Origin of the sequence: Sulfuriferula plumbiphila (genome assembly GCF_009938015.1) — a bacterium.
Taxonomy (GTDB): domain Bacteria; phylum Pseudomonadota; class Gammaproteobacteria; order Burkholderiales; family Sulfuriferulaceae; genus Sulfuriferula; species Sulfuriferula plumbiphila.
This window is the reverse complement of the sequence record NZ_AP021884.1, coordinates 917,501-1,144,456: the sequence shown is the minus strand read 5'-3', so window position 1 is coordinate 1,144,456 and position 226,956 is coordinate 917,501. Positions and strand designations below refer to the sequence as shown.

Annotated in this window: 229 protein-coding genes, 3 tRNA genes, 2 rRNA genes and 7 pseudogenes (1 of these 241 running past the window's edge); 103 read left to right on the top strand and 138 right to left on the bottom strand. The window is 58.0% G+C overall.

What is annotated here, in order from left to right; all coding sequences use genetic code 11:
* The 3 genes in view from acnA to metG are tightly spaced (at most 60 nt apart) and all read left to right on the top strand, a layout consistent with a single transcriptional unit that may run on beyond the window.
* Nucleotides 1–2,161, top strand: partial view of an aconitate hydratase gene (gene acnA, locus GZH91_RS06105; protein WP_147070486.1) — the 3' portion only. It extends 683 nt beyond the left edge of the window; the window shows 2,161 of its 2,844 coding nt (coding positions 684–2,844); the start codon falls outside the window, past its left edge; the stop codon is at nt 2,159–2,161.
* A gap of 9 nt (nt 2,162–2,170) precedes the next feature.
* Complete coding sequence (locus tag GZH91_RS06100; protein ID WP_147070488.1) at nt 2,171–2,542, top strand: YidH family protein; 372 nt, start codon at nt 2,171–2,173, stop codon at nt 2,540–2,542.
* A 60-nt stretch (nt 2,543–2,602) separates the two neighbouring features.
* Entirely contained in the window at nt 2,603–4,648 is a 2,046-nt protein-coding gene (gene metG, locus GZH91_RS06095; protein ID WP_147070490.1) for a methionine--tRNA ligase, read from the top strand.
* 64 nt (nt 4,649–4,712) lie between these two features.
* Here the strand turns inward: metG and GZH91_RS06090 are convergent, their stop codons facing one another.
* On the bottom strand, nt 4,713–5,600 hold the full coding sequence (locus GZH91_RS06090; protein WP_147070492.1) for a LysR family transcriptional regulator: 888 nt from the start codon (nt 5,598–5,600) through the stop codon (nt 4,713–4,715).
* A gap of 248 nt (nt 5,601–5,848) precedes the next feature.
* On the opposite strand from GZH91_RS06090, the gene maiA reads away from it, so the two are divergent.
* Together maiA and GZH91_RS06080 are read left to right on the top strand one after the other, a co-directional pair.
* The gene (gene maiA, locus GZH91_RS06085; protein WP_147070494.1) at nt 5,849–6,493 is read left to right on the top strand and encodes a maleylacetoacetate isomerase; all 645 of its coding nucleotides are present in this window, start codon (nt 5,849–5,851) and stop codon (nt 6,491–6,493) included.
* Nucleotides 6,494–6,564: 71 nt separating this feature from the next.
* Nucleotides 6,565–7,269, top strand: coding sequence for an HPP family protein (locus GZH91_RS06080; protein WP_147070496.1), 705 nt, complete (start codon nt 6,565–6,567; stop codon nt 7,267–7,269).
* A 307-nt stretch (nt 7,270–7,576) separates the two neighbouring features.
* Here GZH91_RS06080 and dnaE read toward each other — a convergent pair whose 3' ends face one another.
* Nucleotides 7,577–11,023: a DNA polymerase III subunit alpha gene (gene dnaE / locus GZH91_RS06075; protein ID WP_147070498.1), complete on the bottom strand. Its 3,447-nt coding sequence runs from the start codon at nt 11,021–11,023 to the stop codon at nt 7,577–7,579.
* Between the two features lie 68 nt (nt 11,024–11,091).
* Here dnaE and GZH91_RS06070 point away from each other — a divergent pair, with 68 nt between their 5' ends.
* On the top strand, nt 11,092–11,913 hold the full coding sequence (locus GZH91_RS06070; protein WP_147070500.1) for a sulfurtransferase: 822 nt from the start codon (nt 11,092–11,094) through the stop codon (nt 11,911–11,913).
* A 110-nt stretch (nt 11,914–12,023) separates the two neighbouring features.
* Entirely contained in the window at nt 12,024–12,944 is a 921-nt protein-coding gene (locus GZH91_RS06065; RefSeq protein WP_174861814.1) for a LysR family transcriptional regulator, read from the top strand.
* Nucleotides 12,945–13,364: 420 nt separating this feature from the next.
* On the opposite strand, the gene GZH91_RS06060 is transcribed toward GZH91_RS06065, so the two are convergent.
* The 13 genes from GZH91_RS06060 to hisD form a co-directional block, all read right to left on the bottom strand.
* Nucleotides 13,365–14,567, bottom strand: coding sequence for an ammonium transporter (locus GZH91_RS06060; protein WP_147070504.1), 1,203 nt, complete (start codon nt 14,565–14,567; stop codon nt 13,365–13,367).
* Between the two features lie 256 nt (nt 14,568–14,823).
* Nucleotides 14,824–15,645 carry a twin-arginine translocase subunit TatC gene (gene tatC / locus GZH91_RS06055; RefSeq protein ID WP_147070506.1) on the bottom strand — a complete coding sequence of 274 codons (822 nt, stop codon included), beginning with the start codon at nt 15,643–15,645 and terminating at the stop codon, nt 14,824–14,826.
* Nucleotides 15,642–16,076, bottom strand: a complete 435-nt coding sequence (gene tatB, locus GZH91_RS06050; RefSeq protein WP_147070508.1) for a Sec-independent protein translocase protein TatB — start codon at nt 16,074–16,076, stop codon at nt 15,642–15,644. Before tatB ends, tatC begins: the two co-directional genes overlap by 4 nt.
* A gap of 23 nt (nt 16,077–16,099) precedes the next feature.
* Nucleotides 16,100–16,312 carry a Sec-independent protein translocase subunit TatA gene (gene tatA, locus GZH91_RS06045; RefSeq protein ID WP_147070510.1) on the bottom strand — a complete coding sequence of 71 codons (213 nt, stop codon included), beginning with the start codon at nt 16,310–16,312 and terminating at the stop codon, nt 16,100–16,102.
* 14 nt (nt 16,313–16,326) lie between these two features.
* Nucleotides 16,327–16,665: a histidine triad nucleotide-binding protein gene (locus GZH91_RS06040; protein WP_147070511.1), complete on the bottom strand. Its 339-nt coding sequence runs from the start codon at nt 16,663–16,665 to the stop codon at nt 16,327–16,329.
* Nucleotides 16,662–16,982, bottom strand: coding sequence for a phosphoribosyl-ATP diphosphatase (locus GZH91_RS06035; RefSeq protein ID WP_147070513.1), 321 nt, complete (start codon nt 16,980–16,982; stop codon nt 16,662–16,664). Before GZH91_RS06035 ends, GZH91_RS06040 begins: the two co-directional genes overlap by 4 nt.
* The gene (gene hisI / locus GZH91_RS06030) at nt 16,979–17,374 is read right to left on the bottom strand and encodes a phosphoribosyl-AMP cyclohydrolase (protein WP_147070515.1); all 396 of its coding nucleotides are present in this window, start codon (nt 17,372–17,374) and stop codon (nt 16,979–16,981) included. Before hisI ends, GZH91_RS06035 begins: the two co-directional genes overlap by 4 nt.
* On the bottom strand, nt 17,371–18,132 hold the full coding sequence (gene hisF / locus GZH91_RS06025) for an imidazole glycerol phosphate synthase subunit HisF (RefSeq protein WP_147070517.1): 762 nt from the start codon (nt 18,130–18,132) through the stop codon (nt 17,371–17,373). Before hisF ends, hisI begins: the two co-directional genes overlap by 4 nt.
* Complete coding sequence (hisA, locus tag GZH91_RS06020; RefSeq protein ID WP_147070519.1) at nt 18,132–18,875, bottom strand: 1-(5-phosphoribosyl)-5-[(5-phosphoribosylamino)methylideneamino]imidazole-4-carboxamide isomerase; 744 nt, start codon at nt 18,873–18,875, stop codon at nt 18,132–18,134. The genes hisF and hisA overlap by 1 nt, the downstream gene beginning before the upstream one ends.
* A 20-nt stretch (nt 18,876–18,895) precedes the next feature.
* Nucleotides 18,896–19,585, bottom strand: a complete 690-nt coding sequence (gene hisH / locus GZH91_RS06015; RefSeq protein WP_147070521.1) for an imidazole glycerol phosphate synthase subunit HisH — start codon at nt 19,583–19,585, stop codon at nt 18,896–18,898.
* Between the two features lies 1 nt (nt 19,586).
* Nucleotides 19,587–20,174 carry an imidazoleglycerol-phosphate dehydratase HisB gene (gene hisB, locus GZH91_RS06010; protein ID WP_147070524.1) on the bottom strand — a complete coding sequence of 196 codons (588 nt, stop codon included), beginning with the start codon at nt 20,172–20,174 and terminating at the stop codon, nt 19,587–19,589.
* A gap of 18 nt (nt 20,175–20,192) precedes the next feature.
* Entirely contained in the window at nt 20,193–21,263 is a 1,071-nt protein-coding gene (gene hisC, locus GZH91_RS06005) for a histidinol-phosphate transaminase (protein WP_147070526.1), read from the bottom strand.
* Between the two features lie 4 nt (nt 21,264–21,267).
* Complete coding sequence (hisD, locus tag GZH91_RS06000; RefSeq protein ID WP_371860354.1) at nt 21,268–22,569, bottom strand: histidinol dehydrogenase; 1,302 nt, start codon at nt 22,567–22,569, stop codon at nt 21,268–21,270.
* Nucleotides 22,570–22,751: 182 nt separating this feature from the next.
* Here hisD and GZH91_RS05995 point away from each other — a divergent pair, with 182 nt between their 5' ends.
* On the top strand, nt 22,752–23,180 hold the full coding sequence (locus tag GZH91_RS05995) for a Fur family transcriptional regulator (RefSeq protein ID WP_371860355.1): 429 nt from the start codon (nt 22,752–22,754) through the stop codon (nt 23,178–23,180).
* A 6-nt stretch (nt 23,181–23,186) separates the two neighbouring features.
* On the opposite strand, the gene GZH91_RS05990 is transcribed toward GZH91_RS05995, so the two are convergent.
* Nucleotides 23,187–26,480: a DEAD/DEAH box helicase gene (locus tag GZH91_RS05990; RefSeq protein WP_147070530.1), complete on the bottom strand. Its 3,294-nt coding sequence runs from the start codon at nt 26,478–26,480 to the stop codon at nt 23,187–23,189.
* Nucleotides 26,481–26,616: 136 nt separating this feature from the next.
* Here GZH91_RS05990 and GZH91_RS05985 point away from each other — a divergent pair.
* From GZH91_RS05985 to GZH91_RS18310, 5 genes and pseudogenes are all read left to right on the top strand, one after another.
* Nucleotides 26,617–26,692, top strand: a tRNA-Thr gene (locus tag GZH91_RS05985).
* Nucleotides 26,693–27,044: 352 nt separating this feature from the next.
* Complete coding sequence (locus GZH91_RS05980; protein WP_147070531.1) at nt 27,045–27,293, top strand: hypothetical protein; 249 nt, start codon at nt 27,045–27,047, stop codon at nt 27,291–27,293.
* Nucleotides 27,294–27,455: 162 nt separating this feature from the next.
* Nucleotides 27,456–27,935, top strand: coding sequence for a redoxin domain-containing protein (locus GZH91_RS05975; protein WP_198415415.1), 480 nt, complete (start codon nt 27,456–27,458; stop codon nt 27,933–27,935).
* A complete protein-coding gene (locus GZH91_RS05970) occupies nt 27,874–28,596 on the top strand; it encodes an SDR family oxidoreductase (protein ID WP_147070535.1) in 723 nt (240 codons plus the stop codon). Before GZH91_RS05975 ends, GZH91_RS05970 begins: the two co-directional genes overlap by 62 nt.
* 163 nt (nt 28,597–28,759) lie before the next feature.
* A pseudogene (locus tag GZH91_RS18310) lies at nt 28,760–28,864 on the top strand (hypothetical protein); the annotation flags it as partial.
* Between the two features lie 26 nt (nt 28,865–28,890).
* Here the strand turns inward: GZH91_RS18310 and GZH91_RS05960 are convergent.
* Complete coding sequence (locus tag GZH91_RS05960) at nt 28,891–29,826, bottom strand: LysR family transcriptional regulator (protein WP_198415414.1); 936 nt, start codon at nt 29,824–29,826, stop codon at nt 28,891–28,893.
* Nucleotides 29,827–30,696: 870 nt separating this feature from the next.
* Between GZH91_RS05960 and GZH91_RS05955 the strand changes: the two genes are divergently transcribed.
* On the top strand, nt 30,697–31,425 hold the full coding sequence (locus tag GZH91_RS05955) for an SDR family oxidoreductase (RefSeq protein WP_232522217.1): 729 nt from the start codon (nt 30,697–30,699) through the stop codon (nt 31,423–31,425).
* Nucleotides 31,426–31,638: 213 nt separating this feature from the next.
* Here the strand turns inward: GZH91_RS05955 and GZH91_RS05950 are convergent, their stop codons facing one another.
* Entirely contained in the window at nt 31,639–31,887 is a 249-nt protein-coding gene (locus GZH91_RS05950; protein WP_147070541.1) for a hypothetical protein, read from the bottom strand.
* A gap of 63 nt (nt 31,888–31,950) precedes the next feature.
* On the opposite strand from GZH91_RS05950, the gene GZH91_RS05945 reads away from it, so the two are divergent.
* Together GZH91_RS05945 and GZH91_RS18370 are read left to right on the top strand one after the other, a co-directional pair.
* Nucleotides 31,951–32,835, top strand: coding sequence for a PhzF family phenazine biosynthesis protein (locus tag GZH91_RS05945; protein ID WP_147070543.1), 885 nt, complete (start codon nt 31,951–31,953; stop codon nt 32,833–32,835).
* 12 nt (nt 32,836–32,847) lie between these two features.
* On the top strand, nt 32,848–33,171 hold the full coding sequence (locus GZH91_RS18370) for a DUF3050 domain-containing protein (protein ID WP_147070545.1): 324 nt from the start codon (nt 32,848–32,850) through the stop codon (nt 33,169–33,171).
* Here GZH91_RS18370 and cynR read toward each other — a convergent pair.
* Nucleotides 33,080–34,159 (bottom strand): transcriptional regulator CynR, encoded by a 1,080-nt coding sequence (gene cynR, locus GZH91_RS05935; RefSeq protein WP_147070547.1) that lies wholly within the window; start codon nt 34,157–34,159, stop codon nt 33,080–33,082. The two genes, GZH91_RS18370 and cynR, sit on opposite strands and share 92 nt — an antisense overlap.
* Before the next feature lie 222 nt (nt 34,160–34,381).
* On the opposite strand from cynR, the gene GZH91_RS05930 reads away from it, so the two are divergent.
* The 7 genes from GZH91_RS05930 (at nt 34,382) to GZH91_RS05905 (ending at nt 39,419) form a co-directional block, all read left to right on the top strand.
* Nucleotides 34,382–35,145, top strand: a protein-coding gene (locus GZH91_RS05930) for an IS5 family transposase (protein WP_161984191.1) whose coding sequence is annotated in 2 segments (ribosomal slippage) — nt 34,382–34,754 and nt 34,754–35,145 — 765 coding nt in all. Because the reading frame shifts where the segments join, the coding sequence is not laid out codon by codon here.
* A 221-nt stretch (nt 35,146–35,366) separates the two neighbouring features.
* Nucleotides 35,367–35,807 carry a cyanase gene (gene cynS, locus GZH91_RS05925; protein ID WP_147074055.1) on the top strand — a complete coding sequence of 147 codons (441 nt, stop codon included), beginning with the start codon at nt 35,367–35,369 and terminating at the stop codon, nt 35,805–35,807.
* Between the two features lie 321 nt (nt 35,808–36,128).
* Nucleotides 36,129–36,950, top strand: coding sequence for a methyltransferase domain-containing protein (locus tag GZH91_RS05920; protein ID WP_147074053.1), 822 nt, complete (start codon nt 36,129–36,131; stop codon nt 36,948–36,950).
* Between the two features lie 529 nt (nt 36,951–37,479).
* Entirely contained in the window at nt 37,480–37,926 is a 447-nt protein-coding gene (locus GZH91_RS18240) for an SH3-like domain-containing protein (RefSeq protein ID WP_198415412.1), read from the top strand.
* Nucleotides 37,904–38,272, top strand: coding sequence for an SH3-like domain-containing protein (locus GZH91_RS18235; RefSeq protein ID WP_198415411.1), 369 nt, complete (start codon nt 37,904–37,906; stop codon nt 38,270–38,272). Before GZH91_RS18240 ends, GZH91_RS18235 begins: the two co-directional genes overlap by 23 nt.
* Before the next feature lie 37 nt (nt 38,273–38,309).
* Nucleotides 38,310–39,020 carry a thiocyanate hydrolase subunit gamma gene (gene scnC, locus GZH91_RS05910; RefSeq protein ID WP_147074051.1) on the top strand — a complete coding sequence of 237 codons (711 nt, stop codon included), beginning with the start codon at nt 38,310–38,312 and terminating at the stop codon, nt 39,018–39,020.
* Between the two features lie 9 nt (nt 39,021–39,029).
* Nucleotides 39,030–39,419 carry a hypothetical protein gene (locus GZH91_RS05905; RefSeq protein ID WP_198415410.1) on the top strand — a complete coding sequence of 130 codons (390 nt, stop codon included), beginning with the start codon at nt 39,030–39,032 and terminating at the stop codon, nt 39,417–39,419.
* On the opposite strand, the gene GZH91_RS05900 is transcribed toward GZH91_RS05905, so the two are convergent.
* Nucleotides 39,416–39,562 (bottom strand): hypothetical protein, encoded by a 147-nt coding sequence (locus GZH91_RS05900; RefSeq protein ID WP_161984190.1) that lies wholly within the window; start codon nt 39,560–39,562, stop codon nt 39,416–39,418. The genes GZH91_RS05905 and GZH91_RS05900 overlap by 4 nt on opposite strands.
* Before the next feature lie 34 nt (nt 39,563–39,596).
* Here GZH91_RS05900 and GZH91_RS05895 point away from each other — a divergent pair, with 34 nt between their 5' ends.
* The 9 genes from GZH91_RS05895 (at nt 39,597) to GZH91_RS05855 (ending at nt 47,689) form a co-directional block, all read left to right on the top strand.
* Nucleotides 39,597–40,427 carry an ABC transporter ATP-binding protein gene (locus tag GZH91_RS05895; RefSeq protein ID WP_147074049.1) on the top strand — a complete coding sequence of 277 codons (831 nt, stop codon included), beginning with the start codon at nt 39,597–39,599 and terminating at the stop codon, nt 40,425–40,427.
* A gap of 57 nt (nt 40,428–40,484) precedes the next feature.
* A complete protein-coding gene (locus tag GZH91_RS05890; protein WP_147074047.1) occupies nt 40,485–41,876 on the top strand; it encodes an ABC transporter substrate-binding protein in 1,392 nt (463 codons plus the stop codon).
* A complete protein-coding gene (locus GZH91_RS05885; RefSeq protein ID WP_147074045.1) occupies nt 41,873–42,697 on the top strand; it encodes an ABC transporter permease in 825 nt (274 codons plus the stop codon). Before GZH91_RS05890 ends, GZH91_RS05885 begins: the two co-directional genes overlap by 4 nt.
* Before the next feature lie 196 nt (nt 42,698–42,893).
* Nucleotides 42,894–43,739: an ABC transporter permease gene (locus GZH91_RS05880; protein ID WP_147074044.1), complete on the top strand. Its 846-nt coding sequence runs from the start codon at nt 42,894–42,896 to the stop codon at nt 43,737–43,739.
* Between the two features lie 18 nt (nt 43,740–43,757).
* Nucleotides 43,758–45,020, top strand: coding sequence for a HoxN/HupN/NixA family nickel/cobalt transporter (locus GZH91_RS05875; RefSeq protein WP_198415409.1), 1,263 nt, complete (start codon nt 43,758–43,760; stop codon nt 45,018–45,020).
* A 365-nt stretch (nt 45,021–45,385) separates the two neighbouring features.
* On the top strand, nt 45,386–45,775 hold the full coding sequence (locus tag GZH91_RS05870) for a DsrE/DsrF/DrsH-like family protein (protein WP_147074041.1): 390 nt from the start codon (nt 45,386–45,388) through the stop codon (nt 45,773–45,775).
* 42 nt (nt 45,776–45,817) lie between these two features.
* A complete protein-coding gene (locus tag GZH91_RS05865; RefSeq protein WP_147074039.1) occupies nt 45,818–46,048 on the top strand; it encodes a sulfurtransferase TusA family protein in 231 nt (76 codons plus the stop codon).
* Between the two features lie 77 nt (nt 46,049–46,125).
* Entirely contained in the window at nt 46,126–47,259 is a 1,134-nt protein-coding gene (locus GZH91_RS05860) for an NAD(P)/FAD-dependent oxidoreductase (protein WP_147074037.1), read from the top strand.
* 10 nt (nt 47,260–47,269) lie between these two features.
* Complete coding sequence (locus tag GZH91_RS05855; RefSeq protein WP_223264586.1) at nt 47,270–47,689, top strand: hypothetical protein; 420 nt, start codon at nt 47,270–47,272, stop codon at nt 47,687–47,689.
* A 97-nt stretch (nt 47,690–47,786) separates the two neighbouring features.
* Here the strand turns inward: GZH91_RS05855 and GZH91_RS05850 are convergent, their stop codons facing one another.
* Nucleotides 47,787–47,948, bottom strand: coding sequence for a hypothetical protein (locus GZH91_RS05850; protein WP_161984189.1), 162 nt, complete (start codon nt 47,946–47,948; stop codon nt 47,787–47,789).
* An 87-nt stretch (nt 47,949–48,035) separates the two neighbouring features.
* Complete coding sequence (locus tag GZH91_RS05845) at nt 48,036–49,010, bottom strand: LysR family transcriptional regulator (RefSeq protein WP_147074035.1); 975 nt, start codon at nt 49,008–49,010, stop codon at nt 48,036–48,038.
* Between the two features lie 156 nt (nt 49,011–49,166).
* On the opposite strand from GZH91_RS05845, the pseudogene GZH91_RS05840 reads away from it, so the two are divergent.
* The 6 genes and pseudogenes from GZH91_RS05840 to GZH91_RS05820 form a co-directional block, all read left to right on the top strand.
* Nucleotides 49,167–49,409, top strand: a pseudogene (locus GZH91_RS05840) (YceI family protein); the annotation flags it as partial.
* Nucleotides 49,410–49,420: 11 nt separating this feature from the next.
* A complete protein-coding gene (locus tag GZH91_RS05835) occupies nt 49,421–50,221 on the top strand; it encodes a DODA-type extradiol aromatic ring-opening family dioxygenase (RefSeq protein WP_223264585.1) in 801 nt (266 codons plus the stop codon).
* Nucleotides 50,222–50,266: 45 nt separating this feature from the next.
* Nucleotides 50,267–50,818, top strand: a complete 552-nt coding sequence (locus tag GZH91_RS05830) for an NADPH-dependent FMN reductase (RefSeq protein WP_147074031.1) — start codon at nt 50,267–50,269, stop codon at nt 50,816–50,818.
* Between the two features lie 411 nt (nt 50,819–51,229).
* Complete coding sequence (locus GZH91_RS17755) at nt 51,230–51,370, top strand: hypothetical protein (protein WP_198415408.1); 141 nt, start codon at nt 51,230–51,232, stop codon at nt 51,368–51,370.
* Between the two features lie 78 nt (nt 51,371–51,448).
* Nucleotides 51,449–51,721 (top strand): annotated as a pseudogene (locus tag GZH91_RS17750) (alpha/beta fold hydrolase); the annotation flags it as partial.
* A gap of 41 nt (nt 51,722–51,762) precedes the next feature.
* Nucleotides 51,763–52,098, top strand: a complete 336-nt coding sequence (locus GZH91_RS05820; RefSeq protein ID WP_232522216.1) for a catalase-related domain-containing protein — start codon at nt 51,763–51,765, stop codon at nt 52,096–52,098.
* Between the two features lie 241 nt (nt 52,099–52,339).
* On the opposite strand, the gene GZH91_RS05815 is transcribed toward GZH91_RS05820, so the two are convergent.
* From GZH91_RS05815 to GZH91_RS05765, 11 genes are all read right to left on the bottom strand, one after another.
* Nucleotides 52,340–54,385 carry a sodium-translocating pyrophosphatase gene (locus GZH91_RS05815; RefSeq protein WP_147074017.1) on the bottom strand — a complete coding sequence of 682 codons (2,046 nt, stop codon included), beginning with the start codon at nt 54,383–54,385 and terminating at the stop codon, nt 52,340–52,342.
* 83 nt (nt 54,386–54,468) lie between these two features.
* The gene (locus GZH91_RS05810) at nt 54,469–54,687 is read right to left on the bottom strand and encodes a hypothetical protein (protein ID WP_147074015.1); all 219 of its coding nucleotides are present in this window, start codon (nt 54,685–54,687) and stop codon (nt 54,469–54,471) included.
* Between the two features lie 27 nt (nt 54,688–54,714).
* On the bottom strand, nt 54,715–55,968 hold the full coding sequence (locus GZH91_RS05805; protein WP_147074012.1) for a 6-phosphofructokinase: 1,254 nt from the start codon (nt 55,966–55,968) through the stop codon (nt 54,715–54,717).
* A 56-nt stretch (nt 55,969–56,024) separates the two neighbouring features.
* The gene (locus GZH91_RS05800; protein ID WP_147074010.1) at nt 56,025–56,399 is read right to left on the bottom strand and encodes a hypothetical protein; all 375 of its coding nucleotides are present in this window, start codon (nt 56,397–56,399) and stop codon (nt 56,025–56,027) included.
* A gap of 6 nt (nt 56,400–56,405) precedes the next feature.
* Nucleotides 56,406–57,059, bottom strand: coding sequence for an adenylate kinase (adk, locus tag GZH91_RS05795; RefSeq protein ID WP_147074008.1), 654 nt, complete (start codon nt 57,057–57,059; stop codon nt 56,406–56,408).
* A 101-nt stretch (nt 57,060–57,160) separates the two neighbouring features.
* Nucleotides 57,161–57,916 carry a 3-deoxy-manno-octulosonate cytidylyltransferase gene (kdsB, locus tag GZH91_RS05790; RefSeq protein ID WP_147074007.1) on the bottom strand — a complete coding sequence of 252 codons (756 nt, stop codon included), beginning with the start codon at nt 57,914–57,916 and terminating at the stop codon, nt 57,161–57,163.
* A 79-nt stretch (nt 57,917–57,995) separates the two neighbouring features.
* The gene (locus GZH91_RS05785) at nt 57,996–58,175 is read right to left on the bottom strand and encodes a Trm112 family protein (RefSeq protein WP_147074005.1); all 180 of its coding nucleotides are present in this window, start codon (nt 58,173–58,175) and stop codon (nt 57,996–57,998) included.
* A complete protein-coding gene (gene lpxK, locus GZH91_RS05780; RefSeq protein ID WP_147074003.1) occupies nt 58,168–59,172 on the bottom strand; it encodes a tetraacyldisaccharide 4'-kinase in 1,005 nt (334 codons plus the stop codon). Before lpxK ends, GZH91_RS05785 begins: the two co-directional genes overlap by 8 nt.
* Complete coding sequence (locus GZH91_RS05775) at nt 59,166–60,284, bottom strand: glycosyltransferase N-terminal domain-containing protein (protein WP_147074001.1); 1,119 nt, start codon at nt 60,282–60,284, stop codon at nt 59,166–59,168. Before GZH91_RS05775 ends, lpxK begins: the two co-directional genes overlap by 7 nt.
* Nucleotides 60,285–60,326: 42 nt before the next feature.
* Nucleotides 60,327–60,749: an ExbD/TolR family protein gene (locus tag GZH91_RS05770; protein WP_147073999.1), complete on the bottom strand. Its 423-nt coding sequence runs from the start codon at nt 60,747–60,749 to the stop codon at nt 60,327–60,329.
* On the bottom strand, nt 60,746–61,351 hold the full coding sequence (locus GZH91_RS05765) for a MotA/TolQ/ExbB proton channel family protein (RefSeq protein WP_147073997.1): 606 nt from the start codon (nt 61,349–61,351) through the stop codon (nt 60,746–60,748). The genes GZH91_RS05770 and GZH91_RS05765 overlap by 4 nt, the downstream gene beginning before the upstream one ends.
* Nucleotides 61,352–61,741: 390 nt before the next feature.
* Here GZH91_RS05765 and xseA point away from each other — a divergent pair, with 390 nt between their 5' ends.
* Nucleotides 61,742–63,085, top strand: coding sequence for an exodeoxyribonuclease VII large subunit (gene xseA / locus GZH91_RS05760; RefSeq protein WP_147073995.1), 1,344 nt, complete (start codon nt 61,742–61,744; stop codon nt 63,083–63,085).
* A 105-nt stretch (nt 63,086–63,190) separates the two neighbouring features.
* Nucleotides 63,191–67,102 carry a DUF1631 family protein gene (locus GZH91_RS05755; RefSeq protein WP_147073993.1) on the top strand — a complete coding sequence of 1,304 codons (3,912 nt, stop codon included), beginning with the start codon at nt 63,191–63,193 and terminating at the stop codon, nt 67,100–67,102.
* A gap of 5 nt (nt 67,103–67,107) precedes the next feature.
* On the opposite strand, the gene miaA is transcribed toward GZH91_RS05755, so the two are convergent.
* Both miaA and GZH91_RS05745 read right to left on the bottom strand, forming a co-directional pair.
* On the bottom strand, nt 67,108–68,028 hold the full coding sequence (gene miaA, locus GZH91_RS05750; RefSeq protein ID WP_223264584.1) for a tRNA (adenosine(37)-N6)-dimethylallyltransferase MiaA: 921 nt from the start codon (nt 68,026–68,028) through the stop codon (nt 67,108–67,110).
* 26 nt (nt 68,029–68,054) lie between these two features.
* The gene (locus tag GZH91_RS05745) at nt 68,055–69,050 is read right to left on the bottom strand and encodes an integron integrase (protein ID WP_147073989.1); all 996 of its coding nucleotides are present in this window, start codon (nt 69,048–69,050) and stop codon (nt 68,055–68,057) included.
* 149 nt (nt 69,051–69,199) lie between these two features.
* Here GZH91_RS05745 and GZH91_RS05740 point away from each other — a divergent pair, with 149 nt between their 5' ends.
* A complete protein-coding gene (locus GZH91_RS05740; protein WP_147073987.1) occupies nt 69,200–69,820 on the top strand; it encodes a cation transporter in 621 nt (206 codons plus the stop codon).
* A gap of 214 nt (nt 69,821–70,034) precedes the next feature.
* Here the strand turns inward: GZH91_RS05740 and GZH91_RS05735 are convergent.
* From GZH91_RS05735 to GZH91_RS05710, 6 genes and pseudogenes are all read right to left on the bottom strand, one after another.
* Nucleotides 70,035–70,569, bottom strand: a pseudogene (locus GZH91_RS05735) (IS110 family transposase); the annotation flags it as partial.
* A gap of 464 nt (nt 70,570–71,033) precedes the next feature.
* Nucleotides 71,034–72,425: a multicopper oxidase family protein gene (locus GZH91_RS05730; RefSeq protein WP_147073985.1), complete on the bottom strand. Its 1,392-nt coding sequence runs from the start codon at nt 72,423–72,425 to the stop codon at nt 71,034–71,036.
* Between the two features lie 2 nt (nt 72,426–72,427).
* Nucleotides 72,428–73,807 carry a TolC family protein gene (locus tag GZH91_RS05725; protein ID WP_147073983.1) on the bottom strand — a complete coding sequence of 460 codons (1,380 nt, stop codon included), beginning with the start codon at nt 73,805–73,807 and terminating at the stop codon, nt 72,428–72,430.
* Nucleotides 73,804–74,100, bottom strand: a complete 297-nt coding sequence (locus tag GZH91_RS05720; RefSeq protein ID WP_147073981.1) for a hypothetical protein — start codon at nt 74,098–74,100, stop codon at nt 73,804–73,806. Before GZH91_RS05720 ends, GZH91_RS05725 begins: the two co-directional genes overlap by 4 nt.
* A 111-nt stretch (nt 74,101–74,211) precedes the next feature.
* The gene (locus GZH91_RS05715) at nt 74,212–74,622 is read right to left on the bottom strand and encodes a hypothetical protein (RefSeq protein ID WP_170227452.1); all 411 of its coding nucleotides are present in this window, start codon (nt 74,620–74,622) and stop codon (nt 74,212–74,214) included.
* A gap of 42 nt (nt 74,623–74,664) precedes the next feature.
* Nucleotides 74,665–74,961 (bottom strand): HU family DNA-binding protein, encoded by a 297-nt coding sequence (locus GZH91_RS05710; RefSeq protein ID WP_147073977.1) that lies wholly within the window; start codon nt 74,959–74,961, stop codon nt 74,665–74,667.
* 191 nt (nt 74,962–75,152) lie between these two features.
* Here GZH91_RS05710 and murJ point away from each other — a divergent pair, with 191 nt between their 5' ends.
* The 8 genes from murJ (at nt 75,153) to ispH (GZH91_RS05670) (ending at nt 82,927) form a co-directional block, all read left to right on the top strand.
* Nucleotides 75,153–76,691 (top strand): murein biosynthesis integral membrane protein MurJ, encoded by a 1,539-nt coding sequence (gene murJ, locus GZH91_RS05705; protein ID WP_147073975.1) that lies wholly within the window; start codon nt 75,153–75,155, stop codon nt 76,689–76,691.
* A gap of 66 nt (nt 76,692–76,757) precedes the next feature.
* Nucleotides 76,758–77,717, top strand: coding sequence for a bifunctional riboflavin kinase/FAD synthetase (locus GZH91_RS05700; RefSeq protein WP_147073973.1), 960 nt, complete (start codon nt 76,758–76,760; stop codon nt 77,715–77,717).
* The gene (ileS, locus tag GZH91_RS05695; RefSeq protein WP_147073971.1) at nt 77,710–80,481 is read left to right on the top strand and encodes an isoleucine--tRNA ligase; all 2,772 of its coding nucleotides are present in this window, start codon (nt 77,710–77,712) and stop codon (nt 80,479–80,481) included. Before GZH91_RS05700 ends, ileS begins: the two co-directional genes overlap by 8 nt.
* Nucleotides 80,474–80,944, top strand: coding sequence for a signal peptidase II (gene lspA / locus GZH91_RS05690; protein WP_147073970.1), 471 nt, complete (start codon nt 80,474–80,476; stop codon nt 80,942–80,944). Before ileS ends, lspA begins: the two co-directional genes overlap by 8 nt.
* On the top strand, nt 80,941–81,396 hold the full coding sequence (locus GZH91_RS05685; protein WP_147073967.1) for an FKBP-type peptidyl-prolyl cis-trans isomerase: 456 nt from the start codon (nt 80,941–80,943) through the stop codon (nt 81,394–81,396). The genes lspA and GZH91_RS05685 overlap by 4 nt, the downstream gene beginning before the upstream one ends.
* Before the next feature lie 59 nt (nt 81,397–81,455).
* Complete coding sequence (locus GZH91_RS05680) at nt 81,456–81,716, top strand: type II toxin-antitoxin system prevent-host-death family antitoxin (RefSeq protein WP_147073965.1); 261 nt, start codon at nt 81,456–81,458, stop codon at nt 81,714–81,716.
* Complete coding sequence (locus GZH91_RS05675) at nt 81,706–81,960, top strand: Txe/YoeB family addiction module toxin (RefSeq protein WP_147073963.1); 255 nt, start codon at nt 81,706–81,708, stop codon at nt 81,958–81,960. Before GZH91_RS05680 ends, GZH91_RS05675 begins: the two co-directional genes overlap by 11 nt.
* A gap of 19 nt (nt 81,961–81,979) precedes the next feature.
* Nucleotides 81,980–82,927, top strand: coding sequence for a 4-hydroxy-3-methylbut-2-enyl diphosphate reductase (gene ispH, locus GZH91_RS05670; protein WP_147073961.1), 948 nt, complete (start codon nt 81,980–81,982; stop codon nt 82,925–82,927).
* Between the two features lie 48 nt (nt 82,928–82,975).
* Here the strand turns inward: ispH (GZH91_RS05670) and GZH91_RS05665 are convergent, their stop codons facing one another.
* Together GZH91_RS05665 and GZH91_RS05660 are read right to left on the bottom strand one after the other, a co-directional pair.
* Nucleotides 82,976–83,401: a type II toxin-antitoxin system VapC family toxin gene (locus tag GZH91_RS05665; RefSeq protein ID WP_147073959.1), complete on the bottom strand. Its 426-nt coding sequence runs from the start codon at nt 83,399–83,401 to the stop codon at nt 82,976–82,978.
* A 1-nt stretch (nt 83,402) separates the two neighbouring features.
* Nucleotides 83,403–83,636: an antitoxin gene (locus GZH91_RS05660; RefSeq protein WP_147073957.1), complete on the bottom strand. Its 234-nt coding sequence runs from the start codon at nt 83,634–83,636 to the stop codon at nt 83,403–83,405.
* A gap of 114 nt (nt 83,637–83,750) precedes the next feature.
* Between GZH91_RS05660 and ispH (GZH91_RS05655) the strand changes: the two are divergent.
* Nucleotides 83,751–84,114: pseudogene (gene ispH, locus GZH91_RS05655) on the top strand (4-hydroxy-3-methylbut-2-enyl diphosphate reductase); the annotation flags it as partial.
* Between the two features lie 121 nt (nt 84,115–84,235).
* Here ispH (GZH91_RS05655) and GZH91_RS05650 read toward each other — a convergent pair.
* The 6 genes from GZH91_RS05650 to GZH91_RS05625 all read right to left on the bottom strand — a co-directional run bounded on the left by GZH91_RS05650 (nt 84,236) and on the right by GZH91_RS05625 (nt 91,067).
* Nucleotides 84,236–84,688: a type IV pilin protein gene (locus GZH91_RS05650; protein WP_147073955.1), complete on the bottom strand. Its 453-nt coding sequence runs from the start codon at nt 84,686–84,688 to the stop codon at nt 84,236–84,238.
* Nucleotides 84,685–88,179: a pilus assembly protein gene (locus GZH91_RS05645; protein ID WP_147073953.1), complete on the bottom strand. Its 3,495-nt coding sequence runs from the start codon at nt 88,177–88,179 to the stop codon at nt 84,685–84,687. Before GZH91_RS05645 ends, GZH91_RS05650 begins: the two co-directional genes overlap by 4 nt.
* A gap of 260 nt (nt 88,180–88,439) precedes the next feature.
* Nucleotides 88,440–88,970 carry a pilus assembly PilX family protein gene (locus tag GZH91_RS05640; RefSeq protein ID WP_147073952.1) on the bottom strand — a complete coding sequence of 177 codons (531 nt, stop codon included), beginning with the start codon at nt 88,968–88,970 and terminating at the stop codon, nt 88,440–88,442.
* A 3-nt stretch (nt 88,971–88,973) separates the two neighbouring features.
* A complete protein-coding gene (locus GZH91_RS05635; RefSeq protein WP_147074029.1) occupies nt 88,974–90,089 on the bottom strand; it encodes a PilW family protein in 1,116 nt (371 codons plus the stop codon).
* On the bottom strand, nt 90,086–90,526 hold the full coding sequence (gene pilV, locus GZH91_RS05630; protein ID WP_147073950.1) for a type IV pilus modification protein PilV: 441 nt from the start codon (nt 90,524–90,526) through the stop codon (nt 90,086–90,088). The genes GZH91_RS05635 and pilV overlap by 4 nt, the downstream gene beginning before the upstream one ends.
* Before the next feature lie 13 nt (nt 90,527–90,539).
* Nucleotides 90,540–91,067 carry a GspH/FimT family pseudopilin gene (locus GZH91_RS05625; RefSeq protein WP_147074027.1) on the bottom strand — a complete coding sequence of 176 codons (528 nt, stop codon included), beginning with the start codon at nt 91,065–91,067 and terminating at the stop codon, nt 90,540–90,542.
* A gap of 135 nt (nt 91,068–91,202) precedes the next feature.
* Here GZH91_RS05625 and thiO point away from each other — a divergent pair, with 135 nt between their 5' ends.
* On the top strand, nt 91,203–92,282 hold the full coding sequence (gene thiO, locus GZH91_RS05620) for a glycine oxidase ThiO (RefSeq protein WP_147073948.1): 1,080 nt from the start codon (nt 91,203–91,205) through the stop codon (nt 92,280–92,282).
* A 24-nt stretch (nt 92,283–92,306) separates the two neighbouring features.
* Here the strand turns inward: thiO and GZH91_RS05615 are convergent, their stop codons facing one another.
* Together GZH91_RS05615 and GZH91_RS17690 are read right to left on the bottom strand one after the other, a co-directional pair.
* On the bottom strand, nt 92,307–92,681 hold the full coding sequence (locus GZH91_RS05615) for an HVO_A0114 family putative DNA-binding protein (RefSeq protein ID WP_147073946.1): 375 nt from the start codon (nt 92,679–92,681) through the stop codon (nt 92,307–92,309).
* Nucleotides 92,678–93,010 (bottom strand): toxin-antitoxin system TumE family protein, encoded by a 333-nt coding sequence (locus GZH91_RS17690; RefSeq protein WP_174861858.1) that lies wholly within the window; start codon nt 93,008–93,010, stop codon nt 92,678–92,680. Before GZH91_RS17690 ends, GZH91_RS05615 begins: the two co-directional genes overlap by 4 nt.
* Nucleotides 93,011–93,172: 162 nt before the next feature.
* Here GZH91_RS17690 and GZH91_RS05605 point away from each other — a divergent pair, with 162 nt between their 5' ends.
* The 3 genes from GZH91_RS05605 (at nt 93,173) to GZH91_RS05595 (ending at nt 96,662) form a co-directional block, all read left to right on the top strand.
* Nucleotides 93,173–94,291, top strand: coding sequence for a glycosyltransferase family 4 protein (locus tag GZH91_RS05605; RefSeq protein WP_198415406.1), 1,119 nt, complete (start codon nt 93,173–93,175; stop codon nt 94,289–94,291).
* A gap of 87 nt (nt 94,292–94,378) precedes the next feature.
* On the top strand, nt 94,379–95,395 hold the full coding sequence (locus GZH91_RS05600; RefSeq protein ID WP_147073942.1) for a CgeB family protein: 1,017 nt from the start codon (nt 94,379–94,381) through the stop codon (nt 95,393–95,395).
* Nucleotides 95,382–96,662: an O-antigen ligase family protein gene (locus GZH91_RS05595; RefSeq protein WP_147073940.1), complete on the top strand. Its 1,281-nt coding sequence runs from the start codon at nt 95,382–95,384 to the stop codon at nt 96,660–96,662. The genes GZH91_RS05600 and GZH91_RS05595 overlap by 14 nt, the downstream gene beginning before the upstream one ends.
* Here GZH91_RS05595 and asnB read toward each other — a convergent pair.
* From asnB to GZH91_RS05515, 16 genes are all read right to left on the bottom strand, one after another.
* A complete protein-coding gene (gene asnB / locus GZH91_RS05590; RefSeq protein ID WP_147073938.1) occupies nt 96,659–98,458 on the bottom strand; it encodes an asparagine synthase (glutamine-hydrolyzing) in 1,800 nt (599 codons plus the stop codon). The two genes, GZH91_RS05595 and asnB, sit on opposite strands and share 4 nt — an antisense overlap.
* On the bottom strand, nt 98,458–99,534 hold the full coding sequence (locus tag GZH91_RS05585; protein ID WP_147073936.1) for a glycosyltransferase: 1,077 nt from the start codon (nt 99,532–99,534) through the stop codon (nt 98,458–98,460). Before GZH91_RS05585 ends, asnB begins: the two co-directional genes overlap by 1 nt.
* 166 nt (nt 99,535–99,700) lie before the next feature.
* Nucleotides 99,701–100,612, bottom strand: coding sequence for a glycosyltransferase family 9 protein (locus tag GZH91_RS05580; RefSeq protein WP_147073934.1), 912 nt, complete (start codon nt 100,610–100,612; stop codon nt 99,701–99,703).
* The gene (locus GZH91_RS05575; RefSeq protein ID WP_147073932.1) at nt 100,605–101,711 is read right to left on the bottom strand and encodes a glycosyltransferase family 9 protein; all 1,107 of its coding nucleotides are present in this window, start codon (nt 101,709–101,711) and stop codon (nt 100,605–100,607) included. The genes GZH91_RS05580 and GZH91_RS05575 overlap by 8 nt, the downstream gene beginning before the upstream one ends.
* Nucleotides 101,712–101,717: 6 nt before the next feature.
* Nucleotides 101,718–102,359: an ATP phosphoribosyltransferase gene (hisG, locus tag GZH91_RS05570; RefSeq protein ID WP_147073930.1), complete on the bottom strand. Its 642-nt coding sequence runs from the start codon at nt 102,357–102,359 to the stop codon at nt 101,718–101,720.
* 12 nt (nt 102,360–102,371) lie between these two features.
* The gene (gene murA / locus GZH91_RS05565; RefSeq protein ID WP_147073928.1) at nt 102,372–103,625 is read right to left on the bottom strand and encodes a UDP-N-acetylglucosamine 1-carboxyvinyltransferase; all 1,254 of its coding nucleotides are present in this window, start codon (nt 103,623–103,625) and stop codon (nt 102,372–102,374) included.
* Nucleotides 103,625–103,867: a BolA family protein gene (locus tag GZH91_RS05560; RefSeq protein WP_147073926.1), complete on the bottom strand. Its 243-nt coding sequence runs from the start codon at nt 103,865–103,867 to the stop codon at nt 103,625–103,627. The genes murA and GZH91_RS05560 overlap by 1 nt, the downstream gene beginning before the upstream one ends.
* 6 nt (nt 103,868–103,873) lie before the next feature.
* The gene (locus GZH91_RS05555) at nt 103,874–104,629 is read right to left on the bottom strand and encodes an ABC transporter permease (RefSeq protein WP_147073924.1); all 756 of its coding nucleotides are present in this window, start codon (nt 104,627–104,629) and stop codon (nt 103,874–103,876) included.
* Complete coding sequence (locus GZH91_RS05550; RefSeq protein WP_147073922.1) at nt 104,629–105,534, bottom strand: ABC transporter ATP-binding protein; 906 nt, start codon at nt 105,532–105,534, stop codon at nt 104,629–104,631. Before GZH91_RS05550 ends, GZH91_RS05555 begins: the two co-directional genes overlap by 1 nt.
* Nucleotides 105,535–105,813 (bottom strand): STAS domain-containing protein, encoded by a 279-nt coding sequence (locus GZH91_RS05545; protein ID WP_223264583.1) that lies wholly within the window; start codon nt 105,811–105,813, stop codon nt 105,535–105,537. It lies immediately after the preceding gene.
* Nucleotides 105,810–106,502: an MlaC/ttg2D family ABC transporter substrate-binding protein gene (locus tag GZH91_RS05540; RefSeq protein ID WP_408646919.1), complete on the bottom strand. Its 693-nt coding sequence runs from the start codon at nt 106,500–106,502 to the stop codon at nt 105,810–105,812. Before GZH91_RS05540 ends, GZH91_RS05545 begins: the two co-directional genes overlap by 4 nt.
* 45 nt (nt 106,503–106,547) lie before the next feature.
* Nucleotides 106,548–107,909: a TolC family protein gene (locus tag GZH91_RS05535; protein ID WP_147075173.1), complete on the bottom strand. Its 1,362-nt coding sequence runs from the start codon at nt 107,907–107,909 to the stop codon at nt 106,548–106,550.
* A 2-nt stretch (nt 107,910–107,911) separates the two neighbouring features.
* Nucleotides 107,912–108,430, bottom strand: coding sequence for an outer membrane lipid asymmetry maintenance protein MlaD (gene mlaD / locus GZH91_RS05530; protein ID WP_161984187.1), 519 nt, complete (start codon nt 108,428–108,430; stop codon nt 107,912–107,914).
* Nucleotides 108,431–108,434: 4 nt separating this feature from the next.
* Nucleotides 108,435–109,220 carry a lipid asymmetry maintenance ABC transporter permease subunit MlaE gene (mlaE, locus tag GZH91_RS05525; protein WP_147071788.1) on the bottom strand — a complete coding sequence of 262 codons (786 nt, stop codon included), beginning with the start codon at nt 109,218–109,220 and terminating at the stop codon, nt 108,435–108,437.
* A gap of 5 nt (nt 109,221–109,225) precedes the next feature.
* Nucleotides 109,226–110,035, bottom strand: a complete 810-nt coding sequence (locus GZH91_RS05520; protein ID WP_147071766.1) for an ABC transporter ATP-binding protein — start codon at nt 110,033–110,035, stop codon at nt 109,226–109,228.
* A gap of 58 nt (nt 110,036–110,093) precedes the next feature.
* Complete coding sequence (locus GZH91_RS05515; RefSeq protein WP_161984186.1) at nt 110,094–110,579, bottom strand: DUF72 domain-containing protein; 486 nt, start codon at nt 110,577–110,579, stop codon at nt 110,094–110,096.
* A gap of 41 nt (nt 110,580–110,620) precedes the next feature.
* Between GZH91_RS05515 and GZH91_RS05510 the strand changes: the two genes are divergently transcribed.
* Nucleotides 110,621–111,673 carry an LLM class flavin-dependent oxidoreductase gene (locus tag GZH91_RS05510; protein WP_147071761.1) on the top strand — a complete coding sequence of 351 codons (1,053 nt, stop codon included), beginning with the start codon at nt 110,621–110,623 and terminating at the stop codon, nt 111,671–111,673.
* Between the two features lie 5 nt (nt 111,674–111,678).
* Nucleotides 111,679–112,563: an NAD-dependent epimerase/dehydratase family protein gene (locus GZH91_RS05505; protein ID WP_147071759.1), complete on the top strand. Its 885-nt coding sequence runs from the start codon at nt 111,679–111,681 to the stop codon at nt 112,561–112,563.
* Nucleotide 112,564: 1 nt separating this feature from the next.
* Here GZH91_RS05505 and cysS read toward each other — a convergent pair whose 3' ends face one another.
* Nucleotides 112,565–113,932 carry a cysteine--tRNA ligase gene (cysS, locus tag GZH91_RS05500; RefSeq protein WP_147071757.1) on the bottom strand — a complete coding sequence of 456 codons (1,368 nt, stop codon included), beginning with the start codon at nt 113,930–113,932 and terminating at the stop codon, nt 112,565–112,567.
* Between the two features lie 248 nt (nt 113,933–114,180).
* On the opposite strand from cysS, the gene GZH91_RS05495 reads away from it, so the two are divergent.
* Entirely contained in the window at nt 114,181–114,672 is a 492-nt protein-coding gene (locus GZH91_RS05495) for a peptidylprolyl isomerase (RefSeq protein ID WP_147071755.1), read from the top strand.
* Nucleotides 114,673–114,676: 4 nt separating this feature from the next.
* Nucleotides 114,677–115,429 (top strand): UDP-2,3-diacylglucosamine diphosphatase, encoded by a 753-nt coding sequence (locus GZH91_RS05490; RefSeq protein ID WP_147071753.1) that lies wholly within the window; start codon nt 114,677–114,679, stop codon nt 115,427–115,429.
* Here GZH91_RS05490 and GZH91_RS05485 read toward each other — a convergent pair.
* From GZH91_RS05485 to GZH91_RS05385, 21 genes are all read right to left on the bottom strand, one after another.
* The gene (locus tag GZH91_RS05485) at nt 115,401–116,081 is read right to left on the bottom strand and encodes a hypothetical protein (RefSeq protein ID WP_147071751.1); all 681 of its coding nucleotides are present in this window, start codon (nt 116,079–116,081) and stop codon (nt 115,401–115,403) included. The genes GZH91_RS05490 and GZH91_RS05485 overlap by 29 nt on opposite strands.
* Nucleotides 116,078–117,262, bottom strand: a complete 1,185-nt coding sequence (locus tag GZH91_RS05480; RefSeq protein ID WP_147071749.1) for an O-succinylhomoserine sulfhydrylase — start codon at nt 117,260–117,262, stop codon at nt 116,078–116,080. Before GZH91_RS05480 ends, GZH91_RS05485 begins: the two co-directional genes overlap by 4 nt.
* Before the next feature lie 135 nt (nt 117,263–117,397).
* Nucleotides 117,398–118,930 (bottom strand): amidophosphoribosyltransferase, encoded by a 1,533-nt coding sequence (gene purF / locus GZH91_RS05475; protein WP_147071747.1) that lies wholly within the window; start codon nt 118,928–118,930, stop codon nt 117,398–117,400.
* Nucleotides 118,931–118,935: 5 nt separating this feature from the next.
* The gene (locus tag GZH91_RS05470; protein ID WP_147071745.1) at nt 118,936–119,427 is read right to left on the bottom strand and encodes a CvpA family protein; all 492 of its coding nucleotides are present in this window, start codon (nt 119,425–119,427) and stop codon (nt 118,936–118,938) included.
* On the bottom strand, nt 119,424–120,140 hold the full coding sequence (locus GZH91_RS05465) for an SPOR domain-containing protein (RefSeq protein WP_147071743.1): 717 nt from the start codon (nt 120,138–120,140) through the stop codon (nt 119,424–119,426). Before GZH91_RS05465 ends, GZH91_RS05470 begins: the two co-directional genes overlap by 4 nt.
* An 18-nt stretch (nt 120,141–120,158) precedes the next feature.
* Nucleotides 120,159–121,427: a bifunctional tetrahydrofolate synthase/dihydrofolate synthase gene (folC, locus tag GZH91_RS05460; RefSeq protein ID WP_147071741.1), complete on the bottom strand. Its 1,269-nt coding sequence runs from the start codon at nt 121,425–121,427 to the stop codon at nt 120,159–120,161.
* A complete protein-coding gene (gene accD, locus GZH91_RS05455) occupies nt 121,428–122,300 on the bottom strand; it encodes an acetyl-CoA carboxylase, carboxyltransferase subunit beta (RefSeq protein WP_147071739.1) in 873 nt (290 codons plus the stop codon). It abuts the gene before it with no gap.
* A 9-nt stretch (nt 122,301–122,309) separates the two neighbouring features.
* Nucleotides 122,310–123,110 carry a tryptophan synthase subunit alpha gene (gene trpA / locus GZH91_RS05450; protein ID WP_147071737.1) on the bottom strand — a complete coding sequence of 267 codons (801 nt, stop codon included), beginning with the start codon at nt 123,108–123,110 and terminating at the stop codon, nt 122,310–122,312.
* A gap of 24 nt (nt 123,111–123,134) precedes the next feature.
* Nucleotides 123,135–123,761 (bottom strand): FMN-binding negative transcriptional regulator, encoded by a 627-nt coding sequence (locus GZH91_RS05445; protein WP_147071734.1) that lies wholly within the window; start codon nt 123,759–123,761, stop codon nt 123,135–123,137.
* 16 nt (nt 123,762–123,777) lie between these two features.
* Nucleotides 123,778–124,977 (bottom strand): tryptophan synthase subunit beta, encoded by a 1,200-nt coding sequence (gene trpB / locus GZH91_RS05440; protein ID WP_147071732.1) that lies wholly within the window; start codon nt 124,975–124,977, stop codon nt 123,778–123,780.
* Nucleotides 124,964–125,587 (bottom strand): phosphoribosylanthranilate isomerase, encoded by a 624-nt coding sequence (locus GZH91_RS05435; RefSeq protein WP_147071730.1) that lies wholly within the window; start codon nt 125,585–125,587, stop codon nt 124,964–124,966. The genes trpB and GZH91_RS05435 overlap by 14 nt, the downstream gene beginning before the upstream one ends.
* A 13-nt stretch (nt 125,588–125,600) precedes the next feature.
* Entirely contained in the window at nt 125,601–126,377 is a 777-nt protein-coding gene (gene truA, locus GZH91_RS05430) for a tRNA pseudouridine(38-40) synthase TruA (RefSeq protein WP_147071728.1), read from the bottom strand.
* A gap of 10 nt (nt 126,378–126,387) precedes the next feature.
* Complete coding sequence (locus GZH91_RS05425; RefSeq protein WP_161984185.1) at nt 126,388–127,038, bottom strand: hypothetical protein; 651 nt, start codon at nt 127,036–127,038, stop codon at nt 126,388–126,390.
* Nucleotides 127,038–129,758, bottom strand: coding sequence for a FimV/HubP family polar landmark protein (locus GZH91_RS05420; RefSeq protein WP_147071724.1), 2,721 nt, complete (start codon nt 129,756–129,758; stop codon nt 127,038–127,040). Before GZH91_RS05420 ends, GZH91_RS05425 begins: the two co-directional genes overlap by 1 nt.
* An 82-nt stretch (nt 129,759–129,840) precedes the next feature.
* Nucleotides 129,841–130,863, bottom strand: coding sequence for an aspartate-semialdehyde dehydrogenase (locus tag GZH91_RS05415; RefSeq protein WP_147071722.1), 1,023 nt, complete (start codon nt 130,861–130,863; stop codon nt 129,841–129,843).
* Nucleotides 130,863–131,975, bottom strand: a complete 1,113-nt coding sequence (asd, locus tag GZH91_RS05410) for an aspartate-semialdehyde dehydrogenase (RefSeq protein WP_147071720.1) — start codon at nt 131,973–131,975, stop codon at nt 130,863–130,865. The genes GZH91_RS05415 and asd overlap by 1 nt, the downstream gene beginning before the upstream one ends.
* Nucleotides 131,976–132,005: 30 nt before the next feature.
* Entirely contained in the window at nt 132,006–133,070 is a 1,065-nt protein-coding gene (leuB, locus tag GZH91_RS05405; protein WP_147071718.1) for a 3-isopropylmalate dehydrogenase, read from the bottom strand.
* Between the two features lie 76 nt (nt 133,071–133,146).
* On the bottom strand, nt 133,147–133,791 hold the full coding sequence (gene leuD / locus GZH91_RS05400; protein ID WP_147071716.1) for a 3-isopropylmalate dehydratase small subunit: 645 nt from the start codon (nt 133,789–133,791) through the stop codon (nt 133,147–133,149).
* Complete coding sequence (locus GZH91_RS05395; RefSeq protein WP_147071714.1) at nt 133,791–133,919, bottom strand: entericidin A/B family lipoprotein; 129 nt, start codon at nt 133,917–133,919, stop codon at nt 133,791–133,793. The genes leuD and GZH91_RS05395 overlap by 1 nt, the downstream gene beginning before the upstream one ends.
* Before the next feature lie 17 nt (nt 133,920–133,936).
* On the bottom strand, nt 133,937–135,340 hold the full coding sequence (gene leuC / locus GZH91_RS05390; protein WP_147071712.1) for a 3-isopropylmalate dehydratase large subunit: 1,404 nt from the start codon (nt 135,338–135,340) through the stop codon (nt 133,937–133,939).
* 63 nt (nt 135,341–135,403) lie between these two features.
* Nucleotides 135,404–136,549 (bottom strand): MFS transporter, encoded by a 1,146-nt coding sequence (locus tag GZH91_RS05385; RefSeq protein ID WP_147071710.1) that lies wholly within the window; start codon nt 136,547–136,549, stop codon nt 135,404–135,406.
* Between the two features lie 306 nt (nt 136,550–136,855).
* On the opposite strand from GZH91_RS05385, the gene GZH91_RS05375 reads away from it, so the two are divergent.
* The 12 genes from GZH91_RS05375 (at nt 136,856) to GZH91_RS05320 (ending at nt 144,359) form a co-directional block, all read left to right on the top strand.
* Nucleotides 136,856–137,029 (top strand): hypothetical protein, encoded by a 174-nt coding sequence (locus GZH91_RS05375; RefSeq protein ID WP_161984117.1) that lies wholly within the window; start codon nt 136,856–136,858, stop codon nt 137,027–137,029.
* Nucleotides 137,030–137,167: 138 nt separating this feature from the next.
* The gene (locus tag GZH91_RS05370) at nt 137,168–137,659 is read left to right on the top strand and encodes a glycine zipper 2TM domain-containing protein (RefSeq protein WP_147071708.1); all 492 of its coding nucleotides are present in this window, start codon (nt 137,168–137,170) and stop codon (nt 137,657–137,659) included.
* Between the two features lie 94 nt (nt 137,660–137,753).
* On the top strand, nt 137,754–137,969 hold the full coding sequence (locus GZH91_RS05365; protein ID WP_147071706.1) for a CsbD family protein: 216 nt from the start codon (nt 137,754–137,756) through the stop codon (nt 137,967–137,969).
* Nucleotides 137,970–138,059: 90 nt separating this feature from the next.
* On the top strand, nt 138,060–138,245 hold the full coding sequence (locus tag GZH91_RS05360; protein WP_147071704.1) for a DUF2188 domain-containing protein: 186 nt from the start codon (nt 138,060–138,062) through the stop codon (nt 138,243–138,245).
* 27 nt (nt 138,246–138,272) lie between these two features.
* Entirely contained in the window at nt 138,273–138,884 is a 612-nt protein-coding gene (locus GZH91_RS05355) for a hypothetical protein (RefSeq protein WP_147071702.1), read from the top strand.
* 141 nt (nt 138,885–139,025) lie between these two features.
* Nucleotides 139,026–139,175, top strand: a complete 150-nt coding sequence (locus GZH91_RS05350) for a lmo0937 family membrane protein (protein WP_147071701.1) — start codon at nt 139,026–139,028, stop codon at nt 139,173–139,175.
* Between the two features lie 136 nt (nt 139,176–139,311).
* Nucleotides 139,312–139,959 carry a c-type cytochrome gene (locus GZH91_RS05345; protein WP_147071699.1) on the top strand — a complete coding sequence of 216 codons (648 nt, stop codon included), beginning with the start codon at nt 139,312–139,314 and terminating at the stop codon, nt 139,957–139,959.
* A gap of 21 nt (nt 139,960–139,980) precedes the next feature.
* The gene (locus GZH91_RS05340; RefSeq protein ID WP_198415460.1) at nt 139,981–140,919 is read left to right on the top strand and encodes a c-type cytochrome; all 939 of its coding nucleotides are present in this window, start codon (nt 139,981–139,983) and stop codon (nt 140,917–140,919) included.
* 459 nt (nt 140,920–141,378) lie between these two features.
* Nucleotides 141,379–141,987 (top strand): glycine zipper 2TM domain-containing protein, encoded by a 609-nt coding sequence (locus GZH91_RS05335; RefSeq protein ID WP_147071697.1) that lies wholly within the window; start codon nt 141,379–141,381, stop codon nt 141,985–141,987.
* A gap of 76 nt (nt 141,988–142,063) precedes the next feature.
* Nucleotides 142,064–142,660, top strand: coding sequence for a ferritin-like domain-containing protein (locus GZH91_RS05330; RefSeq protein WP_147071695.1), 597 nt, complete (start codon nt 142,064–142,066; stop codon nt 142,658–142,660).
* A 164-nt stretch (nt 142,661–142,824) separates the two neighbouring features.
* Nucleotides 142,825–142,983 (top strand): entericidin A/B family lipoprotein, encoded by a 159-nt coding sequence (locus tag GZH91_RS05325; RefSeq protein WP_174861830.1) that lies wholly within the window; start codon nt 142,825–142,827, stop codon nt 142,981–142,983.
* A 191-nt stretch (nt 142,984–143,174) separates the two neighbouring features.
* Complete coding sequence (locus tag GZH91_RS05320) at nt 143,175–144,359, top strand: AI-2E family transporter (protein WP_147071690.1); 1,185 nt, start codon at nt 143,175–143,177, stop codon at nt 144,357–144,359.
* 69 nt (nt 144,360–144,428) lie between these two features.
* Here GZH91_RS05320 and galE read toward each other — a convergent pair whose 3' ends face one another.
* The 21 genes and pseudogenes from galE to GZH91_RS05215 all read right to left on the bottom strand — a co-directional run bounded on the left by galE (nt 144,429) and on the right by GZH91_RS05215 (nt 165,329).
* Nucleotides 144,429–145,454 carry a UDP-glucose 4-epimerase GalE gene (gene galE, locus GZH91_RS05315; protein WP_147071688.1) on the bottom strand — a complete coding sequence of 342 codons (1,026 nt, stop codon included), beginning with the start codon at nt 145,452–145,454 and terminating at the stop codon, nt 144,429–144,431.
* Nucleotides 145,455–145,580: 126 nt separating this feature from the next.
* The gene (locus GZH91_RS05310) at nt 145,581–146,645 is read right to left on the bottom strand and encodes an acyltransferase family protein (RefSeq protein ID WP_147071686.1); all 1,065 of its coding nucleotides are present in this window, start codon (nt 146,643–146,645) and stop codon (nt 145,581–145,583) included.
* A gap of 80 nt (nt 146,646–146,725) precedes the next feature.
* Nucleotides 146,726–147,463 carry a WecB/TagA/CpsF family glycosyltransferase gene (locus GZH91_RS05305; protein WP_147071684.1) on the bottom strand — a complete coding sequence of 246 codons (738 nt, stop codon included), beginning with the start codon at nt 147,461–147,463 and terminating at the stop codon, nt 146,726–146,728.
* Between the two features lie 15 nt (nt 147,464–147,478).
* Nucleotides 147,479–147,832: a DUF1919 domain-containing protein gene (locus GZH91_RS05300; RefSeq protein WP_170227433.1), complete on the bottom strand. Its 354-nt coding sequence runs from the start codon at nt 147,830–147,832 to the stop codon at nt 147,479–147,481.
* A gap of 29 nt (nt 147,833–147,861) precedes the next feature.
* Complete coding sequence (locus tag GZH91_RS05295) at nt 147,862–149,322, bottom strand: lipopolysaccharide biosynthesis protein (protein ID WP_147071681.1); 1,461 nt, start codon at nt 149,320–149,322, stop codon at nt 147,862–147,864.
* Nucleotides 149,319–149,837: a serine O-acetyltransferase gene (locus GZH91_RS05290; RefSeq protein ID WP_147071679.1), complete on the bottom strand. Its 519-nt coding sequence runs from the start codon at nt 149,835–149,837 to the stop codon at nt 149,319–149,321. Before GZH91_RS05290 ends, GZH91_RS05295 begins: the two co-directional genes overlap by 4 nt.
* 25 nt (nt 149,838–149,862) lie before the next feature.
* Complete coding sequence (locus tag GZH91_RS05285) at nt 149,863–150,837, bottom strand: glycosyltransferase family 2 protein (RefSeq protein ID WP_147071677.1); 975 nt, start codon at nt 150,835–150,837, stop codon at nt 149,863–149,865.
* Nucleotides 150,838–150,885: 48 nt separating this feature from the next.
* Nucleotides 150,886–152,028 carry a GumK N-terminal domain-containing glycosyltransferase gene (locus GZH91_RS05280; RefSeq protein WP_147071676.1) on the bottom strand — a complete coding sequence of 381 codons (1,143 nt, stop codon included), beginning with the start codon at nt 152,026–152,028 and terminating at the stop codon, nt 150,886–150,888.
* Nucleotides 152,029–152,103: 75 nt separating this feature from the next.
* Nucleotides 152,104–153,141, bottom strand: a complete 1,038-nt coding sequence (locus GZH91_RS05275; RefSeq protein ID WP_147071674.1) for a glycoside hydrolase family 5 protein — start codon at nt 153,139–153,141, stop codon at nt 152,104–152,106.
* Complete coding sequence (locus GZH91_RS05270; RefSeq protein ID WP_174861829.1) at nt 153,132–154,280, bottom strand: glycosyltransferase family 4 protein; 1,149 nt, start codon at nt 154,278–154,280, stop codon at nt 153,132–153,134. Before GZH91_RS05270 ends, GZH91_RS05275 begins: the two co-directional genes overlap by 10 nt.
* Nucleotides 154,270–155,562 carry a polysaccharide polymerase gene (locus GZH91_RS05265; protein WP_147071672.1) on the bottom strand — a complete coding sequence of 431 codons (1,293 nt, stop codon included), beginning with the start codon at nt 155,560–155,562 and terminating at the stop codon, nt 154,270–154,272. Before GZH91_RS05265 ends, GZH91_RS05270 begins: the two co-directional genes overlap by 11 nt.
* Nucleotides 155,563–155,574: 12 nt before the next feature.
* Complete coding sequence (gene epsG, locus GZH91_RS05260) at nt 155,575–156,462, bottom strand: chain length determinant protein tyrosine kinase EpsG (RefSeq protein ID WP_147071669.1); 888 nt, start codon at nt 156,460–156,462, stop codon at nt 155,575–155,577.
* A gap of 40 nt (nt 156,463–156,502) precedes the next feature.
* The gene (epsF, locus tag GZH91_RS05255) at nt 156,503–157,900 is read right to left on the bottom strand and encodes a chain length determinant protein EpsF (protein WP_147071667.1); all 1,398 of its coding nucleotides are present in this window, start codon (nt 157,898–157,900) and stop codon (nt 156,503–156,505) included.
* Between the two features lie 17 nt (nt 157,901–157,917).
* Nucleotides 157,918–158,703, bottom strand: a complete 786-nt coding sequence (epsE, locus tag GZH91_RS05250; protein WP_147071666.1) for a polysaccharide export protein EpsE — start codon at nt 158,701–158,703, stop codon at nt 157,918–157,920.
* A gap of 78 nt (nt 158,704–158,781) precedes the next feature.
* Nucleotides 158,782–159,957, bottom strand: a complete 1,176-nt coding sequence (epsL, locus tag GZH91_RS05245; protein WP_161984182.1) for an XrtB/PEP-CTERM-associated polysaccharide biosynthesis outer membrane protein EpsL — start codon at nt 159,955–159,957, stop codon at nt 158,782–158,784.
* 52 nt (nt 159,958–160,009) lie between these two features.
* Nucleotides 160,010–160,111: pseudogene (locus GZH91_RS17960) on the bottom strand (hypothetical protein); the annotation flags it as partial.
* A gap of 214 nt (nt 160,112–160,325) precedes the next feature.
* On the bottom strand, nt 160,326–160,667 hold the full coding sequence (locus GZH91_RS05235; RefSeq protein ID WP_147071659.1) for a hypothetical protein: 342 nt from the start codon (nt 160,665–160,667) through the stop codon (nt 160,326–160,328).
* Nucleotides 160,668–160,746: 79 nt separating this feature from the next.
* Complete coding sequence (locus GZH91_RS05230; RefSeq protein ID WP_232522215.1) at nt 160,747–162,105, bottom strand: undecaprenyl-phosphate glucose phosphotransferase; 1,359 nt, start codon at nt 162,103–162,105, stop codon at nt 160,747–160,749.
* 343 nt (nt 162,106–162,448) lie between these two features.
* Nucleotides 162,449–162,886, bottom strand: a complete 438-nt coding sequence (locus GZH91_RS05225) for a hypothetical protein (RefSeq protein WP_147071655.1) — start codon at nt 162,884–162,886, stop codon at nt 162,449–162,451.
* A 616-nt stretch (nt 162,887–163,502) separates the two neighbouring features.
* Nucleotides 163,503–163,886 carry a hypothetical protein gene (locus GZH91_RS05220; RefSeq protein WP_223264510.1) on the bottom strand — a complete coding sequence of 128 codons (384 nt, stop codon included), beginning with the start codon at nt 163,884–163,886 and terminating at the stop codon, nt 163,503–163,505.
* A 69-nt stretch (nt 163,887–163,955) separates the two neighbouring features.
* On the bottom strand, nt 163,956–165,329 hold the full coding sequence (locus GZH91_RS05215; protein ID WP_147071653.1) for an HD-GYP domain-containing protein: 1,374 nt from the start codon (nt 165,327–165,329) through the stop codon (nt 163,956–163,958).
* A 179-nt stretch (nt 165,330–165,508) separates the two neighbouring features.
* Between GZH91_RS05215 and GZH91_RS05210 the strand changes: the two genes are divergently transcribed.
* From GZH91_RS05210 to GZH91_RS05200, 3 genes are read left to right on the top strand one after another with little or no spacing between them, the layout of a single operon-like run.
* A complete protein-coding gene (locus GZH91_RS05210; protein WP_147071651.1) occupies nt 165,509–166,615 on the top strand; it encodes an S-(hydroxymethyl)glutathione dehydrogenase/class III alcohol dehydrogenase in 1,107 nt (368 codons plus the stop codon).
* 10 nt (nt 166,616–166,625) lie between these two features.
* Nucleotides 166,626–167,471, top strand: coding sequence for an S-formylglutathione hydrolase (gene fghA / locus GZH91_RS05205; RefSeq protein ID WP_147071649.1), 846 nt, complete (start codon nt 166,626–166,628; stop codon nt 167,469–167,471).
* 3 nt (nt 167,472–167,474) lie between these two features.
* The gene (locus GZH91_RS05200; protein WP_147071647.1) at nt 167,475–168,107 is read left to right on the top strand and encodes a phosphatase PAP2 family protein; all 633 of its coding nucleotides are present in this window, start codon (nt 167,475–167,477) and stop codon (nt 168,105–168,107) included.
* A 2-nt stretch (nt 168,108–168,109) separates the two neighbouring features.
* Here the strand turns inward: GZH91_RS05200 and GZH91_RS05195 are convergent, their stop codons facing one another.
* Both GZH91_RS05195 and GZH91_RS05190 read right to left on the bottom strand, forming a co-directional pair.
* A complete protein-coding gene (locus tag GZH91_RS05195; protein ID WP_223264509.1) occupies nt 168,110–169,630 on the bottom strand; it encodes a SulP family inorganic anion transporter in 1,521 nt (506 codons plus the stop codon).
* A 240-nt stretch (nt 169,631–169,870) separates the two neighbouring features.
* Nucleotides 169,871–170,476 (bottom strand): histidine phosphatase family protein, encoded by a 606-nt coding sequence (locus GZH91_RS05190; protein WP_147071646.1) that lies wholly within the window; start codon nt 170,474–170,476, stop codon nt 169,871–169,873.
* A 77-nt stretch (nt 170,477–170,553) separates the two neighbouring features.
* On the opposite strand from GZH91_RS05190, the gene GZH91_RS05185 reads away from it, so the two are divergent.
* The 8 genes from GZH91_RS05185 (at nt 170,554) to GZH91_RS05150 (ending at nt 180,782) form a co-directional block, all read left to right on the top strand.
* A complete protein-coding gene (locus GZH91_RS05185; protein ID WP_198415405.1) occupies nt 170,554–170,931 on the top strand; it encodes a hypothetical protein in 378 nt (125 codons plus the stop codon).
* A gap of 43 nt (nt 170,932–170,974) precedes the next feature.
* Nucleotides 170,975–172,666, top strand: a complete 1,692-nt coding sequence (gene recJ / locus GZH91_RS05180; protein ID WP_147071644.1) for a single-stranded-DNA-specific exonuclease RecJ — start codon at nt 170,975–170,977, stop codon at nt 172,664–172,666.
* A complete protein-coding gene (locus GZH91_RS05175) occupies nt 172,667–173,935 on the top strand; it encodes an MgtC/SapB family protein (protein WP_223264512.1) in 1,269 nt (422 codons plus the stop codon).
* A gap of 80 nt (nt 173,936–174,015) precedes the next feature.
* Nucleotides 174,016–175,800, top strand: a complete 1,785-nt coding sequence (locus GZH91_RS05170) for an ABC transporter ATP-binding protein (RefSeq protein WP_147071640.1) — start codon at nt 174,016–174,018, stop codon at nt 175,798–175,800.
* 331 nt (nt 175,801–176,131) lie between these two features.
* A complete protein-coding gene (locus tag GZH91_RS05165) occupies nt 176,132–177,493 on the top strand; it encodes a sensor histidine kinase (RefSeq protein WP_161984180.1) in 1,362 nt (453 codons plus the stop codon).
* A complete protein-coding gene (locus GZH91_RS05160) occupies nt 177,490–177,954 on the top strand; it encodes a response regulator (RefSeq protein WP_307723873.1) in 465 nt (154 codons plus the stop codon). Before GZH91_RS05165 ends, GZH91_RS05160 begins: the two co-directional genes overlap by 4 nt.
* A 1-nt stretch (nt 177,955) precedes the next feature.
* On the top strand, nt 177,956–180,454 hold the full coding sequence (locus tag GZH91_RS05155) for an EAL domain-containing protein (RefSeq protein ID WP_147071638.1): 2,499 nt from the start codon (nt 177,956–177,958) through the stop codon (nt 180,452–180,454).
* Nucleotides 180,455–180,494: 40 nt separating this feature from the next.
* Nucleotides 180,495–180,782 carry a hypothetical protein gene (locus GZH91_RS05150; protein ID WP_147071636.1) on the top strand — a complete coding sequence of 96 codons (288 nt, stop codon included), beginning with the start codon at nt 180,495–180,497 and terminating at the stop codon, nt 180,780–180,782.
* 188 nt (nt 180,783–180,970) lie between these two features.
* On the opposite strand, the gene GZH91_RS05145 is transcribed toward GZH91_RS05150, so the two are convergent.
* Nucleotides 180,971–181,047: transfer RNA gene (locus tag GZH91_RS05145), tRNA-Arg, on the bottom strand.
* Nucleotides 181,048–181,387: 340 nt separating this feature from the next.
* Between GZH91_RS05145 and GZH91_RS05140 the strand changes: the two genes are divergently transcribed.
* The gene (locus GZH91_RS05140; RefSeq protein WP_147071633.1) at nt 181,388–181,660 is read left to right on the top strand and encodes a hypothetical protein; all 273 of its coding nucleotides are present in this window, start codon (nt 181,388–181,390) and stop codon (nt 181,658–181,660) included.
* A gap of 465 nt (nt 181,661–182,125) precedes the next feature.
* On the opposite strand, the gene GZH91_RS05135 is transcribed toward GZH91_RS05140, so the two are convergent.
* From GZH91_RS05135 to GZH91_RS05120, 4 genes are read right to left on the bottom strand one after another with little or no spacing between them, the layout of a single operon-like run.
* Nucleotides 182,126–183,601, bottom strand: coding sequence for an efflux transporter outer membrane subunit (locus GZH91_RS05135; RefSeq protein WP_147071632.1), 1,476 nt, complete (start codon nt 183,599–183,601; stop codon nt 182,126–182,128).
* Nucleotides 183,598–185,136 (bottom strand): DHA2 family efflux MFS transporter permease subunit, encoded by a 1,539-nt coding sequence (locus GZH91_RS05130; protein ID WP_147071630.1) that lies wholly within the window; start codon nt 185,134–185,136, stop codon nt 183,598–183,600. Before GZH91_RS05130 ends, GZH91_RS05135 begins: the two co-directional genes overlap by 4 nt.
* Complete coding sequence (locus GZH91_RS05125; protein ID WP_147071628.1) at nt 185,133–186,260, bottom strand: HlyD family secretion protein; 1,128 nt, start codon at nt 186,258–186,260, stop codon at nt 185,133–185,135. The genes GZH91_RS05130 and GZH91_RS05125 overlap by 4 nt, the downstream gene beginning before the upstream one ends.
* Nucleotides 186,261–186,265: 5 nt before the next feature.
* Entirely contained in the window at nt 186,266–186,790 is a 525-nt protein-coding gene (locus GZH91_RS05120) for a MarR family winged helix-turn-helix transcriptional regulator (RefSeq protein WP_147071626.1), read from the bottom strand.
* A gap of 347 nt (nt 186,791–187,137) precedes the next feature.
* Here GZH91_RS05120 and GZH91_RS05115 point away from each other — a divergent pair, with 347 nt between their 5' ends.
* Complete coding sequence (locus GZH91_RS05115) at nt 187,138–188,127, top strand: LLM class flavin-dependent oxidoreductase (protein WP_147071624.1); 990 nt, start codon at nt 187,138–187,140, stop codon at nt 188,125–188,127.
* Nucleotides 188,128–188,323: 196 nt separating this feature from the next.
* Here the strand turns inward: GZH91_RS05115 and GZH91_RS05110 are convergent.
* Nucleotides 188,324–189,391, bottom strand: a pseudogene (locus tag GZH91_RS05110) (IS3 family transposase).
* A gap of 118 nt (nt 189,392–189,509) precedes the next feature.
* On the bottom strand, nt 189,510–190,031 hold the full coding sequence (locus GZH91_RS05105; RefSeq protein ID WP_147071622.1) for a MarR family winged helix-turn-helix transcriptional regulator: 522 nt from the start codon (nt 190,029–190,031) through the stop codon (nt 189,510–189,512).
* Nucleotides 190,032–190,267: 236 nt separating this feature from the next.
* Here GZH91_RS05105 and GZH91_RS05100 point away from each other — a divergent pair, with 236 nt between their 5' ends.
* The 4 genes from GZH91_RS05100 to GZH91_RS05080 all read left to right on the top strand — a co-directional run bounded on the left by GZH91_RS05100 (nt 190,268) and on the right by GZH91_RS05080 (nt 196,880).
* The gene (locus GZH91_RS05100) at nt 190,268–191,719 is read left to right on the top strand and encodes an efflux transporter outer membrane subunit (protein WP_223264508.1); all 1,452 of its coding nucleotides are present in this window, start codon (nt 190,268–190,270) and stop codon (nt 191,717–191,719) included.
* Between the two features lie 48 nt (nt 191,720–191,767).
* Complete coding sequence (locus GZH91_RS05095; protein ID WP_147071617.1) at nt 191,768–192,910, top strand: efflux RND transporter periplasmic adaptor subunit; 1,143 nt, start codon at nt 191,768–191,770, stop codon at nt 192,908–192,910.
* Nucleotides 192,907–196,005 (top strand): efflux RND transporter permease subunit, encoded by a 3,099-nt coding sequence (locus GZH91_RS05090; protein WP_147071615.1) that lies wholly within the window; start codon nt 192,907–192,909, stop codon nt 196,003–196,005. The genes GZH91_RS05095 and GZH91_RS05090 overlap by 4 nt, the downstream gene beginning before the upstream one ends.
* Nucleotides 196,006–196,313: 308 nt before the next feature.
* Entirely contained in the window at nt 196,314–196,880 is a 567-nt protein-coding gene (locus GZH91_RS05080; RefSeq protein ID WP_198415404.1) for a hypothetical protein, read from the top strand.
* A 1-nt stretch (nt 196,881) separates the two neighbouring features.
* Here the strand turns inward: GZH91_RS05080 and GZH91_RS05075 are convergent, their stop codons facing one another.
* The 5 genes from GZH91_RS05075 to GZH91_RS05055 form a co-directional block, all read right to left on the bottom strand.
* Nucleotides 196,882–197,052, bottom strand: a complete 171-nt coding sequence (locus GZH91_RS05075) for a hypothetical protein (RefSeq protein WP_161984179.1) — start codon at nt 197,050–197,052, stop codon at nt 196,882–196,884.
* A gap of 49 nt (nt 197,053–197,101) precedes the next feature.
* Complete coding sequence (locus tag GZH91_RS05070; protein WP_147071613.1) at nt 197,102–197,353, bottom strand: DUF6538 domain-containing protein; 252 nt, start codon at nt 197,351–197,353, stop codon at nt 197,102–197,104.
* 106 nt (nt 197,354–197,459) lie between these two features.
* Nucleotides 197,460–197,552: transfer RNA gene (locus GZH91_RS05065), tRNA-Ser, on the bottom strand.
* 48 nt (nt 197,553–197,600) lie between these two features.
* Nucleotides 197,601–198,827 (bottom strand): aspartate kinase, encoded by a 1,227-nt coding sequence (locus tag GZH91_RS05060; protein WP_147071611.1) that lies wholly within the window; start codon nt 198,825–198,827, stop codon nt 197,601–197,603.
* 71 nt (nt 198,828–198,898) lie between these two features.
* A complete protein-coding gene (locus GZH91_RS05055; protein WP_147071609.1) occupies nt 198,899–199,693 on the bottom strand; it encodes an inositol monophosphatase family protein in 795 nt (264 codons plus the stop codon).
* Between the two features lie 53 nt (nt 199,694–199,746).
* Between GZH91_RS05055 and GZH91_RS05050 the strand changes: the two genes are divergently transcribed.
* The 10 genes from GZH91_RS05050 to iscX are packed head-to-tail and all read left to right on the top strand — an operon-like array spanning nt 199,747 to nt 206,806.
* A complete protein-coding gene (locus GZH91_RS05050; protein ID WP_147071607.1) occupies nt 199,747–200,472 on the top strand; it encodes an RNA methyltransferase in 726 nt (241 codons plus the stop codon).
* Nucleotides 200,473–200,525: 53 nt separating this feature from the next.
* Nucleotides 200,526–201,278, top strand: coding sequence for a serine O-acetyltransferase (cysE, locus tag GZH91_RS05045; RefSeq protein WP_147071605.1), 753 nt, complete (start codon nt 200,526–200,528; stop codon nt 201,276–201,278).
* A gap of 54 nt (nt 201,279–201,332) precedes the next feature.
* Nucleotides 201,333–201,806 (top strand): Fe-S cluster assembly transcriptional regulator IscR, encoded by a 474-nt coding sequence (gene iscR, locus GZH91_RS05040; RefSeq protein ID WP_147071603.1) that lies wholly within the window; start codon nt 201,333–201,335, stop codon nt 201,804–201,806.
* Between the two features lie 30 nt (nt 201,807–201,836).
* Nucleotides 201,837–203,048, top strand: coding sequence for an IscS subfamily cysteine desulfurase (locus GZH91_RS05035; RefSeq protein WP_147071601.1), 1,212 nt, complete (start codon nt 201,837–201,839; stop codon nt 203,046–203,048).
* A gap of 23 nt (nt 203,049–203,071) precedes the next feature.
* Nucleotides 203,072–203,479, top strand: a complete 408-nt coding sequence (gene iscU, locus GZH91_RS05030) for a Fe-S cluster assembly scaffold IscU (RefSeq protein WP_147071599.1) — start codon at nt 203,072–203,074, stop codon at nt 203,477–203,479.
* 16 nt (nt 203,480–203,495) lie between these two features.
* Nucleotides 203,496–203,819: an iron-sulfur cluster assembly protein IscA gene (gene iscA, locus GZH91_RS05025; RefSeq protein WP_147071598.1), complete on the top strand. Its 324-nt coding sequence runs from the start codon at nt 203,496–203,498 to the stop codon at nt 203,817–203,819.
* Between the two features lie 36 nt (nt 203,820–203,855).
* On the top strand, nt 203,856–204,389 hold the full coding sequence (gene hscB, locus GZH91_RS05020; RefSeq protein WP_147071597.1) for a Fe-S protein assembly co-chaperone HscB: 534 nt from the start codon (nt 203,856–203,858) through the stop codon (nt 204,387–204,389).
* Complete coding sequence (gene hscA / locus GZH91_RS05015) at nt 204,389–206,251, top strand: Fe-S protein assembly chaperone HscA (protein WP_147071595.1); 1,863 nt, start codon at nt 204,389–204,391, stop codon at nt 206,249–206,251. Before hscB ends, hscA begins: the two co-directional genes overlap by 1 nt.
* Before the next feature lie 20 nt (nt 206,252–206,271).
* Complete coding sequence (gene fdx / locus GZH91_RS05010) at nt 206,272–206,610, top strand: ISC system 2Fe-2S type ferredoxin (protein WP_147071593.1); 339 nt, start codon at nt 206,272–206,274, stop codon at nt 206,608–206,610.
* A 1-nt stretch (nt 206,611) separates the two neighbouring features.
* Entirely contained in the window at nt 206,612–206,806 is a 195-nt protein-coding gene (gene iscX / locus GZH91_RS05005; protein ID WP_147071591.1) for a Fe-S cluster assembly protein IscX, read from the top strand.
* Between the two features lie 76 nt (nt 206,807–206,882).
* Here the strand turns inward: iscX and feoB are convergent, their stop codons facing one another.
* Nucleotides 206,883–208,667 carry a ferrous iron transport protein B gene (feoB, locus tag GZH91_RS05000; RefSeq protein ID WP_147071771.1) on the bottom strand — a complete coding sequence of 595 codons (1,785 nt, stop codon included), beginning with the start codon at nt 208,665–208,667 and terminating at the stop codon, nt 206,883–206,885.
* 15 nt (nt 208,668–208,682) lie between these two features.
* Nucleotides 208,683–209,027, bottom strand: a complete 345-nt coding sequence (locus GZH91_RS04995; RefSeq protein ID WP_147071589.1) for a FeoA family protein — start codon at nt 209,025–209,027, stop codon at nt 208,683–208,685.
* 179 nt (nt 209,028–209,206) lie between these two features.
* Between GZH91_RS04995 and GZH91_RS04990 the strand changes: the two genes are divergently transcribed.
* Complete coding sequence (locus tag GZH91_RS04990) at nt 209,207–211,696, top strand: glycogen/starch/alpha-glucan phosphorylase (RefSeq protein WP_147071587.1); 2,490 nt, start codon at nt 209,207–209,209, stop codon at nt 211,694–211,696.
* Nucleotides 211,697–211,702: 6 nt separating this feature from the next.
* On the opposite strand, the gene lysS is transcribed toward GZH91_RS04990, so the two are convergent.
* From lysS to prfB, 4 genes are all read right to left on the bottom strand, one after another.
* Nucleotides 211,703–213,202 (bottom strand): lysine--tRNA ligase, encoded by a 1,500-nt coding sequence (lysS, locus tag GZH91_RS04985; RefSeq protein WP_147071585.1) that lies wholly within the window; start codon nt 213,200–213,202, stop codon nt 211,703–211,705.
* Nucleotides 213,203–213,215: 13 nt separating this feature from the next.
* On the bottom strand, nt 213,216–213,659 hold the full coding sequence (locus tag GZH91_RS04980) for a type II toxin-antitoxin system VapC family toxin (RefSeq protein WP_147071582.1): 444 nt from the start codon (nt 213,657–213,659) through the stop codon (nt 213,216–213,218).
* Entirely contained in the window at nt 213,646–213,885 is a 240-nt protein-coding gene (locus tag GZH91_RS04975) for a type II toxin-antitoxin system Phd/YefM family antitoxin (protein ID WP_161984177.1), read from the bottom strand. The genes GZH91_RS04980 and GZH91_RS04975 overlap by 14 nt, the downstream gene beginning before the upstream one ends.
* A gap of 48 nt (nt 213,886–213,933) precedes the next feature.
* A protein-coding gene (gene prfB / locus GZH91_RS04970; RefSeq protein WP_147071579.1) for a peptide chain release factor 2 occupies nt 213,934–215,038 on the bottom strand; the annotation gives its coding sequence in 2 pieces (ribosomal slippage) (nt 213,934–214,956 and nt 214,958–215,038; 1,104 coding nt in all).
* 100 nt (nt 215,039–215,138) lie between these two features.
* Between prfB and GZH91_RS04965 the strand changes: the two genes are divergently transcribed.
* The 3 genes from GZH91_RS04965 to GZH91_RS04955 are packed head-to-tail and all read left to right on the top strand — an operon-like array spanning nt 215,139 to nt 216,623.
* Nucleotides 215,139–215,408: a hypothetical protein gene (locus GZH91_RS04965; protein ID WP_161984176.1), complete on the top strand. Its 270-nt coding sequence runs from the start codon at nt 215,139–215,141 to the stop codon at nt 215,406–215,408.
* 54 nt (nt 215,409–215,462) lie between these two features.
* Complete coding sequence (locus GZH91_RS04960) at nt 215,463–216,200, top strand: hypothetical protein (protein WP_161984175.1); 738 nt, start codon at nt 215,463–215,465, stop codon at nt 216,198–216,200.
* A 27-nt stretch (nt 216,201–216,227) separates the two neighbouring features.
* Nucleotides 216,228–216,623, top strand: a complete 396-nt coding sequence (locus GZH91_RS04955; RefSeq protein WP_147071572.1) for a YqaA family protein — start codon at nt 216,228–216,230, stop codon at nt 216,621–216,623.
* 117 nt (nt 216,624–216,740) lie between these two features.
* Here the strand turns inward: GZH91_RS04955 and GZH91_RS04950 are convergent, their stop codons facing one another.
* The 6 genes from GZH91_RS04950 to GZH91_RS04925 form a co-directional block, all read right to left on the bottom strand.
* A complete protein-coding gene (locus GZH91_RS04950) occupies nt 216,741–217,001 on the bottom strand; it encodes a hypothetical protein (RefSeq protein ID WP_147071570.1) in 261 nt (86 codons plus the stop codon).
* A gap of 76 nt (nt 217,002–217,077) precedes the next feature.
* Nucleotides 217,078–218,001 (bottom strand): histone deacetylase family protein, encoded by a 924-nt coding sequence (locus tag GZH91_RS04945; protein ID WP_147071568.1) that lies wholly within the window; start codon nt 217,999–218,001, stop codon nt 217,078–217,080.
* A gap of 240 nt (nt 218,002–218,241) precedes the next feature.
* The gene (locus tag GZH91_RS04940; protein WP_147071566.1) at nt 218,242–219,030 is read right to left on the bottom strand and encodes an extracellular solute-binding protein; all 789 of its coding nucleotides are present in this window, start codon (nt 219,028–219,030) and stop codon (nt 218,242–218,244) included.
* Between the two features lie 198 nt (nt 219,031–219,228).
* On the bottom strand, nt 219,229–220,677 hold the full coding sequence (locus GZH91_RS04935) for a YncE family protein (RefSeq protein WP_223264507.1): 1,449 nt from the start codon (nt 220,675–220,677) through the stop codon (nt 219,229–219,231).
* Nucleotides 220,678–220,696: 19 nt separating this feature from the next.
* A complete protein-coding gene (locus tag GZH91_RS04930; RefSeq protein WP_147071564.1) occupies nt 220,697–221,134 on the bottom strand; it encodes a DUF305 domain-containing protein in 438 nt (145 codons plus the stop codon).
* A gap of 185 nt (nt 221,135–221,319) precedes the next feature.
* Nucleotides 221,320–221,748, bottom strand: a complete 429-nt coding sequence (locus GZH91_RS04925; RefSeq protein WP_147071562.1) for a nuclear transport factor 2 family protein — start codon at nt 221,746–221,748, stop codon at nt 221,320–221,322.
* Between the two features lie 206 nt (nt 221,749–221,954).
* Here GZH91_RS04925 and GZH91_RS04920 point away from each other — a divergent pair, with 206 nt between their 5' ends.
* Both GZH91_RS04920 and GZH91_RS04915 read left to right on the top strand, forming a co-directional pair.
* The gene (locus GZH91_RS04920; protein ID WP_147071560.1) at nt 221,955–222,476 is read left to right on the top strand and encodes a sigma-70 family RNA polymerase sigma factor; all 522 of its coding nucleotides are present in this window, start codon (nt 221,955–221,957) and stop codon (nt 222,474–222,476) included.
* A complete protein-coding gene (locus GZH91_RS04915) occupies nt 222,473–223,276 on the top strand; it encodes an anti-sigma factor family protein (RefSeq protein ID WP_147071558.1) in 804 nt (267 codons plus the stop codon). The genes GZH91_RS04920 and GZH91_RS04915 overlap by 4 nt, the downstream gene beginning before the upstream one ends.
* Before the next feature lie 109 nt (nt 223,277–223,385).
* Here GZH91_RS04915 and rrf read toward each other — a convergent pair.
* Together rrf and GZH91_RS04905 are read right to left on the bottom strand one after the other, a co-directional pair.
* A 5S ribosomal RNA gene (gene rrf, locus GZH91_RS04910) occupies nt 223,386–223,499 on the bottom strand.
* 131 nt (nt 223,500–223,630) lie between these two features.
* Nucleotides 223,631–226,717: ribosomal RNA gene (locus GZH91_RS04905) — 23S ribosomal RNA — on the bottom strand.
* Between the last annotated feature and the right edge of the window lie 239 nt (nt 226,718–226,956).

Below are 226,956 nucleotides of genomic sequence, written 5' to 3'. Positions count from 1 at the left end.
CGGCATCGAGGCGGAAGCGGGGATGCTCGGCCAGCCGGTGTATTTCCTCACCCCGGACGTGGTGGGCGTACACCTCAAAGGCCAAATTCGCGAAGGCGTGACCGCCACCGACGTGGTGCTGACCGTGACCGAAATGCTGCGCAAGGCGAAGGTGGTGGGCAAGTTCGTCGAGTTTTTCGGCGCAGGCGCGGCGGCGCTGTCGCTGCCCGATCGCGCCACCATCGCCAACATGGCGCCGGAATATGGCGCGACCATGGGCTTCTTCCCGGTGGACGAAGCCAGCTGCGCTTACTACGCTGCCACCGGACGCAGCGCGGAACAAGTGGACACCATCCGCAATTATTTCATGGCGCAGGGCTTGTTCGGCATCCCCCAGGCCGGCGATTGCGACTACTCACAGGAGCTGGAAATCGACCTGGGCAGCGTGGTGCCCAGCGTGGCCGGCCCGCGCCGCCCGCAAGACCGTATTGAGCTGGGTCACGTCAAACAGGCCTTCGCCGGGCTGTTCGCCAAACCGGTGGCCGAGGGTGGCTACGGCAAGGCAGCCGCGACGCTGGCGCAGCGTGTCGCGCTCGCACCAGCCCCCGCCGGAACGGATATCGCGGGTGGCGGCGTGCAGAACAGCGACACCCTGCCCGCAGGCGGCACCGACCCCGCAGTGGTGATCGAACGCGAAATGGTGGACAACCGCCCTACCCCCGACCATCTTGCCAGCAACGCTGTCTACACGGCGGCCCAAAGCGGCACGCTGGGTCACGGCGACGTGGTGATCGCTGCGATTACTTCATGCACCAACACCTCCAACCCCGGCGTGATGCTTGCCGCCGGTTTGCTGGCAAAGAAAGCGCTGGAAAAAGGCCTCACCGTGCCCGCCCACGTCAAGACTTCGCTCGGCCCCGGCTCGCGCGTGGTGACCGAATACCTGAAAGCCGCCGGACTGCTGGACGCCCTGGGAGAAATGGGTTTCAAGCTGGTGGGCTACGGCTGCACCACTTGCATCGGCAACTCTGGCCCGTTGCCTGCCGCGATTGAGTCCGCGATTACCGGCAACGACCTGATCGCCGCCTCGGTACTATCCGGCAACCGCAACTTCGAAGCGCGCGTGCACCAGAACGTGAAAGCCAATTTCCTGATGAGCCCGCCGCTGGTAGTGGCTTACGCCATTGCCGGCAGCATGAACACCGACCTGGCCAGCGAGCCGCTGGGTACGGGCCGCGACGGCGCGCCGGTATACCTCAAGGACATCTGGCCGTCTCTCGACGAAGTGGCCGCCGTGATGGCTACCGCTACCAACCCGGACACCTACCGCAAACTTTACGCCGACTTCAGCGCCGACAACCCGCTGTGGGCCGCCGTGCCTGCGCCGGCGGGTGCGGTGTACGACTGGGATGGCGCATCCACCTATATCCGGCAGCCGCCGTTTTTCGACGGTGCGGCGGGCGACAGCGGCGTGATCCGCGGCGCACGCGCGCTGGCGGTATTCGGCGACTCTGTCACCACCGACCACATCAGCCCGGCGGGTTCGATCAAGCCCGCCTCCCCCGCCGGCAAGTTTCTGCTGGAGCACGGTGTGGATCGTGCCGACTTCAACAGCTACGGCGCGCGCCGCGGCAACCACGAAGTGATGATGCGCGGCACCTTCGCCAACGTGCGCATCAGGAACCTGATGCTGCCCGGCAGCGAGGGCGGCGTCACCAGACACCAGCCTGACGGCGCGGAAATGGCGATCTACGACGCAGCCATGCAATACCAGGCGGCCGGCACGCCGCTGATGATTTTCGCCGGCGAGGAATACGGCACCGGCTCCAGCCGCGACTGGGCGGCCAAGGGCACGCGCCTGCTGGGCGTGAAGGCGGTGGTAGCGAAGAGCTTCGAGCGCATCCACCGTGCCAACCTGGTGGGCATGGGCGTGCTGCCCTGCCAGTTCAGGGACGGCATGGGCGCGGATAGCCTGAAGCTGGACGGCAGCGAGACTTTCGACCTGCTCGGACTGGAGCACGGCATCACCCCGCAGCAGGACATCACGCTGGTGATCCACCGCGCTGATGGTTCGGCCGATGCGGTGGCGGTGAAGCTGCGCATCGATACGCCGATTGAAGTGGACTACTACCAGAGCGGCGGCATTCTGCCCTTCGTGCTGGCGCAGTTGCTGGCTGACTAGGAGAACCATATGTCCGATCTCAATGACCCACGCGTATTTTTCGCCGCCGAGCGCACCCTGCTGGCCTGGAACCGCACCTGCCTCACGCTGATGGCGTTCGGCTTCGTGGTGGAGCGCTTCGGCCTGTTCCTGCACATGCTCGCCCCGCAGACGCCGCAGCACCTGGAGCGCGGCATCTCGTTCTGGGTGGGACTGGGTTTCATCCTGCTCGGCAGCCTGATGGCCGTGCTGGCCGTGATCCAGTACCGGCGCGTGCTACGCACCCTGAAGCCGGTGGAAATCCCGGAAGGCTACTGGGTCAACATGGCGGCGCTTTCCACGCTGTTGCTCGCCGTGCTTGGCATAGTGCTGTCCGCTTACCTGACCATGGGGCTGAAATAAGTTTCGCACCTCGCTGCCATACGACGAACCCCCACCTGTCCCTATCAATCACTGACCCCCATGACCCGCAAAATTCTCGTCACTTCCGCCCTGCCCTACGCCAACGGCGCCATTCACCTTGGCCACCTGGTGGAATACATCCAGACTGATATCTGGGTGCGCTTCCAGAAAATGCACGGGCATGAATGCTATTACGTCTGCGCCGACGACACCCACGGTACGCCCATCATGCTGCGCGCCGAAAAGGAAGGCATCACGCCGGAACAATTGATCGCACGCGTGCACGGCGAACATCTGCGCGACTTTACCGGCTTTCACGTCGGCTTCGACAGTTACCACTCGACCAACTCCGGGGAAAACCGCGAGCTGTCCGGCACGGTGTACCTGAAGCTGCGCGAAGCCGGGCTGATCGAGCAAAAGACCATCGAGCAATACTACGATCCGGTCAGGGAAATGTTCCTGCCGGACCGCTTCATCAAGGGCCAGTGTCCCAAGTGTGGCGCGCAGGATCAGTATGGTGACGGCTGCGAAGTGTGTGGTGCAACCTATACGCCCACGGATCTGATCAACCCGGTCTCAGCCATCTCCGGCAGCACGCCGGTGCGGCGCGAATCCGAGCATTACTTCTTCAGGCTCGGCGCCTGCGAAGCGTTTCTGCGCGAATGGACACGCTCCGGCGCGCTCCAGCAGGAGGCCGCCAACAAGCTGGACGAGTGGTTTGCCGCAGGTCTGCAAAACTGGGACATCTCGCGCGACGCGCCCTACTTCGGCTTTGAAATCCCCGATGCGCCGGGCAAATATTTTTACGTCTGGCTGGACGCCCCCATCGGCTATATGGCGAGCTTCAAGAAGCTCGCGGCGGAAAAAAACCTGGACTTCGACGCCTGGTGGCAAAACGATTCCGGCGCCGAGCTGTATCACTTCATCGGCAAGGACATCCTCTATTTCCATGCCCTGTTCTGGCCGGCCATGCTGAAAAACGCCGGCTACCGCACCCCGAGCGGCGTGTTCGCGCACGGTTTCCTCACCGTCAACGGTGCCAAGATGTCCAAATCGCGCGGCACTTTCATCACCGCCGAGAGCTACCTGGCCAGCGGCATGGACCCGGAATGGCTGCGCTACTACTACGCCGCCAAGATCAACGGCAGCATGGAAGACCTGGATCTGAATCTGGCCGACTTCATCGCCCGGGTAAATAGTGACCTGGTCGGCAAATACGTCAACATCGCCAGCCGCACCGCCGGTTTCATCGCCAGGCGTTTTGACGGCAAACTGGCCGCCCGCCTGCCCACCTCGGAATTGCTCGCCGAAGTCCAGCACGCCGCCACGCTCATCGGCGAATGCTACGAGACGCGCGAATACGGCAAGGCGTTGCGGGAAATCATGCGCCTCACCGACCTGGCCAACCAGTACGTCAACGACAACAAACCCTGGGAACTGGCCAAACAGGAAGGTAGCGAGGCACTGTTGCACGAAGTCTGCTCGGTCAGCGTCAACCTGTTCCGTCTGCTCACCCTTTACCTCAAGCCGGTCCTGCCCAGGCTCGCCACCGAGGTGGAAACTTTCCTCAACATCGCCGCGCTGGCCTGGGTGGATGCGGGCACGCTGCTGACCAGCCATAGCATCAACGCCTACAGCCACTTGATGACGCGTGTCGAGCAGAAGCAGGTTGACGCCCTGGTGGCTGCCAACCAGCAAAGCCTGGCAGCCAGCGCCGACGCGCATTCCCCGGCACGTCATGCTGAAGCGCAGAACCACGTCATTGCGCCGATTGCCGACACCATTACGGCAGATGATTTCGCCAGGATCGACCTGCGCGTGGCGAAAATCGTCAACGCCGAACACGTGGAAGGCGCGGACAAGCTGATTCGCCTGACCCTGGACATTGGCGAAGGCAAAACCCGCAATGTTTTTGCCGGCATCAAGTCCGCCTACGATCCGGAAAAATTGATCGGCCGCATGACCGTGATGGTCGCCAATCTGGCGCCGCGCAAGATGAAATTCGGCGTCTCCGAAGGCATGGTGCTGGCCGCTTCGGGCGAAACAGCGGGGTTGTATATCCTGTCGCCGGATGACGGCGCCGTGCCCGGGATGCGGGTGAAATAAACGGTCAAGCCCTTATTCCCTGCGCCGGTAAAAGGCGTCTTTGCCGGCATTAGCGCGCACATCTTCAGGGATTTGGGCTGTTGTCTGTATCCATTGATATCTGTCCACGCCGCTCCTCTCGTCCCAGAAGCCGCAAACCTGCCAGCGCCTGCTGCAGAAAATCATCGTTGCGTGACAAGGGATACACCATGTGCGCAGTCACCGAGAAATGGGGGGTGCCAGGCACACGGTGCAAACGTTTTTTGGCAAGCAGCGTGCGTACCATTCGCAGCGGAAAGTACGCCGAGCCACCCGATGTCAGGAGTTGCTGGATGCCTAGCCAGCCAACATTTGCGCTGAGTGCCGGGGGCGGATGGTCAGGAAAATTGAGGGAGAACTGGTGAAAGAACTCCGTGCCCCAGTCCACATGGACATAACCTGGATCCGGCCAGGGGCGCATCCTGTCGGTCGTTACCAATACCAGCGTTTCATCAAACAAGCGTTCCAGGCCTAGCCCCGGACGGGCTTCGGGCGTGTACATCAAGCCGATATCCAGTGTGTTCTGCACCAGACCGTGCATGATGTCCTGCTCGAAGCCGATCTCCAGGCGCAGGGAAATAGCCGGAGCGGCTTGCCGCATCCATGCCACCCAGCGCGACAAAAAACCTTCCCATAAAGCGATACGCCCGCTGACGGTCAAGCCGCCCGAATAGCCATCGGGCAAACCCACATCCTGCTTGGCGATATCTGCTGTGCGCACCAGCGTCTGGGCGTGGCGCACGAAGCGCTGCCCGGCGGCCGTCAATGCCGCACCTTGTTTTCCCCGGCTGAATAATTTTGCGCCCAGCTTCCTTTCCAGATTCTGGATACGCGCACTGACCGTGGATTGGGTAACGTGAAGTTTTTCGGCAGCGCCCAGAAAATTCCCTATGGCTACCACATGGAGAAAAGTGCGCGCCTGTTCTATATCCATCTATCGATAATCACGATACAAAACACCATAATATTTCGTTTTTCTTATAAATAAAAGCACCTTAAACTATCCGATTTTCAGTGGACTCAAGGCGTTACATCAAAGCTTACCACCTTCGACCAGTATCACCCGGAGCACTTAACTGCAGGATATCGAAAGGCCGGCGCTTAACATTCCCAGGAATGACAGCTCGCTGCTGCGCCAGCGGATCACCCCCCTTGCCTTGGACACATTACAGGAGTCATGCCATGCAACTATTCAGTTTTTTCAGCAGTTCAACCGCCTTCCGGGTCCGCATCGCGCTTGCGCTCAAGGGAGCGGATTATGAATATCAAGCTGTTAACCTGCGCGCCGGCGAGCAGCACCAGCAGGCCTTCCTTGACCGCAATCCTTCAGGCAACGTCCCGGCGCTAGTCGATGGGGATTTCAACCTCGGTCAATCACTGGCCATTCTTGATTATCTCGATAGCCGTTATCCGGAGCCCCGGCTGATCCCCGCAGATACCATTCAGCGTGCGCGGGTGCTGGAACTGGTGAATGTGATTGCCTGCGATATCCATCCCGTCAACAACCTGCGCGTGCAGCTGTATTTGAAAAACATCCTGGGCGTGACCGAAGCCCAGAAAAATGCCTGGTACCGGCACTGGGTCGCGCAGGGTCTTGACGTAGTGGAGCGTCTGCTCGCACGCCAGGAGGACACACCTTATTGCTTTGGTACCCACCCCACCTTGGCCGATTGTTGCCTGGCACCTCAGGTATGGAGTGCAGCGCGTGCAGGCTGCGATATCGCGGCCTATCCACGTATCGATCGGATCTATCGCCATTGCATGGCCCAGCCCGCTTTTATACAAGCGGCGCCAGAACAACAAGCGGATGCGCCGCAAGGGGGTTAAGCGGATGTACCAACCGATAAGCCCCGTTCGCGTAAAACAATCCAACACTATCGTATAAAGCATCGTCATCAATGAAGCACATAATAAAAAACCTAGGCATTACTTTCTCGTACCAGTTGCCCTTGCCCGGTCACCGTGAAAAATGGATTTCCGGCTTGGGTGGCGCAGTGGGTATTGCCATGACGCTATGGATCAGCCAGCTGGTTCCTGGTCATCATGCAATTCTGATCGTGGCGTCGATGGGTGCCAGTGCAGTATTGCTTTTTGCCGCCCCGCATAGTGCATTTTCCACGCCGTGGGCAGTTCTGGGTGGCCATGTTATCTCCGCCCTCATCGGGATTGCGTGTGCCTGGCTAGTACCCAATCTATTCATTGCCACACCGCTGGCACTCGGGCTGGCCATCGTCTGTATGTACTACTTGCATTGCATCCATCCGCCGGGCGGCGCCACTGCTTTAATCGCAGTGATGGGCGGACCGGAGATTCACGCGATGGGACTGGATTACATACTCTTTCCTATCCTGGTGAATGCCGGCATTCTGGTAGCGGTAGCGATGGTCTTTAACCAGCTATTGCGCGCTAGACAGGAAGCTCACGTAGCGGACGTGGAATCCCATCTGCATCTGCCGGAAAAATATCTTATTCGGCACAGTGACCTGGTCTATGCCTTGTCGGAGATTCAGTCCTACATCGACGTGAGCGAGGAAGATTTGTTGCGTGTCTACAATCTGGCGACAGAGCATGCGCATCCCGGCGAAATGGAGAGGGATAAATGATCTCTGGCCTGCCAAAATGGCGTGGCCGATCAGATTTTTCTTGAAATTCAGGGCAAAAAAATGCCCGGCGCGTAATCGTTGCCGGGCGAAATCCTCTTATTAAGGAGGAGGAGGAGACAACACTGAGCTCTTGGGAAAGAGCTGAAGATCAGCGTTATAAGTATTTTCTAATATTATTACTTTCTTGTCAATTGTTTTTTCTCCCCATGTTGATACATGTCAATCAGAAATCATTATCTATTTGATTTATTTGATGAATAAAAAATGGGTGTAACAACCACCCGTTTTAATTTGTCTGGAACCTGGCTCAGAACTCGACCCTTACATTATCGCGGCTGAGCCAACCACTCAGCCCTTCAAGCAAACCATCGTGCAGCGCCACGCGCCAGTTGTCACCCAGTGCCAGTTCGCAGGCAGCCGTACCGTTGTGATATGCGATCCGTACCGGGCACCCCCCTTCATGGGTGCGGTACGGTTGCAGTATGTCCAATAGCCGGATGGCGCCGGATTGCCCATTCATGGCGAGCTTGAGTGATTTGGCATAACGGGTGCGCGCAGCGGTGAGGTCATAGAGCTTGTCCACCATCACGCGCAGGCCGCCGGAGTAGTCATCTTTCGACACCTTGCCTTCCACCAGCAGCAGGTGGTCTTCCTTGAGCCACTCGCGGTGGCGCTCGAACACTTCGTTGAACACCGGCACCTCGAGGGCTGCTGTGCCGTCATCAAGTTGTACAAAAGCCATTTTGCCGCGCCGCGTCATCTGTGTGCGCAACGCCGAAATAATGCCCGCCAGCAACACCGGCTGCGGGCTGGGGGCAACGTCCTTCAGGCGCAACTTGGCAAATCCCGCCAGCTCAGGCGCGTAAGCGTCGAACGGGTGGCCGCTGTAATAAAAGCCCAGTGCGGTTTTTTCCTGCAGCAGTTTTTCTTTCTCGTGCCAGCGCGGCACATCCGCCAGCATCGGCTGTGTGTCGGGATGACTGTCGAAGTCGCCGAACAGGCTCACCTGGTTGATGTCGGCGGCGGCCTGCCCGGCCAGCTCCAGCGCCATGCCTACCGAGGCCAGCAGCGCCGCGCGATGGTCGTTGAGGCTGTCGAACGCGCCAGCGCGGATCAGCGATTCCAGGGTACGCCGATTCACGCTGCGCTTGTCCACGCGCTGCGCCAGGTCGAACAAATCCTTGAACGCGCCGTCTTTTTGGCGTGCTGCGACAATGGCGCTGATCGCCGCCTCACCGGTGCCTTTGATGGCACCCAGACCGTAGCGGATCTGTTTGTCGTTTTCCGGCGCGAACCGGTAACCGGACAGATTAATGTCCGGCGGCAGCACTTCCAGACCATTGGCCACCGTGTCTTCGTAGAAATTCTTCACCTTGTCGGTGTCGTCCATGTCCGCCGACAGGGTGGCGGCCATGAACGCCGCCGGGTGATGCGCCTTCAAATACGCGGTGTGATAAGCCACCAGTGCATACGCGGCAGAGTGGGATTTGTTGAAACCATAGCCGGCAAACTTCTCCATCAGGTCAAAGATGGTGGTCGCCTGCTTGGCTTCCACGCCTTTTTCTATCGCGCCGTTGACGAAAATGTCGCGGTGCTCGGCCATTTCCTCGGCATTTTTCTTGCCCATGGCACGACGCAGCAAGTCAGCAGAGCCGAGGGTATAGCCGCCCATGATCTGGGCGATCTGCATCACTTGTTCCTGATAAACGATGACACCGTAAGTGGGCTTGAGGGTGCCCTCCAGCATGGGATGCATGTAGTCCACGCGCGCCTTGCCATGCTTGCGGTTGATGAAGTCGTCCACCATGCCCGACTCCAGCGGGCCGGGGCGGAACAGCGCCACCAGCGCCACAACGTCTTCGAAACAATCCGGCTGCAAGCGCCGGATCAAGTCTTTCATGCCGCGCGATTCGAGCTGGAACACCGCGGTGGTGTTGCCGGCTTTCAACAGCGCGTAGCTGCGCCGGTCATTCAGTGGCAGGGTTTCCAGGCTGAATGGCGCTTTGCCATCGGGCGACAGCGCCGCCACATAGCGCATCGCCCAGTCGAGGATGGTAAGCGTGCGCAGACCAAGGAAGTCGAATTTCACCAGGCCGGCTTTTTCCACGTCGTCCTTGTCGAACTGCGATACCGCGGAATCCGAACCCTCGGCGATATAAAGCGGGCAAAAATCGGTAAGCTTGCCGGGTGCAATCAACACCCCGCCTGCGTGCATGCCGACGTTGCGGGTCAGGTCTTCCAGCTTTTGCGCCAGATTGAACAGCTCGCGCACGTCTTCTTCGTTGTCGTAGCGCTCCTTGAGCTGCGGCTCGGTTTCCAGGGCTTTTTGCAACGAGACCGGTTTGACCCCCTCGATCGGCACCAGCTTGGAGAGCTGGTCGCACAACAGATAAGGCATGTCCAGCACGCGCCCGACGTCGCGAATCACCGACTTGGAACCCAGGGTGCCAAAGGTCACAATCTGCGACACTGCCTCGCGTCCATATTTGTCCTTGACGTAGTTGATGACGCGCTCGCGCCCATCCTGGCAGAAATCCACGTCAAAGTCGGGCATGGACACCCGCTCCGGATTCAGAAACCGCTCGAACAGCAGATCATAAGGGATCGGGTCGATGTCGGTGATGCCGAGCACGTAGGCCACCAGCGAGCCCGCACCGGAGCCACGCCCCGGCCCCACCGGCACGCCGTTGTGCTTGGCCCAGTTGATGAAGTCCGCCACGATCAGGAAATAGCCGGGGAAGCCCATCTGGATGATGGTGCCGAGCTCGAATTCCAGGCGTTCCTGGTACTGCGGGTAGCGTTTCCCGCGTTCCGCGGCGTCGGGGTACAGCAGCGCCATGCGCGCCGCCAGCCCTTCCCGGGAACGTTCCCGCAAGTGGTCGTCGAGGGTCATGCCCGCCGGCGTGGGGAACTGCGGCAGCCTGCTTTTGCCCAGCTCCAGGCTCAATGAACAGCGTTTGGCGATTTCCACGCTGTTGATAAGCGCTTCGGGAATATCGGCGAACAGCGCCACCATCTCCGCCTGGGTTTTGAAATACTGCTCCTCGGTAAACATGCGCGGACGACGGCGGTCGCCCAGCAACGCGCCTTCGGCGATGCATACGCGCGCTTCATGCGCCTTGAAGTCATCGCGTTCGGGGAACTGGACGGGATGGGTAGCCACCACCGGCAAATCCAGCGCCAGCGCCAGCGGCAGCGTTGCCTGCAGGCAGTTTTCAGCATCTGCGTGGCCGCTGCGCTGGATTTCCAGGTAATAGCGATCGGGGAACAGGGCCGCCCAGCGGCCGGCCGCTGCGCGCGCCGTGTCCCTATTGCCCGCCAGCAGGGCTTGCCCGACATCGCCCAAGTGCGCGCCGGACAGCGCAATCAGCCCGGTTGTGCCGATTTCGCCGAACCACGCCTGGCGCAGCTCTGCCCGTCCGCGATACATGTTTTCACGGTAGGCGCGGGTAAGCAATTCAGACAAACGCCGATAGCCGTCGCGGTTTTGCGCCAGCAGCAAGAGACGGCCGGGCCGGTCGCGATCGCTATCATTGCCCACCCACACATCGCAGCCCAGGATGGGTTTGACCCCTTTGCCACGCGCGCATTGATAAAACTTCACCATCCCGAATAAATTGGATAGATCGGTCAACGCCAGCGCAGGCATGGCATCCGCCACGGCGCGCTGCACCGCGTCGTCGATGCGCACGATGCCGTCGCTGATGGAGTATTCTGAATGCAGGCGGAGATGGATAAATTCGGGATCGGGCATTGCCTGATTTTACCCGGTTGCAGCAGGGTATAATACCGTCTGTTTACAAGCCTTTGAATCACTGAATCATGTCAGCCATTCTTAACGTCGCCGCTTACCGTTTTGTACAACTGGAAGATCTGCCTGCCCTGCGCGAAACCTTCCGCGAGCGTACCCGTGCCCTCAAAGGCACCGTGCTGCTCACGCCGGAGGGCATCAATATGTTCCTCGCCGGCGTTGCCGCAGAGCTGGAAGCCTTTATCAGCTGGCTCACCGCGGATGCGCGCTTTGCCGACATCGCCATCAAGCGCAGCAGGTCGGACGAAATCCCGTTTAACCGCATGCTGGTCAAGCTGAAAAAGGAAATCATCACCTTCCACCAGCCCTGTTTCGAGCGTACCGCCCACCCGGCGCCTCAGCTGCCCGCCAGCGAACTGAAAAAATGGTACGACGAAGGCCGTGAGTTCATCATCGTGGACACCCGCAACGATTTTGAATACCGCGTCGGCACGTTCAGGAATGCGGTGAATCTCAAGCTGCACAGCTTTGGGGATTTTGCCGCGGCTACCGAGCAGCTCAAGGACTACCGCGACATGCCCATCGTCACCTTCTGCACCGGCGGCATCCGCTGCGAAAAAGCCGCGCCGTTCATGGCCGGCCAGGGCTTCAGCCAGGTTTACCAGCTGCAAGGCGGCATCCTCAAATACTTCGAGGAATGCGGCGCTGCACACTACGATGGTGAATGTTTCGTGTTCGACAAGCGCGTCGCGCTTGATGGCGAACTCAAGCCTACGCAAACCAATATGTGCTTTGCCTGCCGCAGTATATTGACGCCTGAAGATCAGCAATCCGCAGACTACGTGCTGGGCGTATCGTGCCCGCACTGCGTGCACAAGCAAGCTGTAGCCTGACTGATTATCGCAACGCATATCTGATGATGTGGCAATGGCGGCCCGTAGGCCGCCGTTGCTTTGCGGGTTATGGTGGATAATCGTGCGCAACAAGTTCAATTCTTTTGAATATGAAAATCACCCTGGAATCGCTGCAAATACTTGATGCGATAGATCGGCGCGGCAGCTTTGCCGCAGCCGCGGAAGAGGTGTTCCGGGTGCCTTCTGCACTCACCTATTCCATGCAAAAACTGGAAGGCGATCTGGGCGTGGCCTTGTTTGATCGCAGCGCACGCCGTGCCCAGCTCACTCCGGCCGGACGCGCCCTGCTGGATGAAGGCCGTGTGCTATTGCAGGCTGCGGATGCGCTGGAGTGCAGGGTAAAGCGTGTCGCCACGGGCTGGGAGACGGAACTGCGCATCGCACTGGATGTGGTACTCGATATCACCGCCCTGTTCCCCCTGATCGAGACGTTTTACGCACAGATGAGCGGTACCCGCCTGCGCCTCAGCCACGAAGTGCTCGGTGGCAGCTGGGATGCGCTGGCGACGAACCGCGCCGATCTGGTCATTGGGGTATCCGGCGACGGCCCGCCGGGTGGCGGCTACGCCACGCACAAAATCGGCGATGCGGAATTCGTATTCGCAGTGGCGCCGGGTCACCCGCTTGCCGCTGCGGATCAACCCATCGCCGCACACGAGTTGCTCAAGCATCGCGCAGTGGCCATTGCAGACACTTCGCGCCAGCTTTCCACCCGCAGCAGCGGCCTGCTTGACGGACAAGACGTGCTTACCGTGCCGGATGTGGCCGCCAAGCTTGCCGCACAAATTGCCGGACTGGGTGCCGGCTTTCTGCCGCGCGCCATGGCCGAGCGGGAAGCCGCCGCCGGTCGTCTGGTGATATGCGAGGTGGCCGAGTCCAAACCGCTGATCCCGCTTTATCTGGCCTGGCGCAGTCGTGACAAGGGACGCGCGCTGCGCTGGTTTCAAAAACAGCTCGAAGACGCTACCCTGGCGGGCGCATTGTTGCGCAACCTTGCTCCCCAGCACTAAACAGACGAAAAAGCGCCCGTCTGCCATTCTGTAGCATACCGGTGCCTGGAAAAATCCGGCAGGCCTGTAATAACGGATTGCGCCTGAAGCATTTCATTTTCTGTTATTTGAGCTTTTTGATCCCCAGGGCGCCGAGTACATATTTCTCGTACAGTGGTTCGGTGGTGCCTTTCTTCATGCTGCGGATGAAGCATTTTTCGAACGCGACTTTAGCCAGGTGCACCCGGTCGCACCGGGTTAAGCGCCGCTATCGTTGCGCCGAGATTGCGCGAGACATTCCCGACAACGACTTCACGCACCCTGTCTTTCAGTCGCTTCACACTGCTGTCGGCGACAGTGGGCCGCCTTGCGGCGTACCTTCTGTCCTCGTACTGACGATTCCCTCTGACATCATGCCCGCTTCCAGATAGTACCAGTCCATCACCAACTGGTTTCGCGTTCCGCCGTCGCAGAAATCCTGTGGATGGCAAGGTCTGCGCCGTTAAACTCATCTTCCTGGCTGAGGCGAATGCCTACAAACATCTTCAATAGACCATAGACCACGAAGCCGCCTATCAAGGCAACCGCAATACCCAGCAAGGTGCCCAGCAATTGCGACATGAAAGCAACGCCACCCAGGCCGCCAAGCGCTTTTGCCCCGAAGATCCCTGCGGCCAGACCGCCCCAGGTACCACATAAGCCATGCAATGGCCACACGCCCAACACATCATCAATCTTCCATTTGTTCTGGGTAATGGTGAACATCCACACAAACAACGCCCCTGCCACCGCACCCGTTGCCAGCGCGCCCAACGGGTGCATCAGGTCTGACCCTGCGCAAACAGCCACCAGGCCTGCCAACGGGCCATTGTGGATAAAACCCGGGTCGTTACGGCCAAGAATGAGCGCAGCCAGCGTGCCACCGACCATGGCCATCAGCGAATTCACTGCCACCAGGCCGGTAATCTTGTCTATGGTCTGCGCCGACATGACATTAAAACCGAACCAACCTACCATCAGAATCCACGCACCCAAAGCCAGGAAAGGGATGCTGGAGGGCGGATGGGCAGCTATTTCGCCGTTTTTACGATAGCGTCCATGCCGCGCACCCAGCAGCAACACGGCTACCAAGGCAATCCAGCCACCCACCGCGTGCACCACTACCGAACCAGCAAAATCGTGGAAATTTGCGCCAAAACTGGATTTTAACCAGTCCTGAATACCGTAATGGTTATTCCAGGCGATACCCTCGAAAAACGGGTAAACAAAACCCACCAGTGCAAACGTAGCAGCGAGTTGCGGGGTGAATTTGGCGCGCTCGGCGATACCACCCGAGATAATGGCAGGAATCGCCGCTGCGAAAGTCAGCAGAAAAAAGAACTTCACCAGTTCGTAACCGCTTTTTGCTGCCAGCACTTCGGCGCCGCTAAAAAAACTGACGCCATAGGCGACACTGTAGCCAATGAAAAAATAGGCAATCGTGGAGACACAAAAGTCCGTGAGTATTTTTACCAGCGCGTTGACCTGATTTTTTTTGCGGACCGTACCCAGTTCCAGGAACGCAAAGCCGGCATGCATGGCCAAAACCAGGATAGCGCCCAGCAGAATAAACAACACGTCACTGGCATTTTTTAAGTTTTCCATATCCATCCCGCCTGAAAAGCTGAAAATCAAAAGCAATTTACAGGCCAATTTATTTATTTAATACATAACAATAAGATAGATATTTTAATAACTAAAAAATCAGATTGATTGCACCTATATAGTGCATACAGAGATTTATTGCACAATACTGGTGCAATACGGTCTTCAGATACTCCAGTAGTGCCTGGATGATCTCTATGGTTGGGGAGCAGGTTTGGAACAGAAGTACACTGGCTAAGGGCACTCAGCCTTTGAATTACTTGTCGCCGCGTTGTCTGGAATCGGAATCCAGACCATCCAGTTCGCGCTCCATTTCTGCTTCCGAAAGCGGATGGTATGCCTCTGAATCACGTGGTTTTGGCCTGGAAATAAAACTGGCAACAATAATGCCCAGCTCATACAACAGCCACAGCGGCAATGCCAGCATGGTCTGTGAAACGACGTCAGGCGGCGTGAAAATCGCGCCGATGACAAATGAACCGACAACAACGTAGGGTCGGATTTCGCGCAATTTGGCGACACTCACCAAACCGATCTTGACCAGCACCACCACCACTACCGGCACCTCGAAAGTAATGCCGAACGCCATGAACATGGTTAGCACAAAATCCAGGTATTTACTGATATCGGTCATCACCGCCACACCGACCGGCGCCACTCCGGTAATAAAGCCGAACACCACCGGGAACACCATGAAATAGGCGAATGCCATGCCACAGAAAAACAGCACCACACTGGCGACAATGAGCGGCACGCCGAGGCGCTTTTCGTGCGAATACAGGCCGGGAGCAATAAATGCCCATATCTGATAAAGCACATACGGCAAGGCAATCAGGAAAGCCGCCATCATGGTCACTTTGATCGGCACAAAGAACGGAGCAGTGACTTCGGTGGCAATGAGCTGGCCGCCCTTGGGCAGGGCATGCAACAGCGGGCGGGCAAGCAAGGTGTAGAGGTCATTCGCCCAGTGGAACAGACCAAGGAATACCACGATCACGGCAATGACCGAACGCAGCAAGCGGTCACGCAATTCGATCAGATGGGAGATGAAGCTTTCCTGCGGGCCGGGCGTACTCATGTTCGGGGTTTGTCTGATTCAGGCGTGACGTGGGGCTGGGGCGTACTGACGGGTTCCAGCGCCAGCTCGGCCTGAGGCGAATCGACAAAGTGAGTTTCTGCCACTGCCGGATTATGCACAATGGCATCTGGCGGCGCACCTTCATTCCCAGTCCGCGTCATCGCCTGCAGGGCATGCTGCGCGCCGGCGACTTCCTCGGTGATCCTGTTTTCCGTTTGTTCCAGGCTCTGTTTGAATTGCTCGCCGGCTTTCTTCAGTTCGTCCAGTTCCATTTCCCGGCTAATGTCGGATTTAATGGTAGATACATAGCGTTGCAAACGCCCGAGCAAATGCCCTGCTGTACGCGCGACCTTGGGCAAACGCTCTGGACCGATCACAATCAGCGCCACCACGCCGATCACCACCAGCTCGGAAAATCCAACATCAAACATAGTTCAGCCTGCGCAAATCGTGCTCATACCTTGGTTTTTTCTTTGACTTCGCCTTCAATTGTCTGGCCGCTGCTGGCGCCATCAATCTTGCCCTGTTCGCCTTCCTTCATGGCGTCTTTGAAACTCTTGACCGCGCCGCCCACATCCCCGCCGATGTTGCGCAGTTTTTTGGTGCCAAACACAACCAGCACAATTGCCAGAACGATCAGCCAATGCCAAATGCTAAAGCTGCCCATGATTGTCTCCTTGGTTAAATTAAGTGCGGCATCTTACCGCCGCCGAATACGTGTATGTGCAGATGAAACACTTCCTGTCCGCCACCACGCCCGGTGTTGATCGAGGTACGAAATCCGTCATTCAACCCGTGCTCGCGCGCCAGCCTGGGTGCCAACAGCAACATGCGGCCGAGCAGGCCCTCATGCTGCGCCTTGCATTCCACGAGCGAAGCAATATGCACCTTGGGGATGATCAGCAGGTGCACCGGCGCCGCCGGATGAATGTCGTGGAATACCAGCAACTCGTCATTTTCGAAGACTTGTTTACTGGGCAATTGGCCCGCCACAATTTTACAGAAAATGCAGTCGTTCATTGCTTGCCCCGTGATGCCTTCTCGGTGTACCCCGACACGCCTTCGCGCCGTGCCAGTTCGTCGAGCACGTCCTGCGGACCCAAGCCCTGGCTCGCCAGCAGAATCAGGGTATGAAACCATAAATCAGCGGTTTCATACACGATTTTTTTCGGGTCGCCATCCTTGGCTGCCATGATGGTCTCGGCAGCCTCCTCGGCGATTTTTTTCAGCATCGCATCCAGACCCTTGGCATACAGGCTGGCTGCGTACGACGAATCCGCAGCACTCGATTTGCGGGCTTCCAGAGTGGCGCCGAGACGTTCGAGAATATCGCTCACTTGTGGTAAATCTCCGCAGGATCCTTCAGCACCGGCTCGGTGGTCACCCATTGACCGTTTTCATACTTCTGGAAAAAACAGTCATGTCGCCCGGTGTGACAGGCAATCCCGCCAACTTGTTCAACCTTGAGCAAAATCACATCCTCGTCGCAGTCCAGGCGGATTTCTTTCACCTTCTGCACATGTCCGGATTCCTCCCCCTTGTGCCACAATTTCTTGCGCGAGCGCGACCAGTACACCGCTTCGCTGGTCGCGACAGTGCGTTTCAGCGCCTCGCGGTTCATCCACGCCACCATCAATACGTCACCATTGCCGGCATCCTGGGCAATCGCAGGCACCAGACCATCCTCCGTCCAGTTCACCTTGTTTAACCAGTTGTCCGATACGCTCACAATCTGACCTCGATCCCATTTTGCATCATGTGCAGCTTGGCTTCGTGCACGGTGTATTCGCCAAAGTGGAAAATGCTTGCTGCCAGCACGGCGTCGGCATGACCTTGCATCACGCCATCGGCCAGATGTTGCAAATTGCCCACGCCGCCGCTGGCAATCACCGGGATCGTCACTGCATCCGACACCGCGCGCGTCAGCGGCAGGTTGAAGCCGCTCCTGGTGCCATCGCGATCCATACTGGTCAGGAGTATCTCACCTGCCCCCATTTGCTGCATTTTTTGCGCCCATTCCACGGCGTCCAGTCCTGTGGCGCGGCGTCCACCATGGGTGTAAACCTCCCATTTGCCATCGCTGCCGGCCTTGGCGTCGATCGCCACCACGATGCATTGCGAGCCGAAGCGGGCGGCAGCATCGGCCACTACCTGCGGGTTGGTCACGGCGGTGGTATTGATGCTGACTTTGTCGGCACCCGCATTGAGCAGGCGGCGCACGTCGTTGACCTCGCGCACGCCGCCGCCCACGGTGAGCGGAATGAATACCTCGGCAGCAACGGCTTCGATGATATGCAAAATCAGGTCGCGCTGATCGGAACTGGCGGTAATGTCGAGAAAAGTCAACTCGTCGGCACCTTCGCGGTCATAGCGACGGGCGATTTCAACTGGATCACCCGCATCGCGCAGGCCGACGAAATTAACACCCTTGACCACCCGGCCGGCTGTCACGTCGAGACAGGGAATAATGCGCTTGGCCAGCCCCATTACGTTTCCGTCAGCGCGTCGGAGAGCTTTTGCGCGGCGGCGAAATCCAGCGTGCCTTCGTATATGGCACGGCCCGTAATCGCACCCATGATGCCTTCCTTTTCTACCGCGCACAGGTGGCGGACATCATCCAGATTGGTAATGCCGCCGCTCGCGATCACCGGAATGGTCAGCGCCTGCGCCAGCTTCACCGTCGCTTCGATGTTGACGCCCGAGAGCATCCCGTCGCGACCGATGTCAGTATAGATCACCCCTTCCACACCGTAGTCCTGGAATTTTCGCGCCAGATCAATCACGTCGTGATGGGTCATTTTGGACCAGCCTTCCACCGCCACTTTGCCCTCCTTGGCGTCCAGCCCAACAATGATATGGCCGGGGAAAGCATTGCAGGCGTCATGCAGAAAGCCGGGGGTTTTCACCGCTGCCGTGCCGATGATGACGTAGCGAATACCGTCATCCAGATAACGCGCGATGGTGTCGAGGTCGCGGATGCCACCGCCGAGCTGTACCGGCACATCCTCGCCCACCGCGTCCACGATGGCTTTAATCGCGCCTTCGTTGACCGGCTTGCCGGCAAATGCGCCATTCAAATCCACCAGATGCAGGCGGCGTGCACCTTGTGCCAGCCAGTGTCGTGCCATTTCGGCGGGGTCTTCGGAAAATACGGTGGCCTCTTCCATCAGGCCTTGTTTGAGGCGCACGCAGTGGCCGTCTTTCAAGTCAATCGCGGGAATAATCAACATGGCATTGTTGCTTGTAATATCTATAGGGAACAGTTGATGTTGAAGGTATCACATTGATCGGCAGCAATGTTACCATTCCAGGTCACAAAATTTCCCAGCAATGCAAGTCCGGCCGCCTGGCTTTTTTCCGGGTGGAATTGCACGGCAAAAATATTGCTGGCCGCCACTGCGCTGGTGAACGGGAATGGGTAGAGCGTAAAGGCCGAAACCAGATCGGGGTTACCCGCTTCCACATAATAACTGTGCACAAAATAAAAGCGCGCGCCATCGGCAATACCGCCCCACATCGGATGCGGCACAGCCTGGTGCACTTCGTTCCAGCCCATGTGCGGCACTTTCAGCCGGTTGCCAGCGCTGTCATGCATCGCCCCGTCCGGGAAGCGCAGCACACGCCCGGGCAGGATGCCCAACCCGGCGACATCGCCTTCCTCGCTATGCTCGAACAACATCTGCATGCCCAGGCAAATTCCCAGGAATGGCTTGCTGGCCGCAGCCTGCCTGACCACTTCCACCAGGCCGCGCTGGCGTAGCTCATGCATGCAGTCGCCCATCGCGCCTACGCCGGGAAATACCACGCGCCCGGCATTCAGGATGATATCCGCATCAGCGGTTACCCTCACACTGGCGGCGGGCGCCACGTGCTCCAGCGCCTTGGACACCGAGCGCAGATTGCCCATACCGTAATCAATTACGGCAATATCCACGCCCATGTCAGAGACTGCCTTTGGTGGAGGGCATCACACCGCCCATGCGCGGGTCGACTTCCACCGCCATGCGCAGGGCGCGGCCAAACGCCTTGAAAATGGTTTCGGCCTGATGGTGGGCATTGATACCGCGCAGGTTGTCGATATGCAGCGTCACCCCGGCGTGGTTGATGAAGCCCTGGAAGAATTCGTGGATCAGGTCCACATCGAAACTACCGATGGCGGCACGCGTATAATTAACGTGATATTCCAGCCCGGGGCGCCCGGACAGGTCCAGCACCACGCGCGACAGCGCTTCGTCCAGCGGCACATAGGCATGGCCGTAACGACGCACGCCCTTCTTGTCGCCGATGGCCCGGGCGAACGCCTGGCCCAGCGTAATACCGATATCTTCCACGGTGTGATGCGCGTCGATGTGCAGGTCACCTACCGCGTCCACTTCGATATCCATCACGCCGTGGCGGGCGATCTGGTCAAGCATGTGGTCGAGGAAAGGCACACCGGTATGGAAGCGACCGTGACCGCTACCGTCCAGATTGAGGGTCACGCTGATCTGGGTTTCCAGGGTGTTACGGGTAACTTGGGCTGTACGCATGATATTTGAATGCTCGAATTAAACGGGCTGGCGCAGGATGTCGGCCAAAGCACCCACCAGTGCCGCACATTGCACGTCGGTACCTATGGTAATACGCATGAACGGTGCAATGCGTTCCGGCTTGCGGAAATGCCGCACGATAATACTGCGTTCGCGCAATTTCGCCGTCAACTCTTTGCCATCATACTGCGGGTGGCGTGTCAGGACAAAATTCGCTGCGGACGGCAGCACCTCAAAGCCGAGTGTCTGCAGGTCAGCAACGAGTTTTTCACGGGTGCTGATGACCTTGCGGCAGCTCGATTCAAAGTAGGCGCGATCCTGCATGGCAGCTGTGGCACCGGCCTGGGCGAGCCGGCCCAGCGGGTAGGAATTGAAGCTGTCCTTGACCCGGTCGAGCGCTTCGATCAACTCGGCGTTGCCAACTGCGTACCCCACGCGCAAGCCTGCCAGGGAGCGCGATTTTGACAGGGTATGCGTGACCAGCAGTTGCGGGTAACGCTTGACCAGACCAACGGCAGACTCGGCACCGAAATCAACATAGGCCTCGTCCACCACCACCACTGAATCAGGGTTGGATAGCAACAGGCGCTCAATCTCGTTCAGCGCCAGCGCACGCCCCGTGGGCGCGTTCGGATTCGGAAAAACAATGCCGCCATTCGGCCGCAGGTAATCATCCACGCGGATTTCAAAACCGTCGGTCAGCGCCACTTCCTTATATTCAATACCGTACAGGCCGCAATACACCGGATAAAAACTATAGGTAATGTCCGGAAACAGGATGGGCAAATCATGTTTGAGCAGCGCGTGAAACGCGTGTGCCAGCACTTCATCCGAGCCATTGCCCACAAACACATTGGCGCGTTCGACGCCGTGATATTCGGCAATTACCTGCCTGAGACGCTCGCTGTTCGGATCCGGGTACAGGCGTAAACTGTCTGCGGCTTCCGCGCGTAGCGCCTCCAGCACACGCAGTCCCGGGCCGTACGGATTCTCGTTGGTATTGAGCTTGACCAGATTGCCCAGTTTGGGCTGCTCGCCAGGCACATAGGGGCTCAGCCCATGCACCACCTGGCTCCAGAAACGACTCATAAGCTTAATCCGTGGTGATGCGGTATTCAGCGGAGCGGGCGTGCGCCTGCAAACCCTCGCCGTAGGCCAATGTGGCGGCAATTTTCCCCAGCGTGCGCGCGCCTTGCTCCGATACCTGGATCAGGCTGGTGCGCTTCTGGAAGTCATACACCCCCAGCGGGCTGGAAAAACGCGCGGTACGCGAAGTCGGCAATACGTGGTTGGGTCCGGCGCAATAATCGCCCAGCGCCTCGCAGGTAGTGCGCCCCATGAAAATCGCGCCGGCGTGTTTGATCCTGGCCGCCCACACTTCGGGCTGATCCACCGACAGCTCCAGGTGCTCGGGTGCGATGTGGTTGGCGATGGCGATTGCCTCATCCAGGTCGCGCACCTCGATCAATATGCCGCGGCCACTGAGCGAGGCTTCGATTACTTCCCGGCGCGGCATGTCAGCCAGCAGTTTCCGGATACTGGCGGTCACGGCGTCAATGTAGGCCGCATCCGGACACAGCAGGATGGATTGCGCCAGTTCGTCGTGCTCCGCCTGCGAGAACAAATCCATCGCGATCCAGTCCGGATTGGTCCTGCCGTCGCAAATCACCAGGATTTCCGATGGCCCGGCCACCATGTCTATGCCCACTGTGCCGAACACGCGGCGCTTGGCAGCGGCCACGTAAGCGTTGCCGGGGCCGACGATTTTATCCACCTGCGGGATGGTGGCGGTGCCATAGGCCAGCGCTGCGACCGCCTGCGCGCCACCAATGGTGAATACTCGCGTGACTCCCGCCACCGCGGCAGCCGCCAGCACCAGTTCATTCTGCACACCATCGGGGGTAGGCACCACCATGATGAGCTCTTCCACACCCGCCACCTTGGCCGGTATGGCATTCATCAGCACCGATGACGGATACGCGGCCTTGCCGCCCGGCACATACAGACCGACGCGATCCAGCGCGGTCACTTGCTGGCCGAGCACGGTACCGTCGGCCTCTGTGTAAGTCCACGACTGCATCACCTGATGCTCATGGTATGCCCTGACCCGCGCGGCAGCTGCTTCCAGCGCATCACGCTGGGCTTGTGGCAGGTTGTCAAGTGCGGTGTGCAGACGTACCAGCGGCAGCTCCAGCTGCGCCATACTGGCGGCATCCAGACGATCGAAGCGTCTGGTGTATTCAAGCACGGCGGCATCGCCATCGCGGCGCACATGGCGCAGGATATCCTCCACCGTGTGTTCGATAGCAGCGTCTTGCCCGCCCTCAAAGGCAAGCAGGCGGTCAAGCTCGGAGTGAAACTGCAGCGAACGGGTGGTCAGCCGTTGGATAGTCAGCATGGTCTCAGTCAATACGTAAAATGGCAGCAGGTACAGTGCAGGCGAACCGATATTATACCGGCAAAGCCTCTGAATTCACGGCTATATTATGGCGTGACAACGAATTAGACGGAGTCCAGATTTTGGATTACTATTATAACGTTGGCAAGTTGAATAAAGGCACACAAGCTATGGACATGATGGTGCAACAATACAGTCGCGACAACATGGCGGATTTGCTGCGCAGCCACGGCATCAATCCAACCCATCAGCGTATCGAGATTGCCTATGCGCTGTTTTCGCGCCAGCAGCATCTGTCCGCCGACCAGATCATGGCCATTGTCAACGACCGTCATTCGGAAACATCCAAGGCCACGGTGTACAACACGCTCAATCTGTTTCTGGAAAAAAAGCTGATCCGCGAAGTGATCGTGGATCCGAACAAGGTTTTCTACGATCCCAATACCCAGTTGCATCATCATTTTTACGATGTTTCCAGCGGCGAGCTAACCGACATTGATGCCGACGGCATCACCATTTGCGGCCTGCCGCAATTGCCCGAGGGGGTGGTCACCGAGGGTGTGGATATTATCGTACGCATCCGCCCTGGCGCCGCCATCCAAGCCTGAGAACGGCTAACCCAACGGCTCAAACATCACCCGCAAATCCTCTGCTGTCAGCGTCGTGCCGGCGTGTTCACCATCACCCAGAACGCCTGCAACCATGCTGCGCTTGCGCTCCTGCAGCGCCAGAATCTTTTCTTCCACCGTGCCCTCGGTATAGAGCTTGTACACAAACACCGGGTTGAGCTGGCCAATGCGATGAGCGCGGCCGGTGGCCTGGTCTTCCACCGCCGGGTTCCACCACGGATCATAGTGAATCACGGTATCGGCGGCGGTCAGATTCAGGCCGGTGCCGCCCGCTTTGAGGCTGATCAGGAACAGCGGCACTTCACCCGCCTGGAAGCGATTCACCGGGGTCTCGCGGTCGCGCGTTTGCCCGGTCAGTTTGACAAAGTCGATTTCGCGTTCATCGAGTTCCTGCTCGATCAAGGTCAACATGCTGGTGAATTGCGAAAACAGCAAGATACGACGACCTTCGGCGAGCATCTCCGGCAACAGCGACATGAGCAATTCCAGCTTGGCCGATTCCTTCACCCTGCGTGCCGCCGGAATCGCCAGCAGGCGCGGGTCACAGCATACCTGACGCAACTTCAGCAGCGCGTCGAGAATGACAATCTGGCTCTTTTTGAAACCCTGCTCGGCAATCGCGGTACGCACTTTGTCCTGCATGGTCGCGCGTATGGTTTCATACAGGTCACGCTGTGCACCGATGAGCTCGCAGGTGCACGGGATGTCGGTCTTGGCGGGCAGATCCTGCGCCACTTCGGCTTTCGTGCGGCGCAGCAAAAACGGCGCGATGCGTCGTGCCAGAGCGTCGCGGCACAGGGTATCGTTGTATTTCTCGATCGGGTTACGGAACACGCGCTTGAACTGCGCCTCGCTGCCCAGTAACCCCGGCACCAGAAAGTGAAACAGCGACCACAGTTCGCCCAGATGGTTTTCCATCGGTGTGCCGGTGAGTGCCAGGCGGTGGCGCGCCACCAGCTTGTGCACCACCTGGGTGGCCTGTGCTTTGGGATTTTTGATGAAATGGGCCTCGTCCAGGATCAGCAAGTGAAACCGGCATTGCGCCAGCACCGCGCTGTCGCGTGGCAGCAGTGCATAGGTGGTCAATACCAGGTCATAGTCGTTGATATTGTCGAAATGCGCCGCGCGATCCGGTCCGTGCAATACCAGCACCCGCAAATCCGGGGCAAAGCGCGCAGCCTCGCGGCGCCAGTTGAACATCAGGCTGGTGGGCGCCACCACCAGGCTGGGACGCCCGGCACGCCCAGCCTCTTTTTCGGCCAGGATGTGCGCCAGGGCCTGCAGGGTTTTGCCTAGGCCCATGTCGTCGCCGAGCACACCGCCCAGCTGGTATTCACGCAGGAATTGCAGCCAGTTGAGACCGTCCTGCTGGTAGGGGCGCAACTCGGCGTGCAAGCCGGCGGGCGGCGGCACCGGGGTCACGCCGGAGAATTCCCGCAGCTTGCGTCCCAACTCCAGCAGCTTGTCGCCGCTTAGCCAGCGCAGCCGCGCTGCCGCATCGATATCAGCCAGGCGCGCTGCGTGTACCGCATTCATCGCCAGTCGTCCGGCGCCATCCAGCGCATCCCCATCAAACAGTTCCACCAGCACCGCCAGCAGACCGCGCACGCGCTCTGCCGGCAGGGCTATTTTCTTGCCGGAGGGCAGCGCGGCCAGATAATGTCCGGTTGCGGGCGATTCACCCCGCAACAGCGCAGCATGCGCTTCGTCGCTCAAATCACGCACCAGTCCGGCCAGGATGGGCAGCAGACTGATACGCTCGCCCGCCACGGTGATGCCGAGCTCCAGGCCAAACCAGTCGGTACCGGAAGTTTCATCCAGATCGGCGTGCCATTCGTCCTCCGCCTCGGCGATATCCCAGCGGAATTCAGGCTCGCTTTCCACACGCCAGCCAGCCTCGACCAGGCCAGGCAGGTGCTGCATGGCGAAATCCGCCCAGCCATCTTCGTCATCCAGCGTAAACGCATCGCCGAGCTTGCTTGCACCAGGCAAATCCAGACGCTTGGCCGAAAAGAAATTCAAAGCTTCCAGTTGCTGCAGTGCGGCACGTTCAGTGGACTGGTGACGGCTGATGGCAAGCAATTCATTACCGACGCGGCGATTCACGCTGTCGCCCGAGGCATGAATGTTGACCCGTGTGCCCAGGTAATCAAACTCGAGCCGCGCCAGATCCACATGAACCGTTTGCCCCGGGCGCTGCCAACCGTAATGCACCAGGGGCGGCCCATCCATTTGCTGGCTGGTGAGTCTGAGCACCGGCGTCGGAATGACATCGTTGAGATGACGGGTCTGCAAGCGCGCCGGCGCGGGCAGGGCGACAGGAATTTGCGCCAGGCGTTGTGCTACCGATTCCATCGCTTGCGCGGGTATGGCTGGCGCGCAAGCGATGGCTTCGGCGACCGCATCGGCCAGGCCGGATTCCAGTTCGCCGCATTCATGTGTGACCACATCCAGCCACCACGGTGGTGCCAGCGCCAATACCTGCGCGGGCGGTTGCGGCTGCAACGTCAAACGCTGGTTGCCATCCGCTGCATCCACCCAAACCGGCAGCGCCGGACGTGCCCCCTGATAGCGCAGCGGCGGTGTTTCGGCAGACTGCCAGAACGCGCGTCCGGTCACCAGCAACTGGCGTAATGCCAGTGCGCCGCGATGGCCGCCAAGATAAAAACTCGGGGTGGCGTCCATGCTGCGCTCGAGCGTGCGCAGCAATTCAACCGCATCCCAGTCGGCGGCAGAAACAAATTGCGGGGGGTTGGGATTGTACAGGGCCTTGAACCCCGACCACGGCTTGGCTGAACCATAGCCACCCTTCTGCAGCAAACGCGCCTTCATCAGCCGCGCGACCAGCCGCCCATCTGCCATCTGCTCAATCACATACAGCAGGCGATCCTGCACTCCCGGCGCAAACTGCCCGTCCGGCTTATCCGCCAGCGCTGCCAGCCCCAGCCGCTGCAACCAGTGATCCAGCCCGGCTGGCACCCCGTCCACTGATTGCACGCCCTCTCCCAATGCTGCAATCAGCACTGCCGCGACATGCTTGCAGTTGTAACCCACCGGGCACCCGCAATGTCCCACCGGATACCAGCCTTTGGGGCTATGATTCACGCGGATGGTCACCGGGTAAGGTTGCGCGCGCGAACCCTGCACCCGGGCTGACATATAGCGCTTATCCGCACTGCACTCCATATCCAGCACCCGTTCTCGCCAGACCAGCTCGCGCCCGCGCGTCAGCCAACCCTCGGAAAAGTGTTCGCGCAGATCGTGTTCGGATAGCGTCATGGATTTATCTATAGGCGAAAGGCGCGATTATCCCCCGGGTTGCCGGCACAGTTCAACCATGGAATCGATTCCGCGCATTCCCATGCAACAAGATTGCCGTAAACCCGGCCGTTCTCTATAATCCCCGCCTTGTGCCGCCGATGTAGCTCAGTTGGTAGAGCAGCGCATTCGTAATGCGAAGGTCACCAGTTCGATTCCGGTCATCGGCACCAGCAAACAAGCGGCTTCCAGAGATGGGAGCCGTTTTCATTTATAGCGCGGGGTTACGCCGGGGTTACGTTCAAAAATCCGGGCCAGTGGTGTCGGGGAAACCTTAAACGCTGCGACCAAGACCTCGCAGACCGCTGCGCTGTATGGCACTCATTCCGCATGAGCATTCGATGGCCTATCGGGTGCCCCGGACCGCAAATTGGCGCGCACCAAGAGCTTGGCGTGCCGCGTGACATGCCTGTATTCCGCGAAGGAATGATGGCTATGCCCCGCATCGGGCTTCTGCGGCTCGCCAAGATCCACGAACATGTGCTCTATCTGACGCCACCCGTATCCACCACCAGGAGCTCGCTCATGACTCGTTTCACTACCCCTACCGTCGAAACCGCGCCCGAGGCGTCCAAGCACACGCTGGAAGCCGTCAAGAAGGCATTTGGCTTGGTCCTCAACCTGCAGGCCAACATGGCCGAATCGCCGGAGCTTCTCGCCGGCTATACGGCCCTCTGGGATATGTTCTCCAAGACCACACTGACACCGCACGAACAGCAAGTGGTCTACCTCACCTCCAATTTCGAAAACAACTGCCGCCTCACCCACACCTAACTCGATCCCTTCATAAAGGGCAACGAATGGAGCAAACCCGCCACCAAGGCGGCCTGATCCCCGTATGGCACGTGTGCGCGGTTCACCGAGCGCCTAACCATCCTCATGGAGAGACCATCATGTCACTGCAAGTTGATCGCTTCGAGGCAAGCCGAGCGTGCGTTGAAAGCGGGCGACAAGGTGCCCGTTTTCACCCTGAACGATCCGGATGGCAAGCCGATGTCTTCGACCGCCCTGCTTGCGAGGGGGCCACTGGTGCTCAGTTTCTACCGCGGCGTGTGGCGCCGCTACGGCAATCTGGAATTGCAGGCCGTGGAAGCGGCGCGGCCGGCTTTCCGTGCCGCCGGCGCAAGTCTGGCGGCGATCTCGCCACAAACCGCCGCCAACAGCCGCAAATCGGTGCGCACCAACCAATTGAGCTTTCCGGTCCTAAGCGACGCGCACAACAAAGCTGCGGCAGCATTCGGCCTGCGCTTCGCGCTGCCCGACTATCTGGTCGAGCTGTACCGGAGACCTTCTGCCGGTGCTCCGGTGCCGGCCGATGGCCAAGGTTTCCTGATCAACTCATGCTGGAGCGAATATGTCTGCACATACTTATCTGATTACCGGCGCCAGCAAAGGCATCGGGCGAGCGCTGGCTGAACGCTTGGCAAAGAACGGTCACCGCGTTGTCGGCCTGGCCCGCCATGCCGACGACAGTTTCCCCGGCGAACTGGTCCCTGTCGACCTTGGCGACAGCGCCGCTACCGATGCCGTGCTGCGGTCGCTCGCCGCGCGCCATGCCTTCGACGGCCTCGTCAACAATGTCGGCCTGGTACGCCCACAGAAGCTCGGCGAGATCAAGGTCGACGATCTTGATGCGGTGCTGGCGCTCAATCTGCATCCGACCGTGCAGGCGACGCAAGCCCTGCTGCCGCATATGCGCGAGCAGGGCTGGGGCCGCATCGTCAATATTTCCAGTCTGACGATCCTGGGTATTACCGAACGCACTGCCTATGCAGCGGCCAAGGCAGCCCTGGTCAGCTTTTCGCGCTCATGGGCACTCGAACTGGCCAGTACCGGCATCACCGTCAACGCGATCGCGCCCGGCCCAACTGAAACCGAACTGTTTCGCGCCAACAATCCGCCTGGGAGTCCCGGCGAGCAGCGCTATCTGTCGGCGGTGCCGATGCGCCGCTTTGGTCAGCCCGACGAGATCGCCGCGGCCATCGCCTTTCTGCTGTCGGACGATGCCAGCTTCATTACAGGTCAGACTCTGTTCGTCGACGGAGGCGCGTCGATTGGCAAGGCGGCGGCATTCTGATGCCCGGCAGAAAGCCCATCGTTCCATTCGCCATGGTGTATTGGAAATGTCCCCTCAGGGACTTCACTGAATTGACCTCGCCAAGGAGTTTCCCGTGAGCCGACTGTTCTCGCCCCTGAATCTCGGTCCCTTGCATCTGGACAAGCGCATCATCGTTGCTCCGATGTGCCAGTACTCGGCCGACAACGGCCGGGCCACCGACTGGCACCTGGTGCATCTGGGCAACCTGGCGCAGTCCGGTGCCGGATTGATGATCCTCGAAGCCACCGCGGTCGAAGCGCGCGGCAGGATCACTTATGCCGACCTCGGCTTGTGGGACGACACCACCTCGGAAGCGCGCTCCCCGGAGGCAGCCAGCGCGGCTTCGACGAAGGCCACGAAAGCGCGCGCCTTGGCGCTGGCCATGCGTCCGGTGGGATAAATCGCCCACAGGTCCATCGGCGGCAACGACCAGTCGACGAGCACGGGCTTGACCGCACCACTGGCCAGTTCCGGCGCGAACATCCATTCTGAGGCGATGGCCACGCCCATATCGGCGAGCACCGCCGCACGCACGCCTTCCGCGGCCGTCACCTGGACCCGCCCGGAAACCGACACGGATACCTCTGACGTGCCACGTCGGAAGGCCCAGGCGCCACCGCCGCCGCGCTGGTCGTAAATGATGGCCTGGTGCGCGACCAGATCGGCGGGCACCTGTGGCTCGCCGGCAGCGGCGAAATACGCGGGCGTCCCCAGCACCAGACGCTGTGACCGAGCGATCCCGCGCGCGGTCATGCCCGAGTCACCCAAGGTGCCCATGCGCAAGGCAATGTCGATGCCTTCCTCGAGCAGATCGATATTGCGGTCGTCCAGGACCACGTCGATGTTCAGTTCCGGGTGTTCGACCAGAAAGGACTTCAGCTTCGGCAGGATGTGCAGTCGCGCGAAGGTCACTGCCGCGCAGATGCGCAGGCGACCAGATAGGCCGGTCCCCGCGCCGCGCGCCGCTAGCTCGGCCTCGTCCGCTTCCTCGATCGCGCGCCGCGCATGCTTGTAGAAGCTGTGGCCTGCTTCGGTAGGCGTCAGGCCTCGCGTCGAGCGCAATAGCAGGCGCACGCCAAGCTTGTCTTCCAGATGGGCGATCGACTTGGACACCGCCGGCTGCCCTACGCCGAGCCGACGCGCGGCAGCGGAGAACGAGCCGGCATCGACCACGCTGACAAAGGTTTCCATCGAGGCAAATCGATCCAATGGGTATTCCTCCTTGGAATGAATTATATCGTCACCGCCTATCTGCCGTCATCGCCGCGCAGCCTTCAAAACTTCCCTGGACCGGATCTCCTGCCCCCCAACGCACCAACCACGCTGCACGTCCAGGCCTACGCCACTCCGAACAATCAGTCTCAAGGTTCCGATCGCGCCGAAGGAACTTGGGCTGCCTTACGGGCTTGATGCCCATCCCAGGCTCGCGCAGTACGCGAGCTGTGTCAGATCGCTTTGCCGCCAGGCATCAAGGTACCTTTGCCAAAATTCCCGCCCTTGCCGTGTCGCCATGAGGTGTGCCTTTGAAAAGGCATCAGGATCGCACGAGTGCAGGGATGGATTACAGGTGAATGGGCCGGCCGCTTACCGCGGACCGATGAGAGAGGACAACAACATCTACCTGATTCCCGGGAGCGATGACAACCCGCAGGCTGAAAATGGGTATTGAAGCGCTGGCGCTGGTTCTTCGAGGAAGATAGGGGCGAATGGCTGACTGACCTGGACCTTTGACCCACGACAATGTCACCCGCTCTGTTCAAGCCGTTCTTCGACATCGAGATCCACTCCACGGTCTCCGACGTATCGGGGACTGGAACGAAGGGGACAGCAATGTCAAATAATCGACCAAAACGCCCAAAGACGAAACCCACCTGGAGCGATGTGAAGATCAAGCGCACCGACTTCGACCGAGCTGGCCTGACGCAGCCGACGCCTGTAGAATCGTCTCCTCCGTGGCGTCATTAGTCACCGGCATGATTTCCAAGGGATATCTGCAGGCCGCGCGCGGCATTGACAGAAGTTGGCTGGGCAATAGCAACGCCGGCCAACGCAACGGATACGGGAGAATGAACGATGAAAATGGAAGATCTCACCAATAAGGTCGCCGTCATCACTGGAGCTTCCAGTGGTATTGGTGAGGCCGCCGCACGATTATTGGTGCAGGAAGGTGTTCGTGTCGTGCTGACGGCACGCCGACGAGAACGCCTGGAGGCTCTTGCCGCCGAGCTGGGTGATGCCGCTATCGCGATCCCTACCGATGTGAGCGACCCCGAGCAGGTACAGGCCTTGTTCTCCCAAGTGCGCGAACGTTTCGGCGGGCTCGACCTGCTCTTCAACAACGCCGGTGTGGGTTACCATGCCCCATTTGCGGACAGCAAACCGGAGGAATGGCAACGCACCATCGACGCCAACCTCTACGGGGTGCTGCGCTGCACCCACGCCGCGATTCCGCTGCTCAAAGGGCGGCCGGGCGCGATGATCTCTACAGTCTCCAGCGTTGGCGGACGCTACGGCATTGCCGGCTGGTCGGTCTACAACGCCACCAAGTTTGCGGTGGTGGGTTTTCACGACGCGCTGCGCAAGGAACTCGGTCCTGAAGGCATCCGGGTTGCCTTGATTGAGCCCGGAGCGGTATGGACCGAGTGGGGTCATAATGTCCCCGCAGAAGTGATGCACGAGCGCCGCGAGTCCCTCGACGCCCTCCATCCCGAGGACGTGGCGCAGGCCTTGGTTTACAGCTTCGCGCAGCCGGCCAATGTGCTAGTCGAGGAGATTCTGGTGCGCCCGGTACGGCAGATCAGTCCATAATTTGTCCCGGCAACCTTAGGCATGGGCCCTATACCGTAAAGCGCATGGCAGGGCCGAAAAGAATGTCGCCATGCCAGGTGTTGGAAAGTCCTTTGTCCTGTCGATGCCTGCGGTCGCCATTTTCATGAGGCGGCTGCCTTTTCTCCATCTGAAGCCCCGCTTCCTCAGACACCGGACCTTTATCGCCATCTTCGCTGCCTCCATGGCGATGCCCTACTGAATCCGCAGAATACCTCTTTCCGACCCCTTGTGCCGGGGCGAAAAATCATTTGTGCCGGATTTTGGCAAAGCATTCGAGCGTTTGCCGCGCGACAGGGTCTTTTTCAGCGCAAGCTTGCCATGGGCATCCACGCTGTGCACACTGAATACGTTCTTGACCAAGTCGATTCCTACACCAGTAATATATGACGGACTCTCCTCCTCTTTCGATTGAACAGTACTGCTCTCTTCAATCCGGCACATGTGGTGCCGTCTGGGACGAGGAAGTCCATGCATTCGTTAGACGGCCACGGGACATGCGAGACCATGACACACCGTTTCTACATAGTTGATGTATTTGCAGAGCGATCCTACTCGGGGAATCAGCTGGCGGTTGTGGTCGGCGCGGAAGCATTGTCCGACGAAACGATGCAACAGCTCGCGGCGGAGACGAATTACTCGGAAACGACATTTGTGACGCCTGAGCCCGAGGATGATGGTGGGTATCGTGTAAGGATTTTTACGCCGGCACGGGAGATTGCCTTTGCTGGGCATCCGATCCTCGGCACCGCGTGGGTCCTCCGCCATCACATTGCGTCTGAGGCTTCCGGGCCGGTGCGGCTGAATCTCGCGGTGGGGCAGGTCCCTGTCAGCTTCGAGGTTTCCTCTGAAGGAGGAGAGGTGGCGTGGTTTCTCGCGCCGCCGGTGTCGCTCGGGATGACGTGCGATCGTGAACCGATCGCAGCGGCACTTGGAGTATCGCCAGAGGACATTGAGGCCAGTTTCCCCGTCCAACAGATTTCTGCCGGCACCTCGGCCATGATCGTCCCGCTGCGCAGCCTCGACGCGCTACGACGCAGCAAGCTTGACCTCGACGCGTTCGCCACTCTGGGGGCCGAAGGTTTTCCGCCCCTCGTCTACCTCTTCTGCCGCCAGACGCATCACCCCCAGAACAACCTGTGCGCGAGGTTCTTCTTCGAGGCGCATGGCGTGCGCGAAGACCCGGCCACGGGAAATGGCGCGGCGTTCCTCGGCGCTTACCTCTTGGAGCATCGATTCTTCCCCGGGCCCCTTCTCTCCGTGCGGATCGAGCAAGGCTATGAGATTCGTCGGCCGTCGTTGGTCATGCTGCGCGCACGAATGGTCGATGGGTCTCGTGAAGTGAGCGTGGGCGGTTATGTCATTCCAACGGTGCGGGGAGAGCTGATGTGAACCAGAGAGCCCGTGCTGCATCGCTATCTTCATCGTCATGTCGAGCTGGATGGGGATGAACATGGCCCACTCGCCGTGCGCCTGATCGAGGATCTCTGCGGGCGCGATGTCTCCAAGCACCAAGAGGCGATGGATTCAGCCGCCGAGGCGCTCCGGTTACTCAGGCATGGGCTACTGGAAGCGGCCCTGACTGACCGCACGGGCGTCACACCGCGGTTTTGCCGGGTGGCTCCAGGCCCGCAACTCAGTCGTCGAAGGATTCGTCCCAGAATGCTGCCGGGGCCTCTGTTCCGGCATCGGATGCAACCGGCGGCGTCTCGTCGAAGGCGTCATTGAAGGCTGACTTGAATTCGCCATGCACACACGCATCGGACAGGGGGCACGGCCTGAACCTGTGACCGGGCTTCACCTGACATCTGACAGCGGACCATTCCGCTGCCAATTCCCCAAAGGCCTGGCAGGCAGGACTCTTATACGCACCTTTGCGGCAGATCAGGCTGATCGTGTGGCGGGGCAGTTCTGGCAGCAGGGTAATCGAATGAAGCCCGTGCTGCGCGCAGGCAATGATGTTGGGAAGTATGGTGGCGAGCCGGCCGAGACGGACGATTTCTATAATCACGCTGAGCGAGGTGGCCTCGATCGCGATGGGCGGTGTGAGGCTGTGTTCAAGGCAATACAGGTCAATGTGGCGTCGCAGCGCATAATCGGCATTGAGCAGCACCAGCGGGTTCTGCTCCAACGCATGCCCGCTCAGCGGACCCTGCTGTCCGGCAAGGGGATGATCCTTGCCGACGGCGAGGGTGAGCGTTTCGATGAACAGGATGTGGTTTTCGATTTCGTCCGAACGCTCCTCGGTTGAGGGGGTGCTGCTAAATGCAATACCGATGTCAACACGGTCTTCGGCCAGGGCAGCCTCAATGTCATTCTGGGGCATTTCCAGCGTGCTCAAGGTGATGCCGGGATAGCGGGCGTTGAAGCGGTCCAGTAACGGGATGGCGAGATAATCGGTAATCGGCGTCATCCCCAGGCGGAGCGAACCGCGGCTCATATCCTGCAACTCATGGATGGCCCGCCTTCCTGCGTCCATTTCCCCCAAGGCGCGGCGGGCATGGTGCAGATAGACTTCGCCGGCAGCGGTCAGCCGCACGGACCGCCCGGACCGGTCCAGCAACTGCACGTCCAGCAAGTCCTCCAGTTGCTTGATTTGCTGCGACAGCGTCGGCTGCGAGACATACAGCACTTCCGCCGCGCGCGTAAAGCTGTGGTGTTCCGCCACCGCGATCAGGTAGCGGATCGAACGCGGGAAGACGATGTTTCGATCCATAGCCAACCCCTATAGAACTCATCAGAATTTAGTCTTGGGAAACTATAATCGCATGGCCCATAGTTATGCACAATAGTGGCTTGTGGTGTCGTCTCATGCAACATGCACAGCGCTAGACCATGGATAAACGCCTCACACCATTAGATCAATATTTAGTCATTGGTAGATACTGTCGTCACAAGATGTGGCAAAATATGGTTTTCGTAAAAAACTCATAACCGAATGCCAGAAACCATCCATCGACACGACATTACGGACAAACATTGGGCCTTGCTCGAACCGCATTTACCTGGGCGCGCAGGTGTTTGGGGTGGAGTGGCACAAGATAACCGCCGATTTATCAATGCGGTGTTTTGGATTCTTCGCACGGGTGCGCCGTGGCGAGACCTGCCTGCCTCGTATGGAGGATGGAAAAACACCCATCGACGCTTTTGCCGTTGGCGCGATCAAGGCATTTGGGAGTCGTTGCTGGAAAAGCTCATTGTCGAGCCGGATTACGAATGGCTCATGATCGATGCCAGCCATTGCAAGGTTCCCCCCCATGCCGCTGGGGCACGCGGAGGCAATCAAGGCATGAGCCGTACAAAAGGGGGCTCAACACAAAGATACATCTGGCCGTGGATGCGCATGGTATGCCGCTCAGAGCAGTTATTACAGAAGGTACCCGAGCAGATTGCGCTGAGGCTGACCAATTGATTGAGGGATTTCAGATGGAGCACCTTCTTGCCGACAAAGGCTACGACAGCGATGCGATCGTGGCGAAAGTCGAGGAACAAGGAGCAAAAGCGGTTATTCCGCCGCGCAAAAACCGTAAACAACCCAGAGAGTACGATAAGCATCTCTACAAGCTACGCCATTTGGTCGAGAACGCATTCTTGCATCTCAAGCGGTGGCGAGGGATCGCCACCCGCTATGCGAAAAACTTGTCATCCTTCGTGGCTGCCGTACAAATTCGCTGTCTTACCCTTTGGCTGACTATCTCGTGACGACAGTACCTAGAAGTGAAATTGGCATATTCGGAAATGTTTATAGCCCAAAGGAAATACACATGCATATTGAACCAGGCGTCGTTGTCGGCGCAAAATCAGCGCTTAGTTATGTTACAGCTGCAGGTGCGATTGGCTGTGCGGTCGACTCGCGTTGGACACGATCCCGCAAGACGGGATTGCTCCGCTTTCCGTTCGCAGCGTTATAAGGGACAGAGCTGATGAACAAAGCTGAAATGAAGGAAGCCATCCTCGAGGCCAAATTTGAAAAAGGTCTGAAGTGGAGCGACATCGCCAAGGCCGCGGGCCTGTCCGCCGAATATACCTGCTCGGCATGCCTTGGCATGAACCACCTGGAAAAGCAGAATGCTGAGGCAGTGGCCGAGGTGCTCGGTCTTGGCAATGAGATTTCGACCGAGCTACAGCGCTTCCCGCACAAGATTTGGAGCCAAGCTATCCCGACCGACCCGGTGATCTACCGCTGGTACGAGATGGTGGGCGTGTATGGCGAGACCATCAAGGAGCTGATCAACGAGAAATTCGGCGATGGCATCATGAGTGCGATCGACTTCACCATGAACATCGACAAACAGGAAGACCCGAAAGGCGATCGCGTGCTGGTCACAATCAGCGGCAAGTTTTTGCCTTACAAATCATGGTAACGACACGCAGGGTGTGATGCCGCATTAGGGAGGGGGTCCTGGTTCGCTGCTTGCGGCGCGGCGCCCGGATTGAAGGCCTCCTGGGCCGCTGAGCCGCCATTGCGGTACTCGCCGACCTAACTATCGGTTTCTCCGTCATGACCGATTCACACTGTGCCGCCATAGCGGTAGCAGCCGCGAAGTTGCCCCAGTGGTCGCGTGCCACAGCAGCGCCGATCATGCCAACCTCCGCCCGATGGCCACTGTCGCCAGGACAGGGGACCATGACCTGGCAACAGATGCGTTGCAAGCAGTCAGGATGGACAAGGAATGAGGTGAAACATGGTTGCACGTGATCCACACCGTTTTGTCAACGAACTTGATAAGGCGGCACTTGAACGCCTCATTGCCCGGCTAGAAAGCCGCGCTCAAGACGCCGTCTTCGCGAGACTGTTTGACAAGTATGCGGCTCAGCTGGCCCTCCCCCCGTCAGCTCAAGTACTGGAGGTTGGATGTGGCACAGGCGCGCTGCTGCGATCCCTCGCACGCCGTGGCGACTTCACGGGCAACGCGTTCGGCGTTGATCAGTGCCGTCCTTTCATTGATGCCGCGAAGGAATTCGCGCAGGTCGAAAATGTCAACGACCGACTCGTCTTTCAAGTCGGTGATGCCCACTGCCTGGATTTTCCCCCTGCGACATTCGATGCGGTCATCGCGCACACGCTGATTAGCCACGTCACTGAACCAGCAGAGGTTCTAAGCGAGATGGCGCGCGTGGTTCGCCCAGGTGGCATTATGGCAATTTTTGACGGCGATTATGCCTCTTTGACTTACGCTTTTCGGGATCACGTCTTCGGCCATCAAATGGATGTGGCCCTGTCGAGTGCTACCTTCAACAACCCGCGGATCATGCGCGATTTGCCGCGACTGTTACCCGAACTCGGGCTGAGGCTGACGGCGGCCTGGGGCGATGCCGTGGTTGAAATCGGAAACGGAAGCTACTTCAAGTCTTTCGCGGAGACGTACGTGCCGTTCGTCACGAGAGCGGGTTTGTTGCCAATGCAGGCGGTGGAGGCCTGGCTCGACGAGCAGCGACAGGCGATGGAAAACGGAACATTTTTCGCGGCATGCAATTACTACACTTATCTGGCCCGCCGCATTTGACGCGCTTTACCCCGCGCTCATTGCGGACGCGCACTCAGCAGCCCGAAACAGTGATCTAAATACCCTGGGTGGACATGCAGTTGCCCAGCATACGTAACGACAGGCTGGCGCTGCCAGGACATGGCGCAGCGTTTCCACCAGGTGTTAGCGGCGCGCTACCGCTTGATTGCTGCCATGCCGTCGGCTACGAGACCTACAGTACTCCCAACACGCCCGTGAAATCATGGTGTTCCGCCTCCCGAAGGTAGCAGATCGAACACGGGAATACGATGTTTCGACCCTATAGTCAACCCCTATAGAACTCATCAGTATTTAGTCTTGGAAAACCCTAATCGCATGGTCCATAGTTGTGAACATCAATGGCTTGTGACTCCGTCCCGTGCAACCTACGCAGCGGTTGACGATAACAAAGCGCATCAAGTCGTTGATGTTTCGGAATCAGCAGAGCGAAGTCAGCATGTACATAAATGTTGATAGAACATCACGCGCAAGCCGACTTGTTCGTAATTTACATGAGGAGACCAAAACAATGCCATCGTCTACCAGAGAAGAGGTGTTCCGACATATCGAAACCGTCGGTTACTTACAGCCGGCTTTGCATCGACCGACGCACGCTCCCTATCCAGATGCCATCGATCACACCCTCTACAGGGCATACACACGGCCGGTGCATGATGTCGGCGGCGAAGCGGATGTGCCCATCCCGTGGGAAGAAAAGGAAGAAGAGCAGTGGGAGCTGAATACCTTTGCGACCTGCGAATGCCTGGCCTGGCGCGGCGTGTGGAACGCCGAGGAACGCCGCCGCCGGCAGAACGTTGATGTCGGCCAGACGCTATACCTGGGTATGCCCTACTACGGTCGGTGGTTGCTGACCGCGGCGCGGATCCTGGTCGACAAGCAGTACGTCACGCTCACTGAGCTGGTCAACAAAATTGATGAGGTGAAAAAGCGCCATGAGCAAAATTCAGCACGATAGAACCCACCACGCCAAAATGGCCACGGGCATTGGTGATCCCCAGTGTTTCAGGGGCAAGGCCGGCACCCCCAAGTTTAAGGAGGGCGACCGCGTGCGGATCAAGGATCTGCCGGATATCTTTTATACCCGCACCATGGTCTACACGCGCGGCGCGGTCGGTACGGTAGCCAAGCTGGTCTATGAGAGCCCTGCTGCTGAAGATGAGGCGTGGGACAACACGGACAAGCCCGAATGGTTCTACAGCGTGGTTTTCAAGCAGAAGGAGCTTTGGCCCGAATACAGCGATCTGTACGCAAACGACACGTTGGAGACCGAGTTTCCCGAGCGTTATCTTGAGTCGGCATAACGTGGCTAACGGACAATATTGACAAGAGGAAATACAGATGTCAGATCATGATCATAAACCCGCACCGATGGTCGACGAGATCAGCGATTTTGAGATTCTCGAAATGGCAGTTCGTGAACTTGCTATCGAAAAAGGTCTTTTTTCCGCCGACGACCATCGGCGTTGGACGGAGTACGTTCATACCCTCGGCCCGTTGCCTGCGGCACGCCTTGTCGCCAAGGCGTGGCTGGATCCCGAGTACAAGAAGCTGGCCGTGGCCGATGGGGTTGAGGCCAGCAAAGCGGTTGGTGTCGACTGGGTTACCAGCCCGCCAACCCAATTCGGCACGCCGAGTGACTACTGCAACCTGCGCGTCCTCGAAGACACTCCCAAGGTAAAGCACGTGGTCGTGTGCACGCTGTGCTCGTGTTATCCCCGGCCGATTCTCGGCCAATCACCGGAGTGGTATCGAACCCCGAACTATCGCCGCCGCCTGGTTCGCTGGCCGCGGCAGGTGCTCGCGGAGTTTGGTCTGCAGCTGCCCACGGACATGGAAATCAGAGTCGCAGACTCCAACCAGAAGACACGTTACATCGTGATGCCGGTGCGACCCGAGGGCACGGAGGGATGGACCGAGGACCAGTTGGCCGAGATCGTGACCCGGGATTGTTTGATCGGCGTGGCGGTTCCGAAACCTGGAGTGACAGCGAATACCAAGCGCCCAGTGCATCCGGCAGTCCATCCTGTACACCATGATCACAATCATTAGGAGCGATCCATGAACGCTTTGAGCAGAAATGACGCAGGTGCAGAAAGCGGCGATCACAAGGTCGACTCGAATCCCATTCCTCTCCTTGAGGCCGTCCGGTCGCATGGAAGGGCGTGGAACGAGCTGGCTGCGCAATACGGCGTAACTAACCCTGACCCTCCTTGGAAGGTTACGCTGGAAGCCACTTGTGATCTCCTTGCTGAGGATGCCTGTGCGCTTCCGGCGCTGGAGCGACGCTGGGAAGAGGATGAGCTTTCCGCATCTGTCTACCAGGATGTTCCCTTTCCTGAACGACAGCTTCTGGCGCTGGCACATTCGTTGATCAAGCGCGGTCTGGTGAATGAGGATGAGCTTGCTCGCCGGATGAAGGACGTTGAGCGGCGCCTCAATAGCGCCTAGCGGGGATCGTCGCTCGGCTCGACGGTGAAAAACAACTGGGTGCAGGTTGCAGCGAAGCGGCGGCCAGGCTCTTGAGGGAACGCCGCAGATTCGTTTTTCGATTCTTTGAAAATAATCAGCTTCCGCATCATGCCAGAAGTCATCACTGGCTCACGCAGCGGACGGAGGAATTTGCAGATGGCAATTCGCGGAGTCCAAATCAAGATCAAGGGTCTTACCCACCGCTACAGCCCGCGGGGCGCGGTCACATTCAATCGCGTTGACCTGGAGGCACAACCGGGCGAGGCGCTGGCGATCATCGGCCGTTCCGGTTGTGGCAAGTCCACCCTTCTCCACATCGTGGCCGGCCTGCTGCGCCCCACGGAGGGCACGATTCATCTCGATGGCACGCTGGTCGAAGGGCCGTCGCCACGCTGGGTCATGATGTTCCAGGCGCCTCATCTCTTTCCCTGGATGAAGGTTGCCCAGAATGTCGGCGTCGGCCTACGCTTCGGGCGTTGGTCTAAGAATGAGATCCGCGAGCGCGTCGCCGAAGCGCTCCGTCTCGTCGAGCTCCAGGATTTCGCCGAGTCCAATGTGCAGGATCTCTCGGGCGGCCAGCAACAGCGTGTGGCACTCGCCCGCTCCTTGGTAATGGAGCCCGAACTCCTTCTGCTGGATGAGCCCTTCTCCGCGCTCGACGCCTTCACCCGTTCCTCCCTGCAGCGCGACGTGCGCTCCATCGCCAAGCGCCTTGGTATCAACCTGGTTATCGTTACCCACGATATCGACGAGGCCGTTTTGATGGCGGATCGCGCGTTGATCATGGCCGGATCCCCCGGAAACATCGTCCACGAACTCGAGGTGGATCTCCCCGATCCGCGTGAACGCCAGGACCCGGCCGTCCAGGCATTGCGCGCGAGCCTGATGGCAACTTTCCAGGGAGCGGCCAACTTGAAACCAGGTACTTCCGGCGCGGGGACTGGCAATGGATCCGTGTCCAAAACCGAATCATTCAGCATCCACTAGCAGGCCTGAGCGCGCACAGGTCGGGACATTCAATCGCCCAAGGTTAGGAGACCGAAAATGAAGAAATATCAAAACGAAGAGCATACCGATCCACGCCCGTTGGTACACATTGATGGGTGTTCATGCGGTACTTGCAGTAACGCAAAGCCTACCGATCCACGCTTGGAGTTGATGCCTGACCACCCGGACATCACCGACGGTGGTAAGCCAGATCCGAATCTGGCTCTCGATTACGATCCCCTTTTCAGCTCCGTACTCGGTACCGGCGTCAGCCGGCGCAGCCTGCTCAAGGCAGCCGGTCTCGCTGCCTTGAGCAGCTTGCTGCCTTCGGCGCCTTCCTTCGCTGCCAAAGCGAAATTCGACCCGGTGGTCCGCATTGGATATATCCCGATTACCGACGCGGCCGCGCTTCTAGTCGCGCATGAAATGGGATTTTTCAAAAAGGAGGGCATCGATTCAGAAGCGCCGACGCTCATTCGTGGTTGGTCCCCGTTAGTCGAAGCGTTTGCTTCCCACCGTTTTAATCTCACGCATCTACTTATCCCGGTTCCGATCTGGATGCGTTACAACAACAAGTTCCCCGTGAAGATCACGGCCTGGAACCATACCAATGGCTCCGGCTTAATCGTCCACAAGGATAGCGGCATCAATTCTCCCAAGGACTTCGGTGGCAAGCAGTTCGCGGTACCGTACTGGTACTCGATACACAACATCGTCTCGCAAAAAATAATGAGAGCAGCCGGAATCACACCTGTGATTCGGCCGCAGCACGCGAAAATAGCCTCCAACGAGTGCAATTTCATCGTTCTGAACCCGCCCGACATGCCGCCCGCCCTCATGGCGAGACAAATTGATGGCTATTGCGTCGCCGAACCGTTCAACGCCCTGGGCGAGCTCAAAGCCAACGGCAAGATGCTGCGCTTCACCGGCGACGTCTGGAAGGGCCATCCCTGTTGCGTGGTGGTCATGCACGAAGAGGACACTATGGATCCCGAACGTGCGGCCTGGGCGCAGGGGGTACATAACGCCATCGTTGCCGCACAGATTCATCTTGACGGGAACAAAAAGGCGATGGCTCAGATGCTTTCTAAAGACGGCAAGAAATATCTGCCGTTTCCGGCCGAAGTCGTCGAGCGGGCGATGTTGTTCTACAGCGTTGCCGACTACCCCAAAGCAATTCAGCATCCGGGGTGGGGACAGAGTCGCATCAATTTCGAGGGCTGGCCGTATCCGAGCGCTACCAAACTTGTCGTAAACGACCTGAAGAAGACACAGCTCTCTGGCGACATGGGCTTCCTGTCCAAGCTCGACGCTGATTTCGTGGCCAAGGACCTGGTCAACTACACCTTTGTCAAGAAGGCACTCGCCGCCAACCCCAAATGGAAAGATGATTTGAGCGTTCCGCAAACAGGCGACCCTTATAATCGGGTAGAGGAGTTCGTTCTATGAACAGCGCAGGTGTACACGCCGGGGGGGGTGGGTTCCCCCGCTTGATGAAGGATCCGGCGGCGCAGCGTCTTGTCTTGGGAATGATCGGCGTTGCGATCCTGTGCGCTGTTTGGTGGATCGGAGGTTACCTTATATCCATCAATCCTAAGACGAGGAGTTTTGCCTCCTTTGGTCTCATCCCGACGTTACAGGCATTCCCAATGCTGTGGGGAGAGGGGAAAATCCAGAGCGCGGTTGTCGCCAGCAGCTATCGCCTGGGCGTCGGGCTTCTCTTCGCCATTGTCATCGGCGTGCCGATCGGCATCCTCATGGGGCGCAGCAAGCGGTTCCGCGATTTGAGCAACTCCCCGTTCCAGTTGCTGCGCATGATCAGCCCGCTCTCCTGGATGCCGCTTGCGGTGCTGGTGTTTCCGGGATGGGACAAGTCTATCATCTTCCTCATTGCGATCGCTTCAGTCTGGCCGGTGGCGTTTGCAACCGCCGCCGGCCTGGCCAAGGTGGACCCGGCCTGGTTCAAAGTGGCGCGCAATCTTGGCGCCAAGCCTTGGCATATGTTGGCGCAGATTATCTTGCCGGCAATCACTTTCGACGTTCTGACTGGCATTCGCCTCGCCTTGGGTGTCGCGTGGATTGTGCTCGTCCCTGCAGAATTTCTCGGAGTGACTTCCGGCCTTGGCTACACCATCGAGGACGCGCGCGAGACGTTATCGTACAACAATCTCACAGCGATGGTGGTCACCATTGGGATCATCGGCTATTTGCTAGATACCCTTCTCGTGTTGCTCATAAAACGTTTCAGCTGGCATCGTGGGGGATCTTGATGCGAAAAAGACAGTGCTCACCGGCGATGCAATGTTCCTTAGATACGCTCAGCCTCGAGTTCGTGGCCAATGAGCCGGTCACTTACACCTACGGCAACAAGAAATCGCCAGACATGAATCCCAAGTGTGGAAATGAACGGGCGCTCCGACGTCAGGCGATCCCTATACCCGGTACCTGGGTGGAGGTAATTGAACGATGAGCAATAACATCGCAACTGTCGGAGGCAACATAATCACCGCTGGGCCGGATGAACTCCGATCGTCCCGCGTCCTTAAGTCCTCGGCGCGGGGCCTTTCGTACTTTTTCGGGGGCCTTGCGATCCTGTTCGCTCTTTGGTGGATCAGCATCTACCTTGTCACTCTCAATCCCTCGGGGGCGCTGTTTGCCTACTTCGGGCCCCTCCCGGCGTTTCAGGCGATCCCGGGTCTGTGGGAACGCGGGACGATCCCGAATGCGCTTTCGACCAGCGGTTATCGCCTGGGCGCCGGACTTTTCATCGCCATCGTCATCGGCGTGCCGATCGGCATCCTCATGGGGCGCAGCAGGTGGTTCCTCGAACTGAGCAATGTGCCGTTCCAGTTCCTGCGCATGATCAGCCCACTCTCCTGGGAGCCGATCGCGGTAATTGTGTTTCCGGGATGGGATCAGGCGATTATCTTTCTCATTGCGATCGCTTCAGTCTGGCCGGTGGCGTTTGCAACCGCCGCCGGCCTGGCCAAGGTGGACCCGGCCTGGTTCAAAGTGGCGCGCAATCTTGGCGCCAAGCCTTGGCATGTGCTGACGCTGATTATCTTGCCGGCGATCACTTTCGACGTTCTGACTGGCATTCGCCTCGCCCTGGGGGTCGCGTGGATTGTGCTCATCCCGGCGGAATTTCTCGGGGTGACTTCCGGTTTCGGCTACGCCATCGAAAACGCGCGTGAGGGGATGGAATACGCCAATCTCATGGCGATGGTGCTCGTCATTGGGGCCGTCGGCTATGTTCTTGATAGCACCTGCTTGTTGCTTATCAAGCGTTTCAGTTGGCACCGTCAGTCATGAAGAGTCGTTGGAGTCCACGTGGATGTCCGCTCCAACCCGAATCATTTGTTGTTGGATATGGTGGGCCGGGTGGCGGCGTCCCTTCGTGGGTCGGGCTCAGTGCCGCGCAAGTGCCGGGGGTCTTACAGCATGCAGGGACGCAAGGCCTTCCCGGAACTGTGGTGTGTGGCCGAATTCCTGCGCTGGCCTGAGATAGGAGAGATTCCAATGAAACATATAATTTCGGCGTTGCATCATATCTTCGATGATGAAGCTGGCAACTTTCAAAAAAAGGTAGTCGGCCTCTACATCTTACTTGTCGCCTTCAATATCGCGACGTGGATCTGGGCCATAGTCGCGTTAGCTGGCAATGCGGTGCTTCTTGGCGCCGCGGGCCTAGCCTATACATTTGGGCTCCGTCACGCATTTGATGCCGACCATATCGCGTCGATCGACACTGTCACGCGGAAATTGATGCAGCAGAACCGGCGCCCCGCGACAGTCGGATTCCATTTCGCGATCGGGCATTCATTGGCGGTGCTAGCGTTTGTCATCGCGATCGCCGCGTTAGCCGCATGGAGCGCCGCCAGCGAGAAATTCAGTTTCATGGCCGGCGCCGGGGTTGCCAGTACGTTTTTCTCTGCATCGTTTCTACTCGCTATGGCAATGCTTAATCTGATGATAGCAAGGTCCACTTATCTTGCCTTCAGACAAGTCCGCAATGGGGGTGCTTACGCCGCAGAAGACTTTGACCTTCTCCTCAACAAGCGTGGATTCCTCTCGCGTATCTTCCGGCCCTTGTTTCGATTGGTCGATAAAAGTTGGCACATGATCTTTATTGGCTTTTTGTTCGGACTCGGCTTTGATACTGCGACGGAGGTCAGCCTACTGGGCATTGCGGGCGTGGAGGCAGCAAAGGGATTGTCGGTGTGGACGATCCTGGTGTTTCCGGCGCTGTTCGCGGCCGGTATGTCCTTAATGGACACGACCGACGGCATTCTGATGGTTCGCACTTATGGTTGGGCATTCCGAAACCCGATTCGGAAACTTTATTACAACCTCTCGATAACGATAGTCTCAGCCGTTATTGCCTTGCTTATTGCCGGCATCGAGATCCTCGCGCTCATATCGGAGCAATTTAGTCTTAAGGGTCATCTATGGAATCAGGTTAATTCCTTAAGCGAGCATTGGGAGCTGATTGGGATACTCGTGGTGTCGATATTTGTTGCTAGTTGGTTTATCTCCACGCTTGTCTATCGATTTGCCGGCTACGACAAGATGGACTCGGCAGTCGTACCTTAGCCTCGATGGTCTATCTGATAAATTCAATGCCACAGAGAAACTCTGGACCTCGGTCAGGTCATTGCAGGGAATGCATGATAATGAAGCCACGAATTACACAAAAGCAGATCAGGGTTGCGCCGAAGGAAGCCGAGGCAGGGGAAAAGGTTCAGGATATTTTCTGCAAGCAAGGGGGCCAGAACCTTTTGGAGGCGAGGTGCTCCAGCGCACGCGCCGACCGAACGTGGGCCCCAAAGCACGGGATTTCGACACTATCCCCTTTTTCCGGGCGGATGCGATATGTAGATGCCCGATTGTGGACCGCGGGTGTTTTTTGATTACCCGCGTCGCGCGAACGACGCGGCCTTAAGAGAGGCGAGAGCATCATGTCCAGAAAAATCTACATAATTTGCGTGTCGGGCACGCGCGAAAAGCTGCAGATGGCCGCGATGATCGCGTCGGTCGCGGCGGCGACCGGCGACGAAGTTTCGGTGTTTTTATCCATGAACGCCCTGCCGTATTTCGTGCAAGGTCACGCCGTCGACGCACCGGCCGAAGGCGAGCTCGGGGCGCTCATGGCGCAGAAGGGCGTGCCGCCATTCAAGCAGCTGTTCAAATACGCGGTCGAGCTAAGCGACGCGGCGCTGCTGCCATGCTCGATGGCGATGGACCTGATGAGAATCACGAAAGATGAACTTGACCCAGAGGTTGGGCCGCCGACCGGGCTGACGCGCTTTCTGAGCGACGCCGAAGGCGGCCAACTGCTCACATTTTGAACGGGGCGGAGAATCGAACCCAAGTTAACTGGAGGATGAGCAATGAGTGAAAGCAAGATCATCGACGCATGCGACACATACTGCCCGGGACCGCTCATGGAGCTGATTACCTATATGAAGCAGGCCAACGTGGGCGATACGCTCGAACTGCTGTCGACCGATGAGGGCTCAGCCGCGGACGTGCCGGAATGGATCCACAAGGTGGGACACGAGGTGGTCAGCAACGAGAAGGTCGAGGGAGTCTGGCACATCAAGGTTCGCAAGGCCAAATAGCGCGTTACTTGGTGGGTCGAGATACGTCTGTCTGCCCAGCGGCCAGCAACGCTGAAAGTTTTGAATAGGAGAATGCAATGAGAATCTTAGTCGTCGGTGGTGGCACGGGCGGTACCATTCTGGCCAATAATCTCGCGCGGCGGCTGTCCGCTGAGATTCGTGCTCGCAAGGTCCGGCTCACGATGCTCTCGGCATCCGACAAGCACATGTACCAGCCGGGCTTGCTATATGTCGCGTTCGGACAGATGTCTCCGGATCAGCTTTATCGTGATCAGGCGAGCCTGCTCGAAGCGAGTATCGATTTTCACGTGGACCCGGTCGAACAATTCCAGCTCGATCAGAACCAGGTGAGGACCCAGAGCGGCAAGGTCCACGAGTACGATATCCTCGTAATCGCCACCGGTTCGCGCATCGTGCCCGAGGAGGTTCGCGGATTGACGGAGGGGGCAGAGACCTTCTACACCGAAGCATCCGCGGTGAAGATGTTCAAGCGCCTGCGGGAGTTCCAGGGTGGAAAGGTTGCCGTCGTTGTCGGGGTCCCGCACAAATGCCCGATCGCCCCGGTCGAGGTCATGTTTTCGCTGCACGATTATTTCAAGGCACGCGGCATCCGCGACAAGGTCACAATGAAGTACCACTACCCGATCGGCCGCATCCACACCATCGAGAACGTCGCCAAGTGGGCCAAGCCTGAGTTCGACCGCATGGGCATCGAGTACGAGACACTGTTCAACGTCAAGGAAGTGGACGTGGAAAACAATGTCGTGAAGAGCGAGGAAGGCACGGAGACCAACTACGATCTGCTCATCGCAATCCCGCCGCACCGTGGCATGGAGGTGATCGAGAAGAACAACCTCGGCCAGGGCGGCTGGATTCCGACTGACCGTTTCAAACTCACCATGAAAGGCCGCGACAACGTCTACGTGCTGGGTGACACGAGCAACCTGCCGGTCAGCAAGACCGGGTCGGCCGCGCACTTCGAAGCCGAGGTGGTCGCCGAAAACATCGCCTCGATCGTGAAGATCGGCGCGCCGGTGCGCGATTATGATGGCAAGGTGTACTGCTTCATTGAAGCCGGCCACGAACGTGCGACCTACGCGATGTTCAATTACCTTAACCCGCCCGACCTGAAGCCACCGACGAAACCAATGCACTGGTTCAAGATAGCCTACAACCAGATGTATTGGACCAGCGTGCGTGGATTACTCTGAGGAAGCCAAGATGACCACACAAACAGAAACTCCCGCCGCAATAGCCAACGACGACCTGCAGCGACTCGTCGAATTCGCACAGATCATTACCGCGGCTCGGGACGCGATGTCGGACGACATGGTTACGCGGATGGCAGGGGCAATGAGCGAGGGGGTGAACCTGCTCGACCGGCTGACGCGCAACGAGGGTCTGATGCGCCTGCTCCTGGCCCTCGATCGCCAGGAGAGCCAGTGTCTGCTGATCGCTCTGTCTGAGGCGATCCATGCGGCGAGCAAGGATATCGCGGCGGCCGCGCCGGCAACGGGCGGTCTGGGCTGTATGTTGCGTGTAGTACGTGATCCCGGGACGCAGGAAGGGGTACGCTTCCTTGCGGTGCTCGGCCAGCACCTGAGTCACAGTCTGCGCGAGCAGCGCCGGCGCGGCGGGTAGTTCGTCCAGGCAGTTCAGGTGGAAACGCCTGGCATGAGGGAGTAATCGATCGCCTGCGGGACGAAGGCAAGACCCCGCTCTACATGGACACTGCCACTCAGGAAGAAGCATGGGCGGCCCCATCGGCGTGGTAGGCCTGCGCGCAGACGCCGGCTACTCCCTCAAACACCTGCGCGCCCTGGCCCTGGGCATCACCCGGCGGGTCATGATCACTGCGGACAAACACGCCAAGGATGGAGACACAAAACGCCCAACTCACGCGCAATCCCGCCCGCTTTCTTGCCGGCCAGCACTTGCTGAACTGCCGCCGTGTACTCCGCTGTATAGGCTGGCCCCGGAATTCGTTTCAGTTCCAACCTCCAATTTCACCATCATCGCCATCAGAATGGCTTTCTGGAAGTATCCGAAATTCGCGGGGAAGCTCATTGACTGTTCGCAGCTGAGACTCGATCCGTTGAGCAAGATACTCGACCAGGGTCCTGACACGATGAGGCACATAACGGTTGCTCGGGAAGACCGCATAGATCCCCAGCTCTGGCGTCGGAAACTTGGGCAGCAGAATTTCCAGCTTGCGTTCACGCACGGCTTGTTCGGCCATGAAGGTGGGGGCATTGGTGATCCCCAGGCCACGCATCGCAGCGGCGAGCAAGGCATCGCCGCTGTTGGCTTCGAGCCTCCCGGTAACGGGAAACCACTGCGTTTTGCCGTCAATGACAAAGGCCCAACTTGAGCGCGCAGCCAGCAAATAACCGAAGCATTCGTGCTTGAGGAGCTCACTTGGATGCTTGGGCCGGCCCTGGCGCTGCAAATATTCGGGAGCAGCGACGACGACGCCCTGACTGCTGCCGATCTTTCGTGCCACGTCGCCAGGATCAAGCCGATCACCAATGCGGATGGCCAGATCAAAGCCGCCTTCGATCAGGTTGGCGCGGCGGTCGCTGAATTCCAGTTCGATCGAGATATCCGGATTGGCAGTCATGAAGTCGCCGAACATCGGCATCAATTGATGAATGCCGAACGAAAATGGCAGGGTGATACGGATGTGGCCTCGAGGCGCTTGTCGATCCTCAGTCAGGCTGGCTTCGGCGGCTTCCACCAGGCTCAGAATTTCGCGGCATTTTTCCAGGTAGGTGGCGCCCGCCGAAGTGAGGCTCAGGCGCCGCGTGCTGCGGGCAATCAACTTCGTTCCGAGGTGCGTTTCGAGCGCCGCCACCTGCCGCGTCACGACCGAGCGCGCCACATTATTCTGCTGCGCCACGGCCGAAAAGCTACCCAGTTCGGCGACCCGCACAAAGAGTCGCATGCTGTCGAGCCTATCCATGAACGTCCCCGATCGATTGTTGCAAAATTAGCAATAATATATTGCTAATTGTACGCTATTTATTGCATTACGGTTTGTGTACAGTACGTCCATCAAGCAACCTAAACCCTTTGGATTTCACTGATGAGCCATCCCGCCAGCTATACCCGCACTGCTAAATTTGATGGCGACAAGCCGGTGGCAGTCGAGGGCAACCTGACGGTAAAAGGCGTGACCAAACCGGTGACCCTGACCGTCACCTCGTTCCAGGAAATGCCGCATCCGATGCTGAAGAAAGACGCGATCGGCGCTAATGCGGGGGCAAAGATCAAGCGTAGCGACTTCAACATGGGCAAATACGCGTCCTATGTTTCCGATGATGTGACCCTCACCATCGCTGTTGAGGTGGTGAAGGAGTAAGGGAGCGCAATATGTCCGCACGCATGCCCGTCGTTTTTGTGTCCCACGGCGCCCCGGATGCCTTGCTGAAGGCGCCGGACGCCGTGGCCTGCTGGCGCGAGATCGGCCAGCAGGCTCCCGAACCGGCGGCGATTCTCGTGGTGTCGGCGCATTGGGAAGCGCGCCAGCCAACGGCCAGTCTGTCCGGCGCGCCGCAAACCATGCACGACTTCGCGGGCTTTCCAGAGGAACTTTACCGCATGCAGTATCGCGCGCCGGGCGCGCCGGCGCTGGCCGAACGGGCCGTGTCGCTGTTGTCCGCTGCCGGCCTGGCGGCTGACCTCCACCCCAGCCGTGGACTGGATCACGGCGCCTGGGCGCCGCTGTCGGCGATGTATCCACAGGCCAATGTGCCGGTCACGCAACTCTCGCTGGCACGCAATACCGGCGCCGCAGCCCATGTCGCGCTGGGACAGGCGCTTGCACCCTTGCGCGAGGAGAGCGTGCTCATCGTCGCTTCCGGCGCGATCACGCATAACTTTGGCTGGCTGGATTGGCATGCGGAAGGCGACCAGGCGCCTTTGCTGCAAGCCCGGATGTTTACCAATTGGGTTGCCGAGCGATTGGCCGCGCAGGATGTCTCAGCCCTGTTGGCATATCGTTCAGCACCTTACGGTGCCGACGCTCATCCATCCGAAGAACACTTCCTGCCGCTTTTCGTTGCCTTGGGCGCAGCGAGGGGCGATACGCCCCTGCGCTATCGTCCCCACTTTGCCTATGGTGGCCTGGCCATGGATGCTTATGTCTGGCGAGGAGTGACGCAGGCTTCCTGATGTTGTTCGTTTTAAATCCAGCAATCACTTTTAAAGGAGATCGTCATGAGTCAATATCAGATAGCCGTCATCGTTGGCAGCCTTCGCCAGGATTCATTCAACCGCAGGCTGGCCAACGCCATTGTGAAACTGGCGCCGCCGGAATTCTCGTTCAGGCAGGTACAAATCGGCGACTTGCCACTCTACAACCAGGACGACGACGCGAACCCGGCCGAATCCGTCAAGCGGCTGAAGGCCGAAATCACGGCTGCCCAGGGCCTTATGTTCGTCACACCCGAATACAACCGTTCCATCCCCGGGGTACTCAAGAACGCGATCGACCACGCCTCGCGCCCCTATGGCCAGAGTGCCTGGGCGGGCAAGCCCGCTGGTGTATTGGGCGCTTCGGTCGGTGCCATTGGCACGGCCATGGCGCAACAGCATTTGCGCAACGTCCTCGCATACCTGGACGTGCCGGCGCTTGGCCAGCCCGAAGCATTCATCCAGGTAAGGGATGGATTGTTTGACGAGGCAGGCGACATCGATACAGGCAGCAAAAAATTCCTGCAGAACTGGATGGACCAGTATGTTGCCTGGGTGAAAAAGCACGCTGCCTGATGCAGTAAAAAACAAGCCAAAATCCCGTTGCGATAAACTGGCAAGCTCATTATGTCCATGGCTGCATCTTCAACCGATTGTTGAAGGAGAGCGATCGTGTGATCTTATCCCCATAAACCTATCCTTTAGCTGATTGTTAAAATCAGTTAAAGGATATCAAAATGAGTAAATCAAAACGACGCGCGGGAACACCCCGGAACGGCCTGATGGCCTCCATTGGGCCGGAATGGCTGCCGAGCTTCTCCGCTGCGGCATTAGCCACAGAAACCAAACCTGTGGGCAGTTCACCTTCCCGCTGCAACCACCATGGAGAATATGAGAAAGGACGTCCGGTGGTCTTTTCCCACGGATGGCCGCTAGACGCCCTCGCGTGTAGCCCAAGCGGTGCTAATCGGCGCGGTACCCCCGATCATGCTCAAAACCGACGCCAATCCCGGCGGACTGCCCATGGATGTCTTCGACGGCATCCGCGCCGCCGTGACTGCCTACCGTTCGCAGTTCTACAGGGATCTGGCCACTCCGTTTTATAACTTCGACAGACCGGGCGGGTAGCGATGTCACCCAACAGGTGAATGCGAACGAAGGCGGAACACTCAGTATTCATGCGGCTCTCATGAGGGAAATGAGCGGTCAACTACGGTTTTTAGGTTTAAGGGTCAAGCGGACTGTATCAAGCAGTTCTCCGAGACGGACTTTACCGGCGATCTCAAGAAAATTGACGTGTCCACCTTGATTCTCCATGGCGATGATGACCAGATTGTGCCCATCGCCGATCCGGCTCTTCTTGCCGCGAAGCTGGTGAAGAAGTCGACGCTGAAGATCTATCCCGGCGCACCACATGGGATGTGCGTAACCCCGGCGGACAAGGTCAACGCCGATCTCCTGGCGTTTCTTCAGGCGTAAGCCGGGCCCATGTCCGACTCGGGCTGTTCATGCTGGCAGCGATGCAGCGAACCTACGAGCCCAATAGCAAAGGCGCGTGGCAGCAACAACCGGATTTTTCGGAACCGCCCCTGGCGACCGGAGGCGCAGCAGGCCACTGGGATCATCGCGCCGATGATGATTACCACACCCAGCCTGGTAACCTGTTCCGCCTGATGACGCCGGAACAGCAACGGCTGCTGTGCGAGAATACGGCCCGTTCGGTCGGCGGCGCGTCCAAAGAAATCCAGCAGCGTCATATTGCCCACTGCACCAGGGCCGATCCGGCTTACGGCGCGGGAGTAGCGGCAGCATTGGAACGCGGTGCGTCGGAAAAAACCCCGGATGCGGTGATCTGAGCGGCCGCAATTGATACTGCGCAATATCCTTGAACACATGACTTCGGTCATGCATTTTTTATGTGCGCCCGGCAGGACGCACATAAAAAATGGCCACAGATTTCACTGTCGCCACCAGAGTATATCTACTATTGTTTCAAATCCAGCCATGCCTCGAATTTACTCACTCATGTTCCGGGCAGTATGCATTTAACACGGCCTGGCTTCGGTCCGGCCTTTTTTCATTTTAGCTGTCCGAGCCTTACAGCAGCGGCACAATCAGCAGTGCAACAATATTGATGATCTTGATCAGCGGGTTGATAGCCGGGCCGGCAGTGTCCTTGTAGGGGTCACCCACGGTATCACCTGTGACCGCGGCCTTGTGTGCTTCAGAGCCTTTGCCGCCATGATTACCCTCCTCGATATATTTCTTGGCGTTATCCCAGGCACCGCCACCAGTGGTCATCGAAATGGCAACGAAAATACCGGTGACGATGGAACCCATCAGCACGCCGCCCAGTGCCTTGGTGCCTGCGCCCGGTCCCATCAGCGCGGTCATGCCCAACGCCACGACGATAGGCACCAGCACCGGCAGCAGCGAGGGGATCATCATTTCCTTGATGGCGGCACGGGTGAGCATATCCACGGCCCTGGAATAATCCGGCTTGGCCGTACCCGCCATGATGCCGGGAATTTCCTTGAACTGGCGGCGCACTTCCACCACCACGCTGCCTGCTGCACGACCCACGGCCTCCATACCCATGGCGCCGAACAGATACGGCACCATGCCGCCAATGAACAGGCCGATAATCACCGCCGGATCGGACAGGGAAAAATCCACCAGTTTGCCGGCGTGTTCCAGGGTATGCGTATAGTCGGCGAACAGCACCAGTGCCGCCAGACCGGCTGAGCCAATCGCATAGCCCTTGGTAACCGCCTTGGTGGTGTTGCCAACGGCATCCAGCGGGTCGGTGATGTTACGCACGCTGGCTGGCAAATCGGCCATTTCCGCGATGCCGCCCGCGTTGTCGGTGACCGGGCCGTATGCATCCAGGGCCACGATGATGCCGGTCATGGACAGCATCCCGGTAGCGGCAATGGCGATACCGTACAAGCCCGCCAGCGAATAGGAGACGAGAATGGCCACGCACACCGCCAGCACCGGTGCGGCGGTGGACCGCATGGATACCCCCAGCCCGGCGATCACGTTGGTACCGTGACCCGTTGTGGAAGCCTGCGCGATATGGCGTACCGGTGCGTATTCAGTGGCGGTGTAGTACTCGGTAATGAGCACCATCGCCGCGGTCAGCGCCAGTCCGACCAGACCGCACAGATACAGATTCATCACGCTGTAGCTGCCGTTGTCCGCCATCAGCCACTGGGTCACGGGATAGAACGCCAGCGCCGCCAGCCCGCCGGATACGATCAGGCCGCGGTACAGCGCGTTCATGATTTTGCCGCCTTCGCGCGCATTGACGAAGAACGTGCCGATCACCGACGCAACGATGGACACGCCGCCCAGCACCAGCGGGTAAATCATCGCGCCAGCACCCGCGGTGTGCAGCACCAGGCCGCCCAGCAGCATGGTGGCGATGATGGTCACGGCGTAGGTCTCGAACAGGTCGGCCGCCATCCCCGCGCAGTCGCCCACGTTGTCGCCCACGTTGTCGGCAATCACCGCCGGGTTGCGCGGGTCATCTTCAGGGATACCTGCTTCCACCTTGCCGACCAGATCCGCGCCCACATCTGCACCCTTGGTGAAAATGCCGCCACCCAGCCGCGCAAAAATGGAAATCAGCGAGCCGCCGAAACCCAGACCAATCAGCGGCGAAATGTTGACGACCGTGCCGGCCGGCGTCGTAGCCGCCAGGAAAGCATAAAAGCCCGCCACACCCAGCAGTCCCAGACCCACGACCAGCATGCCGGTAATGGCACCACTGCGGAACGCCACTTTCAATGCCGGATTGAGCCCTTCACGCGCAGCCTCTGCGGTACGCACATTGGCACGCACCGAGATATTCATGCCAATGTAGCCCGCCGCCGCAGACAGCAGGGCCCCCAGCGCGAAGCCTGCGGCGGTGAGTTTGCCGATGAAGATGAAAATGAGCACGAACAACACCACACCCACCATGCCAATGGTGCGGTACTGACGATTGAGATAGGCTTGCGCGCCTTCCTGAATCGCCGCTGCGATTTCTCGCATACGCTCGTTGCCAGTGGGCTTGGCCAGCACCCATTTAATGGAAACCAGGCCATATATTATGGCAAAAACAGCGCAGGCGAGCGCCAATACTAGACCATCCGACATACTTCATCCCTCCTTGGATTACTTGTGCGAATCGGAGCCTGTTCCGGCCGGCTCATTGCCTTGCAACTTTTCTCATTGCTATTTCAATACGGCTTGCCGATGGCAAGACCACCCTCAAAACGCATACCCGGCTCAAAGCCGAAAATTTCGGTGAGATTCACCTCCTGTATCAATTGATCCACAGCCTGCTGACCATGCTCGCGCTGCACTTCCGAGAGGATGAGCTTGGCGGAATTGCCGTTGTAGAATCCGCCGAAATTGGCCTGAACAGCAAGCAACTGGCGCGCGCGGTCTAGAGTCATGGTGGGAGGGTCAGCCAGCTGCGCGCATCAAATTTCAAACGCCTTCAATTTTTTCGCCACCGCCACATTCTTCAGTGTCACATATTGCGGCAGACCGTCTTCATATCTGGGATAGTCCTCTCCCTGAATCAGTGGCGCCAGGTAACGGCGGCATTTTTCGGTAATCCCGTAGCCGTCCTTGCTGATGAAGTCACGTGGCATGAATTTCTCGACGTTGGCGACCTTGGACAGGGGCGCCATACCGATCTTGTATTTGTAGGGAGAATCAGAGATGCGATCCACCGTGGGCATCACCGAATTATGTCCCTTGATCGCCAGCTCGACGGCCTTTTTTCCCAGCTCGTAGGCCTGCTTCACATCGGTCTTGGAGGCGATGTGGCGTGCCGAGCGTTGCAGGTAATCCGCCACCGCCCAGTGGAACTTGTAACCGTGAGCCAGTTTGATCATGTTGGCCACTACCGGCGCTGCGCCACCGAGCTGGGCATGACCGAAGGCATCGCGGGTGCCCTGTTCGGCAAGGAATTTGCCGTCGGGGTAGTGGCAGCCTTCGGACACCACGATCGTGCAGTAGCCGGATGCATCGACTTTTTTCTTCACCGCCGCGAGGAATTTTTTCTGATCGAATTCGATTTCCGGGAACAGGATCACCACCGGAATACCCTGGTCAGCCACCAGGCCGCCAGCAGCGGCAATCCAGCCGGCGTGACGTCCCATCACTTCGATGACAAAAACCCTGGTCGAGGTCTTGGCCATGGAACGCACGTCAAACGAGGCCTCCAGCGTGGACACGGCGATGTATTTGGCAACGGATCCAAAACCGGGACAGCAGTCGGTAATGGGCAGGTCATTGTCCACGGTCTTGGGTACGTGGATGGCCTGGATCGGGTAGCCCATGGATTCGGACAACTGCGAGACCTTGAAGCAGGTATCAGCGGAATCGCCGCCGCCATTGTAGAAAAAGTAGCCGATGTTATGCGCCTTGAACACCTCAATCAGCCGCTCGTATTCGCGCTTGTTGGCTTCCAGGCTTTTCAGCTTGAAGCGGCACGAGCCGAAAGCACCGGAGGGAGTGGAGCGCAGCGCGGCAATGGCAGCGTCGGTTTCCTTGCTGGTATCAATCAGGTCTTCGGTCAGCGCACCGATAATGCCGTTGCGGCCTGCATAGACCTTGCCGATCTTGTCCTTGTGCTTGCGCGCAGTTTGAATCACGCCGCAGGCCGATGCGTTGATGACCGCGGTGACGCCACCCGACTGTGCGTAGAAGGCATTTTTTTTCGCCATTTATGTTTCCTTCCAAAAATGAAAACGCCAGCGGGTTGCCCTGCTGGCGTATGGGTTTAACAGATGTCCTTGCCGGTTTTGCCTGAAGTCACGCCCGCCTGTTCTTTTTCGTGATCGGCCTGCACTCTCAGCAACACCAGCACACAGTCGCCGAGGTCATCGTATTCCTCGCGCCCGGTGCCGAACATCTGATGCACCCGGTAGAAAAACATGCTGCGGAAGCGTCCTTCGCCCACCTTGGCGATGACGAAACTGCAATCCCGCTGTTTCCAGAACAGGCACGGACAGGTGGTCAGCTCACGGTCTTCCGGGTATATGCGCAGTTCGGTGTCGGCGACCTCGACCGGCACAGCGTGCCCGTAGCGTTCCTTGACGGCGCTCTCCACCACGCTGCGTTCGGTGTCGCTGAAATCCGCAATGGCGCTTCCCATGAGTGCTTAACCCAATGCTTGAAAAATGGAATCGCGGATCCCTTCCACCTTGCCGGTACCCGTAACCTTGACGTATTTCGGCGCGCCAGCTGCACCACTTGCCGCCCATCTGGAATAGTAGGCTACCAGCGGTTCGGTCTGCGCGTGGTAAACATCCAGGCGTTTTTTCACTGTCTCCTCAGTGTCGTCGTCGCGCTGGATCAGGTCTTCACCGGTCACATCATCCTTGCCGGCGACCTTGGGCGGGTTGAATACCACATGATAAGTACGCCCCGATGCCAGGTGCACGCGGCGACCCGACATGCGCTTGACGATTTCTGCATCGGGCACGTCAATTTCAACCACGTAATCAATCGGCACCCCGGCGGCCTTCATCGCTTCGGCCTGGGGAATGGTGCGCGGAAAACCATCGAACAAAAAACCCTTGGCGCAATCGGGTTGCGCAATACGGTCTTTCACCAGACCGATGATGATATCGTCCGATACCAGCTGGCCGGCATCCATTACCGCTTTGGCGGCTTTGCCCATCTCGGTGCCAGCGGCAATCGCGGCACGCAGCATGTCGCCGGTGGAAATCTGCGGGATGCCATAGCGTTCCTTGATGTAATTGGCTTGTGTGCCCTTGCCCGCGCCGGGGCCGCCCAACAGGATCAGTCTCATCTCTTACTCCATGGTTTATTTTACTATGACAGCCCGTGAGGGTATTGGATTTCAGGCCATTCTGAATACTCAATTTTTTTTATTCAAACATAAAACCAGTTTCAAACCCATAGCCGGCGCACCATTGCGAGGTCTTCTGCGGTATCTACGCCAAGCGGCGCAGGCTGCCCGCTCACCGCCACGCTGATCTTGTAGCCATGCCACAACACGCGCAGCTGCTCGAGAGACTCAAAGCGTTCGATGGGGGCCGATGTGAGTCCCGCATAGCGCCGGAGAAAGCCGGCCCGATAGGCATACAGGCCGATATGGCGAAACACCGGCAAGCCTTCCGGCAAACTTTGTCCCGCCGCAAAAGCATCGCGCGGCCAGGGAATGGGCGCGCGGCTAAAATACAGCGCGTAGCCCTCTATATCCATTACCACCTTGACCACGTTGGGGTTGGTCAGCGTGGTGTAGTCATGAATCGCATGGCAGGCGGTCGCCATCACTGCTTCGGGGTGCAGTTGCAGCTCGCGCGCGACGGCGTGGATCAGCGCGGGATCAATCAGCGGCTCATCACCCTGCACGTTGGCCACAATGGCGTCGTCATCCAGTTCCAGCTTGTCCACCACTTCCGCCAACCGGTCCGTGCCGGAGGCATGGTGTGCCGAGGTCAGCAGGGCCTGATGGCCGTGCTCCTCGACCGCCGCGATGATGCGCGCATCGTCTGCCGCCACCCATACCGCGCTGGCACCGCTCTGCGCTGCGCGTTCAGCCACCCGCACCACCATGGGCTTGCCGGCAATGTCAGCAAGCGGCTTGGCGGGCAGGCGCGTGGAGGCATAGCGCGCCGGGATGACTGCGATGAAATCGGTCATGAGCCCCCCTAAAAACTCATCGTTCGCCTAAAGCCCAGGCACTCGAAAAATTTGCAATTTGCGCTTTTGGAAGCATCCATCAGACTTCTTCGGTTTCTGCCAGCCTGCGCGCTTCACCCTCCAGCATCACCGGAATATCGTCGCGGATGGGGAAAGCCAGGCGGTCGGCCTTGCAGATCAGTTCCTGCTCGGTTTTTTTGTACACCAGCGGCCCCTTGCAAAGCGGGCAGACGAGAATATCCAGCAGTTTGCTATCCATGACGGTTTCCTAGTTTGGCGAGCACGAGCCCGAGAAGGTCTGGTTGTATGGACGCCTGCACCGGCAGCGCCCACATGTTTTGAGCCGCGAATGCGCTACATTTTACCGCATCTTTACTGGTCATCAGGATCTGGCCCGAGTAAGCGAGATCGGCGGCCCGATAGGCATGATGATCGGGAAAGGCATGATACTGCGCGTGGATGCCCAGGGCAGCAATGTGGTCAAAAAAACGCTGGGGATGGCCGATACCGGCAATGGCATGGATTTCCTGTCCGACAAAATCGGCGGCGCGGACGCTGCGAGAAGGGTCCGCGAGGTTCACAAAACACGCGCCTTCCAGGCGCATCGAATAAACCGGCAGCATGGCAGGCAAATTCAGTTGCGCCGCCTCTGGCTGGTTCACCACAATGGCATCTACGGCGCCCAACCTGACCACCGGCTCGCGCAGCGGACCAGCGGGCAGCGGACGGCCATTGCCAAAACCGCGCGCACCGTCCACCACGGCAATTTCCACAGCGCGCGCCAGACGATAATGCTGCAAGCCATCGTCGGAAATCAGCACGTCCACCTCCGGGTGGGCTACCAGCAATGCGCGTCCCGCTGCAGCACGGTCGCGCCCGACCCATACCGGGCATTGGACCAGGCTTGCCAGCAGCACAGGTTCATCGCCCACGCGCGCCGTATCGCTGTGCATGCCTGCCTGCTGTGGAATATGGGCGCTGCCACCGTAGCCGCGACTGATCACCCCAGGGTGCCAGCCATGTATTGCCAGCTCGCGTGCCAGCCAGGCGACCAGCGGGGTTTTGCCGGTGCCGCCAGCGCTGATGTTGCCGATCACGATGACCGGCACCGGCAACGTTTGGGCACGCAGCATGCCGACCCGATAGAGCGTGCGGCGCAAGCCCGCCAGCAGACCAAACACCCAGCCCAACGGAATCAGCAACAAGTGCCAGAGCGTGGTGCCCTGCCACTGCCGCGTGATCCAGCTGCTTACCATTCAAATACCCGTTCCACCAGTTCCCGGCTTACCGATTCCGCCAGCCGCCGTTCCTGCCAAAACAGCCGCCGCGCGGTGTCGCCGTGTTTGCGCGCGGCAATCGGCGCATCCCGGTAACTGTACCATAACGCGGCGACATCCGCCGTCTCCGCTACGGCTTCTGTCAGCGCGGCTTTGGGCAGCCTCATCCCGGGAGCACGCGACAACGCCGCTCCTCCCGCCATTGCCTGCCACAGCACTGCCGCATCAAACCGCACCAGGTGGGCTGCCGTCACCGCCGCGGCGATACCCGGCAACCACTTGCTGTCATCCACCCACATCACGCTGCCGCCCGCGGGTGGTTCGCGCTTCCAGCTACTCATGCAAATCACTGCTGCTTGCGGACGCTCCCCGCTGACAAACAGGATATCCTGCGGCGCCCGGCTGAACAGTACCTGTGCCAGTTCACCCGCATAGCCTGGAGTGGCGCCATGCAACCACCACAAATGCCGTTCCGCGTTGCCATTGACCAGCGATTTGAAATTGGGATCTACCTGCGCCTCGACTAGAATGGCACGCATGTCGGCGACAGGTGCCTGATTTGCCAGCGCTGTGGCAGTCTCATTGCTCGCATACACACGCTCGCAAGCGAAATCGACCTGACCGGGAACATTCACCGCCAGCAGGTGTGGCCGCCCAGCCAGCGCTGCCAGCAAATTCGGGCGCACCTGCGTACCTACCAGCACCACGCCGAATGGCGCGAAGCGCTGCAGCACCCGCGCGGTTGCCTGGGGATGATCGCATGGCGCATAACCCCAGCCAGTCTTGTCGCAATCATCCAGCAGTGCCAGCAGTTCCGGGTATTCATGCTCGTACGTCAGCACCAGGCGAATATCCAGCCGCCGCGCCCGGATGGCGCGCAGCAGCTCCACCGCCAGACGCACGCTGTCGCGTTCCGCCCCGGCAATAATCCACACCACCTTGCCGCGCTCGCCCATCGGCTTTAGCCAGCCCCATCGCGCGGCGACGCGGTGCATCAACCCGGTCTTACGGTCACGTCGATCAGCCAGCCACAGACCAAGACGATTGCTGCCAAAGGGGTCGGTCCAGGATTTGGCTGTGGGATGACTCATGGGAACGGGGAAACATCGGCTGGCAGCAGCCAGCCAGGATAATTAGCGGATTTCGCCCCGCTGGGTGGCGAAGGTGACGCGCACCAAGCCTGCCTCACGCGCAGCTTCCATCACGTTGATCACTGACTGATAGTTGGCTTTAGCGTCGGCGTTAATGACGATCACCGGTGCGGCGGCACTGCCTGCCGCTTTTTTAAGGGCATCGGACAAACTCGCGATGTTGGCAAAATTCACTGCCGCATCGTTGATCTGGTAATTACCGGCGGCGTCCACCGCCACATTGATTTGGGCCGGTTTTTCCTTGGCTGGTTCACCGGCGGCCTGGGGCAGGTTGATCTGCAATTCGGAGAATTTGGCGTAGGTGGTGGTCACCATCAAAAAAATCAAAATCACCAGCAACACGTCAATCATCGGAATCAAATTGATTTCCGGCTCATCCCGGTGCTGGCCGCGCTGGAAATTCATGTCCGCTCACCGTGCACCATTTCCACCAGCTTGATGGCCTGCTGCTCCATCTCCACTACCAGGGCTTCCACACGGGTGCGAAAAAACCGGTAGAAAATCATGCTGGGGATCGCCACAATCAGGCCAAACGCCGTGTTGTACAGTGCAATCGAGATACCATGCGCGAGTACCGCCGGGTTGCCGCCTGAAGGCGTTTGCGCGCCGAAAATTTCCACCATGCCGATCACCGTGCCGAGCAGGCCAAGCAAGGGCGCAATCGAAGCAATCGTGCCCAGCGCAGTGAGAAAACGCTCCAGATCGTGCGCTGCCGCGCGTCCGGCCTCTTCGATGGATTCCTTCATGACCTCCCGGGGCGCTTTCGCATTGCGCAAACCCGCGCCAAAAATGCGCGCCAAGTGTGAGCCCATGGACAAGCGGCCCAGCATCTCCGCGGTTACGCCCTGCTTGCGGTACTCCTGCACCACACCCTCCAGCAGGCCGCGCGGGGCAACTTCTTTCTGACGCAATGAAATGAAACGCTCGATGATGATGGCAAGCGTCAGCACAGAGGCTAAAATCAGTGGCCAGATCGGCCAACCGGCTGCTTCGATAATGGCTAACACGCATGAACTCCCGGGAATCGAAAACGTGCGTCACTTTAGCTTGGCAAGCCAGTTTCGGCAAGGGCGGCACCGGGAGTAACGGTGATGCAATTTCCAATTTCCAGATTTAGCACACATTGTTCATGATATGGCTACAATGACGATGCTAACTTGCCAGCCCGCAAGCTTTTTTTCAGTTGCCCACAAAAGCTGTGGATAACTTTGTGGGTAAGATGTTCAGCTCACCCCTAAGTAACCAGCAGATAAAGAAATTTTATCCGTCGCTGTATTTTTAATCGTATAATTTTTGTTTAAAAACATGATGTTATAAAAAACCCTGTTGCATCAACCCATTAAGCTCAACGCTCATGTTAAATTTCCGTGACTGTGGAAGAACTTCTTGACAAAAACATGATCACGCCCCTGTTTTCTCCTCCCGCCCAGCCCGTGCTGAGTGTCAGCGCACTCAATCGCCTGGCGCGCGAGACGCTGGAACAAACGCTACCGCTGGCCTGGATCGCGGGCGAAATTTCCAACCTCACGCGTGCTGCCTCGGGGCACTGGTATTTTTCGCTCAAGGACGCCAGCGCCCAAGTACGCTGTGTCATGTTTCGCGGGCGCAACCAGTTTATTGACTGGCTGCCAGATAACGGAATGCAGGTGGAAGTACGCGCCACGCCGACCCTGTATGAGGCACGTGGCGAATTTCAGCTCCAGGTGGATAGCCTGCGCCGCGCCGGACTGGGTGCGCTGTTCGAGGCATTTGAACAGCTCAAGGCCAAACTGGAACAAGAGGGCCTGTTTGATTCTGCCCGCAAGCGCCGCCTGCCCGCCTTCCCGCAGCGTATTGGCGTTGTCACCTCGCTCCAGGCGGCAGCATTGCGCGACGTGCTCACCACCCTCAAACGCCGCATGCCCGCCCTGCCGGTGGTGCTATACCCAACACCGGTGCAGGGTGCGGACGCCGCAGTGCAGATCAGCGCCGCACTGCAAAGCGCTTATCGAAGAGCCGAATGCGACGTGCTGATCCTGTGCCGGGGGGGCGGCAGCATTGAAGACCTGTGGCCATTTAACGAAGAAATCGTGGCGCGCACGGTAGCCGCCAGCCCCATCCCCATCGTGTGCGGCATCGGCCACGAGACCGACTTCACCATCGCCGACTTCGCAGCCGACCTGCGCGCTCCCACCCCCACAGCGGCGGCAGAGCTGGCCAGCCCCAACCGCACCGACCTGATCCACAAGCTGGAACTTAACCAGGCGAGACTACGGCGCCTGGCACGCCATCGACTCGATACCCACAGCCAGCAACTGGACTACCTGGCACGCCGACTGGTGCATCCGGGGCGCAGGCTGGAAGCCCGGCAAGCTGCCCTCGGCCACCTCACGCAGCGCCTGCGTAACGCGATGGTAACCGCCCGGGAACGCCGCCACTGGCACCACAGCACGCTCGCCCGGCGGCTCCTGCAGGCCAGCCCCGATTTCGCCGTTCGGCAGCTTGCCCTTGCTGCCCGCGCCGCCGCGCTGACACGTGCCATGCACTTGCAACTCGCCCATGCCAATCAGGAAACCGCCCGGCTTGCCAGCCACCTCACCCACCTCAACCCGGAAGCGGTACTGGCGCGCGGCTACAGCATCGTGCAAAACGAACAAGGCGACATTATTCACGGCAGCGACCAGATTCGGGTTGACGAATCTCTCAACATCCGCCTGGCGCGCGGGCGTGCCCGAGTGAAAGTCACCGGCCACTCCACATGAGGAAATCACGTCCTGCGGGGCTGGATAATATTAATTTAGTGAATGCGCGCCAAAAAAACGTTAATTCAGCGCATGGGTAGCTTAACTCTCCGGGACTGATTGCTTATGAATCGATCTGCCGAAAGACGCCAATACAAGCGGTTCCGGGTATTGCAACCCGCAATTCTGAAAAATGGCTGGGCCGGGTCGTTGCCATGCGAAATCAATGATTTCTGCCCGAAAGGCGTCCTTGTATCCTTATTATTACCGGATTCCGGTATATATCCCGCATCTGTCCCTGCCCTGCAGGACCGGATAATTACCATCGAATTTCGTCCGGATCTGGCCGGCGCGGACTTGTATCGACTCTCCGGAAGCGTTGTGCGCGTTTCTCAGAACTCCCTGGGAATTGCAGTAGAAAATTTCCCGATAAACGCCTTCCTGGACTTGACACGGGTAGCGGAAGAAAGCGCCAGGACCTCCACGCCGAACCCGGCGCATGCCTTTCCCCAACCCCGGGTTGATACGGCTAAAGCCAGATGCCACGAGCAATTTATTGCTTTCATCAAACAGGTTATCCAGGACTTCTATGAAAACCTGGAGGACAAGCTGATTCAGGCTGCCTACCAGTCCCCTGATTTCACAGAAAACCGGCTCATCAACACCCTCTACCCGTTGCTTTTCTCGCGTCGCGCAGAAATCGAGCTGGCGTTTCTGGATGCGTCATATCTCCAACAAATATTCGATCAACGGCCCGCCTCGGTTGACCAGTACCAAAGCGAACAACTATCCCTGGTCGATATCGACGATTTTGAAGATTGGCTAAACGTCTCCCAGGTAATCAATGAGCTGGGCTTTGAACATCAGTCCGCAATAGAAAATTTTGAAATACGATACCGGGTACTGGCCTCCAGCGCTGCCACTGCGCACGACAACCCGTATGGGCCTTATTTCATTTTTCAGACTTTTCGCAAAACCATATCGGATATTGACCTGAAATATACGGTCAGGGCGGTACTGTACCAGACATTTTTCGAGTCGCTTTCCCGTTTTTTCGGGGATTTTTATCAGGGCTTAAACGAAACTGTCGCGTTCGTGCCGGCGCTCAGGAATCCAAAGGCCGCCGCTGTGCAAGACAGCGGGCCCGCACAGAAAACAAAAAATTCGGACACCTCTCCGAATCAGGCCGGGCAAACGCTCGCACCTGATCGGAACGGCAAACCGCCGTCCTCCCAACGCACCACTGGCCCCGCTTCTGATTCTATCGGCAACGATCAGCGGGAGTACAAGCTGGACAATCTACTGCACTATTTAAGTGATCCTAAGACCGAATTTAGGTCGCCGATCGACCATCTCGTTTTCCGCGGGCATGCGAATTTCGCAGATTCGTCTACCCCGCGGACCAGCAGCCTGATACCTGCGGTGAACAGCCTGTTCAATGCCGCTCACAACGCGCAGCAAGATAACTTCAAATATGGCCACACCGGCACTCAGCCCTCCCCAGGCGCCAATATCCCTGAGGGCAGAGCCAACCTGGAAAAAATACTGAACGTGCTGGACAGCGTCCGACTCCGGCAAAACTGCGGGATCGAACAAAACGACCACGTTTCAATCAAGCGGCGATTGACTACGGAGCTGCCGCAGCTCGAGGGCAGCGAGGCGGGCAGTGATAAATATTTTCAGGCCATACGGCTTTTTGATGCGCTTCTCAGCAAACCGCTCACGGACGATGCCCAGGGTTCCGATATTCGCGCCCTGCTCAAGAAACTGGAGATGCCGCTGCTCAAGCTGGCTTTGCTGGATGAAAAATTTCTGGAGTCGGACGCGCATCCCGCGCGCCAGACGGTGAATCTGTTCGAGCGCTACTACGTGGCCGCCGATGATTCCGGAAAAATATTCGATCCCAAGCTGCTCCAGCTCCTGCACCAACTGGCCAATCGGGTGGTGGACAATTACGAGGCCAACCCCGCCGTCTTCGACGAAGTGAACGGGATATTGGCCAGCCTGCTTGGACCCATCGAAAACGCCAGGAAAAAAAACGCACGCCGGATTCAACTGATCAGCGAGGGCGGCGAGAAAATCTGCCTGGTTCGAGATCAGGTAGAGCAGGAAATTCGCCTGCGCCTGGGCGGTAAAATGGTGCCGAAAATTATTCTGGTTTTACTCGATACGGGCTGGCGCCATTATCTGCAGATGACTTCCCTGCGCCAGGGCCAGGACAGCATGGAGCACCAACGCGCCCTGGCGCTGCTGGACGATTTGCTCGCGTTGCTGGCACCTGATGCGATCGTCAAAGGAATCGATGCGAAAAAAACTCACATCCTTGTCACTTACATTTCGGAAAAACTGAAAGAAACGCTCTTCGACGAAGCGGCCATCGAAGACATCACGCAAGATTTATCAAAACAGTTGCAGGGGAAAAAACCCGTCGAATTTCAGTTCCATGGCTCGGGCGAACCTGATGCGACAGGCAAACACAATCCGGGCGATGCGAAAATCCGCCAATTGCGCAAAGGGGATTGGCTGTCCTTCGACCAGCAGGGAAGCCAGGTGCCTCACCAATTGGTCTGGTCGAATCTTTTGCAAAGCCGATTCGTTTTCACCAACCGCTCCGCGACAAAAAAGCGCCATCTGGAACAGCACGACCTTGCGCACGCTATCAAAACCGGTACCGCAATCAAGATCCCGGGACTGGACGCGCCATTCATGGAGCGCTCGGCGCACAAGGTCATGCTCGATGCCTACGAATGGCTCTACCACCAGGCGACGCATGATCCTGAAACCGGGCTGTTGAACCGCAAAGGCTTGATGAACCAGCTTGAGAAAATTTTTGCCGGTGACGGCACAGAAAATCAGGGCGCCATTCTGTGCCTGATGATGTTCGACCAGCTCAAGGCAATTTATCACAGCTGTGACCAGGCCGAGGCTGAAGCCTCGTTGCTTGCCGTGGTTGCGTCCTTAAGCAAGGAGATTCAGCCAAGCGACCTGTTTTCGCGTTTGGGCGAAGATGTATTTGCAGTCCTGTTCAGGGGACGCACTCTCGACAAATCTTATGTCGCCGCTCAAAACATGGTCTCCCGAATCAAGGAACACCGCATCACATGCCAGGACAAAAGCTTCGTGCTGGGGGTGAGCGCAGGCATTGCAGAACTTTCTGCGGATGCAGATTCCCCGTCCACGCTGATTAAAAATGCCGGATCAGCCTGCGTGGCTGCAAAATCAATGGGGTCAAACACGGTCCAGCGTTATGAAAATACCAGCTCGCAAATAAAATCCGAGCAGGCGCTTTTCGAATGGGCAGGCATTATCGACAAAGCACTCAATGAAGACCTGCTGTTTCTGCGCTGTCAAAAAATCCAGCCAGTACTGTCAGATAACGGGAGTTTGCCCCACTATGAGATTCTGCTTGGCCTGCACGACAGCCTGGGGATACAGCCGTTCGACTTCATTCGTGCCGCCGAACGCTGGAAGCGTTGCCCCGATCTTGATCTCTGGGTACTGCGCAACAGCTTCAAATGGATCAGGAAAAACGCCGCGCAGCTTGGCGTCATAAACGGCTTCTCGATCAACCTGTCTGGGCTATCGCTGGTTAACGAGAATGTGCTTGATTTTATCCGCAATACGCTCGACGCAAGCGACCTGCCGCCAGAAAAAATCATCTTCGAAGTAACCGAGAGCGCAGCCATAGAAAGGCTGGATGCGGCGCAGGATTTCATAGACAAAGTCAAAGCTTACGGCTGCCGGTTCTCATTGGATGACTTTGGCAGCGGTTACTCCTCATTCGCCTATTTGAAAAGACTTAAAGTGGATTATCTAAAAATAGACGGCGCATTTATCCGCGATATGCTGAAGGAGCACGCCGATTTTTCCATGGTCAAATCGATGCACGAAGTCGGCCACGCGCTTGGCCTGAAAACCATCGCCGAATATGTGGAGAGCGACGCCATTTTCGACAAGGTGAAAGAAATCGGCATTGATTACGCACAAGGCTACGCGATTGAAAAACCTGTGCTCCTGCACCAACTGATTCCAGTCTAGCCGCGTTACTGCAGCCTGCTATCCAGTTCGGCGGTCACCATCGGCAACACGCCCAGGCTGGCATTGTCCGCGTATGATGGCTCGACCCGGATAATGTCCTGCATCCCGCGCAGCCAGGTCAACTGACGCTTGGCCAGTTGACGTGTGGCGAAAACGCCGCGGTCGCGCATCTCGTCCCGGCCGTATTCGCCTTCCAGATATTCCCACACCTGCCGGTAACCCACACAGCGCATGGACGGCAGCGCCGCATCCAGCCGATATTTTTCGCGCAAGGCGCGTACCTCATCAATCAGCCCGGCGCCAAGCATGGCATCAAAACGCCGTGCAATCCGCCCATGCAGCAACGCACGGTCTGCCGGCACCATGGCTATCGGCAACAGGCGATACGGCAGCGTATTCGCTCGCCCTGCGCGCCAGTAATCCGACATCGGCCTGCCGGTCAGCCGCACCACCTCCAGCGCGCGCTGGATACGCTGCGTATCGGTCGGCTGCAAACGCGCCCCGGATTCGGGGTCGAGCCGTGCCAGTTCGGCGTGCAGCGCGGGCCAGCCGCGCGCCGCAGCCTCGGCCTCGATGGCTGCGCGCAAGGCAGCATCCGCCTGGGGCAAATCCGTCAAGCCCTCACGCAGCGCCTTGAAATACAGCATGGTGCCACCCACCAGCAGCGGCACCCGTCCGCGCGCGGTGATGTCCACCATCAAGGCCAGCGCATCTGCACGAAAACGCGCAGCAGAATACACCTCGGTCGGGTCGATCAGGTTGATCAAATGATGCGGCGCAGCGGTGAGCATAGCCGCATCCGGCTTGGCCGTGCCGATGTCCATATCGCGATACACCAGCGCCGAATCCACACTGATGATCTCCACCGGCAGCCGTTGCGCCAGCTCCACCGCCACCCCGGTTTTGCCGGAAGCGGTCGGACCCATCAGGAAAATCGCCGGCGGCAGCGCCGTCACAGCACATCCAGCGGGCTGGCCACGCCGCGCCCGCCCCGGTTCAACACATGCGTGTAGATCATCGTGGTCTGTACATCCTTGTGCCCAAGCAACTCCTGCACGGTGCGGATATCGCAGCCCGCTTGCAACAGGTGCGTGGCAAACGAATGGCGCAGCGTATGCGGCGACACCGGCTTGGTTAAACCTGCATCGCGTGCCGCCTGCCGCACGGCCCGTTGCACCGCCTGCTCGCTCACATGATGGCGACGCTCCACATGACTGCGCGGATCAAGCGAACGTCTGGCTGCGGGAAACACATATTGCCAATGCCATTCACGCTCGGCTGCAGGATACTTTCGGGCCAGCGCAAAGGGCATATACACATCGCCAAAGCCCTCTGCCAACTCACGATCATGCAAATCTTTTACCCGGGCCAAATGACGTTGCAACTGCTCGACCAAACTTTGCGGCAACATCGTCACCCGGTCTTTATTCCCCTTGCCTTCACGCACAATCAACTCGCACCGTGCAAAATCGATATCCTTCACTCGCAGCCGAACCCCCTCCATCACCCGCATCCCTGAGCCATACAACAGACGCGCAATCAATCCGCTAGTGCCCTCAACCCGCTCCAGCAAACGTAACGTTTCCTGCACGGTCAGCACCACAGGCAAGCGCTTGGCGTTTTTCGCCTGAGCCACCTCCCCCAACCAGGGCAAGTCAATCGCCAGCACATCCCGATACAAAAACAACAAAGCGCTTTTCGCCTGATTCTGTGTTGAAGCGGAAACCTTGCCCACCACCGCCAGATGCGTGAGAAATTGCTCAACCTCAACAGCGCCCATTTCCCGGGGATGACGCTTTTCATGGAATAAAACAAAACGCTTTACCCAGTCGGTATACGCCTGCTCAGTCCGAATGCTATAGTGCTTCAGCCGTATTTTGTCCCGCACCTGATTCAACAAACGCGGGGCATTGGAATCTGTTGGGGAGAGCGTTGAGGATTGACGCATTTTAAATTCCTGATAGGACGGAAAATAATATCACCATGATTGATATTTCATCATATTATGCCGTTTCATCCGCATTATACGTCAGTGTGACGCATTACTTTCTGTGTTTTAGGACGGCTACTTTACGTTAGGCATCTTCAGAACAGACAATGGCTGATTGTTGCAACGACAAGGCTTTCGAGATCGAGGCACTTCGCACTCGCCAAAGCTCGACGCTCAAAATAGTCCTGGGCATTAATGCTGTAATGTTCGTAGTAGAGCTCACAGCAGGACTGCTCGCCAATTCCGTCTCATTGGTCGCGGATTCGCTGGACATGCTGGGCGATGCTTTGGTTTACGGCTTCAGCATTTACGTTGTCGCACGCGGTGCAAGAATGAAAGCCATTGCTGCTTTATTCAAAGGCAGCATCATGGCTGCGTTTGGTCTTTTCGTTCTTGGGCAAGCCATTTACAAGATCATTGTTCCGCATGTCCCAGTGTTCGAGGCCATTGGCGCTATTGGCCTACTCGCACTTGCCGCAAATAGTTTATGTCTGGTTTTACTCTGGCGGCATCGAGCCGACGACATCAATATGAGTTCGGTTTGGTTGTGTTCTCGCAACGACATTATTGCGAATGTCTCGGTACTGTTCGCCGCCTTGGGCGTGTGGCTCACCAATTCGGGTTGGCCCGACATCCTGATTGGCTTGGCGCTTGCCGTCCTGTTCCTTCGGTCAGCACTGCTTGTGTTACGCGGGGCCATGACGGAGCTTCAGGCAATCAATGCCTAACAAATCGCTCAACACGGACGTGCAAAAGCGCCGCTTCGCTCTGCTTTTGCACGCCGGTTAGCTCCACGTTGGGCGCCATGATAAGCATGCTCAGAAACCTTGGTCGACACTCGCAGGAAATGCTTGCTGCCGCTGGATCATGACGGGGACTGCGCAAAAGCGCGCAGCGCCTCAATTTGAACGTTGGGCCTAACCAGAACACGCTGCGCGGCGGGAGAGATAACCAATACTTGCTGCGCGCATTTTCGCGCGCCGCTTGTGAAATCGCTTGGTCATAGCGGGCTATTTGCGCATCGAGTTGACCCGCGTGCGCCAGCAAGCCCCCGATGCAGCGCTGGACGTAGCCCGGCAGGTCTTCAAGATGCTGGCCGATGTGCTGGCGCAGGCCGGTGACCTTCTGCGGCAGAACGATGCCGAATTCAGCCATCAGGCCGGGGGACGGCTTCGCAGATGGCGGCCGCATCGGCGGCGGCGTTCTTGCCGCGCTTGCCGCTCATCCGGTACGGGGTGACGAACTTCGGCGCCATCAGTTTGACAGTGTGGCCGTGCTGACGGCACAGGCGTGCCCAGTGGTGGGCGCCGGAGCTGGCTTCCATGCCGATCAGGCACGGTGGTAAATTGGCAATTAGCGGGCAGTAACGGGTCGCGGCTTAGCTTGGGTTTGACCAGTTCTGCCTTGCCGCTTTCATTCACGCCTGCACAGCGAAAAGAGTCTTGGCGGGATCAATGCCGTTGGTGATAATGCTCATGACTTTGCCTTCCTGGTGGTGTTGATGAAAGCGATGAATAAAAATGACTTGTCAAAACGCGCAGTATTCAATGATCGTGGACTGGGGAAGGGTCAAGCGACTCCCGAAGACCGGGTTGCCTGACCCCTCAAGCAGTTTTTCTGCAGCCTCGTTGAGGGCTCACGATGACCACGCTTGGTCCCGTAGAGCGTGTAACGACGGCTCTGCGGGATGGCGCGGGTAATGATGACGGCGATATGCGGCCAGACAAATTCGCCTGGTGATGGGGGTGCCGCTGTCCTGATGCGGGGCATACAGGCGCGCGCCCACAGCCGCCAGGGTCGCATTGCCGGGTCAGCACCCAGGGTGCTGACCCGGAGCCGGCGGTCTTCTACTGGCTGATCCCGGACTTTTTTTGAGCCAGTCCGGCTCCCTCTTCAGCCGGCAGGACTATCGGGCTATCACGTATGGAGCATTTACCACAATCAGTGCTCATGCACCCCGCCACGCTTGATGTTGAATACTGGCTGCGCCGCGCCGGATGGGGCGGCAGATGTGGCGTCGGGCTTGACTGGTGCACTGGCTGCGGCGGGCATTTCACCGGTCCATTCGTAGGCCCGCGTGCCAGGTGGCTGGTGATACCAGCCAGGGTCTTTGTAGTCATTGCGGGCCAATCCTTCACGCACTTTGACTACGGTGAACATGCCTCCCATCTCGATGGGGCCAAACTGCCCCTGGCCGGTCATCATTGGCAGGGTGTTATCCGGGATGGGCATCTCCATATCTCCCATCGAGCCGCCCTTGTCGCCCATTACCATGTAATCCGGCACCAGCTTGGTGATCTTCTCGGCAATGCCCTTGTGATCGACGCCGATCATGGTCGGCACGCTGTGCCCCATGGCATTCATGGTGTGATGCGATTTATGGCAGTGGAATGCCCAGTCGCCCGGCGCATCGGCGACAAACTCGATGGCGCGCATCTGGCCGACGGCAATATCGGTGGTCACCTCCGGCCAGCGCGCCGATTTGGGCACCCAGCCGCCATCGGTTCCGGTGACTTCGAAGTTGAGTCCGTGCAGGTGCAGCGGGTGATTGGTCATGGTCAGATTGCCGGCACGGATGCGCACCCGGTCGCCTTTTCTGACGACGAGCGGATCGATTCCGGGAAACGCCCGGCTGTTAAAGGTCCACAGGTTGAAGTCGAGCATGGTATTGATCTTGGGCGTGTAGCTGCCCGGCTCGACGTCGTAGGCGTTAAGCAGGAATACGAAATCCCGGTCGACCGGCATGAAACCGGGATTTTTCGGATGCGTAACCCAGAAACCCATCATTCCCATCGCCATTTGCGCCATTTCATCGGCGTGCGGGTGATACATGAAAGTGCCGGGGTGACGGGCAACAAATTCGTAGACGAAGGTTTTGCCGGGTTGGATCGCCGGCTGCGTCAGCCCGCTCACGCCATCCATGCCGTTTGGCAAAATCTGCCCATGCCAGTGAACGCTGGTGTGCTCGGGCAGCTTGTTGGTCACGAAAATGCGCACCTTGTCGCCTTCGACCACCTCAATCGTGGGGCCCGGGCTCTGGCCGTTATAGCCCCACAGATTGGCTTTCATGCCGGGCGCAATCTCGCGTACCACGGGTTCGGCCACCAGGTGGAATTCCTTCCAGCCGTTTTTCATGCGCCATGGCAGACTCCAGCCGTTCAAGGTGACCACCGGGTTGTAGGGACGACCATTGGACGGCAGCAACGGAGGCATGGTGGCAGGATCCGATTGGGTAACGGCTTCCGGCAGCGAGGCAGCCTGCACCCGGCTTACCATCGCGGCGCCCATCAGCACCGCACCCGATGCGGACAAAAAATCTCGACGACTGGTCATGGTCACTCCTTGTTGGATAGGTTGGCGGGCAGATTACCGCCCAGGGCTGCTGAGAGATCAGTCTGGGCGACCCAGTAATCTTTCAGCGCATTGATGTAGCCATTCACACTCAGCACCTGTTCGCGCGCATCCGCCAGCAGCTCGAATACGCTGATGAGCATGCCGTTGTAGCGCAGCAGGTTCTCATCCGATATCTGCTTTCTGAGCGGCACGATGTTGTCGCGGTAATGTCTGGCAAGATCGTAGGCGCTGCGATAGCCAAGATAGCTCTCACGCACTGCGCTGCGGGCGTTAACGGCGGTTTCGGCGAGGTGATTGACCGACTGCATATAGATCGCTTCGGCCCTGGCTACGCGCGCACTGCCCCAGTCGAAAATCGGGATCTCCAGACTGAGTTCATAGCCCGTGGCGCGCGGCAACCCGCTGTCGGTATTGCGCACGTACCCCAGATCGAGCACGTTGATAAAGCGGGTCGTACGCGTGAGACCCAGCGATGACGCGAGACTGGCCGTCTGCTGTCTTGCCGCCTGAATATCGAGACGATTATTGATGGCAAATGCCTCGGCATCCTTCACTTGCAGCGGCCTGGCTGGCAGGTCAGGCAAGCGTTCAGGCAACTGGAACTGCGTCTCGTCGCCCCACAAGCCCAGCAGGCGGGTCAGTTTTTCGCGCGCCATCACCGATTCCTTTTCAGCACGCGCCACTGCTGCCGTGGCATCGGCATAAAATACCTGCTCGCGATCCTGCTCCAGCTTGCTCCAGTTGCCCACCCGCGCCATGCGGTTGCCCAGTTCAGCGCCCGCCTCCGCCGCCGCATTGACCTGCTTGGCATAAAGCACACTTTGCTGGGCAGCCACCGCCTCGAAATAGGCTTTGCGCGTGTCGGCGGCCAGACGCAGCACTTGATTGGCCACTTGCAGCTTTACCGCCTCAAAGCGCTGCTGCTCCAGGCGGCTTGCCTGTGGCAGCATGATGAGGTTGACCAGGCTCATCGTAAAGGTGCGCTCGATTATCGTATCCGCGCCCTGTGTGATGTGCTTGAAATCAAACCCGGGATTGTGTAGACGTCCGGCCTGCACCAGGTCCGCTTCGGCGATGCCCAGCTCGGCATACCCGGCCTGTAGACCCCGATTGTTCAATAGTGCAATTTGTACCGCATCATCGGCAGTCAGCGGTTTTGCCAGCAGGTTTTTGATTGAGGCGTCAATAGCCCTCGCGTCATCACTGCTGCGTACCGGCCTGACCGTTTTGCCAAGCCGCGCTTCGGCAATCTGCGCCACTGAATCAAACCCGCCATCTTTGGAGAACGTCGCGCAGCCGCCCAGCAGCAGCGTGAGCGCAACGCCCAGCACCGTTCGCCGCATAAATGAATAGCTGCTCATGGTTTGCCTCCATGCTGATGTTTGCCGGCATCGCCCGACATATCCATGCCGCTCATCTCATCCTCCTTGCCAACGGCAGCGTTGGCAGAGCGCCAGTTTTTGGCCGGCGACCCAGCGTCTTCAACGATGACACGGTAGTCATCCAGCGGTGATTGATAATGCAGCGCAGGTACCGTTACCTGCGCATCGGCAGGGTCAGGCAGCCCGCTGGCACCGGGCTCGCCCTGTGCCAGCGCGACCAGCGGCAACGCCGACAACAGCGCCGCACACGCAAATGCTTCTAATGAGTTCATGGCAATCCTTGTTCGTCTGTAAGCAGAATTCTGTCACCGCAATCAATTCGGTGGCGAAACAATAGCGAGTGCGGGCAGACCCCCTGACGGGGGCATGCGCCGACTCGCTGACTAAACGAAAGAGCTTTGTGGAGGACGTTCCGGTGTTGCCGAAACGAAACTGCGGAATACCCGGGGGCGGAAAGGAATGGCCTCGCTGCCATAAACTGGCATGGCAGAAACAGCAATGACCGGCGGGGCAATCACCACGCCAACACAGCCGGCCAAGCAGGAACTGCATGTGCCAGCGTTAGCGTGGCTGCCACCGGTCGACATGCAACAATCGGCATGATCCATAGACGCGGCCGCAGGGTGCCGGGGCATCTCATGCCCGGCGTGATCGGCTGGCATCATCGTCATCTGTTGTTGCGTGGGCACGCAACACATCATCGCCGCTGCTGCGAACCCCTGAACGGGCGCGGAAAGCAGCAGCAACCAGACGACAATGGTTTTAAACAGGATTTTCATGATGCCAAAATTCAAACGATATCACTGCCTGAAGCGGATAATATCGGTCAGGCGATGTTAGCGGGCTTTACCGGCTTTGGCGCCAGCCACGGCATCGGCCATGGCTTTACCCACCTTGAACTTGACTACTTTCTTGGCTGGAATAGTGATGGTTTTTCCAGTTGCCGGATTGCGGCCTTCGCGGCCCGCGCGCTCAGCCACGGCAAAAGTGCCAAAACCGACTAATTGCACCGTATCCTGTTTGGTCAATGCTTCCTGGACGGTGACCATCAGGGCATCCAGCATCGCTGCTGTCTGGGCCTTGGTGCTATCGGTCCTGGCGGCAACTGCGTCGATCAGTTCAGCTTTGTTCATGGGTATTGTTCCTGTCGGGTTGTTGAAAAAGAAGGGCCATTCTTACAGGTAATGCATCAATGCTGCAATATTTTTTCAGGACGAGGGTTATGAAACAGCTAAAATTTCAACCGTCCGTATCGTGACGAAGTTTGGATTTTAGCGGTGCCCCCTATACCATTGCGGCTGTTTCGCGTCCTCTTGCTGAATCCATGAACCTGCTCAGAGCCCTCGCCAAAGTCAGTAGCATGACCCTGTTGTCACGCATCTTCGGGTTTGTCCGTGATGCGGTCATCGCCCGCAGCTTTGGCGCAGGCATCTACACCGACGCGTTTTTTGTCGCTTTCAAAATCCCCAACCTGTTGCGACGCCTGTTTGCCGAAGGTGCATTTTCGCAGGCGTTTGTGCCTATCCTGGCGGAATATAAAAACCGCCGCGGCCACCAGGACACGCAACTGCTGGTGGACCATGTAGCCACGCTATTGTTCATTGCATTGCTGGTGGTGACCCTGATCGGGGTGCTGGCGGCACCCGCAGTGGTCTATATCAGCGCGCCCGGATTCTCTGCCGCACCGGAAAAATTTGCGGTCACCGTTTCCATGCTGCGCGTCATTTTCCCGTACATCCTGTTTATCTCGCTGGTATCGCTGGCGGGCGGCATATTGAATACCTACAGCCGCTTTTCGGTACCTGCATTCACGCCGGTACTGCTCAATGTCGCGACCATTGCTGCCGCCCTGTGGCTGGCGCCGCATCTCGCCATCCCCGCGATGGCACTGGCCTGGGGAGTGATGCTGGGCGGCATCCTGCAACTGTTGCTGCAACTGCCCTTCCTCAAGCAACTTGGCTTGTTGCCGCGTTTTCGTCTTGAGCTGCATGATGAAGGCGTATGGCGCATCCTCAGGCTCATGGGACCAGCGCTGTTCGGCGTGTCCATTGCGCAGCTGTCGCTCCTCATCAATACCGTTTTCGCTTCATTCCTGGCGACGGGCAGCGTGTCCTGGCTATATTATGCCGATCGCCTGATGGAATTTCCCACCGGCATGCTGGGCGTGGCGCTCGGCACCATTCTGTTGCCCAGCCTGGCCAAGCACTATGCCGACAACGACCCTACCCAGTATTCGCAACTGCTGGACTGGGGACTACGCCTCACCCTGATGCTGGCGCTGCCCGCCGCCGCCGCTTTGGCAATATTGGCTGTACCCTTGATCAGCACGCTGTTTTTTTATGGCCAATTCAGCGTTAACGACGTCTTCATGACGCGTCAGGCACTGGTGGCCTATAGCCTGGGATTGCTGGGGCTGATCATGGTAAAGATCCTCGCACCGGGGTTTTATGCGCGGCAAAATATCCGAACCCCGGTAAAAATCGCCGTGATTACCCTGTTTGCCACCCAGGCCATGAACCTGATGTTCGTATGGAAACTACAGCATGCCGGACTGGCATTGTCGATCGGCCTGGGCGCCTGCCTGAATGCTTCACTGCTGCTTTGGAAACTGCGCAGTCAGGGCATTTATCAGCCTCTGCCGGGCTGGTATCTATTTTTCCTGAAAATTGCGGCCGCCATCGGCGTGATGAGCCTGCTGCTGTGGTGGGGCATGGCGGGCGAATCAAGCTGGCTGCACATGCATTCTTTCCAGCGTGTCGCACATCTTGGCGGCCTGGTTGTGCTGGGTGCGGGTAGCTACTTTGGCACTTTGCGGGTGTTGGGCATGCGCCCGGCTCAATTCATCCGCCGCACCGCTGAATAGCTTTGACCGGCGCGGCGCACAAACGCTAGAATCCCTGATTTTCAGACTGTTCCGGCCCATACCGCAATGCGCATCACTCACGGCATAGCGCCAGTCGTCAGCCAGCCCAGCGCGGTGACGATAGGCAACTTCGACGGTGTCCACCTCGGCCACCGGGCGATGCTGCGTCGTCTGGTGGATGCAGCCAGCCAGCGCGGCCTGGTGCCCTGTGCGGTCACTTTCGAGCCGCATCCGCGCGAATTTTTCGCGCCGGACAACGCCCCTGCCCGCCTCTCCAGCCTGCGCGAAAAGCTGCAGATGCTGGGCGAATGCGGCATTGCCCAGGTCCACATCTGCGCCTTCAACCAGACCTTTTCCCAGCTCGCAGCAGAAACCTTCATCGAGCGTATCCTGGTCACCGGCCTGCAAGCGCGCTTCTTGCTGATTGGCGACGATTTCCGCTTCGGCGCCAGGCGTACTGGCGACTTTGCCCTGCTACAGGCGCGCGGCGCACAGGCTGGTTTCGAGGTGGCTGCAATGCACAGCATGACCCTGGACGCACTGCGCATCTCCAGCACCGCGGTACGCGAAGCGCTGGCAGCAGGCGATCTCGATCGCGCAGGCCGCCTGCTGGGTCGTCCTTACAGCATCAGCGGGCGGGTCGTCGGCGGCGACAAACTGGGGCGGGACATCGGTTTTCCCACCGCCAATATCCAGCTCAAACACAACCGCCCGCCGCTGACCGGGATTTTCGTGGTACAAGTGCGCGGGCTGGCCGATACACCGTTGCCCGGCGTGGCCAGCCTGGGCGTGCGCCCCACGGTCAAGGAAAACGGCCGGCCGGTGCTGGAAGTACACCTGTTAGACTTCGACCGCAGCATCTACGGTCATCACGTGTGCGTGGACTTTCTGGCCAGGCTGCGCGACGAGGAGAAATATCCCGACCTGCCCGCGCTAGTCACCCAAATTGGTCATGACGTGAACCAAGCCAGACAATACTTTCTAAATCATTCCGAGCCGCTACGCGCCGCCAAGCACAATGACTGACTACAAGAACACCCTGAACCTGCCCGATACGCCCTTCCCCATGCGCGGCGATCTCGCCAGACGCGAGCCGGGCTGGCTCGCCCAGTGGCACGAGAAAAAACGCTACCAGCAAATCCGCACAGCCGCCGCCGGACGCCCCAAATTCATCCTGCACGACGGCCCGCCCTACGCCAACGGCGATATCCATATCGGCCACGCGGTGAACAAAATCCTCAAGGACATCATCGTCAAGAGCAAGACCCTGGCAGGTTTCGATGCACCCTATGTGCCGGGTTGGGACTGCCATGGGCTGCCGATCGAATTGCAGGTGGAAAAACAGCACGGCAAGGCCATCCCCGCCGCACGCTTCCGCGAGCTGTGCCGCGAATACGCCGCTACCCAGATCGAACGCCAGAAGGCTGACTTCATCCGCCTCGGCGTGCTGGGCGACTGGGATCAACCCTACCGCACCATGGATTTCGCCTTCGAGGCCGGCATCATGCGCGAGCTCGGGCGCATCCTCGCCAACGGCTATCTCTATCAGGGTGCCAAGCCGGTGCACTGGTGCGTGGACTGTGGCTCTGCGCTGGCCGAGGCCGAGGTGGAATACGAGGACAAGACTTCGGCCGCCATCGACGTGGCATTCCAGATCGCCGATAACGCGGATTTCGCGCAGCGGCTGGGCATGCCCAGGCTCACCGGGCCGGTGTATGCGGTGATCTGGACTACCACGCCGTGGACTTTGCCCGCCAACCAGGCCGTGTCGGTGCACCCGGATTTCACCTACGACCTGATCCAGACGCCGAAAGGCATCCTGATTCTGGCGCGTGACCTGGCGGAAGCGTCAATCAAACGCTACGGCTTTGAGTCCGTGGAAGTGCTCGGCCAGTGCAAAGGCAGCGTGCTGGAGCACCTGCAACTGCGCCACCCTTTCCTCAACCGTAGCGTGCCGATCATCTGCGGCGAACACGTCACCCTGGAAGCCGGTACCGGCCTGGTGCACACCGCGCCGGCGCACGGCGTGGACGACTACCAGGTCGGCTTGAAGTATCGCCTGGCGGTGGACAACCCGGTGGGCGATGATGGCAAGTTCTTCGCCAGCATCCCGCTGGTAGGCGGACAGACGGTGTGGCAAGGCAACAGGACGGTGGTCGAAACCCTTGCCGCCAGCAGCCTGCTGCTGGCCAATGAAAAACTGCTGCACAGCTACCCGCACTGCTGGCGGCACAAAACGCCGATCATCTTCCGCGCCACGCATCAGTGGTTCATCGGCATGGACAAGACCGGCGCGGATGGTGTGAGCCTGCGCAACCACGCCATCGGCGCAGTGGACAACACCGCCTTCTTCCCCGCCTGGGGGCGCGCCCGGCTCGAAGCCATGATGAAAAACCGCCCCGACTGGTGCGTATCGCGCCAGCGCAACTGGGGCGTGCCGATGCCGCTGTTCGTGCACAGGGAAAGCGGCGAGCTGCACCCGCGCACCGCGGAGCTGATGGAAGCCGCCGCGCAGCGCGTGGCGCAGACCGGCGTCGAAGCCTGGTTCAGCCTCGACCCGGCGGAACTGCTGGGCAGCGAGGCCAGCCAGTACAGGAAAGTCACGGACACGCTGGACGTGTGGTTCGACTCCGGCGTGACCCACGCCTGCGTGCTCAAGCAGCGCCCCGAACTCGCCTACCCTGCCGATCTGTACCTGGAAGGCTCGGACCAGCATCGCGGCTGGTTCCAGTCCAGCCTGCTCACCGGCTGCGCAACGGATGGCCATGCGCCGTACCGTGCCCTGCTCACCCACGGCTTCGTGGTGGATGCCAAGGGCCACAAGATGAGCAAGTCCAGGGGCAATGTCGTCGCCCCGCAAAAAGTGATGGACACCTACGGCGCCGATATCCTGCGCTTGTGGGTGGCGTCCACCGACTATTCCGGCGAACTGACCATCTCCGACGAGATCCTCAAGCGCGTGGCCGACGCCTACCGCCGCATCCGCAACACGCTGCGCTTCCTGCTCGCCAACCTGGCCGATTTCAACCCGCGCAAGGATGCCCTGCCCGTGGACGACTGGCTGGAAATCGATCGTTACGCAATGGTGATGCTGGACGAATTCCAGACTGAATTATTGGCGGCCTACGACAGATACGAATTCCATCATGCCGTGCAGCGCATGCACCATTTCTGCTCGGAAGACCTGGGCGGCTTCTACCTCGACATCCTCAAGGACCGGCTCTACACCACTGCCGCCGGCTCACATGCGCGGCGCTCGGCGCAGAATGCGCTGCACCATATCACCCACGCACTGGCGCGGCTGATGGCGCCGTTCCTGAGCTTCACCGGCGAAGAAGTGTGGCAGCAACTGGTACATGACGAGAACGATAGCATCTTCCTGCATCATTGGCACAGCCTGCCGGTGGCTGCAGACGCGCCGCAACTGGCCGCCAGATGGGCTCTGATCCGCGCCACTCTGGCCGACGTGCGCAAACATCTGGAAACCCTGCGTGCAGCGGGCGACATCGGCTCCTCGCTCCAGGCGGAAGTGTCGATTCATGCCAGCGGTGCGCAATACCAGGCGCTGGCCGGTCTCGGCGACGACCTGCGTTTCGTGATGATCACTTCTGCCGCCACGGTGACGCAGGCCACAGCCGATTCCGTCAGCGCCCTGCCCAGCACCCATGCCAAATGCGAGCGCTGCTGGCACTACCGCAGTGATGTCGGCAGCCACGCCGACCATCCCGCCCTGTGCGGGCGTTGTTACAGTAATCTTTTTGGCAAAGGCGAGGACAGACAGCATGCCTAGACTCAAGCAGGGACTCGTTGTGGCCGGGTTGATCATCGTCCTCGACCAACTCAGCAAATACGCGGTCACGCAGGCTTTCATGCTCGGCGATTACGTCACCCTCACGCCGTTTTTTGACCTGGTACGGGCTCACAATACGGGCGCGGCGTTCAGCCTGCTTGCGGACCAGGCGGGCTGGCAACGCGCGTTTTTCATCAGCGCTGCGCTGATCGCGTCCGCCATCCTCATCCATCTGCTGCGGCGCGAATCCGGCAGCGTGCTGTTCAAGCTCGCGCTCAGCCTGATTCTGGGCGGCGCCATCGGCAATCTGATCGACCGCATCCTGCACGGCTACGTGGTGGATTTCCTGTCCTTCCATATCCAGCAGCACTACTGGCCGGCGTTCAACGTGGCCGATTCCGCCATCACCATCGGTGCGCTGCTGCTGGTCTGGGACAGTCTGAAAAAACCGCGCAAGTCATGAACGACAAGCTGCGGCGGGTTCAGCCCGGCGACACACTCACCCTGCACTTCGCCGTGCGGATAAATGGCGGCGCAGAAGTGGACAGCAGCTTCGGCGCCGCGCCCATCACGCTCACGCTCGGTGACGGCACCCTGACGCCGAATCTGGAGCAATGGCTGATGGGCATTGCCCCCGGCGAACGCCATGTGTTCCAGCTCGATCCCTGGCAAGCCTTTGGCGAGCATAATCCCGAACTGGTGCAGGCGCTCCCGCTGAGCGATTTCCCGTCCGACGAGCCGCCGCGGGCGGACAGCGTGGTCGAATTCAGCCTGCCCAATGGCAGCACCCTGGCAGGGCGCATACTGGCGCTGACGGATACCCACGCCAGCGTGGATTTCAACCACCTGCTGGCTGGTTTGCCGATTGAGTTTGAGGTTGAAATCGTCGAGATTTGCCGTCAACCCGGAGATTGACGCGCCTTCAGGAAAAAGCTATTGTACCAATATTCGTACAATAACATTGTGAGACCAGAATGGATGCCATCAGCTACAGCTATACACGCCAGCACTTTGCCGATGTGATGGACAAAGTGAATGACGATTGCGCGCCGGTTCTGGTTACGCGCCAGAATGGCAAACCGGTGGTGATGATGTCGCTCGCGCATTTCAACGCACTGGAAGAGACTGCATACCTGCTGCGCAGCCCGGAAAACGCGCGCCGTCTGATGGCTGCAGTGGCGGAATTAAGAAGTGGTGCGGGCGTCAAACACGAGCTGCTGCCTGATGCAGATTAGATTTGCTGAACAAGGTCGGCAGGATTACATCTATTGGCAGCAAACAGATAAAGCGGCACTCAGGCGCATCAATACGCTCATCCATGACATAACGCGTTCACCTTTCGATGGCATCGGAAAACCCGAACCGCTACGCCACAATCTGGCTGGATTCTGGTCACGCAGGATTAGCGATGAGCATCGCCTGGTTTATGCAATCGAGGATGGCTGTCTGCTGATCGCCCAATGCCGCTATCATTACTAACCATTTCCGGGCAGACCCCATGACCATCCGCACCCAAATCCTCCTCGCCAACCCACGCGGCTTTTGCGCCGGAGTGGATCGCGCCATTGAAATTGTCGAACGCGCACTGCAACGCTTTGGCGCCCCTATCTACGTGCGCCACGAAGTCGTGCACAACAAGTTCGTGGTCGATGACCTCAAGGCCAAAGGCGCGATTTTCATTGAAGACCTGGCTGAAGTACCCGTCGGCAGCACGCTGATCTACAGCGCCCACGGCGTCTCCCAGGCGGTGCGGCATGAAGCTGAAGCACGCGGCCTGAAGATATTCGACGCCACCTGTCCGCTGGTCACCAAAGTCCACGTCGAAGTCGCCAAAATGCGCGCGAAGGATCTGGAAATCATCATGATCGGCCACAAGGGCCACCCCGAGGTGGAAGGCACCATGGGGCAATCGGCGGGCGGCATGTATCTGGTGGAAACGCCGCAAGACGTGGCAAAGCTGGCAGTGAAAAATGCTGACAAACTCGCGTTCGTCACCCAGACCACGCTCTCGATAGACGACGCCGCGCGCGTGATTGAAGCCCTCAAGGCGCGTTTCCCCGCCATCGTCGGCCCGAAAAAAGACGACATCTGCTACGCCACGCAAAACCGCCAGGACGCGGTCAAAGCGTTGGCAGCGCAATGCGACCTGGTCATCGTGGTCGGCTCCCCCAACAGCTCCAACTCCAACCGCCTGCGCGAAGTGGCGCAGAATTTGGGAGTGAGCGCCTATATGGTGGATAACGCCGCGGAGTTGAAAGCGGAATGGCTGGCGGATAAAACCTGCATTGGCGTCACCGCTGGCGCCTCCGCCCCGGAAGTGCTGGTGCAGGAAGTCATCGCCCGGCTCAAATCGCTGGGGGTAGAGAGTATTTCTGAAATGGGGGGTATCGCTGAAAGCGTGGTCTTCCCGTTGCCGAAGGGATTGATTCAGCCAGTGTCAGTTTAGCCCCTCCCCCTTGATGGGGGAGGGCTGGGGAGAGGGTGGCGGGCTATATCAATCAACGCCGGTCAACGGTTCCAGCCAATTCTCGACCCCGAGGCCGGGAACCCGGGTAAATTCACCTATGTTGTCCGTCACCAATGTGAGCCCTAGCAACAGCGTGTGGGCTGCGATCATATAGTCGTTCGCGCCAATTGGCGTACCAAGTTTCTCCAGCGCTGTGCGTACCTCGGCATATTTCTCGTCAGCCCCAGTTTCGAACGGCAGCACCTCAATCGCGGACAGCAATTGCTCAATCTTGTCCGACAAAATTTGAGACCCTTTCTTTGCCGCACCATAGCGCAATTCACAGGCGACCACGACACTGGTGCAAATTGCGTCTTCACCGACTGCATTGATTCGGCTGGCTACTGCCCCAGCCGGTTGCTTGAGCAGGCTACTCAGGATGTTGGTATCAAGCAGATAGCGATAGCCTGACACCTCAGAGTTCCACCGGTTCGGCAGGCAAATCCTCGACCACGGGGAAATTCTCTTCCATCGGCTCCCATCCGGCGAGCAATCCCAGTAACGAACGACGCGGCAGCGGTTCAATAATCAAGCGATTACCTTCTTTGCGGATGATGGCTTCAGTACCCGACAGTTCGAACTCGCGGGGAATGCGTATCGCCTGGTTACGACCGTTCTTGAATAGACGTACATGGCGCTCGGTTAACATGGTGGCCTCCTTGTTGGCGCAGCTTGGCATATATTCAAGCATATGCTAGCAAGTAGGCGCCATTTAAGCAATACCTCCATTACCAACCCAACCAGGTTGGGCTATTCTTGGCAATTAACCTGGAAAACATTTAACCACCAAGGCGCTGAACAGGCGCTGGCGAGCCAATGCGATCCCATTATCGTGGTCGGCTCCCCCAACAGCTCCAATTCCAACCGCCTGCGCGAAGTGGCGCAGAATTTGGGAGTGAGCGCCTATATGGTGGATAACGCCGCGGAGTTGAAAGCGGAATGGCTGCCCGGATAAAACCCGCATTGGCGTCACCGCTGGTGCCTCCGCCCCGGAAGTGCTGGTGCAGGAAGTCATCGCCCGGCTCAAGTTGCTGGGCGTAGACAATGTTACAGAGTTGGGTGGCACAGCGGAGAGCGTGATGTTTCCGTTACCAAAAGGATTGATTCAGCAAGGCCAGCCTAGCTAGAATTCCCGTATCCTCTTACACTGACCATTCGCAGGGGCAATCCGGTCTGCGTGTGTCGCGTGGCCACACTGGCTGGCATTAAACAACTCGACACCAAAATCTCCTGCTCACGAAAATCAGCTTAGCGCCCCCAACACTCCGCAGCTGATAGAGCGCCTCCAGTGACTCCCTGCACCCCGGCATTATCCAATGTAAACACCCCGCAGGCATCTGAGGCCATGGGGCCTGTTGGTGTGGCTTTCAGTAAAAAATCCGTGGCAGGCGTTGTGTTAAAAGCCACGCCAATCGTATAGTTGGCGGTGCCACTGGGGGGCGCTTGCGCGATAATCAGCCCACTGGTGGCAGTACCTCCACCATTGAGTTGCGTATTGTCGTAACGGTTCGCCATGGTGAAATTCCGTTCCAGGATGGTGGCATCCTGAAGCAAAACCGCCTTGGCTTCCGACCGGCGCGCACGTTGCACGTATGAGGTATAGCTGGCATAGGCAATGGCTGACAGTATCCCGATCACCACCACTGCGATCATCAATTCGATGAGGGTAAATCCCCCCAGTGCCTGGATTGGTTTCTTCATTTGATCTGGCTCCATGATGCGCGAGGGCTACCCTGAATCTTTAATGTATCTGGGAGTCCGGGCCCATTTTGACCGAACTGACCTGTCCACTGCCCAGTCTGGTTAGCGCCGGAGCCACCTCCGGCCGTTGTCCCACCGCTGGACAGTCCGCTTACCGTAGTATAGGAGCCGCCATTAGACAATGACACCGGCGTACTGCCAAAGCTGCCGCTGATCTTAACACCGGTAACCACGGCGCTGGCTCCATTGGACAAGGTAACATTGTCGCTGCTGTCGTATTTCCCATCCCCATTGATATCCATGAAGGTGTAACCGGGCGCACCGCCACTGGCAGCATCCAGCTCCATAAACCAGCTACTCCCGCCACTCACGCAGGTACCCGTTGCAGGTATCCTGGTAACAAAAACCACGCGGCCGGAACGCAGCAAAGCCTCACTGGTCACCCGTTCGCCCTGCTGGGTGGCATTTGGCGGCTGTAGCAAATCCATATACCAGCCCAAGGCCCCCCCCGCATAATTCACGCTATTGCTACTCACAGCACGGGCCTGGGCGCTCTCGAAGAGGATAGACTGCTGCACCAGCACGTTGACACCGCTGAGCTGGGTAGTGCGGCTAAAATTGCTGGTACCGCCGCTAAATGCGCCAGATAGGAAGGTACTGCTGTCCAGCACACCATACAGGCTCTGCGTCGCAGTATTGGTCAGATCGGCAGTATTCAGATACTGCCCCGTACCAAAGTAAATCAGCACCGTGCCTGTTGCTCCATTGGGCAGTGTACTCAGGACAAGCGGCGCGGTAATCGGCTGAACGGCACCGCTGGCGTCTCTGGCCTTGAACAGCGGCAATTTGGTGCTACCGCTAGTGTAAGCAACTTTCCACTGATTCTTATTGGTACTGCTCACATCGAACTTCCACACGTCCCCCTGCAAATCCCCCGCGTAAATTGCATCGATGGTGCCATTGTTGTCCTGATCCAGCAAAGTGGGTTGCGACAAGCCATTGTCCACACTGCCGCCACCCACGCCGGTATCGATCTTGATGACATTGGAAGGGTTATCTACCTGAATCAAAAACAGCACCGCATGCTTGTTGACACTGTTGTAGCCGTTATTCACCACCGCATAGTAATTGCCGTCATTGAAGCGCGCCACCGTTCCTTTACCCCAGGTGTTGCCCAAATCGCTGGCATCGGTGAATTCCCACAGTGCGTTGCCGGCGCTCATGCTGCCCGGGTTGGTGACATCCATCGCAAACACTGCATTGGTGCCCATGGTCGAGCCCAGCGTACCCAGCAAAATCGTGTGCCAGGCGCTGGCGTAATACGCATCGCCGTTGCCGGGAGAACCGTCCACGAAATACTCGTGATTGCCGTTATAACTGGGCAGGGTCAGATCTGCCAGATGGGGATACACTGCACTGGGTACATAAGCAAATGTTTCCACTCCAGTGCTTGCATTGAACCCATGCAACATGCCGTCATTGGCACCCACGTAGAGCATGGGCGTGTTACTCGACTTGTTCTGCAGATAGGCTGCGTAGCTGGACCCCTCCGAGCCCGGCAGGATGGAATAGCCATAATCCTCATTGCTGAGGTAGAGCGGATTGGAATTCACGATATCGCCCAGCGAGGTGCTACGGTTGCGGTAAGAACCTCCGTTTTTCTGTTCCAGACTGGCATCGCCACGCAGGTAGTTCAGCACGTTCTGGCCGGTGCTCGCCTGCCCTGCTGTCAGCGTGCATCCCGAAGCCTGCGATGCCAGATAGCACTGTTCGTTAGCTGTTAAATTTGTCCATGAAAAAGTCTTTCCTGCAGTACCGTTCCAGGTGAAAATGGAACGTGCTGCAGCAGCAGGCATCAGCGTGGCTGCATCCCACGCTGGCGCGACACTGGTGCTGCCTGACACCAGTAAAGCGCGCAAGCTGCCCGACCAGTCGGCGGTGTTGAAACCGGCCTGGTAGATATACGAACTGCTATTGACGCTGGTGGAATTGGACGTCAGCGCGGAAGACGAGCCAGCAGACTGGACAATGCTGTTGAATACGCCATTCAGGGCGCTTTGCAACTGGGCCGGATTGCTGGCGGAAAAGGATGTGCCGGTACCACCGGCACTCGCCAGTTGATCCAGCGGATTAGTGGCGTTGCCGCACAGAGCCGTATAGTTCTGTAACACTTGCGGCAGCATGGCGTAGCCTACGACGTACAGATTCACACCGGATTTTTTCAGGTTTGTTGCAGCCGTCACCGCCTGACTGGTCAGCGTGCAGATATCAATCTGGCCGTTGGACAATTTGGGTATGGTGCCTGTGGACGTCACGCTGGGCAAACCATTGGTCAGCAGCACGGCAAAATTCTTATTGCAGGAATTGGGCAAGGTGTTGGTTGCAAATCCCTGCGCGGAACTGGTTCCTCCGGAGAAATAGAGCTGGTTTGCTTTCAGCGTGCCCTCGATCGCGGTCAGACCGGCATTGAGTATGCTGCTGCCCGTGGGGCTGCTATTGCTATTGCAGGGCGCGGAACTGGGGGTGGGATTCGGGTTGGGTTCGCTGCCATTAGTGGCTGGCACGTTGCAAGTCAGCTTGTTATTCAGCTTGGTCTGCTGAGTGGAATTTAAAGGTGCGACGGGCACCTGCAAGTAGCCACCGCCGGGCGAACCTGCTGAAAACCAGGCTGTGGAGGTATAGATGGAAGGAATACGTGCACCAAAATCCAGGGTGTTGGTGGCATAGTCGGTATCGGTGGGAACAAAATACCCCTGATAAATCACGGGCCCCTGGTAACCATAGGCCTGCTCCGCAGACGTTGCGCTACCCGAACCCGGCATGGGAGAGACGATGCCGTCACTGGTGCCGGTTTTGGTATTAAAACAGCGGTAATTGTCGTATGAAGAAATATTGGTTGTATTATCGAATCTAGCCGTATCGGAATAGCAAAAATTGTACGGGTAAAGACCGCTATCGTAAAAAGGCGACGCCCAGTTGTAATAGATGTAATTGGCGGTATCGGCAGGATTGGCAATCCGGTAATTCTTGGTGGTGGCGTTCTTCGCCACATAGGGTGGCGGCGCAGCGTAGTTGGCAGGATTGTAGCTGGCGTCGTACAGGGAATTGTAAAGATACAGCGGGCTGGGCGTATATTGCTTAAATGTCATCAATCCCAGATTAATCTGGCCGGCATAACTGCTACCCAGATTGCGGATCACGCCGCGGGCAATTTCCGATTTGCTGTCCGGACTGCTGCCACCGATGGCTGCTCCAATGGGAATACCGTTCGCCGGATTGCCATTCTCGTCCATGTTCTGGGCATTGGAGAGCGTCAGCAACACATTAGGCGGCGCGCTGGTGCCCAGATACAGCGGCGTATTGGAAATGGTCACTGCATCGGCCGCTTTCATGCCTGCCAAGGGCAATAGCGTCACTAGCATGGCAGCATATAGATGCCAGCCGGTCGTAGGCGTGGCTGCTGAACATTTGCGTGAAGGTAATGGGTTCATGGTTGCTCCCTTGCGCAAGGGTAAAACATGGATTTACCGGTTTTTCTTGACCGGTACGGTCAGCGGTACTGTCTGATAGTTTTGCTGTTGGGATGACTGTGTTTTGTCAACAGGATGCTTTTTTATCTCATGCTGAGGCTTCTGCTGGGTTGGGGATGCTGCACTGCCTGGTGCGCGCATCATGGCGACGGCAGATGAGGTAGAACCCAATACCCCTAGAAACACAATAAGCAATAAGCAATACGATTTCATTTTTTCTCCTATGAGCAGCGGACGTAAATTTCCTGAAGAATCACCGCAGCATTGGTGCTGCCGCCTACCCCCCGGCTGGTGATGCGGTAGTAGCCTTCACCAGTGTGAACCAAGTTTTTTTGTTTCGGCAGCGGTCCGCAGGACGCGGTGGTGGAAAGCCTCTCAATCACATAGCGGGGCTGTTGCGCCACATATTGGAGGCTACCGCTAATCGTCGCGGCACTGGTGGCCCATGGATAGGCGGTGTCCCATTGCTGCACCGAAGTATAAGTAGCGGCAGGTGATGAATTCAGCCCCATATAGATTCCTGGTCCATTGGGGGGAAGACCCGGATTGCCCAACAGGGCATCGCCGGCACGCAAGGCCATCTCGGCGGCCTGGAAAGCCAGCATGCGATCACGGGTATTTCCCGCCATCCGCTCTTGCAGGATGGTGCCATGCATCGCCGAGACAGCCAGCAGGGTCAGCAGCACTAAAAAAATCAGGCTGACCATCAAGACCATGCCGGTTTGTCTGAAAGAAATAAGCGACTTGTCCATGATTTAGGGGAGGCGGTTGCGGAGGGCGATGGTAGCGGTGGCATCCTGGCGCATGCGCCGGTCTGCTGGATAGGATGCGTAGGTGGTTCCGTTGACGATGAAACTGTACGGTTGAGAGGCTACGGCAACATTGCTGCGCGCGTCATTGGCCGGGCCGCCCACCATCAGCAAATGCACTTGTACCGTGAGCACCTTGGCCCAATTTCCAGCGTTCGCAACCGCAGCAGGTGTCTGGTAAGCCCCCACGACTTGGGCAGGCGGCACATTGGGAGGCGGTGCACTCGTATCCACTCCCAGCATGAACGCCATGTTTTCCACATTATCCACCAGCGCTTGCGGAACGCCGTTGTTGATCACCTGATAAAGCGCTAAAGGCACGCTGCATTGACCACCAGAAAATGATGCCGTGGGGCAGCCCACGAAATAATCCGCCTGCCGGAAAGCGTAAACCTGGGCTCCCGGTGATCCCGGCGCCGAAGGCGAAAATGTATGGGTCGCGGAAAGATATGGCACGGTATTTACATTGCTCGCATGAGCAAAAGTGACCATTCCCGGTGCATTCGACACGCTACTTGTCACGAATATCACCGCATTCGTGCAATCGCTTATCAACAGCACGTCGTTAGCCTGGAAATTGCCAGGATTGCCGCTAACGTGAATAGCGGCAGCGCTACCTGGAAGTGCTGGGCCGGCAAGCGACACTCCGGATGGATCGACCCCGGACACACGCAATACGTCACCGGCCGCCCAGCTGACTCCAGCTGGAGCAGTCCAGCCAGTGCCGCCGGGAAAGACCTGCAAGGCGCTGGCGGGTGTTACGGGGGCAATTGCGGGGGCCTTGGTAATATTGCCAAGCGTGCCAGGAGAAGCAGCATATACGGCCAGGTTGCCACATCCCATGTAGCCGGCCATGCGAATGTCGCGGCTCATCGTATCCAGCGCAAAACGGCCGTTTTCCTGAATGGCCGACAGGCTATCCTGGGCGTTAAAAGCCTGACGGCTGCCTAAATACAGATAGCCCACGCCAGCCACCACGATGAAACCGATGGTAATGGCAACCATCAGCTCTATCAGGCTGAAACCGGTCTGGCGCAAGGACATGGATCGATTAAGGTTCATAGCTGCGTCTGTATTAAAATGGATTGAGCCTGGTTGCCAGCAAAATTTGCATTTGCTCCCAGCCCGCGTCTGTCATCCCAACTAACAGTGACAGTAGCAATGCCTCCTGACACTGAAACTGATCCATCTCCAGTTGGAAGAGCGGTTGCCAGCTCCGTTTTCCATTGACACAGATCATCAGAAACCACTACCCCCGTACCACAGCCGGTTGGTGACACCCCAAGCGAGATATCGTAGGAACCATTTTGAGCCACACTCCGGTTAGCACGCATGCGGTCGATGATGTCATAGCCCATCCAGCTCGCCTGCGAACGGTAATAAGCGCTCTGGTTGTTTTTGGCACTGGTCATCATCAACCCGGCCAGGCCGACGAGGCCAATGGACACGATGACCATGGCCACCAGCACTTCCAATAAGGTAAATCCATGTTGCCGCATGTGGCTCACTCCATTACGGACAAGTTGCAAGACCGGGGTTGGCGACGCGCCGCAAATGGCCGGATGGGTCGATGGTAATGCTGTTGGAAAGCGTCAAATCGCTTGGGGTACAAATGTTGAACGTATCTCCACCGGTGGTCGTGGTCAGGGCGCCCTGGCCGTTGAAACTGAAGCTGGTCTGGCTGCCCCCCATGGCCACGTCACCTGCATTGATCGGCCCATGAGAGCGCATAAGTTCGCCAGCATCCAGCATGCCATTGGCATTACGGTCAGCCCAGATGACCCACCCCTGGCTCCACTGCGTGCCATTACAGGTGCTGCCGTTGCTGGACATGCACAGGGTTGTAATGGCGCCGCCCTTGACTGCCTCGCTGCGGGCGTAGTTGATGGCGGCAAGGTAATCGTTGGTCACCGCAGCTATGCGGTTACGGTTGAAAAAAGTCTGGAAACCGGGCACAGCCATGGTCACCAGAATGGCTGCCACCGCCATGGTGACCAGCAACTCGATCAGCGTGAACCCGTGGTTGAATTGTCCGTTCATGATGTTTTCTTTTTTCACAGCCTGAAGCCTAGCCAGATATTCTGCAATCCACCAGCGCCACCCGACAAGCGGCAGGTTTGTTAGAATGAACGGGCAGAATCTGGCTCAATTGCGTTTTCATCCCCTTTCCCCACTGTGAATCCAGACTTCCTCATCATCGGCGGCGGTGTCATCGGCTTATCCAGCGCACTCGAACTGGCGCGTGAAGGCGCGCGCGTTACCGTGCTGGAGCGCGGCGTGGCGGGTGCGGAATCTTCCTGGGCCGGTGGCGGCATTTTGTCGCCGCTGCTGCCATGGGACTATCCGGATACCGTTTCCCGGCTGTGCGATCTGGGCGTCGAACTTTACCCGCACTGGTCGGCTCGTCTGACTTCCAGCAGTGGCATAGATCCCGAATTCCGGGTCAGCGGGATGCTGGTGTTGCCGCCTGTGGATGACATTGCTGCCGGGCGCTGGTGCGCGCAGCACGGCTGGCGCCATGCGCGCGAGCACGCGCAGGCGCGGGTGCCTGCGCTGGCGGAAAACAGCCCGGCATTGTGGCTGCCGGATGTGGCACAGGTGCGCAATCCGCGTCTGGTGCAGGCGCTGCGCGTTACCGCTTTGGACGCCGGGGTAAATCTGCTGGAAGGGGTTGAAGTCACGCAGGTCGCGCGCGCCAGTCCGGCACACATTGATTATCTCGATACGCCGCGGGGAAAACTGCAGGCCAGTGCTTATGTCATTGCAGCCGGTGCATGGAGCCAGTCGGTATTGGGCAATATCGCGCCGCATTGGCCAATCAAGCCGATGCGCGGGCAGATGCTGTTGTTCAAGGCCGCGCCGAACCTGTTGCCGCATATCGTCTATCGCCAGGGCATTTACCTGATCCCGCGCCGGGACGGACATATTCTGGCGGGCAGCACGGTGGAAGATGCCGGTTTTGACAAGAGCACCACCGAAACGGTCAAACGCATGCTCTACAACGCCGCAACCAACATCCTGCCCGCGCTCCAGTCGGTGCCGCTGGTGCAGCACTGGAGCGGACTGCGCCCGGGCTCGCCGGATAATATCCCGACCATAGGGCGCCACCCGCTGGTCGAAAATCTCTACGCCAACACCGGGCACTTCCGCTATGGGGTGACCATGGCACCGGCCAGCGCGCAGATTCTGGCGGATTTGATTGCAGGCAGGCCGCAGACGCTGGATGTTGCGCCGTACCGCTGGACGGCGATGTAGGCCAGCTCAGTGATGCACGTAAAATTACCCTAGTGTTGCCACCATCTCGATTTTAGGCGCGACAGAGCGCACCACTTTTTGAATCCCGTGCCCCGGATTGGACTGGCGTTGCGAGACAAGCAGCCCCATCTTCTCAAGCAGCCCGACATCTTTGGTGATAGCCGAACGGTTACGATGCAGGCGGTGAGACAGCTCATTAATCGTTCTGGGCTCATGCATCACTTCAAGCATCAAACGGCGACGCGCTTCCGAGAGCACGGTGAACATCTGTTGCGGGTCTTCGAACGAGAGCGTTAGCTTGCCTTCAAACGCTGCGCCCTGATCGGCTTTCCGCGCCGCATCCTTTGCGCGCGAAAAGAAAGCCGCCGCATCATCCGTACGAATCACGATCCTGGTCATGGTTTTATGCCTCGTGTCTGGTTAACAATTTCCAGCCACTCTTGCTGGAACCTTTCTTGTATTGCTTCATAACTGATGAATTCGACTACTTCAATCTCACCCATGTAATGCCGGTGGTGGTAATTGTGGGCATTGTCAAAACCGAGAACACGCCCATTATCGCCCTGATAAATCGCGTGGTTAATGTAGGCCAGATTGTACCGCGTCACCACCGTCTTACCGCCCTCGACAGCGCCCCAGACCTCATATCTCAATAGCCCGCCACCCGATTTGGATTTGAGTTCGAACCGCTCCTGCTCAAGCAGGATTTCCTTGTTTTGTTTCGACATTCTGCCTCCAGATGTGTATTATCTTAACACGCCTGATTGGAGGTGCCTCATGCCGTTGTGCCATGCCCTATCGAGAGGCGCATAACTCAGCGAGCATATCAAAAAATGCATTGTGAATTGTTTCGCCCAATGAAGCTTCTATAAATAATAATGGATAAGCAGTTGACCCCGAACAAACCCCTGACTGTCCTGCAAATCCTCCCCGCCCTTCAGGGCGGCGGGGTGGAACGCGGCACGCTGGAAGTGGCGCGCCATCTGGTGCAGCACGGACATCGTGCGCTGGTGATGTCGGCGGGCGGGCGCATGGTGGCTCAACTGGAAGCAGAAGGCGCGGCGCATTTCACCTGGCCGGTGGGGAAGAAATCGCTGTTCACGCTGTGCCTGGTACCGCGCCTGCGGTGTTTTTTGGTGGAGCACGAGGTAGACATCCTGCATGTGCGCTCACGCATGCCGGGGTGGATAGCTTATCTGGCCTGGCGCGGCATGGACCCAACCACCCGGCCGCGACTGGTCACCACGGTGCACGGGCTGTATTCGGTCAACCGCTACAGCAAAGTGATGCTGAAAGGCGAGCGCATCATCGCCGTCTCCAACACCATCCGCGACTACATCCTGCGCAATTATCCTGATAACGATCCCAGCCGCATCGAGGTCATTTACCGGGGCGTGGACGCGGCGGAATTTCCTTACGCTTACCAGCCCGCACCAGACTGGCTGACCGCATGGCGCGCGCAGTACCCGCAGCTCATTGGCAAACATATCCTCACCCTGCCTGGCCGTCTGACCCGGCTGAAAGGCCACGAAGCTTTCATTGAACTCATCGCCCGCCTGAAACAATATGGACTGCCGGTACATGGTCTGATCGTGGGCGGCGAAGACCCCAGGCGCCGGGCCTACGCGCGCGAACTGCACCAGGCCGTGGCAGCACGGGGGCTGGCTGGCGACATCACGTTTACCGGTCATCGCAGCGACATGCGCGAAGTGTTTGCGGTGTCGGACATGGTGCTTTCACTGTCCAGCAAACCGGAGTCGTTTGGCCGCACGGTGCTGGAGGCGCTGCGTCTGGACACGCCGGTGGTCGGGTATAATCACGGCGGCGTGGGAGAGATACTCGCGACAGCCTATCCTGCCGGGCTGGTTGAACTGGGTAACATGAACGCACTGGTTGAACGTGTTACCGGATTACTGGAACAGCCGGTTGTGGTTGCGGATTCTGGCGCTTACCCTTTGGCGGCGATGCTGGAAAAAACCATGGCACTTTATCTCGCAGTTGTGAATTGACTGCCGGTTCAATTCAGACATGAGCCAATTTGGCCCGGATAAATCCAGCATGATGAATGACATAGAAATTAAACCAGCTCGCTCCCGATGAAAATAGTGCTGGTCGCCAAACCCTGGAAAGGCGGACTTGCGCAATACGTGTTCGATGCCTTGCAAGACTTGTTCTCCGGACAGGCGCAGTGGATGACCACCTACCCCGACAGCCTTGCCGACTATCTGGCCTACCGTCTGGACAAGCGCAAATGGCTGGGCGAGCGGGTGGCGCGCATCAACGCCACTGATTATGACATCGCGCTGTTCATCAACCACATTCCTGCGTTCAGGAAATTACGCAGCGATCGCAAACACATACTCTGGCTGACCGATGCACCTACGCTTTCAGTGGGCGATTGCGTCCCTTTTGAGCGTATTTATCTCTCGGATGCGGGTTATGCGGAAGACTTGCTCAAGGTCATCGATCCGGCACGCTACCAAGGGGAACTGGCGTTTGCCTGCCACCCCAAGGTACATCGCCCTGCCCCGGCTGCGGACAATCCGCAAGGCTGCTGTTTTATTGGCAACAAGGATAGTCAGCGCGACGTCTGGCTGAACGGTCTGATTGCATCAGGCGTACGACCGCTGGTATACGGCAATTATTTCCTGCGCACACGTCTTTTCTGGCAGCACCCGCAACTGTTTCGGCCCGCGTTCGCCAACTCAAAAATGGGGGAAGTCTATGCGTGTCATCGTGTCTCGCTCAACATTCACGCCCAGGTGGTGCGGCACGGTACCAATATGCGCAGTTTCGAATGCGCAGCTTACGGCATCCCGCAGGTAGTTGATTATCGGGATGGACTCGCGCAATATTTCGAGCCAGGCACCCAGATGCTGGTCAGCCACACTCCCGCGCAAATGGGGGAACGAGTAAAATATCTGCTGGCGCATCCTGATGCCGCCGTCAGCATCGCGCAACGGGCGCGTACACGCGCCTTGACCGAACATACTTATTACCATCGCCTGCTCACGATACTTGCGGACTGGTTGTCGCCAGCCGCAAACACTGCCAGCAGGCAACTTGTTACCACGCTAATTGCCCACCAGGAAACCCCGCATGACTTCCTCTGAACCTGCTGCCCTGTCCACCCCCGCCGGATCATTTGCACACGCCGTGCGCCAACACGGCTGGTGGCTGATCGCCGCTTTTGTTTTCGCCATGCCGCTTGGCAAGGGCTTTGAGGTGCCGCTGGCATTGATGACTTTCGGCGGCATTGCGCTGATGTTCAAGGATGGACGGGCCATCTGGCGGCACCCCTCGATACGCTGGTTGCTGCTGCTGTTCGTCTGCATCTGGCTGCCGCTGGTGACTGCTCTGCCGGACGCGGTGTATTTCGAGCGCGCAGCCAGCACTGCACTGGCTTTTGTGCGCTTTCCGCTGGCCGGTGTTTTTGCATTGTATGCACTGCGGGATGAGGCAAACCGCCGCAAACTGTTTATAGCCATCACCCTATTACTGAGTTTCTGGGTCGCCGATGCGCTACTCCAGGCAGCTATCGGCCATGATGTATTCGGCTATAAGTCCGCTGGTGGCCGTATCACCGGTCCGTTTGCCAAGCTCACCATGGGACTCATTGTGGCGGTACTGGCGCCAGTATATTTTGAAGTCATTCGCCGCCGCGCCGCACGCTCAAGCGGCTGGTACTGGCTGGCATTGGCACCTTACACCGCGGTGATTCTGCTGTCGGGCAGCCGCGCCGCATGGGGAATGTATGCAGCGGGGATGGTAGGGTTTGCCGTGTATGCCCATTTCACGGCACCCAGACGTCATTTAGGCCGGGCAATCCTGATTGTCTTGCTGTGTGCCGCGTCAATCGGGGCACTGATTGCTACTTACCCTCCCCTGCAAAACAAGCTGCGAGTCACAGCCGGCCTGTTCAGTGGCAATTATGAAAAAATGGACGAGGCGACCAGCATCCGCCTGCCGATCTGGCACACAGCGATCAAGATAGCCAAAGACCACTGGTTGAACGGTATCGGCGCGCGCGGGTTTCGTTACATCTATCCTCAATATGCCGATCCGGATGACCCTTTCATGAAGGTCAACCCGACCTCCGGCCCCACCCATCCGCACCAGATCACCCTGGAAATTCTGGTCGAGACCGGTGTGATCGGCCTGCTGGGCTTCGTGGCGTTCCTGGTTCTGCTGCTACGCCGCACCTGGCAGGCGATGCGCGCCGGCAATACGTACGCCGTACCGCTGGGGCTGTCGGTGCTGGTGGCGACCCTGCCGGTGAATGCGGGCATCGCATTTTATGGCAGCATTTTGTCGGCGCTGGTGTGGTGGCTGGTTGCGTCGTATTGCGCGACACTGGCAAATGAACCTGAAAACGGCTAATGTGTTCCTGCATCCACCCAATCATGCAACACCCCCGCCCCCCCCTGCACGAAGCGCTCGTGCCACAAACCGTACTGAAGTAATGCCCAGACAAAGATGGTTTCATCTCCAGTGCGGGATTGACGGCCAATCAGCCGTGCCAGCGGCGCAGCACGCATTGCCTGGAACGCCGCATGGCCATGACAAGCCGCGCCAAGCTGCACCATACGCTCACCGCGCAGCCATTCCCTGACCGGCACGGTGAAGCCTTTCTTCTTGCTCCACAGATGATCCCTGGGCAGGAACTGCTCGGCCCAGCGGCGCAGGAACACCTTGCCGGTGCGGCCTTCCACCTTGAGCCGGTCCGGTAGCGCCAGGCCGAATTCCACCACGCGGTGGTCGAGGAACGGCACGCGCCCTTCCACGCCATGCGCCATCATCATGCGGTCGGCTTTCACCAGCAGGTCGTCGGCGAGCCAGGTCGCAACGTCGGTGTATTGCATGCGCACCAGATCACTCCAGCGCGGGTTGGCTTCACGCCAGGCCTGTATGAATGGAGCGCGGGCGATGCGTTCCGCGTCACCGCCATTGAACAAATCCGTAACAGACACTGATTTTGCCAACCCGCGGGTGCGGTAACCGCCGCTGCCTGGGTGTTGCAGCGCTTGCCACAGCCGCCTGATGCGGGGTGCGCGATAGCGTCCGTAGCCTGCGAATACTTCATCCCCCCCTTCACCTGACAGCACCACTTTGACGTCCTGGCTGGCGCGCCGGGCGAGCAGCCAGGTGGGCAAATTGGCGTAGTCGGCCATCAGCTCGCCCGATACCGCAATGGTGTCATTGAGCACCGCGAGCAGATCGCGCTCGCTCAGAGCCAGCTCGGTATGCCCGGTGTGGAATTGCTCGGCAACGCGGCGCGCAGCGGCAAGCTCGTTATTCACCGCCGCGCCGGGAAATCCCACCGAATAGGTATGCAGCGGCTGGTCGCTGTAACGGCGGATCAGCGCCACCAGCGTGGAAGAATCCACGCCGCCGGAGAGAAACACGCCGAACGGCACGTCGGCGCGCAGATGCTGCTGCACCACGGTCGCCATCAGATCGTCGAAACGGCGTGCCGCCTCGGCGTAGGAAATTTCCAGCGGCTCAACGTCGCTTAATTGCCAGTAGCGGCTGCGTGAGGTAATGCGGCCGTCGCGCACTTCCACCAGCTCGCCGGGCAATACTTTTTCGATGCCGGCGACAATGGTGCGCGCACCACTGATGAAATTGCTGTGGAAGTATTGCAGCAGCGCATCAGGCTCGATGTGCGCGGGCGCGCCTGCCGGCAACAGCGCTTTGATTTCGGAGGCGAACCCGACACCCGCGCTATCCGCCATGATGAACAGCGGCTTGATGCCGAGCCGGTCGCGCGCCAGCAACAGGCGGTCGCGTGTCACGTCATACAGCGCGAAGGCAAACATGCCGAACAGATGCCGGACGAAATCATCGCCGTACTCGCGGTAGGCATGGAGGATGGTTTCGCAGTCGGAGTGCGTGCTGAATACATGGCCGCGCGCTTCCAGCGTGGCGCGCAATTCGATGTGGTTGTAGATTTCGCCGTTGGCCACCACGCACAGCCGGCGATCCCGGGTATACAGCGGCTGGTTGCCGCCGGCCAGATCGATGATGGACAGCCGGGTATGCACCAGGCCCAGCCTGGCGGTCTGGTGATAGCCGGTCGCATCCGGTCCGCGGTGGCGCAGCGCTGCAGCCAATTGCGTGAGGGCTGCTTGCGGCACCGCTGCCGACACCGAATAAATGCCCGCAATGCCGCACATCAGCGCAGCGCCGCCAGCAGGTGTTGATACAGTGCGGTATATTCGCCCACGATTCCGGCTTCCGAAAACTGCTGCGCAAGCTTATGACGCGCTTGCGCGGCAAGCCTGCCACAAGCGCTTTCATCCCCTATCAGCGCGCGTATCGCGCCGGCCATGGCAGCGGCATCCCCTACCGGGGTGAGCACGCCATCCACGCCATCCTCAATCAGTTCCTGCGCGCCCTGGCTGCGCGTGGACACCACCGCCACACCCTGTGCCCAGGCTTCCAGAATCACGTTGCCCAGCGGTTCATGCCGCGACGGACAGACAAACACATCTGCGCTGCGATATACCGGCGCGGGGTCGGCCTGCCAGCCCAGCCAGTGTACGCGGTCACTGATGCCCAGCTGCGCCGCGTGCTGGTGCAGCGCAGCACGCAGCGGACCGTCGCCCGCAATCGCCAGGTGCAATGGGCGGCCTGCCAGCTGCGCGGGCAGCAGATGAAAAGCGTCGAGCAAATCCGCCATGCCTTTGTTGGGGTGCAGGCGTCCCACTGCCGACACGACCCAGGCATCGTGCGGCACGCCCAGCGCCTGGCGGTGTATGACTTGCTCCGTGGCACTGAGCGGCGCGCCCGGCTCAACGAAATTGCCGATATGGAACACCCGCTGCGCAGGCAGTCCATGCTGGATGAGGTAATCGCAAATGCCGTGGGTGTTGCCTACCCAGGCATGGGCGTGGCGGTAGCCCTTGAGGTCGTAATAACCGCCCAGACGCGCCACGTGCACAGGCTTTTTCCCCGGCTTGAAATGCGTCAGGCGAGTGGCACGCCCCATGTAGGTCTGCACGATGTCAGCGTCCCCGGTGCGGGCAGTCATGCCGATTTTCCAGCGTGAAGGCAAGTCCCACACACTGCGCAACGGCAGGTGCCGCTGCTGCACGTTGGCATTGAGTTCGGCATTGATCGCACTGCCCGGCGGCGTGATGCTGGTGACACGCCCGCCGCACTGCGCCAGCGCGTTCACCAGACGCGCATAGAAACGCTCGGCGCCGCCGGATTGCCTGCTGCCGATAATGTGCAGGGAGTGGATGTTCATCCTGGAAAAAAGCAGTTAACCACGGCGTTCACGGAGAACACGGAGTAAAAACAACGGATAGCAGGTCGCCTGGTATTCACCCGTTGGGTGAGGCCATAAAAGCCCCAGGATTGCCTTTCTCCGTGCCCACCGTGAACCCGTGGTTTAGAACTAAGTTTTTTTAGGTTCATGAAAGGCTCAGCAGATCGTCCAATTGTTCGGCAACCCGCGCCACCTCGAGCCGGGCAAGGTCGTTGCCCGGCGCAGTCAGCCAGCGCGCCCGTGCGCCCCAGGGATGATAGCGCAGTGGCTCGCCCGGGCCGAATACGGTAAGCGTAGGCGTACCGACTGCGCCGGCGAGGTGGCCAAGGCCGGAGTCATTCCCCACAAACACGGTTGCGCGCTGCAACACGGCAGCGGCCTCGAGCAGACCGCTCTTGCCCGTCAGATCGAGGCAGGGCAAGGACAGCGTGCGGACGATGTCTGCCACACGCGCAGTGTCGGCCGCGCTTCCCAGAAAAATCACGGCGTCGAATTGTCCGGCGCAGTGCTGCGCCAGCGCAGCAAAGTGCCGGGCAGGCCAGATTTTGCCTTCCCAGTTGGCGCCCGGCCCAAGGGCCAGCCAGCGCTTGCCGGGCAGCACTTGCAGCCAGGCTGCCACACGGGCATGGATCGCCGGCGCTATCCATAATTCAGCGGGCGGCGGCCGGATGTGTCCAAGCAGCGGCGCAATGGCCATGAAATGCCGCACCACGCTATGGCGCTCGGGCGGGTGGTGCTTGACTTTATGCAAGCGCCGTTTGGCGCGTAGCAGCCAGCCCAGGCCATCGGTGCGCAGGTCCACGATGAGGTCGTAGCGCTTGCGGCGCAGCCGGGCGACGAAGACCAGTTGGTCGCGCCAGCGGACATTTTTGTGCTTGAGGATAATCTCGTCCAGTGCGTCGAAGTGTTCGAACAAGGCAGCCGAACGCGCATCGGCGACGATGTCAAAGCGCGCCTGGGGATAGCGTGCGCGCAATGCGGCCAGCACCGGGGTGGTCATTACCGCATCACCGATGTTGCTCAGGGTGACGAACAGGATATGGCGCGGATCAGGCATGGGGAAGCGCCTCAAGGATTCTGGCCGGCACCCGGATGATGGCGTGCACCTGCGCTACTGTGAGCAATGCCAGCACCTGCGCCGGGCGCACCTCGCGCATGCACGAGTGATGCGCGCAATGCTTGCGATAGCAATTGCTGCATGGCAAGTCGGCCTGGATGGCGATGACCTGGTCGCCCAGCGGTTTGACGCGGGTGGGATCGGTAGGACCGCAAATCACCACTTGCGGACGTGCGCTGCAGGCGGCCAGATGCGAGGTGCCGGTGTCGTTGCCGATGATGTAGCGGGCGTGCTCGGCCAGCGGAATGATGTCCAGCATTTCGGTGGCACCGCACAGATTCACTGCCGCTGTGCCAATGTGGCTGGCGAGGGTGTTGCCCAACCCGACTTCATCCGGGCCGCCGGCGATGACAATGTGCCTGACCAGTCTCTCCTGCAACAGCAATCGGCCCAATTCGGCGTAGTTTTGCTCCCCCCAGCGCTTCAGGTAACCGCGCGGATGGCAGCCAGGGAACAGCAGCGCGTAGTCCTCATCCGCGATACCGTGTTGCGTCAGCAGACGCTGCACGCGCTCACGATTATGCTCCGGCACCGCCAGCACCGGATGGCTGGTGGGCGTGGGAATGCCTGCCAGCTTAAGCGCGGCGCGCATGCGCAGCACCGGATTAATGTCCAGCGGCAGATCGTCCGGCCCGATGGTGTATGGCCAAAAGCCATGATTGCCGACGCGATGGCGGATACCCATGCCGGTGAGTTGCAACACGCCGAGCAAAAAACGGCTGCGGTCGCTGGTCTGCAGATCGACCACCAGGTCGTAGCGACCTGCACGTATGCTGCGCAGCCAGCGCAGCATGGCGCCGAGCCTGCCGGATCTGGCACGCGTATCCAGCGCGATGATTTTGGCAAAGCGTGTGTCGGCGGCAAACAGCTTCTGATTGGCAGGCTGGGTATTTAGATGTATCTCGGCGCGGGGAAAGGCGCGGCGTATGTCCTCAAACAATGCGCTGGCCATCACCAGATCGCCCAGCGCACTCCATTTGATGACCAGGATGCGCTGGATGGATGAATCAGCTGGCAGGTTGACGGGCGTCGCCAACAACAGACGTCAGCCCGCTGCGACGGCCGAGGCGAAGCTGTCCAGCATGGGCTGGATTTCTGCGCGCTTCAGCTTGAGCGAGGCCTGGTTGACCACCAGACGCGAGCTGATGTCCATGATGTCCGCTACCGCCACCAGGCCATTGGCCTTGAGGGTATTGCCGCTGCTCACCAGGTCCACAATCACGTCGGCGAGCTTGACCAGCGGTGCCAGTTCCATCGAGCCATACAGCTTGATGAGGTCAACGTGCACGCCCTTGGCGGCGAAATATTCGCGTGCGGTTTTGAGATATTTGGTGGCCACGCGCAGGCGCGCGCCCTGACGCACGGCTTGTTGGTAGTCGAAAGCCGGATGTGCCGCCACCATCATCTTGCAGCGCGCGATGTTCAAATCCAGCGGCTGGTACATGCCCTCGCCCCCGTGCTCGATCAACACGTCCCTGCCCGCCACGCCCAGGTCTGCCGCGCCATATTGCACGTAAGTGGGCACGTCGGTGGCGCGGATGATGATGAGGCGCACATCAGGCCGGTTGGTGGCGATAATCAGCTTGCGCGATTTTTCCGGGTCCTCGCGCGGGATGATGCCCGCGGCTTCAAGCAGCGGCAGGGTTTCCTGGAAGATGCGTCCTTTGGACAGGGCTATGGTAATCATGGGTACCTCGGGTCATTTTATGCGGCGGATGCGCGCGCCCAATTGGGCGAATTTTTCCTCGATGCATTCGTAGCCACGGTCGATATGGTAAATGCGTTCGATGATGCTTTCACCCTCCGCCACCAGCGCTGCCAGCACCAATGACGCCGAGGCACGCAGATCGGTCGCCATGACCACCGCGCCTTCCAGCCTGTCCACGCCGCGCACCAGGGCGGTGTTGCCTTCCACCGCGATATCGGCGCCCAGGCGCTGCATTTCCTGTACATGCATGAAGCGGTTTTCGAAAATGGTTTCGGTGACCGTGCCCACGCCTTCGGCTATACAGTTGAGCGCCATGAACTGTGCCTGCATGTCGGTAGGGAATGCCGGATAAGGCGCGGTTTTGAGGTTCACCGCCTTGGGACGGGTGTGCATTTCCAGGCTGATCCAGTCGTTACCCACATCGATATGAGCACCGGCTTCGCGCAGCTTGTCCAGCACCGATTCGATAATATCGGCGCGCGTATTCAGCAACCTGACCTGCCCCTGCGTGATCGCCGCGGCCACCAGGTAGGTGCCGGTTTCAATCCGGTCCGGCATGATTTTATGGGTGGCGCCGTGCAGCCTGTCCACACCATGAATGAAGATGACATCGCTACCCGCGCCTTCGATTCTGGCGCCCATGGCAATCAGGCAATTGGCCAGATCCACCACCTCCGGCTCGCGCGCCGCATTTTCCAGCACGGTCATGCCATCGGCCAGGGTGGCGGCCATCATCAGGTTTTCGGTACCGGTCACGGTAACGGTATCCATGAAAATGCGCGCACCCTTGAGACGGCTGGCCTTGGCGTGGATGTAGCCGTGCTCGATGTGGATTTCTGCTCCCATTGCCTGCAAACCCTTGATGTGCAGATCCACCGGACGCGAACCAATCGCGCAGCCGCCGGGCAGCGACACCCTGGCCTCACCATAGCGCGCCAGGATGGGGCCGAGCACCAGAATCGAGGCGCGCATGGTTTTGACCAGTTCATAGGGCGCTTCGAGCCGGTCCAGATGCGCGGCCTGTAACGCCACGCCGCCCTGGTCGTCGAGCGAGACCTGCATGCCGATATGGCCGAGCAGTGTCAGGCTGGTGCTGATGTCCTTGAGTTTGGGCAGGTTCTCCAGGCGCAGAATGTCGGCGCTGAGCAAACCGGCACAGAGCATGGGCAGTGCGGCATTCTTGGCGCCCGAGATGCGCACTTCTCCGGACAGGCGAACGCCGCCCTGCATTGCCAATTTATCCATCAGCTATTCCCTGCTGCCCATTCTTCCGGGGTCAGGGTTTTCATGGAAAGCGCGTGGATTTCGGCCTTCATGCGATCGCCCAGGGCACGGTACACGATCTGGTGCTGCTGCACGCGATTTTTGCCACGAAACTCGGCGCTGACGATGATCGCTTCAAAGTGCTGACCATCGCCAGCCACACGCACGAGCTCGCAGGGCATGCCCTGCTCGATGTATTGCTGGATATTTTCGGGAGTAACCATATATTGTCAATGCCGGAGTTTGTAGCCGCTTTTGAGCAGAATCAGGGTGAGTGCGGATAATGCCACAAAGCACACCCCCACCACCAGCAGGCTCAATTGCGGTGCCACGTCAGCCACCCCGAAGAAACCGTAGCGGAACCCGTCTATCATGTAAAAAACCGGGTTAAAACGCGACACGTCCTGCCAGAATGGGGGCAATGAGTGGATGGAGTAGAACACGCCGGAGAGAAACGTCAACGGCATGATGATGAAGTTCTGAAACGCAGCCAGCTGGTCGAATTTTTCCGACCAGATACCGGCGATAATTCCCAGCGTGCCGAGGATACCGGTGCCCAAAAATGCAAAAACAATCAGCCACAGCGGATGCAGAATAACGAGCCGGGTAAACACCAGCGTCACTACAAATACGCCCAGGCCGACCACAACGCCACGCGCTATCGAGGCGAGCAGGTAGGCCGCAAAAAATTCCAGATAGGATAGCGGCGGCAGCAGCATGAATACAATATTGCCGGTAATCTTTGACTGAATCAGGCTGGACGAACTGTTGGCAAAGGCATTCTGCAGCATCGACATCATCACCAGGCCGGGTACCAGAAACGCCGTGTAGCGAACGCCCGGATAGACCTGCACATGCGCTTCCAGCACGTGCGAGAAAATCAGCAGATACAGCAGCGCGGTAATGACCGGCGCCAGCACTGTCTGGAACGACACTTTCCAGAAGCGCAGCAGCTCTTTGTACAGCAGCGTGTAGAAGCCGACCATCAGGATGCTCCCATGATCCGGACGAAGACATCTTCCAGATCGGGCTGGGTGAGTTCCATTTCCTGAATGCAGACACCCGCCTGACGCAACTGTGCCAGCACCCCCTCCAGATCCGCGTAATGATCCAGCGCCAGCACATGCAAACCGTCGATGTGGCTGACGACGCGTGCGGCCAGTCCGGCAGGCAGCGCGTCGGGTGTAATCCTGATGCGCAGATGACGCTCGGCAATACTGTTGAGCAGGTTGGCGGTGCTGTCCAGCGCGACGATACGCCCCTGCTTGAGCATGGCGACGCGATTGCACAAGGCCTGCGCCTCCTCCAGATAATGCGTGGTGAGCACGATGGTATGGCCACCCTCATTGAGCTTGCGGATGAATGCCCATAGCGACTGGCGCAATTCCACGTCCACCCCGGCGGTGGGCTCGTCGAGGATCATCACCGGCGGCTTGTGTACCAGCGCCTGCGCTACCAGCACGCGCCGTTTCATGCCGCCGGACAGGGTGCGCATGTTGCGGTCGGCCTTGTCGAGCAGATCGAGATTGGCCATGACCTCGTCTATCCAGTCGTCATTGCGGCGCAGGCCAAAATAGCCGGACTGAATGCGCAGCCCTTCGCGCACGGTGAAAAAAGGGTCGTACACCAGCTCCTGCGGTACCACGCCGAGCGCCTTGCGCGTGGCGCGGTAGTCACGCACCACGTCGTGTCCCATCACTGCTGCGCTGCCGCTGCTGGCGCGGGTGAGCCCGGCAAGAATGCTGATGAGCGTGGTTTTGCCCGCACCGTTAGGACCCAGCAGGGCAAAAAATTCGCCCTGCCGCACTTCCAGGTCAACCCCCTGCAACGCGTGCAGGCTGCCGAAATGCTTGTGCAACCGGCGCACCAGAATGGCAGGCGTGGCACCCATTTATTGCGGGATCAGATCCAATACGCCGTAAAGCGTGGCGAGGCTTCTCAGATTGGCCGGCAGATTGATGCAACGCAGTGCAAGCCCGGCGTGCTCGGCTTCACGCCGGCATTCAATAATCAGGCCGAGCGCGGCTGAATCCACCTCATTCACCTGGTGAAAATCTATGACACGGGCACCCTGCCTGATGGCCTCGGTGCAGGCCTTGAGCACGCTGCTGGTGGTGGAGATGGTCACTGCCGCACCGAGGACGCAGATAGCATTTTCGGCTGCTGTCATTTGTGCGTGCTACGCGACTTTTTGGTCGGTGCAGCCGCCGGTGCTTCCTGCTGGCTGACCGCATTCTGCTGATTGCGGCTGGCGAGGGTACGAATCAGTCCATCAATGCCCGACTGGCGGATTTCGCTGCCGAACGAGCTGCGGTAGTTGGTCACCAGGCTCACGCCATCAATCGCCACATCGTAGACTTTCCAGCCGAAAGGTGTTTTTTCCATGCTGTAGTCGATTGGAATGGGCTGGGCGCCGGGCTGCTTGACCTGGGTCTGCACCGTCACGTCGGTCGCCTCCGGCGCCATGCTGAACGGCTTGAATTCGATTGCCTGGTTATTGAATGCGGTCAGCGAACTGGCGTAGGTGCGCACCAGCAGGGTACGAAATTCCTGGATCAGCAACTGGCGCTGGGCGGGCGTGGCACGCGGCCAGTATTTGCCCACCGCAAGCATGGTCATATGGTTAAAGTCGAAATTGGGCAGAATCTTGGCGTCCACCAGTTCGTATATCTTGCGGGTGTCGCCCGCCTGAATGTCCTTGTCCTTTTTAAGGATGGCAACCACTTCCTGGGTGGTGGTCTTGACCAGCACATCGGGCGCCACATCGGCGCCCGCAGCCTGTCCGTGCGCGACAACCAGCAGGCTCAGCGCAGCCAGACCGGCGACCAGCCATTTTCCTGCACCTGCGAAAAATTTCAACGGGGGCTCATGCGTCATGATTTGTATTGGCCTTTAGAGGTGGTTTTACTTGAGTTCACCGACAGCGCGGTACATCTGGGCAACATCCATGTTGTAATCGTTCACCGTTTTCAGGTACTCCGCCTGGGTAAGCGCGTAGCTTTTCAGGGCCTCGGCGACTTTATCGGCATGCCCGAGTCCGGCGCTAAAATCCGCCAGCGCGGATATCATCCAGCGCCGCGCCGCCGCAGCGCCTGCGGCCAGATCGCGCTGCGCGTCGTAGTTGGCCTGAACCTGCTGATACGCCGCAGATACCTGGAACGGAATCCCGGCCTGCGCATACTGGTTTTTATAGTTGAGCGCTTCCAGTTCGGCCTGCTCCTGCGCCACTTTGGCAGGCACCACGCCGAATTCCATGTCCCATTTCACCCCGACCACCGGGGTCAGACCGGCGTTGTTGAACGGGTCATAAATATAGGGATTGTTGAGCCGATCGCGCCGCGATGCGTAATTGGCCGTCCCTACAATACCCGCATAAACGTCCGGGTATTGCTCCGATTTTTTCGCGGCCACCAGGGCGCGACGCGCACGCATGCCGGCTTCCAGTTGCGCCATTTCCGGGCGGTCCAGCAGCGCGCGCGACTGCAGTTCCGCCAGGCTATCCCGGGGCAGCGCCACCGGCGCCAGGCTGGCGTCGGCCACTTGCAGATCGGCATCCATGCCCACACCGGTGAGCACCTTCAGGCCATCCAGGCTGATTTTTTCGATGGCTTTGGCCTGGCTCAGATATTTGCCCAGCATGCCGCGCGCCGCTTGCAGCGCGTACAAATCCGATTGTCTGGATTGGCCATTATCCTCCTTGAGGTTGTGGCTAACGCGGGTCACCGCGCTGTCCAGCCGGCTCTGCACGTCTTCCAGGAAACGGCGCAAATCCCGCGCCGTCAGGTAACCGTAGTAAGCGCGCTTGACGTCCAGCACCGTGTCCGCCCTGCTGATGCGCACATCGCCGCGCCTGACATCGATATTGCCCTGCGCAGCCTCGCTGTAATGCTGGATTTTGCCAAACGTAAACAGCGGTTTGATCAGCGCAACCTGCAGCGAGGTCCAGTCGGACAGGCCTCCCGGAAACGGGCCGTCGCGACGCGGCGTGGTGCCGGAGGGGGCGCCGCCCTGATAAAAACCGCCGTTCACCTGGGGCGCCAGCCCCACAAACAGGTTGGCGTTAACGCGCCAGCCATCCTTGGCCTGCGCCTGTTCGAGCAGGGCGCGCGCCGATTCCACCAGTTGCTCGCGTTCCTTGACCCGCGGGTCGGCGCTCAGACTCATTTGCTCCGCCTGCGCCAGGTTCACGGTTTGCGCCAAGCTGCCTGCCGGCCACGCAACTGCCAGCGCCAGCATGAACCGGGATAATGTGCTCGATTTTTTCATTTTCACTGCTGAATTCCTTGGGTTGCGGGCGCGCCTGCCGGGGCAGATGCCGGTGATTTGGCTGAACCGCCCGCAGCCTTGTTGTAGAGAAACTGGCTAATCAGGTTCTCCAGCACCACCGCAGACTGGGTAATCCGGATTTTATCGCCATTGGCCAATTTTTTGTCACTGCCACCCGCATCCAGGCCAATATATTGTTCCCCCAGCAACCCCGAAGTCAGAATCGCCGCAATGGTGTCCTTGGGGAAGGTGTAGCGTTTGTCCAGGCTCAGGGTGACCGTTGCCTCGTAAGTCTTGTCGTCAAACGCGATCTGGCTCACCCGTCCAACCACCACGCCCGCGCTTTTTACCGCTGCACGAGGCTTGAGCCCGCCGATATTGTCGAACTGTGCCGTAACCGTGTAGCCGTCGGACACATTAAAGCTGCTCATGTTCCCCACCTTGAACGCCAGTACCAGCAAAGCCGCCAGCCCCGCCGCCACAAACACGCCTACCCACAGGTCGAGTGCGGTTCTTTCCATTTGCCTATACCCCTTTGAACATGAATGCAGTGAGCACAAAATCCAGTGCCAGAATCGCCAGCGAGGAAGTCACCACCGTGCGCGTGGTCGCGCGCGACACACCCTCCGCAGTGGGCGGCGCGTCGTAGCCTTCAAATAACGCAATTGCCGTAACCGCGAAACCAAACACACAACTCTTGATCACGCCGTTGATTACATCGTGGCGCACATCCACCGCCGCCTGCATCTGCGACCAGAATGCGCCGTCGTCCACACCGATCAGCACCACGCCGACAAAATACCCGCCAAATACGCCCATCACCGAAAAAATCGCCGCCAATAACGGCATCGAAATTACGCCGCCCCAGAAGCGCGGTGCCACTATCCGTGCTATCGGGTCTATCGCCATCATTTCCAGGGCCTTGAGCTGCTCTGTGGTTTTCATCAGACCGATTTCGGCGGTGATCGCCGAGCCGGCGCGACTGGCAAACAGCAGGGCTGCCACCACCGGCCCCAGTTCGCGCACCAGTGACAATGCAACCAGCACCCCCAGGGACTGTTCCGAGCCGTAGGTTTTCAAGGTTTCATAACCCTGCAGGCCCAGCACCATGCCGACAAACAGCCCCGACACCACAATGATGATGAGTGACAACACGCCGCTGGAATAAATTTCGCGGATCACCAGGCCAAACCGTGCCAGGCTGGTACCCGAGCGCAGCAGCGTAAGCGCCACAAAACGCGCGGCGTAGCCCAGGCGCCAGATGCCATCAATCACGCGCCGTCCAATGGCGGAGAAAAAACGCACGCCCATACGCATCATTTGCGCGCCCCCAGTCCGAGATCCTGGGCATAGTCAGGCGCAGGGTAATGGAAGGGTACCGGACCGTCTTCTTCGCCATGCACAAACTGGTGCACAAACGGCAAGCCGGAGGCACGTATTTCCGCAGGCGTGCCTTCCGCCTCGATCACGCCACCCGATACGAAATAGACGTAGTCAACAATTTCCAGCGATTTCTGCACATCGTGGGTGACCACAATCGAGGTCAGACCCAGGGTATCGGTCAGCCTGCGGATCAGATTGCCGATTTGGCCCAGGGAGATAGGATCCAGGCCAGTAAACGGCTCGTCATACATGATGAGCATGGGATCCAGTGCCACCGCGCGCGCCAGCGCCACACGCCGCGCCATGCCGCCGGACAATTCTGCCGGCATGAGCTGGCTGGCGCCGCGCAATCCCACTGCATGCAGCTTCATCAATACCAGATCACGGATGACGGCTTCAGGCAGATCAGTATGCTCACGCATCTGAAACGCGACGTTGTCAAACACGCTCAGATCGGTAAACAAGGCACCAAACTGGAACAGCATCCCCATCTTGCGCCGCAGCTGGAACAGCGCCTGATGACTAAGCCGGTGCACCACTTGCCCGGCCACGCGCACTTCGCCGCCAGTGGGGCGCAACTGCCCGCCAATGAGGCGCAGCAGGGTCGTTTTACCCGATCCGCTGCCCCCCATGAGGGCGATCACCTTGCCGCGCGGGGCAGTCAGATTGACACCTTGCAGAATCGGGCGCTTGCCATAGGCAAAAGAAAGATTGCGAATTTCGACCAGATTATCTGTCGACACGGATATGCCTTAAATTGAAGTTGAGCGGATTTTATAACGGCTGGACGGCGCGAACAATTTAATAACCCAGGATTTCCAGCAATGTGACGGCTTGTTGCAAATCAGCCACAGCCTGTGTCTGACTGATCAGGTAACACGGTATTCCCGGTGTTTGCGCACGGTGCTGAATTTGTGCCGACAGCGCGCGCCAGTCCGGCGCATCAGGCAACCACATGCAAGATGCCTGCAACGCTGCCGCAGTGTCAGCCAGGCCGGTGCGCGGCGCCAATATTGCCAGGCGCGCGCGATCGGCTTCCGACAGGCTGGCTGGCGTCTCCAGCACAAAGCGAAAACGCGGCAGGGTATCGGCCAGCCACTGCGCCAGCGTTGCCTCGGGCTGTTGCGCCCAGGCAGGGTAGTCGAGGTAACAGCAGGTAAAAAAATTATTGTAATAGGCAAGCCGCCAGTCGGCCGGGAGATCGTCCGGATAAAAGCTGCCTGCCCAGTCCTCGTGTTCCCAGCCGCGCGCGCCCACGTAACAGGTATAGCTTGGCGAATTTGTCATGATGCTGGCATTATAACAGCCCCTTGTGACCCGCTCCGGCCATGCAATTCGACCTGTTTTACGAGATTTCCCAGCCGCCGCATCTGGCACGCAGCGAGGCGCAGGCATGCGCCGACACCCTGGCCGAAATCGAGCTGGCCGACCGCCTCGGTTTCGGTTGTGCGTGGCTGGTCGAGCATCATTTCATGCGTGGCTACTCGCATTCTTCCAAGCCTGATCTGGTGCTGGCCGCGGCCAGCCAGCGCACCCGGCGCATCCGTCTGGGCCTGAGCGTGGTGCCGCTGCCCTACCACCACCCCGTGCATGTTGCCGAGCGTGCCGCCACGCTGGACATCCTCACCGGCGGTCGTCTGGAGCTGGGCATCGGGCGTGGTTTCTCGCCCCAGGAGTATGGCGTGTTCGGCGTCGCCATGAGCGACAGCCGCAGCCGCACGGCGGAGTCGCTGGCCATCCTGCGCCAGTCGTTCCTGCGCCGTCCGGTCACCTTTCATGGCGAGCATTATCATCTGGATGCGCTGGATATACTGCCTTACCCGGTGCAATCCCCTCACCCGCCGCTGTGGACCGCTGCGGTCAGCCCGGATACGTTCACCTGGGCTGCGCAGCAACAACTGGGGATGCTGGCGGGCCCGTTCAAACCATGGATGATGGTGAAACACGACATCCGCAATTATCTCGACAGCGCGGCTGCCGTACCTGCGCCACGTGCCGGCATGAGCGTCGGCATCGTCTGCCTGCCCGACGGCAAGCGCGCCCGCCAGCTCGCCAAACCGGCATTGACGTGGTTTTACAATGCGCTCTTCGCCACGACATTACCGGTGCTGGAAAAACTCTATCCCAGCTATGAACACTTTCACGATCTGGGGCGCTTTCGCAGCCTGATGAAGCTCGGCATCAACCTCACCCTGCTGGAAACATTCGGCATGGCAGTCGTGGGCACGCCCGCAGAATGTATCGGGAAACTGCAGAAATACCGTGATGCCGGGGTGACCAATCTGCTCTGTGCGGTCGGTGCCGGCGCGCTCCCGACCGAGGTCATCCAGGAATCCATGCACTGCATTGCAGAGGACGTCATGCCTGCTTTCCACACCTGAACGCCATGCGTGTATTCATTAGCGGTAGCGCCAGCCACCTTGCCCGCGCCCTGTTGCCGCGCTTGTGCGATGACCCGGTGATCGAATCGGTGCTCGGGCTGGATATTCGGCCGGGATGGTTTGAGCACCGGAAATACCGCCACGTCCAGGCGGATCTGCGCGATGTCAGTCTCGCCCCATTGCTACAGGCCTGCGACGGCCTGGTGCACCTGGCGTTTGTGGTGCTGCGCGGCAGAACCCCGCTGCACGCCATGCGCGCAATCAACCTGCATGCCTCGCAGCGCCTGTTTGCTGCGGCCCGCGCGGCGGGTGTGGCACGTCAGGTGCATCTGTCCAGCGCGGCAGTGTACGGGAGCGGCGTGCTGGTCAATGAAGCAGCCCCGCTCAAGCCTATCCCGGGCTTTCTGTATGGCGAGCACAAAGCCGAACTGGAACACTGGCTCACGGCTCACTATCCGGATGTAGTGCGTCTGCGCCCGCACATCATCCTCGGCGCCCATGCCCAGCCGCTGCTCAAGGCCCTGCTGCGCCAGCCATGCTATGTGCGCCTGCCCGACCCGCAACCGCTGCTGCAATGTGTGCACGAAGACGATGTGGCCGCGGCGATTGTACTGGCACTCAGGCAACCGGCAACGGGTGCCTACAATCTGGCTGCGGACGACAGCTTCAGCTTTCGTGATGCGATTCGCGCGCGTAGCCGCGTGGCTGTGCCGGTTGCGCCAAAACTTGCCGGCGCGGCATTGAGTCTTGCCTGGAAATTGACCGGCGCAGGCGGCGAACCCGGCTGGATGGAGGGTGTACACCGGAGTCTTACATTGAATTGCGGCCGCGCTCGCAATGAGCTCGGCTGGTGTCCGTTGCACACCAGCCGGAATATGCTGAGGCGCTGAATTACTCGCGCCGCCAGCTGGTACCCTGAGCGCTGTCTTCCAGCACGATCCCGGCATCCAGCAATTGCTTGCGAATACGATCGCCCTCGGCAAAATTTTTCGCCTTGCGCGCTATGGCGCGGTCGATAATCAGCTGTTCTATCTGTTGTGCTGAATAAGCGCTGCCGGTCAGCGCCTGCAGATAGGTTGCCGGGTCGTTTTGCAGCAAACCCAGCACGCCGCCGAGCGCCCGCAGCAGCGCGGCATCCTGCGCCGAGCGCGATTTGTTGGTTTCTCCCGCCAGCTCGAACAGCACCGCCATGGCCTCGGCGCTATTGAAGTCATCGTCCATTGCCGCCTTGAAGCGCGCCGCCTGCGGGTGCGTCCAATCGATCCGGATGTCCAGCGGCGCAATATCCCGCAACGCGGTGTAGAGCCGGGTCAGCGCCTGCCGGGCGTCATCCAGATGCTGGTCGGAATAATTCAGCGGGCTGCGGTAATGCGCGCGCAGGATGAAAAAGCGCACGGTTTCGGCATCGTAGCGGGTCAACACTTCGCGGATGGTGAAAAAGTTGCCCAGCGACTTGGACATCTTTTCGTTATCCACGCGCACGAAACCGTTGTGCATCCAGTAGTTCACAAAGGTACAGTTGTGTACACCCTCGGACTGCGCGATTTCGTTTTCATGGTGCGGGAACTGCAGATCCTGCCCGCCGCCGTGGATATCGAAATGTGCGCCGAAGTAATGCTCGCCCATCGCCGAACATTCTATATGCCAGCCCGGGCGTCCTGCTCCCCACGGCGAATCCCACGCGGGTTCACCCGCTTTGGCGGCTTTCCACAGCACGAAATCAAGCGGGTCGCGCTTGTTCCGATCCACCTCAACGCGCTCGCCCGCCCGCAATTCATCCAGCGTTTTGCCCGACAGCTTGCCGTAACCGGGAAAGGCATGCACAGCGTAGTACACATCGCCATTCGCGGCAGGGTAGGCCAGGCCACGCGCGATCAGGGTTTCAATCATGTGCAGCATGGGCGCGACAAATTCGGTGGCGCGCGGCTCATGGGTGGGCGGCAGCACGCCCAGTGCAGCGGCATCTTCATTCATCGCGGCGATAAAGCGCGCGGTGAGTTCGTTGATGGATTCCTTGTTCTCGGCGGCACGCTTGATGATTTTGTCGTCGATGTCGGTCACGTTGCGCACGTACTCGACTGCATAGCCGGACGCGCGCAGCCAGCGCGTCACCATATCGAATACCACCAGCACGCGCGCATGGCCCAGATGACAATAGTCGTACACCGTCATGCCGCACACATACATGCGCACCCGGCCAGGGTTGATCGGAACAAAGGCCTGCTTCTCGCGGCCCAAGGAATTGTAGATGGTCAACATGGCGTGTCGGACAAAAACGTGCGGAGATAAAGGCGAGATGGTGAATGGCGATTTTGAATCAGGGGGAGTTCTTGCTAGAATTGGCCTCCAGGCTCAGTCCACCCGAGTATATCATAATGAAGCGCGCGCCCTTTCGTGCTGTTGCCTGCAACCTTTTCTCCACTTTTCCCAATAAGTAAGTGTTTAGCTGCCTACGCATCCCAATCCCGATCCATTACAAATCTCAACCCAATCAGGAGATATACCCCATGGTCAAACTGCATACCAATCACGGCGTCATCACCCTCGACCTTTATGCCGACAAGGCACCCAAAACCGTCGCCAATTTCCTCGACTATGTGAATAGCGGCGCCTATAACAACACCATTTTTCACCGCGTGATTGATGGCTTCATGGTGCAGGGCGGTGGGTTTGAACCCGGCATGAGCCAGAAGCCGGCCCACGCTCCCGTTGAAAACGAAGCCGGTAATGGCCTCAAGAACGAGGCCTATACCGTTGCCATGGCGCGTACTCCAGACCCGCACTCAGCCACTGCACAGTTCTTCATCAACGTTGCCAACAACAGCTTCCTCAATTTTACTTCGGCCACGCCGCAAGGCTTTGGCTACTGCGTATTCGGCAAGGTCGTGGAAGGCCAGGAGGTGGTGGATAAAATCAGGAAAGTCAAAACCGGAAACCGTGCCGGACACCAGGATGTGCCGGTTGAAGACGTCATCATCGAGCGCGCCGAAACAGCCTGATCCCATGAGCGAGTGCGCGCACAGCCTGTTCATATCCGACCTGCATCTGTGCGACAGCCGGCCGCAAATCAGCCGGCTGTTTTTTGATTTCCTGGAAACGCGCGCGCGCAGCGCCGAAGCCCTGTACATTCTCGGGGACCTGTTCGAGTCCTGGGTGGGCGATGATGAGGACACAGCGTTGAGCCGCAGCGTTGTCGGTGCATTACGGCGGCTCTCCGACAGTGGCGTAGCGGTGTACTTGATGCATGGCAATCGCGATTTTTTTCTGGCGCAGCAATTTGCCGATGCCAGTGGCGCGCGTCTGCTGGCTGACCCCACGCTGCTGGACCTGTACGGCCAGCCGACCTTGCTGATGCATGGCGACACGCTGTGCACCGATGACAGATCCTATCTGGCTTTCCGCGCGCAGGTGCGCGATCCTGCCTGGCAAACCGGTTTCCTGGCACAGCCGCTCGCCGTGCGCCGCACCATGGCGCAGCAGGCACGCAGCCAGAGCGAACATGCCAAACAGGAAAAAACCGCCGCAATCATGGACGTCAATCACCAGGCCGTGATCGAAATCCTGCGCGAATATGCCTATCCGCGCCTGATTCATGGTCATACCCACCGCCCCGCGCGTCACGTTTTAGAAGTGGACGGGCATGCCAGCGAGCGCTGGGTATTGCAGGACTGGTACGACAGCGGGGGCTATCTGCACTGCGACGCGGCGGGGTGCAGCGCGCATCCGCTCACTTGCCCTGAACCTGATCCGCATTGACCATTTTGTATTTTGGCGGCAACTGGAACAACGCCGCCTGCGATGCCCGCGTGCCATGTGAAACATAGCGACGGCTGCGGCCATTGGCGTACAGCTCTTCAATGGGGAGCCCGTATTGCAGGGTGCGCCGAATCTCGAACACATGTTGTGCCAGATCGCACTGATCGCGCATTTCCGCAGGGGTGCGCTGCCAGGTCAGCACCTCTACCGATGTCAGTGTTTGCCGATAGGTGGCAAGCGCTGACACCACATCTGGCAAAAGATTGTCCGTGGCAGTGATTTCCATGCACGGCTTGCCATTGACGCCGAGGGTGAATTTACGCGTGTTGCCCGGCAGCTGTTTGACTTGCTCCTGAATTTTCCATGGGGTGGGTTTGGCCAGTGTCAGCGGATGCGGATTATAGCGGTAAATATTTGCCTCGCTCCGGATCACGTTGTAAACCGTGCCCGCGTGGCGATCCATCAGAATGAAATCACCTGCATCCTTGCCCGAATCCATACGCATGAATTTCTTGTTGACCAGAATGCGGGTGGGATAAGCTGCGGTACCGGGATCCTGATCGAGATAGTCCAGCTCAGTCATATTCCCGGCCAAGCCCAACATGGGCCATAACATAGCCAGCCAGAGCAGGATTTTAGTCAGCTTGTTCATAGCGTATCCAATCCTCTTGCCAAATCAGCCTGAATGTCACGCACCGATTCCAGCCCCACGGCCACGCGCAACAGCCCGTCACCGATACTGGCCGCAATCCGCTGTTCCGGCGCCAGTCGGCCATGCGTCGTGGTGGCGGGATGGGTGATGGTGGTTTTCGCATCGCCCAGATTCGCAGTGATCGAGATCATGCGGGTTGCGTCCACCACTTTCCAGGCCGCTTCCTTGCCCCCTTTCACATCGAAGGCAACAATGCCCCCGCCGCTGCGCTGCTGGCGCAGCGCAAGCGCATGCTGCGGGTGCGATGGCAGGCCCGGATAATATACACGCTCCACGCCAGGATGCTGCTCCAGCCAGCTCGCCAGTTGCAACGCCGAGGCCGAATGCGCGTCCATGCGCAGCTTGAGGGTCTCCAGCCCTTTCAGGAACACCCAGGCGTTGAATGCACTGAGGGTGGGGCCGGCGGTACGCAAAAAGGTGAACACGCCTTCCATCAGCTCCTTGCTGCCCAGCACTGCCCCCCCCAGCACCCTGCCCTGGCCGTCCAGGTATTTGGTGGCGGAATGAATCACGATATCCGCGCCCAGTTCCAGCGGACGCTGCAGCGCCGGCGAGCAGAAGCAGTTGTCTACCGCGAGCCTGGCGCCGCTTTCCCTGGCCAGGGCAGCGAGCGCGCCGATGTCGCTGACTTCGGTCAGCGGGTTGGAGGGCGACTCAACGAAAAACAGTTTGGTATGGGGGCGTACGGCACGTCGCCATTCGTCCACATCAGTCGGCGACACCAGCGTGGTCTCTACCCCGAAGCGCGCGATGATGTTATTGAACAACTGCACCGTGGAGCCAAAGATGGAACGCGAGGCAACGATGTGGTCGCCAGCCGACAGCAGCCCCATCACCGTGGCCAGGATGGCGGACATGCCGGAGGCCGTGGCAACGCAACGTTGCGCGCCTTCCAGCGCGGCCAGGCGCTGCTCGAACATGGTCACGGTGGGGTTGGTGAAGCGCGCGTAGATATTGCCCGGTTCCTCACCCTTGAAGCGTGCCGCGGCCTGCGCTGCACTGTTGAACACGAAGCTGGAGGTGAGGAACAGCGCCTCGCTATGCTCGTTGAACTGACTGCGCTCTATTCCTGCGCGCACACCCAGGGTTTCGATGTCGTATTGATCGTTGTCGTGATTCATGTCCACTCCAAAAATAAAAAAACCCGTTCAGCAGGAAAGCTGGAACGGGCTGTTCCGCTTTAGCTGAATTTATTAAGCGCCCGCAAGCTGTATCAAATCGGCGCGTATTCAATCTATATCTGCAAAGCTTGGCTGTCAACCACCGCGTCCGCCAGCGACCAGGTTAAGGTCGAGTTGCAAGGTATCCATACCGTTAACGTCTTTCCTGCCAGGATTGCAACGCAAGGATTCGATCAACGCCAGGTATTCCTCGGTGATATCGCCGGTGACATACTCGCCGTTGAAACACGATGCATCGAAGTGCTGCAGGGCCGGGTTGAGCTCGCGCACCGCGTCCACCAGCGCGGCAATATCCTGATAAATCAGCGCATCCGCGCCGATTTCACGGGCAATTTCCGCGTCGTTGCGACCGGTGGCGAGCAATTCCTGGCGCGTAGGCATGTCGATGCCGTACACGTTGGGGAAACGCACCGGCGGCGCGGCGGAAGCAAAGAATACCTGGCGCGCGCCGGCATCGCGTGCCATCTGTACAATCTCGCGGCTGGTGGTGCCGCGCACGATGGAATCGTCCACCAGCAGCACGTTCTTGCCCTTGAATTCGATACTGATGGCGTTGAGTTTCTGGCGTACCGATTTCTTGCGCATCGCCTGCCCGGGCATGATGAAAGTGCGGCCAATGTAGCGGTTTTTGATAAACCCCTCGCGATAGGCAAGGCCAAGCTGGTTGGCCAGTTGCAGCGCACTGGGGCGACTGGTATCGGGAATCGGGATGACCACGTCAATGGGCAGATGGCTCCAGTCGCGGCGAATCTTTTCCGCCAGACTCTCGCCCATGCGCAGGCGACTCTCGTAGACGGACACGCCATCGATCACCGAATCCGGGCGCGCCAGGTATACGTATTCGAAAATGCACGGATAGTATTTGGTCTGCTGCGCGCACTGCATGCTGTGAAACTGCCCGGCTTCGTCAATATAAACTGCCTCGCCGGGCGCCACGTCGCGCATGATTTTGAAATCCAGCGCGTCGATTGCCACGCTTTCCGAGGCCACCATGTATTCCATGCCTTCCGCGCTCTGGCGGCTGCCGATGATCAGCGGGCGGATGCCGTAAGTATCACGAAACGCCAGCAGGCCATGTCCGGCGATCATCGCCACCACAGCATAAGCGCCCTTGCAGCGTCGATGCACCCCGGATACCGCCTTGAAAATGCGCTCCGGACTGAGGCGCTGGCTATTGCCCACCTCGACCAGCTCGTGTGCCAACACATTCAGCAGCACCTCGGAATCGGAGCTGGTATTCACGTGGCGCAGATCGAGGCGGAACAGGTCTTCCTTGAGCTGATCGACATTGGTGAGATTGCCATTGTGGCCGAGCACGATACCGAACGGCGAATTCACATAAAACGGCTGCGCCTCGGCGCTGGAGGCGGCATTGCCGGCAGTCGGATAACGCACATGACCGATGCCGGCATTGCCCAGCAGATTGCGCATGTCACGGGTACGGAACACATCGCGCACCAGCCCGTTGGCCTTGTGCATATGGAAGGTGTTGCCCTCGGCGGTAACAATGCCTGCCGCATCCTGGCCACGGTGCTGGAGCACCAGCAGGCCATCGTAGAGCAGCTGGTTGACGGGACTATGGGAAACGATGCCGAGTATGCCGCACATGATAATTACCTGTAATGAATATGATTGGCCAGATCCATCGGCAACCACGGTTTAACCATAATGGCCAGGATTTCAAACACTCCGGAAAGCGATGCCTGTCGCCATACTTCGGTTTTCGGCAGCTGGGTCAGGCCGGCCAGCAACACCAGCATGGTCACAATCACCATGCCACGTAAAAAGCCGAATACCCCACCCAGCATTCGATCCACCATACCCAGGCCGAGCGCTTTCAATGATTCGGACAACAGCAGGCTCAATAACATTGCCAGCGCCATCACCACGATGAATACCAGGATAAAGCCGGCCAGATAACGCAACGCCGCATTGCTTATAAAATCCGGCATCACGCCAGCGGCGGTGGCGGCGAATGTTTTTGCCGCAACAAAGGCAAGCACCCAGGCTGCCAGCGACAGTATCTCCTTGACCGCACCCCGCATCAGGCCAAGCAGTACTGACAGAGCAACGACGCCTATGACAACAAAATCGAAACCGGTCACGGTTTGTCTATACCCACCACTCTGGCTTGCACCCCAAGCAGCGCGATGCCGGCCTCGGTGCGGTCCGCCTGCTCACGGGTTTTGAATGGCCCCGCGCGCACTCTGGTTGCACCACTCGGTAACGCTTCAGTATAGGTATGAATACCTGCCGCCTGCAGCTTGTCGCGCAGCTGGCGCACATTTTCGGCATTGCTGAATGCACCCAGCTGAACAACAAAATGGGTGGGCGTGACAGGGTTTTCAAGTGCCGTTTCGGCTGATTTGTGAGCAGCTTCGGCTTTTGGCGAAGGTTTTTCCGGGACTTTGCCGGCGTCTTGTCCCAGTTTGTGGGCGGGGGCAGGAGTGGGCACAGCCAGCTTGTGCGGGGCATCGGATTCTGCGGGCGGCTCGGATTGGGTGATGATCGGTTCAGTCTGACGGACAGTTGCCGCAGGAGGTGGCGCGACGGTTTTATCTGCTGCAACTGGCGGCGGGGAAGCACTTGCCTGTGCGGATGGTGCGCCAGCCGCTACTGGCGGCGGGGATGCCAGTGGCGCTGCTGTTTGTGAAGGAATGCGGATTTCAATATCGCGATCCAGCGGGCGCGGTTGCTTGTCGAGCACCATGGGCAGAACGATAGCCGCCAGCAACAGCAGCGAAGCTGCGCCGAGCAGGCGGCGGCGCGCACGGCGGCGCATCCGCAGTTGTTCTTCAGAAGTGGCTTGAATGGCCATGATGCAATGTTTTCCTGTTTATCTGTCAGTAAGCTGCAACACCCACGCGACAGTGTAGAAGGAACCAAAGACACAGATTCTATCATTTTCGCGGGCCCGTTCACAGGCAAGCCGCCACCCCTCTGCCACACTATCGCTGCACGTTATCGGTGCGCTGACACCCGCTTTACGCAGCGCATCGTGAAGCACCTGTGCAGTAGCGCCGCGCGGCACATCCAGGCTGGCCAGCAGCCATTCGTCTACTTCAGGTTGCATGGCCTGCACCACGCCGGCGATGTCCTTGTCCGCCAGCATCGCCCAGAGTGCCAGCGTTTTGCCGCTGCCGGGACGGGCTTGTAAATTGGCTGCCAGCGCACGCGCAGCATGGGGATTGTGTGCCACATCGAGCATCACCTCGGGCTGCCCTGGCAACACCTGGAAGCGCCCTGTCGCGCGCGCCATCCGCAGGCCCTGGCGAATCGCCGCCTCGGTCACCGGCAGGCGCCTGCTGAGCGTTTCCAGCGCAGCGATCGCGCAGGCGGCATTGTTGAATTGATAGCGGCCGGCCATGGCCGGATTGGGCAAATCCCGGTATTCATGCTGCCCGCTGTAATGCCAGCAGTTTCGCTCAGGCGCTGCGCTGAACGTTTCACCTATGACGCGCAAATCCGCGCCGATGTTGGCGGCATGTTGCAGCAACGACTGCGGCGGGTGATCATCTCCACAAATTGCCGGACGGCCTGCGCGAAAAATCCCGGCTTTTTCAAACCCGATTTTCTCGCGCGTATCGCCCAGATAATCGGTGTGGTCGATGTCCACACTGGTGACAATCGCGCATTCCGGGTCGAACACATTGACCGCATCCAGCCGCCCGCCCAGCCCTACTTCCAGCACCGCCACATCGACTTCAGCACGGGCAAACAGCCACACGGCGGCCAGGGTGCCAAACTCGAAATAACTCAGCGACACCGTACCACGTGCAGCCTCGACCGCAGAAAAAGCGGTGCACAGCGCTGCGTCCCCCACTTCGCGATTATCGATGCGCACACGCTCGTTGTAGCGCAGCAGATGCGGCGAGGTGTACAGCCCCACCCGGTACCCTGCTGCTGTGAGCATGGCTTCCAGATAGGCGCAAGTCGATCCTTTGCCGTTGGTACCGCCGACGATAATGACAGGCAGGGACGGTGCGAGTTGCAGCGCGGTCTTGACCGCCTGGACACGCGCCAGTCCCAGTTCGATGGTTTTGTGATGCAGGGACTCCAGGTGGCCAAGCCAGCCCGCCAGGTTAGCCGGATGATGTTCCGCCATTCAGGCAGCCGCAGGCAGCCGCAGCAGCATGGTGAGCAGGCTGGCCAGCCGCTCGCGCATTTCGCGGCGGTCAATAATCAGGTCAATCGCACCGTGCTGCTGCAGAAACTCGGAACGCTGGAAGCCCTCCGGCAGGGTTTCACGCACCGTCTGTTCAATCACGCGCGGCCCGGCAAAGCCAATCAAGGCTTTCGGCTCGGCAATGATGATATCCCCAAGCATGGCAAAGCTGGCCGACACCCCACCCATGGTTGGATCTGTCAACACCGAAATAAACGGTAATTTCGCCTCGGCCAGCTTGGTAAGCGCCGCGCTGGTCTTGGCCATCTGCATCAGCGAGAACAGTCCCTCCTGCATGCGCGCCCCGCCGCTGGCAGAATAACAGACGAACGGCAGCTGGTGCTCCAGGCACACCTCAACACCGCGCACAAAGCGCTCGCCCACCACCGCGCCCATGGAACCGCCCATGAACTTGAATTCAAACGCCGCCACCACCACCGGTACCGCCAGCACGCTGCCCTGCATGACAATCAGCGCGTCTTTTTCCCCGGTGGCACGCTGGGCTTCGGTCAAACGATCAATGTAGCGCTTGCTGTCCTTGAATTTCAGCGTATCCAGCGGAGTCACCCGGGCGCCGATCTCGTGCCGCCCCTCCGCATCCAGCAACATCTCCAGCCGGGCGCGTGCATCAATACGATGATGGTGTCCGCACTTGGGGCAGACTTCCAGATTGTTTTCCAGATCAGCGCGGTACAGCACCGTTTCACACGCCGGGCACTTGCTCCACAGCCCTTCCGGCATGACTTTCTTGGCCGCACTATCGGCTTCTCTGCGATTAATCTTAGGGCGCAGGATTTTCTGGAACCAGCTCATGGGATTTCCTTATTGGACGTCCATCGCAGCGCGGATGCCGCGCACGAAGGTACCGAGATTTTCAATAACTTGCTCGCGCGGGGAATTTTCCATCTCCTGCACGATACGGCTGCCAATCACCACGGCATCGGCAAACCGGGCGATAGCGCGGGCGGTTGCAGCATCCCGAATCCCGAATCCCACCCCCACCGGCAGTCCGCAACGCTCGCGGATGGCGGGAATATGCGACGCCACCTCGGTCAGATCCAGGCTGGCCGAACCGGTCACGCCCTTGAGCGAGACGTAATATACAAAACCGCTGGCCTGCTGTGCCACCACGTTGATGCGCGCCCCCGGCGTGGTGGGCGAGAGCAGGAAAATCATGTCCACGCCGTGGGCGGCAAACACATCGGCTACGCCGGTGCTTTCCTCGGGCGGAATATCCACCGTCAGCACCCCGTCCACGCCGGCAGAAGCCGCATTTTTGGCAAACACTTCATACCCCATGCGCTCCACCGGATTGGCATAGCCCATCAGCACAATCGGTGTGGCGGTATTGATTTTACGGAATTCCGCCACCAGCGCCAGCACATCCTTCAGCCCGACATGGTGCTTCAGCGCCCGTTCAGACGCGCGCTGGATGGTCGGCCCATCCGCCATCGGGTCGGAAAACGGCACGCCCAACTCGATGATGTCCGCCCCGGCTGCCGCCAGTGCATGCAGAATCGGCACGGTGAGCTGCGGGTCAGGATCGCCGGCGGTGACGAAGGGAATCAGCGCGGTTCTGTTTTGCGCCCTGAGTTGTTCAAAAACGGATGAAATACGAGACATAGATAACCAATAGGTAAATTTGGATTAGCGCCGCGCTTTAAGATTTGAAACCATCAAGGCTGCGGTTTCCTTATCCGAGGCTATCGCTGAAGCTTCCAGATGTTGAATGACACTTTGCTGATCGTCATTGCTGCGATTTTGACTGAGTTTGAATTTGCCCTGAATTTCGGTGACTTCGATTTCGAAGCCGATAATCATATCCAAAAGTCGTGTTTTATTCTCGCGCATATAGCTCGTCTGCATAGACTCTGGATAGTCCGCATCATGTACTGCAGTCAATTTATCGAGAAGTTCCTCAAGTTGAGATTCATCTTCAACCATCTGCGCTCTGCCATATAAATGCACAACGGCATAATTCCAGGCAGGAACACCCGGCTTGGCATACCAGCCAGGAGAAACATAAGCATGAGGCCCCTGAAACACCGCCAGCACCGTCTGCCCTTGTGCCAAATGCTGCCATTGCGGATTGGCGCGCGCCATATGCCCAATCAGCTTACCGTGAGGGCCCGCATCCTGTTCAAACAAAAACGGAAGGTGGCTCACGAAAGGCAATCCTTCGTGTGCAGAAATAAGCGTTCCAAAGGAATAATCTTCAATAAGCGCCGTGATCCGCTCCAAATTTTCTTCCTTGAATTGCGATGGGATATACATGCAAGCCTCGCCCAGTCTACAGTTCAATCCCCGACAGCTTCGCCACGCTATTGATGTCCTTGTCGCCGCGCCCGGACAGGTTGACCAGCAGTACCTGATCCCTGCTCATGCCGGGCGCAATCTTGGCCGCGTGAGCGAGTGCATGGCTGGATTCCAGCGCCGGGATGATGCCTTCAAACCGGCATAGATCGTGGAAAGCGCGCAGGGCTTCGTCATCGTTGATGGCAACATATTCAGCGCGGCCGCTGTCCTTGAGCCAGGCATGTTCGGGGCCGACGCCGGGGTAGTCAAGGCCGGCGGAAATCGAGTGGGTTTCGATGATCTGGCCGTCTTCATCCTGCATCAGATAACTGCGGAAGCCGTGCAGCACGCCGGGGGTACCCGCTGACAGGGGCGCAGCGTGGCGGCCGGTGGCAACACCCTCGCCGCCGGCTTCGACGCCGATCAGACGCACGTTCTTGTGTTCGATATAAGGGTAGAAAATGCCGATGGCGTTGGAGCCGCCGCCGACGCAGGCGATGACCGCATCGGGCTGGCGGCCGATCATGTCGGGCATCTGGGTGAGGCATTCATCACCGATTACCGACTGGAAATCGCGCACCAGCATGGGGTAAGGGTGCGGGCCGGCAGCAGTGCCCAGAATGTAGAAGGTGGATTCGACGTTGGTGACCCAGTCGCGCATGGCCTCGTTGAGGGCGTCCTTCAAGGTTTTTGAGCCGGAAGACACCGGCACGACGGTAGCGCCGAGGAGTTTCATGCGATACACATTGGGCGACTGCCGCACCACATCATCAGCGCCCATGTAGACGACGCATTCCATGCCATAGCGTGCGGCCACGGTGGCGGAGGCCACGCCATGCTGGCCCGCGCCGGTTTCGGCGATGACACGCTTCCTGCCCATGCGCCGGGCCAGCAGCGCCTGGCCGATGGTGTTGTTTATTTTGTGCGCGCCGGTGTGGTTGAGGTCTTCGCGCTTGAGGTAAATCTGCGCGCCACCCAGGTGCTCCGACCAGCGCCTGGCATGATAAATCGGGCTGGGGCGGCCAACATAGTGCTTCAGCTCATGGCGGAATTCGGCCATGAAGGCAGCGTCGCAGCGCGCCAGTTCGTATTCGCGACGCAGCTCGTCGAGCGCGGCAATCAGCGTCTCTGCCACGAAAATACCGCCGTACGGACCAAAATGTCCGCGTTCGTCGGGGAGTTCACCGATCCGCATTGCTCACCTCTTGAATGAATTGCACAACCTTCGCCGCGTCCTTGATGCCTTTACTTATCTCGACGCCGCTGGAAACGTCCACCGCCCACGGATGCACACTTTGCACCGCATGGCGCACGTTTTCCGGCTCCAGTCCGCCGGAGAGTATCAGCGGCAGCGGCAGGTTTTCCGGGATAAGCGCCCAATCGAACGATTGTCCCGTACCGCCGGCCTGGCCGGGCACGAAGGCATCCAGCAGCAAGCCCTGCGCATCCGCATATAGAGCCGCGTATTGTACCAAATCCAAGCCTGCCCTGACCCGCCCTGCCTTGATATAAGGCATACCAAACTGGCGGCAGTATTCGGGCGATTCATCACCGTGGAACTGCAGCAGGTCGGGACGCAGACCGGCGAGCACTGTTCCCACCTGTGCCGGGTCGGCATCCACAAACAGCGCGACGCGGGTAACAAATGCGGGCAGCGCCCGGCCGATGGCGCGCGCCTGCTCCAGCGTGACATGACGCGGACTGGGCGGGTAGAACACCAGGCCGATGGCATCCGCGCCGCAGCGGGCAGCGTGTAAAGCATCGGTCACGCGCGTCAGGCCGCAGATCTTGATTCGGGTTCGCATGGGACAAATCAGTTCATAAATCAAGGCGTTGTGCTGTTGGCAAGCCCCATTCCTCAGCATATTGCACGGCGCTCAAGTATAACCCATCCGGCGCGAAGGTCGGTGCGGCGAGCTTGCGGTCGCGCTGTTGCAGCAGCTCGGCCACCCAGTACGGCGGATGCTGGCCTTTGCCCACGTACACCAGCGCACCAACGATGTTGCGCACCATGTGATGCAGGAAGGCGTTGGCGCTGAGGTCAAATACGATGCGGTTGCCGTGGCGCCTGACCTCCAGGCAGCGTAGCTCGCGCAGCGGGGATTTCGCCTGGCAGGCGGCGGCGCGAAAAGCGCTGAAATCATGTGTGCCAACCAGCAGTTGCGCCGCTTCGCGCATGGGTTCGAGCGCCAGCGGGGCATGAAACCAGCCAACCCGGCCGGCCTGCAATGCCGGGCGCACCGGATGGTTGAGCAGCACATAGCGGTAGCTGCGGGCCAATGCGCTGAAACGGGCGTGGAAGTCCTGCGGCACCGTGCGCGCCCACAACACTGCCACGCTGTCCGGCAGAAAGCTGTTTACGCCGCGCACCCAGGCGCTTTCAGGGCGCCTGGAGTGCGCCTCGAAATGCACCACCTGCATGGCGGCGTGGACACCGGCATCGGTACGGCCGGCAGCGACAACTTCAACCGCGTGACCGGCAATACTCGTCAATGCGCGCTGCAAAGTGTCCTGCACACTGCAGCCATCGGGTTGCGTCTGCCAGCCGCAAAAACGCCGGCCATCATACTCCAGCCCGAGTGCAATTCTTACCATGGTGCGATGCCTACCACAGCGTGACGGTGGCGACGCCTATCGCCAGCAGCAAACATAGATAATCGGCCCTACCCATTGCCAGGTCCGGCAACTCGATGTGCGATTGCGCATCGGGCAACGCTTCATTTAACTGCAGCGTGTCGAGACGCTGCTTCATGTTTATTTTCTGCTTGTTTCCCAAGGCGGCCTCGGCATAGTGCAGGGTAAGCCAGAGACGCACGGCGATACGCTCCACGTCTACCCCAAGCAATTGCAGCGGACACAAAATCCGGTATATGCCTAGCAGCAGACCGGTGCGCGGGATGTGCATCACCAGGACAGAAAGGGCAGCGAGCAGCAATATCATGCGCGCGATGCGCAGCGCACCGTGCTGCAAACCGTGCACGCTCGGGCTGAGACTGCCCAGCAGGCTGGACACATTTTCACCCGGCAGCGTGTATGCATAGATCACCAGCAACGACAGCAGCAGCCAGCGGGTGCGGCGCAAGTAGCGTAAAAACTGCGTTAACGTGGCGCCCTGCAGCCAGGGCAGCAATGTCAAGGCGGCCAAGCCGAGCGCTGACGGGCGAACGAATTCAAGCCACACAACAAAAAACAGCCACAGCACGATGGCGGTGGCTGGATGCAGTTTGCAACGAGTGGACAATATGTCGCTGTGCATCAACCCATCTGGGCAAGGAGCATCTGCGCGTCCTCTTTTTGCGTTGCGTTACCTTCCTGCATCACTTCCTGCAGGATTTCGCGGGCATTTTCCTTGTCACCCATTTCCTGATACACGCGCGCCAGGTCGAGTTTGGTTGCCGCTTCCTGGAAGGCTTCATCAGGCTCACCCGCAGCCTGGCTCATGTCACCGATATCGTTCAGATCCAGACTGATATCCGAAAAATCCAGAGCCGGTGCCGTATCGGAAGCTGTCATCGGCGCCTCTGTTTCCGGCAGGTCGAAATCAAAATCCAGCCCGGCATCGTCCACCTGTCCTGATTCAGGCGGTGCCGTGGCCGTGTTGCTGCCCAAATCATGCACAGCGAAGTCAAGGTCCGGGAAACTCAGTTCATCATGGGTAAAAGTGCCTGAGTGTGTATCGTCGTGTGTATCCGGCCCCAACATCGAATCCAGCTCGTGGAATACGGAATCCTCATGCGCAGCATGCTTTTCAACTGCGTCTGCGATGATGCCTTGCTCTGCACTGGGCGTAAAATCCAGGCTACTGTCTCCCAGGGTATCGGAAGCATGCCCATCATGATGCGCCGTTTCTGTAGCACTCGGCAGGTGTGAAAAATCCAGGTTGAAATCACTGTGCGGCACCTCGCTTGCCGTATATGCAGGATCAGCCTCACCCGTATCTGTGCGCCGGCGCGAGGCCAGGGCAACCGTCGCCATGCCCGCTGCTGACACCACTGCAGCAGCGCCATCGGTAGCTGTCGATGGGTGGGTAGCATGGGTAGCTTCGCCAGCGTTGTTGTACAGGGGATTATTGGGATCCAGCTTGCGTCCGAGTTCGGCCGCCTTTGCCCACACCGGCGTCATCTCGCCACCCAGGGCTGCATACAGCTCGGTGGCCACGGACTCAAACGCGGGCAGGTTTTTACGCGCTGCGTAAATTTCCAGCAGCTTGAGATGAATTTCGTGCCGCCCCGGATCCTTGGTCAGCGCTTCCTTGAGGATCTCCTCGGCTTGCGCGTCACGCCCATAGGCCATGTAAACCTCGGCCTCAGCGATCGGATCCACGTCATGGGTGTCAATTGTGCCCAGACCCGCCTGACTGAAATCAGTAAGGAATGAGGTGTTGCTGGTATTCACCGCACCGCCACCCTGGGTACCATAGACGGTATTGGCCCTGATGTCAGTGCCGGCCATGATGCTGTCTTCAAAATTCGATAGCCCCTTGCGGCGGCGCTTGCCATGCATCATGAACGCAAGTAGTGCCAACAGCAGCGCTGCCAACGCGGCACCGCCCAGATAGAGCGGGCTAATACTGTCATACCAGCGCCCCCCGTCATCTGCTGGTGCTGGCCCGGGCGCAACCGGCTTGGGTATCGCAACCGGCTGTAGCGGCGGGTTTTCAGGCCTGGCGGATGCTGCCGGAACAGCAGGCGCTGTTGCCCTGGCTCCTGCAGCCTGCGTGGCATTGGGGTTGGCCTTGGTGGCATTGTTTTGCAGCTCTGCCAGCGCCTGGCTCTTGATATCCAGCAGACGCTGCATGTCCCGGATATTTTTTTCCAATGCAGCCACACGGTTGTTGGCATCCTGCAAGGCTTTCTGCTTGGCGGCAGCATCTTCCTGTAGCGCGTTCAGTTTGTCCTGTGTGGCCGCCGCCAGCTTGGCATCTTTGCCCGCTGCCGACTGCCTGCCGGTGGCGGGAGCTTCGCCTTTAGAGAGTGTAAGCACGTCCTTGCCCGCTTGCGTCCGGGCGGCTTTGTCTTCCACTTTTGGCATGATCTTGCCAACTGCCTGTGCAGATTTCTCCGGTGCTGCCGTTGCCTTGACGACTTCTCCGGCCAGCTTCTGGCGATAGCTTTGCCAGTCAGCGGATTGCAGCTTGATGTCACGCGCGGCTTCCGCCGCAGGGATTGCGGCAACCTGTTCCCTGCTCGGCAGCTTGAGAATCTTGCCGGTTTTGAGCCGGTTCATATTGTTGCCATCGAACGCCTTGCGATTTTCGCGGTACAAACCAACCAGCATCTGTTCGAGGTTGACACCATCCGGCCTGGTCTGGCTGGCGATGGATGCCAGGGTGTCACCCCGTTTGACCGGGCCGTAAGTTTGCGCAGTGGATTTTTCGGCGTTGTCGGTGGCGGGTTTCTCGGTCGTTTTGGCCGATTTGCGCGTCGCCGCAGCTGCGCCTGCTGTCTTGGGTTCTGCGGCAGATGGCGGTTTTGGTTGTGCTGCGGATTCTCTGGATTGGGCGGCGGCCGCATTACTGTTGACGGTGGCCGGCGTGACCTCCAGTGGCGGCACCGCTGCCTGTATCGCTGCTGCGCCGGGTGGATCAAGCAAAACCGTATATTCCCGCACCATTCGGCCGGTCGCCCAGTCGAGTTCGATTAGCATGTCCAGAAAAGGATCGTTGATCGGCTTGCTCGAGGTGATTTTCAGCACAGCGCGGCCATCGGGTTTTCTGTCAACCACAAATTTGAGGCTGGATAACACTGCGGCCGGATCAATTCTGGCTTCGCGGAACGCATCATTACCGGCGAGACGTGCGGACAATGCTGCCAGTTCAGCCTGATCCTCGGCCAGCAATTCAATTTCTGCATTGAGGGGTTGTCCCAGTGCTGACTTGACGGATAGTTTCCCCAGCCCGGCTGCATGTGCAGTTAACGGCAGCAGCATCAGCACGCCTGCCGACAGATAACTCGCAATGATCTTTTTTCGCATCATGCCAACCCCTCATTACTGAAGACTTTTATCAAGCACTTCATGTAGTTATATTGTGATTTTAAAGCCGGTAATATCAATACGCTTATTTCAGATATTTTTCAATAAAAATTTCTGCGATGTTGACACAATTCAGGGCCGCACCAGCTCGCACATTGTCTGCGACAATCCACATATCCAAACCGTCTGGATGAGAAATATCCGCGCGGATACGCCCTACCAGCACATCATCTTGCGCCGCCGCATCAAGCGGCGTGGGATAACTGCCATCCTCGGGTTCGTCTATTACGGTCACACCCGGCGTGTTCTTTAGTAAATCGCGTGCGGCCGCTGCGCCTATCCTGTTGCGCGTTTCGATATGCAGTGCCTGGGCATGGCCATAAAATACCGGCACGCGCACTGTGGTCGGGTTCATTGCCAATGCTTCATCGGCCAGCACGCGGCGCGTGTCATTCACCATTTTCATTTCTTCTGTGGTGTAAGCATTGGCTGTAAAGGCACCAATCTGCGGCAGGAGATTAAATGCAATGCGTTTGGGATAAACCGTATTCTCGGTTTGCGCCAGATTAAAAATGGCGCGGGTCTGGTCAGCCAGTTCATTGATTGCCTCTTTACCGCTACCCGATACAGACTGGAAGGAAATCACATTGATGCGGCTGATGCCCACAGCGTCGTGAATCGGTTTGAGGGCTTTCAGTAAATGCGTGGTTGCAGCATTGGGGCTGGCGATCAGCCTGCGCGGCAAATAATCTGCAATGCATTCAGGATTCACCTCTGCCACTACCAGCGGCACCGCTGCATCCATGCGGAATTGCGGGCTGCTGTCGATCACCACGCAGCCCGCTGCTGCGGCTTTGGCAGCGTAATGCGCTGCCGCCTCAGCCCCGGCTGCAAACAGCGCAATATTCACCTGGGCAAAATCAAACTGCTGCGCATCCTGAACCACGATATCGCGCCCGGCAAAGCTGATTTCGTCCCCTACCGACAGGCTGGGCGAGAGCAAATACAACTTGCCCAATGGGAAATCGCGTTCGGACAAATGTTCCAGCATTGCCTCACCGGCCAGGCTGGTTGCGCCAAGGACGGCTACATCAACTTTTTTGGACATCAGGCTTCTACCAGTATGCGCAACATGCGCCGCAACGGTTCGGCAGCACCCCACAGCAACTGGTCGCCCACCGTGAAGGCGGACAGGTATTCACCGCCCATGTAGAGCTTGCGCATGCGGCCTACCGGCACGCTAAGCGTGCCGGTCACGGCGGTGGGGGTGAGGGCGGTCATGCTCGCCTGGCGCTGGTTGGGCACTACCTTCACCCAGTCGTTATGGGAAGCGACGATGGCTTCTATCTCATCCATCGGCACGTCTTTTTTCAGCTTTACGGTCAATGCCTGGCTATGGCAGCGCATCGCGCCGATGCGTACGCACAGGCCGTCAACGGCGATCAGGTCGTCATTGCGGCCAAGAATCTTGTTGGTCTCGGCGCGCGCTTTCCATTCCTCCTTGCTCTGGCCGTTGCCCAGGTCTTTGTCGATCCAGGGGATCAGACTGCCCGCCAGCGGCACACCGAAACTGGCGGTAGGAAAGCTGTTGTCGCGCAGCGTGCCGGCCACCTCGCGATCAATGTCGAGGATGGCGGAAGCCGGGTCGTCCAGCAGATTCTTCGCCACACGATGCGCTTCGCCCATCTGGCTGAGCAGTTCGCGCATGTTCTGCGCACCGGCACCCGAGGCAGCCTGATAGGTCATGGCGCTGATCCAGTCCACCAGTCCTGCGCGGAACAGTCCGCCCAGCGCCATCAGCATCAGCGAGACAGTGCAGTTGCCGCCAATGAAATCCTTGCCGCCCTTGGCAAGCGCGTCCTCGATCACATGCTTGTTCACCGGGTCGAGAATGATGACGCTGTCCGCTTCCATGCGCAGCGTGGAGGCGGCGTCGATCCAGTAGCCTTTCCAGCCGGCGGCGCGCAGCTTGCCGAAGATTTCGCCGGTGTAGTCGCCACCCTGGGTGGAGATGATGGCGTCCATCGCGCGCAGCTCATCAATGTTGCGGGCGTCTTTCAGCGGTGGCACGTCGCGGCCGATGTCAGGCCCTTTGCCGCCCACCTGCGAGGTGGTGAAAAACACCGGCTCGATCACGTCGAAATCGCCTTCCTCGCGCATGCGCTGCATCAGCACCGAACCCACCATGCCGCGCCAGCCAACCAGACCTGCTCGCATCATTTTCCGTGTCTCCTGTTGTTTTTTATTCAGTCACAGCGCGGCAAGCACTGCATCGCCCATGGCCGCGCAGCCCACCCTGGTGGTACCGGGCGTATAAATATCAGCGGTGCGCAGCCCCTGGCTGATCACTTTTTTCACCGCATTCTCAATGCGGTCGGCCACACCATCGTGGCCGAAGGTGTAGCGCATCATCATCGCGGCGGAAAGAATCGTGGCGAGCGGATTGGCAATGTCCTTGCCGGCGATGTCCGGCGCCGAGCCGTGGATGGGCTCGTACATGCCCTTGCGGTTCTCGTCCAATGACGCCGAACCCAGCATGCCGATGGAGCCGGTGAGCATGGAAGCCTCGTCGGAGAGGATGTCGCCGAAGATGTTGCCGGTGAGGATCACGTCGAACTGTCTGGGATTGCGCACCAGCTGCATCGCTGCGTTGTCCACGTACATGTGCGACAGAGCCACCTCCGGGTATTGCCTGGCGGTCTCGATCACCACTGCGCGCCACAGCTCGCTGGTTTCCAGCACATTGGCCTTTTCCACCGAGCACAGCTTCCTGCCGCGCTTCATGGCGATCTGGAAACCGATGTGCGCCACGCGCCGCACTTCGGATTCGGCATAGCGCATGGTGTTGTAGCCCTCGCGCTCGCCCGCCTCGTTGACCTGGATGCCGCGCGGCTGGCCGAAGTAGAGGTCGCCGGTGAGTTCGCGCACGATCATCAGGTCCAGCCCTGCCACCACTTCCGGCTTGAGCGTGGACGCATCGGCCAGCTCCGGATAGAGCGTGGCCGGACGCAGGTTGGCGAACAGATTGAGCTCCTTGCGGATGCGCAGCAAGCCCTGTTCCGGGCGCATCGGGCGCGGCAGCGTATCGTACTGATAGCCGCCCACCGCACCGAGCAGGATCGCGTCGGCTTGGCGCGCCAGGTTCAGCGTGGCTTCCGGCAGCGGATCGCCAGCCGCGTCGTAACCTGCACCACCGATGGCGGCATGTTCCATTTCAATCTTCAAGCCGTTATTGTTCAGCGCCTGCAACACCTTCACCGCCTGTGCGGTGACTTCCGGGCCGATACCGTCGCCGGGCAATACTGCGATTTTCATATTCTTAAAATCCTTGAACCACGGGGACACGGAGGACGCGGGAAAGCACATCCAGACAGCCCGGTGCGCCCCGTGGTTAATTATTGATAAACAGCCACGGCGCTTCCACCTTGCGCCGTTCTTCATAAACCTTGATCTTGTCCGCCTGCTGCAGGGTCAGGTCGATGTCGTCCAGACCGTTGAGCAGGCAATACTTGCGGTGCGCATCCACGTCGAAGCCGAAGGCCTCGCCACCGGGTGTGGTCACGGTCTGTCGTTCCAGGTCCACGCGCACGCTGTAGCCCGGCGCGGCTTCAGTCTCGCGGAACAACTGGTCGACGATAGCAGCGTCCAGCACGATGGGCAGCAAGCCGTTCTTGAAGCAGTTATTGTAGAAAATATCCGCGAAGCTGGGCGCGATGAGGGCGCGCAAGCCAAAATCTTCCAGCGCCCACGGCGCGTGTTCGCGGCTGGAGCCGCAGCCGAAGTTTTCGCGCGCGAGCAGCACCTGCGCGCCCTGATAACGCGGCTGGTTGAGCACGAAATCCGGATTCCTGGGGCGCCTGCCGGCGTCCTGTCCCGGCTCGCCGTGGTCGAGATAACGCCACTCGTCGAACAGGTTGGGCCCGAACCCGCTGCGCTTGATGGACTTCAGGAACTGCTTGGGGATGATGGCGTCGGTATCCACGTTGGCGCGGTCAAGCGGCACCACCAGGCCGTCCAGTAGCATAAATGCACGCATTATCTTTCCGATTTCTTCTGGATGGAGTCGCCGACTTTTTCAAGATCCTGGCCGAAGCCATGCATGGTATGGCAGGCGGAAAGGCCGAGAACGGAAAACAGGGTAGCAATAAGAGCAAGGGTGCGCATGATTTCACTCCTTCAAGTTAAAATTTACGGACATCGACAAAGTGTCCCGCCACAGCAGCGGCGGCGGCCATGGCCGGACTCACCAGGTGGGTGCGCCCGCCCTGCCCCTGGCGGCCTTCGAAATTGCGGTTGGAGGTGGAGGCGCAACGTTCGCCCGGCTCAAGCCGGTCGGCATTCATCGCCAGACACATCGAACAGCCCGGATCGCGCCATTCAAAACCGGCTGCGATAAATACCTTGTCCAGCCCCTCCCGTTCCGCCTGCTGCTTGACCAGGCCGGAACCAGGCACCACCATGGCCAGCTTCACACTGATGGCCTTTTGCCGGCCTTTCACCACCGTCGCGGCGGCACGCAGGTCCTCGATGCGGGAATTGGTACAGGAGCCGATGAACACCTTGTCCACGGCGATTTCCTCAATCGGCGTATTGGCTACCAGCCCCATGTAGGCCAATGCGCGTTCCCAGTCGTGGCGCTTGACTTCGGAGGGCGCGTCGGCCGGGTCGGGCACATGCCCGTCCACGGTAGTGACCATCTCCGGCGAAGTGCCCCAGGTCACTTGCGGCACAATGGCAGTGGCGTCCAGATGCACTTCCTGGTCGAAAACCGCATCCGCATCCGACACCAGCGTGCGCCACCAGCCCACGGCCTGATCCCACACCGTACCCATGGGGGCGTAGGGGCGGCCTTTCACGTATTCGATGGTCTTGTCGTCAACCGCCACCATGCCGGCGCGCGCACCGGCCTCGATGGCCATGTTGCACAGGGTCATGCGGCCTTCCATGGACAGCCCGCGAATCGCCGAACCGGCGAACTCGATCGCGTAACCGTTACCGCCGGCAGTGCCTATCTTGCCGATGATGGCGAGAGCCACATCCTTGGCGGTGACGCCGCGCCCCAGTTCGCCTTCCACATTGACGCGCATGGCCCTGGATTTTTTGGTGACCAGGCACTGGGTGGCAAGCACGTGCTCAACTTCGGAGGTACCGATACCGAACGCCAGCGCGCCAAATGCACCGTGGGTGCTGGTGTGTGAATCACCGCATACCACGGTCATGCCGGGCAGGGTCAGCCCTTCTTCCGGGCCGATCACATGCACTATGCCCTGACGCACGTCGTTCATTTTGAATTCGACAATGCCGAAATCGGCACAATTCTGATCCAGCGTTTCCACTTGCAGACGCGAAATCGGGTCGGCAATACCGCCGGCACGGTTAGTGGTGGGGACGTTGTGGTCGGGCACCGCCACTGCCGCGGCAGCACGCCGTGGTTTGCGCCCGGCCAGGCGCAGGCCTTCGAATGCCTGCGGGCTGGTCACCTCGTGCACCAGGTGGCGGTCAATGTAAAGCAGCGTGGCGCCGTCCGGTTCCTCGTGAACCAGATGAGACTGCCAAAGTTTGTCGTAAAGGGTTTGCGCGCTCATGGATGCAGCCACTTAAGAGTTGAGTCAAAAATTATACACAGGCTGTCGCAACCATGCACTGAATCAGGCCTCCATCGCCTTGAGTTTCCATGCCACCAGCACAAATCCCAGCAACGCGAATCCCGCCGCGATGGTGAACGTCCATGGCGCGCCGAGGCTGTCCCAGATGGCGCCGGCGTACAATCCGCCCAGCGTGCCGCCCGCACCGAACGCCATACTGTTGTAGATGCCCTGCCCGCGCGCCTGATGCCTGCCACGGAAATGATGGTGAATCAGCGCCACCGCAGCCGCGTGGAAAGCACCGAAGGTCGCCGCGTGCAGCACCTGGGCAAAAATCACCCAGGCCGGGTAATCCACCCCCCAGGCAATGATGAGAAAGCGCAGCACCGCGATGGCAAAAGTCGCCAACAGTATCCGTGCCATGGACACTCCCGGCAACAGGCGCGGCAGCCACATGAATACAGCAATTTCGCAGATCACCCCCAGCGCCCACAGCCCGCCCACCGCGCTTTTGGTATAACCATGGTCCACCAGATAAATGGAATAAAAAGTGTAATACGGCCCATGCGCTGCCGCCATCAGGAAGCATGCCACGATCAGCGCCATGACTTCGGGGCGGCGCACGATGTGCCACACCGGCAGATGATCGGCCACATGCACTTCGATCACTGCCTCCGGGAGGTGTCGTGCCAGCAGCGCAATACCGATCATGAAGCCCAGCACCGCCCAGGGCAAATCGCTGATGGGCCGGACATCGAACCAGTAACCCAGCCCCAGCACCGCCACGATAAAACCCACTGAACCCCATAAGCGGATGCGCCCGTAGCGGTGACTATGCTCGCCCAGGTGCGACAGCGTAGTGGCCTCCACCAGCGGCAGCGACGCGCTCCAGAAGAAACTCATGGTCGCCATCACCGCAAACAGCCAGGCAAAGCTGGTGCCAAAAAACACGCCGAGATAGCACAACAGGCTCCCGAGCGCCGCGATCTGCACGATCATCACGCGTTTGCCGCTGCGATCCGCCATCCAGCCCCAGATATTCGGCGCAAAAATGCGCATCACCTGCAACAGCGACATCAGCACACCGATCTGGAATGCACTGAACGCCAGCGACTCAAGGTACAGCGCCCAAAACGGCGACATCGCCCCGACCAAGGCGAAATAGAAAAAATAGAAACCGGACAGGCGCCAGTAGGGGAGATTTTGCATCAGGAATTCAAACGGGGGAAAAAACGGGGACAGCCGCCCCGCACGGACTCACGGATGGATTATGCTGCCAACCTGCCCCTATGCAGCAAATCCTCATCAATCTGCCTGCAAGCCCATCCACAACCTTTCACTGCTACCGGGGGCGCGAGCCAGGCGCAGCGCCGTGTCAGCCGTGACACCATGCTACCCAGCGCGATTTCATTAATGCGGCGCGCGGCACGCAGATTGCACGGGCGAGCGCACCCTGGCTAGTCCCCAGGGAATCAGGAACACCTCTTTTAGCACCAATGATTTCAAGCGGCAGGCATGACCGGAATGCGGCACCGTGGCCTGAGTGAGTGCGGTCTGCCCAACCATGAAAATCGGCACGCCCAGTACACCCTCGTTGCCGCAGCAACCATTGCCGAAGCGCCGTTTTCCATGCTGATGGGGTGCGATGCGCTCGAATTGATTGCCAGGCATCCGCTTGCCAGCGGGTAATTTTTTGGCTCGTGTATTGCTGGCATAGACCCTCTCATGATTTTGTCGGCCAAAAAATATTTAATTTTTTATGTGCGCCAGCGTACCGACTGCCCCTTGCTTTACAACTAATCTGGGAACTCGATCATAGGAGATTTCATGAAAACATTCCATAAAGTGTTTGCGCTTGCAGGCATGAGCGTGATCTTGCTGGGTGGCTGTGCCGGCACCAACCCATACTCAGATACCCGTTCCAATAATCCATACCCCGACAACCGTTCCGGCAATTCCCCGCGCTACATCAGTGCCTACGGCGTAATCGATTCCATCAATTCAGTGCGAACTGACGGCAATGGCTCGGGTAGTCCGATCGGTATCGGCACTGTCATCGGTGGTGTTGTGGGCGGTGTACTCGGCAACCAGATCGGTGGCGGCAGAGGCAAGACCGCTGCCACTGCAGCAGGAGTAGTCGGCGGTGCCGTGGTAGGTCACGAGATCGAAAAAAACCGTAACAACGCGAGCTCCCCTGCTTATCGTATCGGGGTCCGCCTTGATAACGGCGGTTATGAGAGTTTCACGCAGGACAATATTGGCGATATGCGCGTAGGCGACAGGGTTCGTATCGACAATGGCCGCGTCACCCGCTATTGAAGTCGCATTGACCTGCCCTTGCCTTCATTAGGGCGAGGGCATCAATCCTCGATCGGCAATCCCGCCTTTCGTAATGACATGCAAAGAGGAACACATGAACCCCGACATCGCAAAAGGTAACTGGAAACAATTCAAGGGCAAAGTCAAACAACAGTGGGGCAAGCTCACCGATGATCATCTGGATCAAATCGCTGGCAAGCGCGACCAGTTGGCCGGCAAGATTCAGGAAGCTTATGGTGTTAGCAGGGATGAGGCTGAAAAGCAGATCAAGGAATTTGAGGAGCGTAACAAGGACACCACGCCACCTTGATACCGGCAGCACTCAACATTCATTTGTTTATAGTTCACAACCGATTCGGGCGACATGGCCGGAATCGGCCAGATATGAAGGAGTGAAATCATGGGATTTGATCAAAAAGGATCCACTGTTTTTTGTGTGAAACATGGTAAATCCGGGCAGTGGGATGTGAGCGAAGAAGGATTTGATAAACCGCTTGCGTCCTTCGACAGCCCGGAAGACGCCAAGAAATATGCGAACGACCTGGCCAGGACCCAGGAAGGTTCAAGCGTCAAAATAATTGATTGACCCACCCATTCAAAAAAGGAATAAATCATGAAAAAGACCAATCTTACTGCACTTACTGCAGCCATTCTGCTTACTTTCAGCGCTGGCGCCATGGCCCAGACCATGTCCAAGAACGATTACAAGGCAAGCAAGAACAGCATTACCGCCGAATACAAAGCCGCCAAACAAAAATGTGATTCGCTGTCAGGTAATGCCAATGACATTTGCGCAGCCGAAGCCAAAGGTAACGAAAACATCGCTAAAGCCGAGCTGGAAGCGAAATATGAACCCAGCGCAAAAACACGCTACAAGGCATTGATGGCGAAAGCAGACGCCAGTTACAAAGTGGCCAAGGAACGCTGTGACGACAAATCAGGTAATGCAAAAGACGTGTGCATGAAAGAGGCCAGGGCAGCTTATGTGCATGCAAAGGCCGACGCAAAGGTCCAAATGAAGACCTTGCAAGCCGATGAGAAAGCTCACGACACATCAGCGGAAGCCAACATGAAAGCCAGGGAAAAAGCATCCGACGTGCGTCATGATGCTGCCAAGGACAAGCGTGCTGCAGATTTCGCAGTTGCCAAGGAAAAATGCAACACCTACTCCGGTGATGTCAAGGAACGCTGCATCAACCAGGCAAAAACCCAGTTTGGAATGTAAGTCGACTGTTTAAAAGCTGCACCAGCCAGTTGATTTTATCATCCGGTGAACGCCGTTCTATATGTAAGTATGGCCTTACACCGGAGACGAATGCTTTGGATTGGCGCAAATCAATTACAAATCTTTAAGAGGGGTGCTGTCATGCTTTACACGATTGCGGTTATTCTGATCATTCTCTGGCTGCTGGGCATGGTCACTTCCTACACACTGGGTGGTTTCATCCACATTTTACTGGTTATTGCGCTGGTGGTTATCCTGCTCAGGGTGATCAGTGGCAGACCCCCGGTGTAACATCCCTTCGGGACATCATTGTATCCGTGCGGCTTAATGGCTGGAGTGCCGGTTCCGCCCCATCTGGCAATCATGATCGTGGCTGGAATCCGCATGCATGGTGCCTGCAGGAAAACAAGCCAAACGGGGGAATAGAATGAAATTCGCGCGCTGCTCATCAGCAGGAATCCTACTGATCCTGCTGATGTCGGCCCAGGCAGGACTGAGCCACGCCGATGCGCAGGCGGGCGCTACGATAGCAAAAAATGGCACGGGCAGCGTGGCAGCCTGCATGCAGTGCCATGGCGCAAATGGTGAAGGCCAGGCCGCAGCCGGGTTCCCGCGTCTGGCAGGGCAAAACAGGGATTACCTGGCAAAGCAACTGGCCGATTTCAAGGCAAAATTGCGCACCAATCCCTTGATGCAACCCATTGCCAGTGCACTGAGCACAGCGCAGATGAATGATGTAGCAGATTACTACGCCAGTTTGCCGGCCTGGAAACCTGGACCAGGTATTGCATCCAGTACAGCCCAGACAACACGTGGTGCGCAACTGGCGCATCAAGGCAATTGGGACAAGGGCATGCCTGCCTGTTTTGCCTGCCACGGCGAAAATGGTGCAGGTATCGCGCCGCATTTCCCCGGCATTGCCGGGCAAAATGCCACCTACATTGCCAGTCAGCTCAAAGACTGGCAGACTGGCGCGCGTCTGAATGACCCGCAGGGATTGATGAAGGCAGTTGCCGACAAACTCAGCGCCGCCGACATCAGCGCAGTCAGTGCCTATCTTGAGAATCCAAAATGATGATTAATCTGGATGCACACCATGATTCGCTGGATTAATCGTCTTACACAAAATGGAAAATTCCACCCAATGTGGATTGTGCTGGCGGTAACGGGAGTGTTGATTGTTGCGGCCATTGTCCTTGTTCCCGCCCGCTATGAAGGCTCCAAGGAACCCAGGCAAAATGTTGCGGCCACCCCCAGGCAGCTCCCTGCAGCGAATCTACCCGAACCGGATTCGGGACAACACGACCTCATGCAGACCCCGCATGGCGTTCAACCAGTTCATTTCACACCTCCATCAGAGCGCGATATGCCAAGCGGTGAGCTGGGGGACATGATCAAACTGGGCAGAAATATTTTTGAGCATACCCAGATCTATGCAAAAGGCCTGGTCGGCAATGGCCTCAATTGCGTCAACTGTCACCTGGACGCGGGACGCAAGGCGGATTCTGCTCCATTATGGGCTGCCTATGTGATGTTCCCGGCTTACCGAAGCAAAAATCACAAGGTAAACAGCTTTGAAGATCGTTTGGCCGGCTGTTTCCGCTTCAGCATGAACGGTACCGCACCGGAATATAACAGCAAGGAAATGATTGCCTTGACCAGCTATAGTTACTGGCTTGCGAAAGGCGCCCCCACCGGGGTGGAGCTGGCTGGCCGCGGTTATCCAGAGCCGGGAAATCCGCCGCTGCCGCCTGATGCACAGCGCGGCGCTGCCGTATTCCAGGCAAATTGCGCCATTTGTCATGGTGCAGATGGACAGGGTAGCAAAGTAAACGGGCAATACGCATTTCCACCGCTATGGGGCAACGACTCCTATAATGCTGGCGCAGGTATGCACTCCGTAAAAAATGCAGCTGCCTTCATCAAGGCCAATATGCCGCTTGGCAAAGGAAATTCCCTCTCACTGCAGGAGTCCTGGGATGTTGCGCAATTCGTGAATAGCCACGACAGACCCGCGGACCCAAGGGTGAAATAGCTTGTCTATTTGCATTGAATACTGCAAAAACCTGGGTATGGACGCATGCCCCAGAATAATCCAGTAACGACAACACTCCAGCTCAGGCGTCCCGTCTGTCCGGCATGTGGCGGTTGCGTGGCCCGCATACACCGCAGGCTGGTCGACCGTTTAACCAGTCTGGTGGTCTTGCGTCATCGTTACCGCTGCCTCGCAATGGGGTGTGGCTGGGAGGGCAATCTTCCCCCCATGAAAAAATATGTGATGTAACTGAAAGCGTTAAGATTGAGGTTCCCTCGGTCCAGACCCCCGCAGTACTGGTTGGGCAGGCTTTGTAGCTTGTGTGCGCCAACGTACAGATGGCAGCAGGCCATACAGTCTAATCTGGATCCGGCTGCAATCCGTGTTTTGATCCTTGCTGTGCATTATTTAACATGCAGCTGAAATGCGGCAGGCATTTCCCACTACCACGGTGACACCATGCAATCAGAATCTAATAAATCCCCGCATCCGCTCATCTGGGTGGCAGGCATAGCCGTCATACTTTTTTGTGGCGCCGGTATAGCAGCGCTTATGGGCTGGTTGCCCGCGTCAACCGGCAATTCCGGAGTAAACACAACGGTACAGCCAGAGAAAGAGTCTGCCGCAATCAGCCAGCCCGCCAATACTAAAACGCACCACCCGGAAACGGCAAGAAAAGAACAGCATAAAACATCCGAACGTCCAGCGAACAATGCACCTGCCAGAATAAGGTGCAATGAATGTGGCGTCGTAGAGGACATTCGCGCGCTTGACACGCGTGGTCAAGGAAGCGGTGTGGGTGCTGTCGGCGGCGCAGTCGTGGGTGGCGTTTTGGGGCATCAGGTGGGCGGCGGACGCGGCAAGGAGGTAGCCACTGTTGCGGGTGCACTGGGTGGTGCTTTTGCCGGAAATGAAATCGAGAAACGCGTGAAATCCGAAACACAATATGAAATTGCAATCCGCTTCGAAGATGGCTCCCGGCAAGTATTCACTGAAACGAACCCGCCCACATGGCGTGCCGGAGATCGCGTAAGGGTCGTCAACGGCGAGATCAGGTCAAGCGATTGAATGTGCAATCGTTGACAGCGAGCCGCGTCCCTGGACAAGCGCTCATTTCCATCACCTCATTCCTACGGAGACTCAAATGCCACAAAAAACGGTTCTTACTGACATTACCACCCTGCGCAAACGTGCACGCCAGCATATTGAGGAGGGCGCAGTAACCGCTGGTTATGATGCGGATCGCGCAACAGTTCTCAAATTGCTGAATGACTCGCTCGCCACTGAAATAATTTGTGTGTTGCGTTACCGGCGCCACCATTTCATGGCAAAAGGAATTCAATCAAAAAGCATTGCTGATGAATTTCTGGTTCACTCCAACGAGGAACAGGGTCACGCGGACCTGATTGCCGAACGTATTGTGCAACTCGGCGGGGCGCCCGATTTCTCGCCGGACGGGATGTCCGGGCGCAGTCATTCTGAATATGTGGAAGCCGTCTCACTGGCGGGCATGATCAAGGAAAACGTCGTGGCTGAACGCATCGCCATTGATACTTACCGCGAGATTATCCAGTATATCGGCGATAAGGATCCCACCACTCGACGCATGCTGGAAAGCATACTCGCAATGGAGGAGGAACATGCGGACGAAATGGCGGATTTACTGGAAAATTTCGCCACTGGGGACAATTCCAAAAAATCATCTGCAAAAAAACATAGAGCTCTGACCATGATGGAGTAATTTCACACGCTCAAATAAAGCCAAACCCCGGGACAGTTTCATGTTATGTGCGACAGCGTACAGACTGCTTTTGTCATGCCCATTAAGCTGTTATCAGGCTTGAAAATTTTCGGGTTCCAAGTTTCAGGCTTTTTAATCAGCGCTTATCGTTCAGGAGATAAATCATGACCAGGAAAATTTTATCCGCATTGGTAATGGCAAGCACACTGGGCATGTTGCTCAGCGTTTCCGCCTGCAACACCGTAGCGGGCGCAGGCAAAGACGTCGAACATGCGGGTGACGCGATTCACGACAAAGCCAGAGACGTGCAGCAGGGGAACTAAAGTATCATCCGGTAGCATCGGCAATAATTAAAAAGGGCTCTGCAGGGAGCCCTTTTTAAATACACTACCGATTCATTCGCCGCCTGACCTGTCAGGAGTCTGTCAGACTTAAAGCAAACCGGCCGGATATCCGACAGACGCCTGGGCCGGCCATAACAAAGCATTTATATCATTTCCCGGATAGCGTGATCATGGAAACAGCTTCTCAACCCGAGTCAGCAACAGCAGCCGAAACCGTGGTCAACGCTTCCGATACCGATAATTTGAGCCTACCACCGACACATGAGGCGGTGGTAGCGCACAGTATGGCGCTTGCCATCCTCGCTGTCATCGCCCTGATATTTGTCCTCGACTGGGCACAGACCTTTGTCATTTCCCTGCTGCTCGGCATTTTGTTTGCCTACACTCTGAATCCGCTGGTGGCATGGCTGGAATTCATCAAGATCCCGCGCGTGATTGGCGCCAGCATTGTGATGCTGGCAGTGGTAAGCATGGTATTGCTGAGTGCCTACGCCTTGCGTGGGCAAATGCAAACCATAGTGAATCAGTTACCCAAAGCCGCCAGCAAGCTGTCGTACGCAGCCAATCAATGGCGACGTGGCCAGCTCGGCAACATGCAAAAAGTACAAATCGCAGCAAACGAAATTGAAAAGGCGACCAACCAGGTCGCCGCCACACCAGGGGCCAACAGGCATGCGGCTACCTATGTGGTCATTGATCCGTCTCCCTTCAAGCTCAATACCTTATTGTGGACAGGCTGGAGGGGCGTGCTGGCGTTTTTCGGACAAGCCATCATGGTGGCTTTCCTTACCTATTTTTTGCTACTGTCGGGTGATACTTTCAAGCGCAAGCTGGTGCGCCTGGCCGGGCCGACGCTGACCAGAAAGAAAATTACGGTCCATATTCTGGATGACATCAACAACTCCATCCAGAATTACATGTTCATGTTGTTGATCACCAATGCCCTGGTGGGTGTGCTGACCTGGGCGGCTTTCACCTGGCTGGGTCTGGAAAATGCGGGCGCCTGGGCGGTAGCGGCGAGTCTGTTACACATCGTTCCGTATTTTGGCCCTGCCATTACTGCCGGTGTTACCGGAATGGCGGCGTTCATTCAATTCGATTCACTTTCATCTGCACTACAGGTGGCGGGGGCATCATTGTTGATTGCCACCCTCATCGGCACCCTTGTCACCACCTGGATGACGGGTAGATTTGCGAAAATGAATACTGCGGCCGTGTTTATTTCCCTGTTGTTCTGGACCTGGCTGTGGGGTGTATGGGGCATGTTGCTCAGCATACCCATCATCGTCATCGTGCGGGTCGTGTCCCAGCATATAGAACAATTGCATCCTGTTGCAGAACTGTTGGGGGATTGAGCCGATTCAATCGGGCCCGTATGTTGGAGGCGAATGCCTAACACGGATCGATAACCGCGCGGAAAAGGGTCACCCGCGCGCGAACCCCACCGGGTTGCCCTGTTGCCAGCGCCAGGCATCGATACAAATATCTTCCAGCCCGCGCCTGGCACACCAGCCCAGCAGCGCCTGTGCTGCGCCGGGGTCAGCCCAGCAGGCCGCGATGTCGCCCGGCCGGCGTTCAACAATTTCATAAGGCAGTTCGCGCGCGCAGGCGCGTGAAAACGCCTGCACCATCTGCAGCACGGAATAGCCCTGGCCACTGCCCAGGTTGACAGTGAACATCCCCGGCTGCTGCAACAGATGCGCCAATGCCGCCACATGTCCTTCCGCCAGATCCATCACATGGATATAGTCGCGCACGCCGGTGCCGTCGGGTGTGGGCCAGTCACCACCGAATATCCGCAGTTTATCGAGGCGGCCGATGGCCACCTGCGTGATATAAGGCATGAGATTGTTGGGGATGCCCTGGGGGTCTTCGCCAATCAAGCCACTGGCATGCGCGCCCACGGGATTGAAATAGCGCAACCGGGCAATATGCCAGTCCGGCTGGGCGTAATGCAAATCGGCCAAAACATCTTCGATGATCAGCTTGGAGCGCCCGTAGGGATTGGTCGCGCTGCGGGGGAAATCCTCGCAGATGGGAACGCTGGCAGGATCGCCATACACGGTGGCGGACGACGAAAAAATAAGCTTGTTTACCCGTGCGCCATGCATGGCCTGCAACAGGCTCAAGGTACCGTGCACGTTGTTATCATAATAAGCCAGCGGCTGCTGCACCGACTCGCCTACCGCCTTGAGTCCGGCAAAGTGTATGACGGCGGCAACCGAATGCTCGGCAAAAACACGTGTCAGCAGCGCGCCATCCCGCACGTCGCCTTCGATGAATTGGGGGCGAGTGCCGGTAATGCGCTGCACACGACCAAGTACCGCAGGATTGCTGTTGCTGAGATTGTCCAGCACCAGCGGTACATATCCGGCTTCAATCAACGCAACGCAGGTATGCGAGCCGATGTAACCGGCGCCGCCGGTCACGAGTATGCTGTGAATGGTCATTTGTGCCTCTTGTAAAAGTACTCGGCCGTGCATGGTTTGTGCGCCCAAGGTATTCGAGTGTTGATGCACAGCGAATTTTAATTAAATACTCTGCAATCCAGCGGCCAGGACCACCTTTCTATATATTCAACCGCTCCGCGCCAGACTCTCAGGCCGCCCATACTGCCGTTTTTTTCTCCCACCAAATACATTGGGAAAATATCGATATAAGAACAGCGATGCTGGATAACTCAACAATAATGCAGAAACCGCGAACAGCACAGTCCATACAACAGAAGATTCCCTGAAAGAATGAGGCATTCCAAATACCACCTCTGCAATTCCGGTGAATACACTAAACATCAACAGATGTACCGGGAAAATAATAATGGTATTTTTTGACAGCCATTTAAAAACAAGGTTGTTCGGTATGGATATGGAAAAAAAATACAGCGAAAATATCCCCAGATATGCGATTAAGAAATAAAGAATTTTATAATTTCCAAAAGACATCGTGTTTAAATCCACCTCACCATTCAGGATTGTAAAAATCAGAACCCATGAAAACAGAAACAGGGATGCCGGAATCGCTCTTTTTTTGGACATGCTTTCCAGAAAAACCGGCTGGTATTGACGAAAAGAATGACCCGCAGAAAAAAAAGCAAGTGCTACTACTGCGTTGTCCAACCCCATGGGCGTACGTGGCCATGACTTGTCATAAAAAAGCGTAAAAGCGAATGCTATTGAATTGAATAATATAAGTAAAGATAAATAAGAAAAAAACTTTCTGGCAATGAAGTAAATAAGTGATGTGGTAAAAAGACAGGTAAAAAACCACAACACCACGTTAACGTAAAGCGCGTTGCCGTTTCCGATAAAAACGCCTTCGATTGGTTTCCACCAGGGGATGCCGACATATTTTCCTGCACTGGCCGACAAGGTGTGCGTTGGCAACCAATAAAGATATGAAACAAACCAAAAGAACAAATATGGAATACCAAGTGCACGTGTCTGCAATATAAAATATTCCGTTATTTTTAGCTGCCGTTTTTCATCCGACAGAAGCAGTCCTGAAATAAAGAAAAATAACGGCATATGAAAACCATATATTGTACTTTTTACATATTCGTTCAGACCCGGTGAATGCCCGAGCACAACCAGCACGATGCCGATCGCTTTCATGATGTCTATATATTGTATATTCCTGGTCATGGAATTCGCGTAATCACATCAGGCGGGTATTTTTTGCACATGTCCAGGATGCGACACAGCTATCAAGCTGCGTCACAGTATCAGCCGGGTCTGCGCTCCCGGCATTTATAACAATGAAAAAGAAACCGCACGATATCGACGGTGTACCGGCGCAAAAGACGACGCGGCTCCAGCAACAAGCGATAAAACCATTCGAGCCGGACCTTTTGCACGAAGACCGGCGCGCGCGGCTTGTCGCCGGCCCAAAAGTCGAACAGCGCGCCAACGCCTATGATGACACCAGCGTCAAGCGCTTCGCGGCTATTCAAAATCCACTCTTCCTGAAGCGGATTCCCAAGCGCGACCAGGATCACATCCGGGCTGGCCGCATTAATGATTTCAAGCAGATGCGGGTCGTTAATACCCTGATAGCCATCGCGGACACCAACCACCTCCTGGCCGAGCCGCCGGGCTAGATGATCCGCCGCCTTCTGCAGAACAGCCGGCTTTCCACCCAGCATAAATATGCGCAACGGCTTGCCTGATTGGCTGAATAAGTAAGGCGTGAAATCCGTACCGTTCAAATTCTCTTTAAAGCGGCTACGATGAATCAGCCATGCCGCAATATCCATCCCTACTCCGTCATTCACGATCAGCACGGATTCCTTGCACATCCTGGCAGACAACCCCCGGCATTTAACGACGAAATTGGTATTGGCGAAGAACAGCATGAGGCGGCGCTTGCGCTGGAGGCTGTCAAGCAAATGCATCGCCAGCTCGCGCGATGTGGTCTGCAGTACCGGAAAATCACCCACCCGAATAACCTTGTCAAAATGCATCAAATGCTCCCTGATTCAAGCTGCGAGACCTTTTAACATGGTCAGAAACAGGGCTCCATTCAATCGATGCCATTGACTATAAAGTTCGCCGGTCTGCTCGGAACCGGATTTATCCAACTCCAGATCGGCATCGAGAAGCTTCTGTAAATCACTAATGAAGCTCAGATAATCTGCCGGATTGAAATAGAGTCCAACAGTTGGCGAACGATACTGCGTTGCCAAAATCCGGGAAAAACATCCTTCCAGACAATTGGAGGAGATGAACCTGAAAGCCTTACCTGCAAAGGCTTTCTTTAACCTCGACGGAAAATGCGCGTTCATTACCAGCTGCGGTAAATGCCATATCGGATATGCCGAAAATCCTTGCATACAATACCATCCTGAGCAGGGAACTGCGCTCATGCCGCTGCGCGCTTGCGCCGCACTTCGCCGGTAAAAGCCACGATACGTCGAACCAAGGCCGGGTCTGCCAACCATAGCAAAGCCGGATAGACCAATGCACCCACCCCGACCATGAGCGAGAGCCTGACGGGAACCGGCCACGCCGGAGCCAGCCAATGCTTCACTGCCAACACCGCGAGTGCCATCCCCATAGTGCAAATCAATAGCACAGGCACGCCACGTATTTGATCATGCACATTCAAACCCGTTGCACGCTTTAGCATCAACATATCGACAGGAGTGCTTATCACGATACGTGTTGCCCAAACCCCGCACGCCCAAAAATAGGATTCCCGGCCTATGAGCAACATTCCTGCCACGATGAACGCCACCTGAATACCAACAGATAGGCTCGGGAACGAAGGGCGGCCAGCGGCATTCATCATTGAAGCCGAGTACGCTCTGGCGAAAAATTCGACAGTCAGTACTGCTACGGTTGCGAGGATGGGAATAGCCGCTTGCCAACGCTCGCCAAAAAACAGCATAACCATCTCTGCCGAACACACGGCAAGGCCGACAAAAAGGGGAAACATGAATACACAGGTGAACTGTACTGCTGACGAATACGCTGCGGCCAGAACCGGGCGATTATCCTGCAGACGCGAGAACATCGGCAATGAGAGTTGAGATACCGCACCAAAAAAAAGATCGCGTGCCGTGTGGACGACACGGAATGCAAGGTCAAAATAACCCGCTATATGGGTACCTAACAAAGCCCCCACCATCAGCGTGAAAACTCGTTGTATAGACACCGCGAGAAAAGTAACTCCGGTAGAAAAAAGCCCGAAGCTTAGCAACTCACGGGATTCGGGTCCGCTGATGCGCCAGGAAGGGCGCCTACTCGCCAGTATCCATAAAATAATTGTTGAAAATGCTACTGTCAGGATCTGTTGCGCAACTAAGCTCCATACACCAGCACCCGCAATAGCCATGACAATCCCGGTTACGCCTCCCAGCGTGCGGCCTGCGACCGACCGTATCGCCAACGGCCGAAATTCCATAGCTCGTCGTTGCTGCGCAGTGACTGCAGTGGCAAATCCCATAAACGGCAGGCTCAGGCTCATCCATTGCAATACCGGTGCTATCACTGGTGTGCCAATGAGCTCGGAAAACCATTCTGCTCCGAACCAGCACAAACCCAGTAACAGAAACCCCAGCAAAACCGATATGGCGTAAGCGGTATCAAAATGACGCTGCGTCACCTCTTTTCGCTGTACCAGTGCATCATGGAACAATACCTCGACCGGAATATTGAGAAGCTGTACAACACCAAGTGCCATTGCCGACACGCCGAGTTCCGAGGGGGTTAGAAATCGTGCGTATACGACAACAGAAATCAGCGAAACTCCGGATACACCGAAGCTTTCCAGGGCAGTCCAGATTAATGACCTTGCAACGCGTACTTTATGTTCATTCATTTGCTTGCTTGGCGTGGTCTGCGCAGCTTTATGACCGCGGGCACGCCGACCGCAATTGAACCGCTGGGAACATCCGTAATCACCACGGCGTTTGCGCCAATACAGCAATCGTCACCTATGGTGATTTTGCCGATTAATTTGGCACCGGCTCCGATATCCACCCGGGAACCAATCGTAGGTGCGTCCAATGGTTTATCCGAGATTTTGTTTCCTACCGTCACCCCGTGTCGAATCATGCAGTCATCGCCAATCACGGCATGACCATGAATCACAATCCCGCCAAAATGCTCTATCATAAATCTGCGCCCGATACTGGCTGTCGCGCCAATCGTGATGCCGCAGGTTAATTCGATCCACTTGGACAACACCAAATGCAGCAATCCCCAGGGTTTCCGAATCAAGGCGGAACGCACCTTGAAGCGGGCGTGCCCGAACCGGTAGACCTGCAAGGCCCAGAAACCCTGTGCAAGCAGGCCTTCGCGATAGCCGCGCAAATCTTCTAGAAATTTCGTCATACCGTCTCCCGGCCCGCACAAGAATTCAGTCTTGGTGCGGCAGCCCGACAAATTGCCTGCGCAACTTGGAGAACACGCCGTCCTTGCGCCAGGGCTCACACGACAAAATATAGGATCGCGTCTCCGCGCTCAGCTGATACGCGTGTTTATCATGAACCGAATTTTTGAATGCCCGGCACATCGCGAATGAGGCTTTGAACGCGCGCAGCGCCTCGCCGGGTATCCGGTTGGCGTATCCCTTGATCAGGAATGCCAAGGCCGCGGCACCCAGCCGGAAAGTGGATTCGCCATATTTATACTTGGTGTACATACTGTTGCGCACAGTGTAGAAATAACGGCCTTTGCCCCAGAAAACCCGATGTTCGGGAGCAACTTTGTGGCGGATTGCAATTTCGGGCACATATTCAATACGCAGGCCGGTATTGAGCATGCGGTAGCACAGATCGATTTCCTCGCCGCAGAAAAACAGGCGTTCGTCATACGCGCCGACGGATTCGAAAGTGCTGCGCCGTATGGCATGCCCGGCCCCGATAAAGCGCGTAGTGGCGAAACGTTTGTCGGGATGACAGCCGGCGGCCGGGTAATCCCAGGAGGTGGCGTCGTTTTCGCCATTGAAGAAATTCACGATGCGAAACCCGATCGCACATAGTTGCGGGGCCGCATCCATATGCGCCACCGCGCGCGCGAGCATGCGGGAATCGGCAAACACCGCATCGCTGTCCAGCGCCACGATATAGGGGGCATTACCCATGCCCGCCGCGATATTGCGGCCGCCGGCCACCCCCACGTTTTTACCGAGTTTGTTGAGCTCCGCGCACGGAATATCCCGCAGAAAATGCTCGATCCTGCGCAGATTTTCCGACTCGCTGCCCTGATCGACGATGAGAATGCGTTTGTCGACATCAACCTGTTCGTTGGTACTCGCGATCGCCGCAATGGTGTCGTCCACCCGGTTCCACGAGAGGATGATTACGTCAACCTGATTATTGTATTGTGTCATGTTTCTTCCTTGTGTATTCCAGCCAGCGCGGGTTTTTACCCGAATTCATTACAGCCTGGTGTCACCAAAGCGTTGCGGCCCTATCAGGCGGTCGACGACCTGCGCCCAACTCAGATGCCGCCTTGACGGAACATGCGGGGCGGCGAGCGCCGCGCGGATAGCCGATTCAATCGAGGCGGCGTTGCCGGGGTGGTAACCGAACCGGGACGCATAGGAACCCACCGCCGGCATGGGACATACCGCGGGCAGGCCGAAGAAATCGTATTGCATGAGTTTCATGGAAGTGTCGGCCAGATATGCGGGGACCGCTTCGGCTTTATAGGGCGCGATGCCGAAGTCTGCATGCTTGATATAGCGCAGGGTATCCCGATATTTCATTTCGTCGTACACGCGTACGTTTTTTCCGTAGCCTTGTCGGACATGGCCAGACCCGATAACGTGAAAAGTGATATCCGGAAATTGCCGCGAAGCGATCTGAAAGAACGACGGATCGAACAGCATCGACCCGACCGAAACCGCATGCCGCCCTGCGGCATAGGGCGAAGGGTCGGCATCGCCCGCAATGGAATGGTCGATGCCGTGCGGGACGAAGTGCTTGTTAGCGGTCTCGGGCATGGCCGATGACAGCACCCGTGACGGCAGACAGATTGCCGTCATGTTCGGCGCAGCACGATCGAAACATTTACGGACATATTCGGCGACATTGATGGTATCCAGGTCATCCGAAGCGATGTAGGTCTTGCTGGCGCCGGGATTGACCTGGCAGGCAAGGTCAAAAAAAATCGGGGCGGAGCCGCTCTCGAAAAAAATCACATCGGCCTGTTCCATCCATTCGACCAGCACCGCGCTCGGGTTGTTTTTGTACCATCCGAAAAACAGGTTCTCCAGGGGACGGAGCGGCTTTTTTCTCGTATTGAAGGGATGAATCAGCGTTTTCCAGAGAAAACATTCCGCGCCATTGAAAACCTCCTTGCGGTTGGCGCTGGCATCAATGCAGGCTCGCGGATCCGCTTTGTAACGCGACAGCATGCTGTAACGCAGTGAAAAAAAACGGGTCGTCCCGCGCTTGACCAGTTCGTCGGCAATAAAGTGAAGATTGGCCTTGCGCGGTGTCCTGTAGTCAAGCGCCGTGATCAAAAGAAAATTTTGAGGCACGGTATTTTTCTCGTTGGTTTCGTTATTTCCGTTCATGAACACCCCCGCTGAATCCGCACATTGCGTGCAATGCAGTCATGGCCTCGGCCAGATACATCCTCAACAACATCCTCACTTACTCAAAAATTTCTTTAACACGCCGGTTTGGGGCATATCAGTTCCATTTTTCGGCTCGATGTTCAATGGATAAGTGCCCAGCCAGCTTCCGGCCGCCCAATACGTCCATCCGCGCCAAACACTTGCATCTTGAATCCGGGCAAGAATTGCATCCAGTGCTTCCAGGCACTGTTGATTGGGTGGGACCCCGAACTCCCCGAGAAAAAGTTGCTGGTTGTTCGTTTTTGCCCAACGCGTGATGTCATCGAACATTTTTCCAAAGGCCGCCGCAGGTACACACGTCTGGCCGGTACCGGAATAATAGGGGTCTGCATATTGGTGAACTTCGATCAGTGTGCGCTGTGTCGGATCCTGAAAATGAGCAAAAGCATCTGCATTCGACGTCTCGCCGATTTGCTTTTCCCAGTCATGTACGCCACTCCAGCGGCCGCCGGAGACTAGGATCAGGTTTTTCGCACCGCTTTTCCTGATTGCATTCACCGTTTTCTGAGCCAGGTCGGCCCATTGACCAATTGATAACTTGTTAGGCTCGTTCATCAGGCCGAACGCTGTGGCGGAGGTGTCAGGAAATTTGGCGGCCAACCTGGTCCACAAATTAAAAAATGCACTGGCAGGCACTATCGATGTGCCAATTGCCTTGCCTCGATAGCCGCCATAGTCGTGCACATCGAGGATGACGCACATTCCGTGTGATCTGGCCGACGCGACCGTGGCTGCAATATTTTGAAGTTCGGCAGGATCAAGATCGCCAAACAAAGCTGGCTGAATACGCTCCCACAGGAAAGGGAGGCGGATCACATTGGCGCCGATGGATGCGAAATAATCAAGTTCTGCGCTGTTCGGATAGATATAGTTCTTGTACAAAATCCCCGGCAACTGATCCGCATTGAATTCCGCGCCGGCAATATTGACGCCTTTCAGTACTGCGTTCCGGTTACAGCTCGCGGCCGCACCTGACATAGCCAGGACTGCGATAACAGCGCACGGCAAAAGGCTTATCAGCTTGATGGACAGTGACCGCGTTACACGCATGTTGATCTCCTCAATGCCTGGTTTGCCAGGATAGAGTAAATATCGACATACTTGTCTGCGATGTGCTGCCAGTTATAGCGGTCAACAAATGCCTGGGCCAACATCCGCCTGTTGGCATATCCGCGTTCGCCTTGGTGATGAAGAGCCAGCAAGGCAGCCGTCCTGTCTGCAGGGCTTCCTTCCCCGAGCAGGACACCCAGACCCGACTGCTCAATCAAATTCCGGAAGGGCGGGATGTCACTTAACACAGGGGTCAAACCGGCACTCATCGCTTCTATCGGCGCGATGCCAAAACCCTCATGCCGCGACAGGCAGATGAAATAACTGGACTGCCCGATCAGACTTGCCAATTCCTGATCCGATGGATTCGGCGCCAGGCGAACGCACCCGCTAAGTTCGTGTTTTTGCAGCAAGGCCATCAACTCTTCCTGGCTGTGATCATATTCCCTGCCCGCTATGATCAGCTTCCAGCCGGGCTGTTGAGACACCAGGTGCCTGAAAAACGCGATCGTTTCAAGCAGCCCTTTGTTCTCTGACCAACGCCCGAAATAGATCAGTGCAGGCATCAGGTTCGGGGCGGATTTAGCGCTGTACTTTTCGACATTGACGCCATTCTCGATGACCACCATTTTTGGCGGTTTCACGATGCCGCTAAAAATTTCACCATCGTTGTCACTCGTGGCAATGACCCTGGCGTAGGCGCGAGATGAAACCCGGGTTACGGTGTCGAAATAGATTTTTTTGAAAGCAGAGGCAAAGCCTGTATGAAAAAAACCGCCATGCGTGGAAACCACCATGGGACGTCGATGTATCGGCCATGTGGCAGCCAGATAATCGAAAAAGAAGTCGATTCCATGGACATGGATTACATCCGCGTCCTGCACATGCTCCAGTACGCTCGGACACAGCGGATATCTGCTGGAGCCACGATAAGGCAGGCGCATAACCGGGATATTGTTGACAAGCTCATCGGCCGCAAGACGCTCGGCAGAATTTCTGAACAGGCGATCCAGCGTGATGATTTTGGGTAACTGGCCATGCCGTACACGTTGCTGATGCGCAATGTTTTGCACCACGTCTTCCATGCCGCCCACCGATGGATGATATTGGCGCACCACATGCACGACCTTAATGGGCATAACTCACCCCCTCTCCCGCTGCTGGGCGGTGGATTGCCGATCTTGGCACAGTCGCCGGTTTGCTGTCCTCGCGCCGCGCATAGCTTCCCACCAGGAACCACAGGATGCCGGCCGACTTGAGTGCCAGCAGCGAGGTTCCGCTCACACACAGGATCAGCGACATATACACGGCGATATAGATGCGGAAACGGTTTCCTCGTTCATCCTGCATACGTATCATCCAGAATGCGAACCACAGGAAGATACAAAGCAGAATGCCGATACGCGTCATCAGCGAGGCATAACCCATATCGCCAAAAAAAACATTGAAACCGGCCAGACCCAGCACCATTTCCGCATTGAAGTTCAGCAGCGTTTTTCCGCTGACATACAAACGACCGAGAATGTTGTCGGCGTACTGCCCCCGAAAAAACAGGCCGATCACCACCAGCATCAGCATGCTCAGCAGGGGCAGCATGCTGACGACAATCCGCGCTCGCCCAAGCGGCAGCAATCTCATTATCACCAGCAGGGCAACAGTGACCATTCCGTAACGGGAATCTGCAAGTGCAATCATGATGACGGCAGCACCGACAAAAAACAGCATCTCGCGAGATTCTTCACGCTGTTTTGATAAGCCCCAGGCTGCCACGATGACCGCAAAATTGCCCAGCGACACGGGTTCAAGAAAAACAGACGAGATACGGTGGCTACCAAACAGGGCGGGTAATATCGTGCGACCGATACCTTCCGGGCGCAAGCCATTGAGACTGAGCGTGCTGTCCTTGATAAAGTTGGTCGACGTCGCGATACTGCCCAGGCTGACGTAGTAAGAAAAAATATCGAACAGTCGGCTATACCAATCAAGGAAAAACAATTCAAAAAATCCGAAAAACAACACGATGCCAATCACCCGTTTCAATATCCGGTCGGCATAGTGGATGTCGCCAACGTTGCGTCCCAGCCAGTAGAACAGGATGGGAATCATCACATCTCGAAATCCTCTCAGCTCCACTTCATTGCGCAGGATAGCCAGAACAAACAGGTACGCCGCGACCAGTAGCGCAGTGATGACTATTTCTGGCCGGATGCGCCGGCTCAATACAACAACGCAAGCCAGATAGATGAAAAACTCTGCCAGCCCGACAAGCGAAGAGGTAATGCGGAAAACATGGGTATGAATCAGCGCCAGCAACGCCTGATAAGTGGTACTGGCAATCAAAATCACGGAAACCAGTTGGGTCGAAGCCAGGGTATCTGGCCGAGGCAAGGCAATGCCGGACGTGAGTGTAGAGAATCGCATATAAATGAATGGCTAGAACTGATTCAACACAGTGCCTATCAGCGTAGCGCCGGCACTGCTCAGATTGGCCTGGAATGCCGCAGCAGCAGCCAGCTGGGTGTGATCCTGACGCAACACCAGCAACGCCCCGCCGCTACGCACTGCCACCATTTCCGCATCGGCACTGGTGCGCGCAGCGGAAGTGTCCAGCAATATCACGTCGTGGTGCTGGGCAAAATCCTCCAGCTTTATGGGAGAGGCGGCACGGGACAACAGTTCAGAGGGATTGGGGGGAACTGCCCCTGCAGTCAGCACCGAAAGATTGAGGAAGGCGGGAATGCGTGTCACCGCAGACATGCCGGCACGTCCCGCCAGCATGTCCGACAGCCCGGGGCGGTTACCCAGATTGAACAGCACATGCTGGCGTGGCCGGCGCAGGTCCGCGTCAATCAGCAGTGTGCGCTCGCCCAACTGGGAAAACACCACTGCCAGATTGGCCGCAAGATAGCTCGCACCATCACCCGGATTGATGCTCGCGATCGCCAGCGCCTTGTGGCCGGCTGTGAACCAGCGCAGCATCAACTGGCTGCGTAACGCACGCAGGCTCTCTACCTGGGGCCCGAATGGCTGGTAAGCGGCAACCAGTTCCGGACTGAAATGGCCTTCGCCCGGGGACAAGTAGGGATAGGAAAACTGCTGCGATAGCGCCTGGCACAAGTCAGCCTCGGTAATCAGCCCGAGTTGGATTGCGGCCTCGCCAAAACGCAGATTTTCTGCTTTTTGCAATTGCAATGCGCGCTCGGCACCGGCTGCCGTCAGCTTGCCGGCGTCCAGTAGTAGCCCACCCAAATTTTGTTCCCCATTTGCTGGAGATAACTCGTCGATGCGTTTAGCGGCAGCTGGGTGATAAGGCATATTCATGGCTAGTCCTCGAAATTCAGAATGGGCGGTAGGCGCTTTGTCACCCCGGCTTTGGGGCAGGCAGCCCAAGCCAGCCGCGCCTTGCTAGCCACTGCCTGCCGGTGGCCTGTGCAACCAGCACACCGAGGACGGGAACACCCAGGAATGCGACCAGGTCATATTCGGAACGCACGCGTCGATCGAGCATTTCCATGATCAGCGCCAGACCAATGCCTAGCACCACGCCCAGAATAATCGACAACAGGATGTTAAGACGCACCCTGGGGGTGGATGGGGTGAGTGGTGCCACGGCTGAACTGAGCAGCGCGACCTCGGTTTGTCCGGCGTGGCCTTCCAGCCTGGTCTGGGTGAAACGCTGCAGTGCCTGATCGTATGCCTTCTGCGCACTTTCCACCTCGCGTGCCAATACCCCGGCTGCGTCACGCTGCGCATTGATTGCCAATATTTTGGCTTTCTGCGCCGCCACTGCTGCGCGCAAATCTCCTTCCCGCTGCCGCGACACAGCAAGATTGCTGTTCATGCTCTGACGCACTGTGCTGATCTCACTGGCGAGCTTCTCACGCAGGCTGTCGGCCTCGGCTGCTGCACGCTGGTATTCGGGATAATTTTTGCCTTCGCGCTGCGCCAGCTGGCTGAGCTTGGCTTCGCTTCTGGCCAGATCTGCCTTGAGCGACTGCACCACCGGGTTGTTCATTACACTTGCCGATGCATTGCTGGCATTGCGCTGTATGGAAAGACTATCGTAAGTCTGTCCCTGCGCAGCCACCATCTGGCTCGACAATTCCGCCAGGCGCGTAGATTCGGTATCCAGTTTGTCATCCAGGGAAACAATCCCTTTGCTTTGCTGATAGCTGGATAATTTGGCCTGGCTTTTCTCAAGGTTGTTACGCAGATCACCCAGTTGTGCGTCGTACCAGGCAGCAGTCTGCCGGGCAGGCTGGGTCTTGAGTTCCAGGTTGGTCAGGAGATAAGCCTGCACAAAGGCATTGGCAAGCCGCGCGGCCGTCTGCGGGTTCCCGCTGTTAAAGGCGACATAGAGGACATTGCTGTCGCGCGACGGTTGCACATCCAGATTCCCCAGCAGCCTATTGGCGAGCCAGTCACGGATGGATATCTGGCCTTTGACGTCATGCCGGAATTGCTGCTGGAACACCGCCTGTTGCGCCAGCTTCAGATCATCCACCACTTTCAGCGCGACGTTGTGGCTGCTGATGATATCCACCTGCGTTGCCAGATAGCCGGATACGAGCTGACTCGGCATGGTCAAGCCGGTCACCGGGTCCGCTCCCTGCATATTCACCACCAGCGAGGCGGTTGCCGTGTAGGCCTTGGGTAACAGCAGACTGATGCAGCCGACGATCGCTACCGAAAGTATCAGCGTAAGCAGAATGAGCTTCCTGCGCGCTTTGAGGATCAACAGAAACTGCAGGACATTCATGATTTATCCGCCTCCACTCAAAACAGGCTCTCTTTGACATACACCACATCATCTTCAAGCACGGGAGCGGTCAACACGGCATTCAGCGTGATGGGACGGCCGTCTGCCCCCCGCCTGCGAATCTGGATGCCGCGTTGCGTGCCGCGCTGGGTAATGCCTCCGCCCAGCGACAATGCCTGCATCACGTTCATGTTTTTTTCCAGCCGATATGCGCCGGGTTTCTGCACTTCACCGTAGATATAAAATACCGGTGCACGCGGCACGTAAATGACGTCGCCGTCACTCACCTGATGATTCAGATCAAATTGCCCGCCCTGAAATAACGACTGGGTATCAATCCGGACTCTTTGGGATTTGCCATCCTGCTGGTGAATCAGGATCAGGTTGTCAGCACCCGCCAGTGTCACGCCGCCCGCCTGGGCAAGCAGATCTGTCACCGTACTGGTGGATTCCAGGGGATATTTTCCGGGATGATTGACCTGCCCCAATACTGCAACCTGTTTGCTGCGATATTGCTTGACGATCACGTTGACCTGGGGATTTTTGAGGAAGCCGCCTTGTGCCAGTCGATCTTCAATGAGTTTCTGTGCAGTACTGGCAGTTTCACCAGCCACCGGCACCCCCCCGATAAGCGGGAAATTGATTTTCCCCTGTTCATCCACCCGTGCATCCATAAGCAACTCGGGGTGGTCATACACGCTAATGTGGACAATATCGCCGCTACCCAGGCGGTAGTCCATCGCAGCAACAGGAAGGGAGAATGCGGTCAGCAATACCAGCACTGCATACAGGATTAAACGCATAAAAAATGCCTCCGTTTCAATTCATTTAAAAGCCAGGGACGACCATTACGCCCATCCGGGTTTTTTCGTCCGGCTCGATCAAAATTCACTGCGCAGGTTGAACATCGCGCTGCTGTAGCCATAGCTCATCAGCGCCTGATTGGAATGCACAGCCCCACGTTGCAGCACCAGGCCGAGGGTGGTATTGCGCAACAAGTTGTAACTCACACCCGCCCGTACCGCGTTAAGCTGATCCCGCCTGGCCGACACAGTAGACAGGACAAACCCCGGGTCACCCGTATAGGCAATGCGGTCATGGCTGATTTGCAGATTGACCGCCACTTTGGCGGTTGGCTTCCAGTCGGCACCGAGCGCCACTCCCTGGATCACGGCGTAGCTTGCCGTGGGATAGGTCACTGCGCCTATGTCGCGATAGAGCGCCGACCTCAATGTGGTTTTGTCAGTGACCATCCAGTTCAGCGCCACACGCCCGGTGATGCCGGAGAAATTACGCTGCGGCACATCCGCATAACTGCGCTGGGTATAGTTGAGCCGGCCTGACAGTTGTGTTTTTGCCGTCGGCGACCAATTCGTTTTGACGCCGTTATCCCATTGCCGATAACCGTTATTCACGGCTGCCAGACCGACAATCTGGGGATTGGGATAGTTGCCGTCACTGCGCTGGCTCACCCATTCAATCCGCGTGCCTTCAGTGGTCTGGTACTGCACGCCCGTGCTGACGGTATCCACGGTTGAATCAAGCGTCTGCTGAATCGCTGCATTGTTGCTCAAATTGGTTCTGTCCAGGCCAAGCTTTACTTGCCAGGGGTTCCCCACCTTGATCGCGGTGTGAAAAAAACCTTTCCGGGTTCGAATCAGGTTGTTGATCGGCTGCTTGATGTCCACAAAGCTTGCCTGGGTGAGCGATTCTGCAATGCCAGCGTCACCTGTCGCCATGCTTCCCACCAGCCAGTTCCATTGCAGCGACGTGTCGCGGCCGTTGTAACCGAGTCCGGTATATTTGTTGAACCGCGTCTGGTTGAATTCGGCATGCGCCTTGATTGCCTGACGGCTGATACGCAGATTCACATCCATGCCCGCTGCCAGGGTGTGATACGACTCGGCAGTATCGGTCGTGCCGAGAATGGCCATTGCGGCCTGGTCATTCTGCAAGCGGAACAGATTGCTGTCATAGCCATACAGCCCGCGCACATAAGGTGTGAAGGTGTCTTGCGCAATTGTCTGGAGCGGATCTGCCTGAGTATTGGAAATCATCGCCAATACCATTAGCAAAGCGAGATTTTCCGCAGTTACGAACCGCTGCGTGTCAATTGCATTTGTTTTCATAACGCACAATGTCGTCTTCGCCCGGATAAGCGCCGGATTGCACTCCTATCAGATGCAATGGAATCATGCCCGTGTTTTCCAGGCATCGTTTGACGTAGTTTCCAGCCGGCTTGTCCATTGACCCTGTTTCGTCCCTCACGCAAATACCTCTGCTGCTTTCAGCGACACATCCTGCCTGTCTTTGCCAGCCACATCGGCTCAGGCTCCAGCGGCCATGCATCATGCCACAAGGAAGACATACAACAGCGGAGTACTCCTGAGCCGAACAACTGATGCATACATCCTAAAGAATCAGTTCAATTGATCGCCGGCAAGCCTTTCTTGCCACCACGCCACAGACGCATACCGGTCAGCCCGAGTATCGCTACAAGCATGGTCCAGATATCCACTTCCGGCACGGCTGAGACACTTGATTTATCCACGGCCGCCGCATCCGTCACGGAACTGGCATAGCCTGCATAGGCGGGAGTCCTATATGAAACAGCAACAACCGCAGACTTGTGGTTCCCAACGGCGTGGGTCACATTTGTCGTCGCCACTTGCAGACTGGATGCAGCGGTATCGCACGCCAGTGAGCCAGCCAAACCAGCCAGTGACAAGCCAAAGACCGCAATGAAATTACGTATATTCAAGCGCATAACAAATCCACCTCCATTTCCAGTGAAGCACTTTTCAGGCCATCATCCCTTGTGAAGACCTGCTGCCGGCATTGCCTAATCAGTATGCATGGGCGTCTTTCAGCACCAGCTTCAGGGTCTTAAAAATGATGGTCAGATCAAGCCACAATGACCAGCTTTTCAGGTAGGCAATATCGTAAATCACCCGCCCTTCCATCTTGCCAATGGTATCGGTTTCCCCCCGGTAGCCATTGACCTGCGCCCACCCGGTAATGCCCGGCTTGACCTTGTGCCGCCACATGTAGCCATGGATCAGTTTGCGGTAATGTTCGTTATGTGCGACTGCGTGCGGACGCGGCCCGACAATACTCATCGTCCCCTGCAGCACATTGAAAAATTGCGGCAGTTCATCCAGCGAAGTCCTGCGCAAAATGGCACCAATGCGGGTCACCCGCGCATCATTTTGGGTCGCCTGTATGACAACCTGGCTGTCCTCGCATACACACATTGAACGAAATTTGTAGACCAGGATTTCATCACCATCCATCCCGTAACGGCGTTGTTTGAAAATCACCGGGCCTTTTGATGTCGCTTTCACCAATACCGCAATAACCAACATCAGCGGCGCAATCGCGCATAAAATCAGGCCTGATGCCGCCACGTCGAAAACACGTTTGTGCACTGCGTTAATGCCGGTCAGCGGCGTCTCGAATACCGAGATGACCGGAATACCATTGATGTTATCCAGCCGCGCCTGAACCAGATCGAACATGAACACATCGGGCACGAAATAGATCGATGCGGTGGTGTCCCTGAGTGAGTTGACCAGGTCAAGCACGCGCGGATGATTGAGCATAGGCAACGTAATGTAGACCAGATCAATTTCATGCCTGGCCACATAGGCTGCAACGTCATCAATACCGCCGAATACGACATTTTTCAGTTCGTTCTCGCAGCGCTCTCCCGAACGATCATCGAAAAATGCTTCGACCCGGGTCATCAGGCTGCGCTGCTGATGGATTCTGTCTGCCAGCTTGTGTCCCAGTTCATTTGCGCCAACAATCACCGAGCGCCGGATACTGCCATTGCTCCGCAACATCTCAAGATAGGTGCGCACCAGTGAATGCCCAATGAACAGCAGCACGGGCGTAATCAGGCTCCACAACAGCAAGACGCGGGGATTGTAGTCTTCGATGATCCCGCTGAACGCCCCCACTGCACTCAATATGCCCAGCACAAGGGCCCAAGCGACCAACAGATTGCGGCCATGAGTCACGATGCCGGTACCATGCAGGTTGGACACTTCAAAAAACTCAAAGCCGTCAAACACCTGGGAGGCAACCAGAAATGCCAATATTCCCAGCAGCAAGTGCAGACCATCGAATTTCTGCTGCTCTATCACAACAGCAATGATCAGGGAAATGAAAATAACCAGCGGATTGACCAGCCGCTTTGCCAAACTTAAAACCGGATGCTCATAGCCACCAAACATTAGGTCCCCTCACATCCGTGTTGTCGTATCAACCAGCCGGCTTGCCCGGAGTGCCAAATATCATTCAGATTACTGGACTATATTCATTCACTACCCCATCCCAAGCAAGAATCATGACAGCCAAACACAAGGCCACACCAAGTCGAAAACACGTTTAGACCCAGACAAAAAACCATCCATTGTGTTAGCTGTGATCGTGAATGCCAAAATGGGCTAAGACAGCTCAATTGTTGCCAGCAACGTCCTCACCAGGCCGGCCATTGCGGGCAACCCTAATTTCCAGATTAAGTTATGAATCAATCACTTTGCGTTATTGCTGCATTTTGCCTTTGGCCGTCGATTTCCCTTTATGATGGGCTTTAACGGATTGCCTGGAAGTGGCTTCTGCATCAGTAGCCTGCTCATGTTCGCTAGCCATCGGGTTGATTCGTTCGTGGGCCCGCTCCGAGCCGCGAGTTGCTTCCGGCAACACCTGGGAATTTTGATTGGCGCTGCCTTCCGTACTCATACGATCCCCAGCCAGGCCGTTTGCATTGACGCCAGCCGCTCCTTCTGCATGAGCACCTGCTGCCGGCGCCGCCTCCATGCCCGCATTGGCGCGTGACCCGGCACCTACATGTGCACCCGGCCCCGCACCCGCTCCAAGGCCAGCGGCGGAGGCGCTACCGGCAACAGTGAAGACGGCAGCGCTGCTAAGCAGACTACAAAACAGTTTTTTCTTGGTCAGGGAATTTTGATTCGTCATCATCAAGGATCCTTAATTTATTCATGCGGTTGTCAAATATCTACTCATGCAGCAGGCTCGGAGATTGAAAGCCTGCGCTACAGACCATGAGCAAAGCCCATGCCAACCAGATAATTTCTTTTTAATCATTTAGTTGTGATTTATTTTCGCGACTGATCATGGAGCTCAGTGTCTCCGCTTCCAGACACCTCCAATGCAGCAACCGCGCCTATGCCCTGGAACCATCTGAATTTTCAAATCGGAAAGCAGAATAGCGCTGGATTCGCGCAATGGATAAACAGCACATGATCAATCAAACAGGGAATGCGGCACTTCGGAACGGCTCAAGAGATGGGTAAATCGCCCTTGTCTCTTGCTGGAGACACTTAATCCATAGCGTTTTTATTAATCGGACTAAATCAAAAGCCTGGGTCGATTTATCGATGTTGCCAAATGGCGACGCGGAAAATGGCGAACAAGCTGGCGCTTCAGTTTGACCGGTATGTCTTGGCCGGGATGCAAGGCAGCCCCCTCAGCCAGGACAGTCTCAGGTCGAGTTCAAGAGGATAGCCGATCATACGCAGCAGACCGACGCGGTGCCGGTTTTGGTTCTGTTTCCAGTTCTGCACTGTCCAGCGAATCATCGGCCCTTCCCGGATTCGGCGATTTGAAACTCACCGATCCATTGGCCGCGCCGATTGTCGATGAACAGATGTTTAGGTACGAAAGCCGATGGTTTTTTAATCGGGAAATCCGTCAGGGGTGTTTCATCGCCGCCCAGATCGCTTATGCGGCAAGCCTTGGTCATCACGGGACGGAACCTTACTTTCAGTTGCGGGGTGACAGACACAAAATTTTCCGGACAGGCGTCTTGCCGGAACCGGACAGCTTTACGTATCAGGCAGCTGAACAACAGTTCCATTTCGACCCATAGCGGGGTTTTCAGCTTATTCAGGGCTTTTTCAGCGGCTTCGCTCCATTCAACCCGAACGCTTTTTCCCAGAATTTCGATGGTTGCCATCATGACATCTGCCCCTGTGCGGTTATGGAATTCCCTGGCTATTGCCGTTTACAGGCCTTGCCGTCTAACCGGCTATCGGAATGCAAGCTCAGGCAGCGAACGTTTTAAAGCATCCAGGCAATCGCCATCGATCGCAGTGCCGCGTTCTTTTTCCATGATGGCGATGGCTTCCGGTACCGCTATCGGTCCGCGGTAGGGCCGATCTGCAGTAATCGCATCAAAAATATCAGCGACCGTGATAATCCGGGTTTCGAGGGGGATACGCTCGGCGCTCAGTCCACGCGGATAGCCTTTGCCGTCCAGCCGTTCGTGGTGTGCTGCGGCGACAAAAGACAGCTCCGAAAAAATACTCATACGCGCCAGAATCTGTTCCGAATGGGCCGCATGCGATTTAATCTGCTCCCATTCGTTTTCATCCAGCTTGCCTGGTTTATCCAGCACCGCATTGCTCACGCCGAGCTTGCCGATGTCATGCAGCAGCGCCCCCCGGCGCAGCCACCTTTGCCGCGTCCGGGGGATATCCATGGCTTTTGCCACGGTCTCTGTATAAGCAGCAACCCGGCTGCTGTGGCCGTAGGTGTAGGGGCTTTTCGCATCGACTACCTGGGCGAAAGCTTCGGCAATGGTATCCAGCCGGCATTCATCAATCCTGATAACTCTGGATTCGGGCTCCAGCAGGCTGACTTTTTGCTGCAACCCGTCGTCAGTTAAACCTTTCCAGAAACCGGGTTGTTTCTCGACCTCACTGAAAGCGTTCACCACGTCAGGATCAAACCACGATCCCGCGCGTTTGCCGACTTCCTCCCTGGCAAGTGGCATGCCGCCAGCGCAATGGAACACATCCACAACCTGCGACAGCAAAGCGATTCTGGCATTGAGGGGTATCAGCGGGCCCTGCAGGCGGGCAGGTTTGCCGTTGCCATTCCAGTGTTCGTCGAGACAGCGGATGCCGGCTGCCACTTCATCATCGAAGCCAAGCTGGCGGGCAATGCCAGCGCCGCGTTCGCAACGCGTGGCGACCAGTTCGGTGGCGAATTCGTCGCCATTCTGCGCCAGATTCATAATGCGGGTAACCCGCTCATGCAAGGATTTGCCAACTCCTGCATGGGCGAGCACGAATCGACCCAAATGCATCAAGCTGTCTGAATCGACCTGCTTGAAGTCGCGTTTGATCAGGCGCTCATCCGCGCCGTAGAGCTCAAACAAGCGTGCGGCATTACTGCTGCAACCCGCATCCTTGAGCAGAATGGTGTAATAAAGGTGCGACAGCTCCCGGCAGTTCATGCCCATGCGCTGGCCCACATGCATGCCAATCCAGCAGCTGCGCAGACTATGTCCGGCAGGTAAGCCCTCGGTCAGATCCAGGGCATAGCTGAGCGAGCCGATAATCGTGGAAAGCGAAATCTGCTCAATTGTCGTTGATTGATGCTCATCGATAAAATCCATAACAGACAGTTGCGGCATTTTTTTCAAAAACTTTACCGGCAAACCGGTCTCTATCACCCGATGCCGGATACCTCTCCAATTCGCAACCACATGGCAACCGTTATACTCGCACATGAATTAAATTTTCACGGTGCACAATCGGGGCACAAAATCAGTTCAATTTGAAGGAGAAACAGGCAATGAAAACCAGGGCAGCAGTCGCATGGAAAGCCGGACAACCGCTGACGATCGAGGAGGTGGAGGTGGGTGGTCCACGCGCCGGGGAAGTGCTGGTGGAAATCAGGGCAACCGGAATTTGCCATACCGATTACTACACTTTGTCCGGTGCCGATCCAGAAGGTATTTTCCCTGCCATCCTCGGTCACGAGGGTGCCGGGGTGGTGGTGGACGTCGGCCCCGACGTCAAAAGCCTGAACAAGGACGATCACGTCATCCCGCTGTATACGCCGGAATGCCGTCAGTGCAAGTTCTGCCTGTCGCAGAAGACCAATCTGTGCCAGGCCATCCGATCCACCCAGGGCCGGGGACTGATGCCGGATGCGACCAGCCGTTTTTCCATCGCCGGCAAACCGGTTTTTCACTACATGGGCACTTCCACGTTTTCCAATTACATCGTGGTGCCGGAAATCGCGCTGGCCAGGATTCGCGAGGATGCGCCGTTCGACAAGGTCTGCTATATCGGTTGCGGCGTGACCACCGGCGTAGGTGCGGTGATTTTTACCGCCAGAGTTGAAGCCGGAGCGAATGTGGTGGTATTCGGCCTGGGCGGGATCGGGCTGAATGTCATCCAGGCCGCGCGCATGGTGGGCGCCAACAGGATCATCGGCGTCGACATCAACCCGGCACGCGAAGCGATGGCGCGCCAGTTCGGCATGACCCATTTTGTGAACCCCAAGGCAGTGGACAACGTGGTGGACCACATCATCGCGCTGACCGATGGCGGCGCCGATTACAGCTTTGAGTGCATCGGCAACGTCACCACCATGCGTCAGTCGCTGGAGTGCTGCCACAAGGGCTGGGGACAATCCATCATCATCGGCGTTGCCGCTGGCGGCGAGGAGATCAGCACGCGACCGTTCCAGCTGGTGACCGGACGGGTCTGGAAGGGCTCCGCGTTCGGCGGTGCGCGCGGGCGTACCGACGTACCCAAAATCGTTGACTGGTACATGGATGGCAAGCTCAATATCGACGACCTGATTACCCACCGCCTGACGCTGGATCAGATTAACCAGGGCTTCGACCTGATGAAGCGCGGCGAATCGATTCGTTCCGTTGTGATTTACTGAGGCGCTGACCATGCTCGAATGCATCAGCGAACACGCCTGCTTCGGCGGCGTACAGGGGTTTTACCGCCACAACTCGGCTGTCATCGGTCTGCCGATGCGGTTCTCGGTATATCAGCCGCCGCAGGCCAAAGAACATCCGGTGCCGGTTCTGTTCTATCTGGCGGGGCTCACCTGTAGCGAGGAAACCTTCATGATCAAGGCCGGCGCGCAGCGTTTTGCCGCGCGGCACGGCATCATGCTGGTGGCACCGGATACCAGCCCGCGCGACACAGGTATTGCGGGCGCAACGGACAGCTGGGATTTCGGCGAGGGCGCGGGGTTTTATGTGGATGCGACACAAGCGCCGTGGCACCGGCACTTCAAAATGCACAGCTATGTCACACAGGAGCTACGCCGTTTGATCCTCGACGCATTCCCGGCGCGCGCAGACCGTATCGGCGTGTCCGGTCATTCCATGGGCGGGCATGGGGCGCTGGTGCTGGCGCTGCGCAACCCGGATATTTATCGCTCGGTGTCGGCATTTGCGCCCGTGGTTGCACCAGCGCAGTGCCCGTGGGGGCAGAAAGCCTTCACCAGCTATCTCGGTTCCGATCAGGCCGACTGGCAGCAATACGATGCCACCGAACTGATGAAAAAACGGACGCTGCCCTTCCCGCACGGTATCCTGATCGACCAGGGGCTGGACGACAGATTCTTGCAGGAACAACTGCTGCCGGATGAATTTGAAGCGGCGTGCGCAGTCGCACAACAGCCGCTTACCCTGCGTCGACACGCCGGTTACGACCACAGCTACTACTTTATAGCCACATTTATCGAAGACCACCTCGCGTTCCACCAGCGCATTCTCAGTGCATAACACATGATCTCCTGGCTCAAACTGACCAGCTTCGGCGGCATTGTCGTGACCGCGCCGGCAGCGGCCGCCATTACTGCCTGGCTGATGATGGGACGTGCCTGGCGGCTGGCTGCCTGGTGGTGGGTACTGTTTATCGGCGGCATGGCATTGGTGGTGGCGACGAAAATCGCATTCATAGGCTGGGGATTAGGCATCCGTGTGCTGGATTTTACCGGCATCAGCGGCCACGCCATGCGCGCGACTGCGGTGTATCCGGTACTGTTTTATCTGGTGCTGCTGCGTACCGCACCATTGGTGCGCATGCTGGGCGTGACGACGGGGTTTGGCGTCGCCATTGCCATCGACATATCGCGCGTGGTGATTCACGCACATTCGATTTCAGAGACGGTGGCAGGCTGCGTGCTGGGTGGTTTGATCAGCCTGGTTTTTCTGCGCAGTGCGGCTTCGCTCAAAGCCTTTCCCGTCAGCCGTGGGGTGCTGGCAGCCGGGCTGCTGGCCGTAGTGGCCGCTTCCTGTCTGAAGCCGGTTCCCACCGAGCGCTGGATTGAAGACGTGGCACTTGCCCTAGCGGGACACGATCAGCCGTTCACCCGCATCGGCTGGAAACCGCGGTCCGTGCACTTCCAGTCGTATTAGCGTCACCCCGGCTTGGGGTCGGCAATATGATAATGCGTATCTTCGAGCACGTTGACCTCGACCATGTCCCCCGCCTTTTCCAGCAACTCCAGGCAATCCGGACCGAGGTGGCGCAGGTGCAAGCGCTTGCCCGCCTGGCGGTAACGCCCGGCCAACCTGTCGATGGCGACAATGGCCGAGTGATCCTTGACGCGCGCGTTGTGGAACTCGATCACCACGTCCTGCGGGTCGTCTCCGGGTGTGAACAGGTTTTGAAATGCCGCTGTCGAGGCAAAGAACAGCGTGCCTTCCAGTTCATAGACTTTCCAGCCCTGCGGGTCAATATAGGCTGCCACCCCGATGCGTTTGGCATGTTGCCAGGCAAACACCAGCGCAGCGATCATCACGCCCACCAACACCGCGATCGCCAGGTCGGTGAGCACGGTAATCAGCGTCACCGCGACGACAATGAAAGCGTCGTCGCGGGGTATCTTGCGCAGGGCTTGCAGGCTGCCCCATTCAAAAGTCTGTTCTGCGACCACGAACATCACGCCGATGAGCGCTGCCAGCGGGATGCGTTCAATCCAGCTGGCAGCGAACAGGATGAACGACAGCAAAAACAGCGCGGTGGCCATCCCGGACAGGCGTCGGATCGCGCCGCTATTCACGTTGATCATGCTCTGACCGATCAGGGCGCAGCCGCCCATGCCGCCGAAAAATCCGGTGACCACGTTGGCCGCACCCTGCGCCATGGATTCGCGATCGGGCTTGCCGCGGGTGTCGGTCATCCCGTCAATCAGGTTCAGCGTCAGCAGCGTCTCGATCAGGCCGATTGCAGCCAGGATCAGCGCATACGGAAACACGATGCGCAAGGTTTCCCAATTCAGCGGCACGTCGGGCAGATGGAAGCTGGGCAACCCGCCAGCAATGGAACCCAGATCACCCACGGTTCTGGTTTCAATGCCCAGCGCCGCCACCAGCACCGCCACCACCAGAATCCCCGCCAGCGTGGCGGGGATGGCCCTGGTGAATTTCGGCAGCAGATAAATAATCGCCATGGTCAGCGCAATCAGGCCGAGCATGGTGTAGAGCGGCGTACCGCTCATCCAGTGCTGATTACCCTCCGCTCCCAGGGTTTTGAAATGCCCGAACTGCGCCATAAAGATAACGATGGCCAGCCCGTTAACGAAGCCCAGCATCACCGGATGCGGCACCATGCGGATGAGCTTGCCGAGTTTGGCAAAGGCGAACAGCATTTGCAGCACGCCCATCAGCACTACAGTAGCGAACAGATACTCCACGCCATGCGTGACCACCAGCGCCACGATCACCACCGCCAGGGCGCCAGTCGCGCCCGAGATCATGCCAGGGTGGCCACCGAAAGCCGAGGTAATCAGCGCGACGATAAAGGCGGCATACAAACCGGTCAGGGGCGAGACATGCGCCACCAGCGCAAACGCAATCGCCTCGGGCACCATCGCCAGCGCCACGGTGAGGCCGCTGAGCAGGTTGATTTTAATTTCTTGTGGATTGAGCTTGGTCAATATTTTCTCCAGAAACGGATAGCACAGCCGTTCGCGCTGCCCGAATCGGACTCGGCGCGACAGACGGCAACACAATGCGGCGGGTAATGCGTTCCCCTGGCTGCTCGCAGGGAAAGCTGATGAAACGCAGAAACGAGGGGGCGATGCGCGGAATTACATCGGACGGGTCAGGATCAAGCTGGCTGAATCAGGCGCGATTATCCCACAAGCTTGTTGCATTGTCATGGACGGGCGCCATCACTACTCGGACAGCACGCCGTCATGAAACATCAGCGTCGCCAGGCGCTGTCCGTGGCGCGCCTCCACCGTGATGCGCGAGATGGCGGCACTGCCCACCTGGATGCGGTAGGCATTGTGAGCGGGCATGCCCAGCACACTGGCCAGCAACATGCGGATCACGCCCGCATGACACACCACCAGCAGGTGCTCGCCGGAATGCGCATCGAGCATGGCTTGCCAGCCGGCCGTGACACGGGCATGAAAATCCGTCAGCAGCTCCGCGCCAGCCGGGCGATGTGCTAGCGGGTCGCATTTGAAGTCGAACAGCAAGTCAGGATGATGGGCAGTGAGTTGTGCGGCGGTTTGGCCTTCCCAGACACCGAAGGTAATTTCCTGGAAGCGCGCTTCCACGCTGACCGGGATGCCGCGCGTCTCAGCCAGTGCATCGGCAAAAGCCAGGCAGCGGCTGAGCGGCGAGGTGACGATGCGTTGCCATTGAGCATAATCACCCACTGCATTCCACATCTGCGCCCAGCCTTTTTCCGACAGCGGGTCGTCGGTTTGGCCGCGATATTTGCGTCCGCCCACGGGCTCGCCGTGACGGATCAGGTCGATAGTGGTCAGCATGTCAGCTCCTGAAACAAAGCGCGATTATAGCGGCTCAATCGCGTTAGAATGATGCGGCCAATCCGAGGAGAAAAACCATGCAGCAATCCAAACAACGGCGCGCGTGGCCGTGGGTCGCAGGCTTAGTCATCGTGCCGCTGGCGTTGTTTGCCGCTTATACCTGGGTGGTGCTGAACTGGTCGTATTCGTCCGGAGACCGTGCGGGATATGTGCAGAAATTTTCCAAAAAAGGCTGGCTGTGCAAGACCTGGGAAGGTGAACTGGCGATGGTCACCATGCCGGGAACGCTGAGCGAAAAATTCTACTTCACGGTGCCTGACGCCGCCGTGGCGGACAAGATCAACAAAAGCCTGGGCAAGCGTGTGAGCCTGACTTATGACCAGCATGTAGGTGTGCCGTCCACCTGCTTCGCAGAGACCGAGTATTTCGTCAAAGATGTTCGCGTCGTCGAGTAAGCGTCAATTCATGAAACGTCGGGGTTAAAGGTAAACTGCGGGCATGGTCAGAATCACTCCCCGCCCCTACCCCGAATCCGCCGCCCGCACGCTTGCTGCCAGCGGCCTGCATCCGGTGCTCGCGCGCATTTATGCGGCACGCGGCATAGTCCGGCCGGTGCAGCTGGAAACCCAGCTCACCGGGCTAATTTCCTTCGATTCTCTCAAAAACATTCATGCCGCAGCCCGGCGCCTGGCAGATGCCATCACCCGGCAGGAGCGGGTTTTGGTGGTGGCGGATTACGATGCCGACGGCGCCACTGCCTGCGCCGTGGCACTGCGCGGGCTCGCGTTGCTGGGCGGCAGAGCAGATTATCTGGTGCCGAACCGGTTTGAGTACGGCTACGGCCTCACACCCGAAATCGTGCGCCTGGCTGCCGAACGCCGCCCCGCTCTGATCGTCACCGTGGACAACGGCATCGCCAGCGTGGCCGGCGTGGCCGAGGCAAAACGGCTGGGCATCGAAGTGCTGGTCACCGACCACCACCTGCCCGGTGACGCGTTGCCCGAGGCGCTGATCGTCAATCCCAACCAGCCGGGTTGCCCCTTCCCCAGCAAGAATCTGGCCGGGGTGGGGGTGATGTTTTACGTGTTGCTGGCGCTGCGCGCCGAATTGCGCTCACGCGGCGTGTTCACCGCAGACACACTGCCCAATTTGGCGCAACTGCTCGACATCGTGGCGCTGGGCACGGTGGCTGACGTGGTACGGCTGGACGCCAACAACCGCATCCTGGTTGAGCAGGGTCTGCGCCGCATGCGTGCGGGGCGGGCGTGTGCCGGTATCCGCGCGCTGTTTCATGCCGCCGGACGTGATCCTGCGCGGGCGTCGGCGTTTGATCTCGGTTTCACGGTGGGGCCACGCCTCAACGCTGCCGGGCGGCTGGAGGACATGTCCTTGGGTATTTCCTGCCTGCTCACCGATGACGACACCGCCGCGCTCGCCATCGCCCAGCGCCTGCACGCACTCAACGCCGAGCGCCGCAGTATCGAAGCCGACATGCAGGAAACCGCGCTGGCCTCACTCGACGCCATCGAGACCACCGACAGCTACAGCCTGGCGCTGTTCGACGCGGGCTGGCACCAGGGCGTGATCGGCATCCTCGCCTCGCGTCTCAAGGACAAATTCCATCGTCCCGCAGTGTGCTTTGCGCGCGGCAACGACGGCGAGATCAAAGGCTCCGGCCGTTCCATCGGCGCACTGCATTTGCGCGACGCGCTGGACATCGTGTCCAAGCGCGCACCCGACCTGATTCTCAAATTTGGCGGCCATGCAGCGGCGGCCGGGCTGTCCATCCGCGAGGCCGATTTTGCCCGTTTTGCCGCGCTGTTCGAGGAAACCGTGCAAGGGCTGCTGTCGCCCGGTGATCTGGCGAAAGTGATCGAAACCGACGGCGAGTTGCCGCTGGAAACCTTGAATCTTGAACTCGTTCAGGCACTCGACGGCCAGGTGTGGGGGCAAGGTTTCCCCGCGCCCAGCTTCAGCGGCGTGTTCCGCGTCGCGCAGCAGCGTGTGGTGGGAGAAAAACACCTGAAACTGCGCCTGGAAATGGCCGGACGGCTGTTCGAGAGCATCCTGTTTTTCCGCGACCAGCCGCTGCCCGAACACATTCAGGCCGTGTACCGGCCCGAAATGAACATCTACAACGGCTCGGCCAGTCTGCAATTGAAGCTCGAGCACTGGGCCGAGGAGACCTGAATCAACACCGGATCCATTACTGACGGCGGCCTGGAACATCTGCCCGCCTTCGCCATCAGCCTGGCCATCGGCATGCTGATCGGCCTGGAACGCGAGCGCGCACCCAGCGCCAAGGCCGGGTTGCGCACCTTCACCCTGGTGGCGCTGTTCGGCACGCTGGCGGCTTTATTGTCGGAGCAAACCGACACCGCCTGGGTGCTGGCCGGTGGCCTGCTGGTGGTGGGCGGCATGATGGTGGCGGCTTACGCCCGCGCCCCGGACCTCGGGGACGATCCCGGCACCACCACGGTGGCGGCCATCGCCCTGTGCTACGGGCTGGGCGCGCTGGTGTGGTATGGCTACCACCAGCTGGCGGTGATGCTCGCCATCGTCTCCACCGTGCTGCTCTACTTCAAGACTGAACTGCACGGCATCACGCGCAGCCTTACGCGGCGCGACCTGATTTCCTTCCTGCAGTTCGCGGTGTTGTCGCTGGTGATCCTGCCCCTGCTGCCGAATCAGGATTACGGTCCTTACCGTGCGCTCAATCCGTATCAGATATGGTGGATGGTGGTGCTGATTTCCGGCGTCAGCCTGGCTGGCTACACCGCGCTGCGCATCGCCGGGCAGCGCCACGGTGCGCCCCTGATGGGGCTGCTCGGCGGCCTGGTATCGAGCACCGCCACCACGCTGGTGTTCGCCCGCCACGCGCGTGCCAACGCGGCGCTGATCCCGGTTGCCGCAGTGGTGATCCTGCTCGCCAATCTGGTGGTTCTGGTGCGCCTCGGTGTGATCGCCGCGGTGGTGTCGCCGCGTCTGCTGCCGGCGCTGTTGCCGGTGCTGGGCGGCGGCCTGGTGTTCGGGCTGGCGGGCACAACGCTGCTGTGGCGCGGCTTGCGCGGTCCGGACGAATTGCCCGATCTGGCGCTCAACAATCCCACCGAGATACGCACCGCACTGGGCTTCGGCCTGCTCTACGCGGCGGTACTGTTCGCTGCCGCGTGGCTTTCCGACTATGCCGGCAGCCAGGGCCTGTACGCGGTGGCGCTGGCGTCTGGCCTCACCGACGTGGACGCCATCACCCTCTCCAGCCTGCGCCTGTTCGAGCTGGGCAAGCTGGCGCAGAACCAGGTGGTGACGGCGGTGACACTGGCCTTCATCGCCAATATGGCATTCAAATCCGGCCTGACGCTATTTGTGGGCGGAGGGCTGCTGGCGCGCAAAACCGCTGTGGGCATGCTGTCCATCGCTGTGGGCACGGGGGTGGCATGGGCAGCTTTCCACGCATAATTCCAAACCAATTGGACAGGATCATCCTGTGAATCCTGAAAAATCCTGTCTAATGCACTTGCTCCGTAAAAGCTAACGACATGCCTCCTCCGCCAACCTACACCTGGTCTTACGTGCTCGGCATCGCCCGCGAGCACAAACGCGCGCTGCTGGTTGCCAATCTGGTCGCGTTGTTTGCAGCTGCCGCCAGCGTGCCGATTCCGCTGTTGCTGCCGCTGTTGGTGGATCAGGTATTGCTGCACAAACCGGGCGCACTGACCCACTTTATCGACCAGCACTTTCCCGTCGCCTGGCACGGGCCGCTGCTGTATATCGGCGCGGTGCTCATCGCCACGCTGGTGTTGCGGCTGAGCGCCATGCTGGCAGGCGTATGGCAGAGCCGCGAGTTCACTCTGATCGCCAAGGACGTGACCTACCGCCTGCGCCGCCAGATGCTGACGCGGCTGTCACGCATCGCCCTGTCCGAATACGAAACCCTGGGCAGCGGCACGGTGGCCTCGCATTTTGTAGTGGATCTGAACGCGGTGGACGATTTCATCGGCGCGACTGTGGCCAAGTTCGTGGTGGCAGTGCTCTCGCTCATCGGCGTGACCGTAGTGCTGTTGTGGATGCATTGGCAGCTGGCGCTGTTCATCCTGCTGCTCAATCCGCTGGTGATTTACTTCACCATGGTGCTGGGCAAGAAGGTGAAAGACCTCAAACGCTTCGAGAACAGTGCGTTCGAACTGTTCCAGCAAGCGCTCACCGAAACCCTGGACGCGATCCAGCAGATCCGCGCCGTCAACCGCGAACGCTACTACCTGGCAAGGGTAATGGAGCGGGCGCAGGACATCCGTACCCGCGCCGCTGCGTTTTCGTGGCAAAGCGACGCGGCAAACCGGGCGTCGTTTCTGGTGTTCCTGTTCGGCTTCGATATTTTTCGCGGCGTGAGCATGCTGTTGGTGGTGTACTCCAACTTGAGCATCGGCGAGATGATGGCAGTGTTCGGCTACCTGTGGTTCATGATGGGGCCGGTGCAGGACATCCTTGGCATCCAGTACGCGTGGTTCGGCGCCAGGGCCGCACTGGCACGCATCAACCACCTGCTCGCCCTCAAGGATGAACCGCAGTATCCGCACCTGCACAACCCTTTTGCTGACAAACACACCGTGGGCCTGGCCGTGCATGACGTGCACTTCCGCTATGGCGAAAACGAGGTATTGAACGGCGTCAGCCTGAACATACAAGCGGGCGAAAAAGTCGCGCTGGTAGGCGCTTCCGGCGGCGGCAAATCCACTCTGGTGCAGGTCATCCTGGGGCTGTATCAGACGCAAACCGGCAGTGTGTTGTTCGATGGCGTGCCCATCACCGAAATCGGCCTCGACGTGGTGCGCGAGAACGTCGCCACCGTGCTGCAACACCCGGCGCTGTTCAACGGCAGCGTGCGCATGAACCTGACCCTGGGCCGCGACATGGATGAAGCGGCGCTGTGGCGGGCGCTGGCAGTAGCGCAACTGGCCGACACCGTGCAGGCCATGCCCGGCGGACTGGATACCATCGTCGGCCGCCAGGGCGTGCGCCTGTCGGGCGGACAGCGCCAGCGCCTGGCCATCGCGCGCATGATCCTCGCCGATCCCAAGGTGGCGATCCTCGACGAGGCCACCTCCGCGCTGGACGCCGCTACCGAAGCCCGGCTGCACGCGGCGCTGCATGATTTCCTGAAACACCGCACCACCCTCATCATTGCCCACCGCCTGTCTGCGGTGAAGCAGGCCGACCGCGTTTACGTGTTCGACGGCGGCCAGATCATCGAGGAAGGTGCGCACACCGAGCTGCTACGCGGCGCTGGGCTCTACGCCAAACTCTACGGCACGCTGCAACACTGACGAACACCGGGCGCGGCGTCATCCAGGGACAACGGGCGGCGACTGGCCAACCGGCTGCTGTTGCCGGTGCTTGTCATTGACGTCCACGCTATCGCCGGCAGCCGGAATGAAGTATATTTAAATTCAAAGTCTTGGAAATACTCAGTGGTGGTGTGTTTTATTATCCGTATTTGTTGTCGGGGGAAAAACATGAGAGCAAAGCCGCACCACCATCCTCTATCCCCGCGTTGCCTTCTGAATGGATGACACTTCGACGGAGCATGACGCGATGATATCCCCGCCTCTCCGCATCGCGCTGCTTTACTTGCTGCTCTCCGCCTTATGGATAGTTTTGTCTGATCGCCTCCTGCACCAACTGGTTGCCGACCCCTACCTCGCCGAGCGGCTGGCAACCCTGAGGGAATGGACCTTCGTGCTGGCCAGCACCGTGGTGCTTTTCTTGCTGCTGCGCCGCGGGCTTACTGCTACCCGGCGCGCTACCAACACCCTGCGCGAGCGCGAAAGAAATTTCCGCATGCTCACCGAGACCATCGCTACCGCCATCTTCCTTCATCGTGGCGGACGCCTGTGTTTCGTCAACCCCAAGGCGATTGCCTACAGCGGTTATACGCGCGAGGAATTGCTGACCATGGATTTGTGGCAACTGGTGTCTCCCGAGTATCAGGAGATGGTCAAACAGCGTTCTGTGTCGCGCCTGATAGGCGCTGGCGGTCCCGTCTGCTACGAACTCAACATCATCACCAAACAGGGGGAAGAACGCTGGCTGGAGGTCACTGCCGATTCCATTGAATTCGAAGGTGCGCCGGTCGGTCTCGCTACCGCTTACGACATCACCGAGCGCAAGCGTGCGGAGCACCAGATCCACACCCTCAACAGCGATCTGGAGCGCCGCGTCATCGAACGAACCGCAGAACTGGAGGCGGCCAATGCCCAATTGCGATTTTCGCAAGAAAGCATCCGCGAATTGAATGTGGCACTGCAGCAACGGGCGGAAGAACTGCAAGCGTCGGTGCATGAGATGGAAGCCTTCAGCTACTCGGTTTCCCATGACCTGCGCGCTCCATTGCGCGCCATCCAGGGTTTCACTCAGGCGCTGCAGGAAGACTATGCAGCACAGCTCGACCCGGCAGGCCAGGATTTTGCGCAGCGCATTGTCGCCGCAGCCAGCCGCATGGACATCCTGATCCAGGATTTGCTGGCCTACAGCCAGCTGAGCCGCAGCGAACTCAGTCCGAAGCCGGTCAGTTTGTCCAAAATTGTGGCCGAGGCCACATCCCAGCTTGAGGTACAGATCGCCGCGCACCAAGCCGCGATTTCGGTCATTGAACCACTGCCTGAGGTACTCGGGCATCGCCCGACCCTGGTACAAGTGATCACCAACCTGTTATCCAACGCCATCAAATTCGTCGCACCCGGTGTGGCGCCACAAGTGCGGGTATGGGTTGAATCGTATGGGAACGGGGTGCGCTTGTGGGTGGAAGACAATGGTATCGGCATCCCCGCCGAACATGAAGAGCGCATCTTCCGCGTCTTCGAGCGTTTGCACGGTATAGAAACTTACCCCGGCACTGGCATCGGACTCGCCATCGTGAGGAAGGGAATGGAGCGTATGGGCGGCAGCGCGGGTGTGGTATCGCAAGAGGGTAAAGGCAGCCGATTCTGGATAGATCTGCCGGAAAAAGGGGGGGGATGATGAATGTAACGCTGTCAACGCTATTGCTGGTGGAAGACGACCCCAACGACGTGATGCTATTCCGTCGCGCCAAGGACAAGTCGAATCTGGCCAATCCGCTGCAGGTGATGCAAGACGGCGAAGCGGCGGTCGCCTACCTTTCCGGCCAGGGCCAATACGCCGACCGCAATCGCTACCCGTTACCCGCGCTCGTGCTGCTGGATCTGAAGCTGCCGCGCAAATCCGGCCTTGAAGTGCTGGAGTGGCTGCGCCGGCAACCCGGTCTCCAGCGCCTGCCGGTGGTGGTCTTGACCTCTTCCAAGGAAAGCCTGGACGTCGGGCGTGCCTATGATTTGGGGGCGAACTCCTACCTGATCAAGCCAGTGGCGTTCGACAAGCTGCTGGAAATGGTCAAGGTCCTGGGGCTGTATTGGCTGATTCTCAACGAAAAGCCGGATATTCACCTGTCCAGGGGTGAGTGATATGGGAATGAAAGGAGCGAAACAGGCCACCCTGAAATGCCTGCTGGTCGATGACAACCCGGACGATCGCGTGCTGGCCACACGCGCGCTGCAGCTTGAATTTCCCGAGCTGCAGACCGAGTTTGTCACCGACATGGATGAATTCATGCGGCGCATTGAGGTGGGCGATCTCGACCTCGTGATTACCGACTATCAATTGCGCTGGAGCGACGGATTAGCCGTTCTGCGCAGGGTCAAGGCGGCACTGCCGGAATGCCCGGTGATCATGTTCACCGGCACCGGCAGCGAAGAAATCGCTGTGGAGGCGATGCAGGCAGGACTGGATGACTATGTGCTCAAAACCCCCCGGCACTATGCCCTGCTTCCCACTCGGGTGCGTTCGATTTTGGCGCGGGCCGAGCAGCGACAGCTTCTGCAAGTAGCGGAGAATGCCCTGCGCGAGAGCGAATCCCGGCTGCGCGCCATCATCGACACCGAACCCGAGTGCGTCAAAATCATCGACGCAGATGGCCGCCTGCAGTTCATGAATAGTTCCGGGCTGATGATGCTCGAAGCCGACTCGACCGAGCAAGTCCTGGGGAAAAAACTGATCGATATGCTCGTGCCCGAGTATCGGCGGTCTTTCCAGGATTTAGCCCGCAGCGTGCTGGCCGGCAACAAAGGCATCCTCGAATTCGAAATCATTGGTTTCAAAGGTCGCCGCCGCTGGCTGGAAACGCACGCTGCTCCCCTGGTCAATCAAATGGACGGCACTACTTCATTGCTTTCCATCACACGCGACATCAGCGAACGCAAACTGGCCGAAAATACACGAGTGCAACTCACCGCCATCATTGATTCCGCCATCGATTTTATTGGCATATTCGGCAAGGATGGCAAGGTCTCGTTTGTGAACCGGGCCGGGCGCAACATGCTGGGCATCGCCCTGATCGAGGACATCTCCGCCACGCGCATCCGGGATTATCTTCCTCCCTGGGCGGCGGATATGGTGACCGGCAAGGGCATCCCGACAGCCTTGCGTGACGGCGTATGGAGCGGGGAGTGTGCATTGCTCAACCGCAACGGGGAAGAAATCCCGGTTTCAGCGGTCATCGTTGCACACAGGCACCCGGATGGAAGCCTTGATTTTTTCTCCACCATCATGCGCGACGTTTCGGAACGCAAGCACCACGAGGCGCAGCTGCTGCACCTCGCCACTCACGATAGCCTGACCGGGCTGCCCAATCGCGCGCTCTACACCGACCGCCTGGAAGTGGCGATCCTCGAAGCCCAGCGCCATGAGCGGCTGGTGGCTGCGATGTATCTCAACCTCGACCGTTTCAAAACCATCAACGACACCCTCGGCCACGAGGTGGGTAATACGCTGCTGCAGGCGGTCGCCGAACGTCTCCAGGAAAATGTACGCGCCGATGACACCATCGCTCGCCCGGGTGGCGACGAATTCGCGCTGATCTTCACCGACCTCGCGCAGCTCGACGACGTGAACGATTGCACCCAAAAAATTCTGCACAGTTTCAAGGCGCCATTCCGTATCGATGGACATGAATTATTCCTTACCGCCAGTATCGGCATTGCAGTCTACCCGTTTGATGACCCCACCTCGGATGGCCTGCTGAAAAATGCCGCCATCGCATTGAACCGCAGTAAGGACATGGGTGGTGACGCCTACCGGTTTTACACTGCCGAGATGAACGCCAAGGCCCTGCAGCACCTGATTCTGGATAACGCGCTCCACCACGCGCTGGAGCGCGGGGAATTGCAGCTGCATTATCAGCCGCAGGTGAACCTCGTCACCGGCCAGGTATGCGGGATGGAAGCGTTGCTGCGCTGGCAGCACCCGGAACTGGGGATGATTTCTCCCGCCGAATTCATTCCCCTGGCCGAGAAAACCGGCTTGATCGTTCCCATCGGCGAGTGGGTGTTGCGCACCGCCTGCGCCCAGAGCAAGGCATGGCAGACGGCAGGACTGCCTGCCCTGCCCATCGCAGTCAACCTGTCAGGACGCCAGTTCGCGCAGAAGAATCTGGTGCAAACCGTCACCCAGGTACTGGCGCAAACCGGCCTGGCTCCTGACCTGCTGGAACTGGAAATCACCGAAAGCACGCTGATCCAGGACACCCAGGCGTCCATCCCCATGCTCCATGAATTAAACGCCCTGGGCATCGCCATTTCCATCGACGACTTCGGCACCGGCTATTCCTCATTAAGCTATCTGAAGCGCTTTCCGATTAACGCCATCAAGATCGACCAGTCGTTTGTGCGCGACATCTACACCGACCCGAACGACGCGGCGATTGTAAGCGCCATCATCGCCATGGCGCGCAGCCTCGGCATGAAAACCATCGCCGAGGGAGTGGAAACCAACGAACAGCTGACGTTTCTGCGCTCGCGCCAGTGCGATCTGATGCAGGGCTATTATTTCAGCAGACCGGTCACCGCTGGGGTGATCACCCAAATGCTGGGCGAGAGCTGGAATTTAAGTTTTGTGGTAAATCCCTGAGCCTGGATATGTATCAGGGCAGCGCCGTTGCAGAGGGTATTTGTCCTGGAAAAAAGTCAGTCCGGCAGCACTTGCCCGGATCAGTCACCTGCGCCACACAATCCAGCGCCACCGCGAACCATCCATTGGCCGTAGTTGGCTGATCTGTTTCGACGAGAATAACTGTCGCGGCGTTTTCTTGTTATTCGGAACAGAGAGCGAGCTGTGCCTGCTTCGTCGCATCCGCTTGCAACTGGTCAAACAGCCTGACAGCCAGCGCGGCCAGCCGCCCGCGACGAACATCCCAAGCGGTGGCAAGAAATTCGTTCACTGTTGGTTTGACAGCTGATACAAAGAAATCAGCAGCCTTTGCCGTCAAAGGCTTGCCTCTGACAATGGGGCGGACTATCAGTTTTTGGTCTGGAACCGACCGATAACCGACTGCTTTATTTTAAGTTCACGATTGGGCTGTTGCTAGCCCGGTGCTAGCCAGATACGAATAAAAAGGGCCTGCATTTCTGCAAGCCCCTGATTTTATGGTGCGCCCGGAGAGATTCGAACCCCCGACCCCTTGGTTCGTAGCCAAGTACTCTATCCAGCTGAGCTACGGGCGCATTAACGCATGAAATTGTAACATAAGTTCTGGCGGAGAGAGTAGTGATCCGATAAAACCCAACTATAATCTCAACAGAAACAATGAGTTGAAACGAAATCGCATTAGTCGCCAGCTACAGCAATTAGCTACAATTCTGGCCACAAATTTGTGCGAAGCGCAGTGTAGCATAATGGGTGCCAAGCACAAACTTAATTGCTTCCTGGAAGGTTAAAAATGTTCATGAGCAGCAGTATTGAATTGCGCTAAGAATTGCCCCGCATTTGTGTTGACTGCATAGGCTCTTGCAGAGCTTATGCCTGTGTTATCGAAAAAACGTTTTCTGTCCTCAAAATTCTGGATTGAAAATCGCAGCATTGGGGCGGACATCATCAAAAAAAATTCATGCAATAGAAAGCGTTGTTGCTGAACTTAACGCAGCGAACAATAATCTGCTTGCATACGTCACTACAATCGCTGATTCTAGGGGGCACTTCGACCTGGACGCTAAAGCATGTCAACTCATGAGCGATCGTGATGCCGCTCAAGCTAAGCTAGATAAAATTCAATCAATAAGCGAAGGATCGTTCAAGCATGTTTATCACCGTGGGCAACAATGGATAGGCGGTCGCTGAAACAAGTCAAGCACCCCAGGCAAAGCCAATATAATATGGATGCTTAACCTATTGAAAGAAATGTTTTTATTTATACCCTACCCCGTAGTTTCAAAGAGTTACGGAGGGTTTTTATTGCCTTCAAAATGTCACCGGGCACCATGTTTCGCGTCGCCCCGCAACTCCGATAAGCCCCAATACCACTCCACCAGGGACTGTATGCCTCAGTGCCAGGATAAGACGGTCGAGGAATGAGGTGGAATGACCGCTTTTCGACCTTATGTAAAGCTTTGCATAATCGGCCTTTGCGGCCCTGCGTGATTTCCTGCAACCAGTTTTTTAAAAATGTCAGCTTTCGAATTTTCCGAATTGGCGCTTTCGACCCAAAGCAGTAGCAGAACTCAATCGATTCAGCGCTGCAAAAAGGCAGTGGCGCTGAAGGTAGAACAGTCGTAGGCCAGCAGTATTTTCCGGTACATGTTCCCTTTAATCGCTGCGCCTTGATCCTTGACCGGGGTGCGCATCGACCTCCGGCCCCGAGCCTCCCAACGCCAGGAAGAGCTGCGCCGTGTCCATATAGCGCTGGGCGCGTATCCGCACATAGGCTAGGCTCGCCTGCTGATAGCGCCGTTCGGCGTCGAGCACCTGCAGCACGCCGATATTGCCTTCGCGGTAGCTTTTGCGCGTCAGGTCCAGGTTGTCGCAGGCAGCCTGTTGGGCCCTGGTCTGTGCGTCCAGCCCCTCAGTGTCGTGGTCCAGCGCTTGCAGGGAATCGGCGACCTGACCGAAAGCGGTCAGCACGGTCTGCTGGTACTTCGCAGCGCTCGCCTGCATGGCATCCACTGCGGCCCTTCGCTTCGCGCGCAGCGTACCGCCGTCGAATACCGGCGCGACGAACCCGCCGGCGAGACTCCAGGCACTGCTGCCCGAAGCAAACAACTGGCCGATCACGGTGGACTGCTGACTGAAGGAGGCGCTGAGATCTAAATGTGGATAGAGATTGGATGTGGCGACCCCCACGGCAGCCGTCGCGGCGTGCAGTTCCGCCTCGGCCGCCAGGATGTCGGGACGTCGATGCGCGAGCTCGGACGGCAGGCTCACAGGCAGGCGCCGTGGCAAGGTCAGCTGTGCCAGATCGAATTCAGGCAGCGTCCCTTCTGCGGGCGCCTGCCCGAGGACGATAGCCAGCGCGTGCTGCGCGAGACTCAACTCCTGGCGCAGCGGCGGCACTAGCGCAGTGTCAGTGGCGAGCTGACTATCCGCGCTCACAATGTCGAGGCGCGATACGGAACCCGCATCGAAAGCCTCATGCACCAGTTTCAGGTTTTCTCTGTCCTCGTCTAGCAAAGTCTGGACGGTCGCGATCTGCGCGCGCAGCGAGGCGATTTTGAGCGACTCCAAAACCGCATTGCCGGTGACGGTAAGGTAAGCGGCCTTAAGCTGCTGCCGCTGGTAACTCGCCAATGCGTTCTGCTGCTCGACCGAGCGGGCGCCCCCACCGGTGTAGTCGAGGGAGTAGCTGATCGTCGGTCCGACGGCGAAATAGGTGAAGGGTGGCGGTTTGGGCGAAGTGCCAAGAAACTCGGCGCCGTATTTTTCCCGGCCCACCCCGGCTGTCATGCCAACCCGGGGGTAGAGCGTCCCGGCCTGGGCAGCGGCGAGCTCCTGCGCCTGAGCGAGCGTGTAGCCCGCCGCGACGATGGAACGGTTCTGGGCCAAGGCACGTTTGACCACGCCATTGAGCGCATCGGACTGAAACAACTGCCACCACGCCTGGTCAAGCTGTTCGCCCAGGATGGCTTGCTGCGCCGATGCGGTGCGCGGATTCTTGCGTTCCAAATTCAATGGCTGTGCTGTGTAACGGTCTGCATGCGGCGCATCGGGGCGCTTGAAATCGGGGCCTGCCGCGCACCCAGCAAGAATCGTCACCGCCAGCAGGGTTGTCAATGTCGTTCGGTTCATTCGATCACCACGGGCTCTGCCCCCTTTGTTGCCTGAGCGGTCTTCAACAGCATGATCAGCGGGATGGCACAAATCGTGAGGACCATCATCAATTTGAAATCGTTGTTGTAGGCGATCATCGCCGCCTGAGTGCTGACCAGTTGGTTGAGTCGGGCCAGGCCGTTCGTGGTCGAGAGCGCTGCGTGCGGAAGCGCATGCAGCCCTGCCCCATACGGAGTGACCTGTTCGGCAAGGCGAGAATGCATAATCTGCGTGCCCCGTGTCAGCATGGTTTCCACCACCGAAATGCCGACACTGCTGCCGACGTTACGGATGAGACTGAACATGGCTGTTCCTTCGTTGCGATATTGCGGCGACAGTGTCGCGAAGGTGATTGCCGCGAGCGGCACGTAGACGAAGCCGGTTCCGAGACCTTGAATGAACCCTGACCACATGACGAGTGAACTGTCCATCTGCAGGTAGAACCCAGTCATCTGCCACAGCGAATAGGCGGTGAGAACAAAGCCGGTGGCGATGATCAGGCGGGTGTCGATCTTTCCCATGATCCAACCGACGATGAACACGGCCGTCAGCGTTCCCACGCCACGTGGCGCGGTGAGCAGACCGGTCAGGACGACCGGAAAGTGCAACAGATCCTGCAGCAAGGGCGGCAGCAAGGCGAGCGTTGCGAACAGGACAACGCCGACGATGAAGATGAACACGTTGCCGGTGAGGAAGTTGCGGTCCTTGAACAGGGCTGGACTAACAAACGGCTTCTTCGCTGTCGTCAGCATATGCACGATGAAGAGGTATAGCGCAAGACCCGCTACGGCGGCCTCGATGCAGATTTCCGTTGAGTGGAACCAATCCTTGAGCTGGCCGCGGTCCAGCATCAACTGGAAGGCGCCGATGGCGAAACTGAGTGTGGTGAAACCAAAGAAATCAAACGCCGACTTGCGGATTTGCGTCTCCGGCATGAACGAGAGGACACCGAGAAAGGAGAGCACTCCGAACGGCACGTTGATGTAAAACACCCAGCGCCAATTGTAGTTCTCGGTGAGCCAACCGCCGAGTACCGGGCCCAGGATGGGACCGATGATGACAGCCATTACCCACAGTGACATCGCACGAGCATGTTTTTCGGGCGGGTTAATGTCGAGCAGCACGGCTTGCGACATCGGGATCAGGGCTGCACCGCATAAACCCTGAAACAGGCGGGCAAGGACGATCTCAGGCAGAGACTGGGCCAATCCGCACAAGGCCGATGCAACGGTGAAGCCGACGATGGAATACAGAAATACCCGCCGCCGGCCGATCTGCCCGGCCAACCATCCGCTCAAAGGCGTCATGATCGCGGCGGCGATGATGTAGGAGGTGAGCACCCAGGTCATCTGGTCCTGGGTGGTCGACAGCGAGCCCTGGATGCGCGGCAGTGCCACATTGGCAATCGTGTTGTCGAGCGCTTGCATGATGGACGCCAGCATCACCGACACGGTGATTAAGACGCGGTGTTGTGTGCGCGCAGGCTCCTCGGCGACAATCGCGGCTTTGTTCAAGTGCTGCCACCGGATGTGTTGGCCGAGCTCGCCTCGACAGCCCCGAACAGATGGCGTCGGTGGCGCGTGTCGACACTGACGTCGGCGCTCAATCCACCTTGCAGCGGGAATGTGGCCGGATCGAGACGGTCAAGCTCGATGCGCACTGGCAAGCGCTGCACGACCTTGACCCAGTTCCCCGTCGCGTTCTCAGCCGGCAATACCGAGAACTGCGAGCCGGTTCCCGGGCTGATGCTCGCTACCCGGCCTTCAAAGGTCTTGCCGGGATAGCTGTCGATCTTGACCGTGGCCGTCTGGCCGGGGAGCATGTGTGCGAGCTGGTCTTCCTTGAAATTCGCTTCGATCCAGACATCGCGCGTGGACACCAGCGCGAATACCGGCGCTGCAGCATTGATGTAATTGCCTACCTGCAATTCTTCGACGCGCGCGACCACGCCCTCGGTCGGCGCCTTGACCACGGTATAAGACAGATTGAGCTTGGCCCGGTCGAGCAGGGCTTGGGCCTGCTGAACCTCGGGGTGGCGCTTCAGTGAGATGTCAGGATTGCCCGCCAGGTTCGCAACCACGGCGCTGATCTGCTGTTTGATCCCACCCAGCTGTGTACGCGCTTCATCGAACGCATGCAAGGCCTGATCCACCTGCGACTGCGATGCGATACCCGATGCGGACAAACGCCGTTCGCGCTCATACTCAGTCTGCGCGAACTTCAGCGTATCCTGAGCTGATACCAGATCTGCCTGGCGTTGCCGATAGTTCGCCTTCAGCATTTCGACCTTCAACCTTGCGGCGGCGAGCTGCGCGCTTGCAGCGTCGACTGCGATGCGAAACGGCGCATCGTCAAGGCGGAATAGCACGTCCCCCTTGTGCACCAGTTGGTTGTCGCGCACGGCAATTTCCTTCACCCGTCCGGCGACGTCGGCGCTGATTGCCACTTGAGCAGCCTGCACATAGGCATCGTCGGTCTCTTCGAAGCGCCCCCCGCTGAGATAATAATAAGCGGCGACGGCAAGTACCACGACCAGCCCCAGGAGCATCAAAGGCCGGCGCAGGCGAGCGCGCAAGTCTTTCCTCGGCAAAGCTTGCGGCGTGCTGGGTTCTTGCTTGTCTTGTGTGGTTTCGTCCATGGTTGTCATTCTGTTGTGAGTCTGCGTGAACGGCGCTTGCCGCTCACAAGGTTCGGTGCGGACACGCTGGCTGCAACGGCTAGTGCAGCTTCGACCGGCAAATCTTCGAGCTGGCGGAGGTTTTTCTCCAGGCGCTCAAGGACGCCGAGAAAAACATTACGCTCCGACTGGCTGATGCCGGCAAATGCCTCCGCGCGAGTCAGGGCGGCAAGGCGCCAGATTTCATCCAGCGTCGGTTTTGACTTTGGGGTGAGATAGAGGCTGCGCGCCCGACGATCAACGGGGTCGGGCCTCCGCTCAACAGAGCCGTCGGCTTCCATGCGATCGAGGATGCGCACCATCGCCATCGGTTCAATACTGGTGAGTTCGGCAAGCTTGGACTGGCTGATACCTTCGTGGCGTTCGAGAGAAGCCAGAACTTTGCAAGTCGGGAGCGTCAACGACATCTCTTGCGCCCGTTGCTCGAAGCGCCGTACATACCGACGACTGACCTCGGCGAGTAGAAAGCCGAAACGACGTAAGCGATCCATGTAGTGTGCCAATCAATAAGATAACTGTGGATATAATATCAATTGTTATTTGATTTCGTCAATATGGAATTTCACTACATTATTTGCCGTCATCAGATTTAACTTCAGCGCGGCACCCGTAACAGGAAAATCACGCCAATAGCCCGCTATTTTGATAGGAGAGTGCCTGGGCTCTTATACCACCCGGGCTAAGGACAAGTTCGGATAGGTGCGCATTTTGCAATTTGTTCACGGTGCTTATTTAAATAAAATTTGAGCATTAAAAACGTTCAGCGCTACGAAAATAATTTTGGTTTAATCTTGTCTTTGCAATTGCCACCCTAAATTGCCACCCTAATGTGAAATGCATGATCCCCTTTTCCATCCTTGACCTATCCTCAATCATCGAAGGCGGCGACGCTGCCAAGTCGTTTCGCAACACGCTTGATCTTGCCAGGCACGGAGAGCGCTGGGGCTATCAACGCTTCTGGCTGGCCGAGCATCATGGCATGCCGGGCATTGCCAGCGCCGCGACCGCTGTCCTGATCGGGCATGTAGCCGGCGGCACGTCGACCATCCGCGTCGGTGCCGGCGGGATAATGTTGCCCAACCATTCGCCTCTGGTGATTGCCGAACAGTTTGGAACCCTGGAATCGCTCTTTCCCGGGCGCATTGACTTGGGTCTCGGGCGCGCGCCAGGCTCAGATCAACTCACCGCGCGTGCCTTGCGTCGAAATCTCGGCTCCGATGCCGATCAGTTTCCCCAGGACGTCGTCGAACTGATGGATTACTTCGCGGCGACGCACCGGCAAGCGGTTCAAGCCGTTCCGGGTGCTGGCCTGAATGTACCGCTATGGATTCTTGGCTCAAGTCTTTTTGGTGCGCAACTGGCAGCTGCGCTGGGCCTGCCATACGCGTTCGCGTCGCACTTTGCGCCGGCGCAAATGATGGAGGCGATTGCTGTGTATCGCTCCACCTTCAGGCCCTCTGCTCAACTGGAGAAGCCATACGTGATGCTCGGCTTCAACGTCTTTGCGGCAGATACGGAAGAGGAGGCGCAATTTCTCGCGACTTCAATGCAGCAAGCATTTGTCAGCCTGCGCAACGGCCACCCCGATCGTCTGCCGCTACCTGTGGACGGTTATATGAATCGCATCGGTCCCCAGGAGCGGACCCTGCTGGATCAGGTCCTGTCATGCGCCGCGATCGGCTCGGGCGACACAGTAAAGCGCAAATTGGAAGAATTCATCGAACAAACAGGGGCAGATGAATTGATGATCACGTCGCAGATCTTCGATCATTCTGCTCGTCTCAGATCGTATGAGATCACTGCAGACCTGCGCGAAGCATTGGGGTGACAGCCGCTCTCGTCCAAAGCACCCCCATTCCGAATGTCAGCTTTGGAGAATATTTGTGAACGAGCGCTCAAATGTCAGGAGCGGCCGGTCGCATAGTCAGTGATCGATTAGAAACACCCTCAAATGCTTTTCATGTTTTTATTGGGAACTATAGCTATAAGCCCTATGTTTTTTTAAGTGGATTCTCCGCTGATTGTCACGCTGCCAGTTTGACCGTCGGCAGCATCACGGCATAAGCCTCATCCGGTGTTTTCTTGCCCAGGCTCGAATGCGGTCTGGATCGGTTGTATCAGTCCATGTATTGCATGATAGAGGTTCTGGCTTCGGTTACCGAGTCATAACACCCGCTCGTCCTTCACCGATTTCCACAGGCGCTCGACCAACCCATTATCCTGCCAGGCGCCGCGCCCGCCCAAGCTGAACTTGCAACCCTGTTCCTTGACCGCCTGCACGAACTCATGCGCGGTGAACTGGCTGCCTTGGTCGGTGTTCACACTCTGCGGCCTGCCATGGCGATGGAACGCCTGTTGCAGCACATCGACCGCATGGCACGCCTCCAGCGTGATCGCCACTTTTGCTGCTAATACCGTGGCTGGTCCAATCTACGACGGCGGTGAGGTAGACGAACCCTTTGGCCATCGGGATGTAGGTCGTGTCCAGCGCCCAAACCTGGTTGGCCCGGTTGATGGCGAGGCCGCGCAGCAGGTAAGGATAATTTCATGCCCGGGGTGCTTCTTGCTGGTACCCGGCTTCCTGTAGAGCGCCTATGCCCATGCGCTCCATTAGCGTGCCAACGTGCTTGCGCCCGACATTGAAACCCTCCCGATTAAGCTGGTCGCGCAGCATGCGTGCGCCCATGAATGGGTGCTCCAGATGCAATGCGTCAATGCGGCGCATCAGCGCCAGATCGGCGACACTGTCCGGTTTGGGCAGGTAATACACGCTGCCCCGACTGATGCCGGCCAACTGGGCCTGACGGCTGATCGAAAGTGCGTGGCGGCCGTCTATCATTGCGTTGCGCTCAGCAACCCCACCCTGGTTCCCGCACTTTCTAAAAAATCATTTTCCAGCGTCAGTTGCCCAATCTTGGCATGCAACACCTTCAGATCAACGGGCGGCTCTGCCACCGCGCCACCTCCGCCAAACAAGTCGGCAGCCCGTTCGCTCAGCTGCCGTTTCCACTCCGCAATCTGGTTAGGGTGAACTTCAAACCGCTGCGCCAGCTCGGCCAGCGTATGGTCTCCCGCCACGCTGCCAGCGCCACTTTGGCTTTGCATACCGCTGAGTGTGCCCGCCTCGCTTTTTTTGTGCCATCTTCTGCTCCATATCAAAGCCCCGCAGGGGCCATCAAAAGGGAGCATATCCTCCACTTATCGGCTTGTTCAGATTTCCGGGGCCACTTCTCCGGAACGCAGTGCAGGTGGACTCAACAGCTTGCTTAGTAAAGCGGTGACTTGCGTGATCTCGGTTTCGGACAGCGTGGTTTTGATCCAAGTACTTGAGTCGGCAATCAGTTCCTGCATGGTCTGTTCTATTATCGGTAAGGCGGACGGGCTGAGGCGGATGGGTTTGATACGGCGATCCGATGCATCGGTCGAACGTGTCACCAGCCCACGCGCTTCCAGCTGGCGTAAAATTTTGGTCAGTCCGCCCGAGGTGATGATGACCGAACGCTGCACGTCTGATGGCGTCAGCTCGTGTGGCGGTGCGGTGCGGCGCAAGCTGGCCAGCACGTCGAATTCAGCCGGACACAGACCATGACGGCTGAATATGGCGTTGGAGCGTGCGGTTTTGGCAGCATACACGCGATGCAGAGCAATCATCAGCGGCATCAGCGCGCCATCAAAGGTGGCTGACCAGTACTTGCAATGCATCGCTATCGGATCGGTAGGGTCATCAGGCATGAAGTGATTTCTGCTAAATGCTAAATGAAATATAAAGGTGAGAATATCATCTTGCAGGAAAGATAATTATGCAATATTATATATCTTTCTTGATAGATAATAATTATTCACCTGCATTGCTCTAACTATATTGGGGCTACGGCCATGTCATCAAGATGGCGGTGCCGATTCATTCAATCAGGCCTGAAAGTCCGCATATGTCGTATCGGTCACCCGCTGTAAATCATGTTCCTGCTGTGCGTCCCTGGTGGTGGGTGACAGCGGCGCTGTCGCTAGTGGGCTGCACCACGGTCGGGCCCGACTACAAACAGCCCGCTCCACCGGCCATGGCGGGCTACACGGCGCAGGGTTTGTCGCTACAAACGGCGGCGACGCCGACAGCTTTGCTGGGTGGCAGCCAGCGTTTCGTGTCTGGGCAAAGCGTGCCTGTGCGCTGGTGGCAAAATTTCGGTTCGGCCAAATTGAACGGTCTGATCGACCAGGCGTTGCAGGCCAGCCCCAGCCTGGCTGCGGCGCAGGCAACCTTACGTCAGGCGCAGCAATCGTATGCCGCGCAGGCCGGTTCCAGCCTGTATCCGCAGGTCGACGCCAATCCCGGCGCACAGCGCCAGCGTTCCAACAATGCGAGCTTTGGTCAGCCGGGGGGCGAGCGCATATTCGAGCTGTACCATGCAGGCGTCGCGGTGCGCTATAACCTGGATGTGTTTGGTGGCAACCGGCGCGCGCTGGAGGCATTGGCTGCGCAGGCCGATTATCAGCGTTATCAGCTCGAAGGCGCGCGTCTGACGCTGGCTGCCAACATTGCGACCACTGCCATGTCGCAGGCGCAATATGCCGCGCAAATCAGCGCCACCGAAGCCATATTGGCAGCGCAGCAGTCGCAGGTGGACATCGCACAGCTGCGTTTCAAGCTAGGTGCGATTGCGCGCGGTGACGAGCTATCTCTGCAAACTCAACTGGAGCAGACGCGTGCCAGCCTGCCGCCCCTACGCAATCAACTGCAACGGACCAACCACCTGCTCGCGCTGCTGGTGGGCGAGGCACCGGGTGCAGCACACATCCCGCAATTCAGCTTGAGCGATTTCACTCTGCCGGCCGATATTCCGCTGCTGGTGCCGTCCGAGCTGGTGCGTCAGCGACCGGATATTCGGGCTTCGGAAGCGCTGCTGCGTGCGGCCAACGCGGAATATGGCGTGGCCATTTCAAAAAGCTATCCGCAAATCAATCTGTCCGCCACGATGGGCACGCAGGCGCTGGCGGCTTCCAGCCTGTTTGGACCCGGTTCGATGATCTGGAGTCTGGCGGGACAATTGGCACAGCCCTTGTTCAACGGCGGACTCAAATCCGGGGTCAATTCGGCGCAGGCGAGTTTTGACGCCGCCGCCGCCAATTACCGCCAGAGCGTATTGCAAGGCTTGCGCAACGTGGCCGATGTATTGCGTGCGCTCGCTAACGGCGCACAGACTTTGCAGGCGCAGGCTGCCGCCAATGCCGCAGCGCAAGCGTCGCTGAACCTGATGCAGCAGCAATATAAGCTAGGTGGCGTAAGTTATCTGCAACTGCTGTCTGCCCAGCAACAGGCGCAACAAACCCGCATCAGCTTGATCTCAGCACAGTCGCAACGCCTGACCGATACCGCCGCGTTATATCAGGCTATGGGTGGCGGCTGGACTACCACCGCGAACTAGCCCGCACTGCACGCACTTTTGAATATCAACTGAATACGGAGTATTTTCATGACCAAGGGCACAACCAAGCGCATGATCATCATGCTGCTGATAGCCGCGCTGGTGTTCGGCGGGATTTATGGTTTTCAGCTATTCCGTAATTCGATGATACAGAAGGCTATCAAAGGCCAGGGTATGCCGCCGCAGGCGGTATCCACCATTGTGGCGCAGATGCAAACCTGGCAGCCCAGCGTCGAGGTGGTGGGCAATTTGCGGGCTTCCAGCGGCGCCAATCTGGCCGCCGAAGTGAGTGGTCTAGTGTCGGCCATCCACTTTAAATCCGGCGCAAGGGTGAAAGCCGGGCAGGTGCTGGTTGAGCTCAACGCCGCGCCGCAAAAAGCCCAGCTCGAACAGCTCAAAGCTGCCGCTGCATTGGCGCAGCAGAATTACCAGCGCGATCTGGCGCAGCTCAATGTGCAGGCAATCAGCCAGGCTGCGGTCGACGCAGATGCGTCCAACCTGAAAAGCGCGCAGGCGCAGGTGGCCGCACAGCAGGCGGTGATCGCGCAAAAAACCATACGCGCGCCGTTTTCCGGGCGCCTGGGTATCCGTCAGGTAGATATGGGGCAATATGTCGGCCCAGGTACCGCCTTGGTCAATCTGCAGAAACTCGACCCGATGTATCTCGATTTCACCGTACCCCAGGCGCAGATAGATATGATTAAGGTCGGCGAAAAAATCACCGCATACACCAATGCGCTGCCGGGTAAAATCTTCACCGGCCACATTGCGGCGATCGAACCGCAGGTCGATACCGCGACGCGCAACATCAAGGTGCGCGCGCGTTTTGCCAACCCGGACGGCGCCTTGCTGCCGGGCCTGTTCGCCACGGCGCGGGTGGGCAATGGCGCCACACAGCAATACATCACGCTGCCCAATACCGCCGTGGCGTACAACCCCTACGGCAGCACGGTGTTCATCGTCAAGGACGCGGGCAAGAGCAAGGATGGCAAGGCGCAACTGACGGTACAACAGCGTTTTATCAGCACCGGGCTGACGCGCGGCGATCAGGTAGCGGTGCTCACTGGCTTGCAGGCGGGCGAAACCGTAGTTACTGCCGGGCAACTCAAACTGCATAACGGCGCACCGGTGATCGTCAACAATAGCGTACCACCCTCGAATAACCCCAATCCTGAGGTGAAAGACGAATGAGTACCGCTGTTAACGCGACACTGCGCAAATTCACCGATATTTTTGTCGAGCGTCCGGTACTGGCGTCGGTGATCAGCCTGGTCATCCTGGTGCTGGGGCTGCGTTCGCTCGGCCTGCTGCCGGTGCTGCAATTTCCCTATACACAAAATGCAGTGGTGACGGTGAGTACCGCTTATCCGGGCGCAGACGCCAATCTGGTCGCCAGTTTCATTACCACGCCGCTGGAAAACGCCGTGGCTCAGGCCAATGGTATCGACTACATGACCTCCAGCAGCGTGCAGGGCGTGAGTACGATTACCGCCAATCTGCGACTGAATTACGAGCCTGACAAAGCGCTCACCGAGATCAACACCAAGGTCAACGCGGTGCTCAACCAGTTGCCGCCGCAGGCGCAGAAACCCACCCTGTCGGTAAGCATCGGCCAGACCATCGACGCCATGTACATCGGTTTTTACAGCGACGTGCTCAAGCCCAATCAGGTGACCGATTATCTGGTGCGTGCTGTGCAGCCCAAGTTGCAGGCGATAGACGGGGTACAGACTGCCGAACTACTGGGGGCTAAAAACTTCGCCCTGCGTGCCTGGCTCGACCCGCAGAAATTGGCGGCGGTTGGTCTCACGGCAGCCGATGTGTATACCGCGTTGTCGGCCAATAATTTTCTCTCATCGAGCGGTCAGTCCAAGGGCCAGATGGTGCAGATCAACCTGAATGCCTCGACTGCGCTGAATTCGGTCGAGTCCTTCAAGCAGATGGTCATCAAGCAGCAGGACAGTGCAGTGGTGCGCCTGTCGGATGTGGCGAACGTGACGCTGGGCGCGGACGATTACGATTCAAGTGTGTCATTCGACGGAAAAAAAGCGGTGTACGTGGGGATACAAGTCGCACCCGGTGCGAATCTGCTAGACGTGGTGGCGCGCGTGCGCAAAGCCATGCCAGGTATTGAGGCGCAATTGCCGCAGGGTATAAACGCCAATATCGTGTACGACTCGACCAAATTTGTTAATTCTTCGATCAAGGAGGTGGTAAAAACCCTGCTCGAAGCGATCCTCATCGTCACTATTGTGGTGTTCGTATTTCTCGGTTCACTGCGCTCCGTGCTGATCCCGATTATCGCCATACCGCTATCGCTGATCGGTAGCTTTACCGTGATGCTGGCGCTCGGTTATTCGATCAACCTGCTTACCCTTCTGGCGCTGGTACTGGCTATCGGTCTGGTAGTGGACGATGCAATTATCGTGGTGGAAAACGTCAGCCGTCATCTCGAAGAAGGGCTGACGCCGACAGCCGCAGCAATACAAGCGGCGCGCGAGCTGTCCAATCCGATTATCGCCATGACGGTCGTGCTGATTGCGGTGTACGTACCGATTGGTTTTATGAGTGGGCTCACCGGCGCGCTGTTTACTGAGTTTGCGTTTACCTTGGTCGGCGCCGTGACCATGTCGGCGGTGATCGCGCTGACGCTGTCGCCAATGATGTCAGCACGCCTGCTGCGCGCGCCCAAGCGCGAGGGTGGCAACTGGCAGGACCATCTGGTGATCTGGCTCGACAAACAATTCGAGCACCTGCACACGCGTTATGAACGCAGCCTGCACGGTGTGCTCAATTACCAGTCAGTGGTGGCGGTGTTCGCCGTGGTGGTGCTGGGCGGCATCTATTTTCTGTACAGTACGTCGATGTCTGAACTGGCACCCCAGGAGGATCAGGGCGTGCTGATCGCGGCCTCGTTCAATGCGCCAACGGCGACGCTGCAGCAGCGTGAGGCATATGGCAAGCAGGTTAACGGCGTGTTTACCTCGTTCCCGGAAAATGGTCATGTATTTCAGCTGAATACGCCGACTCAGGTCATCAGCGGTATGGTGCTCAAGCCTTGGGATGAGCGGGTGAGAACCTCCAATCAATTGCAACCGCTGGTGCAGAAAGATTTGGGGAAAATCGCCGGGACGCAGAACGCCATCTTCCAGCCGCCACCCTTGCCGGGTGCGCGTGGCCTGCCGATACAATTTGTGATTACCACCACCGAACCGTTTGACCAGCTCTTCGATGTATCGCAAAAATTCCTCCAGGACGCACAGAAAACCGGCGATTTCATATTCATGCAATCCGATCTGCGCATCGACCTGCCGCAAACCACAGTGGTGATCGACCGCAATCTCGCCGCACAGGTCGGGCTGAACATGCAGGAAATCGGCTCGGCGCTGTCGGCCATGCTGGGCGGCGGCTATGTCAACTACTTCGAGTTCAGCGGGCGCTCGTATAAGGTGATCCCGCAGGTCGAGCAAAAATTCCGCCTCAACGCCGACCAACTCAAGCAATATTACCTGAAGACAGCGAGCGGGCAGATGGTGCCGCTATCCACAGTGGCGCATCTGGAAACCAAAACCCAGCCGGAGACCATCAACCACTTCCAGCAGCAGAACATGGCAACCATTCAGGGTGTGGCGTTCCCCGGCATTTCTCAGGGGCAGGCGCTGGAACGTCTGAAGGTGCTGGCGCAGGATACCCTGCCACAGGGCTACAGTTTTGATTACTCTGGCCCGTCGCGACAATACATCCAGGAATCAGGCGGCTTAGTGCTGACCTTCTTCTTCGCCATCGTGATTATTTTTCTGGCATTGGCGGCGCAGTTCGAGAGCTTCCGCGACCCGGTCATTATTCTGGTATCGGTGCCGATGTCGATTGCCGGGGCGCTGATCTTCATCAACCTCGGCATCGGTCACGCCACGCTCAACATCTATACCGAGGTGGGGCTGGTGACGCTGATCGGGTTGGTGTCCAAGCATGGCATCCTGATCGTGGAATTCGCCAACAACCTGCAACGTCGCGGTGCGAGTAAGCGCGAGGCGATTGAGAAGGCAGCCGGGCTGCGCCTGCGTCCCATCCTGATGACCACGGCCGCGATGGTATTGGGCGTCATACCACTCATCACTGCTAGCGGCGCCGGCGCGGTGAGCCGCTTCAACATGGGGCTGGTGATTGCCAGCGGATTGTCGATCGGCACGCTGTTCACCCTGTTTGTGGTGCCGGGCATGTACATGCTGCTGGCCGCGGATCATAGCCATGAGGCGCGCGCCCGGCTGGTGACCGAAACGGCATAGCGCATCAGGCTTCTCCATTCTGGCAGGACACAAACGCTACGCCCACACTACCGCCCTGCGCGACGATGCAGTCAGCCCGCAGATATTGGGGATGAACAAACTCATCAGCGAAGATGCACTGCGCCCAGCGGCCACGGCAAGCTGATCTGGTACGCACTCGGCGCGAAAACCATCGAACTGATCCACCACAGAATGTGCATGTTGACACCGTGCGCGATGATCTCGATACGGGATGCTGACCTGCAGGAAGCGCTGCTCGCCAACCTCGATCCTAAGAATGGAAAGGCAATTGAGATCAACAAGGTGGCTTGGCGGTTGCGCAAGCATCTCGGCAACCCGAAATTCAAGGCGCTATCGGAGCAGTGGGATGCACTGCGGGATCGCTTCGAGTCCGGGGGCTCAACAGCGTCGAGTTCCTCAAGCAACTCCTCCAGATCGCCAAGGAAGTGTTGCAGGCCGAGAAGGAAATCCCACCCGAGGAGGACGAGGATCGCGGCAAAGCGGCACTGACCGAACTCTTCAATGAAGTGAAAACCGCCGAGACGCCGATCATGGTCGAGCGCGTAGTCGCCAACATCGACGAAATCGTTCGCCTCGGGCGCTTTCCTGGCTGGCAGGACACCCTGGCCGGTGAGCGCGAGATCAAGAAGGCGCTGCGCAAATCGCTGTTCAAATATAAGCTGCATGCGACGAGGAACTGTTCGAGAAAGCCTACAGCCATATCCGGCAATATTACTAAACGTGGGTTAATCGGTTTTGAAATTCAACATAGGAAGCTGCGGATGTCCAGCGTCACCGTTATTCCGACTGTGCCAGGTGAATTATTTGCAAAATTCCAGACCAGCTTCTATTCCAAGGTACTTGAGGTGGAATAGATCAATTTTTCTTTAGCGCAGTCGTAAGCTGTATGCGGTAGATCTTTTCGAGTTCGCCGCGCGCGCAGATTTTTTTCAGGTTTTGTTCAGTATCCGCGAGGCGTTCAGCTTGTTCATCGAAGCTTTCGTCCGAATAGCCCTCCAGACGTTGTTTGTCGTCGGTTTCCAGCACGCAGCGCGTCCACAGCAAGCTCAGGCGTTCGATTTCAGCGTCGGTGTAATCAAAATCGCCTGGGTGGGTTTTGAGCGTTTACGAGCGAACGGCGTAGCGCTTCGAATTCGGTTTGCAGTTTGCCCGCTTCGATAGGCACACGACGCATCGCTTCGTGGTGGTCGCGTGTCTTGAGGCTGAAGATGATGTCGCGCTTGTCCTCGTAGCAGGACAACAGGTCGTTGGGGATGCGGCAGCGGAAATAATGGAAATAGTAGACAGCAGACTTCGCGCGTTTGTGCAGATAGGTTTGTTTCGGCATATAAGCTCCACTCAGGTTGTGGGTAACATCTGAGTGTAGCTATCGGTTGCTGGATAAACGCCTGATTATCTGTTTATCAGGAAATTCAAGCGCTTAACTAACATTTTGGCGGAGAGAGAGGGATTCGAACCCTCGGTAAGGCTATAAACCCTACGCTCCCTTAGCAGGGGAGTACCTTCGACCACTCGGCCATCTCTCCGTTTGAGACAGCGCGCAATAATAGCTTTTTGCGCGGTACCGGTCAAATTTATGCGGCTTTTTCCAACCCAAAAGCCTTATGCAGAACGCGCACGGCAAGTTCCAGATATTTTTCGTCAATGACGACGGAAATCTTGATCTCGGAAGTGGAGATCATCTGGATGTTGATGCTTTCTGCGGCGAGGGTTTTGAACATGTTGCTGGCGATGCCCACGTGAGAGCGCATGCCGACGCCGACGATGGAGACCTTGGCAATTTTGTCGTCACCGATCACTTCACGCGCGCCGATTTTGGCCTGCATGCCGCGAAGTAGCTGCAGAGTGCGGGTGTATTCGTTGCGGTGTACGGTAAAAGTGAAATCGGTGTTGTTGTTGGCGCCGACGTTCTGGATGATCATGTCGACATCGATGTTTGCGTCAGCGACAGGCCCCAGGATTTGATACGCGATGCCAGGTGTGTCCGGCACCCCAAGAACGGTGATTTTGGCTTCGTCGCGGTTGAAGGCGATGCCGGAGATGATGGCTTGTTCCATGTTGTCGTCTTCCTCGAATGTGATGAGCGTGCCTTCGCCTTCTTCCTGAAAGCTGGACAGCACGCGCAGTTTGACTTTGTACTTGCCGGCGAACTCGACTGAACGAATTTGCAGTACCTTCGACCCCAGGCTGGCCATTTCCAGCATTTCTTCGAAAGTGACCGTCTTGAGACGCCGAGCTTCTGGCACGATGCGCGGATCCGTCGTGTATACGCCATCCACATCGGTATAGATCTGGCACTCGTCGGCTTTCAATGCGGCGGCCAGCGCCACGCCGGTGGTGTCAGAACCACCGCGGCCCAGCGTGGTGATGTTGCCATGTTCATCGACCCCCTGGAAACCCGCCACCACAATGACATTGCCGGCTTGCAGGTCAGACCGAAGGTGTTGCTCGTCAATATTCAGGATGCGCGCTTTGGTATGGGCATTGTCGGTGAGGATGCGCACCTGCGCACCAGTGTAGCTCTTGGCTTTGAGGCCCAGATCCTTGAGCGCCATGGCGAGCAGGGCAATGGTGACTTGCTCGCCGGTGGAGACCAGTACATCCAGTTCGCGGGTATCGGGCGGTGATTGCACATCGTGCGCCAGCTTGATCAGGCGATTGGTTTCACCGCTCATGGCGGATAGTACGACCACCACCTGATGTCCGAGCATTTTGAATTTGGCGACGCGTTCGGCTACCTGTTTGATGCGTTCGACGCTGGCGACCGAGGTTCCGCCGTATTTTTGTACGATGAGTGCCATGTATATTCAGAATTCAAAAAAGTGAAATTCTATCCCAGCGCCGTAAAAATAACGAGGCAGGCCGCCCGCGCTTACTTTAATGCCGGCGTCAGGTGAGGCGCCAGGATTTGCAGCAACTGGGCAAAAATCTTGGGATTGCCTGCGACCACGTTGCCGGTTTCGATGTAGGTATCGTCGCCGTGGAAGTCGCCAACCAGGCCCCCCGCTTCCTGGATGAGCAGGCAGCCGGCGGCGATATCCCATTTGTTCAGGCCGATTTCCCAAAAGCCGTCCAGCCGTCCGGCAGCGACATAAGCCAGATCCAGCGCCGCCGAGCCGGGCCGCCGCACCCCGGAGGTTTTTTGCAACATGTCACGGAACATCGCCAGATAGACATCGAGGTGGCTGAAATCGCGATACGGAAAACCGGTGCCAATGAGAGATTCCGCAAGTTTCAGGCGGTTGGACACGCGGATGCGACGATCATTCAGATACGCCCCCTGGCCACGCGAGGCGGTAAACAGGTCATTACGGCTGGGATCGTATACCACGGCCTGATTCAGCTGGCCTTTGTGCAGCAGCGCGATGGATACGGAATATTGCGGAAATCCATGCAGGAAATTGGTCGTGCCATCCAGCGGGTCAATCACCCACTGGAATTCGGAATCGCCTTGCGCGCCACTCTCTTCTGCTAAAATCGCATGGCTGGGGTAGGCGGTCAGCAGTACATCGATAATGGCCTGTTCCGCAGCACGATCCACCTCAGAAACGTAATCATTGTGACTTTTGTGTTTGACCGTGAGCGCGTCAATATCCTGAGACGCGCGGTTGATAATGCCGGCGGCGCGGCGGGCGGCTTTCACCGCGGTGGTGAGCATGGGATGCATGTTGATCTGTCAATGAGCGTGGAAACAGCCGCCATTTTAAAGGTAAGTGCGCGTTGAATAAAACTTTTTTGCTCAATAATGTGCGTATTGTACTGAGCCATACCAGTCATCCCGGTAATATTGGCTCGGCGGCGCGCGCGATGAAAACCATGGGGCTGGCCGACTTGCGCCTGGTCAACCCCAAACGGTTTCCTGACCCGGCCGCGCACGCCATGTCTTCCGGGGCGCTGGATGTGCTGGACAACGCGCGCGTATGTGCGTCGCTGGAAGAAGCGCTTAGCGGGTGCGTATTCACCGTCGGATGCACGGCGCGACGACGTGACCTGTCTCACCCGATGCTGAGCGCGCGCGACGCGGCGCCCGTTTTACTTAAGCACGCGGCCCGGCAACCGGTCGCCCTGGTGTTCGGCACCGAGATGTCGGGTCTGACCAATGCGGAGCTGGATCGCTGCCAGCTGCTGGCACATATTCCCTCTAATCCTGACTACAGTTCATTAAACCTGGCGTCTGCCGTCCAGGTTTTGGCGTACGAGTTGCGCTGTGCGTTGCCGGGATTGCCCCTGCCGCCAGCCGACACGCCGGAACTGGCGCAGCATGAAGATGTCGAGCTGTTTTACCACCAACTTGAACGCACCCTGATTTCGACAGGCTTTCTTAATCCTGCGGCCCCCCGGCGCCTGATGACACGGCTGCGCAGACTGTATGCGCGTACCCTGCTGGAAAAAGAAGAGCTCAACTTTCTGATGGGGATACTTAAGGCGATGCGTAAAGTTGACTGAATTACTTGGGTATAAGATACTTTTGGTTTGCGTCAAGAAGGGTTGCATGAGCCATGTTTAGCAAGCTGCGTGAAGACATTTCAGTGGTGTTTGAGCGCGACCCTGCGGCACGCTCCATGTGGGAAATCCTCACTACCTATCCGGGCATACATGCAGTATTGATCCATCGCCTGTCGGCGCGATTGTGGCATGCAAACTTCAAGTGGCTGGCACGTTTCATCGCGCACCTGGCGCGCGGTTTGACCGGTATCGAAATTCACCCCGGCGCCAGCATTGGCCGGCGTGTGTTTATTGACCACGGCATGGGCGTCGTCATTGGTGAAACCGCCGAAATAGGCGACGACTGCACCCTGTATCACGGCGTGACTCTGGGCGGCACCTCGTGGAATAAAGGCAAACGCCACCCCACCCTGGAGAAAGGCGTGGTGGTGGGGGCAGGCGCCAAGATACTGGGGCCGCTCACAATAGGCGAAGGCGCCAAGATTGGCTCCAACGCCGTGGTGGTAAAAGACGTGCCGGCGGGCGCCACAGCCGTGGGGATACCAGCACGCATTCTGGACGAGAATCAGGCCAGGCAAAATAATCAGGCGGCCGGCAAGCTGGGTTTCTCCGCTTACGCCATCAGTGCGGACATGAATGACCCCATGGTCAAGGCAGTGCATGGATTGATTAATCACTCCACTGTTACCGATGAACGCATCGAATGGATTCTGCAGCAGCTGGAAAAAATGGGAGCGGAGCCTCCGGCAGCGTGTAAAACTGACGAACAATTCGACGCGGCCTACCTCAATAAAATAGTTGACTGAATTTATCGGGTATTGTATTGTCGAATCTGATGTCATACGAGTGAGACCACGCCAATGCGCTTGACGACCAAAGGACGCTTTGCAGTAACCGCCATGATCGATTTGGCATTGCATCACGGTCATGGGCCGGTGACGCTGGCCGGTATCAGCGAACGGCAAAAAATATCGCTGTCCTATCTGGAACAGCTGTTTGGCAAGCTGCGGCGTCGCGCGCTGGTGGAAAGCGTGCGCGGCCCGGGCGGCGGCTACCTGGTAGCAAGGCCGCTGGGCGAAATATCCGTGGCGCAAATCATCCAGGCAGTGGACGAACCGATTGACGCGACTCAATGCGGCGGTCTGGAGAACTGTCAGGACGACCAGCGCTGCATGACGCACGAACTATGGACGAATTTGAACAGGCGCATTCAGGATTATCTGGCGGCGGTGACGCTGGAGAGTCTGGTGGCGCAGCAATCAGGCAAGCAGTCTGCGGCGAATGTGGTGCATGACCACCGTCCTGGACACGAAAAGATAAGTGTCGCGGCCTGACGCGATACGGATTGAACAGTGGAGCAAACGATGTCAAAGATGCCGATTTACCTGGATTACTCAGCGACAACACCGGTTGACCCGCGTGTAGCGCAGAAGATGATCCCCTATCTCACCGAACAGTTTGGCAATCCGGCCAGCCGTTCGCACGCTTATGGCTGGGATGCCGAAAAAGCCGTGGAAAATGCGCGTGAGGAAGTGGCCAAACTGGTCAATGCCGATCCCAAAGAAATCGTGTGGACATCAGGTGCGACAGAAGCCATCAATCTGGCGCTCAAGGGCGCGGCGCATTTCTACAAGGGCAAGGGCAAGCACCTGATTACCGTGCGTACCGAGCACAAGGCGGTGCTCGATACCATGCGCGAGCTGGAACGCGAGGGCTATGAGGTGACCTATCTCACCCCGGAACCCGACGGTCTGCTGGATCTGGAGAAATTCAAGGCGGCGATTCGCCCGGATACCATCCTGGTGTCCGTCATGTATGTGAACAATGAAATCGGCGTGATTCAGGACATTCCTGCCATTGGCGAAATCTGTCGTGACAAGGGCATTATTTTCCATGTAGATTCTGCCCAGGCTACCGGCAAGGTAGTGATTGATCTGGCCAGCCTCAAGGTGGATCTGATGTCGTTTTCGGCACATAAGACTTACGGTCCTAAAGGCATCGGCGCGCTGTATGTGCGGCGTAAACCACGTGTGCGCCTGGAAGCGCAAATGCACGGCGGTGGCCACGAGCGCGGGATGCGTTCCGGCACCCTGGCTACGCACCAGATTGTCGGCATGGGCGAGGCATTCCGCATCGCGCGCGAAGAAATGGCCGCAGAAAACGAGCGCATCCGCATGTTGCGTGATCGCCTGCTGAAGGGCTTGTCAGACATCGAAGAGGTCCATATCAACGGTGATATGGAGCATCGTGTGCCGCATAATCTCAACATCAGCTTCAATTTCGTCGAAGGCGAATCGCTGCTGATGGCGATCAAGGATCTGGCGGTGTCGTCCGGGTCGGCGTGCACTTCGGCCAGTCTCGAGCCCTCGTATGTATTGCGTGCGCTGGGGCGTTCCGATGAGCTTGCGCATAGCTCGATCCGCTTTTCCGTAGGGCGCTTCACGACCGAACAGGACATAGACTACGCAATTGAATTGTTGCACCAGAAAATCGGCAAACTTCGGGAGCTTTCCCCGTTGTGGGAGATGCACAAGGAAGGCATCGACCTCGACACCGTGCACTGGGCGGCACACTAAATATTTACTGAAGGAGAACGATCATGGCATACAGCGATAAAGTACTCGATCACTACGAAAATCCCCGCAACGTGGGTTCCTTTGGCAAGGACGATGAAGATGTCGGCACCGGCATGGTAGGCGCGCCGGCCTGCGGCGACGTGATGAAGCTGCAGATCAAGGTGGGCAGGGACGGCATCATCGAAGATGCCAAATTCAAAACCTATGGCTGCGGTTCGGCGATTGCTTCCAGCTCGCTGGTGACCGAATGGGTCAAAGGCAAGACCCTGGATCAGGCGATGGAAATCAAGAATACCGCCATTGCTGAAGAGCTTGCGCTGCCGCCGGTTAAAATCCACTGCTCCATTCTGGCTGAAGACGCCATCAAGGCTGCTGTGGAAGATTACAAGAACAAGCACGACAGCACACAAGCTGCCGCCAGCCACGGCTAACCAGGCGAGGGTCATTATGGCAATTACCCTGACTGAGCGTGCAGCCAAACACGTCTCCAACTTTATCGCCAAGCGCGGCAAGGGCGTGGGCTTGCGGCTGGGTGTGCGCACCAGCGGCTGTTCCGGACTGGCTTACAAGATGGAATTTGCCGATCAGGCCGGGGCGGAGGATCTGCGTTTTGAAAGCCACGGTGTGACCGTGTTGATTGATCCGAAAAGCCTGCAATACCTGGACGGCACCGAACTCGATTTCGTGCGCGAAGGCCTGAATGAAGGTTTCAAGTTCAATAACCCCAACGTCAAAGACGCCTGTGGCTGCGGCGAAAGCTTTAACGTCTGACCCGCGCGCCCGGACGTCATTCCCAGCGAGCGTACCATGCAGTTTGACTTCACCCGCAACCATTTCGAGTTGTTCGGGCTGACTCCAGGTTTTGCGCTGGATTCAGCTGCGCTCGAACAAGCCTATCGTGCCTTGCAAAGCCAGGTACATCCGGACAAATTCACGCATTTGTCGCAGGCGGAACAACGCGCCTCGATGCAATGGTCAACCCGCGTCAATGAAGCCTATCAGGTGCTGAAGGCGCCACTCACCCGTGCCCAGTATCTGCTGCAACTCCAGGGGATTGACGCGCTGGCGGAGCATGACACTGCGATGCCCGGCGACTTTCTGATGCAACAGATGGAATGGCGAGAAGGCATACAGACCGCGCGCGCGGCAGCAGACGTGACAGCCTTGCAAACGCTCGAGGCGGAACTTGCCAGCACTGCCCGGCAATTGCGTGGCGGACTTGCCCAGCAGCTGGATGAACAACACGATTACGCCGCCGCGGCGCAGAGCGTGCGCAAGCTCAAATTCATGGACAAACTGGTCGCGGAAATTCACGATACCTACGAAGCACTCGAAACCTGATGGCACTTCTGCAAATTTCCGAACCCGGCATGAGCACCGCACCGCATCAGCACCGGCTGGCGGCGGGCATTGATCTGGGTACCACCAATTCACTCGTGGCCAGCGTGCGCAACGGCGTATCCGTTGTGCTGAACGACGAAGACGGGCGTGCACTGTTGCCGTCCGTGGTGCGCTACACAGCCGCGGCCGAGCCGGTGGTGGGTTACGCAGCGCAATGCACGCAAAGCATCGATCCGCATAATACCGTCGTATCGGTGAAACGCTTCATGGGGCGCGGGCTGGCCGACATCGCTGATGCTGGCAGCTTCCCTTACCATTTTGTGGATGCGCCTGGCATGGTGCAGTTCAAAACCGCCGCCGGGGTGAAAAGTCCGGTCGAGGTTTCAGCCGACATTCTGCGCGTATTGCGCGGCCGCGCCGAGCGTTCGCTGGGGGGTGAATTGAGCGGCGTGGTGATTACTGTGCCGGCGTATTTTGACGATGCCCAGCGCCAGGCCACCAAAGACGCTGCCAAACTCGCCGGCCTGAATGTATTGCGCCTGCTCAACGAGCCCACTGCCGCCGCCATTGCCTACGGTCTGGATAATGCCGCAGAAGGCATCTATGCCGTGTACGACCTGGGCGGGGGCACTTTCGATATCTCCATCCTGCGCCTGTCGCAAGGCGTGTTCGAGGTGCTGGCCACCAATGGTGACTCGGCACTGGGTGGGGATGACTTTGACCAGCGTGTGTTCTGCTGGATTCTGGAAAAATCGCGCCTGGCTGCACTGGATGCAAAAGATACCCGGCTGTTGTTGACCAAGGCGCGCGAGGCCAAGGAAGCGCTGTCCGAGCACCGTGAAGTCAGCATCACTGCCGTGCTCTCGACCGGCGAAACCGTAGACCTGATGCTGACTGCGACGACGTTTAACGAGATTACACTAAGCCTGGTCAACAAGACCCTGGCGCCAACGCGCAAAGCCTTGCGCGACGCAGGTTTGAGCGTGGATGAGATTAAAGGGGTAGTCATGGTGGGCGGCTCGACGCGGATGCCGCGCATCCAGGCAGCGGTGGCTGAATTTTTCAAACAGACACCTCTGACCAACCTCGATCCGGACAAGGTGGTTGCCTTGGGCGCGGCAATTCAGGCCAATGTGCTCGCAGGAAATCGTGCCGAGGACGACTGGCTGCTGCTGGATGTGATTCCGCTGTCGCTGGGGATCGAGACCATGGGTGGCCTGGTGGAGAAGATTGTGCCGCGCAATACCACCATCCCCGCTGCGCGCGGGCAGGAATTCACCACCTACAAAGACGGCCAGACCGCGATGAGCATTCATGTGCTGCAGGGCGAGCGTGAGCTGGTGTCCGATTGCCGCTCATTGGCGAAATTCGAACTGCGTGGCATTCCCCCGATGGTGGCCGGTGCAGCGCGTATCCGCGTGACCTTTCAGGTGGACGCTGACGGTCTGCTGTCGGTTACGGCACAGGAACTGAAAAGTGGCGTGCAGGCATCTGTCACGGTCAAACCCGCTTACGGTCTGGCCGATGAAGACATCACCCGCATGCTGCGCGATTCCTACACCCACGCCAAGGACGATATGCAGACGCGCGCATTGCAGGAAGCACGGGTGGACGCGCAACGTCTGCTCGACGCGACGCAAACTGCGCTGGATGAAAACGCTGCGCAGCTGTTGACTGCAGATGAGCGTGATGCGATTGAAGCTGCCGTGAGCACGCTGCAGGCCCGGCTCGACGCCTCCGACCATCGTGCCATCAAGGATGCTGCCGAAGCACTCAACGCTGCCACCCATGATTTTGCCGCGCGGCGCATGGATGTGAGCGTCAGGCAGGCATTGGCGGGCCAGCATCTTGACGCCATTTAATTAACCAAGCGGTTACCGATATGCCCCAATTAATCGTCCTGCCCCACGAGGAACTGTGTCCTGAAGGCGCTGTGATCGAAGCCCAGCCCGGCGTGTCCATCTGTGACACGCTGTTGGCCAATGGTGTGGAAATCGAGCACGCTTGCGAGAAATCCTGCGCCTGTACCACCTGTCACGTCATCGTTCGCGAGGGCTTCGACTCGCTTGCGCCCTCTGACGAGCAAGAAGACGATTTGCTGGACAAAGCATGGGGTCTGGAACCCCACTCCCGGCTGTCCTGTCAGGCGCGGGTGGACAAAACAGACCTGGTTATCGAAATTCCAAAATACACCATCAACATGGTCAAGGAAGGGCATTGACATGAAATGGACGGACACCCTGGATATCGCCATCGAACTGGCGGAAACGCACCCTGAAGTCGACCCGCAATACGTGCGCTTCACTGACCTGCACCGCTGGGTGACCGAGTTGCCCGGCTTTGACGATGCGCCGGATAAATCCAGCGAAAAAATTCTTGAAGCGATCCAGATGGCGTGGATGGATGAGGCTGAATAACGCTGCCTGATCCGCTCCATGCGATGACTTCATATCTGTCCGGATCGGCCTGTTCCCGGTTGCGGTTGCTATGGCATTACCACCCCAATGCGCGGGCGCTCTGGTAGAAAATGAAGCTCACCAGCCAGGCCAGGCCGAGTGGCCAGGCGACTGCCAGCACGGTGAACCACCCGCTTTTTGATTCCTGTTTGAGCACCGCCACGGTGGACAGACACGGCGTGTAAATCAGTGTGAACAGCATGAAACTGTAGGCCTGTACCCAGTCCAGCTTGCCGGCAATGATGCCCGCCAGATTCGACTGTCCGGCACCATAAATCACCGCCAGTGCGCCGATCACGATTTCTTTGGCGATGAAGCCAAACAACAATGCCACAGACAGCAGGCGGTCGATACCCAGTGGCTGGAACAGGGGTGCCATGAAGTCAGCCAGTTGTCCGGCCAGCGTGGCCGGGCTGGCGGGCGGCACGCTGAACGGATAATGTGTCAGTGCCCACACCACAATGACGCCGCCGACGATATAGCCGGAGGCGCCTTTCAAAAAGTGCTGCGACTGCTGCCAGCCCTGCGCGATGAGTTGTTTGAAGGTGGGAAAACGGTAAGGCGGCAGTTCCAGCAGCAGCGGTTCCACGCTGCGATATTTGCCGCGCCACACCAGCGCAGTGAGGAACGCCATCAAAAAGCTCATCAGATACAGCGAAAACATCACCATCGCAGCCGCGCGCGGCGCGAAAATGGCGGTGGTGAAAAACAGAAACACTTGCAAACGCGCCGAGCATAGCGAGAATGGGATCACCAGCATGGTAAGCAGGCGCAGCGCACGCGAGCGCATCACGCGCGTGCCCATTAGCGCCGGTACATTGCAGCCAAAGCCCATCAGCTGCATCACGAACGAGCGCCCATCCAGTCCCAGCCTGGCCATGACCGCATCCATCAGATAGGCGGCACGCGCCAGATAGCCGCTGTCTTCGATAATCGCCATGAACATGAAGAACACCACGATGATGGGCAGGAAACTCAGCACGGTGCCGATGCCATCGAACAAACCGTCCTGGATGAAGCTCCGCAATGGCAGCGGAGCATGTACCAGCGCGGGTTGCAAAAGGCCGCTCTTGATCTGTTCCAGCCCCCAGTTCATGCCGTCCTGCAGGGGGGTGCCGATACCGTAAACCAGCTGGAACAGCAAAAACACGGTAATAAAAAACAGCGGCAGCCCCAGCCATGGATGCAGCAATACCCGGTCCAGGCGTCGCGTGATATCGGGCGGCAGCGTAATCGGCGTGCTTACCGAGCCACTGACAATGCGGTCAAGCTCGACTTCGATGCGGTCATCCTGACTGAGGCCCGCGGCATCGGCCAGGCGCGCTGCCGGATTGTGTTGCACAATCTGTTCAATGGCATGACGTGCGGACTCGAACCCCTGGCCGTATTTTGCGCTGATCAGCGTGACCGGCATATCGAGGTTGCGCGCAAGCTCGGCGAGATCAATTTTGACTCCCAGTTGCCTGGCCTCGTCCGACATATTCAGAACCAGCGTCATGGGCAGCTTGAGTGCCTTGAGCTGGAGCAGCAGCGCCAGTTGCCGGTCCAGCTGGGTGGCATTGAGAATCACCACCAGGCCGTTGACGGTCTGGGATTCAAGAAAATGGCGTACCACCTGTTCGTCGTCAGAAAAGCCGTGCAGATTGTAAATGCCCGGCAAGTCCACCACCTCCACCATAGTGCCGCCCAGCAGGATTTTGGCGGCCAGCAGGTCAACCGTGATCCCCGGCCAGTTGCCCACACGTGCGCCAGCACCGGTGAGGCGGTTAAAAAAAGTGGATTTGCCCGTGTTGGGCATGCCCAAAAGGGCGATACGTTTCATCATGATGGCGAGGTGTCAGGCGACCTGATTTACGCTGATTTTGGCAGCATCGATACGTCGTATCATCAGCTCCGTATGGCCAATGCGAATTTGCAGCGGGCCTTTGAGCGGTGCTGCGCGTAGTACCTCTATACGCCGTCCAGGGCGCAGCCCTAGTGCGGCCATACGCCGCCCGAGCTCGGGGCCGGCTTCGATGGTTTCAATCGTGCCGCTCTGATTGGGGAACAGGTGATCAAGCGGGGTATGCATAAAATTATCTAAATGAGAAACATTCTTATTTTTATCACAAGGCGGTATGCCGCGCAAGCATGCGAGCATTTTTTTTGAAAAGACATGCAAAATAAAATACAGTTGGAACACATTGATCCGGAAACCCGGTCAATCAGAGACAATCACAAGACGGGCTAAACAACGTTCGGGCATGGAGCAGACGTTGAAGACGTGTAAATGCAAACCCGGATCCGGCGCTTCAGCGGAAATGGCCACTCCGCCGATGTGCAAAATCAACTCACAGGCCAATTATTCAAGGAGCGTTTTCCATGCCAGCTTATACCTCGAGAACCGTTTACCGGCCGGTTCAGCTCACACCATTGGCGAACGATGCCAAGGCTATCGGCACCGATTTTCAACGTTATCTGTCTTATCATCTCGGACGCTTTCAGGGATGCGCGCCATTCTATACTTATGAGGCCCTTGCTTACACGCTGCGTGACCGCCTGATGGTGGACTGGCGCAATACCTGGGATACTCAGCTGCAGCCCGGCAGTCGCCGCGCCTATTACCTGTCGCTGGAATTTCTGATTGGGCGGGCTATGGGCAATCATCTGCTTAACCTTGGCATCAAGAATGAAACCGATCAGGCCATGCTGGAATTAAGCGAACGGTTGGAGGAAATTGCCGATCAGGAACCCGATGCAGGGCTGGGCAATGGGGGCTTGGGGCGCCTGGCAGCGTGTTTCATGGATAGCTGCGCCACTCTGCAGCTGCCGGTAATGGGCTACGGCCTGCGTTATGAATACGGCATGTTTCGCCAGCACATCGACAACGGCTATCAGGTGGAAGAGCCGGATCGCTGGCTGCGCAACGGCAACCCATGGGAGATCGAGCGCAGTGAATACTGCCAGCGGGTGCATTTCGGCGGACGTAGCGAGCACTATCGGGATGGTCTGGGCAATCAGCGTGCACGCTGGGTGGATACGCAAGACGTGCTGGCGGTACCATTCGACATGCCCATTTCCGGCTATCGCAACAAAACAGTGAATACCCTGCGCTTATGGAAGGCGGCGGCAACCGACGAATTCAACCTGGGTGAATTCAATGCCGGCAGCTACACCGAGGCAGTGGGTGCAAAAAATAGCGCCGAGCATATTTCCATGGTGCTCTATCCCAACGACAGCAGCGAAAACGGCAAGGAACTGCGTCTGCGTCAGCAGTATTTCCTGGCCTCGGCCAGCATCCAGGATGCCATGCGTGTATGGGAACGTCATGAAGCGCGAGATTATCGCGATTTTGCGGCAGAAAATGTGTTCCAGATGAACGATACACATCCGACCATCGCGGTCGCCGAACTGATGCGCATCCTGATGGATGAAAAAGGTCTGAACTGGGAACAGTCATGGTCAATCACCACGCGTTGCATGGCTTATACCAATCACACCTTGCTGCCGGAAGCGCTGGAAAAATGGCCGCTGGGGCTGTTCGAGCGCCTGCTGCCGCGCATACTGGAAATTATCTACGAAATCAACGCACGTTTTCTGCGCCAGGTGTCACTCAAATGGCCGGGTGACATCGAACGCCAGAAGCGCATGTCCATCATCGAAGAGGGCAGCCAGCGCCATGTGCGCATGGCGTGGCTGGCAATTGTGGGCAGTTTTTCAGTCAATGGTGTGGCGGCATTGCACTCGCAGTTGCTGCGCGATGGCTTGTTCCACGATTTTTATCAATTATGGCCGGAGAAATTCAACAACAAGACCAACGGTGTGACCCCGCGACGCTGGGTGGCTTACGCCAATCCGGGCTTGACCGCGCTAATCAGTGAAACCATCGGCGATAGCTGGGTGGCTGATTTGAGCCAGCTGGAGCGACTCAAACCCTATGCCGAGCCTCACCATGAGGCTTTTCATGCACGCTGGCGCGAGGTCAAATTTGCCAACAAGCAACGTCTGGCTGCACTTGTCAAAGCCGAGTGCGATGTGGATTTTGATCCCACGGCGTTGTTCGATGTACAGGTCAAGCGTATCCACGAATACAAGCGTCAGTTACTCAATGTGCTGCACGTGATTCATCTCTACCTGCGCATCAAAAACGGACGCATGGACAACTGGACCAACCGCTGCGTGCTGATTGGCGGCAAGGCTGCGCCGGGGTATGTGATGGCCAAACGCATCATCAAGCTGGTAAATAACGTGGCTGCCGTGGTGAATAGCGATCCGGACGTAAACGGGCGCCTGAAACTCGCATTTCTGCCCAATTACCGGGTGTCCAGCATGGAGATTATCGCCCCGGCGACGGACCTCTCCGAACAGATTTCCACCGCTGGCAAAGAGGCTTCCGGCACCGGCAACATGAAGTTCATGATGAATGGTGCCGTCACCATTGGCACCTACGACGGCGCCAACATCGAAATCATGGACGCAGTCGGCGCTGAAAATTTCTTCCTGTTCGGCCTCAAGGCCGACGAAGTCGATGCCATGGGGCGCGACTATCACCCATGGCGCTACGTCTCCCAGGATAACGACCTGCACGACGTGCTCATGCTACTGCGTTCAGGTCATTTCAATCCATACGAGCCGTACATCTTCGACATGATTCTGGATGCCCTGCAAAGCCCCCACGACCCATGGAAGACACTGGCCGATTTCCGCAGTTATGTGGATGCGCAAGAGCACGTTTCGCTGGCCTGGCAGGATCAGGTGCGCTGGACGCGCATGAGCATTCTCAATACTGCCTCCAGCGGTTTCTTCTCCACCGACCGCACCATGCGGGAATACAACCGGGAGATTTGGAAGCTCAAACCCGGTGCGATGTAAAGCGGTCTATTCCGGCCGCATCTGCGGGAACAGAATCACATCGCGGATACTCGGGCTGTCGGTCAGCAGCATCACCAGCCGGTCGATGCCGATACCACAGCCGCCGGTGGGGGGCAGGCCATACTCCAGCGCACGGATATAGTCGGCGTCATAGTGCATGGCCTCCTCGTCGCCGGCTTCCTTGTTGCGCACCTGCTCCATGAAACGCTCGGCCTGGTCTTCCGGATCGTTCAGCTCGGAGAAGCCGTTGGCCATCTCGCGCCCGGTTATGAACAGCTCGAAGCGCTCGGTGATGTCGGGCTGGCTATCGGAACGGCGCGCCAACGGGGAGACTTCCGCCGGGTAGTCGATGATGAAAGTGGGCTGGATCAGCAAGGCTTCGGTGGTTTCCTCGAAAAACGTCAGTTGCAAGCCGCCCAGTCCGTCGGATTCGCGGAACTTGGTCTTGTGGGCCTGGAACCAGCCCACCAGCCAGGCGCGGTCGTTGAGTTGTGCCGCGGAATATTCCGGATGATATTTGCGCACCGCAGCCACGATAGCGAGGCGGTCGAACGGTTTTCCCAGATCAATCAACTGGCTGTTGTAAGTGACCTGTTCGCTGCCGGTGGCCACCCGCGCAGTTTCGCGCAGCAGGGATTCGGTGAAGTCCATCAGGTAGCGGTAGTCGCGATACGCCTCGTAGAACTCCATCATGGTGAACTCGGGGTTGTGACGGGTGGAGAGGCCCTCGTTGCGGAAATTGCGGTTGATCTCGAACACCTTCTCGAAACCGCCCACCACCAGCCGCTTCAGATAAAGTTCCGGCGCGATGCGCAGAAACAGCTCCATGTCCAGCGCGTTGTGGTGGGTGGTAAAGGGTTTGGCCGCCGCACCGCCGGGGATGGGGTGCATCATCGGCGTTTCGACTTCCAGGAAGCCATGCCCGGTCATGAAATTGCGGATCGCCTGGACGATTTTCGAGCGTGTGGCGAACACCCGGCGCGTGTCCTCGTTGGTGATCAGATCGAGATAACGCTGGCGGTATTTCTGCTCCTGATCGGTCAGCCCATGGAATTTCTCCGGCAATGGACGCAGCGATTTGGACAACAATCTGACTTCGGTGACGCGTACCGACAGTTCGCCGGTCTTGGTCTTGAACAGAATGCCGGTGGCAGCGACGAAATCGCCCAGATCCCAGTGTTTGAATGCGTCATGCGCGGCTTCGCCGGTGACGTCGTTGGAAACATAAATCTGCAAGCGTCCGCCCATGTCCTGCAAGGTGGCGAAGCTGGCCTTGCCCATCACCCGCTTCAGCATCATGCGTCCGGCGAACTGCACTTCCACCGGCGCGGCTTCGAGATCTTCCTTGGTTTTGCTGCCATGCGCTGCCTGGATGGCGGCGGCATAATCCTTGCGTTCAAAATCATTCGGGAAGACCACACCTGCCCCGCGCAATTTGGCGAGCTTGGCTCGGCGCTCGGCGATGATCTGGTTTTCGTCCTGGGGCAGCGTATTTTCTTCGGTCATGATGTGAAAATGCTCAAGCAAAAAAAGTTGCTACGGTTATACCCAGTTTGTGGGCGGCATCGGCCATGACTTTGTCAGCAGTAGCAATATGTTTCAAACCTGCGGCGCGTGCTGCAGCCAGATGCAATGCATCCAAAGTGCGTAACGGGATGGGTTTGACCGCCTCCAGAATTTCCAGCGCTTCTATGAACCGGGCATCGCCAAAAGTTTGAACCAGGAAATAACCCCCGGCCAGATGGCGGGTAAATTCCTGGCGCGCCGCCTTCAGATAGGAGTCCGGAAACGCGCCAGAGCGCTGACGGCGCGCCATGGCGCAGTGCCACTCCAATACACCCAGGCGACTGATAACCGGCCGTTCGACCCCTGATATGAAATGCTCTGCCTCGGCTGAAAATACTTCGGGTACATACAGCTTGATGAGAACACTGGTGTCCAGATAGGACTCAGCCGCGGGCATCCCGGTCTTCTCGAATCAGTACTTCGCTGGGTATTTCCTGGAACGGAATTTTGTCGCGCAGCCATTTTAGCGACGGCAACTTGCGCGGCGGGACGGCAGGCTCCAGCGGCAGCAGGCGTGCAACCGGCTTGCCGCGGCGGGTGACAATGACTTCGCCTTCCGTGGCGAGGAGTTCGTCGATGCGGGGCAAGTCCTGACGAATTTCGCGGATGCTGAGTTGTTTCATTGGGCGCTCCTGTGTGTCACATATTGTAGCAGTGTGACACATGTTTTGCTATACGCCCTGCTTCAAACTGGCCTGGATAAATTCGTCCAGATCGCCGTCGAGCACTTTCTGGGTGTTGGAAATTTCCACGTTGGTGCGCAGGTCCTTGATGCGTGATTGATCCAGCACGTAGGAGCGGATCTGGTGCCCCCAGCCGACGTCGGATTTGCCGGCTTCGAGCTTGTCCTGCTCGGCCTGGCGTTTGCGCAGTTCGGCTTCGTACATGCGCGATTTGAGCATGGACATCGCCTCGGCGCGGTTCTTGTGCTGCGAGCGGTCGTTCTGACACTGCACCACGATGCCGGTGGGGATGTGCGTAATGCGCACCGCCGAATCGGTCTTGTTGATGTGCTGGCCGCCTGCACCGGAGGCGCGGTAGGTGTCAATGCGCAGGTCGGCGGGGTTGATGTCCACCTCGATCGAATCATCCACCTCGGGGTAGACGAACACGCTGGCGAACGAGGTATGGCGGCCACCGGACGAGTCGAATGGCGATTTGCGCACCAGCCGGTGCACACCGGTTTCGGTGCGCAAAAAACCGTAGGCGTATTCGCCGTCCACCTTGATGCTGGCGGATTTGATACCGGCCACGTCGCCGTCGGAGACTTCCATTACCTCGCTCCTGAAACCTTTGCGCTCACAGTACCGCAGATACTGGCGCAGCAGCATGGACGCCCAGTCGCACGCCTCGGTGCCGCCCGCGCCGGATTGAATGTCGATGAAGCAGTTGGCGGAGTCCATCGGGTTGGCGAACATGCGGCGGAACTCCATGCCCTCCACTGTTTGTTCCAGCTTCGCCGTGTCTTCGCCCACCGCTTCCAGCGTGGCGTCGTCGTTCTCCTCGCGTGCCATCTCGAACAGGTCGCGCGCATCGCGCAGACCCTGATCCAGGCTTTGCAGCGTGAGCACCACGTTTTCCAGGGATTTTTTCTCGCGCCCCAATTCCTGGGCGCGTTTCGGGTCGTTCCAGATGGCCGGGTCTTCGGCCAGCACGTTGACTTCCTCGAGGCGGCCTAGCTTGGTATCGAAGTCAAAGATACCCCCGAAGTTCGGCGGTGCGGCGCACCAGGTCGGACAGGGTGGCATCGATCTGATTGAGGCGTTCTGCTTCCATGATGTTTGTATAAGGCGCTGAAAAACGGCAAATTATATCATTCTTGTACTATTGCCTTCACGCGTAGAATAAGCTCCTCAATTGATGAAGGACGCGCACCATGAAAAAAACCGACCTGTACAAAAACCAGGGACTGAAAATCAACGGCCAGATGAAACAAGCCGGCATCCCCGGCCGTTTTGGCGGCGCGGCCAGCGCCCTGCCGGATCGGCGCGAGCAGCGCAAACTCGACCAGGCTCAGGGTCTGGTGCCGTTTGCGGTGAAGCTCAACAGTGAACTGGTGCAACAGATTCAGAAGCTCGCTCTGACACGCCAGATGGGCTTGAATGAGGTGGTGGCGGAGTTGCTGAAAAGGGGGCTGGCGGGGTAAGTGGTTTTGCCGGAATGGAATGAGAGAATGCAAAACAACGAGCGCTAGCGTCGCATGAAAATCCGTTTTTCCATCTTGCCTGTGGCCACGATGAGCCTGTTCCTGGCGACAAATGCGCTTGCGCAGTCCACTCCTGAAATAAGCGCGCCGTCGCTGGCATTCAAGCTCACCCCTTCCTATTACCGCATCAGCGACGGCAATAATGCGGCTGACCTCAACCTGCGCGCCAATTACGGTGATAATGTCGGCTGGATTGGCTACTACCGTGACCGGCTGGGTTTCCAGCAGGCTAGAGCAGGTTATGAGAACCATACTGGCCTTGGTGCTGTGCGTCTGGTCCTATCCGCCCAGGCGGCCTCGCGCGGATTTTGGGGGGGCGCGGCGAATGCAGAAATCGGCGGCGACACTTTTGCCATTGTCGGCTTTGGCCGCACCAATCTGCGCGACTACTACAACCTCAATTTCGACCCGAACGATGCCATTACGCTCGGTGCCGGCACGCGGGCGATCCGCAATACCGAACTGTCGCTATACATGGTCAGGGACGACCGGCTGGGCACGGGGCAGCGCGTCACCCATCTGATAGCGCGCCGCGCGTTTGCCGGAAAGCAGCGGCTCACACTTGATCTGTCCCACAAAAGTGGACAGCGCACTGCAGGCAATACCGTTGTGGGTAGCGGTATCACCCTGACTGACGATTACGCGCCCTGGTTTGTGCGTGCGGCCTATGATCCTTATGTCAATTTCACCGGCAATCGAATGACACTGTTTGCCCTCGGCAGGCGCTTCTGAAAACCGCCCCATCTTTAATCCTGCTGAATGACTGAAACCGCCAGCCTGTTTTCATTATTTGCCAGCAGCTTCCTCGCGGCGACGCTGCTGCCGGGGGGCTCGGAAGCGGTGCTGTTCGGTGTGCTTAAAGCTTACCCGGCAACCCTGTGGACCGCCCTCGGCGTCGCCACACTGGGCAACACGCTAGGCGGTATGGTGAGCTTCGGCATGGGCTGGCTGGTACCGCAAACCAGGCGACTCAAACACGTGGAGAAAGTGCGCCGCCATGGCACGCCGGCATTACTGCTTGCCTGGGCTCCCCTGATCGGCGATGCGCTGTGCCTTGCCGCTGGCTGGCTGCGCCTCAATCCGTGGCAGGCCGCGCTGTATATGGCAATTGGCAAATTCGCGCGCTACTGGGTAATTGCTTACGCCGCCAGCTAATCCAGCAGACAAACGGGCAGACAAGTGTCAAAGGCAAAAATCAGGTCCGGGGAGGCGTCTTGGATTTTACCTTCCTGGTTCCCCGTGATTAACTGCTTTTTCCAGGATTAACCAACTTCAAAACAGTTTGCGTATCCTGTCGTAACCCCGAGCGATTTCATCCGCTAACTGCTTGGCAGCAGCCTTGACGTCCCGGGCGGTGTCTTCTGCGGAGTCACTCACCTGGCTGGCCTTGGCACGCAGTTGCGCCAGTTTGCTTTCCATGTTTTCCCATTCTTCCATGACTTCCAGCTTGGCCAGATGGGCCTGGACAATCAGTTCATCACGTTGCCGGGCCAGACTATCCAGAATTTTCTGCATTTCCTCGCGCGTATCCATATAGCTTCCTTTCTCGTTGCGACAGTGGCATCAGGTTTCTATAATATAGTTCAGATTCGGAGTGAAGTAGCGCGACTCATAGTCCCGCCAGCACCCGGATATGGGCGGCGGCGCTGCGACCAAGCGCGGGCAGGGCGTAGCCGCCTTCCAGTGTGGAAACGATGCGGCCATGGGCGTATTTCTGCGCGATGGTTTTAACCTGTTGCGTCACCCATGCGTAATCCGCCGCAACGAGATTCAGCCCGGCCATGTCGTCCTCGCGGTGAGCATCGAAGCCGGCCGAGATGAACACCATCTGCGGCGCAAACTGTTCCAGCGCGGGCAGGCATCGTGCCCTGAAGACCGCGCGAAATCCGGCGCCATCCATGCCTGCCGGCAGCGCCACGTTGATGATGTGCCTGTTGCCGGAAGCAGCGCCGCTGTGCGGGTAGAACGGGTGCTGGAAGGTGGAGCACAACATCACACTCGGATCGTCATGGAAAATGTCCTCGGTGCCGTTGCCATGGTGCACGTCGAAGTCGACGATAGCCACCCGCTGCAAGCCGTATTGAACTAGGGCATGGGCGACGCCGACGGCGACGTTGTTGAAAATGCAGAAGCCCATGGCCTGGTCGCGGGTGGTATGGTGACCGGGCGGGCGCACATTGCAGAAGGCGTTGTCCACCTCGCCTCCCATCACCATATCGGTAGCCATGACTGCCGCGCCTGCCGCACGCAGGGCGGCTTCCAGAGAATAGGAATTCATCGCGGTGTCGGGATCGAGCCTGGTCAGACCGGCGACAGGCGCACTGGCCTCTATCTGGTCCAGATACGCCGCCGAGTGTACCCGTAACAACTGTTCCAGGGTGGCGCGCGGTGCGTCGCAATAACGCAGAAAATCCTGCAGCCGGGCGGCAATCAGCTCATCCTCTATGGCAGTGAGCCGGGCCGGACTCTCGGGGTGAAGCGGTCCCATGGCGTGTCTGGCGCAGGCGGGGTGAGAGAGGATGGCGGTCAGCATGAATCGTACCCTGTCCTATGACGCATGGTCATGAATACTGTACCAATCAGTGCCGCATTTCAATCCGCCATTTTGATAACCGGTTTAGCCGATGGTTCGCTGGCCAGTCCTTGCCTGGTCCTGCTCATGGCTAGTGATCCGACCATCCATGGCGCTAACGTAATCACGAAGGGCTGCTCTGAACAAATCCACGGGTTTGCGCGACTGCAGGCCCGTGGATATTGTGATTGAAGAGATGACTTATTTCCGGCCGGTTTCCCAGCCCCATCTGGCGAATATTTTTGCACCTGCAGGCGATTCCAGGAAATGGACAAAAGCCTTGGCTGACGGCTTGTTTTCGGCACGCTTGGTGATGGCAATGCCGGTATCACGATAGATTGCGTAGTCACGCTCAACCGGCACGATGTCGGCTAATTGCGCATTGGCCACCTGCCAGATATTCCAGATCAGCCAGACGTCGATGCCCCTGTTGTCAATCCAGGTCTGCTTGGCTTCGGCGCTGTTTTTGGAATAGGCGACGATATTGCGGCGCAGTGCGCTGACGGTCTTGATATCACCCTTGCGTCCGGCCATGTCCTCCCAGACGCCATTCTGGCCCGCGCCATTCACTACCAACACTTTCACGCCAGGCTTGAGGATGTCTTTCACGCCCTTGATGTGCTTGGGGTTGCCGGGCCTCACCAGGATGGACAAGGGTCGCAGGTACAAAGGTGTGACTTGCTGATGGGAAAGCTGGCCGTCCATGGCATAGACAAAATCAGTCATCATCGTCTCCGAGCCGCTAAAAATCAGATCGGCGTCGTTCTTCGCCTTGTCCAGCCATTTAGGCGTGGGACCGGCGGTGACTTCCACTTTTATGTCCGTGGTTTTTTCAAAGGCGACAGCCGCTTCTTTCATGGCCGGGGCGGGACCGCCAGGGCCATAGACGAATAGCGTTTCCTGTGCCAGCGTCGACTGGGAGAGCACAATCGCTGCAAAAAAGGCGACTGCACGCAAGTTGCTGAAGATGATGGATTTGAATGAGAACATGCTGAAGGCACCAAAAATGTTGAATACGGTTGATGTTGCTGTGTTCAAAAGTAATGAGCGCATTAACCGTGGACGATATCAGCCCAGCGGATTTTTACTTGCAAATTCCTGATGGACTGAAAACAGACAGCTTGTGCTGTCGCGCGAGCTGTCTGCTTGTTCTCATATGGCTTGTCTACAAAACGCCCGCAAGTGCGTTTAGCGTTGCACCTGCACCGGTGTACCTGGCTTGTCATCGGTAATCGGTGCAATCACCAGGTAACGACGCGGACCAGCGCCCTTACCCTCTACCGCTTTACGTAGAGGTCCGATTGCAACGACGATTTGTGCACCGGCGGGATTGGTCATGAACTTCGCCACGGGTTCAAGGCTGCCCGAACCGTCAGCATTATCGGAAAACGCCAACATATAGGGCTTTTTCGGCACCAGACCGGTGACGCCTGCTTCGAGGGCGTCGATCAGCCCCTGGTTGTTGACGGTCACCGTGGTCTCGGCTTTTGTTGCCCCGGATGAAGCCAGCGTCAAATGTACGGCATCGCCGGATGTGCCGATTGGAGACAGGTTCTCGGTGCCAGGACCATTTGGAACTGCGTTCGGCAGGTAGACCATGCCTTGGGGGGCTTGACCGGTGTGGATAGTCGAAATCACTTTGTTGCTTGTGGTATCGATCGCCGCGACGCCATTGCCATTCTCCAGCCCGACGTAAATCCGCGTGCCGTCACCCGAAGGCCAGAGCCCGTGTGGAAGTTCGCCGGTCGGAATCGTCGCCACCAGCTCAGGATGATCCGAGGTGGTAAATACCTTGACCTCACTGAGTCCGCCGATGGTGACGTAAGCGAACTGGCCTTGCGCGTTGCGCACGATATTGACGTGGTTGGTAATGGGGCCGGTATCCAGCAGGGCGAGTGTGTTAAACGGTGGCTTGGCGTTGACCACCTGGGTTTTGCCGATGTCTTTGAGCGTGAACCAGACCTGCTTGCCGTCAGGAGTCGCGGCAACATCCGGGCTGAAAGGTGAGGCCTGCTTCACGCGGCCAACGATCTTGTGGGTTTTGGTATTGATGACCACCATTTCCGGGGTAAAGCTCGACACCACGTAGCCATATTTGCCATCCGGCGAAAAAATCGTCATGCCCGGGCCATTGGGAACCGTGATGCGGCGGATCGGCTGGTAAGTTTTGCCGTCGAGAACCTGGATATAGTCTTCTCCACGGACGGTGACCCAGACTTCTTTCCCGTCCGGTGTGAACATCGCCTCGTGCGGGGAGCGTCCGACATAGCTGATGTGCTTGACGCGGTTGGTTGCGGTATCAATGAAAGCAACCGAGTTGGAGCCGATTGAGACGACGTCGAGGGTGCGATGGTCAGGAGAAAATCCCATGCCATGCACCAGGAGCTGGCCCTTGTAAAGCGGACTCAGATTGCCGGGGGTCGGGTCGCCGAGACGAATAACGCCCAACAGCTTTTCACTGGCCGGGTCGACGACGGAAACGGTATTGGAAGTTTGATCACTTAAATAGACCCGGTCGCGTGAACTGATGGGGATATCCGGGGCATTGGCAGCACCGGGAGCTTGCCCGGCGAAAGCCGGGGAGAACAGTGCTGGCATGAGTACCAGAGAGGCCATGTATATTTGGGACAACTTCATGATAGTGCTCCTGTGTAAGTCAAGGTTTGGCAGATTTGCCGGAAGCATGCTTTTTGAGTTCCATCTGCATCACTGTAATTTCGGATCCCTGGGTCACGATGATCTCCTGCGCCAGTCTGCGCAATACTGGATTTTTGCCGTAAAGCAGCTCGGCCTTGGCCATGTCTATGGCGCCTTGGTGATGGGGAATCATCATGGTGGAAAAGTCGTGGTCAGGGTCACCATTCATGGGTGCATGGGCCATTCCGTAATCCATCACGCTCATTGCGTCGTCCATCAGGATTGAAAAGGATTTGCTCGTGCTGGCAACAAAGGGAGCCGGTGCGTGACTGGGGGCAGTGCCATGGTGCTGATGCGCCTCCTGCGCAGACGCAGTGGCGCCTGCAGTGCACAGCAAAACCGATAGCAGCCCGGCTGACAGGCGATGCACGCGGTTATGATTTTTCAACGATTGCATTCGATCCTGCTCCTTGAAAATTAATGAATTCGCTCAACGGGGTCATAAGTTGTTGTAGCGATGAGCTTGATTGAGCGCCAGTCATACCGAGAGCGAGTGCGCCTGCCCGCACTTGGCGTCCCCGAGTCGCTGTGTCCCGCTCGTCCAACCTGGCAAAGAGGATCATGTCCGTCTGCGCCTCGGGTTCAATAGGCAGCGACGGCCAGTTTCGGATCGATTTGCCAGATTTCGTTGACGATCTTGCCTTCGCGGTAGGTCAGCACATAGCGAACCTTGATTGCATTCTGTCCCTGAAACACGACATTGGCGGTGACAGTGGCGCCCTTCGGATTCGCCGATTCCTCCATCTTGCCGACGCTTGCCTTGAGATTCGGGCTGCCTTTGGTGAATTTCCCCCAGGTCTCGCGCACCTTGTCGGCACCGACATACGTGCCGTCCAGCGGACCACCGACCCATTCCAGGATGGGTTGTGCCCCATACTGCTGCATGATGGCCGCCACATCACCGGCGGCGATGGCGTTAAAGTGTGCCTGGGCGTCGTCCACGGGCGCGGCCAGTGCGGAAGTGGTGATGGCGAAGCTGACGGCGGTTGCGGACAGGATTTTTTTCAGCATGTGGGTACTCCTTCTGTTTGGTTGATCGACATGAGTGCTACCCTGACGTATACAGTCACACGCTGCGTTTTATTCTCCCGTTTCATTATTATTTTTTGGATGACAGAAATATTTCCGCCGCTATGGAATAAACCGCTTCGAGTGACTGTATATGGGAAATAAATTACATACTGCCGCGTCCTCTTTTTCAAGCTTGGTCTGAACCCATGCCGCTATTCAAACATCCGATCGTCGACCACATTCCCAGTCTGCGCCGCTACGCCCGGGCCCTGACCGGAGGCCGCCCGGACGACGCCGATGACCTGGTACAGGACACCCTGGAACGCGCCTATGCCAAGTGGCACTTGTGGCGAATCGGGTCGGAGCTGCGTCCCTGGCTGTTTTCCATCATGCATAACCTGTTCGTGAGCCAGGTGACGCAACTTAAAAATCGCGCCCCGTATGCCTCGCTGGACGATATGCCGGAGATTGCCACCCGCGCAACCCAGTCGGAGCGGCTGGAGGGGCTGGACATCGCGGCGGCAGTGTCCCGGCTATCTCCTGAATTGCGTGAAGTGCTGTTGCTGGTGGCGCTGGAAGATTTCAGCTATGTCCAGACCGCCAAGACCCTCGACATTCCGGTCGGCACGGTGATGTCGCGTCTGGCCCGTGCGCGGCAGCGGCTAAAGGAGTTCATGGATGGCACAATATTGCCCGAGCACCGGGTTGGACTAAAGGTGGTGAAATGAAGGCACATGCACAGCCCGTTACGCTGGACGATCTGATGGCCTGCGTCGATGGGCAACTGGATGCCGAACGGCGCCCGCAAGTCGAGGCGCTCATCGCGTCCGATCCGCTTACCGCTGAACGCGTCGCCGGGATGCGCGCGCAGCGCCAGGCATTGCGCGCCCACTACGAGCCGGTGTTGACCGAGCCCATACCTCTGCGACTCCTCGCTTCACGGCGTCAGACCGGTTCTGCGTGGGCCAGGGTGACGAGTATCGCCGCATCGGTGTTGATAGGGCTGGCGGTCGGTAGTGCCGGCACCTGGCAGTACCTTGCCCACACGCCGGGCATGTCGGCCAACGTGGCTTTGGAGAACAGCGGGATTGATTTGCCGCGTTTTGTGCATCAGGCTGCGGTGGCCCATACCGCCTATGTGCCCGATGTGCGCCGGCCGGTTGAAATCTATTCGGCCCAGCAACAGCAACTGGTGACCTGGTTGTCCAAACGGCTGGGGCGCCAGCTCAAGGTACCCAACCTGGAAAACACCGGGTTCAGTCTGGTGGGCGGACGCCTGCTGCCGGGCGAAGTCAATAAACCGGCTGCGCAATTCATGTATGAAAACTCGGCAGGTCAGCGCATCACACTGTATCTGCGCGGCATGGCGCAACCCACGCCAGAAACGGCGTTCCGTTTTGCCGAGCAGGATGGCATCGCCACGTTTTATTGGGTCGATCTGGACTGGGGCTATGCGCTGTCAGGGGATTTGCCGCGCGCCACTTTGTTGAATGTGGCCAACTCGGTATATCAACAGCTGGGCGGTTGACCACAACTCCTCATGGCCTCCTGCTGGAGAGGGCAGGAGCATCAGAAATTGTGTTGGCGCAAAAATAAAAAACCCCCGGGTTATTCACCTGGGGGTTTTGGGTAGAGGAGTCTGACGATGACCTACTTTCACATGGGTAATCCACACTATCATCGGCGCTGTCCCGTTTCACGGCCCTGTTCGGGATGGGAAGGGGTGGTTCCAGGACGCTATGGTCGTCAGACGTAAGCTGTTCGGACGCGGGTGATTTTGAGGTCAACCAACGCCCGGAATCGGGAAGAAGTAAAGGGGTGTTGCGTGTTTTGATTGTACTGCGCTGTATTAACCTAAGCTTGTTACTTCACTTAAGGTTATAGGGTCAAGCCTCACGGGCAATTAGTACTGGTAAGCTTAATGCATTACTGCACTTCCACACCCAGCCTATCAACGTCCTGGTCTCGAACGACCCTTCAGGGGGGTCTAGCCCCCGGGAAATCTCATCTCAAGGCGAGTTTCACGCTTAGATGCTTTCAGCGTTTATCTCTTCCGGATTTAGCTACCCGGCGATACCACTGGCGTGATAACCGGTACACCAGAGATCCGTCCACTCCGGTCCTCTCGTACTAGGAGCAGGTCCCTTCAAATTTCCAGCGCCCACGGCAGATAGGGACCAAACTGTCTCACGACGTTTTAAACCCAGCTCACGTACCACTTTAAATGGCGAACAGCCATACCCTTGGGACCGGCTACAGCCCCAGGATGTGATGAGCCGACATCGAGGTGCCAAACTCCCCCGTCGATGTGAACTCTTGGGAGGAATCAGCCTGTTATCCCCAGAGTACCTTTTATCCGTTGAGCGATGGCCCTTCCATACAGAACCACCGGATCACTATGACCTGCTTTCGCACCTGCTCGACTTGTCAGTCTCGCAGTCAAGCATCCTTTTGCCATTGCACTATCGCTACGATTTCCGACCGTAGCTAGGATACCTTCGTGCTCCTCCGTTACGCTTTGGGAGGAGACCGCCCCAGTCAAACTGCCCACCATGCACGGTCCCCGATCCAGATAATGGACCCAGGTTAGAACCTCAAACACACCAGGGTGGTATTTCAAGGGTGGCTCGACGATATCCGGAGATACCGCTTCAACGCCTCCCACCTATCCTACGCAAGTATGTTCAAAGTCCAATGCAAAGCTACAGTAAAGGTTCATGGGGTCTTTCCGTCTAGCCGCGGGTAGATTGCATCTTCACAAACACTTCAACTTCGCTGAGTCTCAGGAGGAGACAGTGTGGCCATCGTTACGCCATTCGTGCGGGTCGGAACTTACCCGACAAGGAATTTCGCTACCTTAGGACCGTTATAGTTACGGCCGCCGTTTACTGGGGCTTCGATCAAGAGCTTGCACCCCATCACTTAACCTTCCAGCACCGGGCAGGCGTCACACTCTATACGTCCACTTTCGTGTTTGCAGAGTGCTGTGTTTTTATTAAACAGTCGCAGCCACCTTTTCACTGCAACCCCGTTCTGCTCCGCGAGCAAGTCGCTTCACATAATAAGGGCACACCTTCTCCCGAAGTTACGGTGTTAATTTGCCGAGTTCCTTCTCCTGAGTTCTCTCAAGCGCCTTAGGATTCTCACCCTGCCCACCTGTGTCGGTTTGCGGTACGGTCGTCCTTGAACTGAAGCTTAGTGGCTTTTCTTGGAAGCAGGGTATCGCTCACTTCAGTGCCGTAGCACCTCGTCATCATGCCTCGGCATTGACCCCCCGGATTTGCCTAAGGAATCTGCCTACACACTTAAACCAACTATTCCAACAGTTGGCCGAGTTAACCTTCTCCGTCCCCACATCGCATTCAAGGCCGGTACAGGAATATTAACCTGTTTCCCATCGACTACGCTTCTCAGCCTCGCCTTAGGAGCCGACTCACCCTGCGCCGATGAACGTTGCACAGGAAACCTGGGGCTTTCGGCGAACGGGCTTTTCACCCGTTTTATCGCTACTCATGTCAGCATTCGCACTTCTGATACCTCCAGCAAGGTTCTCACCTCACCTTCAACGGCCTACAGAACGCTCTCCTACCATATGCATGCTCCTTTAAACGCACTTGTCAGCCCTTTAACGCAACTTTGGGGAACGCTTTGTCGCACTGCGTGCGACAAGCTTTCGCCCTAAATGCCCTTAAAGGAGCATGCATATCCGCAGCTTCGGTGCACAGTTTGAGCCCCGTTACATCTTCCGCGCAGGACGACTCGACCAGTGAGCTATTACGCTTTCTTTAAATGATGGCTGCTTCTAAGCCAACATCCTGGCTGTCTATGCCTTCCCACATCGTTTACCACTTAACTGTGTCTTTGGGACCTTAGCTGGCGGTCTGGGTTGTTTCCCTTTTGACACCGGACGTTAGCACCCGATGTCTGTCTCCCAAGCTCGCACTCTTCGGTATTCGGAGTTTGCAATGGGTTGGTAAGTCGCGATGACCCCCTAGCCATAACAGTGCTCTACCCCCGAAGGTGATACTTGAGGCACTACCTAAATAGTTTTCGGAGAGAACCAGCTATTTCCAGATTTGTTTAGCCTTTCACCCCTATCCACAGCTCATCCCCTAATTTTTCAACATTAGTGGGTTCGGACCTCCAGTGCGTGTTACCGCACCTTCATCCTGGCCATGGATAGATCATCTGGTTTCGGGTCTACGCCCAGCAACTATCGCCCTTATCAGACTCGGTTTCCCTACGCCTCCCCTATTCGGTTAAGCTCGCTACTGAACGTAAGTCGCTGACCCATTATACAAAAGGTACGCAGTCACCCCTGCACGAAGAACCCTCCGGGTTCTTTACCTGCCCAAAGATCTATTTCATCTTTAAGTTCTTTTGAGTCGCGCTGCGCGCTCCTCGAAAGAACCCCGAAGACTCTTTGTGCAGGGGCTCCCACTGTTTGTATGCATGCGGTTTCAGGATCTATTTCACTCCCCTCCCGGGGTTCTTTTCGCCTTTCCCTCACGGTACTGGTTCACTATCGGTCGATTACGAGTATTTAGCCTTGGAGGATGGTCCCCCCATGTTCAGACAGGATTTCTCGTGTCCCGCCCTACTTGTCGCAAGCTTGGTTCCACACACAGGTTTTCACGTACGGGGCTATCACCCTCTCTGGCCAGCCTTTCCAGGCTGTTCTGTTAACGTGTGCGCTAAATCTTGCAGGCTGTTCCGCGTTCGCTCGCCACTACTTGCGGAATCTCGGTTGATTTCTTTTCCTCGAGCTACTTAGATGTTTCAGTTCGCTCGGTTCGCTCCTCTGAGCCTATGTATTCAGCTCAGGGTACCCTTGCGGGTGGGTTTCCCCATTCGGATATCTGCGGATCAAAGCTTGCTTGCCAGCTCCCCGCAGCTTTTCGCAGGCTGCAACGTCCTTCATCGCCTGTAATCGCCAAGGCATCCACCACATGCACTTAGTCGCTTGACCCTATAACCTTAAGCCTCTCTCGCGAGAGCATAAAAGCTACAGGTTAATAAGCGTTTGCTACCCGATCCAGGCCGACTAAGCCTGAACCGGTCGATACAATCAAAACCCATTGTCTACCGCCCTTCAGGTAGCGATCTCTCGCTGCCCGGCCGGCAATAAACACTTTACTTCTTCCGATTTTTTAAAGAACAGCTCCACTCATAAAGAGTGAGGTCTAAAGCGCGCGCACTTTACACCTG

Bases quoted from the DNA above. Each gene is read 5' to 3' on its own strand.
- GZH91_RS06100 (WP_147070488.1), top strand. From the start codon at position 2,171: ATGTCCGATCTCAATGACCCACGCGTATTTTTCGCCGCCGAGCGCACC.
- metG (WP_147070490.1), top strand. From the start codon at position 2,603: ATGACCCGCAAAATTCTCGTCACTTCCGCCCTGCCCTACGCCAACGGC.
- GZH91_RS06090 (WP_147070492.1), bottom strand. From the start codon at position 5,600: ATGGATATAGAACAGGCGCGCACTTTTCTCCATGTGGTAGCCATAGGG.
- maiA (WP_147070494.1), top strand. From the start codon at position 5,849: ATGCAACTATTCAGTTTTTTCAGCAGTTCAACCGCCTTCCGGGTCCGC.
- GZH91_RS06080 (WP_147070496.1), top strand. From the start codon at position 6,565: ATGAAGCACATAATAAAAAACCTAGGCATTACTTTCTCGTACCAGTTG.
- dnaE (WP_147070498.1), bottom strand. From the start codon at position 11,023: ATGCCCGATCCCGAATTTATCCATCTCCGCCTGCATTCAGAATACTCC.
- GZH91_RS06070 (WP_147070500.1), top strand. From the start codon at position 11,092: ATGTCAGCCATTCTTAACGTCGCCGCTTACCGTTTTGTACAACTGGAA.
- GZH91_RS06065 (WP_174861814.1), top strand. From the start codon at position 12,024: ATGAAAATCACCCTGGAATCGCTGCAAATACTTGATGCGATAGATCGG.
- GZH91_RS06060 (WP_147070504.1), bottom strand. From the start codon at position 14,567: ATGGAAAACTTAAAAAATGCCAGTGACGTGTTGTTTATTCTGCTGGGC.
- tatC (WP_147070506.1), bottom strand. From the start codon at position 15,645: ATGAGTACGCCCGGCCCGCAGGAAAGCTTCATCTCCCATCTGATCGAA.
- tatB (WP_147070508.1), bottom strand. From the start codon at position 16,076: ATGTTTGATGTTGGATTTTCCGAGCTGGTGGTGATCGGCGTGGTGGCG.
- tatA (WP_147070510.1), bottom strand. From the start codon at position 16,312: ATGGGCAGCTTTAGCATTTGGCATTGGCTGATCGTTCTGGCAATTGTG.
- GZH91_RS06040 (WP_147070511.1), bottom strand. From the start codon at position 16,665: ATGAACGACTGCATTTTCTGTAAAATTGTGGCGGGCCAATTGCCCAGT.
- hisF (WP_147070517.1), bottom strand. From the start codon at position 18,132: ATGGGGCTGGCCAAGCGCATTATTCCCTGTCTCGACGTGACAGCCGGC.
- hisA (WP_147070519.1), bottom strand. From the start codon at position 18,875: ATGTTGATTATTCCCGCGATTGACTTGAAAGACGGCCACTGCGTGCGC.
- hisH (WP_147070521.1), bottom strand. From the start codon at position 19,585: ATGGGCGTGGATATTGCCGTAATTGATTACGGTATGGGCAATCTGCGC.
- hisB (WP_147070524.1), bottom strand. From the start codon at position 20,174: ATGCGTACAGCCCAAGTTACCCGTAACACCCTGGAAACCCAGATCAGC.
- hisC (WP_147070526.1), bottom strand. From the start codon at position 21,263: ATGAGTCGTTTCTGGAGCCAGGTGGTGCATGGGCTGAGCCCCTATGTG.
- GZH91_RS05995 (WP_371860355.1), top strand. From the start codon at position 22,752: ATGGTGCAACAATACAGTCGCGACAACATGGCGGATTTGCTGCGCAGC.
- GZH91_RS05990 (WP_147070530.1), bottom strand. From the start codon at position 26,480: ATGACGCTATCCGAACACGATCTGCGCGAACACTTTTCCGAGGGTTGG.
- GZH91_RS05980 (WP_147070531.1), top strand. From the start codon at position 27,045: ATGACTCGTTTCACTACCCCTACCGTCGAAACCGCGCCCGAGGCGTCC.
- GZH91_RS05970 (WP_147070535.1), top strand. From the start codon at position 27,874: ATGTCTGCACATACTTATCTGATTACCGGCGCCAGCAAAGGCATCGGG.
- GZH91_RS05955 (WP_232522217.1), top strand. From the start codon at position 30,697: ATGGAAGATCTCACCAATAAGGTCGCCGTCATCACTGGAGCTTCCAGT.
- GZH91_RS05950 (WP_147070541.1), bottom strand. From the start codon at position 31,887: ATGTGCCGGATTGAAGAGAGCAGTACTGTTCAATCGAAAGAGGAGGAG.
- GZH91_RS05945 (WP_147070543.1), top strand. From the start codon at position 31,951: ATGACACACCGTTTCTACATAGTTGATGTATTTGCAGAGCGATCCTAC.
- cynR (WP_147070547.1), bottom strand. From the start codon at position 34,159: ATGGATCGAAACATCGTCTTCCCGCGTTCGATCCGCTACCTGATCGCG.
- cynS (WP_147074055.1), top strand. From the start codon at position 35,367: ATGAACAAAGCTGAAATGAAGGAAGCCATCCTCGAGGCCAAATTTGAA.
- GZH91_RS05920 (WP_147074053.1), top strand. From the start codon at position 36,129: ATGGTTGCACGTGATCCACACCGTTTTGTCAACGAACTTGATAAGGCG.
- GZH91_RS18240 (WP_198415412.1), top strand. From the start codon at position 37,480: ATGCCATCGTCTACCAGAGAAGAGGTGTTCCGACATATCGAAACCGTC.
- GZH91_RS18235 (WP_198415411.1), top strand. From the start codon at position 37,904: ATGAGCAAAATTCAGCACGATAGAACCCACCACGCCAAAATGGCCACG.
- scnC (WP_147074051.1), top strand. From the start codon at position 38,310: ATGTCAGATCATGATCATAAACCCGCACCGATGGTCGACGAGATCAGC.
- GZH91_RS05905 (WP_198415410.1), top strand. From the start codon at position 39,030: ATGAACGCTTTGAGCAGAAATGACGCAGGTGCAGAAAGCGGCGATCAC.
- GZH91_RS05900 (WP_161984190.1), bottom strand. From the start codon at position 39,562: ATGACTTCTGGCATGATGCGGAAGCTGATTATTTTCAAAGAATCGAAA.
- GZH91_RS05895 (WP_147074049.1), top strand. From the start codon at position 39,597: ATGGCAATTCGCGGAGTCCAAATCAAGATCAAGGGTCTTACCCACCGC.
- GZH91_RS05890 (WP_147074047.1), top strand. From the start codon at position 40,485: ATGAAGAAATATCAAAACGAAGAGCATACCGATCCACGCCCGTTGGTA.
- GZH91_RS05885 (WP_147074045.1), top strand. From the start codon at position 41,873: ATGAACAGCGCAGGTGTACACGCCGGGGGGGGTGGGTTCCCCCGCTTG.
- GZH91_RS05880 (WP_147074044.1), top strand. From the start codon at position 42,894: ATGAGCAATAACATCGCAACTGTCGGAGGCAACATAATCACCGCTGGG.
- GZH91_RS05870 (WP_147074041.1), top strand. From the start codon at position 45,386: ATGTCCAGAAAAATCTACATAATTTGCGTGTCGGGCACGCGCGAAAAG.
- GZH91_RS05865 (WP_147074039.1), top strand. From the start codon at position 45,818: ATGAGTGAAAGCAAGATCATCGACGCATGCGACACATACTGCCCGGGA.
- GZH91_RS05860 (WP_147074037.1), top strand. From the start codon at position 46,126: ATGAGAATCTTAGTCGTCGGTGGTGGCACGGGCGGTACCATTCTGGCC.
- GZH91_RS05855 (WP_223264586.1), top strand. From the start codon at position 47,270: ATGACCACACAAACAGAAACTCCCGCCGCAATAGCCAACGACGACCTG.
- GZH91_RS05845 (WP_147074035.1), bottom strand. From the start codon at position 49,010: ATGGATAGGCTCGACAGCATGCGACTCTTTGTGCGGGTCGCCGAACTG.
- GZH91_RS05835 (WP_223264585.1), top strand. From the start codon at position 49,421: ATGTCCGCACGCATGCCCGTCGTTTTTGTGTCCCACGGCGCCCCGGAT.
- GZH91_RS05830 (WP_147074031.1), top strand. From the start codon at position 50,267: ATGAGTCAATATCAGATAGCCGTCATCGTTGGCAGCCTTCGCCAGGAT.
- GZH91_RS17755 (WP_198415408.1), top strand. From the start codon at position 51,230: ATGCTCAAAACCGACGCCAATCCCGGCGGACTGCCCATGGATGTCTTC.
- GZH91_RS05820 (WP_232522216.1), top strand. From the start codon at position 51,763: ATGCAGCGAACCTACGAGCCCAATAGCAAAGGCGCGTGGCAGCAACAA.
- GZH91_RS05815 (WP_147074017.1), bottom strand. From the start codon at position 54,385: ATGTCGGATGGTCTAGTATTGGCGCTCGCCTGCGCTGTTTTTGCCATA.
- GZH91_RS05810 (WP_147074015.1), bottom strand. From the start codon at position 54,687: ATGACTCTAGACCGCGCGCGCCAGTTGCTTGCTGTTCAGGCCAATTTC.
- GZH91_RS05805 (WP_147074012.1), bottom strand. From the start codon at position 55,968: ATGGCGAAAAAAAATGCCTTCTACGCACAGTCGGGTGGCGTCACCGCG.
- GZH91_RS05800 (WP_147074010.1), bottom strand. From the start codon at position 56,399: ATGGGAAGCGCCATTGCGGATTTCAGCGACACCGAACGCAGCGTGGTG.
- adk (WP_147074008.1), bottom strand. From the start codon at position 57,059: ATGAGACTGATCCTGTTGGGCGGCCCCGGCGCGGGCAAGGGCACACAA.
- kdsB (WP_147074007.1), bottom strand. From the start codon at position 57,916: ATGACCGATTTCATCGCAGTCATCCCGGCGCGCTATGCCTCCACGCGC.
- GZH91_RS05785 (WP_147074005.1), bottom strand. From the start codon at position 58,175: ATGGATAGCAAACTGCTGGATATTCTCGTCTGCCCGCTTTGCAAGGGG.
- lpxK (WP_147074003.1), bottom strand. From the start codon at position 59,172: ATGGTAAGCAGCTGGATCACGCGGCAGTGGCAGGGCACCACGCTCTGG.
- GZH91_RS05775 (WP_147074001.1), bottom strand. From the start codon at position 60,284: ATGAGTCATCCCACAGCCAAATCCTGGACCGACCCCTTTGGCAGCAAT.
- GZH91_RS05770 (WP_147073999.1), bottom strand. From the start codon at position 60,749: ATGAATTTCCAGCGCGGCCAGCACCGGGATGAGCCGGAAATCAATTTG.
- xseA (WP_147073995.1), top strand. From the start codon at position 61,742: ATGATCACGCCCCTGTTTTCTCCTCCCGCCCAGCCCGTGCTGAGTGTC.
- GZH91_RS05755 (WP_147073993.1), top strand. From the start codon at position 63,191: ATGAATCGATCTGCCGAAAGACGCCAATACAAGCGGTTCCGGGTATTG.
- miaA (WP_223264584.1), bottom strand. From the start codon at position 68,028: ATGGGTCCGACCGCTTCCGGCAAAACCGGGGTGGCGGTGGAGCTGGCG.
- GZH91_RS05745 (WP_147073989.1), bottom strand. From the start codon at position 69,050: ATGCGTCAATCCTCAACGCTCTCCCCAACAGATTCCAATGCCCCGCGT.
- GZH91_RS05740 (WP_147073987.1), top strand. From the start codon at position 69,200: ATGGCTGATTGTTGCAACGACAAGGCTTTCGAGATCGAGGCACTTCGC.
- GZH91_RS05730 (WP_147073985.1), bottom strand. From the start codon at position 72,425: ATGACCAGTCGTCGAGATTTTTTGTCCGCATCGGGTGCGGTGCTGATG.
- GZH91_RS05725 (WP_147073983.1), bottom strand. From the start codon at position 73,807: ATGAGCAGCTATTCATTTATGCGGCGAACGGTGCTGGGCGTTGCGCTC.
- GZH91_RS05720 (WP_147073981.1), bottom strand. From the start codon at position 74,100: ATGAACTCATTAGAAGCATTTGCGTGTGCGGCGCTGTTGTCGGCGTTG.
- GZH91_RS05710 (WP_147073977.1), bottom strand. From the start codon at position 74,961: ATGAACAAAGCTGAACTGATCGACGCAGTTGCCGCCAGGACCGATAGC.
- murJ (WP_147073975.1), top strand. From the start codon at position 75,153: ATGAACCTGCTCAGAGCCCTCGCCAAAGTCAGTAGCATGACCCTGTTG.
- GZH91_RS05700 (WP_147073973.1), top strand. From the start codon at position 76,758: ATGCGCATCACTCACGGCATAGCGCCAGTCGTCAGCCAGCCCAGCGCG.
- ileS (WP_147073971.1), top strand. From the start codon at position 77,710: ATGACTGACTACAAGAACACCCTGAACCTGCCCGATACGCCCTTCCCC.
- lspA (WP_147073970.1), top strand. From the start codon at position 80,474: ATGCCTAGACTCAAGCAGGGACTCGTTGTGGCCGGGTTGATCATCGTC.
- GZH91_RS05685 (WP_147073967.1), top strand. From the start codon at position 80,941: ATGAACGACAAGCTGCGGCGGGTTCAGCCCGGCGACACACTCACCCTG.
- GZH91_RS05680 (WP_147073965.1), top strand. From the start codon at position 81,456: ATGGATGCCATCAGCTACAGCTATACACGCCAGCACTTTGCCGATGTG.
- GZH91_RS05675 (WP_147073963.1), top strand. From the start codon at position 81,706: ATGCAGATTAGATTTGCTGAACAAGGTCGGCAGGATTACATCTATTGG.
- ispH (WP_147073961.1), top strand. From the start codon at position 81,980: ATGACCATCCGCACCCAAATCCTCCTCGCCAACCCACGCGGCTTTTGC.
- GZH91_RS05660 (WP_147073957.1), bottom strand. From the start codon at position 83,636: ATGTTAACCGAGCGCCATGTACGTCTATTCAAGAACGGTCGTAACCAG.
- GZH91_RS05650 (WP_147073955.1), bottom strand. From the start codon at position 84,688: ATGAAGAAACCAATCCAGGCACTGGGGGGATTTACCCTCATCGAATTG.
- GZH91_RS05645 (WP_147073953.1), bottom strand. From the start codon at position 88,179: ATGAACCCATTACCTTCACGCAAATGTTCAGCAGCCACGCCTACGACC.
- GZH91_RS05640 (WP_147073952.1), bottom strand. From the start codon at position 88,970: ATGGACAAGTCGCTTATTTCTTTCAGACAAACCGGCATGGTCTTGATG.
- GZH91_RS05635 (WP_147074029.1), bottom strand. From the start codon at position 90,089: ATGAACCTTAATCGATCCATGTCCTTGCGCCAGACCGGTTTCAGCCTG.
- pilV (WP_147073950.1), bottom strand. From the start codon at position 90,526: ATGCGGCAACATGGATTTACCTTATTGGAAGTGCTGGTGGCCATGGTC.
- GZH91_RS05625 (WP_147074027.1), bottom strand. From the start codon at position 91,067: ATGAACGGACAATTCAACCACGGGTTCACGCTGATCGAGTTGCTGGTC.
- GZH91_RS05615 (WP_147073946.1), bottom strand. From the start codon at position 92,681: ATGACCAGGATCGTGATTCGTACGGATGATGCGGCGGCTTTCTTTTCG.
- GZH91_RS17690 (WP_174861858.1), bottom strand. From the start codon at position 93,010: ATGTCGAAACAAAACAAGGAAATCCTGCTTGAGCAGGAGCGGTTCGAA.
- GZH91_RS05600 (WP_147073942.1), top strand. From the start codon at position 94,379: ATGAAAATAGTGCTGGTCGCCAAACCCTGGAAAGGCGGACTTGCGCAA.
- GZH91_RS05595 (WP_147073940.1), top strand. From the start codon at position 95,382: ATGACTTCCTCTGAACCTGCTGCCCTGTCCACCCCCGCCGGATCATTT.
- asnB (WP_147073938.1), bottom strand. From the start codon at position 98,458: ATGTGCGGCATTGCGGGCATTTATTCGGTGTCGGCAGCGGTGCCGCAA.
- GZH91_RS05585 (WP_147073936.1), bottom strand. From the start codon at position 99,534: ATGAACATCCACTCCCTGCACATTATCGGCAGCAGGCAATCCGGCGGC.
- GZH91_RS05580 (WP_147073934.1), bottom strand. From the start codon at position 100,612: ATGCCTGATCCGCGCCATATCCTGTTCGTCACCCTGAGCAACATCGGT.
- hisG (WP_147073930.1), bottom strand. From the start codon at position 102,359: ATGATTACCATAGCCCTGTCCAAAGGACGCATCTTCCAGGAAACCCTG.
- murA (WP_147073928.1), bottom strand. From the start codon at position 103,625: ATGGATAAATTGGCAATGCAGGGCGGCGTTCGCCTGTCCGGAGAAGTG.
- GZH91_RS05560 (WP_147073926.1), bottom strand. From the start codon at position 103,867: ATGGTTACTCCCGAAAATATCCAGCAATACATCGAGCAGGGCATGCCC.
- GZH91_RS05555 (WP_147073924.1), bottom strand. From the start codon at position 104,629: ATGGTCGGCTTCTACACGCTGCTGTACAAAGAGCTGCTGCGCTTCTGG.
- GZH91_RS05550 (WP_147073922.1), bottom strand. From the start codon at position 105,534: ATGGGTGCCACGCCTGCCATTCTGGTGCGCCGGTTGCACAAGCATTTC.
- GZH91_RS05545 (WP_223264583.1), bottom strand. From the start codon at position 105,813: ATGACAGCAGCCGAAAATGCTATCTGCGTCCTCGGTGCGGCAGTGACC.
- GZH91_RS05535 (WP_147075173.1), bottom strand. From the start codon at position 107,909: ATGAAAAAATCGAGCACATTATCCCGGTTCATGCTGGCGCTGGCAGTT.
- mlaD (WP_161984187.1), bottom strand. From the start codon at position 108,430: ATGGAAAGAACCGCACTCGACCTGTGGGTAGGCGTGTTTGTGGCGGCG.
- mlaE (WP_147071788.1), bottom strand. From the start codon at position 109,220: ATGGGCGTGCGTTTTTTCTCCGCCATTGGACGGCGCGTGATTGATGGC.
- GZH91_RS05515 (WP_161984186.1), bottom strand. From the start codon at position 110,579: ATGACAAATTCGCCAAGCTATACCTGTTACGTGGGCGCGCGCGGCTGG.
- GZH91_RS05510 (WP_147071761.1), top strand. From the start codon at position 110,621: ATGCAATTCGACCTGTTTTACGAGATTTCCCAGCCGCCGCATCTGGCA.
- GZH91_RS05505 (WP_147071759.1), top strand. From the start codon at position 111,679: ATGCGTGTATTCATTAGCGGTAGCGCCAGCCACCTTGCCCGCGCCCTG.
- cysS (WP_147071757.1), bottom strand. From the start codon at position 113,932: ATGTTGACCATCTACAATTCCTTGGGCCGCGAGAAGCAGGCCTTTGTT.
- GZH91_RS05495 (WP_147071755.1), top strand. From the start codon at position 114,181: ATGGTCAAACTGCATACCAATCACGGCGTCATCACCCTCGACCTTTAT.
- GZH91_RS05490 (WP_147071753.1), top strand. From the start codon at position 114,677: ATGAGCGAGTGCGCGCACAGCCTGTTCATATCCGACCTGCATCTGTGC.
- GZH91_RS05485 (WP_147071751.1), bottom strand. From the start codon at position 116,081: ATGAACAAGCTGACTAAAATCCTGCTCTGGCTGGCTATGTTATGGCCC.
- GZH91_RS05480 (WP_147071749.1), bottom strand. From the start codon at position 117,262: ATGAATCACGACAACGATCAATACGACATCGAAACCCTGGGTGTGCGC.
- purF (WP_147071747.1), bottom strand. From the start codon at position 118,930: ATGTGCGGCATACTCGGCATCGTTTCCCATAGTCCCGTCAACCAGCTG.
- GZH91_RS05465 (WP_147071743.1), bottom strand. From the start codon at position 120,140: ATGGCCATTCAAGCCACTTCTGAAGAACAACTGCGGATGCGCCGCCGT.
- folC (WP_147071741.1), bottom strand. From the start codon at position 121,427: ATGGCGGAACATCATCCGGCTAACCTGGCGGGCTGGCTTGGCCACCTG.
- accD (WP_147071739.1), bottom strand. From the start codon at position 122,300: ATGAGCTGGTTCCAGAAAATCCTGCGCCCTAAGATTAATCGCAGAGAA.
- trpA (WP_147071737.1), bottom strand. From the start codon at position 123,110: ATGTCTCGTATTTCATCCGTTTTTGAACAACTCAGGGCGCAAAACAGA.
- GZH91_RS05445 (WP_147071734.1), bottom strand. From the start codon at position 123,761: ATGTATATCCCATCGCAATTCAAGGAAGAAAATTTGGAGCGGATCACG.
- trpB (WP_147071732.1), bottom strand. From the start codon at position 124,977: ATGCGGATCGGTGAACTCCCCGACGAACGCGGACATTTTGGTCCGTAC.
- GZH91_RS05435 (WP_147071730.1), bottom strand. From the start codon at position 125,587: ATGCGAACCCGAATCAAGATCTGCGGCCTGACGCGCGTGACCGATGCT.
- truA (WP_147071728.1), bottom strand. From the start codon at position 126,377: ATGGTAAGAATTGCACTCGGGCTGGAGTATGATGGCCGGCGTTTTTGC.
- GZH91_RS05425 (WP_161984185.1), bottom strand. From the start codon at position 127,038: ATGCACAGCGACATATTGTCCACTCGTTGCAAACTGCATCCAGCCACC.
- GZH91_RS05420 (WP_147071724.1), bottom strand. From the start codon at position 129,758: ATGATGCGAAAAAAGATCATTGCGAGTTATCTGTCGGCAGGCGTGCTG.
- GZH91_RS05415 (WP_147071722.1), bottom strand. From the start codon at position 130,863: ATGTCCAAAAAAGTTGATGTAGCCGTCCTTGGCGCAACCAGCCTGGCC.
- asd (WP_147071720.1), bottom strand. From the start codon at position 131,975: ATGATGCGAGCAGGTCTGGTTGGCTGGCGCGGCATGGTGGGTTCGGTG.
- leuB (WP_147071718.1), bottom strand. From the start codon at position 133,070: ATGAAAATCGCAGTATTGCCCGGCGACGGTATCGGCCCGGAAGTCACC.
- leuD (WP_147071716.1), bottom strand. From the start codon at position 133,791: ATGCGTGCATTTATGCTACTGGACGGCCTGGTGGTGCCGCTTGACCGC.
- GZH91_RS05395 (WP_147071714.1), bottom strand. From the start codon at position 133,919: ATGCGCACCCTTGCTCTTATTGCTACCCTGTTTTCCGTTCTCGGCCTT.
- leuC (WP_147071712.1), bottom strand. From the start codon at position 135,340: ATGAGCGCGCAAACCCTTTACGACAAACTTTGGCAGTCTCATCTGGTT.
- GZH91_RS05385 (WP_147071710.1), bottom strand. From the start codon at position 136,549: ATGCAAAATCTCCCCTACTGGCGCCTGTCCGGTTTCTATTTTTTCTAT.
- GZH91_RS05375 (WP_161984117.1), top strand. From the start codon at position 136,856: ATGACCGGAATGCGGCACCGTGGCCTGAGTGAGTGCGGTCTGCCCAAC.
- GZH91_RS05370 (WP_147071708.1), top strand. From the start codon at position 137,168: ATGAAAACATTCCATAAAGTGTTTGCGCTTGCAGGCATGAGCGTGATC.
- GZH91_RS05365 (WP_147071706.1), top strand. From the start codon at position 137,754: ATGAACCCCGACATCGCAAAAGGTAACTGGAAACAATTCAAGGGCAAA.
- GZH91_RS05360 (WP_147071704.1), top strand. From the start codon at position 138,060: ATGGGATTTGATCAAAAAGGATCCACTGTTTTTTGTGTGAAACATGGT.
- GZH91_RS05355 (WP_147071702.1), top strand. From the start codon at position 138,273: ATGAAAAAGACCAATCTTACTGCACTTACTGCAGCCATTCTGCTTACT.
- GZH91_RS05350 (WP_147071701.1), top strand. From the start codon at position 139,026: ATGCTTTACACGATTGCGGTTATTCTGATCATTCTCTGGCTGCTGGGC.
- GZH91_RS05345 (WP_147071699.1), top strand. From the start codon at position 139,312: ATGAAATTCGCGCGCTGCTCATCAGCAGGAATCCTACTGATCCTGCTG.
- GZH91_RS05340 (WP_198415460.1), top strand. From the start codon at position 139,981: ATGATTCGCTGGATTAATCGTCTTACACAAAATGGAAAATTCCACCCA.
- GZH91_RS05335 (WP_147071697.1), top strand. From the start codon at position 141,379: ATGCAATCAGAATCTAATAAATCCCCGCATCCGCTCATCTGGGTGGCA.
- GZH91_RS05330 (WP_147071695.1), top strand. From the start codon at position 142,064: ATGCCACAAAAAACGGTTCTTACTGACATTACCACCCTGCGCAAACGT.
- GZH91_RS05325 (WP_174861830.1), top strand. From the start codon at position 142,825: ATGACCAGGAAAATTTTATCCGCATTGGTAATGGCAAGCACACTGGGC.
- GZH91_RS05320 (WP_147071690.1), top strand. From the start codon at position 143,175: ATGGAAACAGCTTCTCAACCCGAGTCAGCAACAGCAGCCGAAACCGTG.
- galE (WP_147071688.1), bottom strand. From the start codon at position 145,454: ATGACCATTCACAGCATACTCGTGACCGGCGGCGCCGGTTACATCGGC.
- GZH91_RS05310 (WP_147071686.1), bottom strand. From the start codon at position 146,645: ATGACCAGGAATATACAATATATAGACATCATGAAAGCGATCGGCATC.
- GZH91_RS05305 (WP_147071684.1), bottom strand. From the start codon at position 147,463: ATGCATTTTGACAAGGTTATTCGGGTGGGTGATTTTCCGGTACTGCAG.
- GZH91_RS05300 (WP_170227433.1), bottom strand. From the start codon at position 147,832: ATGCAAGGATTTTCGGCATATCCGATATGGCATTTACCGCAGCTGGTA.
- GZH91_RS05295 (WP_147071681.1), bottom strand. From the start codon at position 149,322: ATGAATGAACATAAAGTACGCGTTGCAAGGTCATTAATCTGGACTGCC.
- GZH91_RS05290 (WP_147071679.1), bottom strand. From the start codon at position 149,837: ATGACGAAATTTCTAGAAGATTTGCGCGGCTATCGCGAAGGCCTGCTT.
- GZH91_RS05285 (WP_147071677.1), bottom strand. From the start codon at position 150,837: ATGACACAATACAATAATCAGGTTGACGTAATCATCCTCTCGTGGAAC.
- GZH91_RS05280 (WP_147071676.1), bottom strand. From the start codon at position 152,028: ATGAACGGAAATAACGAAACCAACGAGAAAAATACCGTGCCTCAAAAT.
- GZH91_RS05275 (WP_147071674.1), bottom strand. From the start codon at position 153,141: ATGCGTGTAACGCGGTCACTGTCCATCAAGCTGATAAGCCTTTTGCCG.
- GZH91_RS05270 (WP_174861829.1), bottom strand. From the start codon at position 154,280: ATGCCCATTAAGGTCGTGCATGTGGTGCGCCAATATCATCCATCGGTG.
- GZH91_RS05265 (WP_147071672.1), bottom strand. From the start codon at position 155,562: ATGCGATTCTCTACACTCACGTCCGGCATTGCCTTGCCTCGGCCAGAT.
- epsG (WP_147071669.1), bottom strand. From the start codon at position 156,462: ATGAATATGCCTTATCACCCAGCTGCCGCTAAACGCATCGACGAGTTA.
- epsF (WP_147071667.1), bottom strand. From the start codon at position 157,900: ATGAATGTCCTGCAGTTTCTGTTGATCCTCAAAGCGCGCAGGAAGCTC.
- epsE (WP_147071666.1), bottom strand. From the start codon at position 158,703: ATGCGTTTAATCCTGTATGCAGTGCTGGTATTGCTGACCGCATTCTCC.
- epsL (WP_161984182.1), bottom strand. From the start codon at position 159,957: ATGATTTCCAATACTCAGGCAGATCCGCTCCAGACAATTGCGCAAGAC.
- GZH91_RS05235 (WP_147071659.1), bottom strand. From the start codon at position 160,667: ATGCGCTTGAATATACGTAATTTCATTGCGGTCTTTGGCTTGTCACTG.
- GZH91_RS05225 (WP_147071655.1), bottom strand. From the start codon at position 162,886: ATGATGACGAATCAAAATTCCCTGACCAAGAAAAAACTGTTTTGTAGT.
- GZH91_RS05220 (WP_223264510.1), bottom strand. From the start codon at position 163,886: ATGATGGCAACCATCGAAATTCTGGGAAAAAGCGTTCGGGTTGAATGG.
- GZH91_RS05215 (WP_147071653.1), bottom strand. From the start codon at position 165,329: ATGGATTTTATCGATGAGCATCAATCAACGACAATTGAGCAGATTTCG.
- GZH91_RS05210 (WP_147071651.1), top strand. From the start codon at position 165,509: ATGAAAACCAGGGCAGCAGTCGCATGGAAAGCCGGACAACCGCTGACG.
- fghA (WP_147071649.1), top strand. From the start codon at position 166,626: ATGCTCGAATGCATCAGCGAACACGCCTGCTTCGGCGGCGTACAGGGG.
- GZH91_RS05200 (WP_147071647.1), top strand. From the start codon at position 167,475: ATGATCTCCTGGCTCAAACTGACCAGCTTCGGCGGCATTGTCGTGACC.
- GZH91_RS05190 (WP_147071646.1), bottom strand. From the start codon at position 170,476: ATGCTGACCACTATCGACCTGATCCGTCACGGCGAGCCCGTGGGCGGA.
- GZH91_RS05185 (WP_198415405.1), top strand. From the start codon at position 170,554: ATGCAGCAATCCAAACAACGGCGCGCGTGGCCGTGGGTCGCAGGCTTA.
- recJ (WP_147071644.1), top strand. From the start codon at position 170,975: ATGGTCAGAATCACTCCCCGCCCCTACCCCGAATCCGCCGCCCGCACG.
- GZH91_RS05170 (WP_147071640.1), top strand. From the start codon at position 174,016: ATGCCTCCTCCGCCAACCTACACCTGGTCTTACGTGCTCGGCATCGCC.
- GZH91_RS05160 (WP_307723873.1), top strand. From the start codon at position 177,490: ATGATGAATGTAACGCTGTCAACGCTATTGCTGGTGGAAGACGACCCC.
- GZH91_RS05155 (WP_147071638.1), top strand. From the start codon at position 177,956: ATGGGAATGAAAGGAGCGAAACAGGCCACCCTGAAATGCCTGCTGGTC.
- GZH91_RS05135 (WP_147071632.1), bottom strand. From the start codon at position 183,601: ATGAACCGAACGACATTGACAACCCTGCTGGCGGTGACGATTCTTGCT.
- GZH91_RS05125 (WP_147071628.1), bottom strand. From the start codon at position 186,260: ATGGACGAAACCACACAAGACAAGCAAGAACCCAGCACGCCGCAAGCT.
- GZH91_RS05120 (WP_147071626.1), bottom strand. From the start codon at position 186,790: ATGGATCGCTTACGTCGTTTCGGCTTTCTACTCGCCGAGGTCAGTCGT.
- GZH91_RS05115 (WP_147071624.1), top strand. From the start codon at position 187,138: ATGATCCCCTTTTCCATCCTTGACCTATCCTCAATCATCGAAGGCGGC.
- GZH91_RS05105 (WP_147071622.1), bottom strand. From the start codon at position 190,031: ATGCCTGATGACCCTACCGATCCGATAGCGATGCATTGCAAGTACTGG.
- GZH91_RS05095 (WP_147071617.1), top strand. From the start codon at position 191,768: ATGACCAAGGGCACAACCAAGCGCATGATCATCATGCTGCTGATAGCC.
- GZH91_RS05090 (WP_147071615.1), top strand. From the start codon at position 192,907: ATGAGTACCGCTGTTAACGCGACACTGCGCAAATTCACCGATATTTTT.
- GZH91_RS05070 (WP_147071613.1), bottom strand. From the start codon at position 197,353: ATGCCGAAACAAACCTATCTGCACAAACGCGCGAAGTCTGCTGTCTAC.
- GZH91_RS05060 (WP_147071611.1), bottom strand. From the start codon at position 198,827: ATGGCACTCATCGTACAAAAATACGGCGGAACCTCGGTCGCCAGCGTC.
- GZH91_RS05055 (WP_147071609.1), bottom strand. From the start codon at position 199,693: ATGCATCCCATGCTCACCACCGCGGTGAAAGCCGCCCGCCGCGCCGCC.
- cysE (WP_147071605.1), top strand. From the start codon at position 200,526: ATGTTTAGCAAGCTGCGTGAAGACATTTCAGTGGTGTTTGAGCGCGAC.
- iscR (WP_147071603.1), top strand. From the start codon at position 201,333: ATGCGCTTGACGACCAAAGGACGCTTTGCAGTAACCGCCATGATCGAT.
- GZH91_RS05035 (WP_147071601.1), top strand. From the start codon at position 201,837: ATGTCAAAGATGCCGATTTACCTGGATTACTCAGCGACAACACCGGTT.
- iscU (WP_147071599.1), top strand. From the start codon at position 203,072: ATGGCATACAGCGATAAAGTACTCGATCACTACGAAAATCCCCGCAAC.
- iscA (WP_147071598.1), top strand. From the start codon at position 203,496: ATGGCAATTACCCTGACTGAGCGTGCAGCCAAACACGTCTCCAACTTT.
- hscB (WP_147071597.1), top strand. From the start codon at position 203,856: ATGCAGTTTGACTTCACCCGCAACCATTTCGAGTTGTTCGGGCTGACT.
- hscA (WP_147071595.1), top strand. From the start codon at position 204,389: ATGGCACTTCTGCAAATTTCCGAACCCGGCATGAGCACCGCACCGCAT.
- fdx (WP_147071593.1), top strand. From the start codon at position 206,272: ATGCCCCAATTAATCGTCCTGCCCCACGAGGAACTGTGTCCTGAAGGC.
- iscX (WP_147071591.1), top strand. From the start codon at position 206,612: ATGAAATGGACGGACACCCTGGATATCGCCATCGAACTGGCGGAAACG.
- feoB (WP_147071771.1), bottom strand. From the start codon at position 208,667: ATGAAACGTATCGCCCTTTTGGGCATGCCCAACACGGGCAAATCCACT.
- GZH91_RS04990 (WP_147071587.1), top strand. From the start codon at position 209,207: ATGCCAGCTTATACCTCGAGAACCGTTTACCGGCCGGTTCAGCTCACA.
- lysS (WP_147071585.1), bottom strand. From the start codon at position 213,202: ATGACCGAAGAAAATACGCTGCCCCAGGACGAAAACCAGATCATCGCC.
- GZH91_RS04980 (WP_147071582.1), bottom strand. From the start codon at position 213,659: ATGCCCGCGGCTGAGTCCTATCTGGACACCAGTGTTCTCATCAAGCTG.
- GZH91_RS04975 (WP_161984177.1), bottom strand. From the start codon at position 213,885: ATGAAACAACTCAGCATCCGCGAAATTCGTCAGGACTTGCCCCGCATC.
- GZH91_RS04965 (WP_161984176.1), top strand. From the start codon at position 215,139: ATGAAAAAAACCGACCTGTACAAAAACCAGGGACTGAAAATCAACGGC.
- GZH91_RS04960 (WP_161984175.1), top strand. From the start codon at position 215,463: ATGAAAATCCGTTTTTCCATCTTGCCTGTGGCCACGATGAGCCTGTTC.
- GZH91_RS04955 (WP_147071572.1), top strand. From the start codon at position 216,228: ATGACTGAAACCGCCAGCCTGTTTTCATTATTTGCCAGCAGCTTCCTC.
- GZH91_RS04950 (WP_147071570.1), bottom strand. From the start codon at position 217,001: ATGGATACGCGCGAGGAAATGCAGAAAATTCTGGATAGTCTGGCCCGG.
- GZH91_RS04945 (WP_147071568.1), bottom strand. From the start codon at position 218,001: ATGCTGACCGCCATCCTCTCTCACCCCGCCTGCGCCAGACACGCCATG.
- GZH91_RS04940 (WP_147071566.1), bottom strand. From the start codon at position 219,030: ATGTTCTCATTCAAATCCATCATCTTCAGCAACTTGCGTGCAGTCGCC.
- GZH91_RS04935 (WP_223264507.1), bottom strand. From the start codon at position 220,677: ATGAAGTTGTCCCAAATATACATGGCCTCTCTGGTACTCATGCCAGCA.
- GZH91_RS04930 (WP_147071564.1), bottom strand. From the start codon at position 221,134: ATGCAATCGTTGAAAAATCATAACCGCGTGCATCGCCTGTCAGCCGGG.
- GZH91_RS04925 (WP_147071562.1), bottom strand. From the start codon at position 221,748: ATGCTGAAAAAAATCCTGTCCGCAACCGCCGTCAGCTTCGCCATCACC.
- GZH91_RS04920 (WP_147071560.1), top strand. From the start codon at position 221,955: ATGCCGCTATTCAAACATCCGATCGTCGACCACATTCCCAGTCTGCGC.
- GZH91_RS04915 (WP_147071558.1), top strand. From the start codon at position 222,473: ATGAAGGCACATGCACAGCCCGTTACGCTGGACGATCTGATGGCCTGC.